The sequence below is a fragment of the Acidimicrobiia bacterium genome, from assembly GCA_036271555.1.
GTDB lineage: Bacteria > Actinomycetota > Acidimicrobiia > IMCC26256 > PALSA-610 > DATBAK01.
Map to the genome: position 1 here is coordinate 1 of DATBAK010000010.1, position 230,686 is coordinate 230,686.

Consider the following 230,686-nt stretch of genomic DNA (forward strand, 5'->3'; position numbering starts at 1 on the left):
CGCGTCTCGCAGCGGCGCCAGTCGTATTCCGACGTCCAGTAGCGCGCGAGCTCGCGGATCGCCGCGAGTTGCACGCCCTGCGAACGGTCGGCGACGAGCTCGCGGGTCGGCCAGCGCGTTGCCTCGACGCGGCGGCGCAGCTCGTCGAGATCGCGTTGCGGAACGTCGACCTGGAACGGGCGGATCGCGGTGTCCGCGTTCGCAAGCGTGGTGTCGCTCATGATCGTGCCTCCCGGGTTGCGCCCGTCGAGTGTTCGTCGATCGTGAAGTGAGCGGACGTGCGGCGGTGAGGGTAGAACCGAGGGCTTCAGAACACCACCGGTCGACTACGTGCTGTGCGTCGTGAACGTGCGCGTGGTGCCGTGCACGATCCCCCGCGAGTTCGACGCGACCACTCGGTAGAAGTACTTCGTGTGTGGCGACAGCCCGGTGAGCTTCGAGCTGAGGAAGATGCCCGCGTTGGTCGTGACGTGCCGCGGATCGGTCTCGGACCCGAACGTTTTGGTGGTTCCGTACTCGTACCAAGCCGTCGTCGGCGCGCCATCTGCGTAGAGGCGAGAGCGCACCGTCGCCGAGACGGACGTGATGCTCTTGATCTCGATCGGCACGATTGCGGGCGTACGAACCGCGGAGATCAGCGTGTTGGCGCGCGCGATCGACGGCTCGCCCTTTCGATCGATCACGGTGATCGTCGCGGTGTAGAGGCCGGGTGTCGAGTACGTGTGCCGGATTCGAGATGGCGGAGCGCCGCTTCCGCGCACGGCCGGCGCGCCGTCGCCGAAGTCGATCGTCCACGCGCCGGGCGCGCTCTGCGACGCGTCGAACGCGACGTTGGCCGAGCCGAACGCGGTGGCCGGTTCCCCCCAGATCCACGCCGTCGGACGCGTCGCGCTGGTCACGAGGATCGTCTGGTTCGCAGTCGACGTCGCGCCGGAACCGTCGACCACGGTGAGCCGCGCGCGGTTCTCGCCGGCCGTCCGGTACGTGTGCGCGATCGACGAGGGTGGCGCTCCGGAGCCGTGGCGCGTGACGCCGTCGCCGAAGTCGAGCGTCCAGCTCGCGATGTCGCCGGCGACCGCGCGGCTCGCCGCACCGTCGAATCGAACTGCGAACGGCGCAGCGCCCGAGAGCGGCGCGTCGACCGGTCGTAGCTGCGCGGCGCGCGGTATCGCCGGCATCGGTTGCGCGAGCTCGGCACCCGACGCGACCGTCGGCAGGATCAACGGCGGACGCGGCGACTGCGCGAAGTCGAACGCGGCGCGCAGATCGCCCGTCGACGGCGCGTTCTCGCGGACGGTCGGGCGCGGATCGGGTCGCCCGTCGGTCGTCGGATCGAGACGCGCACCTCCGAGGAAGCGATCCTCGATGAACCGGATCGTCGAGTCGAAGGTGTAGGTGCCGTGGTCGACGAATCCGGCTCGTGCGTACGGGCTGATCAACAGCATCGGTACGCGGATGCCGGCGCCGTTCGCATCGGCCGTCGGCGGCACGACGTGGTCGTAGAAGCCTCCCCAGTCGTCCCAGCCGAGCAGGATCGCGGTCGACGACCAGTCCGGACTCTGCATGATCTGGTTGATCACGTAGGTGACGTAGTCCTGACTCGCGGTGACGCGTGCGGGTGGGTGATCGCTGACCGGTTGCGTGGGCACCACCCACGAGACGGCCGGCAACGAGCCGGCACGCGCCGCGGCGACGAAGTGCTGGATCGATTTGATGTTCGGCGTCTGCTTGTCGTTCTGGACCGTCGTGAATCGCGGCAACGGGTTCCAGATGCTCCCGGTCTTCGAGCTCTGCGGCGCGGGAATGCAGCTCACCTGTGCCGCGTCCTCGCAGTCGGGCTCGGTGCCGTCGAACACGTAGTACGACCACGGCACCGAGAACTTGTCGAGGAGATAGGTGAGATCGGTCCACGCATAGCTCGGCACTTCGCCGTCGGGTCCGGAGTGGACGTACGGCGCGCCCGCGTCGTTCTCGCACGAGCTCGGGTCGCCCGCGCGGTAACAGCGCGCCGACCAGTCCGAGACCATGTACATGTGCTCCGGCAGACTCCACGACGCCGCCGGCGTGAACATGTGGTCGAGCAACGTGTAGTTGTCGGCGTACGCCCAGTAACTCGGAATGTCGGCGCGGAGCCGGTAACCCATCACGTCGGGCACGGGCTTACCGCCACCACAGTTCGGGTTGGACGGTCGACACGCTGCCAGCCAGCTGGCGATGAAGCCGTCCATCTTTCCGCCGTCGACGTCGCGCACCGAGCTGCCCGCGGAGTGCGGCCCGCCGCGATCGACGTCGTCGGTGTCGTGGAACACGGGTACGCACGCGTCGCCGTGGCGCGGGTCGGTCGCGCAGTTCGTCGGGTCGCCGTTCTTGTCGAGCGTGAAGCCGTCGGCGCCGGGATACATGCCGAAGTACTCGTCGAACGAGCGGTTCTCCTGCATGACGACGACGACGTGCTTGATCTTGTTCATGTCGGGCTTCGCGCTCGAGGCCGTCAGCACGGCGGTCGGCGGTGTGCTCGCGCCGCCCACGCGGGCGCCGCCGCCGATGATCAGGAAGCCGAGGCAGAGCGCGATGGTGACGACGCGCGCACGCCGTGCACCGCTCTCGTGTGGACGCGACTCGTACCCCGACACGAGACCCCCCGGAACCGCCCTCGCAGGAGCGTAGCGAGGCGGACGTGAGCGCAGATCGCGAGCCTGCTCTCGATCTCCTGACTCTCAGCAGCCCCAGTGCTGCTTCGGTGTGAGCCGGAGGCCGCCGTTCTCGTTGCAGTCCCAGAGGTAGATGGTGCCGGTCGCGTTCTCGAACGTGCCGGTGCCGCCCGTCGCGACCAGCGTGATCTGCTGCACCGACTTTCCAGGGCAACAATGCTGGGTCTCGTACCCGCCGGTGACCGTGCCGGACACGGTGCCGTCACGACGCGTGATGCTCCAATCGCCGCCGTTGTATCCGGCGCCGCCGTGCCCACTGCTGTTGATGACGCAGAGGCCCAGGTGCAACTTCTCGCGGCCGGTCGCCGTGCCGTAGACGCGTTGCAGCGTCCAGCGCTGTTCAGGGGACGGCTTCGTGATGCCGCCGGACCACGGACACGTGCGATCGACACCGCCCGTTCGGCCGCTGCCGCTGATCGGGTCGTTGCTCACCACGGAGTGAAGTGGCCCGGCGGCCGCGGCCGGGCCCACCTGCACGAACGGCACGATCAACAACACCGCCACCGTCACCGCGAGCCGTCGCATCATCCTGCACCCCCACTTCCGGCGACCCGCACTCCCGCGGGGACTCGCGCGGACGGTACCAGCGGTGGGGCCACGCCCATCGAGTTGCCGCCTCGCAGCACCTAGGCTCCGCGCGATGACGCAGCAGGAAGCGACGTGAGCGACACCGACGGCCCGTCGACGGGGTGGCGGCTCGAACCGCGCGGCGATGTCGACTTCGCCACCGCGCCCGAGCTCCAGGCGCAGATCGTCGACCTGATCGAGCGCGGTGCGCGGCTCGTCGTCATCGATCTCGGCGCCGTGACCTTCCTCGACTCGAGCGGGCTGCGCGCGCTGGTGCACGGTGCGCAGGCACTCGAGGCGGTCGACGGTCGCCTGCTCGTGGAGAACGCGACCGGAGCGGTCGCGCGCGTGCTCGAGCTGACGGAGCTGATCGAGAAGCTCACCGGCCACGAGCCGGCGTAGACGCGACGCGCGGCCCGGCCCGCCGGAGGCAAGCGGTGGGTTCGGGCACCTTGACCGGTGTGGGCCTCGGCGGTAGACAGCCGCTCGGGAAGCGACGAGCGACGATCGCCGGGAGCGTGGGATGAACGGAATCCGCAGGGTGAGGTCGCGCGCGATGGTCTCGGTCGCGTTGTGGTCGTCGATCGCGATGCTCGGCGCGTTGAGCGCCCCGGCGTTCGCGGCGAGCCGGACGAGCTCGGCGTCGGCGCAGGCGCGCTGGCAACACACGATCGCGCAGCTCGCGACGCCGGGATCGGGTTGCTTCGACGCCTCGTATCCCGCGCTCCGGTGGCACGCGACTCCGTGCGCGGTCGCGCCGCAAGTTGCGTATGCGCCGGCGAGTCCTCAGGCCGTCGGCGACGGCAAGGACTATTCGGCCGTGGTGACCGGCCTCATCTCGAAGGCGACCGGCACGTTCACGAACGTGAGCCCCAACATCACCGAGAAGGGCAAGCCCGGGAACCAGGGCGCCGCGAAGGCGAACACGTTCTCGCTGCAGCTCAACAGCGAGTTCTTCTCGAGCCCGCGCTGCTCGGGTGCGAGCAAGCCGGCGAAGTGCGTGGGCTGGGAGCAGTTCGTCTACACGACGGCTCCCAACGACGTGTTCATGCAGTACTGGATGCTCGACTACGACACGAACTGCCCGAGCGGCTGGTTCACGTACAACGTCGCCGGACACGTCTACTGCTACACGAACAGTCCCGCCGCGCACGTGAAAGGCGGTGCGATCACCGCCAAGGACCTTGCCCGCGTACAACTCGCCGGGCAGGCGGTCGCCGGTGGCAACGACCAGGTGTCGCTCGCGCTGGGATCCGGCACGGCCACCGCGGTATCGAACCGCGACAACGTGGTCACGCTCGCGTCGTCGTGGCACAGCGCCGAGTTCGGTGTCTACGGCGATGGCGGCGGCGGCTCGGCGAACTTCGGAAAGAACACGACGCTGCAAGCGCAGACGACGTTGATCGCGTCGACCTCGGCGGCTCCGAAGTGCGTGAAGGAAGGCTTCACGGGCGAGACCAACAACCTCAACCTCGTGCACACGCCGGCCCTCGGGAGCCAACCGTCACCGACGATCGCTTCCCGGCAGACGAACGCGGCCGCGTCGAAGGCGAGCTGCGCGTCCGCGCCCGGCACCTGAGCCGTATCGGGCCGTTCACGCCCTGAGATCGAGCGAGTCGAGGAACACCGCAAGCTCGCAGACGTTGTGATCCGTCCGAAGCGCGACAGGGCCGTGAGGTTCTGTCATGCTTGATGGTTCGATCGAGCCAGTCGCGGGACGATGATCAACAGCCTCAACTCTCCGGATCACAAGCTCTACCGATGGCAGCTCGACGCGCTCGTCGCGTGGTTGCGCTGCGGCCGTCGGGGGGTCATCGAGGCGGTCACCGGGGCGGGGAAGACCGAGGTCGCGATCGCGGCCGCGTCCGATGCGTTGCGGCGCGGCCGCTTCGTGCTCGTGCTGGTTCCGTCGCGCGTCCTCATGGAGCAGTGGCACACCGCGTTGCGCGCCAAATTGCCGGACGCACGCATCGGACGCCTGGGTGACGCGGGGCGCGACACCGCGGACAGCTGCGACGTGCTCGTCGCGACCCGTCATTCGGCCGCGGCCTACAAGCCGGTGCCACCGGGTCCCGCGGGCGGGTTGCTGATCGCCGACGAGTGTCACGGCCTCGGAGGCAAGTCCTTGCGCAAGGCGCTGCTCTCCGAGTACGAGGAACGCCTCGGACTCACCGCGACACTGGAGCGCAGCGACGACGCGGTGACCGAGCTGCTCCTGCCGTTCTTCGGCGGCATCTGCTACCGCTACGGATTCGAGCACGCGATCGCCGACGGTGTGTGCGCCCGCCCGCGTGTCGCGTTCGTCGGCGTGCCGCTCTCGCACGACGAGCGCGCCGAGTACGTCGCGGTCGAACAGCGACTCGTGAACGCGCGGCAGCATCTGCGCCGCGTGCGCGAGATGCCGGTCGAGTCGTTCGGCGACTTCCTCGCCGCGGTCGCGCACCTTGCGGAACGAGACGCGGGTGCCGACGGTCGCGCGGCGCGCGACTACCTCGACGCGTTCTCCAAGCGCCGACACATCGTTGCGCAGTCGACCGGGAAGTACGACCTGCTCGGCCGGCTCGCGCCGGCGATCAAGGACTCGGAAGGCGCGCTCGTGTTCACCGAGACGGTGCGCGCCGCGAACCACGCGATCAATCGGCTCGATCCGCACGTGGCGGTGGAGCTGATCACGGGCTCGACGGCGCGTGGGCAACGGCGTGAGATCCTCGACGATCTCCGCGTGCGCACGCTCGACGCGGTGGCGGCGCCGCGCGTGCTCGACGAGGGCATCGACGTGCCCGACGCGAACCTCGGCGTCGTGATGAGCGCGAGCCGAACCCGCCGGCAGATGATCCAGCGCATGGGCCGGATCCTGCGCCGCAAGCGTGCCGGGGTGGCGGCACGCTTCGTCATCATGTTCGCGAAGGACACGCTCGAAGATCCGAACGACCGGTTCGAACGCGACGGGTTCATCGACGAGATCGAGCGCATCTCGGAACGAAGCGGGATCTTCGACAGCACCAACTTCGACGCCCTCGACGAGTTCCTCGCCGCACCGGGACCAGCGGTCGTTCCCGAGCCGGAGCACGTCGAGCAGCAGGGGAGTGCCGTCGATCCGGGTCTCGATCTCGAGACCGCATACGCGCTCCTTGCCTTCTCGAATCGCGATCACATGGGCGACGCGCGCATCGCCGAGCTTCGGCGCCTCGAGCCGCAACTGCCGCAGCCGGCCGACGCGCCGCCGCGGTACCTCGAGATCTCGCTCTCGAACCTCCCGCCCGTGCTGAAGCCCAAGGTCGCGCCGAAACGGCTGTCGACCGGCGAGGTCGCGCTCGAGATCGCGCGTGTCGGCGACGGCTGGCGGATCAGCTGCACGGGCTGCGGCGAGTCGTCACCCCTCATGCAGTTCCGGTGGCAGGCACTCGACCAGACCGTGCACTGCCGCTGCGGTTGAGCGTGCGCGCCGGCCATCCCGCCGACTCGCAAGCGCTTCCCCACAATGCACCTGCAGGTTCGGCCGTCCTGGGGCTACCGCGACGGGATCCGCATACCCGCCTCGAGCCCGCTCGACCGCACGTCGTCCTGCACGAGATCGGCATTGATCGACATGGCGGCGGTCGCCGCGGCGCCGGCGGCGGCGATGACGGATCCGCGCGGGTCGACGACGTTGCCGGCCGCCCACACGCCGGGCGTACTCGTGCGGCCGTCGCGGCCGACGACGACGAGACCGTCGGCATCGACATCGACGCCCATTCCTGCGAGCAGACCGTCGCGACGCCCGACGTTACGCGGGCGGATGAACGCGGCGGACCGCGGAACGACCCGACCGTCGGTGAGCGCGACGCCCGTCAACCGGTCGCGCTCGACGACCAGCCGTACGACCTCGCCGTCGACCACGCGAATGCCGCGCGCCGCGAGCTGCGCGCGTGCTTCGGCGGACACGGCCATCGTGTGCGTGAAGAAGACGACGTCGTCCGACCACTGCCGCACGAGCTGCGCGTGCATCACGGCCCCGGGGTGCGTGCCGAGCACTGCGATCGGCTGATCGCGCACCTCCCAACCGTGGCAGTAGGGGCAGTGCAGAAGATCGCGGCCCCACCGTTCCCGCGCGCCGGAGATGTCGGGAAGCTCGTCGACGACACCCGTCGACACCAGGATGCGTCGCGCCGACACGGTTCCATCGTGAGCGAGCTGCACGACGAATCCGGGTTCGATCGCAGACACCGTGTCGTCGATGATCTCGACGCCGTATCCCGTGATCTCCGCGCGGCCGGCGGCGAGGAGCTCGGCGGGCGGCATGCCGTCGCGCGAGAGGAAGCCCTGCATGTGCGCGGCGGGGGCGTTGCGAGGCGCGCCGGCGTCGATGACCGCGACCGTGCGCCGCGCCCGTCCGAGGACGAGCGCGGCGCTCAGGCCCGCGGCACCACCACCGACGATCACCACGTCGTAGTCGTGCTGCTGCATGACGTTCACGCGGCGAGCGCGGGGCTCGCGAACGGCACGTCGACGGCATCCGTCGAAGTCTTGAAGCCCTTGACCGTCATGTACACGCCGATCGAGAACTCCCACGCCGCGATCGGCAGCGCGAACACCAGCGCGGTCGATGAGCTCTGCGACCATCCACCGAACATCGTGACCAGGCCGGAGGTGAGCAGCAGGGGCGCACCGACGATGCCCATCAGCGGGATGAAGCGGGGTGCGAGGCGGAAGCGGTACATCACCGTCGCCAGGAACAGCGCGTTGATGGCGGGCATCGTGCCGGGGCCGAACAGGAACGCCCAGTGGTGTGCGGCGAGGAGCGACCGGCTGGCCGTCATCATCGACGCGGTGTCGCCGCCGCTGCCGCGGAGCGTCACGATCGACAGCAGGCTGATCGCACCGACGACGAGGATCACACCCTCGATCGTGCGGGACGCGAGGAACCCGATCGCGGCCGTGGGCCGGAGGCGCCGGACGACCGGGAACAACGCGATCGCGGTGCCGACGCCGGCGAGGGCGCAGACGAAGTCCATGAGGCAGGCGAGGATCACGCCCGTGTCGCTGCCGTGCCCGAGGATCCACTCGGGGTGGTTCACGAGCGGCGCCTTGAGTCCCAGGGTCGGGATCGAGGCGACGAACGTCACGAGGTAGAGGACGCCGGCGGCGAGGGCGAGCTTGCGGGTCTTGCGGTCCATTTCAGTCCCCTTCGGTTCGGAGCTGCGTCACGGACACCAGCGGGATGCCGATGTCGCGCAGCTTCTGGATCAAGCCGTGCAGCGCGGCCTGGTCGACGACCGGACCCCGGATGACGGTGGTTCCGTCGTCGGCCCGAGCGAGGCTCAGCCCGTCGAACCAGGCCGACCACCGGGACTCGAGATGTCCCTGGACTCGGATCTCGTACTGCACGAACGCAACGTACGAACCGATGTGGTGAGCCCACATCGCCACATGTGGTGATTGACGTGGTGATTCGCTCGGGCTCTAGAGGCCGAGCTCGTCCGCTCTGCGAACCGCTTCCCGCCGGTTGTTCACGGCGAGCTTCGTATAGATGCTCTTCGTGTGCGTGCGCATGGTGTTCAGCGACACCGTGAGCTCGCGCGCGATGTCGGGTCCGCTGAGATCGCTGCGCAGCAGGCGCAGCACGTCGAGCTCGCGATCGCTGAGTGGGTCGACGAGCGCGTCCTGGCGGGGGCGAGCCGGGCGTGAGCCGCTCGCGAGCGCGTCCCGCAGCTCGTGCAGGCGCCCACCGAGGTAGTCGAAGACGCGGACGTAACCCTCGGGTTCCGCGAGGGCGACCGCGCGCCGCAGTGCGTCGAGCGCGCGGGGCGTGTCGCCGCGCGCGTCGTAGGTGAGCGCCTGCACGGCGAGGATCTCGATCACGCTGCTCCCGCGGGCGCCGGCCTCGGCGGCCGCGAGCAGACGGTCGAGCATCGCGCTCACCTGCTGGAGCGCGCGCTCGTCGGGGGCGTCGTTGACGATGATGATCGCCAACGTGATGTGCTCGAACTCGGTGACGTAGCGCAGCTCGTCGGCGGTCGACAGGTTGCGCTCGCGGATCCACGCGCGGGCCGGATTGAGGTCGCCTTGACGAACGTATGCGCGCGCCCGCCGCGCGCCGATCGGTCGAACCGCGGGGGAGAAGTCGGTGTCGTAGACGCGTTCGGCTTCGTCGAGCAGCGTGAGGCACGCCGCGATGTCGCCCGCGGCCAGCCGCAGTCCCGCCTCGACGGCCCGCGATCGATAGGGATACTGCCGCGTTCCGAACAGCTCGAGCTCCCGCGCGCGCTGCAGCTGCTCTGCGGCCCCTTCGCGGTCGTCGCGCTCACGCAGGATCTCCGCCAGACCGACGTACATGTCGGCCGCGCCCCGCAACGGACCGGCACCGTGGTCGGCGAGCAGCTGCAGGTTCTGCTCGTACAGCAGTTGTGCGTCGCGCAGCCGGCCCTGGGCGATGCGGATGTCGGCCATCGCGATCGACGCGCTGAGGATGTCGGCGATGTGGCCGGCGCGGTGCATCGCGGCAATGGAGTCGGTGTATTCGGCGAACGCGGTGTCGAGGTCGCCTTCGGACCACGCGGCGAGCCCGAGGAGCGCGTGGGCGGCGGCGCGGCCCATGTCGTCGTCGTCCGGCGCGAGGGCGAGCGTGCGGCGAGCATGATCGACGGTGGCGACGGTATCGCCGCGTATGAGCGCCAATGCCGCGCGGTACATCTCGACCGCCCCCGGTAATGCGCGCCGCTGCGCCTCGTCGACGACGATCATCCCTGCGGCTTCGCGCGTCGGGGGTTCCAGGGCGAGCCACCGCTCGACGCCGTGCAGCCGGTCTTCGACACGATCCATCTCGCCGGTCGACATCAACGCGCCGACGAATCCGATCGCGAGCACCGGCCGCTCGCGCACGACGGCGTCAGGAATGAGCTTCTCCCACGAGCGGATCGTCGCGTCCTGGCGGCGGCGACGCATCGAAGGCAGCGCGAGCTCGACGAGCTCCGCGGCGCGGTCGACGTCGCCGGCCGCGAGTGCGTGCCGGATCGCGTCGGACGGCTCGTCGTGCGCCGCGAACCACGCGCTCGCCCGGCGGTGCAGCTCCGCGGGCGCATCCGGCTCTTCGTCGAGGAGCCGCGCGCGCAGGACCTCGGCAAAGAGATGGTGATACCGGTACCACTCGCGTCGCGCGTCCAGCGGGATCACGAAGAGGTTCTCGCGGTCGAGCGCCTCGAGCGTCGCCTTGCTCCCGGTCGTGCCCGTGACGGCGTCGCACAGCGCCCCCTGCAGGCGATCGAGCACCGACGTGTGGAGCAGGAACTGCCGGACCGATTCGGGTTGGCGTTGCAGCACTTCGCCGGCGAGGTAGTCGACGATGAAGCGGTCGTCTCCCGCGAAGTCGGCGATGAAGCTCGCGACGTCGTCGCGGCCTTGCAACGACAACGCCGCGAGCTGGAGCGCCGCGATCCAACCCTCGGTGCGCGCTTCCAAGGTCGCGATGTCGCCGGTGGTGAGCTCGAGGCCCATCGCGCCGTTCAGGTACGCGGCCGCCTCGTCGCCGGTGAAGCGCAGATCGGCAGCGCGAATCTCCAGCAGCTGACCGCGCGCTCGCAGGCGCGGCAGCGGCAGCGGCGGGTCCGACCGGCTCGTGATCGCGAGGCGTACGCGGTCCGGCAGGTGGTCGACGAGGTACGCCACGTCGTCGTGGTCGGGGCGATCGAGCACATGGAAGTCGTCGAGCACCAGGATGACGTCGCGATCGAGGCCGTGCAGCTCGTTCACGAGGGTCGCCAGCACCGCGTCCGACGGCGGGCCTGCCGCGTCGAGCAGCGCGCGTGCGTTCGCGCCGAGGCCGGGTACCGCGGACTCGAGCGCGGCGAGCACGTACGCCCAGAGGGTCCCGGGGTCGTTGTCGCGCTCGTCGAGCGAGAGCCACGCCACCGCGCCGCCCGCTTCCGCGACGGTGTGCAGCCACGCGGTGACGAGTGTCGTCTTGCCGAACCCGGCGGGTGCCGACATCAGGATCAGCTTCGCGTCGACGGCGTCGTTCAATCGCGCGAGCAGACGCGGGCGTGCGACGAGCGTGCGCCGCGCCCGTGGAATGTGCAGCTTGCTCTCGAGCAGCGGATTCGCCGGCGATTCGTTGCGCACGCCGGGTGTGTAGCACGTCGATCGGGCCGCGGTGCGTGCTGTCGAGCCGCGACTCGGGCTACGAGCTGACCGCCGTCGTCACTCGCCCGATCTGCTCGTTGGTCGCATCCGTGAACCACATCGCACCGTCGGGACCGGTGACGATGTTCAACGGGCTTCCGATCCGCGGGTCCGAGAAATCGTTCACGTGCCCGCCCGTCGTCATCCGACCGATCGAGCTCGCGCCGGTGTTCGTGAACCACAGCGCGCCGTCGGCGCCGGTCGTGAGATCCCATGTGAGGCCGGGAGCCGCGTGCTTCGTGACGCGACCCCGAGTGGTGATGCGGGCGATGCCGTCGCTCACCGCGGTGTACCAGAGCGCCCCGTCCGGGCCGGACGTGATCGCGGTCCCGCACGCCGCGCCACCGCAGTAGAAGTTGATCGTCGGATCGAAGTTCGTGACCTTGCCGCGCGTCGTGATCCGTCCGATCGAGCCGCAGACCGTGCGGCAGTGGTCGCCGTAGTTCGTGAACCACAGCGCGCCGTCGGGGCCGGCGGTGATGTCGCGCGGGCTGGCGATCGTCGGGTCGTGATAGATGGTCACCTGCCCGGCCGTGGTGATCCGGCCGATCGAATCGAGGCTGTTGGTGAACCACAGCGCACCGTCCGGGCCGGTCGCGATGCCGCCGCTCGGTGCGACGCCGCGCGCGTGGAAGAAGGTGAAGTGACCGGTCAGGTCGATGCGGCCGATCGATCGCCCGTTCGCGAACCAGAGCGCACCGTCGGGCCCCGCCGTGATCGAGCCCGGTGCAAAGAGCCTTGCCGACGTGTACTCGTGCAGGTCGCCGCTCGTCGTGATGCGTCCGATCGCGTTCAGACTCGTGAACCACAGCGCGCCGTCGGCTCCGGTCGTGATGCCTTGCGGATCGCTGATGCCGGTGAAGAAGGTGAAGCAGCCGACCTGATGTCGACTGCACGCGTCGGCCGCGGCGGGTCCCGCCGACGCGATGCCCGCGAGCATCGTCGACACGCACGCCATCAGCGCGACCACCAAGGTGAGCCTGTGAGTCGAACGGCGTCGCCGCGTGCCGTCGCGATGCATGTGCGCCCTCCCCACATTCGAACGTCGCGAACGATACCGGCGCGCGCCGGGGCGCGGTAGAGGTACGACCCGCCTATTTCGGCTCGGCCGCGCGGCGCCGGTTGTACTGCCGCAGCGACCACACGTAACCCGCGAGCCCGAGACCGACGCTCCACGCGATCGCCGCGATCGCGTGGTCGCCGATCGCAGCGTTGGTGAGGAGACCGCGCACGGTGTCGGCAACGGGCGTGAACGGCTGATACTCCGCGAACTGACGCAGCCCGCCGGGCAGCGTGTGCGTCGCCACGAAGCCGCTGCCGAGGAACGGAAGCCACTTCAGGATCATGGGCGTGTTCGCCGCCGTCTCGACGCTCTTCGCGGCGAGTCCGAGCGCGACCGCCAACCAGATGACGCCGAACGCGCGAAGAACGCGTCGTCGACGTCCGCGGTGTGGGTCGTCAGCTGCTCGACGGCGTCAGAAACGATGGCGGGTCTGGGCGAACGTGCCCTTGCCGAAGGCGAGGACCTTCGTCGGCGCGACCGAGAACACGAGTGCGGCCCGGTCCGCGCCCGCCGCGCCGCCACCCGCTTCGGTCGGGCTGAAGAAGGCTCCGTCGCGCGCCTCGTACTGCCACTGCCCGTCCCACTTCGTTCCGAACGCGTCGGCGAGCCGGCGCAGGGTCGCGTCGTCGGTGTTCCGGACGGCCTCGCCCTCGACGACGACGTCGAGCCCGCGCTCCCAGTCGTTGGTTCCGGTGGTGAGGATCACGTGGGAGTTGGCGCGCAGGTTCAACGCCTTCTGCTCGGTCTCGCCGGTCGCGAAGTGCACGGCGTCGTCGACCCACACCGCGACGAGCGGGGTGACGTGCGGCCGTCCGTCGGCGCGAACCGTGGTGAGCCAGAACAGCTGGGCCGACTCGAGCACCGTCACGGTGTCGGCCCATGAGGTGGGCGACGCGTCCGGGGCGCTGAAACGAGCGTCGAGTGCAGTCGTCGGCGTGCTCATGGGAGCTCCTCGCGAGCGTGCGGTGGTTCGTCGATCGGCTTCGAGCAATTCTGACGATCGACGACCGCGAAAGCCACCGGCGTTCCGACGCGCGCGCTCCGATGGCCTACGGCGCGCGGTCGATGACGTGGAGCTCACCGCCGTTCGCATACGTCGTGTAGTACAGCGCGGCGTGGCCGCTGTACGAAGCGAAGCCCATCGCGATCGGGCCTTGGGGAGCCAAGCCGGTCGCGAACGCGGTCGCGGTCCAGCCCCCCGCTCCGTCCGGGCGCATCAGGAAGATCTTGTTGCAGATGTAGTCGGAGTACAGGTACCCGCGGTTGTAGTGCACACCCCACAGGCCGTTGGGTACGAACGCGGCGCCCGTGATCGACGCGCAATCGGTGGCCTCGTGCGAGTACGAGTACACCGGGTTCGTCATCCCGGGCGGAGGTGCGCCGCAGTCGACGAGCGATCCTTCGACGCAGTCGCCCTCGCGGGTGTTCCAGCCGAAGTTCGCCCCCTTCTTCGCCTGGTCGACCTCTTCCCACGTGCTCTCACCGACGTCGTCGACGAACAACCGAGTGTTCGTCGCGTTCTCGTCGAACGCGAAGCGGAACGGGTTCCGCAGCCCGTACGAGTAGATCTCCTGACACTTCAAACCGGTGGCGACGTAGCCCTCGTTGCAGCGCGCGGAACCCGCGCCCGTGAACGGGTTGCCCTGCGGGATGCTGCCGTCGGGCGCGATGCGCAGGACCTTCCCCTGCAGCGTGTTGAGCTTCTGTGAGATGCCGTTCGTATTGTCGTTCTCATCGCACGCGTGGCGACCGACGGTGTAGTCGCAACCACCGTCGCCGGTCGTGACGTAGAGCATGCCGTCCTTGCCGAAGCCGACGTCGCCCGCGTTGTGCTCGCCTGCGTACGACAGCATGTTGTCGACCAGCACGACCTCGCTCGCGGGGTCGATCGTGTTGCCGCTCATCGTGAAGCGCGAGACGCGATTGACCGGAACCTGCTCGTTGTAGCGCGGGCACTTCGGATACTTCTTGAACGTGTAGTACACGTAGAGGTAGCCGTTCGTCGCGAAGCTCGGGTCGAGCGCGATGCTGAGCAGCCCGCGCTCGTAACCCTTCGAGCAGACCTTCGACTTGATGTTCAGCGCCGGCTTCGCGAGCACGACGCCGTTCTTGACGATGTCGATGAAGCCGGTCTCGTCGACGACCAACATGCGACCGTCGGGTGTCTGCGCGAACGCGATCGGGAGGTTGATCGACGCGACGCGCGTGTCGGTGAAGCCGGACGGCAGCTGCTCACTCGGCACGCGGGTCAGGCTGTGCGCCGGCGTCATCGCGGCACCGACGAACGTCGCGATCGCAACGGTCATCGCCAAGGCGACCCGCCGCCCGTGCCGTCGAAGTGGTCGCGAGCGCCCCGTCACGCACGCGAGAACGTCGTCGTGAATGGCACTCCGTGCCTCGAGCCGTGTCATCGGATCCCTCCTCCCGACTCCACGGGCGCGCGTGGCGCGTGCCTGCGAGGTCGGCGACGGGCCGGATCCTTGCCGCGACGGGTTTGCGCAGCAACTGGGTGCGCGTCCCAGTCGCGGGCTTCCGAGCGACGACGAGGGGCGTCGTCAGCGGCCGGCGACGTTCGCGAGGTCGGTCGCTTGGCGGGCCCAGCTCGCGAACCCGTAGGTGCGGCAGAGCTCGGACGACTCGTCGAGCCACGCGGTCGCGGTCGCGTCGAGCGTGCGGTCTCGGCGGAAGCGATTCTGCGCGAGCGCGAACAACGTGGTCGCACGGTGATAGGTCCAACCGAACGCATCGCTGATCGCGAGCGCGGCGAACAGCGCGTCCTCGGCGCGCTCGTGCTCGTCGAGCAGCGACGCGAGCTTGCCGACGTACGCGGCGACCGGGCCCTGGCTCGTGACTCCGTTGTACGCGACCTCGTCGGCGAGGGGCTCGATCAACGGGAGCAGGTGCGTCGCGGCGCCGGCCTCGCCGAGCTCGATCGCGAGCACGGCGTAGCCGAGCACCGACGTCGTCCAGACGTTGTCGAGCGGAAGCTCCGCGAATCCCGAGCCCATGCCGTCGAGGAGGATGTCGCGTGCGACCTCCGTGCGACCCGCGGCCGCGCACACGATGCCGTGCGCGAGCTTGAACGGGAGCAGATCCGGGTTGTCGCGTGCCCCCTGCTCGACCAGTGCGAGCAACTCCTGGTGCCGGCCCGCGAACGTGCCGATGACGAAGGCCTCACCGGCGAAGAAGGAGAACGCGTCGGTCTCGCCGATGCTCAGGCCGAGGTCGAGCGTGCTCGCCGCGATGGTCTCGGCGTCGGTGAGGCGGCCGGCCATCATCGTCTCGAAGGTGTCGATCAAGCCCGCCGTCCAACGGAACCGAGGCTCGGCCACGCGGCGCGCGGCGACGCGCAGCTTGGCGCTCAACCGCGCCGCCGCCGGCGCGTCGGCGTACTCGACCGCGACGTTGTAGGCGCTGTGGTACGCGCTGAACTCGAGCGCGGGGTCGCCGGTCGTCTCCGCCGCGCGCACCGCGTCGGCGGCGACCCGGCTCCGCAGCTCCCGCCGCCCGGGCGCCCACGACGCGTTCACGACCGGGGGCCCGATGCGCGCGAGCAGCGCGGGATCGTCGACAGCGCGCGCCAGGTCGATGGCCTCGCCGGCGAGCGCGAGCCGGCGCGCGGCATCGCGCGTGTACATCAGGCTCTGCGCGAGCAGCGCGCGCAATCGTGCGACGGTCGCACGATCCGACGCCGGGGTCGCGGCGAGCGCGGCCTCGACCATCGACCGGTATTCGGGCGCGCGCTCGTCGAGGTGCATGAAGCCTCGATCCGCGGCGAACACCGCGCGCACGAGCGGGTCGGCCGCGCCGCTCCGCTGCGCGAGGCGCGCGCCGGTCTCGAGCATCTCGAACGCATGCGTGTCGCCGGTGCGGTGGAGCGCGTCGCCCAAGCGGACCATCAGGTCGGCCTGCTGGTCGTCGGGACGCCCGAGCGCGGTTGCGAGGTCGAGTGCGGCACGGAAGTGCTGCGCGGCCTCGGTCGGCGCGAGATGGTCGAGCGCGTGATCGCCGGCCCGCGTCGACCAGACCTGCGCTTCCGCGGCCCAACCCGCGAGCGCGCAGTGCCGCGCGATCTGCACGACGACCGCGGGCGGCAGCTCGTCGGCGCTCTTCTGCAACGCGCGCGCGGCGAACCCGTGAATCCGGGCGCGTCGAGAAGGGCCGACGTCGCCGTAGAGCGCGTTCGCGACGAGCGCGTGGGCGAAGCGCAGCCGTCGCAGCGGCGGATCACCGCCCACGATCAATCCCGCGCGCACGGCCGCGTCGAGCGTGTCGATCACCACGGTCTCGGGCCGCGGCTCCATGTCGAGCAGCACGTCCTCGGAGAACTCGAACCCGAGGACGGCCGCCGAGGTCAGCACGTCGACGGCGTCGTCCCCGAGCGCACGGACACGCGCCCACACCACGTCGCGCAGACTCGGTGGCACCGCGAGGCGCGCGTCGACGTCGAACGCGGTGTCGGCCCAGTGCCGGACGAGCTGCGACGCGTAGAGCGGATGACCGCCTGTCTGGGCGACGAGCGCGGTGAGGATCTCGTCGTCGTGCGCGCGATTCGGCGCGGCGTCCTCGACGAGGTCGCGCAGCGCGGAGGGCTCGAGCCCCGCGAGCGCGACGCGTCGGGTCTCGCCCCGGTCGAGCTCGGCGAGCGTGAGGCGGACGGCGTCGGTGTCGTCGTCGGGCCGGTCGCGGCTGCTCACGACGAGCAGCACGGCCGCGTCGACGAGGGCGTGCGCGAGATGACGCAGCAGCCGGAGTGTCGTCGCGTCCGCCCACTGCACGTCGTCCAGCATCAGCACGAGGGGACGGTCGCGACTCGAGCGAACGAAGACGTCGGTGACGGCTTCGAACACGAGGAAACGCTGGGTCGCGTCGTCGGTCTCGGTCGGCACCGGTGCCGTCGGGACGCGGTGGGAGAGTGACGGGCAGAGCCGGAGCAGCTCGCCCCCGTGCTGCGCGACGTGCGCGGCGAGCAGTGGCGCGGGCGCGTGGCGGACCAGCGTCGTGAGGACGCTGCGGAACGGCTGGAGCGCGACACCGGTCTCGTCGCACCGCGCGTAGAGCACCGAGGCCGATTCGGAAGCGGCGACGCGACGCGCGAACGAGCCGAGCAGCGCGGTCTTGCCGATGCCGGGTTCGCCATCCAGCACGACACTGCGCAGGCGCGACGTGTTCGCGACCGATGCGAGCTCGCCCGCGAACAGCTCGAGCTCCGTGGCGCGGCCGACGAAGCGAACGTCGTGCGCGAGCTCGGCGGGAGGCGGGAGGTCGATCGGCGCCTGCCCGCGACTCGGAGTCTCGCGGTCGACCATCGCGCGCTCGACGCCGTCCCAACCCGTCGCGACGCGTCGCTCGATGCGGACGACCTCGGGTGAGGGTTCGGTGCCGGCATCCTCGACGAGCAGCGTCCGGTAGTCCTGGAAGGCCCGCAACGCGTCGGCTTGGCGCCCGTCGCTCGCGAGCGCGCGGATCAGAAGGCCGCGCGACCGGTCACGGAACGGATACTGCGCGATCTGGGTCCGGAGCAGTGCGACCGCGTCACTCGGGCGGCGCATCACGACGAGTGCCTCCGCGAGGTCGTCGACGGTGCCGCCGTGGATCTCGGTGAGCCGCGCGATCTCGCCGTCGGCCCAGCCTTCGCCGGTGAACTCCTCGAGCGGCGAACCGTTCCAACCTGCGAGTGCAGCCTCCAGCGCGCGCACGTGATCGTCGGACGCATCCTCGACGACTCGCGCCGCGTTCCCGACCGCGGCGCAGAACCGGGCCGCGTCCACGCTCCCGCTGAGCGCATAACCGGTGCTCCCGGTCTCGAGCAGCTCACCGCCGAGCGTCGCGCGCAGACGGGAGACGCCGGTGCGGAGCGCGCCGGGGGAGAGGTCGAGGAGGTCGGCGAGCCACTCCGAGCGCAGGGCACGGGGCGCGTGCAGGGCGAGGATCGCGAGCAGACGGCGTTGCGTCGCGCTGGGCACGGCGATCAGGGAACCGTCGGCTGCGACCGCGTGGACGCCGCCCAGGACCCGGACCCCCGTCACGGCCGCCCCCCGCCCCGTCACGCCCGCAAGTCTCCCACCTCGTCGGGTGAGCCCCCGACGACGCGGATCTGTAACACGGCCTTGGGAGGATCCGTCGATGGCAATCGCGAAGCGGACGCGTGGGTCGGCCCTGGCCGTGTGCCTGGCCGTTGGCCTCTCGATGACGGGCGTGGTGGCGCCGTCGACGGCGGCTGCGAGCGGTTCCGCGGGGCCACCGGTTCGGGCCAAGCCCGCGGGCCCGCTGTCGGTGCGGCTGCAGGCGCTGGCGGCCGCGAGCGCGGGCGGGGCATCGCCGTCGGCCGCCGCGCAGGACTCGGCGGTCGGCCTGCCGGCCCGCGGTCCGGCCTCACTGCTGCACAGCCGCGACGGCCGCCTGATCGTCGAGGTCCGCACGGCCGACACGTCGGCGGCGACGATCGCACGACTCCGAAGGGTCGGCGCCGTCGTCAACGTCGCGAAGCGGTGGCGTACGACCACGCTGGCCATCGCGCCGACGCGCCTGACCGCGCTCGCGCGAATCACCGGCGTCCAGAGCGCGATGGAGAGCCTCGCACCGGTGACGAACTCGGTCGCGGCGAACCCGACGCCCGCCGCGGCGGCGAGCGGTGCGTGCGGATCGGTCCACTCGGAGGCCGACGCGCAACTCCGCGCGAACGTCGCGCGCAATCACGACTTCGTCGACGGGTCCGGCCAGACCGTCGGCATCCTCTCCAACTCCTTCGACGCCCAGCACGCGGCGGCCGACGTCGCGTCGGGAGACCTGCCCGGTCCGGGCAACCCGTGCGGCCGGCTCACGCCGGTGAAGGTTCTCGCCGACGACACGCCGGGAGCCGACGAAGGACGCGCCATGGCGCAGCTCGTCCACGACATCGCGCCGGGCGCGGCGATCGACTTCGCGACGGCCGACGAGGGCACGATGGACTTCGCGTCGAACATCGGCGCGCTCAAGGCGGCGGGCGCGAACGTCCTCGTCGACGACTACACCTACTTCGCCGAGCCGTTCTTCCAGGACGGCCCTGTGGCGGTCGCGGTGAACGACGCGACCGCCGACGGCCACACGAACTACTTCTCGTCCGCCGGCAACTTCAACGTCGTCGCGGGCGGGCACGACGTCGGTTCGTACGAAGCGGCGAAGTACCGCCCGACCGCGTGCCCACCGGCGGTTGCCGCGTACGGCGCGGGCGAGCACGACTGCCACGACTTCGATCCCGGTCCGGGTGTGAGCAACGGCGACACGTTGAGCCTCGGCGGGTTCAACGAGCTCAAGCTCGACTTCCAGTACGCGGAACCGTGGTTCGGCGTCACCGACGACTTCGACGTGTTCCTCGTCGACGCGAGCTCGGGCGCGGTGGTCGCGGCGTCGACCGACGACAACCAAGTCACCCAACAGCCGTTCGAGTTCGTCGACATCTACCACTTCGACTCGACCGACGTGCGCGTCGTCATCGCCCGTCATTCCGGTCGGGGGCGCCCGCGTCTGAAGTTCTCCCTGCTCGGGAGTCGTGGCATCGACGCGGCGCAGTTCGCGACGAGTAGCGGACCCGACGTGATCGGCCCGACGATCTTCGGTCACAACGGCGCGGCGAATGCCGTGAGCGTCGCCGCGGTTCCGGCGACGAGCACGACCGATCCCGAGACGTACTCGTCGCGCGGCCCGGTGACGATGGTCTACGGACCGGTCGACGGGACCACAGCCGCTCCACCACTGCCGCGCGTCGTCCGGCTCGCGAAGCCCGACCTCGCCGCGACCGACTGTGTGGCGACGACCTTCTTCTCGTCCGGCGTGTTCTGTGGCACGTCGGCGGCCGCGCCGAACGCGGCCGCTGTCGCCGCGCTCATGCGGCAGCGCAACCCGAAGGCCCGCGCCAAGTTGATCGTGAACAAGTTGAAGGCGACGGCTGCGCCGATGGAGAACGGCACACCGCAATCGGTCGGTTCCGGTCTCGTCGACGCCGCTGCAGCCGTCACCGCCGTCGGCGGCAAGCCGCAGTACGCGAAGTTCACCGACGCGGGCATGGACTACCCGCTCGCGATCACGGCCGGCCCCGACGGCGCGCTCTGGGTCGGCAGCTACGGCGGAGAGATCACGCGCGTCACCACGAGCGGCGCGATCACGAACTTCCCGGACGCGCGGATCGGCTACACCGACGGCATCGCGACGGGCGCCGACGGCAACATCTGGTTCACCAACAAGCTCGCGAACCAGATCGGCCGGATCACGCCGGCGGGGGTCGTCACGATCTTCACCGACGCGACCCTGAGCGGACCGTCGTCGATCACGAGTAGGCCCGACGGCGCACTCTGGTTCGTGAACGCGACCTATCCCAACTACTCGGTCGGGCGCATCGCGACCGACGGCACGATCACGCGGTTCACCGATCCGAGCATCAACGGCCCCGGGCAGATCACGACGGGACCCGACGGCAACCTGTGGTTCACGAACCTCGGGCCGCCCCGCTCGGCGTCGGTCGGTTCGATCGGACGCATCACGACCGCGGGGGTGGTGACGAGCTACACCGCGGACGGCAAGGTCTACCAACCGGTCGGGATCGCGGTCGGTGGCGATGGCGCGCTCTGGTTCACGCAAGGCGACGCGCCCGGCCGCATCGGTCGTATCACGACGGCCGGGGAGATCTCGTACATCTACGACCCGAGCATCCTCACCGCGGGTCAGATGGCGAGCGGACCCGACGGCGCGGTCTGGTTCACCGACGGCGGCGGGCCGTCCCTCGGTGACGAATCGGTCGACCGACTGTCGATGAACGGCGTCGCCACGAGGTTCACGGACCCCTCGCTGGAGCGCCCCTCCGGGATCGTCACCGGTCCCGACGGGAACGTGTGGACCGCGAACTTCGACAGCAAGACGATCGGCCGCTTCACCGCGAGCTTCCGGCGGGTGAGTGTCGTCATGCATCCGACCATGAACACACCCTTCGGGATCACGAACGGTCCGGGCGGCGTGCTGTGGTTCACGAACCGCGACGGGAGCTCGATCTCACGCGTGTCGACCGCGGGTGTCGTCACCAACTTCACCGACCCGACGATCAGCGGACCGACGGGCATCGTTGCCGGTCCCGACAACGCGCTGTGGTTCACGAACAGCGGCAATCACAGCATCGGGCGGATCACGTGGAAGGGCGCGGTGAAGAGCTACACCGTGCCCGACATCGGCACCCCGCAGTCGATCGCGGCCGGGCCCGACGGCGCGCTCTGGTTCACGACACTGGGCGACGGTGTGGGCCGCGTCACGACCGCCGGACACATCACGATGTACCACGACGCGGCGATCGCGCGGTCGTACGACATCACGACCGGCCCTGACGGCGCGCTCTGGTTCACCGACCTCGGCCCGCTCACGACCGGGATCGGCGCGGTCGCGCGCATCACGACCGACGGCACGATCACGCGTTTCAGCGATCCGGTGATGCGAAGGCCCTTCGGTATCACCGCGGGACCCGACGGCGCGCTCTGGTACGCCGACATCGGCGGCAACTCGATCGGTCGGATCACGACGGACGGCACCGTGACGAACTTCACCGCTTCGGGTCTCAGTAGCCCGCGCATGATCACGGTCGGTCCCGACGGCGCGCTGTGGTTCACGATCGACGCGGACCTCGGACGCATGACGACCGCCGGTTCGTTCTCGAGCCCGCTTACGGTCGGCTTCGGCGGCCCGCAGGCACAGGCGCAGGACCTCACCACCGGGCCCGACGGTCAGCTGTGGTTCACCGGCCTCGACAACGTCGTCGGGCACGTCAACCTGGTCGACTACTTCTGATCACACGCCGGTGAGTTCGCGCGCGCCGATCGGTCTCCATCTGCATGACTGCGAACACGTTCAAGAGCATCCGTACGGTCGCGGTGCCGGTCTCCGACCAGGACCGCACCCAGGCCGCGCTCGCACGGCTCGGCTTCTCTGTCGCGATGGACGCCGAGCTGCGGCCCGGCTTCCGCTGGATCGAGATGGCGCCGGCCGACGGTGAACCGTCGATCGCGCTCGTCCTCACCGGACCCGAGCTGCCGACCGGCGTCGACACCGGCATCCGCCTCACCACCGACGACGCGCGCGCCGCGCACGCGGCGATCGAAGGTGTCGGCTTCACGGCGGGGGAGCTGCTGGATTGGCCGGGCGTCCCGTTGATGTTCTCCTTCGTCGACCTCGACGGGAATCGCTTCTACGTCAGCGAGACCGACTGAGCCGGTTCCGCGCCGCGCTCACCGGGTAACCCTGACGGAGGGCTCGAACAGTGGGCGGCCGTGACTCGACGAAAGCCGGGGCGTCCGAGATGTCATTCACCGAGCAAGAGGCCGAGTACCTGGGGTCGCAGCGACTCGCTCGCATTGCGACGGTCGCACCCGACGGGCAGCCCGATGTCACGCCCGTCGGCTTCGAGTTCGACGGCACGTACTTCTACGTCGGCGGCATGAGTCAGCTGGAGACGCGGAAGTACCACAACGTGCGTGACGGCAACGACAAGGTCGCGATCGTGATCGACGACGTCGTTTCGGCGGATCCGTGGACGCCGCGCTTCGTGCGTGTGTACGGCGTCGCCCAGAACGTCGAACGCGTCGGTCAGGCGGGTCCGGGCTCGTATCTCCGGATCACGCCGGTGGTGTCGTGGAGCTGGAACCTCGACGGTCGACCGTTCGGCAACGGCGAGGGTCCGTCGGGACCGCGGCGGACGGTTCACGTACCCGGCTGACCCGGCTCACCGCGGCTCACCGCGCCAGTCGGCGCGCCGGATCTCGTACTCGACCTCACCCTGCTCGGTCCCGGGCAGCGGATCGTCGAACTCCTCGACGAACGTGCGGACGTACCGCATGCCCACCGACGCCATCGTCGCCCGCGACGGCGTGTTGACCGTCATCGTCTGGGCGAGGATCCGTTTCAGTCCGAGCTCCTCGAAGCCGTAACGGATCAACTCCAACGATCCTTCGCGCGCGTAGCCCCGACGCCAGTGAAGCCGGAGGATGCGGTAGCCGAGCTCGGCCTCGCCGGGCACCTTCACCTGACTCGGCCCGTGCGGCGGCTGCAGCATCCACATCCCGACGAAGTCGCGCGGCGAATCGCGCGTGACATCGCGCGAGACGTCGCGGGTGAAACCGATCCACACACCGAGTCCGTCGACGGTGCCGGCGCGGGCGACGCGTCCCCGGTGCTTCTCCGCGACCTCGTCGGGCGTCGACGCGCCCGACGACAGGTACCGCAGCACCTCGGGATCCGAATCGAGCTCGACCTCGAGTGGCAGGTGCTCGTCGGCGAGCGGCACGAGCTCGAGCCGCGCGGTGAGCAGGCGCGCCTGGGTCACCTGCGTCGCACCCGCATCCGCCGGCCGTCAGCCGGTGGGCGCGAAGACGTGGATGAACGCGTCATTCTCGGACGTCGTGTACACGAGTCCACCCGCAACCTCGATCGAGCTGGGCGCCGAGGGTTCCGGAGTCATCCGCCACAGCTCGGTGCACGTGCGTGTCGCCTGATCGCAGCCCGCGGACGCCGTCGCGTCGTACGCGTTGATCGCGCGCGACGTTGCGCTGTAGAGCACGTTGCCGGCGACGACCGGCGCGTCGGTGCCGCCCGCGCCCGGGTAGGTGGTGATCGGCTGGCACACGTGCCGCGCGCCGAAGCAGTGCGCGACGCCGGCCGCGTCGTACGTGCGGATGTCGACGGTGTCGTCGACGAACAGCAGCGAAGGCGTCGCCGCGAGCGTGGGTGGATTGTTCGCCGAGTAGGGAACGACGAACGCGGGGGAGCAGACCTTCGGCGCTCCCGAGCACGAGGCGCCACCGTCGTCGGGATAGGCCTCGACCTCCAGCGTCTTCTGGTTCGAGGCGTAGATCGTTCCGCCCTGCGCGACGACCGTGCTGCGGGGGCCGTGCGTGCGCGAACGCCACTGCACCGCGCCGGTGCGCGCGTCGTACACGGCGACCGAACCGGCTTCCGGCGCGAGCACGACCTGCTGCGCGCCGAGCGTGAACGTGGACCCGGTCGTCGGCGTGGTGATCGACCGCACCGGCTTGCACGTGACCGCGCACGCGTGCGAGATGTCGAACGCGCGCAGATGCGCCGCGATCGTGTCGAAGCCCTGCGTCACGGTGTCGCTGACCCACAACCGTCCGTTGCCGATCTTCGGCGAGAAGACGCTGCTCCCGTCGGCCTTGTCGACCCACCTCCACAACGGCGTGCAAACAGTCGGGTTCGTGCGGGTGCAGTTGTCGAGACCGGCCGCGTCGAACGCGGCGACACCCGCGTGCCCCGCGCGGTCGCGACCGGTCGCGTAGACGACACCGCCCGACACCGCGACTTCGCCGTGGAAGCCGGCGTCCGAGACCCACGTCGGCGCACAGTGGCCGCCCGCCGGCGCGCACGCGGTGATCGAGTACGCCGACAACTTGCGCCCGCCGGTGAACAGCAGTCCGTCGGCGGAGACGAAGGCGCGCCCACGCGCGGCCCAGGCCTCGGTCAGCGACTCGACGTTGCCCGTCGTGATGGTCGTCTCGCCGGGATTGAAGTTCGAGCCGCCCGCGTCGAAGCCGGCCTGCGGCCAACTCGGCGTTCCAACTGCGCCACTCGCGCCCACCGGACCGATCGCGCCCAGCACGACGGCACCGACCAACGAGAGCACCATGATCCCGACCCGCCCGTTCATGCGCGCCAGGATGCCGGTTGTGCGCCGGCGGCGCCAGGCTCCCGGTACTACGGCAGGTTGTACGTGATCGTTTGCACCGGCGCGCCGGCGAAGTGTGCGATCAACGTGATCGTCGTGAAGTTCAGCGTCAGGCTCTCGGTCGGCACGGTCGCGCCGCTGGCCGACGTCTGGAAGCCCGAGATCAGTACGTGGCCGAGGTCGATCTCGAGGTACTTCACCAGCGCGCCGGTCTTCGTGTTGACGTCGGTGAAGTAGAGGACCGCGGTGTCGTTCCCACTACCCGTCAGCGAGCGTTGCAACAGTGGTGCGCTGTACTTGTCCATCGCGTGCGTGAGGTTGATGTCGGAGACGCTCGGCGTGCTTCCACCGCGCGTTCCGCTCGTCGTGATCGGAACGCGCGAGATGCCGAACGAGAACGAAGAGATCGGCGCGTCGGTCTTGTAGGTCGTGCCCGGCGGGCCGGTGACGCCGTCGTACTGCAGGTAGATACCCGCACTCGCCGACGCCGCGGCGCGCAACAGGTCTGACGCATTCATCGCCGCGGGCGACTTGCGCGCACCCGAATCGTGCGACGGCGACGCGACACTGTGGAGCGCCCAACCCGCCGCGCCCACGGCGAGCACGACCACGACCGCGAATGTTCTCCGAATCGACGCGCGCAGCGCTCGGTCCATGAACAGTCCCTCCGCCCGCGAGGGCCGATGGCCCTCGCACTGTTGCGCAAGTGTTTAGAGGCGCAGCGTGGCGACTGTCAATGCGGCGCGACGCGACCGCACCCGTGGAGCGCGGGGCGGGTTCCCACGCTCCACGAGGGGGCAGTCACTCGCTCATGAAGGTCAGGGTTCCGGTCGCGCGTCCGATCGTGAGGCCGGAGCTCGCGTTCGAGAGCTTGATCGACGCGGTCCTCACCGTGTTGCCGCCGGAGACCGGATACGCCGTGACCGCGACCGACTTCTGCAACTGTCCCGCCTTGAAGGTCAGCGTCTTCGGCTTCATCGTCTTGAAGTCGATGCCGTTCGCGGCCGTGCCGTCGACGAGGGTGACCACCACCGTGACCGTCGACGGCGCCGGCGCCGAGAGCGACACCCAGACCTTCACGACCGGAGCCGTGACGTCGGTGACGCACACCGACGCGTCGCCCACGCGCACGCTGAGCCCCGAGCCCGCATCGTCGTTCAGGATCGTGACGACACCTGTCGACCGGTCGGGCGCGAGCGTGTACCCGCCCGTCGGGCTGGAGAGCGCGACCTCGACCGTCTCGTTCGCCTCCGTGACCTGATCGGGCGTGATCGCGACCGACACGTACGCCGTCGTCTTGCCGGCCTTGAACGTGATCGTGCCGCTCTTCGCCTTGTAGTCGGTCGGCGCGGTGGCGCGGCCGTTCGCCGTCGCGTAGTGCACCGTGACCGGCTGCGTCGACGGTTGCGTGAGCGTCACCGCGAGCTGCGCGGTGCGCGCCTTGCCGGTGTCGCCTTCGGCGATCGCCGCGTTGCCGATCGAGATCCATGTGTGATCGGCGACCGTGAGCGTCGCCGCGTTCGTCGCCTTGCTCCCGGCCGAGTTCGTGAACACCGCGCGATACCGCGTTCCGGAATCGCTGCGGACCCCGGTCTCGGTATAGGTCGTGTCGGTCGCACCGCTGATGTCGTGGAAGGTGGTGCCGCCGTCGGTCGACACCTGCCACTGCACCGTCGGCGTGGGCGCGCCCGCCGCCGCGGCGGTGAAGGAGTAGGTGCCGCTCGGAATGACGGACTGGTCGTCGGGCTGAGTCGTGATGTGGGGCGCGACCGGCGTGACGGTGAGCGTCGCCGCGTTCGTCGTCGCGTTGCCGACGGAGTTCGTGAACGCGGCCCGGAACTGCGTACCGGAGTCGGCGAGCGCCGCGGTCGCGGAGTAGCTCGGGTCGGTCGCGCCGCTGATGTCGTGGAAGGTCGCGCCGCCGTCGGTCGACGACTGCCACTGCACGGTCGGCGCGGGAACGCCCGCTGCCGCCGCGGTGAACGAGTACGCCGTTCCCGCGGGAACCGACGTGTCGCCCGGTTGCGTGGTGACCGATGGCACCGCGGTCGGCACCACGGAGTTCGACGCGCTCGACGGCGCGCTCGAGCCGATCACGTTCCGCGCGGTGACGGTGCACGTGTACGGCGCGCCGGCGGTGAGTCCGGTGACGGCGATCGGACTCGACGTGTTCGTGCCCGAGCCGCTGACACCGCCGCCGCTCGACGTGCACTGTGCGGTGGAGTCGAGGATCGGGCTGCCGCCGTCGTCGGCCGGCGCGGTGAACCGGACGTTCGCGCCGCCGACTCGCGCGGTCGCGTTGCCGACGGTCGGGGAGTGCGGTGCGACCGCGACGACCAGCGTTGCCGCTGCGCTCGTCGTGGTGCCCGACGCGTTCGTGAACACCGCACGGAGCTCATGCCCCGAGTCGGCGAGTGCACCGGTGCCCGTGTACGAGTCGGCCGTTGCACCCGCGATGTTCGTGAACGTCGACCCGGCATCGGTCGAGATCTGCCACTGCTGCGCGGGTGCGGGGTAGCCCGACGACGCGGCGGTGAACGAGTACGACTGGCCGGGCGTGATCGTCTGGTCGGTCGGGTCGGTCGTCACCGCAGGCGCGGCCGGCGGGGGTTGCACGACCGCCGTGAACGTGTTGCCCGGACCGGGGACGACGAGGTTCAGCGCGGTCGTCGTCACGCCGCACGTCTTCAGGTTCGGGATCGTGTATGTGCCCGAGAACGTCGACGCGCCGGCCAGGTTCGCGGTGCCCGTCATGGTGACGCTCACCGGCGACGACGTCGTGCAGGTGTCGCCGACGATGTTCACCGTCGGGGTCGCAGTCGGATACGCGCTCGGGATGTTGATGTTGAACACCGCGGTCGCGGAGACCGCGAACGTCGACGGGTCGAGCGTGCCCGTGATCGGTTGCGCCTCGACGATCTGCATGTTGGCGGTGACGAGGCCGATGCCCGCGAGGTTCAGCGTCATCTGCGCGGGCGGGAGCGTGATGTCGCCGCTGATCGTTCCGGTCGTGAGGTCGACGACTCCGTCGAACGAGCCGGTCGGCACGGTCACGTCCTGATTGAGCTTCTTCAGGTGCGTGGTCGCGTCGACGTCCCAGTTGAAGGGGAAGAGGTTGTCGGTGACGACGACGCTCGTCGTGTCACTCACGGCGGAGTTGAAGCCGTCGTTCCCCGTGAGGGTGGCCGTGTACGCGCCCGGCCCGTTGCATGTGATCGTGGTCGCCGCCTGGTGCGCGTCGGCGAACGTGCACGCCGACGGCGCGGCCCACGCGACGGCGACCGGGTCGTTCTCGGGATCGGTGACACTGCCGGCGAGCGCGATCGGGGCGCCGGTCTCGCCCGTCGCGGCCGGTCCTGCCTCGACGACCGGCGGGCGATCCGCGTTCACGGTGACCTTGGCGTCGTCGCCGGCGCTGTTCGCACCATCGGTCGCCGACAACGTCGCGGTGAACGCGCCGACCGCGGAGCACGTGACGGTCGTCGAAGCCGCGTGCGCGTTGGCGATCGTGCACGAAGTGGTGTTGATCGTCCACGTGCTCGTCGGGGTGTGGCCCGGATCGCTCACGGTGCCGTTGAGCGTGATCGCGTGCGAGACCGCGCCCGACACGTCGGCGCCCGCGTTGACCACGAGGGGCACGTTCTGCTCGACGCTGATCTGCGCGGAGTCGCTGACCGGCGCGTTGATCCCGTCGTCGGCGGTGAGCGACGCGGTGAACGTGCCCGGGTTCGAACAGCTGACCGTCGTTACGGCCGCGCTCGGGTCGGCGACCACGCACGCGGGATCACTCGTCGTCCACGCGTCGGTCGGCGACCCGTTCGAGGTGACGGTGCCGTGGAGCGCGATCGCCGTGTTCACGATGCCGTTCACGTCGGGTCCCGCGTCGACCGTCGGCGCCGGCATCGACTGCACGACGGGCACGCTGATGATCGTGTCCTGCGGGATGTTGCACGTCACCTTCGCGGTGAGACCGTTCGAGAGGTTCGCCGTGGTCGTGAGCGAGAGCGCGTTCAGCGAGACCGACGATCCGACCGCGCCGGACGTCGCGTCGACGGCCACGTCGGGCGTGACGAGCGTGCCCGGAGGGAACGGGCCCGGCTGCGCGATCTTGATCGAGGTCGACGTCGGAAGGCTCACGACGTTCGCTGTCGGGTTGCCGTTGATCGTCGCGGTGCCGGGATTCACGATCGTTCCGTTGTCGAACGTCGTGCCGTTGACCGCGTACGACAGGCTGAGGTCCTGGTACGACTTCACCGTGAAGCCGCTCGCCGAAGCGGGCAGCACGCTGCTCCCGCCCGGGAAGCCCACGGTGAACTGCTGACCCGGCGTCACCTTGTCGGGCGCGGTCAGCGTGACCGTGATGTCTTCCTTCTGCGTGACCGTTCCGCCGGAGACGTTCGCGGTGCACGACACCTGCGGGAACGTGTGCGTCGCGGTCTGGGTTGCGGCGCCGGCCGCGGATCCCGAGACGCCGACCAGCACCACGCTCAAGCTTGCGGCGAGCGCGCCCGCGACGAACCGACGAACCCTTGCCTGCCCCATCTGTTGCCCCCCGAGCTCCAGCCCCCTGGTCGGGCGACCGTTTACCCGCGCCTGTCCCGGTTCAAACCCATATTTCAGCAAAGCTTCCGCGGGAGCGACGCGTCGGTCACGGAACTGTTGCGGCCGCGCGAGGGGCCGCGCCTGAGCCGACGGCCGCGGATCGGCGCGCTCAGGTCGGGATGACCACCACCGTCGACACGCGCGCCGACGGCCCACCGTTGTCGAGCATGGTGTGGCCCGTGAACACCTTCGTCAACGACGTGCCGGCCGAGCTCGTCTCGGTGACCGTCGCGGTGAACGAGCCCGACGCCGTGTAGAGGTGGTGGACCGTCGGCACGGTCGTGCGCGCCATGGTGCCGTCGCCGAATCTCCACGTGTAGTGGGTGATCGTTCCGTACGCGACCGTCGAGCCGGTCGCGTCGAACGGCGTCGGACTTCCGGGCGGCGCGTCGGTCGCGTGGATCTGGGCGACCGGCGCCTGGTCCGGTGTGATCGCGATGCCGAGTGGATTGCCTCCGACCGGGATCGCGGGGCCGGCGGTGAAGGTGGCGACCGCGATGGGCGTGACGGTGCCGTCGTTCACGTTCGTGACGTACGCGGTGCGCCCGTTCGGCATCATCGCGATCGAGGTCGGGTCGTCGCCCACGTTGATCTGGTGCGTCGCGGTCTTCGTCGCGATGTCGATCGTCGTCACCAGGTCGTTGTCGGAGTTGACGACGAAGAGCGTCTTGCCGTCGGGCGTGATGGCCATTCCGCCATAGACGCTGTCTCCGGTCGGGATCGCGGTTCCGATGCTGTTGTTCGACAGCGTGATCGGGACGATCTCCGCGGCGTTGTCGCTCACGTACGCGGTCGAACCGTCGGGCGAGATCACGATGCCCCACGGAAGGAACGGCAGCACGATCGGCGTCTCGGTCGTGTTGTTCGCGATCCGGATGGGCCAGATCGACGCGGCGTTGAGGTTCGCCACGTAGGCGGTCTTGCCGTTCGGTGCGATTGCGACGTCGATGGGGAACTGGCTGACGAGGATCCGCCGCTTTGGCGTGTTGGTGACGAGGTTGATCGCCGTCACCGTGTCGTCGCCGCTGTTCGCGACGTACGCGACCTTGCCGTTCGGCGTGATCGCGATGCTCTGTGGATCCTTGCCGACAGCGATCGCGGTTCCGGCCGTGCCGGTCGCAAGGTCGACCGGGATCACCTTTCCGTCGATCCGACTCACGACATACGCGGTGCGGCCGTCGGGCGTGATCGCGACCGTTTGCGGCGCGTGGCCGAGCGAGATCGGCGCGCCGGCCTTCTTCGACTTCGTCTTGACCGGCACGAGTGAGTTGGCCCCGCTGTTGGCGACGTACGCGGTGAACGCCGGCGGCGCGACCGCTCCGGCCGCGGTCGGTGTCAACGCGACCGTCGACACGATCGGCGCCGCGGTCGCGAGCAGCACCGCGAGCGCGAGCCCTGAGCCGCGCGTCCGAGCGCGCTTCGCCGGTTCCATCATGTCGGCCCCCTGACCCCTGATCCCGCCGGGTGGTGAGCCTCGCGCAGCGCGTCGCGAGCCGCAACAGAAGCGCGGTTCCGTCGCCGGTGCGCTGCGCCGCCGAGCGATCGGGGAAACGCATGAAGGCATTGCGACTCGACGACGGCACGCTGTACCTCAGCGACGCGGAGCTGTCCGAGCCGGTATTTCGGACGCGCAGAGGTGACCGACCTCACGCGCCGATGGGGTGATGCGGCGGTAGCCTCCGCGCCGCGCGCGCATGGCGCACACGGAGGGGCGGATCATGGGACGGCCGGGCGCTCGACGCGCGATCTGCTCGATGGTGCTCGTGTCGCTCACGGTCGCGCTGCCCGCCTCGATCGCGCACGCGGCGCCCGCGGGCAACTGGCACGTCGCATCGACACTCGCGCTCGGCACCGACGACACCGCGATCGCGTGCCCCTCGACCATGGTCTGCTGGGCGCTCGAAGCCGGACAGCTGCTGTCGTCGAACGACGGCGGCGCGACGTGGACGAACGAGACCGCGCTCGTACCGAGCGACGTCGCCGCGCTGCACGACATCGACTGCCCCCTGCCGGTGCGCTGCTACATCACCGCGACCGGCGTCGACGGCTCCAGTGTCGCGTTGACGGAGTCGCAGCACACGATCGTCGAGCACGTCGTGCCGCACGCGGGCGCGCTCGTCTCGTTGTCGTGCGCGCAGCTGCTGCGCTGCGTCGCGACCGACGGGAAGCTGATCTGGGAGAGTGTCAACGGATCGGGATCGTGGACGTCGTTCACGCTCCCGACGACGCTGTCGCCGGCGCCGGACCTCGCGTGCGTGCGCGGGACGTTCGTGTGCACGCTCGTCGGCGACCGCGGCGAGACGCCCGTGGTCCTGCGCACGACGAACAGCGGCACGACGTGGGAAACCGGGACTGCGCCGAGCCCGACCGACGGGCTCTATTCGGTGACGTGCCCGTCGGTCACCACCTGCTTCGCGGGCGGCGCGACGTTCTCCGACGATGCCGCGGTGATCGTGACGACGAACCGGGGCAAGACGTGGTCGTTCGCATCCGTGCCGTCCCAGGCGTACGCGGTGCGCTCGATCTCGTGTGCCTCCGAGACCGCGTGCTCGGCGATCGGCGCTTCACCGGCGCGCACGCCGTTCCTGTTCGCGACGACTGATGGTCGACACTTCGACGCGCAGACGCTCCCCGCCGTCGAATTGGAGCGTCCGGCCGCGATCGCGTGTCCCTCGCCGACTCGCTGCGGCGCGGTCGCGGGCGGCATCTCGTTCTTCACCGACGACGCGGGTGCGCACTGGAGCAGCGCGGCCCTGCCCGCAGGCGTCGAAGCGCCGCAGTCGTTGAGCTGTCCGACCACGACCGAGTGTGTCGCGGTCGGGAACGACGCAGTCGCACGTCCGAGCGCGCTCACGTCGGCCGACGGCGGCGCGACGTGGGCGGTGCACGCGCTGCCCGCCGGCACCGGTGGGCTGCTCGCGGTCGAGTGCCCCACGCCGACCGCGTGCATCGCGCTGGCGACCGCGAGCGCGCCGGGAACGAACCGTCAGCGCGCGCAGGCGCTGCGCAGCACCGACGGCGGAGTGACGTGGACACTCGGGGTCCTCGCCGATCGGCGCGGCGTGCTGACCAAGCTGACGTGCCCGAGCCGCACGACGTGTATCGCGAGCGGTTACGACAACTTGTCGAACGCGAAGCTCGAGGTGACGACCGACGGCGGCCGGCACTGGTCGTCGCTCGCGGCACCCGACGACGTCTTCACCATCAACGCGGTCGGTTGCAGCGCCGTCGACGCGTGCATCGTCATCGGCGGCAACCCCAACGCGGCGCCGCAGGCATACACGACGAGTGATCTCGGCGCGACCTTCCATCCGCATCCGGTCCCGTACGCAGACGCGGGCAACGTGTACTTCAACGACGTCGGCTGCGCGGGGCAGACGTGTGTGGCGGTCGGGGAGTACTTCGGTTCCGGTGTGATCATGCGTTCGCGGGACGCCGGCGCAACGTGGCGCGCGTCGCGAGCTCCCGACGCTGCGCAGATCATCGATTCGGTGTCGTGCGGTTCGCCGTGGCGCTGCGGTGCGGCGACCTTCGACTTCCGTCAGCACGGCGGCCCCGTCGTCGTCGAGTCGACGAACGCGGGACGCACGTGGCGCGCGTTCCCGGTCCCGGCGCGTCAGGAGACTCCGCTCGACGTCGCGTGTCACGCGCGCGGATGCGTTGCGTCCGACGTGAGCAGCGCCGGCAACCCGATCATCGTCGCCGGCGACTTCTGACGTCGCGGCGCGCGACGCGCGCGTACGCACAACCCGCGCGCTCCCGTTCTCGACGTGCGGCGAACGCGTCCCATTTGCCGCGATTACGCGGTTCAGCGCCGCGGATCACGCGCCGAAAATAGGAAGATGCGTACGGATGCGTGGCCCCGGCGCTTCGGGGTAGCCGTGGTGACGTTGTTCCTCGCCTTCGGCGGGGGTCTGGCGTTCGCGAATCCCCCTTCGGGCCAGGGCAGCGGGCCCGCGTATTGGACCGCGCAAGCCGATGGCGAGGTGCACGCGCTCAACGGCGCGAAGTTCTACGGCTCGATGGCCGGGCACGCGTTGACGGGGCCGATCGTCGGCATGGCGTCGACGTCTTCGCGACACGGCTACTGGCTGATCGCGCGCGACGGCGGGATTTTCTCGTTCGGCGACGCGCACTACTACGGCTCGATGGGTGGTGTGCACCTCGCGCAGTGGATCGTCGGGATCGCGGCGACGCCGAGCGGTCACGGTTACTGGGAGGTCGCAGCCGACGGCGGGATCTTCTCCTTCGGTGACGCGCGCTTCTACGGCTCGACCGGTGCGATCCACTTGAACCAACCGATCGTCGGCATGGCGGCGACGCCCACGGGTCACGGCTACTGGATGGTTGCCTCCGACGGCGGGATCTTCTCGTTCGGTGACGCGCGCTTCTACGGCTCGACCGGCGCGCTGCATCTCAACTTCCCGATGGTCGGCATGGCCGCGACCGCGTCGGGTCACGGGTACTGGCTCGTCGCGCGCGACGGCGGCATCTTCACCTACGGCGACGCGCACTTCTACGGCTCACCCGCGGGGGCGCCGCGCTGGGCCGCGGTCACTTCGATGGCGGTGACCCGCTCCGGGCACGGCTACTGGATGATCGCCCGCGACAACACGACCTGGCGCTACGGCGACGCGGGTTACGGCTGGACGAAGGGCGTTCGCGTCGGGATCTACAGCGGTCCCGCGTGGTTCGCGATCGTCACCGCGTAGTCGTCACCCGAGCGCGGCCGCGTTCACTCCACGCCAGAAGTCGTCGAACACCTCGGGTGGCTGCGGCGAAGTCATCGCCCGCTGCGTGAGCAGGATTCCGGTCACGTCGAGCGTGCGGTTGCTGCGCCAGGTCGTGCCCGATCCGCCGTCCCAGCCGAAGCCGCACGGTGGTGGCGCGTCCGGCGCGGCGTCGGTGGCCGGCGCCTCCATGCCGAGTCCCCAACCGGCGTGCGGTGCGAGGAACGCATCGGTCGTGGCGCGCTGCGGCGACGTCAGGCGGTCGGTCGTCATGAGGTCGACGGTCTCGGCCTTCAGCACGCGCGTGCCGTCGCGTCCGGCGCCCCGTGCGCGCATCATCGATGCGAACGACCAGTAGTCGTCGAGCGTCGACACGAGCATCCCGCTGCCGTCGGGAAAGGTCGGCGGCGTCGACCACCAGCTCGTCGCGGGATCGTCGATCACGGTCATGCCGCCCGTGTCGTCGTCGGGCACGTAGAAGGTCGTGAAACGCTCGAGCTTTCCGCTCGGTACGGAGAAGCCGGTGTCGTGCATGCCGAGCGGCTCGAAGACACGCTCGCGCATCACGGTCGGGAGATCGCTTCCTGTCGCGCGCGCGATCACGACGCCGAGCACCTGCGCGCCGGTGTTGTACATCCACCGTTCACCCGGTTGGTACATCAGCGGCAGCGCGCCGAGCGCGGCGATCCAGCTGTCGACGTCGTGCGGAACCGGCGGCCACGGCGGTCGACCGATGCTGCGCAGCACCGCCGCGTCCTCCGCGCGCTGGATCGGCACCGAACCCGGCTCCGCCATCACCAAGCCGAACCCCATACGGAAGCTCAGCAGGTCCTCGACCGTGATCGCGCGACGCGCGGGAACCGTGTCGTCGAGCTCGACGTCGATCGCGCGCAGCACGCGCCGGTTCGCGAGCTCGGGCACGAGGTCGTCGATCGGTTGGTCGAGCGTGATGACGCCTTCCTCGACGAGTGACATCGCCGTCACCGCGGTGATCGGCTTCGTCATCGACGCGATCCGGAAGATCGAGTCGCGGGCCATAGGAGTCGAGTCGGTGAACGCGAGCGTGCCGATCGTGTCGACGTGCACGTCGTCGCCCTTCGCCACGAGCGCGACGAGCCCGGGCAACCGACCCGCGTCGACGTGGCGCACGAGAAGGTCGTGCAGCGTGCCGAGACCGGGTTGCGAAAGCGCGTCGCTCATGGCTGCGTCGTTCGGCTCGTCATGACAGTTCTGACGTTCCCGTCGTTCGAGACTCATCGGCGCGTCCCGCGGGGGCGATCCGGTACGGTCCGGCGATGAAGGTCACGCCCCGCTACGACGGGTCCGCGATCCTGACCATGGACGGGCCGGTCGACGACCAGCGCGAGCCGATCGCGCGCCAGCGCCGGCGATTCGCGGCCCTGCTCGCCTCGCTCGACGACGACCAGTGGCGCGCGCCGTCGCGCTGCGCGGGGTGGAGCGTGCACGACGTCGTCGCGCACCTCGTCGGCGTCAACGCGTTCTGGCGCGCGTCGATCGTCGCCGGTCTTGCGGGCACGCCGACGCGCATCCTCGTCGACTTCGATCCGGTCGCGACGCCGCGGCTCATGGTCGAGCCCATGCGCGTCCTCGCGCCACACGATCTGCTCGTGCAGTTCGTCGAAGTGAACGAGTCGCTGCTCGAGGTCATCGAAGGTCTCGACGGCGACGATTGGACGGTGCTCGCGGAATCGCCACCCGGCCACCTGCCGATCCGGTTGATCGCGCAGCACGCGCTCTGGGACGCATGGATCCACGAGCGCGACGTTGCGTTCCCGCTCGGCATCGAGACCGCGGTGGTCGCCGACGAGGTGCGATCGTGCCTGCGCTACGCGGCGGCGCTCGGCCCGGGACTCGCGGTCAGCACCGGTGCGGTGACCCCGGGTACCTACGTCGTCGACGCGCGCGATCCGGAGTGCCGCTTCACGGTCGAGGTCGGCACGTCGGTCGCGGTGCACGCGGTTCCGGCGTCCGAGCTCTCGGAGCCGCCCGCGCTGTGCGGCGACGCCGTCGACCTCGTCGAGGCCCTGAGCCTGCGCGCGCCGTTGCCGGACTCCGCGCCGCCCGAGTGGCGCACGCTCCTCGAAGGTCTTGCGACGGTGTTCGCGACCTGAACGTGCGCGAGCGCGCGGTGCGGCCCGCCCGACTGTGCGCGTGCGGCGTCGAGGAGGGCGACGCTTGCGAGCCCGACCAATCGACGCGTTGTCGCGTGAACGGGCGGGTCGCGGTGCGGCCCGCCCGACTGTGCGCGTGAGGCGTCGAGGAGGGCGACGCTTGCGAGCCCGACCAGAGAGCTCAGTCGGCAGAGGCGCCGACGGGTACGGGCTCGTCGACGACGGGCGCAAAGACGGGGCCGTCCTCGCCGACGTCGACCGCGCGGGCCGGCAGCCAGCGCAGCACACCGGCGGCCGCGACGAGCACGATGACCGCGGCGACCACGGATGCGAGGTGCAGGCCCCCGATGAAGCTCTGGTGCGCGGCCGAGATGATCTGCGCGCGATAGCGCGCGCCGGGCGCGCGGCTCACGACGTCGATCGCGCGACCGACCGAGTCGCGCGCTCCCGTGATGAGCGGCGCCGGCACCTTGCCCCGCAAACGTGACGCGAGGTTCGGTCCGTACTGCGACGACAGGATGGATCCGAGCACGGCGACACCGATGGCGCCACCGACCTGGCGCGTCGTGTCGTTCATCGCGGAACCGACGCCCGCCTTCTCGCGCGGCAACGCGCCCATGATCGATTCCGTCGCGGGCGACATGACGTTGCCCATCCCCACACCCATCAGCACCGTGACGATGATGACGTCGAGCATGCTCGACCCGGCATTGAGCGTGAGGAAGCCGAAGAGCGACGCCGCGACGAGCAGTAGGCCCGTCGCGACGACGAGCTTGTTGCCCGCGAAGCGCACGAACCGCGGACTGAGGAACGCGAAGGTCATCAGCGCGATCGACTGCGGGATCAGCACCGCGCCGGCCTTCAGCGTCGAGTAGCCGAGCACCGACTGCAGATACTGCGTGAGCAGGAAGATCGTGCCGTAGAGCGCGAGGAACACGAGCATGATCGCCGCGCTCGCCGCGGAGAACCGCGGGTTCTGGAAGAAGTGCAGGTCGAGCATCGGGCTCGAGTACTTCAGCTCCCACAGGAAGAACGACGTGAGGAGCACGATGCCCGCCGCGAACGCGCCCAGGATCCCGGGCGACGTCCAGCCGTGGCTCGGCGCTTCGATGATCGCCCAGAGCAGGACGCCGAGGCTCACGATCGAGAGGCCCGCGCCGGCCGGGTCGAGCTTCGGTGTCGTGCGGTCCGAGGAGTCGGGGACGAGGAAGTAGCCGAGCGCCAACGCGGTGATGACGATCGGGACGTTCACGAGGAACACCGAGCCCCACCAGAAGTGCGTGAGCAGCGCGCCGCCGGCGACCGGACCGATGCCGACGCCGAGCGCGGAGACGCCGGCCCAGATGCCGATCGCCACCGCGCGCTCCGAGGAGCTGCGGAAGACGTTCGAGAGGATCGAGAGCGTGCCCGGCATGATGCAGGCGCCGCCGATTCCCATCAGCGACCGGGTCGCGATCAGCACGCCGGCCGAAGGCGCGAACGCCGAGAGCACGGATCCGGTGCCGAACACGACGAGGCCGAAGGTGAGGAACTTGTAGCGACCGAAGCGGTCACCGAGGCTGCCCATCGTGAGCAGCAGGCCCGCGAACACGAGGGTGTAGGAGTCGACGATCCACTGGAGCGCGCTGCCCGAGGCTCCGAGCCCACCGGCCGCCTTCGTGTGCGACAGCGTCGGCAGTGCAACGTTGAGGATCGTGTTGTCGAGCCCGATCACCATCAGGCTGATGCACAACACGGTCAGCGTCAGCCAGCGCCGGCGGTGCGCGATCTCCGGGTCTTTCAGCTGCGCTCGCACGCGCCCCCTCTGGTCACGGGTCTCAGGCTATGAGGAGGCATGACACCCCCCGCGCCGTTTTGATTCCCCGGGTGACCGCCGCCGCGTAGTTGGTCGCGGCGACGCGACGCGCTCACGGCGTCTGCAGGCCCGCGTTCAGGAAGCCGGCGCCGGCGACCGCGACCGCCCACGTGGTGTCGGAACCGACCTGGACCGGTGTCGTCGAGTACACGGCGCCGGTGCCGATGTTGTAGCCCCACGCGAACAACGCGCCGTCGGCGCGAATCGCGAACGATGTCGAACCGCCGATATTCGGCGAGGTCCACGTCGAATCGGCGGCGACGCGGTGGGGAAGGTTCAGCGGCTCGCCGATTTGGCCGGGACCCTCACCCCACTGCCAGAGGCTGCCGTCGGTCCTGACCGCGAGCGAGCCGTAGGCCGCGGCACTGACGGTCTGCCACGTCGCATTGCTACCGACACGAGTCGGCACGTACTCGTGCGTGACGTTGTGACCGACGCCGAGCTGGCCGCGTCCGTTGGAACCCCAGGCCCACAGCGTGCCGTCGGTCTGGAGGCCGAGCGTGTGGTCGTGGCCGCCGCTCACGCTGGTCCACGTCGTGCCCACCGCAACCTTCTTCGGCAGGAGGTGCGACGCGGTGTCGTCGAGACCGAGCTGGCCGTAGATGTTGTCGCCCCACGCCCAGAGGCTGCCGTCGTCCTTGATCGCGAAGGAGAAGTCGCCGCCGGTGCGGACCGTGCGCCAGTTGTTCGCGATGCCCACGCGCGTCGGTGACGAGTGGAAGCTGTAATCGCCGGTTCCGAGCTGCCCGTTGGAGTTCGAGCCCCACGCCCAGATCGTGCCGTCGTTCTTGACCGCGAGGACGAACGCCGTCCCGGTGCGAGCGAGCTTCCAATCGCGGTCGCTGCCGATCTGCACCGGTGTGACCGCGACCGAGGGGCCGGGGGTACCGAGCTGCCCGTCGGAGTTGTCGCCCCAGCCCCACAAGGTGCCGTCGGTGCGGATGCCGACGCCGAAGTCGCGCCCGACGTCGAGCGATTTCCAGGTGGTCGTGGCGTCGACCGGCGTCGGTGTGGTGTGACCGGTGCCGAGCGAACGAGAGTCACCCCATCCCGACATCGCGCCGGACGCAGTGATCCCGTACGACGAGGTCGGGCCGAGCGTCAACGACGCCCACGAACCCGGGAACGCGGTCGGGTTGGCGAAGCCGGTCTTCGTGCCGTTTCCGAGCTCGCCGTGCTGGTTCGAGCCCCAGACATATTCGGTTCCGTCGGCGGCCCGGGCCGAGAAGTCGTAGCCGTGGGCACTGATCGCAGCCCAGTCGGTGCGGCTGCCGACGCGCGTCGGCTTCGGTCCCCAAGCCCAGAGCGTGCCGTCCGTCTGCAGGCCGATCGCCGCATTCTCGCCGGCGGCGACGGTCTTCCAGTTCGTCGCCTTGCCGATGCGGACCGGGGAGTACTTGTGGAGCCCCGGGATACCGAGCTGTCCGTTCCGATCGTTGCCCCAACCCCAGAGCGTGCCGTCGGACTTGACGGCGAGCGTGAAGTCGCCGCCCGCCGCGACGCTCACCCAGTTCGTCGCGGTGCCGACCTCTACCGGCGTCGCCGAGCTCACGGTCCCGCCGGTTCCCAGCTGACCGTACTGATTGTCGCCCCAGGTCCAGAGCGTGCCGTCGACGCGGATGCCGGCGTCGAAGTACCCGCCGGCCACGGCGACCGACCACGCGGGTGTCGAGTCGACCTGCCCGTCGGGAGCGTTGCCGCCGACGTATCCCCACTCGCTCAACTGGCCGGTCGTCGTGAGCGCCACCCAGTGGTCGAGCACGGTGGCGGAGGTGTTCGCGCTGATCGACGCGTAGTCGTTGCCGTCGCCCTGCGGCACCGGCTCCGTGCTCGAGAACCCGGCCTGCGAGCCCCAGTGCCAGAGGGTGCCGTCGGACGCGATCGCGCTCGTGGCCTCGTCGCCGGGGGCGACGGCCCGCCACGAGCCGGGAATCGGTGTCGGCTTCAGACAGTCCCCGTTGCTGCAGACGTCGCCCCACTGCAGCGCGCGCATGCCCGTCGCGGGCTTCGGTCGCGCGGTCGCGCTCGTCGCGTCGAAGACGGCCGGCACGACGAGCGCGGCGCACACGAGCATCCATCCGAACCGTCGTCTCCGCATGACGCGTACCTCCGCCCGTCGGTCTGCCATCGGAGCCTACGGTCGGGTCGGAGGTCGTGGGAAGCTCCTGCTCATGAGCTTCGGAAGCGAATCGACGACCGACGAAGTGCTCGCCGGTCGTGATCTGAGCGGACAGTGGGTGCTCGTCACCGGCGCGTCGGCGGGTCTCGGCCAGGAGACCGCGCGCGCCGTCGCGGCGCGCGGCGCGAACGTCGTGTTGGCCGTGCGCGATGTCGAGAAGGGGGAGCGCGCCGCGGAACCGGTGCGCGCGGCCGCGTCCGAGCTCGGCGCGACCGTCGAGCTGCGCGCCGTCGACCTCGCGTCGCTCGCGTCGGTGCGCGCCTTCACCGACGAACTGCGCGCCGCCCACGATCGTCTCGACGTCATCGTCGCCAATGCGGGCGTGATGGCGACGCCCGAGGGTCGCACCGCCGACGGGTTCGAGATGCAGTTCGGCACGAACCATCTCGGTCACTTCGTGCTCGTGAACCGACTGCGGCCGTTGCTCGCGAGTCCGGGGCGGATCGTCAATCTGTCGTCGGCCGGACACCGCTTCAGCCCGGTGGTGCTCGACGACGTGAACTTCGATCGGACGCCGTACGACGCGTGGCAGGCCTACGGTCGGTCGAAGACGGCGAACATCCTCTTCTCGGTCGAGCTCGACCGACGGGGCCGCGGCGCCGGGCAGCGCGCCTGCGCGGTACATCCCGGCACGGTCGTGACCGAGCTCGGTCGCCATCTCACCGACGAGACCCTCGGCGCGCTCGCGGCGGCGCGGTCGGGCCAGGAGACGGTGTGGAAGACGCCGGCCGTCGGCGCGGCCACGACCGTCTGGAGCGGATTCGTGGCCGGCCCCGACGAGATCGGCGGCCGCTACTGCGAGGACTGCCACGTGGCCGAGGCGACGAGCGACCCGAACCGCTCGGGCGGCGTGCGTGACTACGCGCTCGACCCCGAGACGGCGGCCCGGCTCTGGGCTCGGTCCGAGGAGCTCGTGGGCGAGGCTTTCGCCTCCTGAGCCCCTCCTGACCAGCTCCTGAGCGGCGGACGAGCCGCCCCGGGACACCTGAATGGGCCGATCGGCCCGTTGACCGCGCGGGTCCATTTCTTCACGCTCAGTGAACAGCCAATGGACGAAGGCCGCGGTGCGCGGTCAGTCAGGTCAGGTGCGGCACATGGAGCTCCACGGCTCGGACGAAGCAACAGGTCCGACGAGCGGGACGGACGGCTCGACGCGGGACGGGCGCCGCGTCGGCCGCCTCCGTCGCGACGAGGGCGGGTTCGTCCTGGTCTGGACGGCCCTGTTCATCATCGTGCTCCTGGGCTTCGCCGCGCTCGCGGTCGACCTCGGTCACTCGTACTACGTCGGCCAGCGGGCACAGAACGCGGCCGACGCCGCCGCGCTCGCCGGCGCGCCGTATCTCCCGGGCGACCTCGCCGGGGCGCAGGGCGCGGCGAGGGACATGGCCGAAGCGAACGGATTCGGTGCCGACAAGGACATCACCATCTCCGCGGATCAGGACCCGACCGACCCGGCGCAGCTCATCGTGACGATCCACCAGAACGTCGCGACCCTGTTCGGCCGCGCGATCGGCTTCAGCTCGATGGACGTGTCGAAGTCGGCGACGGCCACCGCCGGCGGCTCGGCACAGGCGACCGCGACCCCGGTCGACATGGTGATCGTGCTCGACCGCACCGGGAGCATGTCGGACGACGACATCGACGATCTGCGCACCGCGTCCCGTGCCCTCCTGCAGTCCCTCGACCCCGCCACCGACCACGTCGCGCTCGCGGCGCTCGGTCAGAGCAGCACCACAACGCAGTGCCCCGGCGGTGGGGCGTACGGCGTCAAGACGACGGCCGCAACCAACATGTCGTGGATGATCGCCCCGTCGCCGGGCATGGCTCCGCTCGCCGACTACCAGCAGTCCACAGGAGTGCTGGACGAGAACAGCCAGATCGTGAAGTCGATCGACTGCATCACGGCCGCTCGTTCGCAGTCGAGCGTCGGCACCGACCTCGGCGATCCGCTCGCCGCCGCCGAGGCCTACCTCGACACCTACGCCCGGCCCGGTGCGCAGAAGGACATCCTCTTCATGACCGACGGCGCGGCCAACCGGACCGCTCCGGACCAGACCACGGACCAGTCGAACGCGTGCGACTACGCGAACGGCAAGGCCACGACCGCCAAGGCCGACAGCATCAACATCGTGACGGTCGGCTTCGGCGTCGGGCACGCCCCGTGCGACTCCCACGACCCGACCTTCCCGAGCGCCAACGCCACGAAGCTGCTCGCGAGCATGGCGAGCCCGATCAACGGCGTTGCCGCAGCCGACGACAACGACTGCAACACGGCCGCGGGCCAGCAGGCCGAGGACACCGACGGCGACAACTTCTTCTGCCCGGCCAAGGGCTCGAACGACCTCGCGTCGGTCTTCGTGACCGCCGGCCAGCAGCTCACGGGCACGAGCCCGCCCCGGCTCATCAAGTAAGTCGATTCAGGCAACTCATCACGAAGGAACCGGGCGGGCATGGGCATCCAGGGCGGGCAGGCAGAGGACGGGCGACGCGCGCGGCGCGCCCGAGGAGACGAGGGCGGGTTCGTCCTCGTATGGACGGCGCTCTTCCTGCTCGTCCTCCTCGGATTCGCGGCACTCGCGATCGACTTCGGCCACGCGTACTTCGTCGGGCAGCACGAGCAGAACGCCGCCGACGCGGCGTCGCTCGCCGGCGCGGTCTACCTGCCGGGCGACGTGACGACCGCGTACGACACCGCGACGTCGATCGCGAACACGAACGGGTTCAAGGACGGCGACCGCGACGGCGTCGCAGTCACTCCGCAGCAGCAGGAACACGTCTCGCAACTGAAGGTCACGATCACCGAGACGATCCCGACCCTCTTCGCCAAAGTCCTCGGCTTCAAGGCGATGACCGTCACCCGCAGCGCCGTCGCCGACTACCGGCCGCCCGTTGCGATGGGCAGCCCCAACCCGCAGTACGGGAACGACCCCGACTCGAGCGGCGACCCCGGCAGCGCGACGTACCCGAACCTCTGGGGCAACGTCACCAGCTACGCGACCGACAAGCAGAACGGCAACGCGTACACGAGCGGCGTGTGCAACAAGTCGCCGATCGACGGCTGTGCCGGGAGCACCAATCAGGACTACACGGCGGACGGCTACTACTACGCGATCCATTTCAACCAGGCCGCGACGGTGAACGTGCAGGTCTTCGATCCCGGTTTCGTCGCCGTCGGCAACAACTGCATCTCCGGCAGCGACTCCAACGCGGATCTCGCGGACGCGGCGACCACGCTGACTTCGCAGCCGGCCGGTTGGCCGGTGAGCACCGGCTACCTCGCGGCGCCCCCGTTCGACGTGACGCGGTACGCGCCGGTCACGGGCGCGACCGACGCGCCGACCACGGCCAACCCGGGCAACCGCTACTGCACCGGCGACTCGGCCTTCGGAAGCGCTTCGCAGCTTCCGGCGACGACCTATTCGCTGCTCGGCCCCGCGGTCGCGCAGGGCGACCCCTCGACGGCCGTTGCGGCGGCGGGTTGCTCGTCGTGGACGTTCCCCGGAGTCGAGGGCACGTCGTCCAACAGCGTGGTGCAGATGCTCGCAGGCGGTGCGACCGTTCCGGTGTCGCCGGCGCCCCAGTACCTCGCGACGTACTTCCGTCAGTGGTTCCCGATCTGCACGATCACCGGTCAGGCGAACACCGACTACTTCCTCCAGGTGAACGGCGACGCGAACGGCAGCGGCAACAACAACTTCTCGATCCGCGCGACGCAGGCGGGCGGGGCACTGTCGAGCGCGGTCAGCATCTACGGCAACGCCAAGATGGCGATCTACGCGAACGCGGGCAAGGACACGCTCACGCAGTTCTACCTGGCGCGCATTCCGTCGAACGACGCCGGACAGACGCTGTCGCTGCACCTCTTCGACATCGGTGACGCCGGCACCGACGTGACGGGATCGCTCACGATCGTGCCGCCGACCGACTCCGGGCTCACGTCGTTCTCGAACTGCACCGCGCAGTCGCAGACTCCGAGCTTCACACCATCGATCGCCGGCGACTGCAAGCTCACGAACGTGAGCAGCGACACCTATCAAGGCCGTTGGGTCAGCGTGAACATACCGATCCCTGCGAACTACTTGTGCGACGACGCCAGCCCGACCGGTTGCTGGTTCCGCATCGACTACGAGTTCAACGGAGCGGTCAGCGACGTCACCTCGTGGACCGCAGTGCTCGCAGGCGACCCGGTCCGCATCGTGCAGTAGCGCGCGGTCACGCGGGCGTCAGGTGCCGCGCGGCGTCATTCCCGCCGCGATGTAGATCGCGTCGAGCACGCGCATGTTGGCGATCGAGTCCGACGGCGGGGTGAGCGTCGGCTCGCCGCGCAGCACCGCGCCGCAGAACGCGTCGAGCTGATACTCGTAGGTCGGGCGACGCGAGAACTTCTCCCTGCGCGTCGTGCCGCTCGTCTTCACGCGCATGCGGTGCCACATCTGCGGGGACGTCGGGTTGATGACGTGCAACTCGCCGCGGTCGCCGATCACGCGCGCGTACGTCTGGATCACCCACGACGACCACATGGAGCACGTGATTTGCGCGGTATGGCCGCTCGGGAAGCGCAGCTCGGCGCGCATCGCACGATCGATGTCCGGTGTCCGGCGCTTCGCGGTGGCCGATACGACCTCCGGCTCTTCGCGACCGAGCACGCGCGCCATGTGCACGGTGTACGCGCCGACGTCCATCGTCGCGCCGCCCGCGAGGTCGTACTGATAGCGGATGTCGGAGAACTTCGGCAGTGGGAAGCACAAAGACGTCTCGATGCGACGGATCGTTCCGAGGTCGCCGCTCTCCACGAGCTCGACCATGCGGTGCGCGAGCGGGTGGTAGCGGTAATGGAAGGCCTCCATCACGACCCGGCCCGTGCGGTCCGCGACGGCCGCGACCTGCTCGGCCTCCTGCGCGTTCGCGGTGAACGGCTTCTCGCACAGCACGTGCTTGCCCGCTTCGAGCGCGGCGATCGTCCATTGCGCGTGCAGTCCGTTCGGGAGCGGGTTGTAGATCGCGTCGATCTCGGGATCGGCGACGAGCGCGTCGTACGAATCGCGGACGTTGGGGATCTGATGCTTCGCGGCGAAGGCCTCGGCGCGGGCGCGGTCGCGCGCCGCGACGGCCGTGACGATCGCCTCGGACGAGTGCTGCGCGGGCTTGATGACCGCGCCCGGCGCGATGCGCGCGGCGCCGAGGATCCCGATGCGAACGGTGTTCGTGCTCATGCGCGCCCACACTACGGGTGGGCTACTCGAAGCGCGCCGTCTCCAACGAGGTGAGCCGGTCGAGCAGCGGCAGCGTCGCGCCGACGATCGCCAATGCGATCGCGAGACCGCCGCCGAGCGTCAGCCAATAGCTCGGCGCGGGGAAGCGGAACCTCTGGTTCGAGTTCACGATCGCGAGCAGCATCCCGTTGACGACGAAGCCGAGGACCGCGCTCGCGGCCGCAACCACGAGCAACGGCCATGCAGCCTCGGCGAGCACGACGCGGTGCAGCTGGCGCAACGGCATGCCGCTCAGCCGGAGCAACGCGAACGGCCGCTTCCGTTCGACGAGGCCACCCGCGACCGCCACCGCGAGGCTGCAGCCCGCGATCAGCAATGTGACGAGGAGCGCGATGTTCGTGAGCCGCTCCGCGTCGCTCAGCTCGCGGCGATCGACCGCGTTGATGTCGGTGCCCGTCATTGCCTGCGACCCGGGAAACGCGCGCTCGAGGTCGGTGCGCACGTGCTCGATCGTGTCGAAGTGACCGTTCGTGAGCACGGCGACGCCCCACAGCGACTGCCCGGTCAGCTCGGCGGGGGAGACCACGCGTCCGAGCGTTGCCGCGGGTGGGCTTCCGCGATCGAGGATCGCGCCGACGTCGACGGTCGTCGTGCCGACGCAGGGTGAGAGTCCGAGTGCGGCCGCGTCGGTACAGCGCACGACGCCGGGATCGGGCAGCCTCACCTTCACAACTTCGCCGTCGGCGAAGCGACGGGGGGCTTGGATCGGCACACCTCCCGGTACGGTCCGGACGTCGATCACGCGCGTGACACCTGGGATCTGCTGCAACGCGTCGAGCAACCTCGATGCTGCAGTCGCGTCGAGGGTGCCGAGGTCGCGCGACGAGCCGACCGGAACCGCGCGCGACTGCGATGCCGCGACCGCGCCGACCGTGGTGTCGGCGATGGACGCGTGACCGAAGTGGACGGACGCGCGGTGGCTCGCAGCGAGCGAGCTCACGAGGCTGGTCACGAACACCGCGAGGACCAAGCCGCTGATGGCGCGAAAGCCGGCGGACGGGTTGTCCTCGAGTCGGCGCGCCGCGAGCAACGACGGCGCGCGCCGCCCGAAGCGCTGCATGACCTTCGCCACGACGACGGTGAGCCACGGTCCGCACACCACGATGCTGAGCACGATCAACGAGAATGCGGCGCCGATCGTGACCAGCGTCGACGTCGCGCCGTACGAGCCCGAGTGGAACGCGAGCGAGAGCGCGAACACGACGAGCGATCCGACGAGCGCGAGCACGCGCCAGCCGCGCGGTCGGCGGCGTACCGCCTGGCGCGTGACGCCGAGCGGGGAGATGCGGACCCGACGCAACGACACGAGGGCGGCCAGCGCGGCGAGCAAGGGCACGCCGACCGCGATGAGCACGCCGAACGCGAGCGAGAGGTGGAGGTCGGAACGGTAGAAGGACATGCCGTCGTCGATCGGGAGGTGCGCGGCATACGGCCGCAGCAACACGAAGCCGACGAACCCGACCGCGGTGCCGACGATCCCGGCGACGAGCGCCTCGACCGCGGCGACCGCACCCGCCTGCGCCGGCGTCGCGCCCGCCAATCTCATCGCGGCGAGTCGCTGCTCACGCCGCGCTGCCGCGAGCCTCGTCGCGGTCGACACGAACACGAGCAGCGGGATCAGCAGCGCGAGCGCGCCGATCACGAACACGAGCTTCAGCGTGTCGGCGTAGGTGTGGGCTTTGGGCGCGGTCTCGATGCTGTGCACCGTGATCGCACCGGCGTCGTGCAGCGCGGCCGGCGTGTACCCGACGAAGATCACGAGCTGGTTCGGCGCTTCGAGCGCGCCGTTGCCGACCGTCTCGACGACCCGACCGGGGTAGCGATCCGCGAGCAGCGAGCGATCGGTCGACTCGAGCAGTCGTTCCATCGCGGGCGACGCCGCGAGCTCACCGGGACCCGGCAGGCGATCGAGGAAGCTCGGGACGGGCGCGTGTGAGCCTTCGGCGGCGACGTCGACGCGGATGATCGGGCGGCTCCCGATCTCGTCGTCCGTGAGTCGCCACAGGAGTGCGTCGGACGTCGACTCATCGACCGACGGGCGCCGGTTGTGCTCCGACGTGTCCGTCCATCCGGAGCGCGCGTCGTGTGCGTGCAGCGCCGGGAACGCGACGGTCGCGATGAGCAGCAGGGTGACGCCGAGCGCGACTCCGAGCGCGGTGAGCACGAGCCGCACGGTGGACTCCTTGCCACCACCGATGCTGACGCGCGCGGCGAGGCGGATCACGACGCAACCGGAACGGCGATGCGACCGTCACGCACGACGATCTCGCGATCGGCGAACGCGGCGACGCGCGGCTCGTGCGTGACGAGCACCACGGTCGTGCCCTCGAGGCGCGCGGTGTCGACGAGCAGGTCCATCACGAGCTCGCCCGCGAGGGAGTCGAGCGATCCGGTCGGCTCGTCGGCGAACACGACGTCCGGATGCCCGACCATCGCACGCGCGAGCGCGACGCGCTGCGCTTCGCCACCCGAGAGCTCACCCGGCCGGCGCGTCTCCAGTTCGTCGAGTCGCAGCCTCCCGAACCACGCGCCCGCGGTTGCGATCGCTTCGCGGCGCGCGACGCCGGAGAGCAACATCGGCAGCGCGACGTTCTCGACTGCGGTGAGCTCGGGCACGAGCTGTCCGAACTGGAACACGAAGCCGAAGCGCTGACGGCGAAGCTCGGTGCGCGCCCGTTCGGATCGCGTGTCGATCCGCGCCCCGTCGAACCAGATCTCGCCCGCGTCGGGGCGCAGGATGCCCGCCAGGCAGTGCAGCAAGGTCGACTTGCCCGAGCCGCTCGGGCCCATCACCGCGAGCACTTCGCCGCGCGCGACGTCGACGTCGACGCCGCGCAGCGCGTTGGTGGTACCGAAGGAGCGGGTCACGCCCCGAGCCGAAAGGCAGCTTCGGTCAGTTGTTGCGGTCATCGGCAACCTCCTCGGCGAGTCGGGCGAGACGAGAGGCGGTCAGGTCGATCCACCGCAGGTCGGCCTCGAGGTGGAAGAGCGCGTAGTCGGCGACGAGCGCATCGGCGATCCCGCCGGCGCGACGCTTCGCCGTCAGCTCGCGCATGCGCGCGAGGTGCGCGGCGCGCTGGGCGTCGAGGAAGCGGTCGGCATCGCGGCCCGAGAGCAGCGCGAGCACCACCTTCGTGAACAGCACGGTCTGCAAGTGCGGCTCCGGCGCCTCGGGCGAAGCGAGCCAGCGCTCGAGCTCGGCCACGCCGTCGTCGGTGATCGCATAGCGCTTGCGCTCCGGTCCACCGCCGGGTTCCGTGCCGTCGACCCGCACCCGGCCGTCGCGCTCGAGGCGGGCGAGGGTCGCGTAGACCTGACCGAAGGGAAGCGGACGGTCGTGCCGGAAGCGGCGGTCGTAGGCCCGTTTCAGCTCGTAGCCGTGGCTCGGACGGGCCTCGAGCAGGCCCAACATCGTGGTCGACACCGTCATGCGGGCACTATACGCCGGGAGAATACGCTGAGGGAATAGCCGGTCCGAGCTCGCAGAGCGCGCGCTAGCGTTCACCCGTCCGACAGGCGGGAACGGCGGGGGAGCTGAACATGGGCGGATCGACGCGGATGCGGCGAGTGCTCGCGCGAACGGGTGTCGCGCTGGCAGTGGTGACGACGGCGGCGGTCGCGAGCCCGCTCGCCGCCGGCGCGGCCCGGGGCGGTGTCCCGGATGGGCCCGACTACGTGATCACGTCGGTGAACAACCCGCCGGTGACCGCGGCACCCGGCGGCAGCTTCACGCTGCTCGACACCACCAAGAACCAGGGCAACGCCGACGCGACCGCCACGAGCCAGAACCTCTACTACCTCTCGCCCGACAACGAGCTCGACGCGACCGACACGGTGCTCGGCGGGCGCGGCATCCTCGCGCTCACTGCGGGCGAGACCAGCTCGGGCGGCCTGAACGCGCACGTGCCGGCGAACATGCCGCTCGGCGACTACTTCGTGATCACGTGCGCCGACGGCTCGAACAACGTCGCCGAGGTCGACGAGACGAACAACTGCGCGAGCTCGACGACGCAGGTCTCGATCGTGCTGCCCGACTACAAGGTCACCACGCTGACCGAGCCGCCGGCCGCCGGCCAGCGTGGGAAGGCCTTCACCATCTTCGATACGACGAAGAACATCGGCCGGGGCGACGGCTCGGCGGACGCGTACACCGACTACTACTTCTCGAAGAACGCGAAGCTCGACGCAGGCGACTACATCATCGGTGGGCGCGGAATGTTCGGGCTCGCCGCGCACAAGGCGAGCACCGGCGGCCTCAACGCGCACGTGCCGAGCACCATCACGCCGGGCCAGTACTTCCTGCTCGCGTGTGCCGACGACACGCACGACACCACCGAAGCGAACGAAGCGAACAACTGCATGCACTCGGCCGGCAAGACGACGGTCACGGTGCCCGACTACTACGTCCCGTCGGTCAGCACGCCACCCGCGCAGGCGACGCGCGGCGCGCAGATCAGTTACAGCGTCCAGGTCCGGAACAAGGGCGGCGACGCGCCGTTCACGACCGTGAACGCGTACTACCTGTCGAAGGACACGGTCGTCGACGCGAGCGACGTGCAGTTCGCGGTGATGCCGGAGATCTCGCCGTTGCGCCGGGGCCAGAGCGTGTTCGACGGCGAAGAGCTCGTCGTGCCGTCCAAGGCGAAGCTCGGCTTCTTCCACATCATCGTCTGCGCCGATGCGACGAACGTGCTCGGGGAAGCCGACGAGACCAACAACTGCCGCGCGTCGGTCGGCAAGGTGCAGATCGTCAGGAGCTGACCGCTGACGCGCGCGGGCTCAGGCACAATCCACTCGCGCGTTAGCGTTGCTCCACATGGCCAAGACCGAGCAGGTCGAGCTCGAGCTCGCGGGGCGCACGGTGCGCGTGACGAGCCCCGCGAAGGTCATGTTTCCGGAGGGCGGGCAGACGAAGCTCGACCTCGTCCGCTACTACGAGTCGGTCGAAGTGCCGCTGATGCGCGCGATGGGCGGCCGGCCGGTGCTGATGCAGCGGTTCCCGCACGGCGCGGGCGGTAGCTCGTTCTTCCAGAAGCGCGTGCCCGACGACGCGCCCGAATGGCTCGAGACGACGATCGTGAGCACGCCGAACGGCACGACGTCGCGCGCGCTCGTCGCCGCCGACCTCGCGCACGTCGCGTGGGCCGTGAACCTCGGTTGCCTCGGCTTCCACGTCTGGCCGAACCGCGCCGACGATCCCGAGCACGCCGACGAGCTGCGCATCGATCTCGACCCGCAGCCGGGCATCACCTTCGCCGATCTGCGCGCCGCGGCGGTGCAGGTGCACGCGCTCTTCGACGAGCTCGGTATCGAGTCGTGGCCGAAGACCACCGGCAATCGCGGCATCCACGTGTACGTGCGTCTTGAACCGCGTTGGTCGCCGATCGAGGTTCGCGCCGCGGCGGTCGCCGTCGCGCGTGAGCTCGCGCGCCGATGTCCCGAGACGATCACCGACGCGTGGTGGAAGGAAGAGCGCGGGCAACGCGTCTTCGTCGACTTCAACCAGAACGCACCGCACAAGACGGTCTTCGGCGCGTGGTCGGTTCGCGCGCGTGTGGGCGCGCAGGTGTCGACACCGTTCGTGTGGGACGAGCTCGACGCGATCGATCCCGAGGTGCTCACGATCGACACGGTGCCGCCGCGCGTCGCCGAGCGCGGCGACCCGTGGGAGACGACGCAGACCGAGGCGCAGTCGCTCGAACCGCTGTTGGAGATGTCGGCACGCGATCTCGCGTCGGGACTCACGGACGCGCCCTGGCCCCCCGTCTATCCGAAGATGCCCGGCGAGCCGCCTCGCGTCGCGCCGAGCCGCGCGAAGAAGACGACCTGAGCCGCGAGCGCGACAGGGAGGAACATTGCCGACGATCACACCGAACCTCTGGTTCGACACCGAGGGCAAGGACGCGGCCGACTTCTACGTCTCGATCTTCCCGAACTCGGAGATCGTCAACGTCTCGTACTACGGCGAGGCCGGGCCTCGCGAGGCCGGCACGGTGCTCACGGTCGACTTCCATCTCGACGGCCACCGCTTCACGGCGTTGAACGGCGGCCCCGACTTCAAGTTCACCGAAGCCATCTCGTTGTTGGTCAACTGCGTCGATCAGGCGGAGGTCGACTACTACTGGGAGAAGCTCGGCGCCGGCGGCGAGCCCGGACCGTGCGGCTGGTTGAAGGACCGGTACGGCGTGTCGTGGCAGATCGTGCCGACGGAGATGGAGCAGCTGCTCAGCGACCCCGATCAGGACCGGGCGCAGCGGGCGATGAAGGCGATGCTGAGCATGGGCAAGATCGATCTCGCCGCCATCAAGGCCGCGGCCGACGGCTGATCCTCAGCGCTGATCGGTGCCGATGAGGCGCACGCCGGCTCTACGCTTTGCCCGTGGGATCTCACAAGGGGCAACGTAGGAGGCGCGAAGCAAAGCCCGCGTCGGTTGCGCAGGACCTCGAGGCCTGGCTCCTCGATCCGGGCAAGGGCGACCTTCGACTCACCGGTGGTCGCACGTACGCCGCGGGCCTTGATGACGGTCGACCAGCGCGCCGCTTCGCGCTCGGTTTCCTCGTATTGCGTGAACGATTTCGGCGGCACTCAAGGTGACGACGTTCCTGATCGCGAAGCTGCTCGACTGATCGGGGCATTTCGCGAAGCGGTTGGCGTTGCGCTCGCTGAATCGTCTGTGGGGGTGCGGTCATGTTCAACCCGTTCGGCTCTACCGGTTACAACTTCTTGCAGCCGAGTGCGCGGCGCAAAGACGACCCGGGCTGGGGTTGGTGGAAGCTGCTCGGCATCGCGGCGCTGGCCACGGCCGCGGGCGTTCTGTTCGGCCTCCTCGACGCGGGCATCGTCCTCGTGCTGTCGGCGTTGGCGCTCGTCGCATTGCGCGTGCGACGGGCGCGCGCCGCGAAGCGCCGGGCGCGCTCTTCGCACCATGAGTCGCCAATCCCGAAGTGAGCCACGCCCGGATCGCGGAGCGGCTCGACGAGATGCCTAGCCTCGGCGAATGCGACTCACCGTCGAGGTGCCGCTCCACGCGAATCGCGCCGACGTCTGGGCCGCGATGTCATCCGTGGGCGGCGTGAACCGTGAGCTCTCGCCGTTCGTCCGGATGACCGACTCGACACACGGTGCGCACTTCGACACCGAACCGTGGCGCGTCGGCACGCCAGTCGGATGGCAGCTGCTCCTCGGCTTCATCCCGATCGACCGTCATCGAATCGATCTGGTCGCGTTGCCCGACGGCGGCGGCTTCCGCGAGTCGTCATCGACTTGGTGGTATCGGGTTTGGAGGCACGAACGCACGCTGCTCGACCATCCTGATGGCTGCGTCGTGCACGACGACATCGAGATGGAATCGCGATTCGGGATGCCCGACGCGATTCTCCAGTGGGCAGTCAGCTGGATGTTCGAACGCAGATACGAGCATCTTCGTCGGCAGTTTGGGTGACGCCCTCGTGAACTGAGCCGCCACCGGCGGCCGGGTAGAACTGAGCCACTACCGGCGGCCGGCCGCCGGCCGCGGCCTGCTAGCTTCTCGTCCGTGCGTCGCTATTGGTGGTTTGCCGAGCCGGTCCCGGAGGGGCTTCGGAGCGCGACCACCCGCTGAGCGCACGACCCAACCGGACCGGCTGCCGAGGCAGAGGCGTATCGCCTCTGCCTCTTGCTTTGCCCCCCTGTGGCAGGCCGGTCGATCGGGATCACTCGGCCTGCGGGAAGGAACGACCGTGGCCCTGAACGAACCCGTCCACAACCGCCGCATCGAGCACGTCCGCGCGCTCGTCGCGCCGGGCGAGCTGCGCGCGCAGCTGCCGCTGGTCGACGACGCGCGTGAAGTCGTCGTCAGAGGGCGGCACGACACGACCGCGATCCTGAACGGGACCGACGATCGGTTGCTCGTGGTCGTGGGGCCGTGCTCGATCCACGATCCGATCGCGGGCGTCGAGTACGCGCAGCGACTCGCGCAGGTCGCGCGCCGGCTCGAGCGCGAGCTCGTTGTCGTGATGCGCGTCTATTTCGAGAAGCCGCGCACGACGGTCGGATGGAAGGGCCTCATCAACGATCCGGGTCTCGACTCGAGCTTCCGCATGAACGACGGTCTGCGCGCGGCGCGCGCCTTCGTGCTCGACGTGCTCGCGCTCGGACTTCCCGTCGGCACCGAGTTCCTCGATCCGATCACGCCGCAGTACCTCGCCGACGCAGTGAGTTGGGGCGCGATCGGCGCGCGTACGGTGCAGAGTCAGATTCACCGCCAGCTCGCGAGTGGGCTGTCGATGCCGGTCGGGTTCAAGAACGCGACGACCGGTGACGTGCAGGTCGCGGTCGACGCGGTCGCCGCGGCACGCGGTCGAGCCGTGTTTCCCGGTATCGGCGACGACGGCCGCGCCGCGATCTTCGAGACCACGGGCAATCCCGACGGCCACGTCGTGCTGCGCGGCGGATCCTCGGGACCGAATTGCGATCGCGCCGCGGTCGCGGCGGTGCTCGATCGACTGCGAGCCGCCGAGCTCCCGGAGCGCGTCGTCGTCGACGCGAGCCACGAGAACAGTGGCAAATCGCACGCGCGTCAAGCGCTCGTCGCCGAGGACCTCGCCGACCGGCACCGGCGCGGCGAGCGCGGCGTCGCGGGCCTGATGCTCGAGAGCTTCCTCGTGTCCGACCGTCAGGAGCTCGGTGCGGGCACGCTCGTGTACGGACAGAGCGTCACCGACGCGTGTGTCGACTGGGACACGACCGAGGCGCTGTTGGAATGCTTCGCGAGCGCGGTCGCGAAACGGCGGGCGTCAGGCGTCGACGTCGACCGAGAGCGTGGGCATGCGCTCGAGGGTCTCGAGCCGCTCGAGGAAGGGGAGGTCGAGGACGGGCTCGGTCGCGGGGTCGAACCCGCGGCCCACTGAGGGCGCAGCCGCCGTTCGCCACGCCCACGCCGGCACGTCGGCGAGCGTCGCGTCCGCGCGTCCGGTAAGGCCGATCAACGCAGTGCGATAGAGGATCCAGAGATCGAGCCCGAGGTTGCAGTGCTCGATGTACGCGAGGTCGAACTCGGGCGACTCGTGGATGAGCATGCGCGACGCGTCGCTCACCTGCCACAGCCCCGTGCATCCGGGGCGCATGCTCGTGCGCACCGCGACGACCTCGTCGGGATACCGCGACAACAGGCACGGCATCTCGGGGCGCGGGCCGACGAGGCTCATCGCACCGATCGGGACGAGTAGCAACTGCGGCAGCTCGTCGAGGTGCGTGCGGCGGAGGATCTGGCAGTAGCGCGGGATCTGCGACTGGTCGAGCTCGTACTTCGTCGCGGTGCCGGACACGCTCGGCCGCAGCGTCCGCAGCTTCGGCAATCCGAACCGGCGGCCGCGCTTGCCGATCCGAGGCGAGACGTAGAACGGCCAGGCGCGCAACGAGATCGCACACCCGATGGCGAGCAGCACGATCATTGGGAGCGCCAGCACTGCGAGCGCGGCTCCGAGGACGATGTCGATCGTGCGCTTGAAAGCCAAGCCCCGCCCGCCTTCCTTAGCCCGTTGATGCCTCCGTGTGCGTTCTTTCCCCCGGGTTTCCGATCGGTAATCACGGGAATGATGAATTTTGTTTTGGTGGGCTGTTGAACGAGTGGGTCGGAGCGGGTCGCGTGGTGGTTGACCAGACTCGGAGCGCCGGGCCTCGCGCTCGATCTGTGAGGGTCCTCGTCGACGCGTCGCATCTGCACGGCGCGTCCGCGAACCGCGGCATCGGCACCTATCTCCGCAACGTGCTCCCGCGACTCGCGGCCGAGCCCGACCTCGATCTCGTCGGCCTCGCGCCGAGCGGAACACCGCTTCCGGCCGGCGTGCGCCCGCGTCGCGTCGCGCGCCGCGCACCGGGACGGTGGGCCCAGCGTGAGCACGACCTTCGTCTTCCGTTCGACCTGCGCGCCGCGGCGCGCGCCGAACCCGTCGACGTCGTATTCAGCCCGGCCGACGACCCGCCGCGCACGAGCCCGCGTCCTTTCGTCCAGATGCTGCACGACGTGATCCCGCTCGCGGTCGACTCGCCGGCTTTCGCCGCGGACGCGCAGCGATGGCTTCGTGTGGGCGCGCGGCTGCAGTCCGCGGCGGCGGTGTGCACGAACTCCGCATCCACGGCCGCCGACGCGATCCGCTTCCTCCGCATCGCACGGGACCGGCTGCACGTCATCCCCCTAGGTGTCGACGCGCGCTTCTGTCCGCCGTGGTCACGGCGACGAGGCGGGGACGAGCCGCGCATCCTGTTCGTCGGCGAGTACGGACCCCACAAGGGCTTCGCGGAGGCGTTCGCGGTCGCGGCGGCACTGGGGCGTCGCGGCTTGCCGCACCGGCTGGCGATGGTCGGCCATCTCGCGCCCTGGCACGAGGCCGCGGTGCAGGCGCTGCTCGCCGAGGCGGACCGTCCGGATCTGGTCGACCTGCTCGGCTTCGTCGACGACGTCGTCGCGACCTACCGGTCGGCCGATGCCCTGATCGTCACGAGCCGCTACGAAGGGTTCTGCCTCCCCGCGCTCGAGGCGATGGCCTGTGGCACGCCCGTGGTCGCGTTCGACAACAGCGCGATCGGCGAGACGGTCGGTGCGGGCGGCGTGCTCGTGCGCGACGGCGACGTCGACGGGTTCGCCGACGCGCTCACGTTGCTCCTGAGCGAGGACGACGTGTGGAACGCGTGGTCGCAGCGAGGCATCGCACGCGCACGCGACTTCACCTGGGACCGGTGCGCGGCCGCCCACGCAGACGTCTTTCGATCGGTGGTCGCGCGTCAGGGCGCGTAGACGCGCGCTACTGATCCGTCGCTGCGGCGTGGTACGCGCGCAGCAACGACTCGGCGGCTACGTCCCACGACGGCTGCTCCGCGGCGCGGCGCAGTCCCGCGTCGCGCAGCAACCGAGCGCGCGCCGGATCGTCGAGCACGCGTCGTAGGCCGGCCGCAATCGCCGGCTCTGTCGCGCTCGTGCACCACTCGGCCGCACCGTCGAGCACCTCGGGAAGCGCGCCGCACGGCGCGCACACGACCGGCGTGCCGCTCGCGAGCCCCTCGAGCGCGGGCACGCCGAAGCCTTCGTACCGCGTCGGGTAGCAGAACGCGTGCGCGCCCGCGAGCAGCGCGGGCCATTCGTGGTCGTCGAGATAGCCGGCACGGGCGAGCCCGGGATCGTCGGGGAGCGGCTCCGGTCCGACCGCGACCAACGAGATCGGGCGGCCCTCGGCGCGAAGCTGCCGCCACGCCGCGATCGCGACCGCCAACCCACGTCTCGGCGCGCCACCCATGGCGACGATGTACGGCTCGTGCACACCCAGCCGTTCGCAGAGGGCGGGCGCGTCGGACGCGCGCGCGGGATCGAAGCGCGCCTCGACGCCCCACGGCGTGACGACGACCCGCCGAGGGTCGACGCCGTAGCAGTCGATGAGCTCGCGGCGCGTGAACTGCGACGGGGTGACGACGACGCGTGCGGCCCGCGCCGCGTGGCGCGCCGAGGCCTGGAAGATCCTGCGCTTCGACGGTGTGAAGCCCTCGGGATGCACTTCCCAACTCAGGTCGTGGATCGTGACGACCGCCGGCGCGGGTGAGTGCAGCGGCAGCGCGTTGAACGTGCCGTGGAAGACACCGTGGAAGCGACGCAGCCAGCGGGGCACGCTCCACTGGAGCCACACGCTCTCCGGTGCACGCGGCACGACCGCGAGCGCGACCTGACGCAGACCGCTCGGCGCCGGGTCGCGGCGCGCGTCGGTGAGCAGCGTGACGTCGGCTTCGCTCGCAACCCGTTCGAGCACACCGTCCATCGAGCGGCCGACGCCGCCGAGGGGGACGTCCTGCAGGCGGCGGGCGTCGATCGCGACGCGGAGGCGGTTCACGCGGCAACCGATCGGTAGACGTCGAGATACTGCTCGGCCGCGTCGGTCCACCGGCGCGCGCTCGTGTGCGCAGATCCGGCCGCGACGAGACGGGCGCGCACGTCGTCGTCGGCGCACACGGTCGTGAGTGCGTCGGTCCACGCGCCCACGTCGCGTGCGGGCAGCACGATCGCGGCGTCGCCGACGGTGTCGGGCAACGCGCCACCGTCGCTCACGACGACCGGGATGCCGCACGCCATCGCTTCGAGCGGGGTGAGGCCGAAGCCTTCGTGCAACGAAGGCAGCACGAGTGCGCGCGCACCGGAGTACAGGGCGGGCAGCGCGTCCTCGGGCATGCGTCCGAGCACGATGCGCCGGTCGACGGGCGCCGCCGGGATGCCGAGCGCGTCGACTTCGGCGGGCGTGGCGCCGGCGATCACGAGCGGGGGATGCGCCGGCCGGTGCGCGGCGAACAACGTCGCGAGGTTCTTGTGCGGCTTCGCGGTCCCGACGTACAGGAGGTAGTCCTCGGGGAGTGCGAAGCGCCGCCGGACCGTTGCGATCTCCTCCGCGTCGCGCGGCCACCAGTGCTCGTGGTCGATTCCCGCCTCGATGACGCGAATCCGCGACTCGGGAACGCCGAGCGCCTCGGTCAACTGGCGCGCGGTGAACGGCGACACCGCGACGATCGCGTCGGCGCGCCGCACCGCGCGCGGGTACGCGGTGCGGTAGTACGCACCCGCCGCTCGAGAGCGCGCCTTCGACGGGTCGAGGTACGCGATCAGGTCGTGCACCGTCAGCACGATCGGGACCGACGTGACGTACGGAAGGTTGAAGTGCGTCGCGTGGTGCACGTCGGCGTGGATTCGGCGCAGCACCCACGGCACCGCGGCCTGCTCGACCGGGAGGAAGGGCCGCGCGCCGACGCGCACGTGGTGGCCGGCGGGACCGGCGTGGTGCGCGCCGAGCCAATTCTGACCGTCGCGTCCGGGCCAGATGCCGACGACGTCGGCGTCGAGCGCGGTGAGGCCCGACCACAACCCGAGGATGAAGCGACCGATGCCGGGGAGACCGACGTTGCGGGCATCGAAGGAGACGCGCATCGCGGTGTCAGTGGGCCCGGTCGTAGATGCGCGCGTCGACCGTGGCGACGGCCATCTTCGTCGCCGCCCGCGCCACGATGGCGAGCGCGAGGAACGGCCGGAGGACGCGCGCCGTGCGTGGCGCGAAGTAGCGGTACATGCCGCGGTGCGAGAAGAAGATCCAGCGGTACTTCACCTGGCGCAGGCTCACGCCGCCGACGTGCACGACTTCCGCCTCGGGGCAGTACCAGATCTCCCAGCCCGCCTCCGCGACGCGCCGGCTCCAGTCGATGCCCTCCCAGTCGAGCCAGAAGCGCTCGTCCTGCACGCCGATCTCCGTGATCGTGTCACGCCGCACGAGGTAGCACGCCTCGCCGCCGTGACCGATGCGCTGCTCTGCGTCGTGGTCCCATCCGTGCCACCAGAAGCCGCGCCGCGCGCCGTTGTTGCGGGTCAGCGCGCGACCCATCAAGGCCTCGGACAGTGTCGGCAGATCGCCCGCCGACGTCTGCAGCGTCCCGTCCGGATCCCGCAGTCGCGCGATCGCGAACGCGGCGCGGTCACGACGCAGTAGGAGCTCGTGCAGCGCGTCGATCGCGCCCGGCTTGTAGTGGACGTCGGGATTGCTGATGAGCACGTACTCGGACTCGGAGGCGCGGATGCCCTGGTTGTTGCCGGCCGCGAGACCGAGGTTCTTGCGGTTCGCGATCACGCGGACCCACGGCAGATCGCGGCGGATGCGCTTGACGCTCCCGTCGCTCGACGCGTTGTCGACGAGGATCACGTCGAAGGGAACCGACGGTGGGCAGCTCGCGAGCGACTCGAGGCACGCGATCACCTCGTCGCCGCCGTTCCAGTTGACGACGACGACCGAGATCGCCGGCGCGGTCGAAGAATCCGGGAGCGCGCTCATGCGACCGCGCGCTCGTAGGCGGCGCGCGTCAGCGCGGCCGAGCGATCCCAGGTGTATTGCCGCGCGACGTCGATGCCGCGCTCGCGCAGATCGTCGCGCAGCTCCTTGTCGCCGACGACGCGCTCGAGCGCACCGGCCCAGGCGCGCACGTCGCGCGACCGGGCGAACCAGGCAGCCTCTCCGGCGACCTCTCGGAACACGGCGATGTCGCTCGCGATCACGGGCGCGCCCGCGGCCCCGGCCTCGAGGATCGGGAGCCCGAATCCTTCCGCGATGCTCGGCGCGCACACCGCGGTGCACGCGGCGTAGAGCGCGGCGAGGCGCTCGTCGCTCACGCGGCCGAGGACATCGACGCGGTCGCCGAGATCGTGCTGCACGATCGCGTCGGTGACGGAGTCGGCTCGGAAGCCGGGCGGCCCCGCGAGCACCAGCCGCACGTCGCCCGGCAGATCCGCGCGCGCGAACGCCGCGAGCAAGGTGTCGAGACCCTTACGCGGAGTCAGCGATCCCACCGCGAGCAGGAACCGGCCCGGCGGCGCCAGCTCGGGACGCGGGCGGGGGAGCGCGGTGACTCCATTGGGCGCGACGACGATGCGATCGGGATCGACGCCGCGCGCGGTCAACGCGTCCGCGGTCGCCTGCGAGACCGCGATCACGACGGTCGCGCGCTCCGCCGCGGCTGCGAGCTGGTGGCGCTGCACGACGGAGGAGCGCGGCGGGTGAAGGTCGGGATGCTCCAGCGCGACGAGGTCGTGCACCGTGAGCACGAGCGGTCGGCGCGTCGGCGGCGGCACGAGATCGGGCGTGTGGACGATGTCGCAGCCGGGCGCGAGCTGTTCGGCACGCGGGGATCCCGCGAGCGTCCACGTGCGCTGGACGAGGCGCAGCGGTACCGGGATGCGGCGCGTCGCCTGTGGAAGCGCGCTGCGATTGCGACCGCGGCCGATCGCGAAGCGCACGACGTCGACGTCGGCGCGTTCGATCGCAGCACCGAGCTCGCGTACGTAGCGGGCGACACCGGTGTCGCCCGAGAGGAGCGCGCTCACGTCGAAGCCGACCCGCACGCCGCTCACGCGAAGCTCTCGATCGGCACGAGCGGGTCGGCGCGCGTGCGCGACCGCTCCGCGATGCCGATGGCTGCGCCCGCGAGGGCCCAGAACGTCCACGCGACCGAGAAGTCGACCCACGTCTGCAGGAAGAGGCCGCCGATCGCGAGGCCGACGCCCGCGCTGAAGGCCGCGGACGTCGCGAGGTGGGACCGGCTCCGGGAGAGCCGGCGGAGCCGGCCGATGGCCGACACGGTGATGCCGATGAAGACCGCCATCGCGGCGACGCCGGTCTCGATGCCGACCTGGAGGTACGAGTTCTCACCGATCGTCGCCTGGCCCTGGTCGAACCGTTGCCCGACACCGGCCGAAGTCCCGAGCCCGTGCCCGATCGGGTTCGCCTTGACCGCGTCGAGCCCGGTCCAGAACGAGCGCACGTGGTCGACGGATGACGGGTCGCGCTGCGTCGACGTGGCGGCGACCCGCTGGCCGAGCCCGATCGCGGTGGCCGCGGGCAGCAGGACGGCGAAGCCCGCGAGCAAGACGAACGTGAACTGGAGACGCCGGTCGAGTGTGCGCCCGGCCGCGGGTCGCAGCGCGAGGAGCGTGACGATCAGTGCACCGAGCAGCGCAGCACGCGTCTCGGTGAGCACGAGTCCGGCAGCAATGAGCACGATCGCGGGGATCGCGCCACGCGCCGCCGAACGCAGCCGTCGTTCGACCGCGAGTGCGAACGGCAGTACGAGGAAGAAGCCGCACGTCGTCGGATCGAAGAAGACCGAGCCCGTCCGCAGTACGTGATGCCCGCCGATCACGCTGTAGCGACGGACGTCGCTGAGGCTGTACGGCGAGTTGTGGAGGATCGAGACCTCGTAGCGCGTGTACTGCACCTTCTCGACGACCCACCGGTTCCACGACGCCGAGAAGAAGTACTCGTACACGCACACGGCGGCCACGACGCAGCCGACGACCATCACGACGCGGGCGAGCCGGTCGCCGAAGTCGTCTCCGAGCGGTGCGTGCCGCGCCGCGAGGAGGAGGATCACGAAGCCCGCGGACGCACGGAACGCGAGCGACCGGGCGCTCGTGTCCATCGGTGCGCCCGGCGCGAAGAAGTGGGGCGCGAGCGCGTAGGCGCCGACGATCGCGACGTACGCGAAGCCGAGCCCGTCGAGCGCGTCGAGCCGCTGCCGGCCGGCGCGGTAGCCGCCGATGCCGGCGAGCACGACGCCGAGACCGAGCGCCTCCTTCCAGCTGCCCAGCGGGCGGACGACCGCGCCGGGCACACCCCATCGGTAGAGCTGCGCGAGCAGGAGGCCCTGGAACGGAAGCAGCGCGACGAGCACGAGCAAGCTGCGATCCGGTCGGCGGGCCGCGAGCAGGACCACGACCGCCGCCGCGAGCGCGGCGAGCGCTCGGGACACGTACGCGCCGTGGGTCCCGTAGACGAAGGCTGCGAGCGCGACAGGGACGAGCCACGGCCATCCCTCGACCGCCGCCCGTCGCACCGCCCGCGACCGCGTGGAGACGGTCACATCAACGTAGGGACCCGCGTCCCAGCCCCAGCACGGCTGCGTCTTACCCGCGCGGCCCCGACTCATGCGTAGTGCGAGGGGTTTCGGGTAGAGCGACCGCCGGGCCGGGCCGCGGGGGTTCGGCCGGCGCGAATTCGCCGGGCACGGACCGGCCGAGGCGGTTCGATGGCCCGCATCCTCACGCTCACGAGTTGGTACCCGCCGCACCACTTCGGCGGCTACGAGCTCTCGTGTTTCGATGTGATGACGCGCTGGGTCCAGCGCGGTCACGAGGTTCGTGTCGTCTGCAGTGACGAGCGGGTACCTCGTGCGCGTCCCGCCGACGCCGCGCACGAGGCGCTCGTCCGCCGCGAGCTCCGGCCGCACTACCACGAGGCGACGCGAACGAAGCCGGGCCTGCGGGAGCTCGTCGCGATCGAACGGGCGGATCACCGCGTCCTCGCCGAGCAGCTCGCCGAGTTCCGGCCCGACGTGGTGTCGGTGTGGCACATGGTCGCGATCCCGGCGAGCTTGCTGCAGCTCCTGACGGAGTCCGGGCTCCCGATCGTCTACGTCGTCTGCGACAACTGGCCCGTCTACACCGCGTCGACCGACCCCTGGATCGCGCGCTTCGAGGGTGGAGGTCCGCTGCGCGCGCTCGCGGGACGGGCAGTGCAGCGCGTCAGCGGCATGCCGACGACTCGCGGCCGATTCACCGATCGCGGCAGCTTCTGCTTCGTCAGCGACACGACCCGCGCCGCGGTGATCGACGCCAAACCGTGGTCGTATCCGCGCTCGACCGTGGTCTACAGCGGGATCGAGCCGGCCGATTTCCCGACCGAGTCGTCGTCCGACGAAAACCCGGAGCGGGTCGTCGGACGCCTGCTCTACGTCGGCCGGCTCGACGCCTTGAAAGGGGTCGACACGCTGTTGCGAGCGCTGACCCTGCTCCCGCCCGAGGTGACGCTCGAATGCTTCGGCCGCGGCGCGGACCACGAGCGGGCACGACTGCGAGCGCTCGCGCAGTCGCTCGGCGTCGCGACACGGGTCGAGTTCGGATCGCTCGAGCGGAACGAGCTCGCGGCCCGCTACCGCGCGGCCGACGCGGTGGTGTTCCCGAGCGAGTGGCCGGAGCCCTTCGGTCTCGTGCCGCTGGAAGCGATGGCGTGCGGAACGCCGGTCGTCGCGTCGGGCGTCGGCGGATCGGGCGAGTTCCTGCGCGACGGCGAGAACTGCGTGCGCTTCAAACCGCGCGACGAGCACGCACTCGCCGGCGCGATCACGCGCCTGCTGCGCGACCCGGATCTGCGGCGGCTCGTGGTGAAGGGCGGCTTCGAGACGGCTCGGGAGCTCACCGTCGACCACCTGGCCGACACGCTCGACGACTGGCACCGCGCGGCGATCTCCGGCGACTCGGGACGCGACCGCGGCCGAGACCTCGCCGCGGCCGGCGTGATCCGGATCCCGCCCCGCGGACCGGTCGACGATCGCGACCGCGTCGTCGCCGCACTGCTGAACCGGTCACACGGTCCGGTGCTCGACCTCACGACCGACGACCGCACGGTTCGAGCCGCGGGCGCGATCGTGCGGGCCGACGCGCACGCGTTGCCGTTCCGCGACCACGCGTTCGCCGCCGCCGCCGCACACGACACCCAGGGGAGCAAGGAGCTCGCGCGCGTCGTGCGCGCCGGTGGGTCCGTCGTGTTCAGCACGACCAATCGCTTCGACGCGCGGCTCGCGTCCCGGCGCGTGCTCGAACGAGTCCGCCTCGGACCTGACCGCGCGCGCACACGCCATGCGGTCGATGCTCTCGACGCGCACTTCGACGTCGTCGGCCGGCATCCCGTCGCGTGGACCGGCGGCCGCAAGCGCGCGCTCGCGGCACGGGTCGTGCGCCTCGGACCGCTGCGCCGGTTCGGCCCTGCGACCGTGCTCGAGACGAAGCCCCGTCAGCCCTTGATGCCGATCCGGCCCGTGTAGTCGATCCGGTGCAGGAAGGTCGGCCGCGCCATCCGTGGAGAAGTACGCGTCGTTGACGAGCCGAGAGGGCGTCGGCTCATCCCCGCCGCGCCCGCGTCACACCGGGAGGTGTGAGGCGAGCGTGATGCGGGAAGAACGGGCGCCGTGCCCCGGGAGGACCGGATCTGACGGTCGTCGGGGCGGGGGACCGGGGCTGGAGGCCGTGGAAGCGAAGCTCTTGGATGCGAGTCGCGAGGGCGGCGCGGCCGGCGACGGTCCGCGCTTCCTGGTCGTCGACCGCGAACGTCTCCACCGCCCGACGCGCGGGCACCCGCTCGCGCACATCATCCGCGAGCTGCGCACCGTGCTCGGCGAGCTGACCGGCGCCCTCGACCTCTCGCCGTGCTCGACCGTCGTCGACTACGGCTGCGCCGACATGAAGTACCGCGACCTGTTCGGCGACGTCGTCTACCTCGGCGCCGATCTGCGCGGAAACCCCGATGCCGCCATCGAGCTCACGCCCGACGGTCGGCTGCCGTTGCCCGACGCGAGCGCCGACGCGATGTTCTCGTGCCAGGTGCTCGAGCACGTCGAGCGTCCCGACCGCTACCTCGCGGAATGCGCGCGCGTGCTGCGACCCGGCGGCCGGCTGCTGCTCTCGACGCACGGGATCATGGCGCTGCACCGCGACCCGGTCGACTACTGGCGCTGGACCGCCGACGGACTGCAGCACGTCGTCGCCGACGCGGGGCTCCGGATCGAGCGGTTCGAGGGGATCATGGGCCTCGCCGCGACCGGCATCCAGCTCTTCCAGGACGCCACCCACCAGCGCGTGCCCCGGCGGTTGCTCCGCACCTACTTCTGGCTGATGCAGGGGCTCGTCGCCGCCTTCGACCGGCAGAGCTCCGCGAGCCGCGCGGAGAACGCGCTCGTGTTCGCGCTCGTCGCCGTCAAGCCCGACCAGGAGAGGTCTCGACGATGACCACCACGATGGATCCGCCCCGCCGGCGCGAGCTCGGCGACATCGCGGCCAAAGCCGCGGCGGTACCCGGCGAGCTGTACCGCGCGTACCAGTCGCGCGGCCGTCCGCCGTCGCCCGCGGGCGAGCGCATCCTCCTCGAGTTCGAGCGCACGTATCCGAACGCGTTCTTCGTGCAGGTCGGGTCGAACGACGGCGAGCAGTGCGATCCGCTGCGCGCGGCGATCCTGCGCCAGCCGTGGCACGGCATCATGATCGAGCCCGTCCCGTACGTGTTCGCGCGACTGCAGCAGAACTACGGCCGGTTCTCCGATCGCATCACGCTCGAGCCCGTCGCGATCGGCGACTCCGACGGTGAGCTGCCCTTCTACCACCTTGCCCCGGTTCCCGATCACGAGGCCGTGGGTCTGCCGCAGTGGTACGACGGCATCGGCTCGTTCCGGCGTGAGCACGTGTTGAAGCACGTCGAGCACATTCCCGACATCGCCGACCGCATCGTCCGCACGGACCTGCCGACGCTCACGTTCGAATCGCTGTGCGCGCGTCACGGTGTCGGTCGGATCGACCTCGTGCACATCGACGCCGAAGGCTCGGACTTCGACGTCGTGAAGGCGATCGACTACGCCGCCCACCGCCCGCGACTCGTGATCTACGAGCACTACCACCTGTCGGCCGACGACCAGGGTCGCTGCCGCGAGTTCCTCCACGCGCACGGCTACGAGACCTGGGAGTACGGCATGGACACGTGGTGCCTGCTGCGCACGCACCTCGGTCCGGACGACCGCAAGTTCGTCGACCTCTGGGACGCGGTGCGTCGCGAGGAGCGCGTCGGCGCGTCGAACTCGCTGCGGCGCGCGCTCGTCGAACGCCCCGCGTTGCAGCGCACCGCGCGGAAGGCGTGGCGGCGACTCAAGCGGCTCGCGGAGGGCGACCAGCGCTTCGCGGTGGAGCTGTGGCTCGAGGCCGCGCTCCCGCAGCTCACGCCGATCGAGTGGAAGATGCTCAGCCAGAACTTCGACGACACGCGCGCGTTGCCGACCGGAGCATCGGAGGCGCTCGCCGTCGATCACCCGCGGCTCGCCGAGTTGCGCGGCGCGTACGCGGCGACCGGTCTGCCCGTGATCGTGCCGTCGGTGTGGAACCAGGAACGCATCGACGCGCAGCTCGACCTCGCGCACTTCCGCGGCGAGAACGCCTACGTGTGGCACTACCGCGAGTGGCCGCGCGTGATGCAGCTCAAGTACTTCGCCTACTCGGAGTACGTGCGCGCGCGTGATCCGCGCGGGCTCGTCGAGCAGCTCGGCGAGGACGGGCAGTTCGGCTGCTGGACGTTCGACTTCCCCGGCCGGACGCGCGTGAGTCGCGACCTGCTCGACTCGGTGAACGAGCTCGCCTTCCTCGACCGGCACCTGCACGTGCTCGACCGCTCGCACCTGCGTGTGCTCGACATCGGTGCGGGCTACGGGCGCATGGCGCACCGCATGTCGGGCGCGGCGCCCGGCCTCGACGACTACTGCTGTGTCGACGCGATTCCCGAGTCGACGTTCCTGTGCGAGTACTACACGCAGTTCCGAGGCTGCGCGCCGCCGGCGCGCGTCGTCCCGCTTCACGAGCTCGACGGCGCGCTCGAACCCGGCGCGTTCGATCTCGCGGTGAACATCCACAGCTTCTCGGAGTGCACGTACGACTCGATCGGCTGGTGGATGGATCGCGTCGCGGCGCTGCGCATCCCGGATCTGTTCATCGTCCCGAACGACCGCGACGAGGTCCTGAGCTTCGAGCGCGACGGGTCGCGTCACGACGCGCGCCCACTCATCGAGGCTGCGGGCTACGAGCTCGTCGAATCCGAGCCGGTGATCTCGGATCCCGCGGTGCGCGACCTCATGAAGGTCACCGACCACTTCCTGCTGTTCCACCGCGCGGTCTGACGCGGAGACGACGCCATGACGATGCACGTCGCGTGCGCGGCCGACGAGGCGTACGTCGGCCACTGCGCAACCATGCTGCACTCGCTGCTCACGCGGCACGCATCCGACGGCGTCGTCGTGCACTTCCTGCACGCACCGACGTTCGACGCCGACGATCGCGCACGGCTCGCCGCTCACATCGAGCGCAACGGCGGAACCGTCGAGCTCCACGCGATCGACGACGCGCACCTCGCCGGTCTCCCCGCGATCAACGGGATCCCGCCGATCATGTGGAACCGGGTGTTCCTTCCCGAGCTGCTCCCCGACGTCGACCGCGTGCTCTACCTCGACGCCGACACGTTGATCGTCGACGACCTCCGGCCGCTGTGGCGGGAGCCCCTCGCGGATACGTACGTCGCCGCGGTCACGAACGTGCTCGAGGCCGCGCACGCACACCACGCGCGCGAGCTCGGGCTCCCCCCCGACCAGCCCTACTTCAACAGCGGGGTGCTGCTCTTCAACCTCGACGAGATGCGCGCGGGCGACTGCACGGCCCGGATCACGCGCTACGCGCGCGGCGAACGGCTGCGCTGGCCCGACCAGGACGCGCTCAACGCCATCCTCGGTACGCGGTGCCGCTCACTGCACCCGCGCTGGAACTGCATGAACAGCCTGTTCCTCCTGCCCGAGGCGACGGACGTGTTCGGCGCAACGGTGGTCCGCGAGGCGCGCGCGCATCCGGCGATCGTGCACTTCGAGGGTCCGGTGCTCGCGAAGCCGTGGCACTACCTCAGCAAGCACCCGTTCCGGCGCGCGTACCTGGAACACCGCGCCGCGACGCCGTGGCCGGACGCGCCGATGACGGGACGGACTCTGGGTAACCGGCTCCTGCGGCCACTGCCGCCGAGGGTCACGCTCGGCGTGCTGCGCGGGGTCGCCATCGCACGCCGACGCGTGCTCACCACGGTCGGTTCCGGGGCCGGCCAATGATTCGGCAACGGCCGTCGCTGCCGCCGCGAGTGCGCAAGGCGGGGTTCGAAGGCGCGCTGGCCGCGGCCGAGCGACTCTCGGGCCGGCGCGCGTTCCTCACTTCGTACCCGATCGATCCGCAGCCGCGCTGGGGTTGGGGTCAACCCGCGAACGCCGCGCTCGAAGCGCTGCTCGCGCGTGATCTCGACCTGTTCGAGGCCGCGCGCAAGTCGGTCGGCGCGCACCTCGACTTCCTCGCGTCGATCCCTGCGCACGGCGGTCCGACGACGCTGCACTGGGACAACGACTTCTGGGGCGCGCTCGACGCGGGCTTCCAGTGCGCGTCGTTGATCGACCGCGCCCCCGCGAACTACGTCGAGGTCGGGTCGGGCTACTCGACGATGTTCGCTCGGCGCACGATCGAACGTCACGGTCTACCGACCCGCATCACGTCGATCGATCCCGCGCCGCGCGCCGAGGTCGACGCGCTCTGCGACCGTGTCGTGCGCAGCCCGGTGCAGGACGTCGACCCCGAGCTGTTCACGGCGCTCTCGCCCGGCGACATCGTGCTGTTCGACGGGTCGCACGAGGCGTACACGGGTGCCGACACGGTCGTGATGCTGCTCGACCTGCTGCCCGCGCTGCCCCCGGGTGTGCTCGTCGGCATCGACGACGTCTTCCTGCCGTGGGACTACCCGGCCGATTGGACCCGGCGCTTCTACGCCGAGCAGTACCTGCTCGCCGCGTACCTGCTCGGTGGCGCCGCGGGCGCGTGCGTCGTGCTGCCCGCCTTCTACCTCACGCGCGCCGACGACCAACCGCACGAGCTCGACGCGTGCGCGCCACGACTCGGCAGTTTCGGCAAGTCCTTCTGGCTCGAGCGCACAGGTCGATGAAACTCGGTCGCCGCGACTGGCTGAAGGTCCCCAACCCGACGTTGGACTGGCATGGCGTTCAGGAGCCGGGGTTGCCGCGCCGACATCTCGCGCGGATCGGTGACTGCAGCTGGCAGATCATCGACTTCGCGCACACCATGGGTCCGCCGGGGTATCCCGCGGCGCTCGCCGACTTGCTGCGCCGGCAGGGCATCGCGATGGGGTTCTCCAACTACTTCGCCGGGACGGCCGCGGAAGTGACCGAGGCCGGCCTGGAGCGGCTGGTGCCGGTCGAGTCGGACGCGATCATCCTGCAGTTCGGAGGACGGCACGGAATGCGGCGGCTGCTGGCTTCGACCGGCCCGCGCACGGCTTCCCTGGCGCTGTGGGCGAACTGGCGCGCGGGCTCGCTCGGCGGCTCGCTGCACCGCCATGTGACCGGGCCGGCACTCAACCGTTGGGGTCGCTCCTACTGGCCCGAGCCCGAGAGCATCGTTCGCGAAGAGGACGTCCATCGCGTGCTCTCGTGGCTGGCCGAGCATCGGCCCGGCGTTCCGTGCGCGATGTTGTCCTCGCATCCGGTACTGCGGTCGGGGTGGACGGACCGGCAGCTCGTCGAGCAGGCGACCGAGCGTTACATGCGGTTCGCGCAGGATCATGGCCTGTTCGTGCTCGACTACCGGACGGCGATCCTGGGCCGGCTCGACTCGGGGCAGCTGCACGAGCGTGACGTGTTCGGCGCGACGGGCTACGACCTGCGCGCCGCGGGCCAATCGGTGATCGCCGAAGCGCTGTGTGACTGGCTCGGCACTCGTTGGCTGGATGGCTCCGAAGCGCCCCGGGCTTGCGGAACGCTCTGATCGACGACGTCGCCGACTCGCCTCGCGCGTCGCGTCAGACGCGTGCCCTGATCACCGCGCGCCAGGGACCGACCGCGCTGTCGATGTCGGAGAGGCTGTAGGTCGTCACGAGCTCGACGTCACGGAAGCCCGCGTCGGCGACCATCTGCACGAGCGTGGAGAGCGCAGGCGCCCACCAGGTCGCGTCGTGGAAGCCGCCGCGGTAGCGCGTGAGGCCCGGCCCCGCACCGAGCGCGTCGATCGACGGGTCGAAGAGGTCGGCGAGCAACGCCTCACCTGAGCACACCCCGCGCAGGCGCTGCAGCGCGAGCGCGGGATCACGCAGGTGCAGGAGGATGTCGCCCGCGTGCACGAAGTCGAACGTGCCGATCGACGCGGGGTCGAGGTCGTAGATCGCGGAGTTCACGAGCTTCACCTTCGATCCGAGTCGCCGGTGCGCGATCTCCATGCCCTGCCGGAACGACAGGTCCATGTCGCGGTCGACGAACAGCGCGTGGATCGCGCGCGGCATGTCGACCTCCGAGAATGTCTCGATGTCGACGCTGGTCACCTCGGCGCCCGTGCGCTCGAGCGCGAAGGCCCAGAAGCCGTCGCCGCTGCCGACGTCGAGCGCGCGCTTACCTGTGAGGTCGACGGGCAGGCCGTAGTGGGGGAGCAGCGGCCGGTGATCGAAACGACCGGGGGTCACCACGCCGCCGGGCAGCTCGATCGTGTGGTACCAGCCCTGCGCGGCGATCTCGTCGGCCGGCTCCTGCCGCGGGCGCGACTCCTCCTCGGCGATGAAGGCGCGCATGAACGCCATCTCCTTCTCGCGCCGGTCGATGTCGACGCTGGGCGGCGGCGCGAACGACAGCTTGTCGGGCGTCGCCGCCGGCTTCGGCCGCACCGCGCGCACCATCTTCCCGAGCCAGTCGGGGACCTCGACCGTGACGCCGAAGCCGCCGGCGTGCGCTCCACGCTTGCTCATCGATCCGTCCTTTCCTTCGTGCGGTCCTGAGTGCGCTCACGCGCCTTCGAGCGCTGCGGACCGCCGGTCCTCGAAGCGCAACGAACGCTGGTCGGTACGGTCCTCGTCGTCGATCTCGATCCGCGCTTCCATGTCGCTCACGCCAACGACACCGCGCAACGGCTCGACGAAGAAGGTCAAGCCCTGCTCGTCGTGCACGAGCGGTATCGCGCCGTCGGCCGAGGTGACGATCATGGCGATTCGGAAGGTGCCGCCGCCGCCGAGCCGCGGCCGGAACGGCACGGTCACGCTCGCCTCTTCGCCCGCGGCGAACGTGCGCCACTGCTCGCCGACCGCCGTCTGCATCTGGTAAGTCAGCGTGCTGTCCTCGGCGAGGACTCGGAAGAGCACCTGCGGACTGGCCACGGCGTGCGCGAAGCGCACGCGCATCCGGAACGTCAGTGTGCGGTCCTGCGTCGTCGTGCGCACCGGACGGCCCTCAGGGTCGACGAGCTCGCGGTCGAGGATCTCGACCGCCTCCTCCTCGCCCGGCGCGCGCTCGTCGTGCGACAACAGCTCGTGCAGACGCGCGATCGCGCCCTCGGTGGGACCGTCGAACACGATGCGACCGCCGTACATGCACACCGCGCGCGGGCACAGCAGCTGCACGGCCTGGAGCCAGTGACTCACGAACACGAGCGCGGTTCCCGAGCGCTGGAGCTCGCGCATCTTGTCGAAGCTGCGAAGGCGGAAGCCGATGTCGCCGACCGCGAGCACCTCGTCGACGAGCAGGATGTCGGGCTCGACGTGGATCGCGACCGAGAAGCCGAGTCGCATGTACATGCCCGACGAATAGAACTTCACCGGCGTGTCGATGAAGTCCTCGAGCTGCGAGAACGCGACGATCTCGTCGAACAGCTGGTCGATGCGGTGCCGGCCGAATCCGAGGAGCATCCCGTTCACGTAGATGTTCTCGCGGCCGGTCATCTCCTGATGGAAGCCGACACCGACACTCAGCAGCGGAGCGACACGGCCGCGCGTGGTGACCGTGCCGACGGTCGGGCGGGTGACGCCCGCGAGCAGCTTCAGCATCGTCGACTTGCCCGCGCCGTTCGGACCGATGATGCCGATGGTCTCGCCCGCGTCGACGCGCAGGTCGGCCTCGTGCAACGCCCACAGCTCGCTGCGGTTCGGCGGACCGAACGGCACGAGCGCGCGCAGCAGGCTGCGCTCCTTGATCTTCCAATAGCGCTTGCCGACGTTGGCGAGCTCGATCGCGGCGGGGGCGTTCACAGCAGGTCCACGAAGAGTCGGTCGTGGCGGCGGTGCGCGGCCACCGCGACCGCGCCCAGCACGACGGTGCCGAACACGGAGACGAGCAGCGCGCGCGCCGATGGCACCGACGCGCCGACCGCCGCCCGCTGGAAGAGGCCGACGATGCCGGTGAGCGGGTTGAAGTCGAGCAGCGAGCCCGCGTGGTGCAGCGCGCTCGGCGGATACACGATCGGCGTGACGTAGATCCAGACCATGAGCGCAGCCGACACCATGAACTTCACGTCGCGGAAGTACACGTACAGCGCGCCGAGCGCGAGCGACATCGCGGCCGTGAACGCGCAGAGCAACCCGATCGCCGGGATCACCAGCAGGAAGCGCAGTCGGATCGACGAGCCGACGACGGGCAACGCGACGAGGAGCAGCACGGTGGAGATGCCGAGGGTCACGAGGTTCGCAGCCGGCGTGACGAGCGGCAGGATCGCACGCGGGAAGAACACCTTGTCGGTGAGGTCGCTCGAGTCGACGATCGAGGTGGTCGCGTTCAGCAACGACGTCGACAGATACAGCCACGGCACCATGCCCGCGAGGACGAAGCCCGCGTAGTTGAACTGCGAGTTCCCGAAGTGGCCGACGCGGGAGAAGATGAACACCATCACCGCGGACTGCAGCACGGGTAGCGCGACCGACCAGAGGATCCCGAGCGAGGCGCGCTTGTAGCGGACGCGGAAATCCTTGTGCGCGAGCGCGACGAGCAGCGCGCGGGCACCCCACACGTTCTGCAACCATTCACCCACCCGCTCGGGGTGTGCGTCGAACCGGAGAACCGGCCCGGCGTCCCCGCGGGTCCCGCCGCCGTGCACGGCGACACCGTTCCCCGAACCCTGCGCGTCTAATCCGTTCACAGCACGGCCAATCGGTAGCGCAGCGAGCCCACGCGCATGCCGGCGAACTGGGCGCTGTCGACCGCGATCCGCTCCGCGAGGAACCGCAGCCGGCGCGGGTGCTGGGGCGGCGGCATGCGCAGCCGCACGTACGGGACGACGAGCAGCAGCGCGGGGCGGTGACGAAGCGACAGCGCGAGGCCCGCGACCGCGAGCGTGAACGCCGCGTTCTCGCGCCGGAAGGCCCACGGCCGCCAGAACGCCTCCTCGCGGAACTCGGGGTGCCGGCGGGCGAGCCGCGCAACGTGGCGCTCGAGCAGCCCGGTGCGGAGGTGGTAGCGCACGCCGCGCTCTTCGACGTCGTGATAGGCGAGCGCCGCTTCCGCGAAGCCGCGCCGCCAGCCCGCGGCGATCACGGCCCAACCCGCGGCGCAGTCCTCGCCGTAGTTGCCGATGCCCTCGTCGAACCCCGGCGTCTCCGCGAGCGCGGCGCGCCGGTAGAAGATGTTGCAGGCCTCGAAGTACGGCGTCGGCGCGGTGATCTGCCGCCACACCGACCAGTCGCCGAGCGGCTCGCCCTCGGGCTTGCGGGTCTGACCCTGCACCACGCCCAGTCGCGCGTCGGCGCGCATCGCGTCGAGCCCGGAGCTGAGCCAGTCCGGGTCGGGGACGCAGTCGTCGTCGACGAACGCGATCACCTCGCCGCGCGCGGCCTTCCAACCCGCGTTCCGGGTCGCCGCGGGGCCGGGCGTCGTCTCGACCAAGGTGCGCAGCGTCAGTGGCGAGCGCGCCACGAGCTCGCGCAGCGCCCGTGGTGTGTCGTCGGTCGACGCGTTGTCGACGACGACGACCTCGAAGCGATCACGAGCGAGGGTCTGTTGCTCGAGCGCAGCCACGAGCCGGCGGAGACGGTTCGCCCGGCAGAAGGTGGGTATGACGACCGAGATTTCAGGGGGGTGAGGCTGGTGCTCGAAGTCGGGACCGCGCTCGTCGATCGTTTCCTCGCAGATCCACCCGCGGTCCACGCGATGGCCGCCGGACCCGATCCGGAGATCGGTCTGTGGGGCACCGACCGCGAGTGCTACGCGCTGATCGCCGAGACCGTCAGGCCCGGCATGCACACGCTCGAGACCGGCTCGGGGCTCTCGACCGTGATCTTCGCGGCCACCGGCGCCGACCACACCTGCGTCACTCCGTCGGCCGACGAGGCCGCGCGCATCCTCGCCTACTGCGAACGCCAGGACGTGTCCACCGACGCGCTGCGCTTCGAGCTCGGCGCTTCCGACGAGGTCCTGCCCCGGCTCGCCGGAGGACCGCCCCTCGACGTCGTGTTCGTCGATGGCAATCACGGCTACCCGACGCCGATGATCGACTGGTTCTACGCGGCCTCGCGTCTCGTGCCCGGCGGACTGCTCATCCTCGACGACATCCCGCTGCCCGCGGTCGCGCACCTCTGCGCCTTCATCGAGCGCGACCCGCGATTCAGCGTGCATCGACGCACCGCCAAGTGGATCGCGTACCGCACCGTCGCCGGCGGATCGCTGCGCCAGGACTGGTTCGAGCAGCCGTTCTACACATCGCCGACGTCCGCGAGCCTGCGCGCGATTCCGGGACGGGCGGCGAGACGCGTCTCGCGCGAGCTGCACGCTCGGTTCGGCGATCGGTCCGCGAGCTCCTCCAAGTAGTCGAGCACCGGCTGCGCGACCCGCTCCCAGCGGAACCGCGCGTCGACGTGGGCGCGAGCGCGCGCCGCGAGCGCTTCGGCGTCACCGCGCGACTCGAGGAGGTCGACGATCGCGGCGGCCATCGCCTCGGGATCGTCGACGATGCGCGCGTGCTCACCGTCGAGGAGGTCGAGCCCTTCGAGCCCGACGCTCGTGCCGACGAGCGGGCGGCCCGCGGCCATCGCCTCGAGTGCCTTCAACCGCGTGCCGGTTCCGACGTGTAGCGGGACGACGACGACGCGTGCCCAGTCGATCCAGGGCTCCATGCGCGGCACGTCGGCGTGCACATCGATGCCGGGACGCTCCGACAGCGCACGGATCTCGGGTACCGGATCGCGTCCCGCGAGCACGAACCGCGCGTCGGGCACGGCGGCGCGCACCCGCGGGAACACCTCGTCGCAGAACCACAGTGCCCCGAGCACGTTCGGGCGGTAGTTGAGCGACGCCGGCAGGAGCAGGCTCGGCGCGTCGGAGAGCTCGACCGGCGCGCGATCCGTGCGTACGCCGTTGGGCACGACGAGGAAGTCGTGCGCGGCGCCGCCCGTGAGCGCGGCCGCGTCGCCGTCGCTCACGACGATCACCCGGTCGTACGCGGCGATCATGCGCGCTTGGAAGCGGTGCGCGTGCGCGCGTTCACGTGCGAGCAGCCAACGCTGGCGCGCGCCCGTCTCGGTCGCGGCTTCCTGGCGCGCGCGCTCACTCGGAACGTTGTGGACCTCGACCACCCAGTGCCCGCTCGTGCGCGCCTCGATCAACGGTGCGAGCGCGAGGTGCTGCACGATCACGGCATCGAACTCGGGTGCGATGCGGCGCAGGACGGGGAGCAGCGCGTGACGGGTTCGTGCGGAATCCTCGACGTCGGCGGGACGCCGTCGGACGAGGACGCGGCCGAGGTCGCGGACGCGGCGGCGCAGGGCTCGATGCGACTCGCGCGACCGTGGGCGCGGGCGCGGGACCTCGAGCACCGCGGTGACCCGTGCGCGTACCGAATCGTCGCTGAGGTGACCCGCGAGCAGCACGGTGACGTCAGCGCCGTCGGCCAGCACGTCGAGCAGCGCGGCCTGACGGATGTTCCCGCCCCCGCCGTTGCGGTCCGGCGCCTCGTCGGTGACCCAGAGCACTCGCGCGCGTCCGTGTGCATGCACGCCGTCCGACACATCGGCGCGGTCGTCGAGATATCGCTCCGGCGCCAACCGCATCCCGCGGCGCAGGCCACCCACGAATGCGACCGTCATGCGCGGGCGGAACCCGCCGCCCCGTGCCCGCCGCTCGTCGCGCCACATGCCGCGCTCGTGCAGCAGCCGCAGCGCGAACGTCTTCGCCGCGCCCCGCGCGTCTCGACGCAGTGCGGCGCCGAGATACGCGCCGCTCCCACGTTGGTAACCGAGCAGGTTGACGCGGTTCTCGGCGTCGTCGCGCCAGTCGAGATGGTGCACGGTCGCGCCCCCGGCGATCGCGCAGAGCCAGCCACGCGCCGCGGCGCGCATCACGACGTCGGCTTCCTCGCCGCCGCGGCACTCGCTGCCTGCGCCGAGCCGCTCGTCGAACCCGCCGATGTCGCGGAGCGCGCGTCGGCGGACGGCCATCGACGCGCCGTGTGCGTAGTTCCAGTGCTCGGGCGGCGCCGCACCCGGAGGCAGCGACACGCCTGCACGCGCGCCGGGAAGCTCGGAGAGCCCCCGCACGGATCCGAACACCACTCCGACCGCCGGATTTGCGAACGGCGCCGTCATCTCGTCGACCCAGTCGCGCGGCACGCGGCAGTCGTCGTCGGTCAGGAGGACGACGTCGTGGCCGGCCCGGCGCAGTGCGGTGTTCAGCTTGGCGCACTTCACCTGGTGCGCTTCCGCGAGGTGCGTGACGGGAACCGGAAGATCCCCGAGCGCCTCGGCCGCATCGGGGTTGCAACATTCGACGACGACGAGCTCGTCGCCGGGTCTCATCGCGTCGGCGAGGTGCGTCACGCACTCGCGCAGCAGCTGTGGCCGCCCGTGCGTCGCGAGGACGATGGTCGCCGGCGCGCGCCGCTCTTGCGCGGTCGAGGCGTCAGGCGCGGGCACGGCGCCGCTCGTCGAGCCGGCCGCGCCGCATCTCCGCGTCGGAGGGCCCGTATCCGGGAGCGCCCTCGTAGGCGTCGGCGGCGTGCTTCGCGTCGAAGCGGTTGAGTACCACGCCCATGAGGTTCACGCCGCCGCGCGCGAGCGCGTCCCGAGCGCGGGTGACCGACGGCAGGGTCGTCTGCGCGGCTTCGACCACCAGCACGACACCGCCGACCGAGCGTCCGATCTCGATCGTGTCCGCCACCGCGAGGACGGGCGGCGCGTCGATGAGCACGACGTCGGCGCGCATCGTCATACGCGAGATGAGCTCGGTCGTGCGCGACGACGTGAGCAGCTCGCTCGGGTTCGCGACCGGCTGGCCCGCGGGCAGGAACTCGATCGACGGGCGGACCGGCTCGATCGACGTGAAGGTCAGCTCTTGGAGGCACTCCTCGAGCCGCCGGCCGCCGAGCAGGACGTCGGAGACGCCGTGCTGCGCGGTCGTGCCGAGGACGCGATGCGAGTCGGGGCTGCGCAGGTCGAAGTCGGCGAGCACGACGCGCAGGCCCGCGGCCGCGAGCGACTGCGCGATCCCGACGCACGTCGATGTCTTGCCCTCGCCCGGCATCGCGCTCGTGACCGCGACCGACGGGCGCTCGAGCCCCGTGATCGCGACGAGCAGGTTCGAGCGCATCACGCGGAACGCCTCGCGTGCGGTCTCGCGTCGCTTCTTGTCGCGGCGCCCCGCGCGCGGCACCGTCATCTTGCTCATTGGAGGCTCCCCGTCCACCCCGCGGATTCCTTCGCGCGGGGCAATCGTTCGTCGGCGCTTGCAGTCGGCGACAGCGGCAGGCGCCGGCCGAGGCTCGGCACGACCGCGAGGACCGGCACGTCGAGCTCGCGCTCGGCGTCCTCGGCCGAGCGGACCGTGATGTCGAGGTGCTCGAGCAGCGCGAGCACGATGCCCGCGACGATCAGGCCGAGGAGCGCGGCGAGGCCGAGGTCGCGCTTGAGCGGCGAGTGGTTGACCGTCGCCGGGGGTGCGGACTCGTAGAGCGAGAGCACCTGGTCGGAGGCGCCCGTCGTCGCGCGCGGCTCGAAGGAGCGGACCTGGTCGATGAGCGCGCTCGCCGCGCCGTCGGCGAGGGCCTGACTCGCGGCCGCGCTGCGATCGGTCACCGAGATCCGGATGAGGTTCGTGCCCGTCGGCTGCTTCGCCGTCGTCTCGGAAGCCACCTGGCCGGGACCACGATCGACGTGCGCGGCCGTGATCGCGGCCGCCGCGACCTTGTCGGTGCTCACCATCGCGGAGAAGGTCCCGATGAGCCGATCGAAGCCGGCGACGCGGTTCCCGGAGATCTGGCCACTCGTCGGCGCGATGTCGATGGAGCGCTCGCCGACGTACAACGTGCTCGTCGCGGTGTAGGTGTGGCCCTTCGGCGCGACGAGGTAGCCCGCGGCGACCGCCGCGAGCACGATCGCGAGCACCAGCACCACGTGACGGCGGAGGATCGACAGATAGCGACGCAGTTCCATCAGCGGGTCCGTTCGTCGACGACGCAGTGGTAGAGCTCGGTGAGCGCGGCGCTCGCCTGCTCGATGTCGAACCGGGCAGCGATGCGGTCGCGCGCGGCCGCGCCGAAGCGGTGGCGCAACTCGGCATCGTCGAGCAGGTTCACGATCGCGTCGGCGAGCGCGTCCGGGTCCTCGGGCGGGACGATGAATCCCGACCGTCCGGACTCGACCGACTCGCGATTGCCCATGACGTCGGTGACGACCACGGGCGTGCCCGCTCGCATGGCTTCCATCGCCGCGAACGGCGCGCCCGCCTCGTAACGCGACGACAGTGCGAACACGTCGAACTGACTCATGAGGCGGTCGCCGTCGGGTCGGTCGCGCAGCAAGAGGAACCGCCCGTCGAGACCGCTCGCGCTCAGCTCGGAGCGCACGCGACTCACCAGCGGGCCGTCGCCGACGAGCACAAAACGCGCGTTCGGCACCTTCATCGCGACAAGCGCGCAGGCGCGTACGTAGACCTCGGGCGCCTTCTGCGGCGCGAGCCGCGCGACGCTGCCGACGAGCAACGTGTCGTCGGGCACGCCGAAGACCGCGCGCACGTTGAACGGTGCCGCCACGTCGCCGTCGACGTCGAGACCGTTCGGGATCACGGCCATGCGCTCCCGAGGTACGAGGCGCAGATGCTGCGCGAACTCGCCCTCCGACGTCGACGCGGCGATCAGCCGGTCGGTGAGCGGGCCGAGCGCGCGCTCCATCGCGCACGCGCTGAGCGAGGGGTAGAGACCGTGCGGCGTGTACACGCGGGCGGACGACGTGCCGACTGCCGCCAGGCGGGCGACCGCACCGCCGATCGCGGAGTGACCGTGCACCACCGACGGCTTCTTGCGCGCGATGAGGCGGTGCACCTTCGGCACCGCGGCGAGCGTGCGCGGGCTCGTGGGCGAGCGCCGCATGTCGAGGTATTCGACGGTCGCGCCCGCCGCGCCCATCGCTGCGATCGCGGCGTTGTCGGTGACACCACCGACGCGCTCGGGCGGTACGACGACGATGTGATCGGCGTCGACATGGCGCACGAGGTTCGTGATGTGGCGCGCGACGCCACCTTCGATCGCCTCGAGCACGTGCAAGACGGTCATCCTCACCGTCGCACCCCAGCGTGCATGACACTCCGCCCCGTCGAGCCTCCCGTCGCGACGGCGCTACCCACGCCGCGCGCGAACTAATCGAACATTGCGCGCATCAGTGCAGATGAGAGGGCGTGGTCGCAAAGGTCCCATCAAGCGACACGCGCGCTGCGTCGATCAACCTCTCGATGCTGGGCATGTCGGGTTCCCGTCGCGTGCGCGTCGCGTCTCTCGGAGTCGCGATGGCCGTGCTCGCAACCGGATGGCTCACGCCGGGCAGCGCGTCGGTGCCGGCCGGCGCGCGACCGGCGGGCCAAGCGGCGAAGCCCGAGCTCACGTCGTTCCGTGTCGCGCCCGCGGGCGCGACCGAACAGCTCGCGTTGTCGTGGAGCTACGGCACCGCGCCGGTCACACGGTTGCACCTCGACCTGTACTCGATCGCCGCGGGGAACGCGGTACGGCTCGGGTCGACGATCGTCGGCAACACCGTCGAGCCGCGCTCGTACTCGATCCCGGTGCCGCCCGGAACATGGGCCGTGCGCGCGACGCCCGAGAATGCGAGCGGCTTCGGTGTCGGCATCACCTCGGCCGCGGTCACCGTCCGCAACTCGTGTGCGAGCGCGGGGCTGTGCGTCACCGTGACGAATCCATCCCGCCGCGTCGCGATCCGGCTCGCGGGACAAGGCTTCCTGAACGGCACGAGCTCGTGGACGACGAGCCGCATCAGCAGCGCGCTCACGCCGCTCGCTCCGAAGCAGTTGCGCGCCGCCGGGTCGGCCGCGCACGCGCGGGCCGCACAGGTGCACGCGTCGAGCACACAGGTGCTGTCGGATCTCTGGAACAACGCGACCGCGCGCTTTGGCTACGCGCAGACGCCGTGGTCCGACTGGAACCGCTGGAAGTCGTTCGTCGCATCGACGGTCGCGACCGCCGAGCGCCAGGGTTGGGCGCCCAACTACTGGGACGTGTGGAACGAGCCCAACGGCACGTGTTGCCCGCGGTTCAGCCCGGTGGATCTCGCGACCGCGAGCGTCGACAAGTGGCTCGAGACCTATGTCGTAGCGTGGCAGGCGATCAAGTCGGTCGATCCGCGCGCGCAGGTGATCGGGCCCAGCCTCAGTGCGCTGCAGTGGGCGCCCGGGAGCCCGAGCGAGTTCGACCTCGACACGTTCCTCGCGTACTCGGCCGCGCACCACGTCGTGTGGTCGGCGATCTCCTGGCACGAGAACACGAACGCGCCGTCGCCCGGCGACATCGCGTCGTCGGTCACGAACGTCGACCGCCACGTCGCGATGGCGCGGGCCGTGATGGCGCGCCACCCCGGCACGGTCACCGGCAATCGCATCTTCGTCAACGAATACGACCCTGCGAGCACGCACCTGCTGGCGGGATGGGCCGTCGGGTACTTCCACGCCTTCGAGGCCGACGGTGTGAGCCAGGCGAACCTCGCGTGCTGGGACGCCGGCGACTGCACCACCGATCTCGACGGTCTGCTCACGCCCACGGGCCAGCCGACCGCGGTCTGGTGGGCGCACCGCGCGTACGCGCAACTCGCGGGTCAGCCGCAGATGACGGTCGGCACCAACGCGGCGTGGCAGCTCGACGGGCTCGCCACACGCGACGACGCGCACCACACCCTGCGCGTTCTGTTGGGCCGGCACTACTCGTGCAACGAGCCGGTGAACCCTTGGTGCACCTACGACGCGCACATCGCGCCGACGTCGGTCTCGATGTCGATCGCGTGGCCCTACGGCAGCGCGCCGGTGACGGTCACGACGAACCGGCTGCCGGCGGGTGACGGCGCGCTGCGCGCGCCGGTCGTCATCGGTACCACGAGGGTGCGTCCGGTGAACGGTCGGCTCAGCGTTCGGGTTGCGTCGGTCGCCGACGGTGACGCGCTCTCGATCGTCGCCCGCCCCGCCTAGCGCAGGACGCGTCGGGGGCGGTCAGGAGCTGCGATGGGCTCAGGGCGCGCGCCGCTCGGGAAGCTCGGCCTCGTCGGGCAGGGGAGCGGCCTCGACCGAGCCGGGGAAGTGGTCGACGTCCCGCAGCGCGGGGAACACCGTCCACCAGAGCACCGCGATCGCGAGCGTCGCCACCCCGCCGATGATCACGGCCGACGCCGGTCCGAGCACCTGGCCGACGACGCCGGACTCGAAGGCGCCGAGCTCGTTCGATGCACCGATGAACACGGCCTCGACCGCGAGCACGCGTCCGCGCTTCGCGAACGGCGTCACCAGGGGGACGAGCGTGCCGCGGATGAAGACGCTGATCGAGTCGGCTCCCGACAGCGCCGCGAGCGCGACGAACGCCACGAAGAAGTTGCGAGTGACGCCGAGGACGATCGTGCCCGCGCCGAAGGCCGCGACCGCGACGAGGAGCGTCCGCCCGACCCGGCGGGCGAGCGGTCGCACGGTGAGGAACAGCGTGACCGTGCCCGCACCGATGCCCACGGCGGCGCGCAGCACGCCCAGCCCGACCGCGCCCGCGCCCAACCGGGTTTCCGCGATCGCCGGGAGCAGCGCGACCGCGCCGCCGAAGAGCACCGCGAAGAGATCGAGCGAGATCGCGCCGAGCAGGATCGGTTGCGAGCGCACGAACCGGACGCCTTCGGCGGCCTCGTGGAGTCCGCCCCGTCCCTTGCTGCCGCGCGTGACCCGCTCGCGCGGCTGCACGAACGTGATCGCCGCCGCGCCGAGGACGAGCAGCACCGCGCCGAACGCGTACGGCACGCGCACACCGACCACGTAGAGGAAGCCGCCGACGACCGGGCCTGCGATCGCGGCGAGCTGCCACGCCGCGGTGTCGCGCGCGACGAGCCACGCGAGCCGGTCCGGCGCCACGGTGTCGGCCGGCATCGCACGCGTCGCCGGGGTCGAGAACGCGCCCGCGGCGCCGTACGCGATGACGAGGACGAAGATCGGGAGCGTCGAGGTCGGGGCGGTGCCCGCGTACCAGGCGAGCACCGCGATCACGATCGCCTGCGCGCCGAGCCCGGCCGCGGCGACCTTCCTCCGGTCGATCCGGTCGGCGACAGTGCCGGTCACGAAGACGAGGAGCGCGGCCGGCGCGAACTCCGCCAGACCGAGCAGGCCGAGGGCGAGCTCGCTGCCGGTGAGGTCGAACACCTGCTTGCCGAGCACGGTCGTGAGCAGCGCGGTCGCCGACGACGAGCAGAAGATCGACGTGAGGAGGGCGACGATCGACCGGGTCTCACGCGTCCGGAAGGGGCTCATGCGGCGGCGATCATGGCCCGTGGCGGCGGTCCGGCGGTGCGGCGGATCGGCGTGACGACCGACCTCGCGACCGTGTAACGCTGCGCGCCATTCTGATCACGCACCGCGCGAGAATGAGCCCCGACGAGTTGACGGCCCTCCGGGTTCGTCGTACGCTCCGTTCACGCACAGTGGCCATGGGAGGGCACTGCGTGGTCACGGGGCTCCCGTGATTCTGGGGTTTTGGGCGACGGACGGGGGCGCGCGAGTGCCTCTCGAACGCACGGAGGCATGGTGCGCACTCAAGGTTTCTGGGGCTTTGCTCGTCGGTCGGCGCGGGTCGCAGTCGCGACCGTGGCCGTCACCGCTCTCGGTACGGGAGCGGTCATCGGCCTCGCCGCCGGTCCCGCGGCGGCCGCCGATCCCGGCAGCATCTCGGGTCGGGTGACGAACGCGGCGGGCGGTGCCGGCATCGAGGGCATCTGCGTCGGCGCGTACGTGCACGGCTCCGACGAGCAGACGCTGCTCGTCGACACCGCGACCGCGGCCGACGGCACGTACACGATCACGAACGTCCCGTCCGGTGCGGTCGACGTGCGCTTCAGCGCGACGGGCTTCTGCCCGAACGGACTCGCATCCGGTTTCGTCGGCGAGTGGTACAACAACCAGCCGTCCGAGGCGTCCGCGAACACGGTCACGGTGAACCCCGACGCGACGACGTCGAACATCAACGCGTCGCTGGCGAACGGCGGCACGATCAGCGGCAAGGTCACGAACGTGGTCGGCGGTGCGGGCCTCTCGGGCATCTGTGTCGCCGCGCTGATCCCCGGCGGTGACGACGCGCTCGTCACGAGCAACGCGACCAACCCCGACGGCACCTACGCGCTCACCGGAGTTCCGAGCGGCGGTGTGCACGTCGAGTTCTTCGCGACCGGCTTCTGTCCGGGTGGCACCGCGTCCGATTTCGTGACGCAGTGGTACAACAACCAGGTCTCGGTGCTGAACGCCGACACGGTGAACGTGGCGGCCGGCGGCACGACCGCGAACATCAACGCCGCGCTCCGCGCATCCGGCTCGATCAGCGGCAAGGTCACCGACGCGAACGGCGGCGCTGCGATCGCCGGTATCTGCATCTCCGTCTACGAGCCGTACCAGTCGGGTGTCGCGCCGCAGCTCGTCACGAGCACCGCGACCGCAGCCGACGGCACGTACACGCTCGACGGCGCGCCGGTCGGCGCCAACGACGTGAAGTTCTATTCGTCCGGCTTCTGCCCGGGCGGCCTCGCGTCGAACTACGCGATGGAGTGGTACAACAACGAAGCGCTCCAGTCCGCGGCCGACGTCGTGACCGTGAGCGCGAGCGCGACGACGCCGAACATCAACGCCTCGCTCGTGTCGGGCGGCTCGATGTCGGGCAAGGTCACGGCGAAGACGGGTGGCGCGGGGCTCAACGGCATGTGCGTCGCGGCGTTCAGCACCGGTGACGACCCGGTGGTCGTCGCGAGCATCGGCACGAACCCCGACGGTACCTACCAGCTCGACAGCATCCCGCCGGGCACCGTGCGGGTGCGCTTCAACTCCCAGGGCTTCTGCCCCGGCGGCATCGGCAGCCTTCCCGGCATCTACGACCAGGTGTGGTATTCGAACGCGGCCGACTTCGATTCGGCCCAGGACGTGACGATCAACGTCGGCCAGACGACGCCGAACATCAACGCCGCGCTGGTCGGCCCGAGCTCGTTCTCGATCAAGGTCAACGGCTCGTCGACGACGAGCACGGTCGGCTACGGCTCGACGGTCGCGTTCTCCGAGACGGGCATCCCGACTGCGGCGACCGGCTCGGTCGTGTTCAGCTCGTCCGGTCACTCGAACCTCTGCACGATCACGCTGCCGGCGACGAGCTGCAACGTTGCGAGCCCGCTGGCGGTCGGTTCGTACACGCCGATCAGCGCGAGCTTCCACGACACCGACGGTGGTCTCCACGACTCGACGTCGACCAACACGGTCGGCCTCACGGTGAACGTCGCAACCACGTCGTTCTCGATCGCGGCGAACGGCGTGACGAACGCCTCGGTGGTCCGTGGCAACCCGATCACGCTGTCGGCGTCGGGGATCTCGACGCTCGCGCACGGCTCGGTCGTGTTCTCGACGACCGACAACCCGAACGTCTGCACGGTCACGCTGCCCACGACGAGCTGTGAGCTCGACGGTCTCGCGGTGGCTTCCTACGGGCCGGTGAGCGCGGCATTCACCTCGACCGACGGCAACTTCACGAGCGCGGCGGCGACGAACACGGTGTCGTACATCGTGAGCGCAGCGCCGACGTCGTTCACGCTCGCGGTGAACGGTGGTGCGAGCGCGGCGGTATCGCGCGGCGCGACGCTCACGTTCTCCGAGTCCGGTCTGCCCGTCGACGCGGCCGGCACGGTCACCTTCTCGACCACCGACCGTCCGAACCTCTGCACCGCGACGCTGCCTGCAACGAGCTGCGACGTGGTGCACGGCCTGCCGGTCGGCTCGTACGGACCGATCAGCGCGACCTTCGTGACCGCGGACCTGAACTACGCGGGCTCGACGGCGACGAACACGGTGACGGCCGACGTCGCTCCGGTCGCGCCGAGCGCGCCGCGTGCGGCCCACTACTCGGTCTCGTCGCACAACGCGACGGTTCGGTGGAGCGCACCGAGCGACAACGGCGGCTCGAGCATCACCGCCTACTCGGTGACGCTGAACCCCGGCCACAAGACGGTTGCGGTGTCGGGTGCGACGACCGAGGCAACCTTCGCGAACCTCAACCCGGGCTCGACGTACGAAGTGACGATCACGGCGACCAACACGGCCGGCACCGGCCCGGCGTCGTCGCTCGCGGTCTCGGTCGCCAAGCCGCTGTCCGGCTACTGGATGCTCGGCGCCGGCGGCCAGGTCTATGCGTTCGGCAACGCCAAGGCGTTCGGCAACGCGCCGGGCGCGGTCGTGGCCATGACGGCTCGTCGTGACGGCAGCGGCTACTGGACGGTCGACTCGCACGGCACGGTGCACGCATTCGGTGCCGCGGCCCTGCACGGCGGGAACCCGGCGCTCCGTGCGGGTGAGTCGGTGTCGACGATCGCGTCGACGCCTTCGGGCAACGGCTACTGGCTCTTCACCGACCAGGGCCGCGCCTTCGCCTACGGCGACGCGCAGTTCTTCGGCGACATGGCGAAGGTGCACCTGAACGGCCCGATCGTGGCGTCGGCGGCGACGGCGACCGGCAAGGGCTACTACATGGTCGGTTCCGACGGCGGCGTGTTCAGCTTCGGCGACGCCAAGTTCCACGGCTCGACCGGCGCGATGAAGCTCAACAAGCCGATCGTCGGCATCTCACCGACGCCCGACAACCGCGGCTACTGGCTCGTCGCATCCGACGGCGGGGTGTTCGCCTTCGGTGCGCCGTTCCGTGGCTCGATGGGCAGCCACAAGCTCAACAAGCCGGTGAACGGGCTCGTCGCCTTCGGCAACGGCTACCTGATGGTGGCGTCCGACGGGGGCATCTTCGACTTCTCGAACAAGCCCTTCGTCGGCAGCCTCGGTGGGGTGTCGATCCCGGCGCCGATCATCGGGGTGACGGCGTTCGCCACCGAGTGACGAATCCATGAAGCGAGCGACACGGCGACGGCCGGCGCGCGGGCTCCTGCTCGCGGCGCTGGCCGCCGTCGCGACCATGGCGCATGCGGCGCCGGCGCGCGCGGCGATGCCCGCGCCCGTCGCCGCGGTGACGGCGGGCGACCTCGGCTACCCGTATCCGAGCGCGCCGGACTGCGACGAGCAGACCGGAACGAACTGCGTCGCGGACCAGTGGGGCTTCGTCGAGGGCCAGTGCCACTCGTGGGTCGCGTACCGGCTCAACGAGCTGAACGCGGCCGAGCTCGGCGGCACGTTCGACGTCGACTACCGCATGCCGGCCGGCGACGAGTGGGGCAACCCGTCGAACTGGGACACGGCCGCGCAGGACGCGGGCATCACGATCAACGCGACGCCCGCGCTCGGCTCGGTCGCGTGGTGGGCGGCGGACGGCGGGCACGTCGCGTACGTCGAGGCGGTCAACGCCGACGGCAGCGTCGAGATCTCGGAGATGAACTCCGATTATCACAACGGCTTCGACTTCGCGACGCTGACGCCGACGACGCGCTGGCCGGACGCGTTCCTTCACATCGCCGACCGCCCGCCCGTCGTGTCGGCGCCGATCGCGCCGGGCGCGCCGACGACGGCGCACGCGACGCAGTCTGCGCACACGATCGTCCTGACGTGGAAGGCGCCGAGCAACAACGGAGGTTCGGCGATCACGCACTACTCCGTCGCGATGAGTCCGGGTAGCCGCACGGCCACGACGGCCGGTTCGTCGACGCGTACAACCTTCACGAACGTCGCGGCCGGGAGCTACACGCTCCGGGTGCGCGCGCAGAACGCCGCGGGAACCGGCGCGTGGTCGAGTGCGTCGAACCGCGTCGTCGTTCCCGCATCGCGCTCGGGGTACTGGATGCTCGGCGCGGGCGGTGCCGTGTACGAGTTCGGTGATGCCGTGCGCTACGGCGATGCCGGGAAGCCGATGGTCGCGATGGCCGCGCGTCGCGACGGGCTCGGATATTGGACCGTCGATTCGCGTGGCCGCGTCCATTCGTTCGGCACCGCGACCGCTCACGGAGGCAGCCCGCTGTTGCGCGTGGGTGAGTCGGTGTCGACGATCGCGGCGACGCCTTCGGGCAACGGCTACTGGCTCTTCACGAACCAAGGGCGCGCCTTCCGTTACGGCGACGCGCACGTGTTCGGCGACATGTCGAACGTGCACCTGAACGGCCCGATCATTGCTTCCGCGGCCACCGCGACGGGGAAGGGCTACTTCATGGTCGGTTCCGACGGCGGTGTGTTCAGCTTCGGCGACGCCCGGTTCCACGGCTCGACCGGCGCGATGAAGTTGAACCAGCCGATCGTCGGCATCTCACCGACGCCCGACAACCGGGGTTACTGGCTCGTCGCGTCCGACGGCGGCGTGTTCGCATTCGGTGCCCCGTTTCGGGGTTCGATGGGGCACGTGCGCTTGAATCGACCGGTGAACGGACTCGTGGCGTTCGGCAACGGCTACCTCATGGTCGCCTCCGACGGTGGCATCTTCAATTTCTCGAATCAACCGTTCTTCGGCAGCCTCGCCGGGCGGCCGCTGCCGGCGGCGATCGTCGGGATCTCCGCGTTCGCGACGAATGGATGAGCGCGTGACGACACGACGGTCTGCGTTTCGCGCGCTCTCGATCGCGCTCACGACGGCCGTGCTCGCGACCGTCGTCGGCGTGTCGCTGCCGTTGCGCGTCGCGTCGGCCGCGACCACACCCGGCGCGCTCGGCTACCCGTATCCGAACGCACCCGACTGCAACGAGCAGACCGGCGCGCACTGCCGCGCGGACCAATGGGGCTTCGTGCAGGGCCAGTGTCACTCGTGGGTTGCCTACCGGTTGAACGAGCTCAACGCGGCGGAGCTCGCGGGCACGACCTTCAACGACCACTGGCGCATGGACCCCGGTGACGAGTGGGGGAGCGTCTGGCACTGGAACACGGCCGCGACCGAAGCCGGCGTGACGATGGACGACACGCCCGCGCTCGGATCGGTCGCGTGGTGGGGCGCCGACGGTGGCCACGTCGCGTACGTGGAAGCCGTCTACGCCGACGGCAGCGTCCGCATCTCCGAGATGAACGCCGACTATCACAACGGCTTCGACTTCGCGCGGTTGCGCCGCAGCGGCCGCTGGCCCGACGCCTTCCTGCACATCGCCGATCGTCCCGCCGTCCCGGCGGCGCCGAGGCAGGTCGCGGCGACCGCGGGATCGCGTCGCGCGACGGTGACCGTGACCTGGAAGGCGCCTCCGAGCAACGGCGCGACGGTCACCGGCTACGTCGTCACCGCGTCCCCAGGGGGCGCGACCGTGACCGTCGGCGCTCGGGCCCGGCACGCAACGGTCACGCACCTCGCGAGCGGCAGCAGCTACACGTTCCGCGTGCACGCGACCAGCAACAACGGCGCCGGGGGCGACTCACACCCGTCCAACTCGGTCGTGCCCACGGGCTGATACCGCGCCGCACGAGGGCACAGGAGGTTCGCACCCGGTCCGGAGGGCGGTACCGTGGTGGGCTTGACCGTCTTCACGTTCGGGGGTGACTCGTGAAAGCACGGAAGCTGAGCGCTGTGATCGGGTCCTGCGCACTCGTCGCGGGCCTGCTCACCACGGTCGCGCTGCCGGCCGCCGCTACGGCGAGCAAGCCGGCGGCACCGGCCAAGACCATGCCCGACGCGGCCGTCAACGGCTGCGACGTGCTGCTGACCGCGCCGAAGGGGCACGACTGCCTGCTGCCGTGGCCGAACGACGGGTTCACGCTGCCCGACGCGAGCTCGCCGACCGGTCGGCGGCTGAACATCTCGTCGAAGGTCGATCCCAAGAACAAGGACGGCGTGCACGTCGACGCGTCCGCGCAGAACCGCAGCGACGGGTTCTCACCGGGCGCCGAGATCATCGCCTACGTGCCGAACCTGAGCATCGCCAAGTCGAAGATCGCGACCTCGACCGACATCGGCTCGTCGCTCGCCGACAACGCGCCGATCGTCATCCTCGACACCACGACACACGCGCGCGTCCCGTACTTCGCGGAGCTCGACGCGCAGACGTCGAATGCGGCCGAGCAGCTCTTGCTCATCCACCCCGCGGCCGCGCTGACCGAGGGACATCGCTACGCGGTCGTGCTGCGGCATCTCGTCGACACCTCCGGAAACCACCTCGTCGCGTTGCCTTCGACGCGCGCCGCGCTCTCGGGTCGGCTGCATCCGAAGACGCGCGGCAAGCACATCAAGTGGGTCATCAACCACGACCTCCGCTCCGTGCTGCACGGCGCGACGCCGTACCTGGCGTGGGACTTCACGGTTGCGAGCGAGCAGAGCCTCGCGACTCCCGGTCTCACGATGCACGACCTCGCGTACAAGTGGCTCGGCAAGCACCACGTGATGGCCGCGCCCGGGGCGGCGGCCGACGACGACGCGCCGGCGTACACGGTGACGTCGCAGAGCGACGACAACGGTGTGCGTGACGTGCACGGCACCTTCCAGGTCCCGCTGTTCCTCGCCGACACGACGCCGTACTCCGGCATGGTCACCGATCAGAACGGCAACCCGAAGATCAACGGCCAGAAGACGTGGACGGCCAACTTCATCTGCGTGATGCCCGACACGGTCCAGGCCGGTGGGCCCGCGACCCCGACGGTCTACGGCCACGGATTGCTCGGTGATGCGAGCGAGGTCGAAGGCGGTTCGTTCTCCGCGGGCATCTCGCGCGATCTCATGGGCTGCGCGACCGACTGGGTCGGGATGTCGAGCAGCGACGTGCCGAACGTCGCGCGCAACCTCGCCGACATGTCGACCTTCGAGACCCAGGTCGACCACATGCTCCAGGGCTTCGTGAACTTCCAGTTCCTCGGCCGGCTGATCAACTCCGACTCCGGCTTCGTCACCGACCCTGCGTTCCAGGCGAACGGTGCCGCGCTCTTCAAGACGCACGACTGCCACTACATGGGCTACAGCCAGGGCGGGATCATGGGCGGCGCCGCGTCGGCGCTGTCGACCGAGTGGACGCGATCGATCCTCGGCGTGCCCGGCATGGACTACGGCGGGCTCCTGCTCAACCGTTCCGTCGACTGGGACGAGTTCGCGGCGATCTACGACCAGTCGTACACCGACGCCGACGACCAGCAGGTCGTGCTGCAGCTCGCGCAGTTGCTGTGGGATCGCGGCGAGAACGAGGGCTACGCGCAGCACCTCACCGCGAACCCGTACCCGGGCATCCCCGCGAAGCAGGTGTTCATCATCGAGAACTACGGCGACCATCAGGTCGCGAACGCCTCGGCCGAGATGCTCGCCCGCACGATCGGTGCGCGGAACCATCAACCCGCGTTCGATCCGAGCTTCTTCGGTGCTCCGCCGCGTGCCGACGTGCCGGTCGTACCGCAGTGGGGTCTGCAGAAGCTCGACCACGCGAAGCCCGTCACCGCCGGCCTCGTGCTGTGGGACTACGGGACGCCGACGCCGCCGACCGACAACCTCGCTCCGGACGGCTCGCAGTACGGGCAGGACCCGCACGGCTTCGGCCGCGGCAACACGCTCCTGCTCGACCAGATCACGTCGTTCCTGACGACGGGCGTGATTCCGAACGAGTGTGGCCGCTTCGCCTGCCAGAGTGAGACGCCTTGATGCATCGTCCCCGTCATTGGGTCGCGCTGCTCGCGGCGCCGCTCGTGCTCGCGCTCGGGGCGTGTGGCACGTCGGCCGGCGCGAAGCCGAGCGCCGCGCCGCACGCGACGACGCGTCAACGGGTCACGACGACGACGCTCGGGCCCGACGGGATGACCGCCGAGGAGATGGCGCACATGAAGCGCGCGCTCGTGCCGGCGCGCGAGATCCCGGTGCTGGCCGACGGCGACTTCGACCCGAGCCGCATCAACCTCGGCGGCACACCGGGCGTCACCCCCACCGAGCAGCGCGGCGCGCAGAACCTGCTGCGCGAGACGGTCGAGGTGCTCCCGGAGTGGGACAGCACCGCGAAGGCCGCGGCCGACGGTTTCCACTCGATCGGCGACGCGCTCACGGGCGACGAGCACTGGATCCACTGGAACTGGATCGACGACAACGACTACCTCGACCCGCACCACCCGGAATCGCTCGTGTACCACGTCGACCAGGCGACCGGGAAGCGCACGCTCGAGGCTGCGATGTTCATCCTGCCGGACCGCTTCACGTTCAAGAACCTGCCGACCGTCGGCGGCCCGTTGCTGCAGTTCCACATCCACGACAACCTCTGCTTCACGAGCGACCCGGTCGCGCCCCAGGTCGCGGGGCTCAACTTCGGGGGCTCGTGCAACCCGCCGCTCGTCGCGTTCCACCCGAACGTGATGGTGCACGTGTGGATCCGGCCGAACCCGTGCGGGCCGTTCGCCGCGCTCGAGGGCGTCGGTGCCGGCCAGGTCGCCCCCGGACAGACCCGGGCCTGCGACACCATGCACGGCGAGGCGAGCCTCTAGCTCGTCACCGTCCTGTCGTGGTCTGCAGTGGTGTAGTGGTACTGCGTTGTTCGGCTATACGCCGACAACGCAGTACCACTAACTGCCGTTGTCGTGGGGCTCGGTCGTGCGGTAGTCGCCGAAGGGCGCGTCGCGCTCCTGGAGCGCGGTGGTGAGTCCCTTCTCGCGCGCCGCGGTCACGAACTGACGCATCGATCCCGCGTGCGTACCGAGCGCGCAGAGCTCGGTGCCCGCGCGGATGCCGGCGCGCAGTCCCATGGCGTCCATCTGTCGGTGAACCACGCGCTTGTTCAGTTGGAGCAGCTCGATCGGCACGAGCGCGATGCGCTGCGCGACCTCGAGCACGCGCGCCTCGAGCTCGTCGGCGGGGAAGGCCTCGTTCGCCCAACCTCGGCGCGCGGCCTCGATGCCCGACACCGAGTCGCCGGTCAGCATCATCTCCATCGCCTTACGCATCCCGAGGAACCACGGATGGAAGTGCATGTCGGGCACGCCGAAACGGACGGCCGGGTAGCCCATCTGCGCGTCCTCGGCCATGTACACGAGGTCGCAGCCGGTCGCGAGCTCGCTCGCGCCTGCGAGGCAGTAGCCGTGGATCTGCGCGATCACGGGCTTGGCGAGATCCCAGATGCTCATCCAGCCCTCGGTGACGTGGCGCGGCCACGCACCCTCGCCGCCGGGCGTGTAGTACGGCATGTCGTAGCCCTCGTTGCCGCCGCCGAGGTCGTAGCCCGCGGAGAACGACGAGCCCGCGCCGCGGATGATCGTCACCGACACGTCCGGGTCGGCGTCGTGCTCGCGCAGCGTGTCGAGGATCGCGCCCCGCAACGGATGCACGAGGCTGTTGCGCTTCTCGGGCCGGTTCATCGTGATGCGCCGCACGCGTGGCGCGGGCTCGTCGACGAGGATCACGTCGTCGGGCGCGGCCTTCCCTGACGCGGTCACTGCAGACCCCTCTCGAGCTTCTCGACGGTCTCGATGTACTCCTCGACGAGTCCGAAGATCACGTCGCGCACGGGACGAACCTGGTTCATGCGGCCGACGATCTGACCGACGGGCGCGAACTGGATGTCCTTGCGGTCCGAGCGCGAGATGCGTGCGTTCGCCTCCGACGTGAGGATGTTCTGCAACGGCATGCCGAGTGGACCGGGACCCTTCGGGTCCTCCCACGCGTCGGTCCACTGGTTGCGCAGCATGCGTGCAGGCTTGCCGGTGTAGCAGCGCGAGCGCACGGTGTCGGCCGACGTGGCGTCGAGGTACGCGCCGAGCACCGCGGGACTCGAGTTGCTCTCCGCGGTCGTGAGCCAGAGCGAACCGAGCCACACACCCTGCGCGCCGAGCGACAGCGCGGCCGCGATCTGACGGCCGCTGCCGATGCCGCCCGCACCGAGGACCGGGACCGGCGCGACCGCGTCGACGACTTCGGGCACGAGCACCATCGTCGCGATCTCACCGGTGTGTCCGCCCGCTTCGTAGCCCTGGGCGATGATCACGTCGACACCGTTGTTCACGTGCCGTTGCGCGTGCACCGCCTTGCCCGCGAGCGCGGCCACCTTCACGCCGTGCTCGTGCGCCTGGTCGATCACGTCCTTCGGCGGCGAGCCGAGCGCGTTGGCGATCAGCGAGATCGGGTGCGCGAGCGCGATCTCGACGTGCCGGTGCGCGACGTCGTCGGTCCACCCGAGCACGCCGTGCCCGCCCGAGCCTTCGGGCAGCGGGGCGAGATCGAATCGCTCCATGAGCTCGTCGACGTAGCGCCAGTGGTTCGCGTCGATCATCGACTTGATCGTCGCGAGCATCTCGTCGGCGCTGCCGCCCTCGACCGCGACCGACTTCTGCGGCATCACCGTGTCGACGCCGTAGGGCTTGCCGTCGACGTGCTCGTCGATCCAGTCGAGCTCGATCTCGAGTTGCTCCGGACTGAAGCCCACGGCGCCCAGCACCCCGAGCCCGCCGGCCTTGCTCACGGCGGCGACGACGTCGCGGCAGTGGGTGAACGCGAAGATCGGGTACTCGACCCCGAAGACGTCGCACAGCTCGGTTCGCATCGCCTGACCTCCACCTCGCGGAAACGAGAACCGGTTCTAGGTGTGGCGACGCTAACCGACGGGGGCGGTCACGAGCCCGAAGGCTCCTGACGCACCACGAGGTCGAGGTGCATGCCGTCGTGGTAGTGGCCCGGCAAGTTGCAGACGACCGCATAGTGGCCGGCCTCGAGGTGGGCGAACAGCGCCCGCGACGAACCCGGCTTCAACGCGCTGCCGCTGTCGACGACGTCCTTCAGCTCCGGCGAGTCCTCGATGACGTCGCCGTCCTTGCCGAGGGGCAGCTGATCGGCCGGCAGGTCGGTCTTGAACACGACGAACTCGTGACCGATGGACGCGTCGTTGTGGACGTCGAACCCGATCTTGCCGTCGTTCACCGTCGTGCGGGACAGCGTGATCCGGAAGCTCCGCTCGTGCACGACGATCTTCTCGGAGCCCTTGAACTCCTCGGAGTTCGCGTGGTGTCGCGCCAGGACGCCGAGTCCGAGCGCGACGACGCAGCCGAAGAGGATGACGAGCGCGGCGACGACGGTCGGCGCGACCGTCGAACCCGGCGCGACCTGGTGCCGACCCGAGCTCTGCACCTCGTCCTGTTGAGCCACCTCGATCTGCGTCACGATCGAACGCTACGACCGTCGCAGGCGTCCTGGCCAGTACGGGCGTAACGTCGCGCCCCGCAGCGCCTCGTCCTCGCGGGAAGGAGCGGCCGTGACCATCACCGACGCCGTCGACCTCGACGTCACGCCCCTGTCGGCCACGATCGGCGCGGCGATCCGCGGCGTCGACCTCCACGCGCCCGTGTCGGACGCCGTGATCGCGCAGATCCGCGAGTGCCTCTTGCGCTACGGCGTGATCTTCCTGCCCGGCCAGCACCTCGGTCCCGCGGAGCACCTCGAGTTCGCGCGGCGCTTCGGCGAGCCGACGCCCGCGCATCCGGTGATCCCGGGCGTCCCGGGGTTCCCGGAGATCTTCGAGATCGACTACACGAAGACCGCGAAGGTGCGCGAGACGTACGGCGACGTCGTCGACCGCTACGACGGGCTGTCGTGGCACACCGACGTCACGTTCGTCGAGCGCCCGCCGCTCGGCTCGATCCTCAATGCGCTCGTGATCCCGCCCGCCGGTGGCGACACGATGTTCTCCGACCAGCGCGCCGCGTATGAATCGTTGAGCGCGCCGATGCGCGCGTTCCTCGACGGCCTCACCGCCGTGCACGACGGACGCGCCGCGTTCGGCGCCTTGCTGAAGCGACGCAAGGACGGCGGTGGCGATTGGGACGGGAAGCGGTACAAGGCGCTCGAGCCGTCGGAGCACCCCGTCGTGCGCACGCATCCGGAGACCGGGCGCAAGAGCCTGTTCGTGAACCCCGGCTTCACGTCCCACATCAGAGGACTGACGCGCGGCGAGAGCAACGCGTTGCTCCAGTACCTCTACGCGCATTCCGTCGAGCCTCGCTTCACCGTGCGCTACCACTGGTCCGCCGGCGACCTCGGCTTCTGGGACAACCGGGTGACCCAGCACAGCGTCGTCGGCGACTTCACCGGACATCGCGTCATTCAGCGCGTGACGCTGCACGGCGACCGTCCCGCCTGACCGCGTCCACGCCGAAACGGGGCGAGGTTGCGAGCCCGAGCAGAGAAGCGCCGTGCAACCGATCGCGGCGCCCGCCCGTCTTCTTCACTCGTGCGGGAACGCGGTGTTTGGAGTCGGTCCGAGCTCGCCGAGCAGTTCACGGCGCGCGCACCCGGTCTACGACGTACGGCGTATCTGCTGTGTGGAGACTGGACGCGCGCCGAGGACCTCGTGCAGACGGTGTTCGCCAACGTGTACGCGCGGCGACGCCGACTGCGCAGTCGTGAGGCACTCGGCGCGTACCTCCGGCAGTCGCTGACCCGCACGTACCTCGACGCGAACGCGCGTCACTGGAAGCGAGAGCACGCGACGGACGAGCTGCCCGATGTCGCGCTGCCGCACGACGACGCGATCGAGGACCGGTTGGTACTCCTCGACGCGCTCGAGCGTGTCCCCCCGAGGCAACGCGCGTGCCTCGTGCTCCGCTTCTACGACGACTGCTCCGTCGAGGAGACCGCGACGCTGCTCGATTGCAGCGTCGGCACCGTCAAGAGCAATACCGCGCGCGGGCTCGACGCGTTGCGTGCGGTGCTCGCCGACGAGGCACCCGACCTCGTCACGACCCCTTGGAGGCACTCATGAGTCCCGACCTCGACACCGCCGAGACGCGTGTGCGGCACGCGTTCGACCATCTGATGTCCGACGAACCGCCGCTGCACGTCGACGCGGCCGCCGCGATCACGCGCGGCCGGCGCGTGCGGCGCCACCGGCTGATGGTCGGCGCGACCGCGATGGCCGCGGCGGTCGCCACCGTGACGGCGGTCGCGGCGACGACCGTGCAGCACGATGCCGGTCAATCGCGCGCGACGGCCGCAACGCCGCGGGTCGCGACCCCGTTCCGCCTGACCGCGCAGCACGGCGAGGTGGCCGCGGTCGAAGGGCCGCAGCCGTCGGGTCCCGTCGACGCCGCGATCATCGACGCGATCAAGGCGAACAGCCCGGCGTCGTGGAGCTTCACCTTCGGTGGGGGCGGCACCAACCCGGCGAGCATCGACGGCACCGCGAACGACGGCGCCGGACCGGGACGCGTGTACGTGTACGTGAACGGGCCCGGCGCGATGACGCGCGAGCCGTGCGGCGACCCCGACTTCGTGTCCGGCGTGACCTGCACCGAGACGCATCTGGGCGGCGATGCGATCCTCTCGGTGCGCGGGCTCTTCGACTACGAGGGCGTCGAGACGTACGAGATCGCACTGACGCACGCCGACGGCTCGGGTGTCGGAGCCGAGTCCGGCAACTTCACGCTGCACCCCGTGCCCACGATCATGAAGTTCACGCCGTCGCTCAAGCGCCGGCTCATCAAGCCCGACACGTCGCGCCCGCACCCGACGTACGACGGTACGCAACTCGCGAAGATCGTGGAAGCCGTCGACGCGGCCACGAATCGCTGACCGACGCACCAACGCCAGACCTCGCGCTTCCCCGGCGCGCGCTGCGCCGGGGAAGCCGCGTTCTAGTGGCTGGTGAGGTCGTCGACCTTCTCGCTGATCGTCTGCGCGAGCTTCTCCGCACGGGGCGAGACCACCTCACGCGCGTGCTTCGCGTTCTTGCGCGCGGCACGGGCGGCCTTGCGCCCGCGCTTCGCACCTTCGCGGCCCGCGTCACGCATCGTGCCCGCGGTCTGATGCACGAGCGGCTCCGCCGTCGACATGAGCTCGCCGAGACGCGCGGCACGGCGCTTCTTGCGCTTGCCGTTCGCCTTCTCGAGCTTCTTGTCGCTGCGCGCGGCCTGCGAGGTCGCGTGCTTCAGGCGCTTCTCGGCGACCGCGACACGGCCCTCGGCCGCTTCCCGATCGTGCTGCTCCCTCGCGAGCTCACGCTCGGCGCGGCGCAGCTTCTCCTTCTTGCTCCGGAACGACACCACACCGAGCGTTCCGACTGAGAGTGTCTTTCGCACCATTCCCATGGGCCGGTTCTTACCCGATCGACCTCGCGATGACACTCACTGCAGGCCCGGTCCCTCCCAGAGCTTGATGCCGCCGAGCAGCCCCGCGCGGTTGTCGACGAGGCGCACCTTCGGGCCGAGATCCGCCGTGATGTGCTTCGCGTTGCCCCCGCCGACGAGGATCGCGTCGGGGAGCACGAGTGCGTCGACGGTCTCGACCGCCTTGGCGACGCGCTTGTTCCACTTCTTCTTGCCGATCTTCTGCAGCGCGGCGTCGCCGAGGTATTCGTTGTACGTCTCGCCACCCGAGAGTGGATGGTGCGCGAGCTCGAGGTGCACCGCGAGCGCGCCATTCGAGAACACCGCGGTGCCGACACCGGTCCCGAGCGTCATCACGAACTCGAGTCCCTTGCCCGACACCGCGCCCGCTCCCTGCACGTCGGCGTCGTTCGCGACGCGGCACGGTTTGTCGAGCCTCTTGCCGAGCGCCGTCGCGAGGTCGAAGCCGCTCCACGCGCGCACGAGGTCGTCGTCGATGTCGGTGCCGAGGCCCCGCTCCGTCGAGAACGCGGGCGCGGTACGAATCTTGCCGTCGCGCACCGCGCCGGGGAAGCCGACCGATACGCGGTCGTAGGGCGGCAGGTCGGCGACGAGCTTGGCGAGATCGTCGACCAGCTTGGTCGGCGGCATCGGGAACGTCGTCGGCACGCGGACGCGATCGTGCAGCGGCTTGCCCTTCGCGTCGAGCACGGTCGCCTTGAGCCCCGTCCCACCGATGTCGATCGCCAAGGTGGTCGTGCTCACCGGTCGCACTCGCTCGGCTCGTGCTCCATGACGCGTGATGGGGCGAAGCGAAGTCGCTTGCTCGCTCCGCTCGCCGCGTTCCGGTGCATCATCATCACCCTCCTTCGGCAGCGCGGGCGGACGGCTGGAGTGCGGCGTACCAGGGGCCGAGATCGAGCTCCGGATAGCGCTCGTGCGTCAGCGCCAGCAGGTCGTCGTCCCAGACTTCGTGACCGGGCGGCGGGAAGCCGAACAGCGCGAGCTCGCGCGGCGTGCAGCTCTCGACGAACGCGGTCCACGACGAGTCGGTCGCGCGCGACTGCTGCGTGTGGAAACCGACCCACTCCTGGCTTGCGAGCCGGAAGCTGACGTTCAGCAGGTAGCGCGCGCCACGCGGGTGCGTGAGGTCGATCGCGCGGTGGAACACATCGGGCCGGTATACGAGCAACGAGCCGCGCGGTCCGCGCGCGGGACGTTCGGCCGCGTACAACGCCGGGTCCCACTTGGGCAGCACGAGCAGCTCGGTCGGTGTGTGGTCGCGCGAGTCGCGCAGCGCCACGAGGTGCGTCGGCGCGCAGTCGTCGTCGACGTCCGAGAGGTAGAGGAACGACTCGACGTGACGCAGCGGCGCGTCGGCGCGCGCAGGCAGCCACGAGTGATTGCGATCGGTGTGCATCGGCTGCTCGTAGTTCGTGAGCCCCGTGTACTTCGCCGACACCGACGCCTGGTACAGACGGATGTCGTCGGTGCCGAGCGCGCGCTCCGCGAAGTCGACGATCGACGGGTGCACGTACAACCGGTTGAGCGCGCCGGACCCCGGAAGCGGGAACTGACCCTGCCACCGGTGCTGCTCGGGCCGGAAACCCGGGCCGTCCTCCGGCCACGTGTACACCTCGTTGGCCGGCGGGGGCCGGCCGAGACGCCGCTCGGTCTCACCTTCCGGGTCGGCGTGATACTGCTCGGGCGTCGGGAACAGCTCGCGCAGGTCGACCGCAGCGGCGTCGATCTCGTCGGGGTCGATCAACCCGTCGAGCAACACCCAGCCGTCGGTCTCCCATGCCGCGATCTCGGCCGCGGTCGCGCGCCGGGAGCTCATCGGGAAATCCAGGTCGTCACCGTCTCATCTGACCACGGTCCGTCGCCCGCGTGCGAGGCGGGCGCGAGCTCGATGCGGCGGTCGGCGCCTGCGGCGATGTCGGCCTCCCGCGTCGCGACGAGGCAGGCGGTTCCGCGCGCCGCTCGTTCGCGGAGGAGCCGCACGACGGTCTCGGCGTTCTGGCGGTCCTGGTGCGCGACCGGCTCGTCGGCGAGGATCACGTCCGGCGTACCTGCGAGCGCGCGGGCGACCATCACCCGTTGCCGTTCGCCGACCGAGATCTCCTGCACGTTGCGGTGCACGAGCCGGTCGAGTCGCAACGCCTCCATCAACTCGGCGATCGCGTCGTCGGCGAGCTCGACGCCCGCGCGCGTCGCGAGGGTGATGTTCTCGATGACGTCGAGCTCGTCGACGAGCGCGAACTGTTGGGGCACGACCGCGACCGCCGACCACGGCGGCGGGCTCGCGCTGGCGCCGACCCACTCGACGGTGCCGGAGTCGGGACGGTCCCATCCGGCGAGGAAGTTCACGAGGATCGTCTTGCCGCTCGCGGTAGGACCCGTCACCGCGACGAGCTCACCGCGCGTCAGCTCGACATCCGGGAACGTGAGCGTGCGCGGGGGTTGGTCGACCCGTTTCGTGACCGAGGTCGCGCGCACGCCGGTGATCGTCACGGCTCGTCGATCCGCACGCGACCGTCGACGACCGAGAGCCGCACCCGCCGGTCGGGGAAGAGATCCACCGCGTCGTCCGGCAGCTGCACGCGTCCTGCGTCGTCGATCACCGCGAGCGGCTCCTCGCCCGCGCGCGCGGCGCGCGCCGCGAGGGTGCCCCGGCGGATGACGAGCAGCTGGTCGGCGACCTCGATCACGGCCGGGTCGTGCGACGAGATCAGGAACGTCTGCCCGGCGTCGGCGTATGCGGGAAGGCTCGCGACGAGCGCGGCCGTCGCATCCGGATCGAGCTCGGCCGTGGGTTCGTCGGCGACGACGAGCGACGGGTCGCCCGCGACCGCCATCGCGAACGCGAGGCGTTGCTGCTCACCCGCGGAGAGGCTGGACACGCGCCGGTCCGCAACTCCGGCGAGGCCGGCCGCCGCGAGCAGGCGGTCCGCCGCCGCGCCGTGCTCACCGCGCATCCGCAGCGCGAGGACGAGGTGCGCGCGCACGCCCAAGTACTCGAGCAGGTTGTCGGCAGGACGCTGGAACACGTAGCCGATCCGGCGCGTCGCGATGCGTCGGCGCGCGCGGGCGCGCAGCATGGTGGTCGCGCGGCCGTCGACCCACACCTCTCCCGCCGCGGGTCGCTCGAGACACGCGACGAGCCGGAGAAACGTCGACTTGCCGGCGCCCGACGGCCCGATGACGACGGTGGTGCTGCCGGTGGGGAAGCGTGCCGCGACCCCGCCGAGGGCGAGCACCGCGCCGCCCGCGGCCGGATACATCTGCACGAGGTCGCGGCACTCGGCCGCGAGGTCAGTCGGCACGGCGCAACATCTCCGCGAGGCTCCGCCGCGTCGCGGTGCGTTCGACGAGCGTCGCCAGCAGCAGCGTCGCGAGCACGGCGCCCGCGAGACAGATCGCGACGGCGACGAGGTCGATTCGGAACAGCGGCGCGGGCGGGATCTGCGGCGCGGGATCGATGTGCGAGAACACGATGCCGATCGCGACGACCGAGAGGACGCTGCCGAAGATCACGGCCGCGCCGATCATCGTGCCGACCTCGGTCATCGTGGCCCCGATCGTGGCCCGGCGGCTCACACCGACATGCCGCGCGACCGCGATGCCGAGGCGACGACGATCAGCGATCGACGCGAAGTAGAGGCCGAGGCCGCAGAGGCTGACGATCCCGGCGACGAGACCGATGATCTGCAGGTAGCGGAGCGCCCACAGCTGCGGCGCGAGGTCGCCCGGCGCGAAGTCGCTCGCGCGCACGACCGACGTGATCGGCATGCCCTCGGCGAGGAGCGTGGAGCGGATCGAAGGTGTCGTCCGGTTGACCCAGATCTCGGGCGTGTCGGTCACGCCCGCCTTCGTCAGCGCGGCGCGATCGATGACGACGAGTGGCTGGTCGCTCTCGAAGCCGAGCCCGGGGAACGCGTGCGGGCGCGCCACGACGTCGACTGCGAGCGTGGTCGACAGCGACCGCGTGCCGTGGTGCGCGTCGAGCGAGAGCACGAAGCGGTCCGGGAGCCCGTCGCCGATTGCGAGCGCGGGAACGCCGGAGTGGTCGTGCTCGGCGAGGGCGCGGACGAGAGAGGAGAGCGAGCGGCTCGAGAACGGCCGCTCCCAGAACGCGCCGCGCGCGAACGTCGCGGGGTCGAGGCCGAGGACATCGGCCCGAGCGTGATCCGTACCGCCGTTGTTGTTCTCACGCGTGCGCGTCACCTCGGTCGCGTACGCGCCGAACGGTGAAGACTTCGGCAGCGGTCGCGCGCTCACGAGCGAGAACGCCTGCGCGCTCCCGGGGCCGAGTGTCGACTTCGCGCGAATCGTCGCGCGCAGCGACGACGCGAGACACGCTGAGAAGACGACGATGCCGACCGCGACCGTCGCGCCCGCGATCAGCGGCACCGCGCGCGCCCGTGCCGCGGCGACCCGTCGGAGTCCGAGCCACAGGCTCGTCGCGCGGCGCGGACCGGCGAGGCGCGCGAGGTCGCTCCGAACGGCCGCGCGCGCGAGCAGCCCCCCGCAGCCGGCGATCAGCAGCACGGGGAAGAGGAGCACCAGCGTGTCGACGTGCGCGCCCGCGCTCGGTGAGCCCGGCGATCCGCTGCGCGTGCTGAGCTCGTACAGCGCGGCGCCCGCGACGGCGAGGACCGCCGGTTCCCACAACGCGAGCCGCGCCCGCGCGCTCACCGATTCCGGCGACAGCCCGATCTTGCGGACTCCGAGCCAGATCACGAGCGCGATCGCGGCGAGCGCGACCACGACGGCCGCACCGACGAGCTCGGCCGCGCTCACGACCGCGTGCGACGCGATCGCGGAGCTGGGTCCGACCGCGCGCACGAGCAGGTCGCCGGCCACGACGCCGATCGCGCCTCCGAGCAGCATCGGCGGCGCGAGCTCGAGCACGCCCTTCATCGCCAGCGCGGCGGGCCCCGCCCCGCGCAGCGCCAGCACGACGACCTCCTTGCGCCGCCGATCGAGCCACGTGTGCGCGGCGACGAGCAGCACCAGGAGCGCGACACCCGCGCCGCCGAGCGCGACCGGCCCGACCGTCGCCGATCCCGTCTTCGAGGCCTGATCGGAATGCGCGAGCGTCGACTCGGAGTCGACACTCGAGGTACCCAAACCGAACACGCGCCCTTCCGGCAACGTGAAGTTGCTCGTCGCCGCGGCGATGTGCTCGAGCGCGGGGATCGTGCGCGTCGCGTTCGCGACCGTCCAGTGCGCGGGGTCGGGCGCGTACTCCCACCAGGCTTCGACCGCAGGCATGTGCGCGCGCGACGACACGCCGAGCAGCGTCGACCGATCGAGGAACCCGGTCGGCGACGGGACCGCCACGCCGTAGCCGTCGAGCGCCTGCTGCAGCGAGCACCACGAGCGGTCGCGACGCCCGCCGGCGAGGTCGCGGAACACCGCGTGCACGACGAGCGGCGTGGCGACGAAGTTGTCGGAGAGCACGACGCGATCGCCGGCCGCAAGGTGGAGCGTGCGTGCGGTCGTGTCGGGGATCCAGATGCCCGGCGCCGCGACGGCGTGGACGACGTCGACGTGGTGCTCGAAGCCCGTCCGAGCGAGCACCTGCATCGAAGCGCTCGACGCGCCGCCCTGCGGGCCGAGCCGCATCGTGCCGCCGAAGACGGTGATGACCACGGGCGAGAGGGCGGGCAGCTTCGCCACGTCGGCGTCGAGCGTCGTCGTGCCGACCGGCACGTCGACCGCGGGTCGCAGTGCGCCGCCCGCCGTCGCCGGCGCGGGTGAGACCGTCGACGCCTGGCGCTGGACGCGCAGACCCACGTCGGACGCGCAACCCTGATCGACGTCGGAACGCAGCGCCGCGGTCCCGGCCGACGAGGAGAAGAGCGGGCGCGAGCCGGCGGCGATGCCGAGCACGAGCGCGGCGACCGCGATCGACGCGAACAATGACGGTGCGCGGAGCAGACGGCCGGGTGCGCGCCGCCAGGGCGAGAGCGTCAGCAGACGCAACCAACGCACGGCGTCACCGTACCGGCCCGGTCGCGGGGGATCGCGGCAGTAGCGTCGAAGCCATGCGCGTGTCGTTCAAGACCGTTCCGCAGGACTCCGACTGGGGGTCCATGCGCGACATGTGGCTCGCCGCCGACGACATCGACGTCTACGACGCGGGCTGGAACTTCGACCACTTCTATCCGATCCTCCAGGACGACCGGACCGGTCCGTGCTTCGAGGGCTGGACGATGCTCGCGGCGCTCGCGACGATCACGCGCCGCATCCGGCTCGGCGTGATGGTGACCGGCAATCCGTACCGCCACCCCGCGCTGCTCGCGAACATCGCCGCGAGCGTCGACGTGATCTCCGACGGGCGGCTCGAGCTGGGCATCGGCGCGGGCTGGAACGAGGAGGAGAGCACTGCGTACGGGATCGACCTCCCGCCGCTGCGGGAGCGCTTCGATCGCCTCGAGGAAGCGTGCGAGGTGATCGACCTGCTCCTCACGAAGGAGACCGCGTCGTTCCGCGGCCGCTACTACCAGCTGACCGACGCGCGCTGTGAGCCCAAGCCGGTGCAGAAGCCGCGCCCGCCGATCCTCATCGGCGGCGGTGGCGAGAAGCGCACGCTTCGGATCGCGGCGCGGTGGGCCGACCAGTGGAACGCTCCGGGCGCGAGCCCCGAGGTGCTCGCGCACAAGATCGAGGTGTTGCACCGGCACTGCGCCGACGTCGGGCGCGACCCTGCGCAGATCGAAGTCTCGGTGCAGGTGCGATCGGGCGCGGATGCCGCGCAGGTTGCCGCCGACGCATCGGCACTCGTCGACGCCGGCGCGCAGCACATCATCGTCGGCTTCCGCGCGCCGTTCGATCCCGCGCGTCTCGAGCCGATCGCGCGCGCGTTGCAGGACGCGCTGCCGCTCAGCCGTTGAGCGCGATCGTCGCCTGGGTCAGCTCGGCGAGTCCCTGGTTGAACGACTGCGCGGCGGCCGCATAGTCGCCGGCCGCGCACGACTGCGTTCCCTGGGTCAAGACGGTCAGCGCCGATTGCACGTGCGTCCGGATGTCGGCGCCGATTCCGGCCGTCACCCGGCCCTGTGCTGCCTCGGCGTCGGTCCGGAGCTTCCGACACTCCGCGGCCAGCGCGTCGAACTTGCCGGCGCTCCCGTCGGTGGCGATCGGCTCCAGGTCGTCGGCCAGCTGCGAGAGGCCGGATCGCAGGTCGACGACGCCCGGCGTTTCGCTGACGATCGAGCCCGTGCCCTGCCTCGACGCGAGGGAGCGGTTGCCGTTGTGGACCAGGTTGATCGTGACGAGGACGCCCACGACCAGCACGACCAGCACGGCCAGCGCCTTGATCGGCACCCGGACGACCTTGACGTCGACGAGGGGCGGCGGCGACGGCAACGGCGGTGGAAACGCGGCTGCCAGCGGCGGCGCCGGCGGCGCTCCGGGAACCGGAGTGTCGCTGTGCCAGCCGGCCCCACCCATGTGCTCCAACCTCTGCCGCCCGACCCCACCGGGAGCGTCGAGATTACGACTCTTCGTGGTGCAGCACCTCAAGGTCCGGCAAAGACCGGCGGCGCGGCGGCCGCGAGGAAATCGAGGATCTCGGGGAGCGCACCGGGGTCCTGCGCGAAGAAGGCGTGACCGCCCTCGTAGACGCGCAGCTCCGCGTTCGGCACCCGTTGTGCGATCGCCTCCCCGTTTGCGACCGGCGCGATGCCGTCGTAGCGACCGCTCGCGACGAGCGTCGGACACGTGATCGCGCCGAGCCGGTCGAGAACGTCGTGGCCGGCGCGCGCCCGCAGCTGCTCGATCTCGCCGCGCGCCCGCTCGCTGCCCGCGGGCGCGGTCTCGCGGTCGGCCATCATCGCCGCGAGCCGGCGGTCGCCTTCGTGCGCGGCGAGCCATTCGGGTGTGAAGCGCGTGTCGAGCAGTTGCGGACGCAGCGCGGCGCGCGCGTCGGGCGTGAGATCGGCGAGCTCGTGCAGCGGATACGACGCGCTCGCGCCGCCCGGCGACGTGCACACGAGCGCGAGCCGCGCGACGCGATCCGGGAACGTCGCTGCGAGCTCTTGCGCCACCATTCCACCGAAGCTGATGCCGACGACCCGCACGCGCTCCCATGCGAGCGCGTCGAGCAACGCGACGGCGTCGTGCGCGTAGTCGGCCATCGAATACGGGCCCGACGGCACGTCGGTTCGCCCGAGGCCGCGCTGATCGTGCGCGGCGACGTCGAAGCGGCTGGTGAAGAGGTCGAGGAGCATCCCGCTCGTGGCGAGCGTCGCGCCGGAGCCGTTGAGGAGGAGCAGCGGCGGCCCGCTGCCGCGGCGTTCGTAGTAGACGCGCAGTCCGTCGGTATGGAGCTCGGCCACGACGGCAGATTATGGGAACCCGCATCCCGAGAAGTCGGGGCCGCGGTTGGGTAGCGTCCCGGCATGCTCGGCTTCCGACCTGAAGACGTCGCGCTGCTGGCCACCGCGTCCGATCCCCGGCTCGCCCCGGACGGCGCCCGCGTCGCGTACACCATCACCACCGTCGACCTGGAGCACAACCGCTACGCCTCCCGCGTCGAGGTCTCCTCGTGCGACGGGTCGGGCGATCCCGTCGTGCTCTCCGGGGCCGGCGCGAGCGCGGGGCTCGCGCGCTGGTCGCCGGACGGGCGGCGCATCGCGTTCACGAGTCACCCCGTCGACGACGACCAGGCGGTGTCGGAGATCCACGTCGTCGACGCGAGCGGCGGCGAACCGGTCGTCGTGTGCGCGTGCCCGTCGTCGCCGACGGAGATCGAGTGGTGTCCGGACGGCTCGTCCCTCGGGTTCGTCGCGCGCGACCCCGACCGCGAGCGCTACGGCGCGCCGGGCGAGGAGCGCAAAGAGAAGGACATGTCGCCGCGCCGCATCGAGCGGCTCTTCACGCGTCTCGACAACGAGGGTTGGATAACCGACCGTCCATCGCGCGTGTTCGTCGTCGACGCGGCTGCGTCCTCGCAGCCGCGCGTCGTCACCGACGGCCCGTTCGAGGCGGGTGGGCTCGCGTGGTCGCCCGACGGCCGTCGCCTCGCGTTCGCGTCGGCGCGCCACGACACGTGGGACATCGACTGGGCCCTCGACCTCTTCGTCGCCGACCTTGCGGGCGGCGCTCCGCAGCGGGTCACGACGACGGGACCCGTCTACGCGTTGCCGGCGTGGTCGCCCGACGGCGCTCGCCTTGCGTGCACCCGCATGCCGCCCGAGCTCGACGGACCGTGGAACGGGCAGGTCGCGGTCCTCGACCTCGACGGCTCCAACGAAGCCGTGCTCACCGAGGCGATCGACCGCAACTGCTCGCCGTATCCCGCGTCACGCGGTCCGCAGTGGCGCGACGACGAGATCCTGTTCATGGTCGAGACCGGAGGCTGCGCGCACCTCTGGCGCGCGGCGGCGACGCGCGCCGGCGCGTGCGAGCCGATCGTCACGGGCGAGCGCATGCTGTCGGGCTTCGACGCCGCCGGTGACACGATCGCGTTCGTCGCGGGCGCGCCGGGCTCGCTTCCCGACGTGTTCGTCGTCGCGAATGGTCGGGAGACGCAGATCACCGACGTGACCGCCGCGCTCCGCGATGCGGGCCGCACGATCGCCGAGCCGACCGCCTTCACGGCCTCGCCCGCGGAAGGCGTCGACGTCGACTGCTGGATCATCGAGCCCGAGCACGATCCCGACGAGCGCGTGCCGCTGCTCCTCAACATCCACGGCGGTCCGTTCTCGCACTACGGCAGTCGTTGCTTCGACGAGTTCCAGCTCGAGGTCGGCGCGGGGTTCGGCGTCCTGTACTGCAACCCGCGCGGCTCGGCGAGCTACTCGCAGGATTGGGGTCGCGCGATCCGCTGGCCCGAGTGCGAGACCGACCCCGGTTCGGGCTGGGGCGGCGTCGACTACGACGACGTCATGGCGTGCGTCGACGAGGCGCTGAAGCGCAACGACTGGATCGACCCCGACCGCATCGGTGTGCTGGGCGGAAGCTACGGCGGCTACATGACGTCGTGGATCATCGGGCACTCCGACCGTTTCGCGGCCGCGATCTCCGAGCGCTCGGTGAACAACCTGCTCACGCTCGATCACGGCTCCGACATCGCGGGCTCGTTCGTGAGCTACGTCGGCGTGCGCCACATCGACGATCCCGAGCCCTACCTGCGCCAGTCACCGATCAAGTTCGTGCGGGCCATGAACACGCCGCTGCTCATCCTGCACTCCGAAGACGATCTCCGCTGTCCGGTGAACCAGGCCGAGGAGCTGTTCGTCGCGCTGCGGCTCCTCGGGCGCACACCGGAGTTCGTGCGCTTCCCGGGTGAAGGCCACGAGCTGTCGCGTTCTGGTGCGCCGCGCCATCGCGTGCAGCGCGCCGACATCGTCATCGACTTCTTCCGCCGCCACCTCGGGACGCGTTGACCGGTTCCAGCCGCCGGTCCGAGCGATCGAACGCGCTTCAGGGACCCGTCGAATCGGGCAAGACCTCGCCCAGCAGCGCGGGGAACACCCGGCCGACCTTCGCGAGCAGGTAGTCGCCGTAGGTGCCCGACCATTCGTGCACGCTGGCGCCGTCCCAGCGGCCGGTCGCGTCCGACGTCGGGTCGGTCATGCCCGGGATCGGCAATACATCGGCGTCCCACGCGGGGTCGAGGAACAGCGGGAACGAGATGCGGTCGGCGCCGGTGGTGTTACGCACGCGGTGCGGCGTCGACCTGTAGCGCCCGCCGGTCATGCGCTCGAGCATGTCGCCGAGGTTGACGACGAAGCCGTTCGGCACCGGCGGCGCCGCGATCCAACCGTCGGGACCGTGCACCTCGAGACCCCCCGACGCATCCTGCCCGAGGATCGTGATGAGCCCGTAGTCGGTGTGCTCGCCGACGCTCCACTGGTTCGGCGTCGCACCCGCGGGAAGGGGCGGGTAGTGGAAGATGCGGAACAGGACGACGGGGTCGGTCGTGAGGTGGCGCGCGAACCACTGCTCGTCGAGTCCCAACGCGCGCGCCATCAACTCGAGCAGCGCGTGACCGAGGCGCGTCACCGCATCGACGTACTCCAAGACGGCGGCACGCAACTCGGGCGGTCGGCGCGGGAAGAGATTCGAGCCGTGGAGCGGCCGGCCCGCACGGACGCGCGGGTCGTCGGGACCGAGCTCCTCGCCGAAGTAGAAGCCCTCCTTCATGTCGGGCACGCCCGCCGTGAGCTCGCCGCCGACGGGAAACCAGCCGCGCCAGGCGCGCCCGCCGTGCGGCATCGCGACTTCGCGCTTCTCGTCGTCGGACAACGCGAAGAACTCACGCGCGCGGGACTCGACACGCGCCGTCAGCGACGCGGACACGTCGTGACCGACGACGACGAAGAAGCCCGACGCGCGGCAGGCGTCGTCGATCTCGTGCGCGATCGCGTCACGATCCGCCGCCGAGACGTCGACGATCGGCAGCGACTCCAAGCGAGCTACTCGGGCAAGCCCTGGTGCTTGTCCATCATGTCGGCCATGACCGCACGGATGAACTCGTCGGCCTCGGTCGACCAGCCGCCCGGGATCCCGCCGTAGATCGAGCCGCTCTTCGCGGGCTCGTCCTTGTGCTGGCGCGCGTACTCGACCGATTCGGCGAGGGCACCGGTCCATGCGTCGCGCACACCCGGCAGCGTCTGCGGACGCGTGACGCACATGTGGATCGAGTTCGGGTACTGCTGGCCGTTCATGCGCCACCCGCGCTCGCGCAACGCGTCGTTCACCAGATAGATGTCGAACTCGTCGCTCGTGAAGGAGAAGCAGAACGTCGGCTTGCCCATGATGCGCAGCTCTGAATGCGAGCGCACGTCGGACTGCATCGCGAACGCGGTCTCGAAGATCGCCTTCGCGTACTTCAAGTAGCCCTCGCGGCCGAGCGACACCATCGACGCCCAACTCGCGGCGAGCAGCCCGCTCGAACGCGAGCCGTCGATGCCGGGGGAGCAGTACTTGCCGCCGCTCCAGCTCGTCTGGAAGAAGTACTGACCGTCGCGCAGCGCCATGTCGCGGAACAGCAGCAGCGAGGTGCCCTTGAGGCTGTAGCCGTACTTGTGCGTGTCGGCCGAGATCGTGGTGACCCCGGGAACGCGGAAGTCGAACGGCGGGATGTCGTAACCGAGCTGCTCACCCCACGGGAGGATGAACCCGCCGAGGCAGCCGTCGACGTGCAGTCCGACACCGCGTTCGAGCGCGAGCGCGCCGAGCTCCGCGATCGGATCGATCGTGCCGTAGCCGTAGTTGCCCGCAGATCCGATGATCGCGACCGTGTTCGCGTCGATCGCCGTGCGCACCGCGTCGACGTCGACCTGCGTGGTCGCGAGATCGATCGGCACGACGCGCAGCTCGACGCCGAGGAGGTGACACGCCTTGTCGAACGCGGGGTGCGCGGTCTCCGGCTTCACGACGTTCGGCTGGGTGATGCCGCGGCGCGCGCCCTGCTCGCGGTAGGAGAGCATCGCGTGGAGGATGCTGCCGCTCCCGCCGCTCGTGACGAGACCGGCCGGCTGCGTGTCGGTGACCGTGTCGGAGTGCATGAGCTCGAGGCCCATCGCGATGATCTCGCCCTCGAAGCGCGTGGAGCTCGGGCACACGTCGCGCTGCAGCGCGTTCATGTGGCCGTAGTAGCCGAACGCCTCGTTCAGGAACTCGTAGTGCTCGTGCGAACCGCAGTACATCGAGCCCGAGACCTTGCCGTTCTCCCACGACGCGTCCTCGCGCTGCGACATGTCGCGCAGCTCGCGCAGGATCTCGTCGCGCGGTCGACCCTTTTCGGGAAGGCTGCGCAGGACCGGGAACTCGTCTGCGTACGGGTAGAAGCTGCTCATCGACGCCTCGGATAGGGTCACGAACGTGCGGTCGGTTGCACCTTACGTCCTGGCTATCGACCTGGGAACCACGGGCGTGAAGGTCGCCGCGGTCGCTCGCGACGGGCTCGTGCGGGGCGCCGCGAGCGAGTCGTTCACGACGGCGTTCACCGCCGACGGCGGTGCCGAGCAGGACGCCGAGCAGTGGTGGCAGGCAATCGGTCGCTGCGCACGACTCGCGGTGCACGACAGCGGTGATCCCGACGGCGCGGTCGCGGTCGCGGTGACCGCGCAGTACATGTCGGTCGTCGCGATCGACGCGCAGGGCGTTCCGCTCGCGCCCGTCGTGATGTGGATGGACACGCGCGGCGAAGCGCATCATCCGCTGCGCGACGACGGCGACGCCTTCATGCTGTGGCTCGACCGGCACGGTCTGCCGCCACTGCCGAACGACGACCTCGCGCACGCGGCGGTGCTGCGCTCGACGCATCCGGAGATCGAGGCGCGCGTGGCCGCGATCGTGGAGCCCGTCGACGCTCTCGTCGCGCGCTTGTCCGGCCGCATTGTCGCGACCGCGACGACCGCGTTCCCGCTCATGTGCACCGACAACCGCGAGTGGTCGCGCGTCGCGTACGACCCGGAGCTCGTCGCGCGCGCGGGCGTCGATCCCGCACAGCTGCCGCCGATCGTTGCGAGCGACGAGCCGATCGGGCCGCTCACCTCTGAAGCAGCCGCGCACCTCGGCCTTCCGTCGAGGGTGCTCGTGATGCCGGGAACGGTCGACTCCATCACGTCGGCGGTCGGCGGCGGTGCGCTCGATCCGTCGCGCGTCGCGCTGGTGATCGGCACGACGTCGGTGATGGCGACGCACGTCGGTGCGAAGGCCGCCGACCTCGCGCACGGCATCTCGAGCATGCCGAGCCCGCTGTCGGAGCGTTACTTCGTGATGGCCGAGAACGGTGTCGGCGGCCGCGCGCTCGACACGTGGCTACATCAGGTCGTGTTCGCCGACGACGAGCTCGCGTCCGGCGCGCCGCCCGCCGACGGGTTCGCGCGCGCAGAAGCGGCGGCCGCGCGCGTCGCGCCCGGCAGCGGCGGCGTCATCTACTTCCCGTGGCTCACCGGGTCGATCGCGCCCGCGCCCGACGACGACGTACGCGGTGGCTTCGCGGGTCTCGGGCTCTCGACGTCGCGCGCGGAGATGACGCGCGCGGTCTACGAGGGCGTCGCGCTGAACGCGGCGTGGTTGCTCGAGCCGTTCGCCGCGTTCACGGGTGTCGACTACGACGTGATGACGTTCGGCGGTGGCGGCGCGCGCAGCGCGCTCTGGGGTGAGCTCCTCGCAGACGCGTGCGGCATCGCGATCGAGCGCCTCGCGGAGCCGCAGTACACGAACGCGCGCGGCGCGGCCCGCCTCGCCTTCGGCGTGCTCGGTGAGATCGACCCGGACTCTGGTCCGCCTCCGCCGGTCGCGCAGGTCCACCACCCCGATCCCGAGCGCCACGAGCTGTACCGCGCCCTGCGCGACCGCTTCGCCGCCTTCCACACCGCCGCGAGCGGTTGGTACCGGGCCGCCCGCCGCGGTTAGTGGTACTGCGTTGCCGGCGTATCGCCGGGCAACGCAGTACCACCGAGAGGCCATGGTGAACGATCGGAGCGCCCTGGACGTGTCATGAGCATCGGCCATGGGGGAGGTCTCCGATGCGGTCACGACGGCTCGTCCCGGCACTCGTTCTCGGACTCGCGCTCGCGCTCGCACTGGGCGCCTGTGGCAGCACCGTCGACGGCGCGGCGCCCACGCGAACGACGGCCACCGCGGCGCCGCCAACGCACCGGCTCGCCGATCCCGCGGTGGTCGTGGCGACCAGCGACGGCATGGTCTCGGTCCGCACCGCGACCGGCCAGGTCGGCTTTCGCGCGCCGAACGGCATCGTGTCGCCCGATCGCTCGACGATCGTGCAGGCCGAGGCGATGACGACCGGCACGCGCGTCGTGGCGTCTGACGCCGCGACCGGCACCGTGCGCTGGAGTCACGACGTGCCCGGCAACCGTCGGGTGCGGGTGGCGTCGCCCGGCGGGCGCTTCGTGGCCCTCGTCGACGGCAACCTGAGCTACGCAGCGTCGCCGCGCGCGACCACGACGGTCGACGTCGCGACTGCGACCGGCGCGCACCGCTACCGCTTCGCCGGCAACTTCGATCCCGAGGCGTTCAGCACCGATGGTCACACGCTGTTCGTCCTCGACTTCCTGCCCGCGATGAAACCGACGCGCTATTCCGTCCGCGAGGTCGATCTCGCGTCGGGTGCAATCCGCGCGGTGCCCGACCGCGACGGCAGCATCCGCGCGCCGATGCCCGGCTACGCGCTGGCACAGACGATGAGTCCCGACGGCACGCAGCTCTACACGTTCTACGCGTCGAGCGAGCCGATCTCGGGCGACGACGGCGACCAGTACCACGCGTGGATCCACGTGCTCAACCTGCAACACAAGTGGGCGCACTGCCTCGAGCTCGACGAGGACATCGGCATCCAGGGCGGCGCGAACGCCGCGCTGGCAGTGAGTGCGGACTCGAAGCGCCTCTACGTGAGCGACCGGTTGACGGGCGCGTTCGTGAGCATCGACACCGCTTCACTGCGCGCGACGCGCACCCGTTTCGTTCGCGATCTCGAGACCAGCACGGGTGCGGTGCTCGCCGCCACCGGCGACGCGCTCTACGCGAACGCGGGTCCGCACGGCGTCGTTCGCCTCGACGCGCGCACGCTCGAACCCGACTCCGGAACGTTCGAGTCGTCTCGCGCGGTCCTCGCGCTGCAGGTCGACCGTTCGGGGCAGGCGCTCTACGTGCTCGCGACCGACGGCCTCTTCGTCGTCGACCCGCGCGGGCGCGTCCTCGAACGATGGGCGGCGCCCGGGAGCGCGACGAGCATCGCCCCGTCGCCCATGCCGGGCCGTGGCACCTATTTCTGCGCGTGCTGAGCCCGCCCCGACCTCTGGCCCGCCGACCGCTTCGTGGACGACACTTCGGCATCTCACCGGGGCCGCCGCGTGCTCGAAGCTGATCCGCACATCATCCGCACCGCGGCGACCGGCGACCACCGCGCGTTCGAGATCATCGTCCGCACCTACCAGGAGCCGGTCGTGCGGTTCCTCGCGCATCTCCTCAGCGACCGCGTCCTCGCCGACGACGTCGCGCAGGAGACGTTCCTGCGCTGCTATCAGAAGCTCGATCACTACTCGTTCGAGGGTCGCTTCTCGACGTGGCTGCTGCGAGTCGCGCACAACGCCGGCATCGACGCGATCCGGAGTCGCGTGCGCCGGGAGCGACTCGACGGCGCGGGAACGATCGTGAGCGCGACCGACCCGGTGCTGCGCGCGGAGCTCGTCGCCGCGCTCGGGACGCTGCCGGTGCGGCTGCGTGAGCCGCTGCTGCTCGTCGAGGTCACGGGTCTCCGCTACCGCGAGGCCGCGGAGGTGCTCGGTATTCCCGAAGGGACGGTCAAGAGTCGCGTGGCCCACGCGCGCTCACGGCTCGCGCGGTGGTTCCGCGCGGGCGACGAGTCGAGACCCGGGGCCGGCGAGCGGTCGGGTCGCAACGATGTCGAAGCGCCGTATCGCGACGAGCGAGGACGCGACGATGGAAAGGGGGCGAGCGGTGCGGTGTCGTGACGCAACGCCGCTGCTGTCGGCCGCGCTCGACGACGAGCTCGCGCCCGACGAACGGCAGGCGCTCACCGTGCACGTCGCGACGTGCGCGCGCTGCCACGACGAACAGCGCGCCTACGAGCGCCTCCGCGCGCAGCTGCGGGTCGGCGAGCCGATCGCCGTCGACCTGGTGCCTGCGCTCCGCGCGCAGCTCGACGACCGCCACGTGCTGGTCGACCTCGAGCCCGAGCGGGCGACCCGTCGACCCCGCCGCGCGCGCGTCGCCGGTGTGATCGCGCTGGTTGCGGCACTCATCGCCGCGCTCGTCGTGGTCGTGCGCCGACCCGCGCCCGTCCGTGTCGCCACGAGACCCGCGCCGGTGATCCCGCAACTGCGCGCTCCCGGTACGGCGTCGCTGCTGCTCGCGTGGACGACGGGGGGACTGCCGGCGGACGCGACCGCGCGCACTCGCGCGATCGTCGGCGTGCGCGCGGTCACGGAAGTGCGCGGCACCGAGCTCCTGCTCACGGGCGAACACGACGCCGACGGCCACGCGCGCCTCCACCTGCCCGCCGGCGCGACCATCCCGCTCGACGCGCTCGCGATCGATCCCGCGACCTACGCGCGCGACGTGCCCGGCAAGGCCGCGGCCGTGGTGCGCGCCCTCCCGCCCGACGGCGCGCTGCTCGGCGCGACCTCGGCGCGGCTGCGCGGGATCGGCGTCGGCGGCACGCTCACGTTCGGCGGCACGACGCTGCGCGTCACCGGAGTGGTCGCCGATTCCCTCGTCGGCGCCGCGGAGATCGTCGTGCGCGACGACGGTCCGATGGCGGTTCCGACGCCGCGGTTCCTGTTGGTCGCGTACCGCGGCGATCGCTCGGACCTCGAGACCGCGATCCGCGTCGCACTGCAGCAGCCGGTCCGGTTCCGCGCGCCGGGAGAGACGCCCTACCTTCGCCAGGGCGACGCGGTGCTGCCGCAGGCGATCGTGAAGGCCCGCTTCGGCGAGTTCTGGTATCGCCGCGCCGGCGACGGCCTCGTGACCATCGATCCCGCATGGATCGCGCGCAACATCGTGACGATCGACGTGACCGGCCTCGGCCCTATCCGCGTCAACCGGGGCATCGCCTCCGCATTGAAGACCGCGCTCGACGACGCCGGCCTGCACTCGACGACATCGCCCGTCGGCTTCGAGGCGGAGCCGCTCACGGCGCGTCTCGAGTTGTCGCGCCACACCTGGGGGATCGGCATCGCGCTCCCGGGCGCCGCGACGAGCCGCCCCGCGACGATCGCCGCCCTCGCACGAGCCGGATTCCGCTGGGGCGGGCTATGGCTGAACCGCAGCCCCGACTACTTCGAATGGGTCGGCAGCGCGACACCCTGACGCACAGTTCCCGCAGGAACGGCCGGGTCGCCTCGCGGGCCGGCCGCCCCGGAGCCTGAGGCGTCAGGAGCGGCGAGCGGAGCGAGCGCGACCATCAAGCATCGAGCCACAGGCGCACGAGGTCGCGAAGCCGATCGATCCCCGTCTGCTTCACCGCGCTCACCCACACCACGTCGCCGGGGTCGAGCATGCACCCCTGCGCGAGCTCACGCCGGCGCTTGTCGCGCTTCGCGGGTCGCACCTTGTCGTGCTTCGTCGCGACCACCGTGTGGGGGAGCGCGTTCTCGCGCAGCCAGTCGAGCATCTGCACGTCGAGCTTCGTCGGCCCGATCTCGCCGTCGACGAGCACGAGCACCATCGTGAGCCCGTCGCGTTCGACGAGGTAGCGCTCGATCATCGGCTGCCATGCGGCGCGCGTCGTCTTCGACGTCGCCGCGTATCCGTAGCCGGGACAGTCGACCATCGTGCGGGTGCCGTCGCCGCCGAGCGCGAACAGGTTGAGCGTCTGCGTGCGGCCGGGCGTCTTCGACGTGTGCGCGAGGTGCTTGCGTCCCGAGACCGCGTTCAGGAGCGACGACTTCCCGACGTTCGATCGGCCGACGACCGCGAGCTCGCAGCGGGTACCGGGCAGCTGATCGACCGCCGTGGCGGAGCGGACGTACTCGAATTCGAGGCGTGCCATCTGCCTATATCCATTGCTTGCGGCGGAAGTACCAGAGCTGGACGAGGGTGGTCGTGACGATCAGCAGCCACGAGAAGCCGTAGCCCTGCGCCCACCCGAGCTCGGGGATGTGCTTGAAGTTCTGGCCGTACAGCCCGACGATGAACGTCGGCAGCAGCAGGATCGACGCGACCGCGGTCAGCCGCTTCATCACCTCGTTTTGATCGTTCGAGATCTTCGACTGGTGGTAGTCGCGCACACCGGCGATGAGGTCGCGCGCCGACTCGAGACCGTCGTTCGCGCGCAGCAGCTTGTCGTAGGTGTCGCCGAAGTGGAGCTCGACGTCGCGGGCGAACAGCTCACCGTCGTCGAGCTCGACGCGGTCGTCGACGACGCGTCGCGCCGCGTCACGCGTCGGCGCGAGCGTCTTGCGGATGTGCAGCAGGTCGTGGCGCAGGTCGGAGAGCCGGTGCCGTACGACGTTGTTGCTCCACTCCTCGACGTGGTCCTCGAGCTCGTCGACCTCGTCGTGCAGATCGTCGACGAGGTCGAGGAAGGCCTCGGCGACCTGGTCGAAGATGCGGTACGCGAGCATCCCCGCGGTGAGCTGGCCGTGCCCTTCGGAGCGAACGTCGGAGAGGTCGATCGGCTCGCCGCGTTCGGGCGTCTTGCGCACCGTGAGCACCAGCGCCTCGGTGAGGACGAGGTCGATCTCCTGGTAGTAGACGCGGTCCTCGGTGGGCACCTCCACCGGCACGAGCAGGATGCCGAACACGTAGTTGCCGTGGCTCTCGAGCTTCGGGCGGGGGTCGTCGGCGTGCACCGCAGGCGCGGTCAGGTTGTCGAGCGCGAGCGGATGGAGCCGGCCGTCGAAGTGCGCGCGCAGGGTCGCTTCGTCGGGATCGAGGAGATCGACCCATTCCACCGATGCCATGCCGTCACGCTAGATGGCCGGTGCCACGCGACCGCGTAGCATCCGAAGCGGGTCCGGACTGCGGGCCGGCAAGGCCGGGCCGGGAGGTATCGCATGGTCAACCGCAATCCCGAGCACCTCCCCGAGACGATCGTCGGGATCTCGTTCGGCGACGTGTTCCGCGCGCAGGAGTTCCTCACCGCCGCGGCGCGGGTCGCGTCGAAGGGCGGGTTCGAGATCGTCGACGCGGTCATCGTCGTGAAGGACGTCGACGGACGCACGCACGTGCGCGAGACGACCGACCCGACGCCCGGTCGCAGCGCGCTGTCGGGTGCGGTGTGGACGAGCCTCATCGGCTTCTTCGTCGGCGGGCCGGTCGGGTGGCTCGCGGGTGCCGCGGTGGGCGCGGGCGCGGGCGCGGTCACCGCGAAGGTGATGGACATCGGGATCTCCGACGAATGGGTGAAGTGGTTCCGCGATGTCGTGCAGCCCGGCACCGCGACCATCGTCCTCCTCGTGATCAAGCTCGAGCGCGACGCGCTGGCCGCCGAGCTCGAACGTTTCAGCGGCGCGGAGCTCGTGTACGCGAACCTCGACGACTCGACGGTCGAGCGGCTCAAGGCCGCGCTCGGCGACACGCACAGCGACGCTCCGGACGAGGCCGCACCGGCCCAATGAGCGCGAGGCGCAGACCGCCGGCGCGGTCAGCGGTGATCCAACTCGTCGCGCTCGGGATCGAGCGCCGAAGGTCGGAGCGGCCCAATGAGCACTGAGGAGATGGAGACGCTCACTGAGGCGATCGACCGCCTCCGCGACGACGGCTACTCGCACGACTTCTTCGCGGTGACCGGCGGCAAGCTGCGGTGCCGGCAGTGCGGCAAGGAGATCGACGCGTCGACCCTCACGATCACCGACGTCGTGCGCTTCGAGGGCGAGTCGGATCCCGAAGATGAGAGCGTTCTCTACGGCCTCTCGTTCAACGGCGATCGCGCGGGTCTCTACAGCCCGCCCTACGGCGCGAGCGCGACGCCCGAGGACATCGCGGTGATCGGCGAGCTCGGGCAGTAGCTCCACCAATAGCCGCAAGCGAACGAGCGGCGAGCGGAGCGAGCAAGCGACCTCGCCGACTCCCATTCGGCGCCGGGTCGGGCGAGCCTGCGAGTCGGACCAGTAGACGTGTGGTGGTAGCACCCCACGAGCGCGCCGGGCCGCCACCTTGGTCGCTCACCCTCGGAACGCGACACTGCGAGGCGATGGGGCAGGTCGGGCGGTTCGCGTGGTACCGGTTCCGGACCACGATCAGGCGGCGCGGGACGGGCTACGTCGCGCTGACCCTGCTGGTGGGATCGCTCGGTGGGCTCGCGTTGGCATCGGTCGCGGGTGCGCGCCGCACGCAGTCGTCGTATCCCGCGTTCTTCGCGAGCACGCATCCGTCCGACATGACGTTTCCGACTGCGCTCTACGGCCTCGACGGCGCGACATCCGGCTACGCGGCGTCGCGGCTGACTCGGATCGCGCACCTCCCGCACGTGCGGCACCTGGAGAGCTCGGCGCAACTCAACAACGCCGCGCTCGCGCCCGACGGGTCGGAGATCGTGCCGAAGGGTCCGCTGCCGGCCAACTTCGAGGTCAGCACCGAGGCGAGCGTCGACGGCCTCGGCTTCGACCAGGACCGCGTGACGATCACGCAGGGCCGCGCCGCCGATCCTGCCCGCGCCGACGAGATGGTGATGTCGGCCGCGATCGCGAGACTCCTGCACTTCCACCTCGGCGAGGTCCTCCCGATGGGCTTCTACACGAACGCGCAGGAGGCCGCGCCGGGCCCGAGCGGCGACGAGTGGCGCCCGCATCCGTACCGAACGGTCGCGATCCGGATCGTCGGCTTCGGCGTCCAGAACACCGCGATCGTCCAGGACGACGTCGACGCCCAGGCGTCGAACTTCGTGCTCTTCACGCCCGCGTTGACGCGCCGGCTGGTCGCGTGCTGCGCGTCGAGCACCACCACTGCGGCCGTGCTCGATCACGGCGCGCGCGACAGCGCGACCGTCGAGTCGGAGCTCGCGCGCATCAACCCGGTCCTCGCGACGCACGTCACGGTGTCGTCGGGCGCGATCGCAAAGGCCGAACGGGCGGTGGAACCGGAATCGATCGCGCTCGCGGTGTTCGGCGGGATCGCCGCCCTCACGGTGCTCGTGCTCGCGACCCAGGCCATCGCCCGGCTCCTGCGCGTCGACCGCGAGGAGCTCGACACCGTTCGCGCGCTGGGTGCGACACCGGCGATGACGGCGACGTCCGCGCTCGTGGGCGCGCTCGGCGCAATCACGGGTGGCGTGGTGGTGGCCGGGCTCGTGGCGCTCGCGCTGTCACCGCTCGCGCCGTTCGGTCCCGCGCGTCACGTGTACCCGCATCGCGGGATCACCCTCGACGCGACCGTGGTCGGCTTCGGCATGCTCGTGCTGCTCGGGTTCCTCGGCGTCGCGGCCGCGCTCCTGGCCGCGCGCGACGCCGTGCACCACGCAATGGCCGAAGGATCGCGCCGGCGGCGGGCGTCGTGGACGGCCGGCGCGTCGTACCTGCCGACGCCCGCGCTCACCGGAGTGCGCTTCGCGCTCGATCCCGGGCGCCGGCGCCGCGACGTACCCGTCCGCTCGGCCGTCGTCGGCACCGCGCTCGCGATCGCAGTCGTCGTCGGCACGCTGACCTTCGGCGCGAGCCTGCACGTCCTCGTGTCGCGACCCGCGCTGTACGGGTGGAACTGGAACGACGAGCTGAGCGGGGGTGGGGGAGTCGGAGCGGTCCCGCGCGCGCAGGCCGAGTCGGCGCTCCGGCGCGACCACGACCTCGCCGCGTGGAGCGGCGTCTATTTCAGCACCGCGCGCATCCAAGGTCTGACCGTGCCGCTGATCGGCGCAACGCCCGGCGCCGCGGTCGCACCGCCGCTGCTCTCGGGTCGGGGCCTCGAACGCGCGAACGAGATCGTGCTCGGCGCGACGACGCTCGCCGAGCTCCACCGCCAGGTCGGCGACACGGTCGAGGTCGACACCGGCGCTCGCGCACCGACGCGGCTCACGATCGCGGGGACTGCGAGCCTGCCGGCGATCGGCGGCAGCGGCGCGGGGAGCGCGCATCTCGAGATGGGCACCGGCGCGGTGCTCGACGCGTCGCTCCTTCCCGAGGGGCTCCGCAATGCCGCGGGCAACCGACCCAAAGGACCCAACGCGATCTTCGTGCGCTTCCGACCCGGCGTGAACCGCGCGGCCGCGGTGCGCGGGCTCGACCGGATCGCGGACTCGTTGAGCCTCCCGACGAACTGGGGCGTGACGGTGACGCCCGTGCAGCACCCTGCCGAGATCTCCAACGACCGATCGATCGACGGCACACCGCTCGTGCTCGGTGGCGCGCTCGCGCTCGGCGCGCTGTTCGCGTTGGGGCTCACGCTCGTCGCGTCGGTCCGGAGCCGTCGGTACGACCTCGCGTTGCTGAAGACGTTCGGCTTCACGCGCCGGCAGCTCGCCGCGGTCGTCGCGTGGCAGGCGACCACGGCGGTGTTGATCGGGGTCGTCGTCGGCGTGCCCGTCGGGATCATCGCGGGACGCTCGTTGTGGGAGCTGTTCGCGCGCGAGATCCACGCGGTCCCGCGCCCGAGTGTTCCGACCGGCGCGATCTTCGTGATCGCGTTGGGTGCGTTGCTGCTCGCGAACCTCGTCGCCGCCGTTCCCGGACGCCACGCCGCGCGCACGCGGATCACCACCCTGCTGCGCGGAGACTGACTGTCCTTACCGGTCGGGCTCGCTCCGCTCGCCGCTCGTGTGCCTACACGTCCATGAGGCGGTCGTGGTTGAAGTCGTCGTAGGCGGCGAGGTCGAGCAGTCCGTGACCGGAGTAGTTGAAGAGGATCACCTTCTCCTCGCCCGATTCCTTGCACGCGAGCGCCTCGTCGATCGCGGCGCGGATGCCGTGCCCGGTCTCGGGCGCGGCGATCCTTCCCTCGACCTTCGCGAACAGCGCGGCGGCTTCGAACGTCTTCGACTGCGGGTACGCGACCGCGTCCATGCGCCCGCACTTCACGAGGAGCGAGATGATCGGCGCGTCCCCGTGGTAGCGCAGACCGCCGGCGTGGATCGTCGGCGGCATGAAGTCCTTGCCGAGCGTGTACATCGGCAGCAACGGCGTCATGCCCGCGGTGTCGCCGAAGTCGTAGTCGAACTGGCCCGACGTGAGAGTCGCGCAGCTGGTCGGCTCGACCGCGAGGAGGCGTACGCGCGCGTCCTCCATGAACGGCAGCGCGATGCCGCCGAGGTTCGAGCCACCGCCGCACGGTGCGATCACGACGTCGGGATGCGATTCGCCCGCCATCGCGAGCTGTTCCTTCGCTTCGAGCCCGATGACGGTCTGGTGCAGGAGCACGTGGTTGAGCACCGAGCCGAGTGAGTAGTGCGTGTCGTCACGGCTCGCGGCGTCGGCGACCGCGTCGGAGATCGCGAGTCCGAGCGAGCCGGGGCTCGAGGTGTCGGCAACGGGCGACGGCACGCACTCCGCGCCCCACGTCTCCATCATCACGCGCCGGTACGGCTTCGACTCGAAGCTGCTCCGCACCATGTACACCTTGCACTCGATGTCGAACTGCGCGCACGCGAAGCTCAGCGCGGTGCCCCACTGGCCGGCACCGGTCTCGGTCGCCAGTCGCTTCGTTCCTTCCTGCGCGTTGTAGTACGCCTGCGCGACGGCCGTGTTCGGCTTGTGCGATCCCGCGGGCGACACCGACTCGTCCTTGAAGTAGATGCGCGCGGGTGTGCCGAGCGCGCGTTCGAGCGCCTCGGCGCGCACGAGCGGCGTCGGGCGCCAGAGCCGCAGCACGTCGAGCACGCCGCCGGGGATGTCGATCGTGAGCGCGCCGCTCACCTCTTGCTCGATGAGCCCCATCGGGAACAGCGGCGCGAGATCGGCGGGTCCGATCGGCTCACGCGTCCCCGGATGCAACGGCGGCTGCATCGGCTCGGGCAGGCGCGGGACGGCGTTGAACCACGCGGTCGGCATCTTCTCGAACGGCAGGTTGAAGCGCATGGCGACCTCCGGGGTGACGGCGCGGCGACGGTACCGCCGGAGCCCCGACCCGACTACCCCGCGAGGTAGAAGGTGAGGAGGTCGGCCGACAGCGGCGGGAACAGCACTCGCATGAGGTCGGTCTGATCGCCGAGGAACGCGTCGGGGAAGCGGCCCTCGAGGCCGTCGGCGCCGCATCCGAGCACGAGGTGCGGGAACGCGTCGGGTGGGAGCCCGGAACCACCTTGCGACACGATGATCTGGCGCGGTCCGCCGGTCGTGATCGGACCGACGTGCGCGTTCGCGATCGGGAACGCGAGCTGCGACTCCCAGAACGAGAGCTCCACGAGACGGTCCGCGCTCGCGAACTCCGAGTTCGCGAGCCGCAGCTCGAGCTCGGGACGCAGGGCGCCGAGCAGCGCGGCCGGGTCGGAGACCCGCACGTAGTACCAGTCGGAGCGTTGCGGTGCACCGACCATCGCATCGAGTCCCGGAACGTTCGGGCGCAGCTCGACGGTCACGTCGCGTTCGCCGTCGGGGCCGCGTGCGGTCGCGAGCAGCGCGGCCGTCGCCTCCGCGTCGGCGGTCGCGATCTCGGCGACGATCATCGGCTCGTCGCTGTCGACCGGTGTCGTGCGCGCGCAGCCGACGAACTCGTGGCGTCGGGTTGCGACCCATTGGTGCGTGCCCTCGCGGTCGAGCAGCCACTGCCACGTCTCGTCGCTGTGCGGCATCGACAGACCGAAGCCTTGCTGCAGCCGCGCTTGCAGGCCGGCCATCTCCGGGATGTCGCTGTCGGTGGCGAGCCGCACGTCGATCGTCTCCGGACACTCCGCCGCGCCTTCGAGCGACGCGTACGGGTGCATCTCGATCGCGTACACGTACCCGAACCGCCGGTAGAAGTACGGGATCCCGATCATCACTTGCGCGACCTGACCGAGCGCGTCGGAGCGCGCGTGACACCACTGCATGAGCGCGCGGATGTAACCGCGGTGCTCGAAGTCGGGTCGCGTCGCAACGAGCTCGACCTGACCGACGTCGATCTCGGTCAGGCCGACGACGAGGTTCTCTTCGAGCAGCGTCGCGGTCGCGGCGACCTGGCCGTCCTGCTCGACGACCGCCGTGCCTTCGATGCCGGCCTCGTCACCTTCGACGACGAGCCGCAGGTCGATCGCGTCCTCGGGCACACCGCGATCGGCGACGAGCGCGTAGAGCGCGTCGAGATCTTCGTGGCGCGCGGGCCGTACGACCGCGCCGTCGGGAAGCTTCCATGTCGTGTCCATCACCAGTACCCGGCCATCAGCTCGTGGGACCACGACGGCTGGCGTGTTTCGCCGCGCGGTCCGAATTCGGTCATGTAGGGCTTGACGTCGAGCACCGGAGTGCCGTCGATCGCGTCGAGCCCGCGCACCCGCACGGTCGCGCCATCGACGGCCACGAGCTCGCATGTCGTCACCGCGATGCGGTTCGGTCGCATCTTGGCGCGCTGGGCGAAGATCCCGACCTCCGGCCACGCGGGGTTGCTGCGCGGCACGCGCGCACCGGTCTGCACCGAGTCGGGGGCGACGCGATCGAACAGGAACACGACGTCGATGTGACTGAACGCGTCGAGGCCGCGCACCGACTCCGCGCCGTAGGGCGCATGGAGCGTGATCGTCGCTTCGATCGCGCCCCAGTCGTCATCGATCGCCTCGTCGCGCGGCGACGCGACGACGCCGATCGCGCGCACGACGAACTCGGCGTTGATGTCCATGACCCCCCCCGAATCCCCCTGCCGCCCGGAGCGACGGCCTGGCTAGGTTAGGGAACTCATGCCGAGCCCAGCTGACAAATCCGAGCGTTTTCTCGCGCGCCATCGCGGCACGACCCCGCTCCTGCTGCCGAACGCATGGGATCCGGGATTCGCAAAGGTGTTCGAAACGCTCGGTTTCGAGGCGATCGCGACGACGAGCTCCGGGCACGCCGCGACCCTCGGCCGGCTCGACGGGGGAGTGACACGCGACGAGGTGCTGGCCCACGCGGCCGCGATGGTGGAGGCCGTCGACCTGCCCGTGAGCTGCGACTTCGAGAACGGCTTCGCCGACGATCCCGAGACGGTCGCGGCGAACATGGAGCTCGCGGTCGCGACCGGTCTCGCGGGCGGTTCCATCGAGGACTACGCGCGCCGGTCCGACGAACCGATCTACGAGATCGGTCTCGCCGCCGAGCGCATCGCCGCGGCGGCGGAGGTCGCGCACCGCGGCGCTGCGCATTACGTGCTCACCGCGCGCGCCGAGAACTACCTACGCGGCAATCCGAGCCTCGACGACACGATCACGCGCCTGCAGCGTTATCAAGAAGCCGGAGCCGACGTGCTGTTCGCGCCGGGCATCCGCGACGCGGCCGATATCAAGCGCGTCGTCGAGTCGGTCGATCTTCCCGTGAACGTCATCGCGGTTCCCGGTGCGCCGACGATCGCGGAGCTCGGCGCGCTCGGCGTCGGACGCGTGTCGGTCGGCGGCACGTTCGCGGCCGTCGCCGCCGGCGCGGTCGCGCAGGCCGCGCGCGAGCTGCTCGAACAGGGCACGTACGGATTCGGTGCGCTCGCGAACGAGGGGCGCACGGTGATGCGGGCCGCGTTCACGAGCGACTGATCGCGTAGACCTTTCCGGTCGCCCAGTCGCCGACGAACACCGTGGAGCCGTGCCGGATCACCGGTACCGGGCGCTTCAGCCCGGTGACGAATGCATGCACCGTGCCCGCATACGTCGAGCCGTTCTTTCGCAGCGCGACGCGCAGCACCTTGCCGTCCGCCCATTCCGCGACGAGCGCGGCGGTGCCGACGCTCGCGCCGAGCTCTCCGGTGACGATCGCGACCCCGCTCGCCGCGGCGTGCTCGTCGAGCTCGGCGACGGGGCGCGGCTCCGACTCGTAGGTCGCACTGGTCTGCCCGTAGTACGAGGGGAACTGCCAGTCGTCGCCGTCCTTCACGACCGAGAGCCAGTCACCGGGCGTGTTCGAGCCCAGATCGTCGCGCTGGTTCATCGTCACGAAGAGGTCGCTCGTGCCGGGGAAGAAGGTCAGACCGACCGCGGCACGGATGCGGCTCGCGTAGACGCGCAGATCGGAGCCGTCGGGACGGAACGAGAGGATCGCGGCGGAGTCCGCGACCTTCACGGTGCAGTGGTCGCACGCGGCCGAGACGCCGAGCAGCAAGCGGCCGTTCGGCGCGAGCACGAGCTCGTTCACCTCGCCGACACCGCTCGGCAACGTGAGGATCGTCGAATGACTCGCGAACCGCGTGCCGTCGAAGCCGCGGTACACGTCGACCCGCCGCTTCGACGCGACGTACAGCGCGCCTTCGTACCAGAGCAGCCCGAGCGGCGTGTGCTGCGACGCGATCACCTTGCGCGGTGTTGCACCGCTCGCACCGACGACGTACACCGCGTCGGTGCCGTCGTCGTCGTAGCCCGCGGTCGCGACCCACAAGCGATTCGAGTCGTCGAACGCGAGCGCGGCGACGTGCGTGAGGCCCGTCGCGTACGCCGAGGCCGTCGTGCCCGACGGACCCTGCAACCCCGCGCCGATCGAGACGAGGTCGTCGGCACTCGTGTTACCGGCGGTCGACGTCGCGCTCGCGCCCGCGCACGCGCCGAGCAGCAACGCGGTGGCGATGACGAGGCTGACGAGCCGGTGGGCACGCACGGTCGATCCTTCCGGAGTGAGCGTTCTGGCAAGAACGGGCGGGTCGCTTTGCGGCCAGGAGCGGCCAGCGAAGCGAGTGCGACCAGAAAGCGCAGACGGCTCCCGGCCGGAGCACCGGAAGCCGTCTCGCAAGGTGGGACGAGCGCCGAAGCGCTACATGTTCGGGCAGTTCGCCTTGGCCGCGCTGCCACTCGGAGCCGTCGACGAGCCGCTCGAGCTGGAGCTCGAGGTCGACGTCGTCGGCGTCTTCGTCGTGGTGGTCGTCGCCGCATGAGCGGCGGCCGCCCCGCCGAAGACGAGGGCACCGGTGACAGCCGTCGCCGCGATGGCTTTTCGGATGTGGTGCATGTTCATCACCTCCTTCCGTGATCGTCGGTGCCCATTCAAGAGAACGCGCCTGAGGATGAGCGGGGAGGCGCGGGTGAACGCGCAAAGACTTCGAACGTGCCCGCCGGCGCGACGGTCGAGACGCGGACGCGCCCGTACGATGGTCCGCATGTGCCGAAACATCACTGAGCTCCGAGGCCTCGAGCCGCCCGCGACCCGCGAGGAGATCGACGCGGCCGCCCTGCAGTACGTGCGGAAGGTGTCGGGCATCCGGCACCCGAACCCACTGCTCGCACCCGCGTTCGAGCAGGCCGCAGCCGACATCGCGGCGATCACCGAGCGACTGCTCGGCGTGGTGCCCACGCGCCGGACTCCGCCGAAGAGCCTGCCGCCGCTGCGGCGCCCCGAGGTGCGGGCGCGGATGGGCCTGTCGGCCGAGATCGGTTAGCGGCCGACCTACGCGGTTGGCGCGGGCGGCTGCGAGACCTTCTTGTAAGACGACTCGCGCACCGCGGAGATCGACGCGAGCACGCGCGTGCGCGCCTCGGACGGCGGCGCGAGGGGTGGCAGTCCGAAGCCCGTGTACATCACCCTGCGCTCGCGCTCGGTCGGCGGCTGTGCCATGTGCAACGTGCAGCTGCAGTGCACGGTCACGTCACCGGTCTCGGTTGCGAGGTCGATCACCGGCAGCGCGCTCTCGCGCCGCACGAACGCGGTCTGCACGAGCGCGCGGTGCGAACCCGCGACGACGCGCAACTGACCCGACACCGCGTCGGCACCCGTGACCGACACACCGACCGTGAGGCCGCAGCAGTTGTACGAATGCATGCCGAGCGAGCAGTCCTTGTGCCACGGCACGTCGGAGATGCCCTCGACGACACCGATCGGCTTCACCAGCGCCTCGATGCGGTTGCCGAGTCGGCGGGGCGTGTAGCCATCGCCGGTCAGCGCGCCGATACGCGCGAGGGCGTCGCTCTCGAGCAGCGCGACGGTCGCCAGCGAGTGCTCCTGGAACGACTGCATGCGCACGCATCGGTCGCGCCCGTCGGCGGTCTTCGCCCACCACGACTGGCCGTCGTCGCGCGCGTACGTCGGGAGCGCGGCGTCCATGTCGCCGGCGATCTGCTCCATGGCGGAGGGGTCGAACCAGCCCTTCAGGTGGAGGAAGCCGGCCTCGGCAAGGAAGTACGCGATGTCGATGTCGTCGTCGGCGGGCGTGAACGAGCGGTGCAGGTCGAGCTCGCCGCCGTCGCGATCGCGGAACGTCACCGCGCCCGCGGTGTGCACGGCGCGGTCATCGAGCAGTGAGCGCAGCACGACCCACCAGTCGAGGAAGTCGCCGAGGTTGCCCTGCTCCATCTTCAGTGTTCCCGCGGTGACGTACGTCATCGGTGTCGTGAGGTCGTTCGCGAGGTTCGACACGTCTTCGTCGGAGAGTCGCACGCGCGCGGTGCCCGAGTCGCCGGGCACAATGCGGATCGCGTCGTCCTCGAGGGTCATCGTCCATGCGCCCGACGGCGTCGCGAACGTGAACGGCTCCACGTGCAACTCGCGCGCGCCGGGGACCGCGAGGTGCGAGCGCTCCGCGGCGAGTGCAGGAAGTTGCTCGTCGAAGAGCTCCGACGGCGTGATCGCGTGGATGTCGTCGTCGGAGCGGGTGCGCAGATCGAGCGAGATCATGGCGTCATGGTGCCATGTTGATGGTCGCGCTCGCTGCTCCATGACGTGAGACGGGAGCGCGCGATGTCGCTCGCCCCTCAGCCGTGGCCGTCGTCCGGCTCGCGCACGATCACGCGGTTGCCGCGATCCCATCGCAAGTAGTTCCACGCCCAGTTCACGAACACGATCACCCGGTTGCGGAACCCCACGAGGAACACGAGGTGGAGGCCGAGCCAACTCAGCCAACCCAGCGTGCCGCCGAAGCGGATCCGCAACGGAAGCTCGGCGACGGCCGAACGCCGCCCGATCGTCGCCATGTTGCCCTTGTCGAAGTAGCGGAACGGCGGGGTCCGCTTGCCGCGACTCCGGCGGTCGATGACCTTGGCGACGTACCGCGCCTGCTGCATTGCGACCGGCGCGAGCTGCGAATAGAAGGCGCCCTTGCGATCGCGCGCGGCCGCGAGGTCGCCGACCACGAACACCTCGGGATGGCCGGGCACGGTCAGGTCGTCGCCCACCACGATCTCGCCGCGGCGCGTCTGCTCGAGCCCGAGCGCGTCTGCGAGCGGGTTGGCCTTCACGCCCGCGGTCCACACGACGGTGCGCGTCGGGATCGTCGTGCCGTCGTCGAGCTTCACCGCGTTCGTGTCGACCGCGACGATCGAGCGTCCGGTCTCGACGACGACACCGCGCAGGCGAAGCTCGCGCCGCGCCTCTTCGCTCGACGCCGCGGAGAAGGTGCCGAGCACGCGGTCGGTCATCTCGACGAGGACGACGCGCGCGCGGTCGACGGCGAGCTTCTTGAAGTCCTTGGCGAGCACGTTCGTGATGAGCTCCGACAGCGCGCCGCAGAGCTCGACGCCCGTCGGACCACCGCCCGCGACGACGAACGTGAGCAGGCCGTCGTCGAGCAGCGTCGGATCGGTGTTCGCCTCCTCGAAGTGGCGCAGGATCCGACTGCGGATTCGAATCGCGTCGTCGAGCGCCTTGAGCTGGATCGCGTGCTCGCGCACACCGGGCACACCGAAGTCGCTGCTGACGGTGCCCGCGGCGAGGATCAACACGTCGTAGGGGAGCGCGTGACCGGGGTCGACGAGCACCTCGTGGCGATCGAAGTCGACACCGTGCACCTCGGCCATGCGCGCGTCGACGTTGGGATGCGATTGCACGATGCCGCGCAGGCTCGGCGCGATGTCGTCGGGCGCGAGGCCGGAGGTCGCGACCTGGTAGAGCAGCGGCGAGAACGTGTGGAAGTTGTGCCGGTCGACCAGCGTCACGTCGACGGGCTGTTTCGCGAGGGCCTTCGCGGCGGTGATCCCACCGAAGCCACCGCCCACCACGACGACACGCAATCGATCCACGGTCCACCTCCCGTGCGTCCATCTTCGCGGCCCCGACGGGCCCGTCCCGCACTCGGTAGCCTTTCCCACGCGGCGGGGGCGGCGACGGGGAGGCGATGTGGGGCGGCGGACGACTCGACGGATCGCGGTGCTCGCGACCGTGCTCATCGGAGCGATCGCGCCCGCGACGCTCGCGCGTGCCGACGCGCCCGCACCCGGCTCGTTCGATCCGACGTTCGGCACCAACGGCGTCGTCACCAACGTCGACGCCAACCTGTCGTTCGACGTGCGCGCCCAGGGCATCGACAAGGACGGGATCTGGACCGCCGGCGGGATGTTCAACGCCGCCAGGCCGCGGCACATGGGTGGCCAGCCGTTCCTGCGCCGCTACCACTCGAACGGCCAACCGGATCGCAGCTTCGGACACCGAGGCACGCTCGTCCTGCCCTTCGCGGGGTTCATCGCCTCCGGTTTCGACGACTCGCAGGGTCGACTGGTCGCGGTGGTCGACAACGACGACGCCGGCACGCAGCGCGCCTGCCGCTTCCTGCAGGACGGGGAGATCGACACCGACTTCGGCGGCGGCTGCGTCGGCTCCGGCGCGATCAAGGTCTTCCCGCGCGACAACGACGAGGTCCTCGTGCAAGAGGCGCTGAGTCCGACGTTGCGCGCGGTGCACCTGGCCGCGTACCTGCCGGAGGGCACGCTCGCCGCGTCGTTCGCGAACGGCGCGGGCGAGGCGACGGTCGCGCCGCCGCCGCACACGCACCGCTCGGGGGCGACCGTCACACAGCTCTCGAACGGCGAGCTCGTCGTCGCGTGGACGCAGTCGCGCCTCACCGGCAGCACCACGACGCGCGCCGAGCTCTTCGACTCGAACCTGGGCCGCTTCACGGGGTGGGCCCACGACGGCGTGTTCGTGTCGACCGACGCGGTGTACTCGTGGACCGTCGCCGGCAAGTGGATCGACGCGATCTCGACTCCGCTGCACGGCCCCGAGTCGCTCGTCCGGCTGACTCGGGAGGGCCGGATCGACCGGTCGTTCGGCACGAACGGCCGCATCGACCTCGCCGCGACCCTCGGCGACGCGCAGTATCAACTGCTCGGCGCGAACGGGCAGTCGCTGTACTTCGGCGTCACGCCGCCGAGCGGTGAAGGCGGCGGTGCGATCGAGCGACTCGATCTCGACGGCACACCCGACCCGACCTTCGGCTCCGGCGGCCTGACCCAGCTGGTGCAACCGGCAGGCACCGACACGGTCGAGCCGCAGACGGTCTCGTTCGTGCGCGGCCGCCTCACCGTGTTCGTGACGCACGTGCTGTTCCCGCACGAGACCACGCAGTACGCCTCGTCGATCCAGCGTTTCTACCGCTGACACCCGGCCCAGCAGCTCAGCGTGAGCGACCGGACCCAGACCGCGCTGTGGGCCCCAGAGCACCTGCGCTGATTGGTCGGGCTCGGACGCTTCGCCCTCTGTCGTCGGCGCCGTCCGGTCGGCGTCTCCAGTGGTCGATGGTGCTACGGCCACGCGCGGCGCGATCGGCGGATCAGCGCCCTTCGAAGGCAGGTTCCCGACCCTCGACGAAGGCCCGGCCGGCCTCGACGAAATCGTTCGACGTGAGGCACCGCAGCTGGGCCTCGGCCGCGGCCAGCATGCCCGCGTCGGTCGACTGGCCCCAGCCGCCGCGCACCGCGTACTTCGCGCCCTGGAGCGCGAGCGGCGGCCGCCGGAGCAACTCGGCGACGAGGTCGTCGATGGTGCGATCGAGCTCGGCACGCGGCACGACGCGGTTGACGATGCCGAGCGTGAGCAGCTCGTCGGCCGCCAGCTTCGTCGCGGTGAGCATGAGCTCGAGCGCCTTCGCCGGGCCGACGAGGCGCGGCAGCCAGACCGTGCCGCCGAGGTCGGGCATCAGGCCCCAGTTCGTCTCGAGCAGGCCCATGCGCGCGTCGTCGGCCGCGATGCGCAGATCGCACGCGAGCGCGAGCTGCATGCCGGCGCCGTACGCGTGGCCCTGCACCTTCGCGATCGTGGGGTAGGGCGCGGCTTCGAGCCAGCTGAACGCCTTCTGGATCGCGAGGATGCCGTCGACGTCGGAGCGCACCGGCGGTTCGCCGGCGTCGCCGTTCGCGCGTGCTCCGTCGCGCGCGGGCGGCGCGGTGAACGTCGTGATGTCGATGCCCGCGGAGAACGCACGGCCCTCGCCGGCGACGACGAGCACGCGGATCGAATCGTCGGTCGCGAGGTCGGCGCCCACCTTGGCGAGGTGATGCCACATCTCGACCGTCTGCGCGTTGAGCTTGTCGGGACGGTTCAGCGTGACCCGCACCACACCGCCGTCCCGTTCGATCCGGATCTCGTCCATCGCCGCAGTGTTGCAGGAGCCCCGCGCGCGGGCGAGCGGGCGCGCGAGCGTCGGCGTAGCGTGACCGCATGGACCCCCGTGTCGATCCCGAGCCCAACGCCGGCGAGCGGATCACGCTCACCGAATTCCTCGACTGGTACCGGCAGACGATGGCGGTGAAGGTCGACGGGCTCACCGACGAGCAGGCCCGGGCGAAGCTCGTGGGCACCGACACCAACCTGCTCGGCCTGATCCGTCACCTCACCGAGGTCGAGCGCAACTGGTTCCGCCGTCGGTTCCGCGGCGAGGACGTCGCGCCGCGCTATTACAGCGACGCGGACCCCGACGGAGACTTCCGCGTCGGTCCTTCCGACACGATCGCCGACGCGCTCGCCGCGTACGACGCGGAGTGCGCGATCTCGCGCACGATCACGGCCGACACCGCGAGCCTCGACGAGCTCACGGCCGTCCCGATCAAGGGTTACGACGCGCCGGTGAGCATGCGATGGATCCTCGTGCACATGATCGAGGAGACCGCGCGCCACGCCGGCCACGCCGACATCATTCGCGAGCTGATCGACGGAGAGACCGGTGACTGAACAACGTTCCGCCATCGAGACGGCCGATGCCATTCGCACGCGCGCGACGAGCGCGGTCGACGTCACGACGCAGTGCCTCGACGCGATCGGGCGCCGCAACCCCGAGCTGAACGCGTTCGTGCACCTCGACGGCGATCGCGCGCTCGCGGCCGCGGCCGCGGTCGACCGACGCGTCGCCGCGGGCGACGACCCCGGCCCGCTCGCGGGCGTGCCGTTCGGCGTGAAGGACCTCGACGACTGCGCGGGCATGCCGACGACCCACGGCTCGCGCTGGTACCTCGGTCGCCCCCCGGTCGCGAGCGACGCGCTGCACGTCGGTCGGCTCCGTGCCGTGGGCGCGATCCCACTCGGCAAGACCGCGGCCCCCGAGTTCGGCACGTTCGCGTACACCGCGAGTCCCGCGCTCGGCGTCACCCGCAACCCGTGGAACCCGGAGCGCACGCCGGGCGGGTCGTCGGGTGGCTCGGCCGCGGCGATCGCGGCGGACATGGTGCCGTTCGCCACGTCGAGCGACGGCGGCGGATCGACGCGTACCCCGGCGGGCTTCACCGGACTCGTCGGGCTCAAGTGCTCGTACGGCCGCATCCCCGACGCCGACGCGGGCCGCTACGCACAGACCGCGGTGCCCGGCGCGCTCGCGACGACCGTCGCCGACAGCGCGCGCCTGCTCGACATCATGGCCGGCCCGCACCGGCGCGACCGCAGCTCCCTGCCCGCGCCGACCGTTCGCTACGAGGACGCCATCGAGACCCTCGACGTCGAGGGCTTGCGCATCGCGTGGTCGTCGGACCTCGGCTTCGCGATCGTCGACCCCGAGGTCGAGGCCATCGCGCACGACGCGTTCGCAGCGCTCGTGAAGGCGGGCTCGCTCGCGCTCGACCCGCGCCGGATCGAGTTCAAGGACCCGATTCCCGTGTGGGCGCGCATCAGCGGCGTCGACATGTGGGTGCACATCCCCGACGGCTGCTGGCCCGACCGCGCCGACGACCTCGATCCGCGCGTGCGTCCGGGGTTCGACTCGGCGGCGCGGGTGATGCTTCCGAAGTTCGGCGCGCTGGCGCGGCAGCGGCTCGCGATCGAGGACGCGATGGCGGACCTGTTCGACACGGTCGACGTGCTCGCGACGCCCATGACCGCGATCACCGCCTTCGCGGCCGAGGGTCCGATGCCGACGGAGATCCTCGGTCAGCGCGTGCACGCGGGTATGTCGGTGCCGTTCGCGATGCTTTCCAACCTGTGGGGCTCACCCGCGATCTCGGTACCCGCGGGCGTGAGCGCGGCCGGCATGCCCGTCGGATTGCATCTGATGGCCGACCGTCACCGCGACGACGTCTGCCTCCGCCTCGCACGCGTGCTCGAGCAGGCGCGCCCCTGGCCCCGCCACGCTCCGATTCGCTGACCGCGTTCCCGTGGTACTGCGTTATCGGCGTATTGCCGCCGAACGCAGTACCACCGGACGGCGGCGGCCGGAGAGGAGCCGGTCGAGCGCGGGCCAGCGCGGCACACCGCAGATCCCGGCGAGCATCGCGGCCGCGCCCAGCAGGAGCAGCAGGTCACCGACGCTGAACACGTTCGCGAGCGGGAACCACTTCGGGAACGAGAACACGTCGCCGAGGAACGCGAGCTTCGCGTGCGCGACCGCGGCCGAGTTGTCGAAGCCGCCCTTCTCCTGAATGCCCGCGGCGGCGAGCGCGGTGCGCGACGCCGGCATGGTGCCGCCGTTCGCCGCGATCGCCGCGAAGTTGCACGCGCCGCCGAGCGCCGCGATCCAGAGGTTCGGCAGATTCCGATTCGTGTACAGGAACAGGATCGCGAGCCCGTACGACGCGAGGTGGATGCCCGACGCGACGCGATGCGAGAACGTGTTCGGCGCGATCGTCACGATCACCAGCTGCAGCACGAACGCGCCGATGATGAGCGGCTTGCCGTGGAGCTGGATCGATCCGATCTTCCGAAGGTCGCCGCCGAGCGCGAGCACGAGCACCACTGCGAGGGCGAGCCCGACGAAGATCGTCACCGGAGCTCCTGAGCGAGCGACGCCTCCGCCACGAGCGACCGCTGCGCGACGGGCCAGCGCTTCGAGTGCAGCCACGCGGTGATCTCGTCCGCCGATCCCGGCGGTTTGATCCAGTAGCCCTGCGCAAGGTTGCACCCGAGCTCGATGAGGCGGTGGTACACGTCGGCGGTCTCGACGCCCTCCGCGATCGACGCGATCCCGAGCTTTCCGGCCAGGTCGATCGTCGACGTCACGATCCACGCGTCGGCGGGATTGGCGATCATCTCGGTGACGAACGAGCGGTCGATCTTCAAGTGGTTCACCGGAAGGTCACGCAGGTTCGACAACGACGCGTAGCCCGTACCGAAGTCGTCGATCGCGATCTCGACACCGATGCCGCGCAGGGTGCTGAGGACCTCCATCGCGCGGGTGCGGTCGACGAGCAGCGCGTTCTCGGTGAGCTCCAGCTCGAGCAAGGCCGGCGCGAGCTCGGTGCGCGCGAGGAGCTCGGCGACCATGTTCGGGAAGTCGCGGTCCTGCAGGTTGCGCGCCGATACATTCACGGCCACCGAGAGGTCGAAGCCGTCCTGCTGCCAGCGCGCGCACTGCGCCAGCGATTCCGAGAGCATGCGCGCGGTGAAGGGGGCCATGAGCTCGGTCTGCTCCGCGAGCGCGACGAACTGCTCGGGCATGATCATCCCGAGCCGCGGGTGGTTCCAGCGGGCGAGCGCCTCGACACCGACGACCGTTCCCGACACGAGGTCGACCTTGGGTTGGTAGTGCACGCCGAGCTCGCACTGGACGATCGCGCGCTCGAGCTCACCGAGCAGCGCGAGCCGCCCGTGGCTCATCGGACGCGAGGTGCTGTAGCGGCGTACCGAGTCGTCGGCGACCTTGGCGTCGTACATCGCCTCGTCGGCATGCTGCAGGAGCAGCTCGATGCTCGAACCGTGGTCGGGGTAGACGGCGACACCGATGCTGCCGTCGATCTTGATCGGGAACCCGCCGACGACGCACGGCTGCGAGAGCACATCGTGCACGCGGTGAACGGCCGCGAGTGCGCCGTCGATGTTGTCGACGTCGACGAGCAGGAGCGCGAACTCGTCGCCACCGAGCCGGGCCGCGACGTCGGAGCCGCGGCGGGCGACCCGGAGTCGGAGCGCGACCTCTTGGAGGACGAGGTCGCCGATCTGGTGGCCGAGCCGGTCGTTGATCTCCTTGAAGCCGTCGAGGTCGAGCACCGCGACCGCGAACGAGCGGCCCGAGCGCATCGAGTGCGCGTGCGTCATGCTCGCGATGTCGAAGAACTGCCGGCGGTTCGGGAGGTCGGTGAGCGCGTCGTGCGTGGCCTCGTGCTGGCGGCGCAGCGCGAGGCTCGCGGCGCGGTAGACGTTCCACACCGCGACGACGAGCAGCGGCACGAGGAACGGGCTCTGGGTCGCGGTGATCGCGAACACCGGTCCGAGCGCGAGGAGCATGCCGTCGGTCGAGAGGTTCGACGCGACCGCCTTGCGCATGATCGGGATCGGGCTGACGCCCTCGTCGAGCGCGAACACCGTCGTCGTGAGGATGATGTTCGTCGCGAACGCGACCGCAGCCGCGGTGAGGATCACCGCGAGCCACTGCAACCCCGGCTCACGACCCGACAGCAGATCGTGGCCGTGGGGGATCGCCACGATCGCGACCGCGACGGTGAGCGAGAGCACCATCTGCGCGACGTTGAAGGCCATGCGCAGTGGCCGTTTGCGGCCGAGCGCGTCGCCCATCGCGCTCGCGAGCGCCATCGCGCACAGCGCCCCGGCCGGGGAGAGGAGGACCAGCGCGAAGGCGAAGGTCCAGGAGATCGTGATGTCGGATTCCTCGTGGAGATGGAGGAACGACATCGGGCGGCCCTCGCTCAGGAGGAGCAGCGCCGCCAGGATGATGAAGCCCGAGGGCCGAGGTCCCCAGAACTCGTGCAGGCGCGAGTGGACGCCCTCGAACACGAGGGCGCCTGCACCCGCCAGGATGACGCCCCCGACATAGACCCTGACCAGTCTCGTCCGGCGCCGCGCGTGTTCCACCACTGTCGTTTGTCGCCGCACCGGCCGTCTGGCTTAAGGAAAGTGGCGATCTACCGCCACTTCACCGGCGCCGCGAGAACCGTGTAGACGGCCGTGAGCGCCGCAATCACGCCGGCGTTGGCGAGGGGCTTCCACTTGAGCATCGATTTCCTCCTTGTACACCCGAGGCGGGTGGGCTGGTAGCCACGGAGCGTGGCTGGGAGGACTATGCGATTCACCCTCCGTCACAGCAATGGGCCGACCGGCCCATTTGCGTTATGCGACTGTCGCGGGCCGGTCGGAACCGAGTCGCCGCAAGCGCCGCACGCCCACGACGAGGAAGACCGTGCCGCCGATCAGGAGCTTCACGGCGACGATCCAGAGCGTGATGTCGCGGGCGGTCGTGCTCTCGTCGGCGATCACGTCGGACGGGTGGTCGGGGCGATAGAGGATGCCGAGCCGCGAGCCCGCGGCGTCGGTCCCGGGATTGATCCGGTTCGGCTCGGCGACCTGGATGGTCGCGCCGGCCGCGGTCGAGAAGCGCACGTCGGTGTGGCCGGCCACCGCGACGATCACGGCGTCGGCGTGCTCGCGGCCGGCGCGGCGGGCCCGGTCGTGAGCCTGGAGCCGGACGATCACGACCGCGACCACGATGCCGGCGAGGAGCACCGCGACGCCGCCCGTGATCCAGCGGTGCGCGTGCCGCCGGACGACAACGGGATCGACGGGCGGGGCCGCCTCGACCCTCGTTGCGGCAGATGGCGGTGCGCTCGGCACCGGCGCCGCGGTCGCGGGAGCTCCGGCCGGGCGGCGGTCGAGGCGCCTCTGGGCACGGACGTCGTCGTACGCGCGCCGCAGTCGCTTGTCGCCGAGGACCTCGTAGGCGGAGACGACGGTCGTGAACCGTTCGGCGTCCTCCACAGTCGAGTCGCCCCGGTCGGGGTGCAGCTGCTTGGCGAGCCCGCGGAAGGCGACCGCGATGTCCGCGACCGGCGCGGTCGGGTCGACGCCGAGCACGGCGTAGAAATCGATCTCCGCCCAGTCGCGGGTCCGCACGCCTCCGACTCTAGGGACCATTCGTCGCGGGGAAGGCGTCGGGAGCGGCGAGCGCAGCGAGTGCGACAGGACAAAGCGTCGGTTCCCGCAACGACGGGCGGGTCGCTGGGCGGCCCGTCCGAGCCTGCGGCTGAGGCGTCAGGAGCGGCGAGCCCAGCGAGTGCGACAGGGCAAAGCGTCGGTTCCCGCAACGACGGGCGGGTCGCTGGGCGGCCCGTCCGAGCCTGCGGCTGAGGCGTCAGGAGCGGCGAGCCCAGCGAGTGCGACCAGAAAGCTCAGTCGAGATCGGCCTCCTCGACGACGAGGTCCCAGCGGTCGGCGCAGTCCTCGCAGCGGTAGGTGACGATGTCGCCCGGCTGCGGCGGATCCTCGGGATCGATCAGCTGCACGAGGTGCGCCCGCCCACCGCAGTCGACGCACACGATCACCGTCGCAATGCTCATGCGGCTTCGCCCTCGAAGCCTCGATCCGGACACCTTCGGCCCACCGACACGCCCTCCGGCTCCGACGACTGCGCCTCGCTGCTCATGCGACCGTCACCTCATGCGCCCACACCGCGTAGAGCGGATCGCCGCCCGGAGGAGTGGGGCAGCGGCGGCTGTCCGACGGACCGAAGCCGCCGGCCAACTCGAAGTAGTGCTTCACGATCTCGACGTGGCCCGCGTCGTCGGTCATCAGCCAGCCGTGAATCGCCTTCGTGGGGAAGAGGCGATTCGAGAACGTGCAGCAGAGCACGCCGCCCGGCCGCAGCACGCGCGCCGCGGAACGGAACACTTCGACCGGACGCACGAGGTAGTCGACCGACACGCAGCACACCACCGCGTCGAACGACGCGTCCGCGAACGGGAGCTCGGGCTGCGCGTTGAGGTCGTGGACGACGCGTTCCGCGGCCATCGGGTTGTGCGCGAGCTCCGATTCGTTCATGCCGAGCACGGTGAGCCGGCGCGGTGGCGCGCGAAAGTGCGAGACCCACGACGACATGACGTCGAGCACGTCACCGTCGAAGCCGAGCTCCGCGTACAGCGTGCCGACCGCGGCGATCGCGCCCGCATCGATGTGGGTGACGAGGCGCAGCGGCGCGTAGAACTGCGCGTCGGGCGCGTCGTCGGCACGGTCGAAGAAACCGTCGGGAAACGGGGGCGCGTCGCTCACCGAGGGTCACGTTACGCTGCGCCCCGCCCGTTCCTCGAAGGAGTCACGATGCCGCTTCCCGACCCGCTGCGCGAGCTCTCGGCCCGGGTGTCGAACTGGGGACGTTGGGGCACCGACGACGAACGGGGCACGCTCAACCTCATCACGAGCGACGCGGTGCAACGGGGTGCCGCGGCCGTGCGCCAGGGACGCGTCTTCTCGCTCGCGATCCCGTTCGCTTCCGACGGTCCGCAGTGGGACAGCGTGAACATGCCGCTGCGTGCGAACCCGAAGCTCAACACCTACGCCGTGAACGTGAGCTTCACGGGCGACAGGGCCGACTTCACGACGAGCGACGACGCGTTCTCCATGGGTTCGCAGGCCGCGACGCACTGGGACGCGCTCGCGCACGTCGGCTACGAAGGCAAGCTCTACAACGACACCGACGACTCGGTGGTATCCGCCGGCGGCGCGTCGCAACTCGGGGTGCAGAGCATCGGTGCGGTCGCGACGCGAGGCGTGCTCCTCGACGTCGCGCGCGTGCACGACGTCGACCACTTCGACCACAACTACGCGATCACCGCCGACGATCTCGACCGCGCCGTCGAGGCCACGCGCGTCACGATCGAATCCGGTGACGCCGTGCTCGTGCGTACCGGCCAGATGCACTTCCTGCGTACCGGCGACCGGCCGCGCTACTCGCATCCGTCGCCCGGGCTCTCCACTGACACGATCGCGTGGCTGCGCGATCACGACGTCGCCGCGGTCGCGACCGACACGTTGACGTTCGAGGTTTATCCGTGCGAGGACCCGGCCGTCTTCATGCCGGTCCACATGATCCACTTGCGCGACATGGGTCTGCTGCAGGGACAGGTGTGGGCGCTCGACGACCTCGCGGCCGACTGCGCGACCGACGGGCAGTACGACTTCCTACTCTGCGCGACGCCGTTGCCGTTGACCGGCGCGGTGGGCGCGCCGGTCGCGCCGACCGCGATCAAATAGGAAAGATCACTCCACCGGCGGTGTCGGCTGCACCTCGAGCACGGAGATCGTGCTGCCGCGCTCGAGGGTCACGACCGACACGACCGCGCGCGCGACGGTCGCGGCGTCGTTCGTGTGCCAGTGGCGCTGGAGCCCGAAGCGCTGCCACTGCGGGATGAGCGTGTCGAAGACATCGGGATCCCACTCGTCGCCGAAGCCCGTGAGCGTCGGGCCCACGCGCACGACGCTCGTGCGGATCGCGGTGCCTTCGAGCTCCAACGCGAGGGTCGTCGCGAGGTGCTCCACACCGGCCTTCGTCGCGCCGTACGCGGGCATCTTCGGGCGCGGGTGCACGGTGACGTCGGACGAGATGAAGACCAGATCGCCCGCACCGCCGCGCTCGAGCATCGATCGGATCGCGCGGCGCGAAAGATAGATGGGACCCAACAGGTTCGTCTCGACGATCCGCCGGTGGACGTCGTCGTCGACCTCGTGCAGCGCGCCGGGCCGCGCGACACCCGCGTTGTTCACCAGCACGTCGACGGGTCCGAGCGCGGATTCCGCGGCGCGGAAGAACTCGTCGACGGACGCGGTGTCGCGCACGTCGAGCGGATGCGCGAAGGCGCGGCCACCCGCCGCGTTGATCGCTCGCGCGGTCTCGTCGAGCGCGTCCGCGCCGCGCGCGCCGATGCCGACGCGCCATCCCAGATCGCCGAACGCACGCGCGATCGCCGACCCGATGCCCGACGACGCGCCGGTGACGAACGCGGTGCGCGGGCCGCCGGAATCGTCAGTGGCCACGCGCGACCCAATCGTCGAGGTGGGGGGCCTCCGCGCCGATCGTCGTGGAGTCGCCGTGGCCCGTGTGCACGACCGTCGCGTCGGGAAGCGTGAGCAGCTGCGCGCGGATCGACTCGATGATCGTGGGGAAATCGGATCCGGTGCGACCCCCGGTCGCGCCGGGACCGCCGCGGAACAGCGTGTCGCCACCGAACACGTAGCCGTCGGGCAGCAGCAGGCAGACGCCGCCGGGGGAGTGGCCGGGCGTGTGCAGCACGCGCAGCGTGCTTCCCGCGACGTCGAGCTCTTCACCATGGCGCAACGCACCGTCCGGCGCGCGGTCGGGATAGATCGTGTCCCAGAGGTTGCGATCGGCCTCGTGGATGAGCACGGGCGCGCGCTTCGTGCGGCGCGCGAGGTCGTCGGCCGCGTTGATGTGGTCGTTGTGCCCGTGCGTGCACACGATCGCGCGCACGCGGCGGTCGCCGACCGCGTCCGCAATGGGTGCTGCGTCGTGCGCGGCGTCGACGACCAGCACCTCGTGATCGTCGCCGATCAGCCAGATGTTGTTCTCGACCTCGTAGTCCTCACCGTCGATCGAGAAGATCCCGTTCGTGCGTACCCGCTCGATCCTCATGCGCTCGCTCCTTCGCCGGTTCCCCTTCGGGTCGCCGACTCGCACGCTTGCTGGCGAGCCTCGACGCTCGCTTCGCTCTCGCCTTCGGCGGCGCGCACGATCACCGCCCAGGAACTCAAAGGATTACGACCGAGCGCAGCACTTCACCGCGCTCCATCTTGTGGAACGCCTCCTCGACCTCGTCGAGCTTGATCGTCTCGGAGACGAAGCGGTCGAGGTCGAAGCGGCCCTGCAGGTAGAGGTCGATGAGCATCGGGAAGTCGCGCGACGGGAGGCAGTCGCCATACCACGACGGCTTGAGCGCGCCGCCCCGCCCGAAGAACTCGATCATCGAGATGTCCGGGAACGTCATCTGCGGGTTCGGCACACCGACCTGCACGACCGTGCCCGCGAGGTCGCGTGCGAAGAACGCCTGCCGAAGCACCTCCGGATTGCCGACCGCTTCGATGCACACGTCGGCGCCGTTGCCTTCGGTGAGCGCGCGGATCGCCTCGACCGGATCGTCCTTCGACGCGTTGACCGTGTGCGTCGCGCCGAACTCCAGCGCCCACTCGAGCTTCTTCGGATCGCGGTCGACGGCGATGATCGTGCGCGCACCCGCGAGCCGCGACGCCGCGATCGCGGCGTCGCCCACACCGCCGCAGCCGAACACCGCGACCGTGTCACCGCGCGCCACGCCGCCGGTATAGGTGGCCGCACCGAAGCCGGCCATCACACCGCAGCCGAGGAGACCGGCCGCGGCCGGGTTCGCGCTCGCGTCGACCTTCGTCGCCTGCCCCGCGGCGACGAGCGTCTTCTCCGCGAACGCCCCGATGCCGAGTGCCGGGGAGAGCACCGTGCCGTCGGTGAGGGTCATCTTCTGCGTCGCGTTGTGCGTCGAGAAGCAGAGCCACGGACGACCGCGCCGGCAGGCACGGCACTCGCCGCACACGGCCCGCCAGTTGAGGACGACGAAGTCGCCCTCGGCGACCGACGTGACGCCCGACCCGATCGCGTCGACGATGCCCGCGGCCTCGTGGCCGAGCAGGAACGGGAAGTCGTCGTTGATGCCGCCCTCGCGGTAGTGGAGGTCGGTGTGGCACACGCCGCACGCCTGCACGCGCACGACGACCTCGCCGGGTCCGGGATCGGGCACCACGATCGTCTCGACGCTGACCGGCTTGCCTTTTCCGGCGGCGACGACCCCGCGCACCTGCTGCGCCATGAGAAAACCCCTGCTCGTCCGACGGCTGCTCCGCGGAGACTACCGAGACTCTTCGTGGCAGACGCGAGCCGCGGGCCGCGAGCAGAGCGAGCCTGCGAGGCCGACCAGCGAGGTCAGCCGAGCCACTCGCCGCCGTTGACGTCGAGCGTCTGGCCCGTGATGACGCGCGACCAGGGTGACGCGAAGAAGACGACCGAGTGCGCGATGTCGTCCTGGGGCGGGATCTGTCGCAGCGGGATCTCGGCTTCGATCTCGGCGCGCACGTCGTCGACCGTGATGCCGCGAGCATCGGACTGCCAACCCAGATAGACGTCGACCGACGGTCCGCCGATCCACCCCGGTGCGACCGCGTTCACGCGCACGCGCGACGGGCCCAGCTCGATCGCGAGCGTCTGCATCGCGGTGTGGAGCGCGCCCTTCGACGTCGAGTACCCGCCCTCGCCGGCGCGGATCTTGCGCATGCTCATCGAGAGGATGAACACGATCGACGCGTCGCCGCGCGCGCTCGCCGATTCCTGCAACGCGGGGATGCACGCTTGCGTCAGGCCGAGCGCGCCCCAGACGTTCACCTCGTAGACCTTGCGCCACTTCACGAGGTCGACCTGCTCGAACGGTTGGTACGGATCCATGCGGAACGCGTTGTTCACGAGGATGTCGATGTGGCCGACCTCGTCGACCGTGCGCGCGACCAACGCGTCGACCTGGTCGCGCTCGACGAGGTTCGTCGGTATCGCGATCGCGCGCCCGCCTGCGGACTCGATCTCGGCGCGCACGCTCTCGAGATAGTCGGCGGAACGCGCCGCGAGGACGACGGTCGCGCCCTCGCGCGCGAGCGCGTGCGCGTTCGCCTGCCCGAGCCCGGGACCGACACCCGAGACGATTGCCACCTTGCCGTCGAGCAGCATGCCGACCTCCCCCGGACGCGAGGCGCGGGAGCCTACGATGCCGCCCATGGTGGGGGCACACCTGGGGCGCAGTCTGCGCACGCTTCGTCGAATCCGACGCGACCACCGAGCCCGGCGCGCCGCCGCGCTGCTCGGCGTGATCGCGGTCGCGAACCTCGCGCTCGCCATGACCGCGGCGCCACCCGCGTCCGCGGCCTTCGGCTTCGAGGGCATCCGGCACTACGGCGTCGACCTCACCGCGCGCCCCGACGGCACGCTCGCGGTCGTCGAGACGATCGTGTACGACTTCGGCACGCCGACCGTGCCGAAGCACGGGATCATCCGCCAGATCCCGGACCGGAAGCGCTGGGACGCGCACCACGACCGTCGGTACCCGATCACCGTCACCGAGGTGACCGCGAGCGGCGGCGCATCCGCGAAGCGGTCGGTCTCGGTCCACGGCGCGGAGCTCGACATCAAGATCGGCGACAAGAACAAGACCGTCTCCGGCGTGCACACCTACGTGATCCGCTACACGGTCGCGGGCGCGTTCGACCGCTTCGCCGACCACGACGAGCTGTTCTGGAACGCGATCGGGAACGCGTGGGACGTCTCGATCGACGACGTCGTCGTGCGGCTGCACGCGCCCGCGCCCATCGGCCGTGTCGCGTGTCTCGAAGGCTTCGTCAACTCGCAGCTCGCGTGCACACGGGCGCGCGTGCTCGAGAGCGGCACGGACGCGGTGTTCAACCATGCCGACCTCGGTAGCAACGAGGGCGTGAGCATCGTCGCCGCCATGCCGCGCGGCACGTTCGCGAGCGTCGGACCCATCCTCGGCAAGCACTGGACGTTCGACCAGGGCTTCGCGCTCAACCGGGAGACGGTCGGCGTCGCGGGCGGAGTCGCGGTCGTCCTCGTCGGCGTGACCCTGATCCTCGTGTGGATGGTCGGGCGCGACCGGCGTTTCATCGGCGGCGCGACCGACGTCGTGTTCGGCAACCCCACAGGCGCGGATCAACGCGTCGGCGTGTTCGACGACCACACGACGCCCGTCGAGTACACGCCACCCGACGACCTGCGCCCCGGCCAGGTCGGCACGCTCGTCGACGAGGTCGCGGGCCCGCTCGACGTCAGCGCGACGATCATCGACCTCGCGGTCCGCAAGTACCTGACGATCGAGGAGATCCCGAAGCAGCACTGGTGGGGTCACGTCGACTGGAAGATCACTCGCCTCGACAAGAACGACCCGCTGCTCGCGTACGAGCGCATGCTGCTCGACGCGCTGTGCGCGGGACCGGGCGTCAGCGTGCAGCTCTCGGAGCTGAAGAACCACTTCCACACGAAGCTCGTGAACGTGGAGTCCGCGCTCTACGACGACGCGGTGCGACAGGGGTGGTTCCTCCGTCGCCCCGACCGGGCGCGCCAGTTCTGGCACGGCATGGGGACGCTCGCGATCCTCGCCGGCGTCGGTCTCACGATCCTGCTCGCGTGGCGCACCACGTTCGGCCTGCTCGGGCTCGCGTTCGTGCTCGCCGGATTCGTGCTCTCGACGTGCGCGCACCTGATGCCGCGCCGGACGCCGAAGGGCACCGGCATCACGCATCGCGTGCTGGGCTTCCGCCGCTTCATCGTCGAGTCCGAGAAGGACCGCGCCAAGTTCGCGGAGCAGGCGAACCTGTTCTCGGAGTATCTGCCCTACGCGATCGTGTTCGGCGTCGTCGAGAAGTGGGCGCGCACGTTCGAGGGCCTCGCCAACCAGCCCGACACCGGGTGGTACGTGTCGAGCCACCCGTTCAACGCGATCCTGTTCAGCCAGTCGGTGAACAGCTTCGCTACGTCGTCGGTCGGCACGCTGCAATCGATGCCCGCAGGATCCGGCGGCAGCGGTTTCTCCGGCGGTGGTGTCGGAGGCGGCGGTGGAGGCGGGGGCGGAGGCTCCTGGTGAGCGCGGCGCGGTCGCGTGTGCTCAGGAAGCCGGCGGTTGCGCCTCGTACGCCATGATCTTCCCGCGACCGGTCGCGAGGATCAGGTAGTCGTCCGCGAACACCGGTGACGACGCCGAGCGCTTGTTGCCGTTCTTGAGCACGACGAACGATCCCGTCTGCGCGTCGACGAGGAACGCGGAGTTCGGAACCCCCTCATACGTCTCGAAGCTCTGCATCGCGATCGCGCCCGCGCCGTCGGCCGTCGGCGACGTCATCACTCCCGACGGCAGGCCCGTCTCCCAGATCGGCGTACCGGTCGCGGGGTCGAGCTTGCGGATCGAGCCGCGGTAGTCGGTCTCGCCGATCGTCGTCTTCGTGCCCACGACGTAGAGCGCGGAGCCGTCCCAGATCGCGCCCGCGAGGCAGACACCCGATGCTTCCGCGAGGCCCGTGCGCGCGACGTGGTACTTCCACACCGGTCCCGCCTTGAGATCGTCGAGACGGAACGCGTAGTACCAGCCGTTCTTGTTGCAGTCACCGACCATCGGTGTCGACACCCCGCCGAGCGTCGCCTCGAAGATCGTGGGCGCGGCGCCGAAGTCGAAGTCGCCGTGCGTCTTGAGCTGCCAGTGATCGAGCCGCTTCAGGGTGTTGCCGTCGAGCCGCTCGATCGACAGCGAGTTCGGGATGGTCGCGCCGCCGTCGGCGTTGCCGGTGCCGATGACGACCGATCCGTCGGGCGCCACGGCCGGGCTCGCCCACACGCTCGCACCGAGCTCGCCGTTCTTCGCGCTGAAGTAGCGCGCGACGCGCACGCCGGTCGTTTGATCGAGTGCGACGATCCCGCCGCGCACGAACGGTTCGTCACAGAACGACGAGACGCCCACGTAGATCTTGCCGTTCGCGATCTCGGGCGACGACCAGGCGTAGAAGTCGTTCACGCCCGGAGTCGGGACGTTCACCGGAGTCTTCCAGAGCGTGGTGCCGTCGGCCGCGTTCAGCGCGTACACGTAGCCGTCGCCCGACGCGGCGTAGATCGCGAGCTCGCCGGTCGTCGGATCGATGCCGGACGCCGCGGTCGCGTTGAAGCCGCGCGCGTACCCGCACGTCGCCTTCGGCTCGTAGCCGAGGAACACCTTCCAGAGCACGGTGCCCGTCGCTTCGTCGACGGCGTAGAAGTCACCGGAGTTCGACCCGACGTAGACGACGTGATCGAGGACGATCGGCGTCGCGAAGAAGCCGGCCGGCGGGAGCCCGTCCTCCTTCGGCGTCGTCAGGGTCCACGCGAGCTTCAACTTCGTGGTCGGTGTGATCGCGGTCGCGTCGGGGCTGTACGCGCTGTGCCCGGCGTCGTGCATGTACGCGGGGAAGTCGACTTCCGTGCCGGTCGCGACCGCGGTCGCGCTCATCGTCGCGAGCGTCGCGGCGACGGTGACGACCACGGCCGCCAGGGATCGCGCGCGCCGGGATCGATGCATCATCGGACCGCCTTCCCTGTGCCCGACTACCGGCGCGTCGACGCGCTCGCCGCCGTCGTGAACGTCCCGGTCCTCTTCGATTGCGCCTGACCCACCGCGTTCTCCGCGACGAGCCGGTAGAAGTACGTCGTACCCGGGTGCAAGCCGGTCACGTCGGTGTCGACCAGCTGCTTGTACGCAACCGCACCGATGTCCTGCGGTGCCGTCGTCTGACCGAAGTGCCGGGTCGTGCCGTACTCCCAGAAGACCTGCGTGTCGCTGTTGTTCGGGTTCACGAGCCCGGTGAGCTTCACCGTCGTGGCGGTGACGTCGCTCGAGCTGATCGTGAACACGAGCGGACCGCTCCCGGGCTCGAAGCTCAGCGTCTCGCCGATCGTCGTGCCGACCGCGTTCGTCGCGACGATGCGGAAGTAGTACGTCGTGCCGCCCTGCAACCCGGTGATGTTCTGGTTCGGGCTCGCAGGCCCGAGGCCCTGCACCGGTCGCTCCGGCGTGAGGTTGACGAGCTGGGTCGGGCTCGTGCCCCACTCGAAGTGGTAGGTCGTCTCCTTGCCATTCGGCCAGATGTCGGCGCCGAGCGCGGCGGTCGTCGCGGTCACGTTCGGATCGCGCGTCTGCGCGGTCGGCGGCCGGCTCGCGTTCACGGTGCTGATCGCGCGCGACACGCTCGACAGTCCGGTCGTCGGATCGGTCACCGTGAGCGTGGTCGTGTAGATGCCGTCGACCGTGAAGTCGTGGTCGACCCGCGCGGGCGGCACGCCGGTGCCGCTCGCGTTCGGTGTGCCGTCACCGAAGTCGATGGTCCAGTTGCCGGAACTGCTGTTCGACGCGTCGAACCGCTCGTCGAGTCCGTCGAAGCCGAGGGGCTGATCACCGCTGATCCACGCAGTCGGGGGCGCGGGCGCCACGACCACGCGCACGCGCGCAACTGCGGACGCCTTCGTCTTGTCGAACACCGTGAGGGACGCGTGATACGTGCCCGCGGCGGCATAGGTGTGGCTGACGACGCCCGGCGAGCCGGTGCCCTTCGTCGTCGTGCCGTCACCGAAGCGCATCGTCCAGCGCGAGATCGTGCTCCCGGTGTCGCTCGATCCCGACCCGTCGAACACCGCGCCGAATGGCGCGACGCCGCGCGCCAGCTTCGCGACGACTGCGCGCGACGCGCCGGCGTCCGACACCGCGGCCGTCGTCGGAGCATCGGCGAACAACGAACCCGACACCGGAGTCGCGGCGCGCGCCTTCGGGATCGTCGACGCGTGGATCGCGGCGGGTGTCGGATGCACCGGCGGGTTGATCGCGCTCGCGTCCTGGTTGCCGATGATCAGCGGCGGCCGGGGTGCCTGGGTGAAGTCGAAGTCGTCGTCGAGGCTCGCGAGTTGTGGCGCGCTCTCGCGCACGTCGGGCCGCGTGTCGGGACGGCCGTCGGTCGTGGGATCGAGCCGCTGCCCGCCGAGGAACACGTCCTCGATGAAGCGCTCGTACGAATCGAACGTGTGCGCGTCGTGGTCGATGAAGCCCTTCTTCGCGTACGGGCTGATGACGATGCCCGGCACGCGGATGCCGAGTCCGTTCGCATCGATCTCGGGCGGGACGACGTGGTCGTAGAAGCCGCCCCACTCGTCCCAGCTCAGGAAGATCGCGCTCGAGTCCCAGTCCGGGCCCTGCATGACCTGGTTGATCATGTACGTCATGTACTTGCGCGCATCGGTGAGGCGCGCGGGTGGGTGCTCGCTCACCGACGACGTCGGCAGCACCCACGACACCGCGGGCAGCGTGCCCGCGCGCGCGGCCGCGGCGAAGTTGTCGACGGTCTGCACGTTGCCGGCCGTGCCGTCCTGCTTCACGTCGGTGAAGTAGGGGAGCGGGTTCCAGATGCTCCCGGTCTTCGCCGACTGCGGCACCGGGATGCACGACACGTCGTCGGGATCCTCGCAGTCGGGCTCGGAACCGTCGAACACGTAGTAGCCCCACGACACGTGCCGGCGATCGAGCAATGTCGCGATGCTCGTCCACGCGTAGTTCTCGGTGGTCTCGAAGCGGGGGTCGTCCGGATTCGCGAGCTCGTTCTCGCAGCTCATCGGATCGTCGATGATGTAGCAGCGCGCCGACCAGTCCGACACCAACGACATGTGCTCGGGCAGCGACCAGCTGCGACCGGAGCCGAACATGTGGTCCTGCAGCACGTAGTTGTCGGCGTACTCCCAGTACTCGGGGATGTCGGAGCGCAGCTTGTACGACATCACGTCCGGATACGGCTTCGGATAGCCGCAGCCACCCGGCTGCTTGCATTTCGTCGCGTTCTCGTACTGCGCGATGAAGCCGTCCATCTTGCCGCCGTCGATGTCGGCACCGGCGGGCCCGACCCCGTGCGGACCGCCGTTCTCGATGTCGTCCGTGTCGTGCCACGGGTACACGCACTCGCCGGTCTGCGGATCGTTCACGCACACGGTCGGGTTGCCGTCGGCGTCGACCGGGATGCCGTCGGCGCCGGGATACATCCCGAAGTAGTTGTCGAAGGAGTGGTTCTCCTGCATGAGGATGATCACGTGCTTGATCTTCTTCAAGCCGGCCGACGCGGGCGTGACGCTCAACGACGGCACGAGGCCCGATGCGGAGGCGCGGGCATTCGCCGTCACCGCCGACGCCACGAAGGCTCCGAGCGCGACGAGAACGAGGAACATCCCCGCCGCTCGACTCCGCACTCCGCGGCCCGACCTCACGCCCCCGCCCTTCCCCAGGCGACGGCGCGCATCGTATGGGAGCCCGGCGCTCCTGAACAGTTGAGCGCCGGAGGCGCCGCGGCGCAGGCCTCAGCCCCCGCGGCGGCGCTCGTCGTCCGGGTACGGGCAATGCCGGCAGCCGCTCCCGCAGCACTCGCCGCGCGCGAGCAGGGTCGCGGCCGTGAGTACGACGTAGCCGGTGGCGGGATCGAGATAGGTCTCGTCGCCGCGCGCCGTCGCTTCGTCGTGTGCGCGCCGGATCGCGACTTCGTCGGGCTCCGAACGCATGATCGAGGAGGCGACGGAAACGGTGCGGCTCGATCGCGCGCTGATCGCTAGAAGATCGTGTGCGGGGTCCCGAAGACCTCGCGCACGACGGGCTCGAAGTGCTCGAGTGGCAGCGTGTCGTACGCGGGGTCGAACGCGATCTGGTCCCATTCGTCGGCGAAGCGCGCCGCGAGCGCGAACTCCTCGGCGCTCAGCGAGTCGCGGTGCTTCTCACGCGCCGCCGAGTCGCCGCCGAAGTGCGCGTAGTAGTGCTTCCCCTGGAAGTCCTGGTGCACGAGGATCATCTTGTAGACCTCCTCGCGCACGTACGGACGCAGGATCTCGGCGGCGACGCGTGGGTGGTTCGGCACGCCGATCGCCTTGCCGACGTCGTGGAACAGCGCGGCGACGACGACTTGGTTGTCGGCGCCGGCGCGCTCGGCGAGCGTCGCCGTCTGCAGGCAGTGATCGAGCTGGTCGACCGCGAAGCCGAGCACCACGCCTTCGAGCGACCGCAGCATCGCGAGTGCGTGGTCGGCGACCTCCGGCTGCGCCGCCATCGTCTCCCGACCAATCACCCCCCACTCCTCGGGTGTGGACTCGTCCATCCGGGTGAAGGTCTGCGTGGTCTGCGTCATGCGGGGAAGTCTTCCACGCCGTGCGGTCCCGCTCGATCAGAGCAGGTCGCGGCCCCGGCGGAAGAACGCCAACGCGGCGGCTTCGGCGTCGGGGGCCGCGATGACGGCTGCGTAGGAGAGCGAAGCGCCGAACGACTCGTTCCAGAACTCATCCGACGGTTTCGCGCCCCACGGCCCCACGTACAGATACGGCTCCGGGTGCTCGGCGTCGCCCGGCGACGCGCCGAAGTTCGCGCGGACCCCGGACCCACTGAGGTCGGTCGCGAGGTCGAAGTGCTCGGGCCACAGCTGCGCGACCGACGGCGGATCCGCGCTCGCGGGGTTCGACTCGGCATCCGCGCGCAGCTGCGCGAGCGCCGTGTCACCGAGCTCGAACCACCAGCCGATCACGCGCGCGGACGCGGGATCGAGCTCGAGCGGACGGTCGAGGTCGAGCGGAGTGCTCGCGGTGTAGACGGGCGGCGCGCCCGGCTCGACACCGATCGCCGCCGCCGCGGCGCGCAGCGTTGTGAACGCGTGCCGCGTCTCGCGCCCGCCGACCGTGTGCACGAGCATCGTGCCGTCGACGCGCACCTGCTGCTCGTCGTCACCGAATCGCGGCGTGCCGAACCCGCCGCTGGTCGCCCGCAATCCGATCTTCCCGATCGCCTCGAACAGTGCCGTTGCGAGCACGTGCTCCGCGACCGCGTGCAACGACGCGCGCGTGCGCACGAGCGTGTCGACGGAGCTCACGCGAGCGCGTCGGCGAGGATCTTCGCCAGCTCGAGCGGCTGGTCGCCCTGCACGCTGTGGCCCGCACCCTCGACGACGATGACGCGTGCGTCCGGCCGCCGGCGCCGTAGCTCGTCGACGTCCTCGTCGGCGACGACCGGCGACGCCGCACCGCGCACGAGCGTGAGCGGCCCGCGGTACGCGGAGAGGTCGTCCCAGAGCGAGCTCCAGTCCGGCCGCTCGTTCTCGCCGATGCGCGGGAGGTCGTAGCGCCAACGCCACGTGCCATCGCCCTGCTCGACCGCGTTGTGCAGCACACCTCGCCGCAGCGACGACTCCGTGCGCGTCGGGTTGAACGCGATCGTGCGTTCGAGGATCTCGTCGAGGCTCGCGAAGCTCTCCGGTCCGTTCACGAACTGCACGATCGACGACGCCTTCTCGGAGTTCACGCCCGGCGTCACATCGACGAGCACGAGCGCACGCACGATGTCGGGCGCACGCGCCGCGAGCGCGATCGACGTCAGCCCACCGAGCGACATGCCGACGACGAGCCGCGCGTCGGGCGCGAGGGCGCGCACCGCCGTCTCGACCGCGGCCGCGTTCTCACGGGGCCAGTAGCCGTGATCGGTGCGATGTGTCGAGTGCCCGTGGCCCGGCATGTCGATCGCGACGAGCGGCCGCTGCAGCGCGAGGTTCACGGTGTCCCACGTGTGCGCGTTCTGCGCACCGCCGTGCAACAGCACGAGCTCCGGTGCCGCGGTGCCCCACTTGAGGGCGCTCAGCGCGCCGTCGCCCGCGAGCGGAACCGACTCGCGCGTCACGTGGGGCGCATCGGAGTAGGGGAGTCCGACCTCCGATGCGTTGTCGGCGAACATCCCGAACTCGTCGTAGTCGACCGCCATGGCGGGGATCGTAGCGACGCGGTCGCCGCCGCTCCCGAGCCCGACGAACGCTGATGGGATCGGCACCGGGTGCGGTCCGTACACTCCGATCGATGCGGCTCCGCGAGCTCTCGCCGCGCGCGTACCGGCGCCTGACCTTCGTCGCACTGCTGCTGCTCGGCACGATCATCATCACGGGCGCCGCGGTCCGACTCTCGGGCTCCGGGCTCGGCTGTCGCGACTGGCCGAACTGCTCTCCGCACGAGCTCATCGGAACGTCGAACAAGAACCAGCTGATCGAGCAGCTGAACCGGATGTTCACGGGGCTCGTGTGCGTCGGCGTCGCGCTCGCGGTCCTCGGCTCCCGCCGGCGCGTGCCCCGGCGCTCCGACCTCACGGCGTTGTCGTGGGTGCTCGTCGTCGGCGTGATCTTCCAGGCCGTGCTCGGCGGCATCTCGGTGAAGGTCAAGCTCGCGCCGGTCAGCGTGATGAGCCACTTCCTCGCGTCGATCGTGCTCGTCGGCGTCGCCCTCGTGCTGCATCACCGCGCCGCGACCCCCGAGAAACCGGCGCGCATGGTGGCCGTGGTGTCGGAGCCGACGCGGTGGCTCGCACGCGCGGTCTTCGTGCTCACGGTGTGGGTGCTGATCGCGGGCACGCTCGTCACCGCCGCGGGTCCGCACGGCGGCGACGCGACGGCGAAGCGACTCTCGTGGCCGATCCCCGACGCGGCGCGCCTGCACGGTGGTTCGGTCGACACGCTGCTCGTGCTCATCGTGATCCTCGCGTGGCGACTGCAACGCGACCGGGCGCCGCGTCGCGTGCTCACGATCGTCAGCGTCTATCTCGCGATCGCGTGCGCGCAGGCCGCGCTCGGATACATCCAGTACTTCAACGCGATCCCCGTGGTCCTCGTCGAGTTCCACGTGCTCGGCGCGCTGCTCGTGTTCTGCGCCGCGCTGCAGCTCCAGCTCGAGCTGACGGTGCCCGCCGGTGCCGAGGCGGCGGTGGCGCGCGAGGCTTCGCGGCGGTGGTCGCCCCGTTTCGCTACGACCGGACCTTCGACTTCGACGTCGAGCGCGACGTCCTCTGGGACGCGCTGAACGACACCGACCGTTATCCGAGCTTCTGGCCGTGGCTCCGCAGGTTCGACGCGCCGGGGCTCATCGAGGGAGCCGTCGCGCACTGCGCGGTCCGCGCGCCGCTCCCGTACACACTCGAGTTCTCGGTGCACGTCCAGTCGGTCGAGCCCGGTCGCGCCGTCGACACCGAGGTACGCGGCGACCTTGCCGGTCCGGCTCGGCTCTTCGTCGCCGCCGACGGTCGCGACCGCTCGACCGCCCGCCTCGCATGGGAGGTCGAGCTGCGGCTGCCGATGCTGTCGCTCGCGTCGCGGGTCGCCCGGCCCGTCCTCGTGTGGGCCCACGACCAGGTCGTGGCCACCGGCGTCGAGGGCTTCCGCCGCGGCGCCTTCGGGCCGGGCTCGCACGCTCGGCCTCACTGACTCCTCGGCCTCGTCAGCCTGGGAGCTGACTGCCGGCCGTTTGCCAGCTCCCAGGCCGGTCTCAGCGAACCCACAGGCAGAGGTGCGATATTGCCTGCGTGGCCGGTGAACGACTCCTCCTCGTCGACGACGAGGACAACCTCCGTTCGATGCTCGAGGCGGCGCTCCGCCACCTCGGCTTCGACGTCCATCCGGTGGCCAACGGCCGCGATGCGCTCGCAGCCGTGCCGACCGTCCAGCCCGACCTGATCGTCCTCGACGTGATGCTTCCGGACCTCGACGGCTTCGAGGTCTGCCGGCGACTGCGCACCGAGGGCCGGCGGGTGCCGGTCCTGTTCCTCACCGCGAAGGACGCGACCGAGGACAAGGTCCGCGGCCTCACGCTCGGCGGCGACGACTACCTCGTGAAGCCGTTCAGCCTCGAAGAGCTCGTCGCGCGCGTGAACGCGGTGCTGCGACGCTCGGGGCTCGCGCAGCCGGGCAGCGTGCTGCGCTGCGCCGACCTCGAGATGGACGACGAAGCGCACCGCGTCGAGCGCGGCGGCAAGGACGTCTCGCTCTCGCCGACCGAGTACAACCTCCTGCACTACCTGCTCGTGAACCAGGGCAAGGTCGTGTCGAAGGCGCAGATCCTCGACCACGTCTGGCAGTACGACTTCGGCGGCGACGGTGGCGTCGTCGAGACGTACATCGGCTACCTGCGCCGCAAGATGGACAACGCGGGCTCGCGCCTCATCCACACGATCCGAGGCGTCGGCTACACGTTGCGCGAGGAACGGTAACGGCGCGATGTCGTTGCGCGTCCGCCTGCTCGCGGGCATGGCCGTCGTCGCGATCGTGCTCGTCGGCGCGTCGGTGCTCATTTCCAACAACGCGCGCTCGGCGCTGGTGTCGCGCGTCGACGCGCAGCTCACGTCGGCGAACATCGACATCACCGGCGCCGGTTTCGACGGCGGTCCGCCCCAGCACTTCACCAACTTCTACGTCGGTCAGGTCGACTCGAGCGGCGCGGTGCACACGGCGCTGACACCCGGCCTCGGCGACGGCGATCGGCCGCTCCCGAAGATCTCCTCGAAGCAGGCGCTCGCCGCGTTCGCGCAACGACACGCCCATCCGTTCACCGTCGGCAGCGTCTCCGGCGGCGGGCACTGGCGCGTCATCGCCGCGAGCGGTCCCGGCGGCTCGCACTTCTTCATCGCACTCTCGTTGCACGACGTCTCGACGTCGCTCTCACGCATCGAGCGGGTCGAGATCGCGGTCACCGCCGTGATCCTCGCGATCCTCGCCCTCGTCACGTGGTTCGTGTTGCACCTCGGCCTGCGGCCCATCAAGAAGATGACCGAGACCGCGACCGCGATCGCGGTCGGCGATCTCTCGCACCGCGTCCCCGACGTCGATCCGCGCACCGAAGCCGGCGAGCTCGGCGCCGCGCTCAACACGATGATGACCAAGATCGAAGACGCATTCGACCAACGCACCGCGTCCGAAGCGCGCCTGCGACAGTTCGTCGCCGACGCGTCGCACGAGCTGCGCACGCCGGTGACGACGATCCGCGGCTACGCCGAGCTGTACCGAGGCGGCGGGCTCCGCGATCCCGACGAGCTCACCCAAGCGATGCGCCGCACCGAGCAGGAGTCGATCCGCATGGGATCGCTCGTCGAGGATCTCCTGCTGCTCGCGCGCCTCGACCAGAACCCGAAGCTCCAGGAAGGCGCGGTCGACCTCGGTGTGCTCGCGGTCGACGCGGTCGCCGACGCGCGTGCCGTCGATCCGGAACGCCCGATCACCGCGTCGGTCGCCGAGGGCGTCGCGGTCGACGGCGACGAGGACCGGCTCCGGCAGGTCGTCGCCAACCTGGTCGGGAACGCCCTCGTGCACACGCCGCCGGGCACGCCGGTGCAGGTCCGGGTCGATCGCGACGACGGACAGGCGCGGCTCGAGGTCCACGACGACGGCCCCGGCATGCCGGAGCCGGTCTCCCAGCGGGTCTTCGAGCGCTTCTACCGGGCCGATCCCGCCCGGTCCCGGCACGCCGGCGGCTCCGGGCTGGGCCTGTCGATCGTGAAGGCGATCGTCGAGGCGCACCACGGCGAGGTCACGATCGCGAGTGCGCCCGGAGAAGGTACGACCGCCCGCGTCACCCTCCCGCTCATCGCAGATTCAGGGCCCGATCCCACCACTCACAGCGTCCGTTCAGGTTCATGAGATTCACTGACCGATCACTTCGTAAGCTTTTTGGACTCTGAGCAGGAGCTTCGGCAATGGAGCGCAGGAAGATCATCAGTGTCGCCTTCTTCTCGGCGGCGATCGCGGGCGGCGGGGTCGCGGGCGTCATCCTCGGCAGTCCCGCATCGGTCTCGGCGGCCACGGCGGCGCCGACGACGAGCACACCGAAGGGGGCGCACCGCTTCGGCTCGGGTCGCGGCATGGGCGACGGCCCCGTGCTCGACGCCGCGGCCAAGGCGATCGGCGTGAGCACCGACACGCTGCGCACCGACCTGAAGAACGGTCAGACGATCGCGCAGGTCGCCAAGAGCAAGAACGTTGCGACCCAGACCGTGATCGACGCGATGGTCGCCGCCGCGAAGAAGCAGCTCGCCAGTGAAGAGGCGACCCTCGAGTCGCATCTCACCGACATGATCACCAACGAGGTGAACGGCACGCTCAAGCGTCCGGACGCACCCAACGGTGAGAACGGACCGCAACGCGGGTTCGGCTTTCGCGGCGGTTTCGGGCTCGACGCGGCGGCGAAGGCGATCGGCGTGAGCGAGCAGACGCTCCAGACCGACCTCAAGAACGGTCAGACGATCGCGCAGGTCGCGAAGAGCAAGAACGTGTCGACGCAGAAGGTGATCGACGCGATGGTCGCCTCCGCGAAGTCACAGCTCGAGTCGCAGGTGAAGGCCGGTCATCTCTCCAGCGACATGGAGAAGAAGATCGAGTCGCAGCTGCCCAAGATGATCACCAACCAGGTGAACGGCACGTTCGCGCGGCCGAGCTTCCGCGGCGCGCCGGGCTACGGCTGGCACGGGCAGGGCGGCGGCGGTCGCGGCGGACCCGGCGGCTACGGCCCGCCGGGCGGCACCGGCAACTCCAACGGCAGCGGCTCGACGACGCAGAGCTCGGCACCAGCGATCTAACGTCGCAGGCCGTGAGGCCGAGCGGCGAGCGAAGCGAACGAGCGACCTCGCCGGTTCCCATCGCGCGCCACAGATCGGCGAGCGGCGGCGAAGCCGAGGGGGCCGGGTCTCGCGGCCCGCAGCGAGCGCGACCGTAGTCATGGACGTCCATCTCGTCGACGGCACGTACGAGCTGTTCCGCTCGTTCTACGCGAAGGTCCCCGGTCACCTCGATCCGTCCGGCGTCGAAGTCGGCGCGGCGCGCGGCGTCGTGTCGTCGATGGTGATGATGCTCGAGGAAGGCGCGACGCACGTCGGCGTCGCGACCGACCAGGTCATCGAGTCGTTCCGCAACGATCTCTGGGAGACCTACAAGACCGGCGCCGGCATCGACCCCGTGCTGAGGAGTCAGTTCCCACTGCTCGAAGAGTCGCTCGCCGCGTTCGGGATCAAGGTCTGGCCGATGGTCGCGCAGGAGGCCGACGACGCGCTCGCGGCCGCGGCGCGCGTCGGTGTGGCCGACCCGCGCGTGGAGCGGGTCGTGATCTGCACGCCCGACAAGGACCTCGGTCAGTGCGTCGGGGGCAAGGTCGTGCAGCTCGACCGGCGCAATCGGAAGCTGCTCGATGTCGACGCGGTGCGCGAGAAGTTCGGTGTCGGGCCCGAGTCGATCCCCGACTACCTCGCGCTCGTCGGCGACAGCGCCGACGGCTTCCCCGGCCTCCCGGGTTGGGGCGCCAAGTCGGCGGCCGCGGTGCTCGCGCGCTTCGTCCACATCGAGCAGATCCCCGACGACGTGCACGACTGGAAGCTCGACGTCCGCAACGCGCCGACGCTCGCGGCCACGCTGAAACGCGATCGTGAGCTCGCGATGCGCTTCAAGGACATCGCGACGCTGCGCGACGACGCCGACGTCGGGACCGTCGACGAGTGGCGCTGGTCGGGTCCCGGACCCGATTTCGACGCGTGGTCCGCGCGCTTCGGTCGTCCCGAGCTCGCCAAGCGGGTCGCGAAGCTGCACGTCGATCGGAAGGCCACCGAATGACTCTCGACGGACGCGTCGCGCTCGTCACCGGCGGTGGACGAGGGATCGGGCGCGCGATCGCGATCGGCCTTGCCGCGGACGGCGCCGCGGTCGCGGTGAACTTCCGGCGCGACGCGGAGGCCGCGACTGCGACCGTCGACGAGATCGTCGCTGCGGGCGGACGCGCGGTGCTCGCGCCAGGATCGATCGACGACTACGAGCACGACGAACGCATCGTCGACGACGTGCGCGAACAGCTCGGACCCATCGATCTGCTCGTCAACAACGCGGGCATGGCGAGTCGCGGGCAGAACGTCGCCGACACCGACCCGGCCGAACCCGATCGCTTGTGGCGCACGCACGTGTTCGGCGCGTGGGCACTGTCGAAGCTCGTGATCCCCGATATGCGCGACGCGCCGCGCGGCGACATCGTGATGATCTCGAGCGCGGCGACGCTCTACATGGCGGGCTGGTCGGCGCCGTACAACATGGCGAAGGCCGGCGCCGAGGCCCTCGCGCTCACGCTCGCGAAGGAGGAGCGCAAGCACGGCATCCACGTCAACATCGTGGCGCCGGGCCTCGTCGACACCGAGATGGGACGGCGCCTCGTCAAGGGCGCGCAGGGCGTCGACGACATCCGCACGCTCGACGACCGCAGCGCCTTCGGGCACGTGTGCTCGCCCGAGGAGGTCGCGGCGGTGGTGCGCTTCGTCGTCTCCGACGCTGCGAGCTACGTCACCGGCCAGCGGCTGGGTGTCGACGGCGGCGCGTTCTGACGGTCGCGCTCGCTGCGGGCCGGGGATACCCGGCCCGCTCGGCTTCGCCGCCACTCGCCGCTCCGCACGCGGGATGGGAACGAGCCATCCTCGTGACTCACGCGGCGTGAATCGACGCGGGGTGGGCGCGTTACGGTGAGCCGGTGGCGTTCCTTGCGCTGATCGTCGTCGTCATCGTCGTCGAGATCGCGGTCATCATCCAGGTCGCGCACGCGATCGGCGCGCTGAACACGATCGCGCTGCTGATCCTCGTGTCCGTCGCCGGCGCGTACCTCACGAAGCACGAAGGCTTCGTCGTGCTCCGACGCGTGCGCGCGCAGCTCGACGCGGGACACATGCCCGCCGCCGAGCTCGTCGACGGTCTGCTCGTGCTCGCCGCGGGTGTGCTCCTGTTCGTCCCGGGCTTCGTCACCGCGGGTATCGGGCTGCTGATCCTGTTCCCGCCGACGCGCGCGCTGTTCCGCACGTTCCTGAGGCGACGGTTCGACGTGCGCGTGTACCGCGGCGGTGGACGCGACGGTCGCGGCCCCGACGACCACGGCGGCGCCATCGACGTCTGAGCCCGTCCCGTGGTACTGCGTTGCCGGCATATCGCCGGCGAACGCAGTACCACTAGAAGGGGCGGAGGAGCTCCGGCGCGACGGGGGCGTCGGGTTGCGCGTCGCCGTCTGCGCTCGGCACGAGCCCGCGCGGACCGGCGACGCGGTCGAAGCGCTCGAGCGACACGACTTCGAGGCCGACGTCGTCGTCGTTGTCGAGAGCGTCGGTGGCCGCGAGCGCGCCGGCTTCGACGGCCTCGAACAAACGGCGGGGGAGCACGCGACCGACGCCGCCGACGAGCCACGTGCCGGCTGCCGGGCGCGCGGTGCCGAGCACGTCGGCGGTGCCCTCGGGCACGAGCGCACGGCCCGCGCCGATGGCCGACGCGCTGACCAACAGGTGCGACACCTCGAGTTCGGCCAGCATCCACGAGTCGACGAGCCGGACCGGTTGGGGCGCGGACCGGCGGCGCAGCAGCGCGGTCAGCCCCGACGCTTCGGTGCGCACCGCGATCGCCGCGAGGTCGGCGCGTTCGGCCAGCGCACGGTCGACGGCGCGCGGCCAGCCGACGACGGCGAGCACCTCGTCGTCGCTCGACTGCAGGGGCAGGCTCGCGGCGAGCCGGTCTGCGGTGCGGTCGCCGTCGAGACGCGCGATCGCCTCGCGACATGCCTCTGCCGGATCCGGCGCCGCGAGGATCCGCGCGCAGAGCCACCAGAGCGGTCCGTTCCCGACATGGTGGGCGAGCAGACGACGGCACGAGACGACGAGCCCTGCGGGATCGAATGCGAAGGCCGCGAGCGCCTCGGCGGCCTCGACCGCGAGCGCGTCGTCGTCGACCGCCCACCGACTGACCGAGCGGAGCCGTTCGACCGGATGCATCGCGTCCGAGGCTACCGGCACGATCGCGCCGCTCCGACGGCGGCACCGTCGCACTGCGATGAGATTGCGATGAACGGAACGGCCGCGACGAACGTGTGCCGTTCATGACCCGTTCCCGGCGCTCGGCCTCGGCACTCCTCCTGCTGATCCTCGCGTCGGTCGCGAGCTGCCGCGCCCCGTCGCACGCCGCGTCTCGGGCGAGCACTGCCGCCCCGACCGCGCCGGCGTCGGCACGACCCGCAACCGCGACACACTCGTTCGATGCGGTCGAGAGCCACTTCACCGTCGACCGGCCGATGCATCGCGACCACCCGACCCTGTCGGTGTTCGTCGTAGCACCCGTCGGCCGCCGGCCGTTCCCGTTGATCGTGTTCAGCCACGGCTTCCAGAGCATCGCCGAGCTGCACGCGCCGACGCTGACGGGATTCGCGCGAAACGGTTACGTCGTCCTCGCACCGAACTATCCCGACGCGGACTACCGCACGCATCCCGCCGACATCAGCCTGGTACTGAACCGCGTCACGGGTGAACGGAGTCCGCTGCGCGAGGGCTTTCACGCCGCCCTGAGCGGCACCCTCCTCGGCACGCCGAGAACGCGCTCGAGGGCCGCGATCATCGGAGGCCTCAGAACGACGTCGCGGTCCGCAGCTCCGCCAACACGTCGCCGAGCGCGGTGAGCGCGTCCGCGGCGGCACCGAGGCGGTCGATGTCGCCGCGCAGTTTGAGCCGGCCCGAGGTGAGCGCGCGCTGCGCGTTGAGCTCGCCGCGCGCGAGCGCGGCCGCGGTCTCACGGTCGCAGGCGAACGTCACGTCGGCCGACGTGTCGCCCCGCTCGAGGCGCCCACCGCTCTCATCGAGCACGACGACGTAGCGCACGGTCCCGACCTCCTGTGCGATGGCGATCGGGTTGGCCGCGAAGCGGGTTGCGACCGTCGAGTCCGCGCGCAGCGCGCCGTCGAAATCTTCGAGCCACTCGTGAGACAAGAAGTCCGGCACGGCCGCAATGTACCGGCGCGAACGATGACAGCCGCGAGGGGATGGCGACGTAGCCTGGCCCGATGAGCTCGAGCACGGTCGGGGCGATCTTCCCACCCGCCCTGTCCGACATCGCCGAGCGCGCCGAGGAGCGCGTCGACGCGCTGCTCGCCACCGAGATCGCGCGCTGGAGCACGGTCGACGAACGCTTGGAAGCGCCGCTCGTCGCGCTGCGCGAGCTCGTGCTCGCGGGCGGCAAGCGCCTGCGTCCCGCGTTCTGCTACTGCGCGTTCGTCGGCGCGGGCGGATCACCCGACGACCCGCGCATCGTCGATGCGGGCGCCGCGCTCGAGTTGCTGCACACGTTCGCGCTCGTGCACGACGACGTCATGGACGGCTCGTCGACGCGCCGCGGTCTCGACGCGGTGCACGAGCGGTTCATCCGCGCGCACGACGCCGGCGACTGGCGCGGCGAGTCGCGACGGTTCGGCGAGGGCATCGCGATCCTGGTCGGCGACTTCGCGTGCACGTACGCCGATCTCCTCATGCGCAACGCGCCCCCAGCTGCGCTCGACGTCTACGACGAGCTGCGCATCGAGCTGTGCGTCGGGCAGTCGCTCGACCTCGTCGGCACCGCGCTCCGCAGCACCGACCTCGACGACGCGCGCTGCATCGCGACGTACAAGTCCGCGAAGTACACGGTCGAGCGCCCCCTGCATCTCGGCGCCGCGCTCACGGGGCGCGGGCCGGAGCTCGCACCGGCGCTCAGTGCGATCGGTCTTCCGCTCGGCGAGGCGTTCCAGCTGCGCGACGACCTGCTCGGCGTGTTCGGCGAAGAGCGCGTCACCGGCAAGCCGGTCGGCGACGACCTGCGCGAAGGCAAGCCGACGCCGTTGCTCGCGATCGCATCGAGCCGGGCCGACGCCGACGGTCAACAGCTGCTCGGACGGGTCGGCGCCGGCGACCTCGATCCGCTCGAGATCCGCGCGCTCCAGCAGCTCTTCGTCGATTGCGGCGCAGTCGAGGAGGTCGAGATGACCATCGACCTCCTCGTCGACCGGGCCCGCCGGGCGCTGGCCGAGGCGCCGCTCACGCCGTCCGCGACCGCGCTGCTCGAGGAGCTCGCCGTCTACGTCGCGTGGCGGGATCATTGAGCGACGAGGGGCATCCGCAGGCGCCCCGAGCGCGACCGGAGTCATCGAGCGACGAGGGGCCGATCCCACACGACTCGACATCGCATCCGCAGGCGCCCCGAGCGCGACCGGAGGCATCGAGCGACGAGGGGCCGATCCCACACGACTCGACATCGCATCCGCAGGCGCCCCGAGCGCGACCGGAGGCGTCGAGCGACGGCGTCGGTGGAGCGATCCGGGTCTCAGCGCTGGAGAAGCGCTATGGCGCGACCGTCGCGCTCGCGGGCCTCGACTTCACGGTCGAGCGGGGCGAGGTGTTCGGGCTGCTCGGTCCGAACGGTGCCGGCAAGACCACGACCGTCGAGATCCTCGAGGGCTACCGCACGCCCGACGGCGGGTCCGTATCGGTGCTCGGTCTCGACCCGGTGGCGGACGGCCCGAAGCTCCGGCCTCGCATCGGGGTCATGCTCCAGGAAGGCGGCCTGTACCCGGGCCTGCGCCCGCTCGAGCTGCTGAAGCTGTTCGCGGCGTACTACGACGACCCTGCGGACCCCGACGAGCTGCTCGACCTCGTCGGGTTGCGCGACTCGGTTCGCACTTACGTACGCCGGCTCTCAGGCGGCCAGGCCCAACGGCTCTCGCTCGCGTGCGCGCTCGTCGGCCGGCCGGAGGTCTTGTTCCTCGACGAGCCCACCGCGGGAATGGACCCCCACGCACGGGCGACGACGTGGCAGCTCGTGCGGGACCTGCGCCGGCGCGGCACGACCATCCTGCTCACCACCCACGCGATGGACGAGGCCGAGCAGCTGTGTGACCGCGTCGCGATCATCGCCGCGGGCCGACTCGCCGCGATCGGCTCACCGGCCGAGCTCATGGCCGGCGAGGACGATCGCGAGCTGCGCTTCACGGTCGACACCGAGCTCGACGTCACCGCGCTCGCGACCGCACTCGGCGTCGCGGTCAACGAGATCGTCGTCGACGCGGCGGGGGCGGGAGGGCACGAGTACCTCGTGCGCGTGCCCGGCACGCCGAAGCTCGTCGCCGAGCTCGCATGCCACCTGCGCGACCGCGACGTGCTGCTGCAGTCGCTGCACACCGGACGCCGCTCGCTCGAGGAAGTCTTCCTCGCGCTCACCTCGCAGGCGCGCACGTGAACACCCGCGCCGTGCTCGCCCAGACGCGCGCCGAGCTCGCGCTCACGTTGCGACGGGGCGAGAGCCTCATCGTCACGCTCGTGATCCCGCTCGGCATCCTCGTGTTCTTCGCGAAGGTCGACACGATCGCGACCGACTACAAGGACCCGGTCGACTTCCTCGTGCCCGGAGTGCTCGCGCTCGCGGTGATGTCGGCCGCGATGGTGAGCCTCGGGATCGCGACCGGCTTCGAGCGTCGCTACGGCGTGCTGAAGCGCTTGGGCTCCACGCCGCTGAGCCGCAGCGGCCTGCTCGTCGCGAAGACGGTCACGATCCTGCTGCTCGAGGCGGTGCAGGCGGTCGCGATCATCGCGGTCGGCGCCGCGCTCGGATGGCACGTACCCGGGAGCGTGGGCGCGGCGCTGCTGCTGCTGCTCGTCGGCACGGTCGCGTTCGCAGGCGTCGGCCTGCTGTTCGCGGGCACGCTGCGCGCCGAGGCGAACCTCGCGTTCGCCAACGGGATGTTCCTCGTGCTGCTGTTCCTCGGCGGTATGGCGTACCCGCTGTCGAAGCTCCCCGGCCCGCTCGAGGCGGTCGCGCGCCTGCTTCCTGCCGCGGCGTTGTCGGAGTGCGTGCGGGGCGTCCTCGCGTCCGGTCACGCGTTCCCGGTCGGGAGCTTCGTCGTCCTCCTCGTGTGGGCGATCGCGGCGCCGCTCGCCGCCGTGCGCTGCTTCCGCTGGGAGGAGTGAGCGAACCCCTCAGGCAACGAGTCGGGCGGGCCGCACAGCGACCTGCGCTTCCGGGTCGGGCTCGCGAGCTTCGCCCTCCACGACGCCTCAGGCAACAAGTCGGGCGGGCCGCACAGCGACCCTGCGCTTCCGGGTCGGGCTCGCGAGCTTCGCCCTCCACGACGCCTCAGGCAACGAGTCGGGCGGGCCGCACAGCGACCCGCCCGTTCTCGTGCTTGCGTTGCCGGACGGTCGATCGCGCCACCCGAAGGGCTTCGCGGTCAACCCGCCCGATCAGGTGGAGTGAATCGATGCCTCGGCGACGCCGATGCGGATGTCGGTGCCCACCGGGAGCGTCCCCGTGTCCACCGTCACGACGAGCTCCACCATCCGGACCTCGATCTTGTGATCCGTCTGGATGATCCGGTGCAGGTACAGCGTGCCGACACCCTGGATCGGATACGTCGTGTTCGGCTTCACGTTGTCGGGGATCGTCGGGATACCGAGCACCGAGATGCCCGCCGAGCTCGAACCCGTGTCATTGAAGGTGCGGGTCTTGCCGATGCTCTGCGCGCTGGCGACCGCCTTCACGCTGTCGATGCTGATCAGGTTGATGAGTGTGATGTTCTGCACCGACTCCGTCGACGTCGACGTCGCGAATCCCTTCGAGCCGACTCCGGTCACGGTCGACTTCTGCGTCCCGATGCTGATCACGTTCGGGACCGTCGTCGTCTGCAGTGAGTGCGTCTTGGTCCTGCCGTTGGTGCCGTCGCACGGCAGGAAGACCAGCGCGCTGCGCCCGGCGTTGATGCCGGTGCCCTGCACCTGCGAGCCGTAGGCCTGGCCGTCGACGTACCGGCTCGGCACCGTCGTGAGCGACGCCTGCGCGTGCCCGACGACGATGTTCGCACCGACCGGGAAGTTGAACGCGTTCGTCGCGAGCACCTCGAGGTGGAAGGCGTTCTCGATGATCGTGGCGGTCGTCTTGGTGTGCGAGGTGATCTGCTCGTTGACCGTGAGGTTGCCGAGGCCCGGGATCGGGATGACCGTGTTCGGTGCCGGCACCGTCATCGGGCTGCCGTTGATCACCAGGTTCTCGGCCTGCGTGTCACCGGTGAAGGTGAAGCCCGAATCGTCGTGCGACACCGAGGCGGTGACGGTGACGGTGTCGGAGTGGAGCTCATCGGAGAACAGGCTCACCGTGGCGATCTGCGACTCCGCGCTCGTGCTGCTGCCCTTCGTGGACACCGTGTCGTTCACCGCGCCGACGAAGCCGGCGGTGAGGAAGCCGCCACCCACCACCGTGTTGCTGTTCTGCAGCCCGCTGGTGTTCGTGCAGCCGAGGGCGGCGAGGCCGCTCGGGCTGGACGTGAACACCGAGCTGACCTTGGCACTGGTGCCGAACGCGTTCGCGTTGTGGCCCATCCGGACCGGTTTCGCCGCCGCCGCGACCGGTGCGGCGACCGCGGTCACCGCGATCAGAGAGCTGAGCGCGCCCACACTCACGAATCGGAGCGCGCGTCCAAACGAATGCCGACGCATGTGATCCCCCTTGTCCGCCACCAGGGCGGTCCCGCTGGTGCGGGCGTATTACCCGCGGCCCGCGACGGCCATGCACCGATTCGAACATTTCTGGCGCGACGGCGACCGTCGGCGAACGCGACAGAGGGCCGCCTCGTGGGCGGCCCTCTGTGAGAAGAAGCCGGCGGAACCCCCGGGGCTGGGTGGGGGGCCTGCAACTGGAGTCCCGCCGGCTTTTTGGTCCTGAGGGGGCGGGGTGTCCTCGGACCGTCTGCGAGAACGGTGCTTCCCCGAGGCGCGCGAGACCAAACAAGATTTTCCCGGAATTTCCGGCACCGTCACCGGGCCGTCGTACCACCGTCGCGCGATGGCTAATCCTTCTGATTCACGCTTTTTGGAAATGGTCGCTCAGACCCGTGATCGTCAGGAGGCGGGCAACGGGGTCGCTCGGGTTCTGGAGGACCAGACGCCCGGAGCCGGCGGCCAAGTCGTTGTGCAGCGCGAGCAGGATCCGCAGGCCGGAGGAGTCGACGAACGTGGTCTGCGAGAGGTCCAACGTCAGATCCGTGCACCCGTCGGCCCGCAGACCGCCGGTGAGCTCCTCCAACGCGGGCGCCGAATAGGCGTCGAGCTCGCCGATGACGCCGACGACGGCGGCGCCGCCGTCGCGATCGGTCGTGAGCACGAGGTCGGCCCGTTCTGCCGAGTCGTCCGCCACCAAGGCTCCTCCGCGGTCACACCGCCATCTCGCGTATTCGGACGGCGTGATGGTAGCCACCACCCGGGGAGCGGGGTTCGTCGGCGCTCAGCGCTCGGCGGTCTGCAGCTGCTGGCGGAGGTTGGCGAGGCTGCGAGCGAGCAGACGCGAGACGTGCATCTGGCTCACACCGACCTGGTCGGCGATCTCGGTCTGCGTGAGGTCCTCGAAGAACCGCAGCCGCAGGATGACCTGCTCGCGCTCCGGGAGGGTCGCGAGCGCGCGCTCGATGAGCGCACGGTGCTCGACGAGGTCGAAGTTCGCATCGAGCGTGCCGAGCCGTTCCGCGAGCCCGACCGACTCGCGCCCCTCGCCCGACGCGGCGTCGAGCGACGCGGAACGGTACGCGCCGCCGACCTCCATCGCCTCGAGCACGTCGTCGACGCGGATGCCGAGCTCCTCGGCGATCTCCGGGATGCGCGGCGCGCGACCGAGTCGTTGCGTGAGCTCCGCGATCGTCGGCCCGAGCCGCAGATGCAGCTCCTGCGAGCGCCGGGGCACGCGAACCGACCACGTCTTGTCCCGGAAGTGACGCTTGAGCTCGCCTTCGATCGTCGCGGTCGCGAACGTCGAGAACTCGAGACCGCGGTCGGGGTCGAAGCGCTCGACGGCCTTCAACATGCCGACGAACGCGACCTGCACGAGATCGTCGAGCGGCTCGCCACGGTTCGCGTACCGACGCGCGAGGTGCGTCGCGAGCGCACGGTGCGCCTCGATGAGCTGATTGCGCGTCCTGCGGTCCCGGGTTCGGCTGAACTCCTCGAACTTGGTCCGCAGCTCTTCGCGCGAGGGCCGTTCCGAGCTCATTCCGTCGGCGCCGGCCGCTTGGCCGCTCGGAACTCGGCAAAACCGTCCATCGTGCTCAGGTCGAACTCGTCGACGACGACGCTCAGGATCTGCTGCGTCAGCTCGTCGAACTGCGGTGCGGCGACGACCGGCGCGCGACCTTCGATGACGAAGCGCCCGCCGAGGTCGGAGAAGGAGATGCTGAGCTCGCCGCCGTCGCCGGCTTCGATCACCACACTCGCGAGCTCGTCGACGGCGACGCGCACGTCCTCGATCTCCTCGACATCGAAGCCGAGACGCGCCGCGACCGCCGAGGCGGTCATGCGGGCCACGCGGACGTACTCGAGCGAGCCCGGGAACGAGAGCCGCACGACGTCGGCCACGCGCGTGCCGCTTGGTGCGGACTCGTCTGCCATGGGTACTCCTCGCCGTGCTGCCGGGTGGGCTGGTCCGCGCGGGCCGGCACGAACACGCGGCGCGGGCTCCGAACCTACCCCCCGCCGCTCGCAACGAGACACGTTTCGTGCCGCAACGGCGCGGGTACTCCGCTCGCCGACGCATGACCACTCCAGGTGAAGTGTTGGACGACGAGCTCTCGGGGGACCGCGACCTGCTCCTGGAAGTGGAGCGTCGAGGTGCCGCGGTCACGGTGAGCGTGCGGGGCGAGCTCGACGCGGCGACCGCTCCCGACCTCGCCGTGGTGTGCCACTCGGTGCACGCCGACGGCGCCCGCGACCTCGTGATCGATCTGACCGACACGAGCTTTCTCGACTCGTCGGGTCTCCGCGTGCTGATCGATGCGCACCGGCTCTTCAGCGAAGGCGGCAACCTCGCGCTCGCCCACGCGAGCGAGCCGGTCCGGCGGCTGCTCGAGATCACCGGTCTCGACGACTACTTCACCCTCGACGCCGGCGGCTGATGCCGGGCCCGCCGTCGTGCGAGCCCCTTGGTGGGTGCGCGGCGGGCCGCGAGCCCGAGCGGGCAGCCCGCCTCGGTCGCTGCCGATTCTCGTCATGGAGCCTGAGCACGGCAGGGGCGACCAAGATATGACCGTGCAGCAGCAGCCCGAGCTGAACCAGCGGTTCGCCCTCGCGATGCGCGCGGCCCGCATGGGCAGCTGGTCGTGGCGGGTCGAGACGGGGCGGCTCGAGTGGGACGTGCACACCTCGGAGCTCTTCGGCATGCCGGCCGAGCCGTTCGTCGGAACGCTCGAGGACTGGGAGGCGCGGCTGCACCCCGAAGAGCGCGAGTGGGTCGCGGACGAGATCCTGCACGCGGTCGAGGACCACCGCGCGTTCCGCTTCGACCATCGCTGCGTCTGGCCCGACGGATCGGTGCACTGGCTCGAGGCCGTCGGCGAGATCATCGTCGACGACTCCGGCGAGCTCATCGGTGCCGCGGGCGTGACCCTCGACGTCGACGCGCGCAAGCACGCGCAGGCCGAGCGCGAGGCGCTGCTCGAGGCCGAGCGCGCGGCGAGGCGTGAATCGGAAGAGGCCCGAGCGCGCGCCGAGCGGCTGCAGCGGATCAGCGCGGGACTCGCGCGCGCGGCGACGCGCGGCGAGGTCGGGCGGGTCGTCATCGGGCAGCTGGTTCCGACCATGCACGCGATGTCGGGTGGCGTGTCGCAGCTCGACGCCTCGGGCGAGCGGCTCATGTTCGTCGCGAGCACCGGTGACGAGACGACGTTCCCCTTCGTGCCGCTCGACGAGGCGGTGCTCAGCCGCGACGTCATCCGGACGCAGCAGGCGATCTTCATCGGGGAACCGGAGGAGTTCCGTCGGCGCTATCCGCAGCTCGCCGCGCTCCAGCAGGCCGGCGGCTTCCAGTCGCTCGCGACGCTGCCCCTGTTGGTCGACGGCCGGCCGATCGGCTCGCTCGCACTCATCTTCGGCGAGCCCCGTGAGTTCGCCCCGTCGGAGCAGCAATACCTCGAGATCGTGGCCGGCCTCTGCGCGCAGGCGCTGCGGCGCGCGCAGGCGCTCGAGGCCGAGCAGGCCCTCGCCGCCCGGCTGGCTCGACTGCAGGAGATCAGCGATCTCGCGCTCGCGCGGCTCCCGCTCGACGAGCTCCTCGCCGAGATCCCCGGCCGCATCGGATCAATGCTCCAGTGCGATGCGGTGCGTGTGCTGTTGCTCGACGACACGGGCCGCGAGCTCGTCGAGCGCGTCGGCACCCACTTCGATGCGACGGTGCCCCCGCTGCGCGTGCCGGTCGGACGCGGGTTCGCGGGTCGGGTCGCCGAGCTCGGCGACGCGATCGTCGTCGACGACCTGACCGAGATCGACGTCATCGGGGAGACGCTGGGGGAGGGCGTCAGCAGCGCGGCGGGCGTCCCGCTCCAAGCGGAGACGCTGCTCGGCGTGCTCGACGTCGGGAGCAAGGGCTCGCGCCGGTTCACCGAAGAGGACCTCGACCTGCTCCGACTCGCGGCCGATCGCGTCGCGCGCGCGATCGAACGGGCACGGGTGTTCGAGCTCGAACGGTCGGCGCGCGAGCGCGCGGAGTTCCTCGAGCGCATGAACGCGGTGCTCACCCGGTCGCTCGAGATCCCCGACATCGTGCGGCGTGTGGCCCAAGCCGCGGTGCCACGGCTCGGTGACTGGTGCCAGCTCGCGGTGTTCATCGACGAGCAGGCGGTGGTGCCGCGCGTCGAGATCGCGCACAGCGATCCGGAGCAGCTCGCATGGGCGCGCGAGCTCCAGGATCGGTTCCCGTACAACCCCGATTCGATGACCGGCATCCCCGCCGCGGTCCGCACGGGAACCACGCAGTACTACCCCGAGATCAACGACGAGCTCATCGACTTCGCGACGCCCGACCGCGAGGCCCGCAAGATGCTGCGGCGCATGCGCGTGCGGTCGATGATCGTGGTGCCGTTGCGCGGTCGGCGCGGAATCCTGGGCGCCCTCGCGCTCGTGCAGGCCGAGTCGGACCGTCGCTACGCGCCCGCCGACGTGCAACTCGCGGAGGCGGTCGCGGCGCGCATCGCGATCGCGCTCGAGAACGCACGGTTGTACGAGCGCGAGCGCTCGATCGCGGGCACATTGCAGCAGAGCCTGCTGCCGCCGCACCTGCCGGACGTCCCCGGCATGGAGATCGCGATGCGGTACTGGACCGCGAACGACACCGCGCTCGTCGGCGGCGACTTCTACGACGTCGTCACCGTCGCGCCCGACTGTTGGGGCGTGCTCGTCGGCGACGTCTCGGGCAAGGGCATCAGCGCGGCCGCGCTCACCGGTGTCGCGCGCCAGACGGCTCGCGCCGCGGCGCGCCACGCCGTCGGCCCGCGCGAGGTACTGCAGTGGCTCGACGACGCGGTGAAGGATCAATCCGACCAGTTCGGCGGGCAGTACTGCACCGCCGTGTACGGCCAGCTCGAACGCAGCGACGGCTGGAAGTTCCGGTTCGTGCTCGGTGGCCACCCGCGGCCGGTGCTCGTGCCCGCGGGCGGCGCGCCCCGACTCGTCGGCCGGCCCGGCAGCGTGCTCGGCTTGCTCGACGAGCCGCAGTTCCACGAGACCGAGGTGCCGCTGGGCCCCGGCGACACGCTGCTGCTCTACACCGACGGCGTCACCGACGTCGCCGGCCCCTCGGCGCTCGACGACGCCGGCCTGCTCGCGGTCGTCGCCGACGCGATGCGCGAGTCGTCGGACGCGACCGTGAACGCGCTGTACCAAGCGCTGGAGGCGCGCCACGCCCGCGTCGCCCGCCGCGACGACACCGCGATCATGGTGCTCCAGTGCCCGGGCACGATCGCCGCGTCGGCGACGCGCCGCGAGATCGATCTACCCGCGCTCTCGTCGAGCCCGCGCCGGGCGCGCCGGTTCGTGCGCGAGATCCTCGCGCCGCTCGGCGTCCCCGATCCCGCGATCGACGACGTCGAGCTCGTCGCGACGGAGCTCGTCACGAACTCGGTGATGCACGCGCGCTCCGACGTGCGGCTATCGGTCGAGTGCGCGAACCACACGGTGCGGCTGCGCGTCGAGGACCACTCCGCGGTGCGGCCGGTCGTGCGGACCGCGGCACCCGACGCCGCGACCGGGCGCGGCCTGTTCATCGTCGAGCAGCTCACGTCGCGGTGGGGCGTCGAGCTCAACCGCGACGGCAAAGCAGTGTGGGTCGAGCTCGACGTCTGAACGCGCGCGTTCCCACCTGAGCGCGCGAGCGGAGCGAGCGGCGCGGCCGAACTCGGCGGCTGAGGCGTCGGGCTGGGCGAAGCTTGCGAGCCCGACCCAAGAGTTAGGCCTCGATCCGCACGACTTCTTCGATGCCGGCGATCTCGAGGATGCGGCGGATGCGCGAGTTCGGCCCGCGGATCACGAGCTCGCGCTCGGTCGTCCGGAGCCGTTGCCACGCCTGCAGCAGCACACCGATCGCGATCGAGTCGAGGAAGTCGGTGCCGCTGAAGTCGACGACGACGTCGCCGGCGGAATCCTGCGCGACCGTCATGAGCGCGGCGCGCAGGCGTTCCGACGAATCGAAGTCGAACTCGCCGACCGCGGTGATCACCGCGGGATCGGAGCCGCTCGTCGTCACGGTCGCGCGGGGCGTCTCGACCCGCGTCGTGTGCATCGCGATGCGGAACAGCACGTGCGGGCGGAGCGCATGCCCGATCGGCAGGTTCGGATGCTCGAAGTCGTCCCGCGCGTGATGGATCATGCCGAGCCGGCGCATCACGCGCTGTGAGCGCAGGTTGAGCTTCGCCGTCATCGACACGAACTCGGTGATGCCGAACGTGTCGGTGCCGCAACGAAGCACCGCGTGCGCGCCCTCGGTCGCGTAGCCGAGCCCCCAGGACGCGTGCGCGAGCCGCCAGCCCACCTCGACCGCAGGCCCGAACGGGTACTCCGGCCCTTGCAGCGCGAGGCCGACGAATCCCACGAACGGCGCGACGCCCGGCACCTCGACCGCCCAGAGTCCGTAGCCGAGCTCGTCGAAGCGGGCCTCGATGCGCTCGACCATCGCGTCGCTCTCGGCGCGGCTGAGCGCCTTGGGGAAGAACTCCATGACGCGCGGATCGGCGTTCAGGTCGGCGAACGGCGCCCGGTCCTCGGCCCGCCAGCGGCGCAGCAGCAGCCGCTCGGTGCGCAGCTCGGGGGAGTCGTTCACCCCGGAATCATCGCCGACGCGCCCGGCGGGTGTCGCCCACCGTGCGATCAGGCCGCCGCGAGCAACGTGTTCAGGGGCCCGTCGAGGGCCTTGTGGCTCGTGATCCCGTAGACCCGCGCCTGGATCGTGCCGTCCTTCGTGATGAAGAAGGTCTGCGGGATGCCGTTCACCCCGTAGGCCTTCGAGATCGCGTTCGACTCGTCGTTGATGGCCGGCCAATCGGCGTGGTACTTGGCGACGAATTGCCTCGCGTCCGACGGCAGGTCGTCGTGCATCACCGACAGCACCGCGAGGTCGTGGTGCTGCGCGGCGGCCTCCACGAGCAACGGGTACTCCTGGTTGCAGGGATGGCACCACGAGGCGCCGAACGACACGAGCACCGGACGCCCGCGGTACGACGCGAGCGAGACCGACTTGCCGTCGAGGTCGGTCGCGGTGAACCGCGGCGCGAGCGAGTGGACGGCGGCGATGCCCTTCACCGACACGTCGGGCGGCACCGCATCCGATTTGGAACGCGAGTGCAGCGACACCGCGAGCAGCACGCCGACCACGACGATGATGACGACGCCGAGCGCGGCGACCCGGAGTCGGCGGCGGCGGCCGTCAGTGCCGGTTGATGAAGGCGTCGGCGGCAACGGCGGCGAAGACCAGCAGGAGATAGATGTTCGAGAACCCGAAGAACTTGATCGCCGCGTTCGGCGACAGGTTCTTCGTGAGGCGCACCGCCTGGCCGACGAACAGCACGCCGAGCGCGGCCGCGGCAACGACGTACGCGATGCTCACCGACACCACGAGCCCGAGCGTGAGCGTGACCGCGGCGGTCACCACCGCGTACGCGGTGATCTGCAGGCTCGTCTCGCGCGGGCTCTTCAGCACGGGCAGCATCGGGATGCCGGCGCGCGCGTAGTCGTCCCGGTACTTGAACGCGAGTGCCCAGAAGTGCGCAGGCGTCCAGAAGAACACGACCGCGAACAAGATCCACGCGGGCGCGGCCACGTCGCCGCGCACCGCGGCCCAACCGACGAGCACGGGAACCGCGCCCGCCGCGCCGCCGATGACGATGTTCTGCGCGGTGCGGGGCTTCAACCAGATCGTGTACACGAACACGTAGAACAGCGTTGCGCTGATCGTGAGGCACGCCGCGAGCAGGTTCGCCGCGAGCGCGAGGTACACGAACGCGATCACGTTCAGCGCGATGCCGAACACGAGCGCGCGCGCCGGTACGACTTCACCCGAGGGCAGCGGCCGGCGCTCGGTGCGGTGCATGAGCTGATCGCGGTCGCGCTCGACCCAGCAGTTGATCGTGTTCGCGCCGCCGGCCGCGAGCGCGCCACCGACGAGCACCGCGACGAGCAGACGCGCGGCCGGCATGCCGTGCGCCGCGAGCAGCATCGGCGGCACCGACGTGACCAGCAGCAGCTCGATGACCCGCGGCTTGGTCAGCCGGACGTACGCACCCAGCGATGCCCGCCAGTCGAGCGTGGACACTCGTTCGGAGGCGGGCTGTAGCACGGGCAACGGCTCCAGACGGATTGCGGGCGAGCCGATCGAATGTAACTCAGGGCGTTCGCCGGCGACGAAGCGCTCCATCCCACGTGAGAGGAAAATCAGCTACGAGGAGATGGTGAGGGTGCCCTGCATGCCCTGAGCGCGGTGGCCGGGGATCGTGCAGTAGTAGGTGTACTCGCCGGGCTGCAGGTCGACGGTGGCGCTGTCGTCCTTCTGGCTTCCCGACACCGTGAGCTTGAAACCCTTCACGCCCTGGATGACGAGCGTGTGCTGCTGCGAGCCGTCTTCGACGTAGTCGATCTTCAACTTGCCCGCGGGCGCCTTCACGCGGTTCGGCTTGAGGAAGATGTCGTGCGCCTCGATCGTGACCGACGGCGTGCCGCCACCCGACGGCGCGGTGACGGTCACCGAGTTGCTCCCGCCCTTGCTCCCGCCACCACACGCACTCGCGACCACCGCGAAGGAGCCGACGCAGAGCAGGGCGAGAACGGCACGGATCATCGGCATTGCAAGCACTCCCCAACGTATGGCTGGCGCGTCGCTCGGCGAGCCTACCGAGCAGAACCCTCGGTTCCTCGGACCGGAGGCCGCGTCGGCGGGCGGCATAACCTCGGCCCTCATGGCCGGTGACGACGACCCCGACGTCAAGCAATCCGTACGCATGACCGCCGACCGGCTCCTCGTGACCCAGGGCAAGGAAGCGGGGGAGCGCAAGTCGCGCGCGGGGATCGTGATCCCGGCGACCGCGGCCGTCGACCGGCGGCTCGTGTGGGCCGAGGTCGTCGCGGTCGGACCGACCGTGCGCAACATCGAGCCCGCCGACCGGGTGTTGTTCTCGCCCGACGCGGGCTTCGAGGTCGAGATTCGGGCCGAGGAGTACGTGATCCTGCGCGAGCGCGACGTCCATGCGGTCGCCTCGCCGCGGTCCGAGAGCGGAACCGGTCTGTACCTGTAGGTAGGTGTCGGTCGCACTCGCTGCGCTCGCCGCTGCGCGGCGACCCGTCCGTTCCCGCGAGACCTAACCTCCCGCCCGTGATCGATCCGGGAACCGCGCTGCGTGTCGACGGGAAGGTCGCGCTCGTCACCGGCGCGACGAAGGGCATCGGCCGGGCGATCGCGGAGGCACTCGCGACCGCGGGCGCGGCCGTGTGCGTCAACGCGCGCAAGCCCGACGAGCTCGCGGAGACGGCGACGGCACTCGAGGCCCTCGGCGCGCGCGTGACGACGGCTGCGGGCTCCGCGGGCGACCCCGAGGTGATCGAGCACGCGGTGCAGCACTGCGTCGGCGCGCTCGGCGGGCTCGACATCCTCGTGAACAACGCCGCGACCAACCCGCAGTTCGGCCCGCTCATCGAGGCCGACATGCGCGCGGTCGAGAAGGTGTGGTCGACGAACCTCGGCGGTCCGCTGCGATTCGCGCAGGCCGCGTGGACCGCGTGGATGCGCGAGCACGGTGGCGTGATCCTCAACGTCGTGTCGGTCGGCGGGATCCGGCCGGGACCTTCGATCGGCGCGTACAACGTCTCGAAGGCCGGGCTCGCGCACCTCACCCGCCAGCTCGCGCTCGAGCTCGCACCGGGCGTGCGCGTGAACGCGGTCGCACCCGCGCTCGTGAAGACCGATATGGCGCGCGCGTTGTGGGAGCCGAACGAGGACGCGATGGCGCGTCTGCACCCGCTCGGGCGCCTCGGCGTGCCCGACGACATCGCGTCGGCCGCGCTCTTCCTGGTCTCGGACGCGTCGTCGTGGATGACGGGCGAGGTCGTGGTCGTCGACGGCGGCGCGGCCGTCCGCTGAACGGCTCGACCCGGGATCAGTGGTACTGCGTTGCCCGGCTATATGCCGGCAACGCAGTACCACTGGACCGACGGAACGCTCAGTCGATGCGGGTCAGGCCGTCGAGGTGGCGCTGGGCGAGCTCGGCGTAGGCCGACGGGTTCGCGTCGACCCAGAACTGCGCGGGCGAACCGTCGATCGGACGCTTCACGACCGCGGGTGAACCCGCGGCGAGCACACCCGGGGGGATCTCGGTGTTCGCGGCGACGACCGATCCCGCGGCGACGAGCGAGCGCGCGCCGATGCGCGCCGCGTCGAGCACGATCGAACCGTTCGCGATGAGGCACTCCTCGCCGAGCACCGCGCCGTGCACGACACAGTTGTGCGCGACGGTCGCTCCACGGCCGACGTCGGTCGTCAGCCCCGGCGGGCCGTGCAGCACCGCGCCGTCCTGCACGTTGGCGCCGGCGCGCACGATCACCGGCGCGTAGTCGGCGCGCAGCACTGCGCCGTACCAGATCGACGCGCCGGCTTCGACGATCACGTCGCCCACGAGCGTCGCGGTCGGCGCGACGAACGCGGTCTCGTCGACGCGCGGCGCGAGTCCTTCGAACGCGAACAACGGCACGGCGACCTCCGGGCTCAGATCACAGGAACGCGCGCGCGACGAGCAGGGCTTCGCGCGCACCGGCGCCGGTTGCAGTGAGGTTCGGCGCGTCGGACAGGAGCAGGCGCTGAACGAACACGCGGCAGTACTCGCTCGCGGGCCCCGTGATGCGGTCGGGCGCGTCCTCGGGACCGTGCGTCCACCGGCCACCGCTCGGAAGGTCGAGCTCGACCCGCAGGGGCGTGGCCGGGAACGGTCGTCCCGAGTACGAGAACGCATAGGGGAGCGCGCGCGTCGCGAGGAACGCGATGTGACGCAGACGATCGGTGTCGACCATCGGCGCGCCGACTGCGGTCCGCACGTCGAGTCCGTGCGCCCAGGTCTCCATCAGCCGCGCGGTGATGAACGCCGGCCGTCCCATGCCGAGACCCCACGGCACCCGCTGCGCGGAGTCGAGCTCGTTCAGGCGCTCGCACTCACGGGTCGACGTGCGCTCCCACCACGAGAGGACTTCCTCACCCGTGCGGCGCCGGCCCCGCAGCACGCCCCACAGCGTGATGTCCTTGCCGGACGCGAGCACGGTCACGAACTTGTTCAACGAGCGCGGACCGTCGTCCATCGTGTCGATCGCGATCTCGTCCGTGTCGGCGAGATGCGAGATCGAGTCGCGCACGTCCCAGCCGCGCGCCGCGGTGGGCGTGAGCCACTCGTCGGCGGTGAGCGTCGCGCACGCGGCCTGGAGATCCCACTGCTCGTGCTGCAGATCGGAGACCAGGTCGCGAAGGGTCGTCGTGTCCTGGTCGCCGGTCGCCGCCATGCGTCAGCGCTTCCGTGTCCGCCCGAGCGAGATCGGTACCTCGGCCGGATGCCGGATCGGGGGCAGCGTCATCGCGACGCGTGCGTCGAGGTACGTGCGCAGCTCCTCGTACACCTCGTCGCCCATCATCTCGCGCAGCTCGGCCTCCATCGACTGGTAGACCCGCTGCGTGCCGGTGAACGCCTCGGGCGCCTCGGTGCACCACCACGCGAACTCTTCGCCGCCCTCGCCCCAGCCGTCGCGCGCGAACTCGCTCAGGACGACGGTGGTGCTGCCGTCCTCCTGCTCCTCTTCCTCCGCATGGAGCGGGAGCTGCCAACAGACGGTCGGCTTCGTCTTCACGAAGTGGATGCCGCGGTTCAGCGCGTGCAGGTGCAGCGCGCAACCCGCGCCGGCGGGGAAGTCGGGACGGTTGAGGAACACGCACGCGTGGTCGACGAGACGCGTGCGCCACTCCTGCTTGCCGACCTTCGACCAGACGCTCCGCTCGCGCCCCTTCTTGCGGTATTGCCACTCGTCGGCACCCAGCCGGCGGGCCATGCGCTCGACGTGATCACGGTCCTTCTTGTCGGCCGCGTGGGCGCCGTAGGAGCAGCAGCCCTGCACCAGCTCGGGCGCGGGCTCGGTGAGCACACCTTGGCAGCCCCGACCGAAGATGCACTCCCACGACGACGTGAGGAACGTGATGTCGCACTGCCAACGCTTGCGTTCCTTGCCGCGGGCCGGGATCGTCACCCACTCGCGATTCGGTGGAGTCAAGAAGGGCGTCCTTTGCCGTTTGCGAGCCAACAGACCGAAGTTAGTGCGGTGCGGCGCCGCAGTGATGCCTCGGTAGGCTCGACTTCATCGACTCTTCGCACGCGCTTCTCGACGATCTCCACGCCGGGCTCGGACCCGACCGGGCCAGCATCGAGCCGCTCGAGCTCACGTTGTACGCCCGCGACGCCGGGGTCGCCGAGGGCAGTGCGGTCGCCGTGTGCTTCCCACGCGCCGCGCACGAGGTCGCGGCGGCGGTGCGGATCGCACGCAAGCACGGGCGGCCCTTCGTCGCGCGCGGGAGCGGCACCGGGCTCGCGGGTGGCGCGACTCCGGTCGACGATCCGCTCGTCATCGTCACGACCCGGCTGAACCGCGTGCTCGAGGTCGACGCGCACGAGCGCGTCGCGTGGGTCGAGCCCGGCGTCCTCAACCTCGACCTCTCCCGAGCGGTCGCGCATCTCGGCCTCCATTACGCACCGGACCCGTCGTCCCAGCAGGCCTGCACGATCGGCGGCAACGTCGCGACGAACGCCGGCGGCCCGCACTGCCTCGCGTACGGCGTCACCGCGAGCCACGTGCTCGCGGTGGAGACGGTGCTGCCCGACGGACGGGTCACGATGCTCGGCGGCCTGGAGCCCGACCAGCCCGGCTTCGACCTCCGCGGCTGCTTCGTCGGGTCGGAAGGCACCATGGGCATCGCGACGCGCATCGCGGTGCGGCTGACGCCGAACCCACCGACGATCGCGACGTTGCTGCTCGACTTCACGTCGATCGACGCCGCCGCGGCCACGGTCACCGGCACGATCGCGCGCGGCATCGTTCCTGCCGCGCTCGAGATGATGGACGGCCAGATCACGCGCGCGGTCGAGGACTTCGTGGGCGCGGGCTACCCGCGCGACGCGGAAGCCGTGCTGCTCGTCGAGCTCGACGGGCTACCGCACGGCGTCGCCGCGCAGGCCGACGCGATTCGCCGCATCGGCGCGGAGCACGGTGCGCGCACGGTGCGCGTGGCGAAGGACGAGGCAGAGCGCGCGTTGTTGTGGAAGGGCCGCAAGTCGGCGTTCGGCGCGATCGCGCGCATCGCACCCGACTACTACCTGCACGACGCGGTCGTCCCGCGCACTCGGCTCGTCGACGTGTTGCGGCGCGTCTACGAGATCGCCGGCGAGCGTGAGCTGACGATGATGAACGTCTTCCACGCGGGCGACGGCAACCTCCATCCGCTCATCGCGTTCGACCGTCGCCAACCCGGCGTGTGGGAGCGCGTGCACGCGGCCGGTACCGAGATCCTCGAGACGTGCATCGACGCGGGCGGCGTGCTGTCCGGCGAGCACGGCGTGGGCCTCGAGAAGCGCGACCTCATGCCGCTCATGTTCACTCCCGACGACCTCTGCGCGCAGGAATGGATGCGCGACGCGTTCGACCCGGACGGCGCGGCGAACCCGGGCAAGGTGTTGCCGCGCGGCAGCCGCTGCGGCGAGATCGGCAAGATCCCCGAAGGCGCATGGGTGTGAGCGGCCCGGCGCAGACCGCGGGCGCGGTCTGCCGCGCGACAACGCGACGCCGTCGGGATCGAGCGCCGAAGGTCGGAGCCGCATGAGCGCGGTCGCGATGGTCGACGATCTCGCGGCTTCGATCGCCGCGGCCGACGCGGTGGTGGCGGTCGGCGCGGGAACGCATCGCGAAGTCGGCGGACCGGTGCCGTCGGGGCTGGAAGTGCGAGCGCCGGCGGGCGTGGTGGCGTACGACCCCGCCGAGCTGATGATCACCGTGCACGCGGGCACCGCGATCGCCGAGCTCGAGCACGTGCTCGCGCCGGCCGGACAGATGTGCGCCCTCGACCCGCGTGACTCGGCGGCGACCGTCGGCGGCGTGCTGGCCTCGGGGCTCTCCGGCCCGCGCCGCCTGCGCTACGGACCCCTGCGGGACGCGGTCCTCGAAGTACGGCTGATCACCGCCGATGGCCGGCGCGTGCGCGGCGGTGCACCGGTCGTGAAGAACGTCACGGGCTTCGACCTGCCCCGACTCCTCGTCGGCTCGCTCGGCACGCTCGCCGTGATCGTGCAGGCGACGCTTCGGTGCCGGCCCCGCCCGGCCGCGTCGGCGTGGACGACGACGGACGAGCCGCCCGACTCGGTGCGGGCCCGCGTGCACGCGCCGTCGATGCTGCTCTGGGACGGCTCGCACACGCACGCGCTGCTCGAAGGCGACCTGCACGACGTGCAGGCACAGCTCGGCGCGATCGACGGGCGCGCCTCCGAGGGCCCGCCCGATCTTCCCGACGGCGTGCATCGCGGCCGCATCTCCGTGCGGCCGAATGCGATCGTCGACCTCGGTCGCGCGCTCGCCACGATCGCACGCTGCCGGTGGCTCGCCGAAGGCGGCGTCGGCACCGTGCACGTCGCGACCGACACCGTCGAGGCCCTCACCGCCGCGCGCGCGGCGGCCCACGCGGCCGGCGGCTGGCTGTTGCGTGAGGCCGGAGGCGGCGCGGGCTTCGACGGCTTCGGCCGTGAGCTGCCCGACCTCGACGTCGCGCGCCGGCTCAAGCGCGCCTTCGACCCGACCGGCAAGCTCTCGCCCGGCCGGCTCCCGCTGTGAGCGAGCGGACGAGCGCGCCCGGCGGGACGGCATGCGATGGGACCGCGAGCGGGGTCCGAGCGGCCCGGCGCGGCAGGCGCCAGGAACGGGCGACGTGAGCGGGCCGCTACACCTCGACGAGGACGAGCTCGTCGCGTGCGTCGCCTGCGGGCTGTGCCTCCCGCACTGCCCGACGTATCGCGTCACCGGGCTCGAAGCCGCGTCGCCGCGCGGGCGCATCGCCGCGATGCGTGCGGTCGACCTCCACGGGGCGCCGATCGACGACACGTTCCGCCGCGTCATCGACGAGTGCGTGCAGTGCCGCGGCTGCGAAGCCGCCTGCCCGTCGTCGGTGCCGTTCGGACACCTCATGGAGGACACGCGCGCCGCGCTGCACACGCTCGACGCGACGACGCCACCGCGCGATCGCTCGGCGCTCCGCCGCGCGGGCGAGTGGATCGCGTTCCGGGTCGTGCTCGCGCGGCATCGGGTGCTGCTCACGCTCACGTGGCTGATCTGGCTCGCGCAACGCCTCCACCTCGCGCCGAAGCGGCTCGGTGTACCAGTGATCGACGCGCGCGAGTTGCGAGAACCGCTCGACCTCCCCGCGGGCGGTCGACCCGACGCGTGGCTGTTCACCGGGTGCGTCATGGACGCGTGGCAGCGCGACGTCCACCGCGCCACGGCGCGCGTGCTCGCGCGCTGCGGACTCTCGTGCACGCGTCCGGGTCCGGGCGGCGACTGCTGCGGTGCACTGCACGTGCACGCGGGCCGGGTCGACGAGGCCCGCCGCCTCGCGCGGCGCGTCATCGGGTCGATGCCCGGCGACGCGCCGATCGTCGTCGACAGTGCGGGCTGCGGCGCGGCGATGAAGGACTACGGCCGGCTGCTGGGCACAGCCGACGCCGACGCGTTCTCGGCGCGCGTGCGCGACTTCGCCGAAGCCGTCGCCGAGCACCCGCCGCTGCCGGTCGCGTCGACGGGCACGCGCGTGATCGTGCAAGACCCGTGTCACCTGCGGCACGTGCAGCACGCGCACCTCCCGGTGCGGACGATCCTGGGTGACGCCTACGACCTCGTCGACACCGACGACGACGGCCTCTGCTGCGGCGCGGGTGGCGCGTACGCGCTCTGGCAGCCCGACCTCGCCCTCGCGATCCGCGAGCGCAAGGTCGAAGCGCTGGCGCGCGCGGGTCTCGACCGACCGGACACGGTCGTCGCGTCGGCGAACCCGGGTTGCCTCATGCATCTGCGCGGCGCGGGCGTGCGCGTCGAGCACCCGGCGGTCCTGCTCGACCGCGCACTCACGGAGGATGCACGCGATGGGTGACTTCGACGACCTCGTCGAGCGGCTGGCCGCGATCGAGGAAGACCTGCGCGACCGCGCCTACGACCGGCTGCGGGATGCCGCCGGTACGAGCGACGAGGACGCGCAGGACACGGCGAAGGCCGCGGAGAAGAAGCTGCTGCAAGCCCGCCGCGCCATCGCCCGCGCCATCGGTGCGCTGAGCGACGCGCCGTCGGACGACGACTGATCGCGGCACCGGCACCACATCAGCTCAAACCGCGGGCGGTCCGTGCTTGCCGTTCAAGAGGTCGATGAGGCCGCGCAGGCGCGCGTAGCTGTGCCGGTCGAAGCGGAAGCGGATGCGCGGCAGCTCGGGATGGTCGTGCTCCGCGACCTCGATGCGCGTCGCCTCGATGCGCTCGATCTTGCCCCGAACGACGATGTCGGAGAACTCCACGTTCAGCGTCTGCATCAGGTCGTCGTCGGGCTCGTGTTGGAGCCGCAGCACGAGCTCACCGTCGACGTACCGCTGCGAGTGGTAGTTCGTGTAGAAGCTCGTGAGCTCTTCGAGCGCGACGTTCGTGTCGTCGGTGATGCGGAACAGGGTGGTGTCGCCGGGCGAGATGTACGAACGCTCGAACAGCTCGGCGGTGATGAACTCGAGCCAGCGATGCCAGTACGTGCCGCCGGGCACGTCGAGCAGCACGATCGGGTTGATCTGCGCCTTGCCCGTCTGCACCAGCGTGAGGAGCTCGAACGCCTCGTCGAGGGTGCCGAAGCCGCCGGGCAGCAACACGAACCCGTCGGCCTCCTTCACGAACGTGAGCTTGCGCGTGAAGAAGTAGCGGAAGTTGATGAGCTTCGGGTCGTCGGCGAGGAACTGTGTGGTCGCCGCTTCGAAGGGCAGCTGGATGCCGACGCCGAACGAGTTCTCGACTCCCGCGCCCTCGATGCCGGCCTCCATGATCCCCGGACCCGCGCCGGTGATCACCATCCACTCGACCTTCGACAGCGCGCGTGCCAGGCTCACCGTCTGCGTGTAGAGCGGGTCGACGGTCTGCGTGCGCGCGGAGCCGAAGATCGCAGCCTTGCGCGCCCAGCGGTACGGCGCGAACACGGAGAACGCGTAGCGCATCTCCTTCAGCGCCGCGTTCGCGATCTTGAGGTCGCCGCGGTCGGCGCTGTCGCGCGCGAGCCGCGCCGCCGACACGATCATCTCGTAGATGAGGTCGGCGTCCTTCGTCACGCCGATGCGGTCGACGAGCTCGCCGATCGCCGTGTCGAGCTGCGCGTCGCCGGTGCGATAGCGGGGGAGCCGCTGCATCAGCGCGCTAGCTCACGTCGCCGGCGAGCGCGTGCAGCGATGTCGCCGGGCGCGCGCCCAGGTGCGAGATCACCTCGGCCGCGGCGATCGATCCCAGCTCACCGCACGTCGGGATCGGCCGGCCGCGCGTGTATCCGCTCAGGAACCCGGCGGCGTAGAGGTCGCCCGCGCCGGTGGTGTCGACGACGTTCGCGGCGGCGGCCGCGACCGCGTGCCGCTCGCCGTTGCCGAGGACGACCGATCCGGCGGCGCCACACGTGATCGCCGCGATCGAGCACTGCGCACCCACGATCTCGAGCGCGCGGTCGAGGTCGTCGACCTCGTAGAGCGAGCAGATCTCGGGCTCGTTCGCGAAGAGGATGTCGACGTGACCGGCGACGAGCTCGCGGAATGCGTCGCGGTGACGCTCCACGCAGAACGGATCCGACAGCGACAGCGCGACCTCGCGGCCGGCCTGATGCGCGACGTCGGCCGCGTGCAGGAACGCGAGCTTCGCCGACGGCTCGTCCCAGAGGTAGCCCTCGAGGTACAGGATCTGCGAGGCCGCGACGATCGAGTCGTCGACGACACCGGGGTCGAGGCTGGCGCCCGCACCGAGGAACGTGCACATCGTGCGCTGCGCGTCGGGCATGACGATGACGAGACAGCGACCCGTCCGCTCGGAGTCGTCGGGTGCGACCGTCGCCGCGAAGTGCACGCCCGCGGTCATGAGATCGTGCCGGTAGACCTCGCCGAACGCGTCGTCGGCGACGCGGCCGATGAACGCGGCGCGTCCACCGAACGACACGACACCGACGGTCGTGTTCGCAGCCGATCCGCCCGAGACCTCCACACCCGGTCCCATCGCCTCGTAGATCTCCTCGGCGCGCGCCGCGTCGACGAGGTTCATCGCGCCGAGCTCGAGCCCGAGCTTGTCGACGAGCTCGAACGACTCGTGCGACAGCACGTCGACGATCGCGTTGCCGATCGCGCAGACGTCGAAGATCGCGTCGTTCGTCGGCTCGTTTCCCGCCGCACTCATGCGGCTCCGACCTCCGGCGCTCGACCCGGACGGTGAACGAGGCGCGCGAGGGTGACCGCGCCTCCGGCCTGCGCCGGGCCCGCGCTCATACCGGCAGCGCCAGCGGCTTGGATCCGAGCGTGACCGCGACCTCGGCCGCGTGGTCCTCGATCGGACGCAACCGGCGACCGACGGTCGTCGTGCGTCCGTAGAGCGTGGTGCGCTGTTCCAACGACCGTCCGATCGACTCGACGATGGTGCGGAGCTCGGCCTCGTCGAGCTCCTGCCCGTGGCTCGCGCCGGCGGCGCGGGAGATGTTCTCGTCCATGAGCGTGCCGCCGAGGTCGTTGGCGCCGGCCTGAAGGATCTGCGCGGCGCCGCCCAATCCGGCCTTCACCCACGACACCTGCACGTTGTCGATCCAGCCGCGGTACGCGATGCGGCCGACCGCGTGCACCAGGAGGACCTCGCGGAACGTGGGTCCGGGGCGGGCCTTGCGTTGCAGGAAGATCGGCGTCGCCATGTGCACGAACGGCAGCGGCACGAACTCGGTGAAGCCGCCCGTCTCCTTCTGCAGCGCACGCGTGCGCACGAGGTGGCGCGCGACGTGGACCGGGCGCTCGACCGTTCCCATCATGATCGTGACGTTCGACTTGAGCCCGACTTCGTGCGCGCAGCGGTGCGCCTCGAGCCATTCCTCGGTGTTCACCTTGTCGGGGCAGATGACCGCGCGCACCTCGTCGTCGAGGATCTCGGCCGCGGTACCCGGCAGGGTCGCGAGGCCCGCGTCCTTCAGCACGCGCAGGTAGTCGCGCAGCGGCATGCCGAGCCGCCGCGCGCCTTCGGTGACCTCGAGCGCGGTGAAGCCGTGCACGTGGATCGACGGTGCGACGTCCTTCACCGCGCGCGCGACGTCGACGTAGTAGTTGCCGTCGAAGTCGGGATGGATCCCGCCCTGGAGGCAGACCTCGGTCGCACCGCACTCGACGGCCTCGACCACTCGCCGCTGGATCTCCTCGAGGTCGAGCAGGTACGGAGCGCCCCGCAGGTTGAGCGACAGCGGGCCCTTCGAGAACGCGCAGAACCGGCACTTGAAGGTGCAGACGTTCGTGTAGTTGATGTTCCGGTTGCGGACGAACGTGACGTCGTCGCCGACCGCTTCGCGGCGTAGCTGATCGGCGACCTCGGCGACGCGCGCGAGCTCGCGACCGCGCGCACCGAGCAGCGTGACGATCTCGTCGACGCCGACCTCCTCGCCCGCGAGCACGCCGTCGAGCACCTCGCCGACGGGACCACCCGCGCGCGCGGGGCGCGGGAACGGGAGCAGCACCGGCGGCGGCTCGTCGCCACCTGATACCCACGAGTCGTCGCGCGCGAGACCTTCGCTGTCGGAGCGCTGCATCACCGTGAAGCGCAGGTCCGGGTCGATCCACGTCGCGTCGTCGCGCGCGAACTCGGGATAGATCGTGAGGCGCGCCGCGAGCACCTTGCCCGCGGCTTCGGTCGCGTCGCGCAGCCGATCGAGCGCAGGCCACGGCCGCTCCGGGTTCACGTGATCGAGCGTGACGGGGGAGACACCGCCCCAGTCGTCGATACCCGCGGCGAGCAACGGCGCGAGGTCGTCGCTGAGATTCGGCGGCGCCTGCAGATGGATGCCGGTCGGCAGCAAGAGGCGCGCGGCCGCGATCGTCCAGAGGAACTCGTCGTTCGGGCACGGGTCGGCGCGGTGCATCGCGGTACCCGGCTTGGGCAGGAAGTTCTGGACGATCACTTCCTGCACGTGACCGTGCCGCTGGTGGCTCGCCGCGATCGCGAGCAGCGCCTCGACCCGCTCGTCGCGCGTCTCCCCGATGCCGACGAGGATGCCGGTGGTGAACGCGACGTGCGCTCGACCCGCGGCCTCGAGCGTGGCGAGGCGGCGCTCGGGCGTCTTGTCGGGAGCGCCGAAGTGCGGACCCCCGGCTTCGCCGAGGCGGGCCGCGAGCGTCTCGATCATCATCCCCTGCGACGGCGACCAGCGCCGCAGCCGTGCCAGCTCGTTTTCGTTCAGCGCGCCCGCGTTCGCGTGGGGCAACAGGCCCGTCTCGGTCGCGACGAGCTCGCACATCGCCGCGAGGTAGTCGACGGTCGACCCGTAGCCGCGCGCCGCGAGCCACTCGGCGGCCTGCGGGTAGCGCTCCTCGGGAGCCTCACCGAGCGTGAAGAGCGCCTCGTGACATCCCGCGGCCGCGCCCTGGCGAGCGATCGCGAGCACCGCATCGGGATCGAGATAGGGCGACTCGAGGCGGGCCGGCGGCTTGGCGAACGTGCAGTAGCCGCAGCGGTCGCGGCACAGCATCGTGAGCGGGATGAACACCTTGGGCGAGTAGGTGACGCGGTCGCCGTGGGCCGCGTCGCGGACCCGCCCGGCCGCCGTGATCAGGTCGGGGAGCGGGCCGTCGAGCAGCGGCCGCACCTCGGGCGCCACCGCGGAGATCGTCATCGGCCCGTCACGAGCACCGCCGGCATCATGAGGCGCATGCTACGCGGCCGCCCAGGGTCGACAATGACGGTGTGAACCCCGCCGCCACCCGCTTGCGCATCGCCTGTGGTCAGCTCGCGGCGCACGACCTCGACGACGCACGCGTGGCGCTCGACGAGGCCGTCGCGATGGTCGAACGGGCGGGCGCCGAGGGGGCGCAGCTCTGTGTGCTGCCCGAGGCGACGTACCCCGCGTACGTGCTCGGCTCCGCGGCCGCGGCGCGTGCCGTGATCGCCGCGGGCCCGGATCCCGTGGAGTGCCTCGCGGCGGCGGCACGCGATGCGGGGTGCACGGTCGTCGCCGGCGTGGTGCTCGAAGCCGACACCGGGCTGGAGAACGCGGCGGTGATGATCGACGCGACCGGCACCGTGCGCGCCCGCGCCGGGAAGCGCTTCCTCTGGCACTTCGATCGTGAGTGGTTCACCGTCGGTCGCGCCGGCCCGGTCGTCGACGGCATCGGGACGCTCGTGTGCGCAGACGCGCGCCTCCCCGAGATCGGCCTCGACCTCGTCGCGCGCGGCGCGCGCGTGATCGCCAACCCGACCGCGTGGGTCACCTCGCAGCCGCCGCCGGCGGGCACGAACTCGCAGGCCGAGTTCCTGTGGCGGGTGCGCGCGCTCGAGAACCACGTCGTCGCGGTCGCCGCGACCAAGGTCGGTACCGAGGGCGGAACCGTGATCTACTCGGGCGGCTCGCAGATCGTCGACGCTTCCGGTCGCGTCGTCGCACGCGGTGCCGCGACCGAGCCCGAGCTCGTGATCGCCGACGTCGAGCTGCCGGAGCGTTCTTGGTCGGGCTCGCAAGCTTCGCCCTCCCCGACGCCTCAGTCTCCGGCTCGGGCGGGCCGCGCCGCGACCAGCCCGCTCGTGCAGGAACAACGCTCACCGACCGATGCCGCGCCGGCGCCGGCACCGCGCCGGCCGCCGCTGCGCGAGGGCTACGTGCAGGTCGCGATCCTTTCCGACGACGACCTGCTCGACCGGATCGACGGCCACGGCGTCGACCTCGTCGTCGGCCCGCGCGGTGTGGTGCGCAACGCGCGCGCCGACTTGGCGGTCGCGACGTTCGCCGACGACGAACTCGTCGACCCGCGCCCGGCGCGCGCCGCCGCGCTCGACGGTGTCGAGTGCATCGTGTGGCTCGCGCATCGAGTGCGCACACCACTGGTCGAGGAGATCGCGCGCACGCGCGCGCTGGAGAACCGCGTGTTCGTGCTCGTGTGGCGCGCCGCGACCGACGGAGGACCGCTCGTCGCCGATCCCTCGGGCGCGGTGATCGCACGGGCCGCGGCGGCGCGCTTCGTCGTGCAGACCGCGTGCCTGCGCGCGGCGACCGCGACCAAGGTCATGGCGCCCGGCACCGACGCCTGGGACGCGGTGCTCGCGCTGGGACGCGAACCGTGACGCGCGCTCCCACCGCCGCGCTCGAGCGGAGCGAGCGGCGCGCCCTCGGCCGTCGCGTGAGGCGTCAGGAGCGGCGCGCGCAGCGAGCGCGACCAGAAATCAGCCGTTGCGCCAGGTGTCGCCGACGCCCAGGATCGCGTCGGCCGCGGCGGGGCCCCAGGTGCCGGCGGGATAGCGGCGCACCGGGATCAACCCGTCGGCGATGCCGTCGAGCACGGGCTGCACGAGCTGCCACGCGGCGTCGACCTCGTCTTCGCGGATGAACAGCGTCGCGTCGCCGACCATCACGTCGAGCAGCAGCCGTTCGTACGCCTCGGGTGCGGCCTCGGTGAAACCGGAGCGGAAGTTGAAGTCGAGCCCGACCGTGCGCACCGACCACGTCGATCCCGGCACTTTTGCCCCGAACTCGAGCCGCACACCTTCGTCGGGCTGGATGCGCAGCACCATCGTGTTCGGCTCGACCGACTCGACCGCGCGCGCCGGGAGCGGCGAGTGCGGCACCGGCTTGAACTGCAGCACCACCTCGGTCGTGCGCTGCGCGAGGCGCTTGCCGGTGCGCAGGTAGAAGGGCACGCCTTCCCAGCGCCAGTTGTCGATCTCGAAGCGCAGCGCGACGTACGTCTCGGTCTGGCTGTCGGCGGCGACGCCCTCTTCGTCGCGGTAGCCGACGACCGCCTCGGCCTCCACCGTGCCCGCGGTGTACTGCCCGCGCACGACGGCCGACCCGACCTCGCCGGCCGACAACGGCTTCACCGCGCGCAGCACCTTCACCTTCTCGTCGCGCACTGGATTCGCGGCGAACGACGCCGGTGCCTCCATCGCGATCAGCGACAGCACCTGCATGCAATGGTTCTGCACGATGTCGCGCAGCGCGCCCGCGCCCTCGTAGAACGAGCCGCGGTGCTCGACACCGAGCGGCTCCGCCACCGTGATCTGCACGTGGTCGACGTAGCGGCGGTTCCAGACCGGCTCGAAGATCGCGTTCGCGAAGCGCAGGGCGAGGATGTTCTGGACCGTCTCCTTGCCGAGGTAGTGGTCGATGCGGAACACCTGGTGTTCGTCGAAGCACCCGTGCAGGAGGTTGTTCAGGTCGCGCGCGCTGGCGAGATCGTGACCGAAGGGCTTCTCGATCACGATGCGGCTGAAGCCGCCTTCGCTCTCGACCGCGAGCCCGGAGTCGCCGAGACCGGTGATCGCAGCCTCGAACAGCTGCGGCACCGTCGAGAGGTAGAAGATCCGCCGGCCACCGAGGTTGAGCTTCTCGTCGAGCTCGTCGAGCACGGTTCCGAGCCGCTTGAACGTGCCGGGATCGTCGAAGCTGCCGGCGACATAGCGGCACTCGAACTCGCGCTGGTCGAGCGGGTCGGCGGCGTCGGGATGCACCTTCCGCACCGCGTCGAGGACGTTCGCGCGGAAATCGTCGTCGTCGTACTCGGTGCGCGCGATGCCGACGAGCGCGAAGCGCGCCGGCAGCTGGCCACGCGCCGCGAGCGACCCGACCGCGGGATAGAGCTTGCGGTGGGCGAGGTCGCCGCTCGCACCCATCACGACGAGCACGACACCGGGGGGTATGCGGGGCTCGGCGGCCATCGACGCCAGGATAGGAGCCGTGGCGCGCGCCCCTTCACCGTTCTCGTTGCCGCTCATGCTCGTGAGGCGCTACCGCGCGACGGTGGTGGGCGAAACGACCGTGCTGCGCGTCACGCGATCGTGGGACCCCGAGCACCTGGCTGCGGTCGTGCTCGGCGGCGGATTCTCGTGTGATGCCGTCGAGGCCGGCGACGACTCGTGGCGCGTGCAGGCGACCCGGCAGCGGACGCTGCCCGACACCGTCGGCCCGGGCCTGCGCGCCCTGCTCGTCGGACTCAATCCGAGCCTCTACTCGGCCGATGCCGGGGTCGGCTTCGCGCGGCCGGGCAACCGGTTCTGGCCCGCCGCGCTCGCCGCGGGTCTCGTCACGCGCGATCGCGATCCTCTCGACGCGCTCTGCGCACACGGTGTCGGCATGACCGATCTCGTGAAGCGCGCGACCGCACGCGCCGACGAGCTCTCCGACGACGAGTTCCGCGCCGGCGCGGCGCGCGTCCGCGCGCTCGTCGAATGGCTCACACCCGCGTCGGTGTGCTTCGTCGGACTCTCGGGCTACCGGATCGCGGTCGACCGGCGCGCGGTCGCGGGCTGGCAGCGCGAGCGTTTCGGTGGCGCGGCGACCTACGTGATGCCGAATCCGAGTGGTCTCAACGCGCACGCGCCACCCGCGGTGCTTGCCGAGCACCTACGGGTGTTCGGCCTCGGCCTGCACTGACCAGGGCGTCGTCGGCTTCGTGATCGCCGCGCCGTCGACCGCGATCTCGTCGACCTTCTCGTCGAAGAAGCACACGAGCTCGGTGATGTCCTCGCGACCGGCAAGCGGGTGCGGGTAGCTCCACGCCACGTCGGTGACCGCGCCGCCGTTCACCTTCGCCGACCAGTACACCGCGTCGCCCTTGAACGGGCAGTGACTCGTCGTCTCGGTCGGCACGAGCTTGTCCATCGCGATGTCGGTACGCGGGATGTAGAGCCGGTCGGGGAGGCCGGTCTCGTGCAGGACCCGTGCGTTCGTGCTGTCGGCCACCGTCTCGCCGTGCACCGTGACCGTGACCCGCGCCGAGACCGGGTCGGTCGTGATGACGTGACCCTCGGCTGCGCCACTCATGACTGCGCCAGCTCGCGCGCCTTCTTCGTCAGCGTGTCGAGCGCGTCGTGGAAGCTGGCGGAGAAGGAGGCGACGCCTTCGCGCTCGAGCGTGTCGGTGACGTCGTCGAAGTCGACACCCGCGCTCGCGAGCGCGTCGATGGTCGCCTGCGCGTCGTCGACGCCCTCGGTGACCGTGCCCGCCCGTAGGCCCTCGTGGTCCTGCAGCGCGTCGATCGACGCCTGGGCAAGCGTGTTGACGGTGTGCGGGCCGATGAGCTCGTCGACGTAGAGCGTGGGGGAGTAGGCAGGGTTCTTCGTCGACGTCGATGCCCACAGCGGACGTTGCACTCGCGCGCCCTTCGCGGCGAGCGCGTCCCAGCGCTTCCCGCTGAACGTCTGCTCGAAGAGCCGGTACGCGAGCTTCGCGTTCGCGACCGCGGCCTTGCCCCGCAGCTCGTGCCCTTCCGGCAGCCGGCGGTCGGTCTCGGTGTCGACGCGGCTCACGAAGAACGACGCCACGCTGTTCACCTTCGAGAGGTCGCCGCCCTTCGCCGCGAGCTGTTCGAGACCCGCGAGGTACGCCTCGATCACTTCGCCGTGGCGCTTCAGGGCAAAGATCAAGGTGACGTTCACGTTGATGCCGGCCGCGATCGTCTCGGTGATCCCGGGCAGGCACTCACGCGTGCCGGGGATCTTGATCATCACGTTCGGGCGGTCGACGCGCGAGAAGAGCTCGGCCGCCTGCGTCACCGTGTCCTTGGCGTTGTGCGCGTAATCCGGGTCGACCTCGACCGACACGAAGCCATCGGCACCGTCGTTCGCGTCGTAGACCGGCCGCAGCAGATCCGCGGCGTCGCGGATGTCGGTGGTGACGAGCTCCCAGTACGAATCCTTCGCCTCGGTGCCGGACTTCGCCAGCTTCGCGAGCTGCGCGTCGTAGTCGTCGCCCGCGGCGAGCGCCTTCTCGTAGATCGTCGGGTTCGACGTGACGCCACGGATGCCGTCGCGCTCCATCAGCAGCTTCAGGCCGCCGGTGGCGTACGCGCGGGTGAGGTTGTCGTACCAGGGGCTCTGCCCGAACTCGGGCAGCTTCGCGATGGAACTGTGCTTCATGCGGCTACGACCTCCCGCGCTCGATCCTGACGGTGAGCGGTCTCGCGTCGCCGGCCGCGCCTGCGGTCTGCGCCTGGCTGCTTCATGCGGCTACGACCTCCCGCGCTCGATCCTGACGGTGAGCGGTCTCGCGTCGCTGACCGCGCCTGCGGTCTGCGCCTGGCTGATTGGTGGGACTCATGCAGGGACGTCCTCGTTCGGCATGGGGGGCGGGGGGTCTGCGAGACCGAGGAGCGCGCGGGCGCGGTCGGCGACGTACTCGGGTGTGAAGCCGAACCGTTCGAGCACGACATCGCCAGGAGCCGACGCGCCGAAGCGGTCGATCGACACGACTTCGTCGGCGTAGCGCGACCAGCCGAACGACGAGGCCGCCTCGACCGCGAGCGTCGGCGCGCCGGGCGGCAGCACCTCGGCGCGTGCATCGGCGGGCTGCGCCTCGAAGAGATCCCACGACGGCATCGACACGAGCCGCACCGACAGTCCTTCGTCGAGCAGCGCGCGCCGTGCGCGTGCGCACACCTCGACCTCGGAACCGGTGCCGACGAGCACGAGGTCGAGCTTCTTCGCGTCGGGCTCGTCGGCGAGCACGTACGCGCCCCTCGCCACGCCCGCCTCGGCGCGCTCCGCGGTGCCCTCGACGATCGACACCGACTGTCGCGAGAGGATCATCGCGGTCGGGCCGGCGCCGTCGATGTGGGCACGCCACGCCTGCGCGACCTCGTTCGCGTCGGCGGGACGGATCACGCGCAGTTGCGGGATCGCGCGGATCGCCGCGAGCTGCTCGACCGGTTGGTGGGTCGGGCCGTCGGGACCGACTCCGATCGAGTCGTGCGTCCACACGAACGCGACCTTGGCCTGCTGGATCGCGGCGAGGCGCGCGGCGGGCCGCATGTAGTCGGAGAAGACGAAGAACGTGCCACCGAACGGGATCGTGCCCGACACGGCCATGCCGTTCATGACCGAACCCATCGCGTGCTCGCGCACGCCGAAGTGGATGAGCCGGCCGCTGAGATCGCCGGTCGTCATCGCGGTCGTGCTCTTCACGAGCGTGCCGGTGTTGCCGGAGAGGTCGGCGCCACCGCCGACGAGCCCGGGCACGACGTCGTAGATCTCGGTGAGCACCTTGCCGCTCGCGGCGCGGGTTGCGATCGACTCACCGGGCTGCCAGGTCGGCAGCTTCGCGGCCCAGCCGTCGAGCCCGCGGCCCGTGAGGCACGCCTCGTACTCCGTCGCGCGCTCGGGGTTCGTGGTGCTCCACGCCTTCACGCGGTCGCGCCATTCGTCACGGTGCACGAGACCGCGCCGGCCCGCGGCGCGGTACAGCTCGATCACGTCGTCGGGCGCGTAGAAGTCTTCGGCCGGGAGCCCGAGGATCTCCTTCACCTTCGCGACCTCGTCGGCGCCGAGCGCGTTCCCGTGCGCGAACTCGCTGTCGGTGTACTTCGGCGACGGCCAGCCGATGTGGCTGCGCAGCACGACGAGCGTCGGCCGATCCGCTTCCGCCATTCCCGCGCGCAGTCCGCCCTCGAGCGCGTCGCAGTCGTTGGCGGCTTCGCCGAGCTGCACGACGTGCCAGCCGTACGCCTCGAAGCGCTTGGGCACGTCGTCGGTGTACGCGAGCTCGGTCGGGCCGTCGATCGTGATGTGGTTGTCGTCGTAGACGTACACGATCCGGCCGAGTCCGAGGTGGCCCGCGAGCGATGCGGACTCGTGGCTGATGCCCTCTTCGAGGTCGCCGTCGCTGCAGATCGCGAACACGTGGTGATTGCTGACCTCGGGTCCGAAGCGCTGGCGCAGGTGCTGCTCCGCGATCGCCATGCCGATGCCGTTCGCGAAGCCCTGCCCGAGCGGGCCCGTCGTGACCTCGACCCCGCGCGTGTGCAGGCGCTCGGGGTGGCCGGGTGTGCGCGAACCCCACTGGCGGAAGTTGCGGAGGTCGTCGAGCTCGAGGCCGTAACCACAGAGGTACAACATCGAGTACAGGAGCATCGACGCGTGGCCCGCGGACAGGACGAAGTGGTCGCGGTCCGGCCAGTCCGGGTCGCTCGCCGCGTAGGTCATGACGCGGGTGAAGAGCACGTGCGCGAGCGGCGCGAGCGCCATCGGCGTCCCCGGGTGCCCGTTCTCGGCGCGCTGCACCGCGTCCATCGAGAGCCCGCGGATGACGTTGATCGCCCGCTGTTCCAGGTCGGCATCGGTCACTGAATGGCCCTTTCCTCGACCGGTCCCACACTAAACGCGCCTCGCGTGCGCGACGGACCCTCGGCTCAGTCGAACAGCGCGAGGCTGGCGGTGAAGCTGTGCAGGAAGTTGCGGCCGCCGACGGGGCCGATCTCGCCCGCGCAGAACGCGCCCGCGAGGGCCATTGGTCCCAGCTGCTCCTCGACGACGCCGGTGTCGTGATCCGGGCTTCCGAACATCCGCCGACCGCGCCCGGTACACGTGAACAGCAGGCCGGCACCCGCGCAACGACTGCCCAGCGCAGCGACGAGGTCGTCGGTCGCGGAATCGGAATCGCGCACGTGGAACTGCAGCACCTGGCCGACGCCCACGTCGTCGCCGATGGTGAGCGCGCCGCTGCGTTGGTCCGCGGCGAGCACCGCGCGCACGAGGAAGTCGCCGCGCTCGAACTCGGTCTTGTGCTCGTCGACGACCACTCCGACGTGCAGTCCCTGCGCGAGCAGCTCGCGATCGCGGTCGTCGGCGCGCGCGACGAGCTCCTCGAGCCGCGCGATCGCGCGCTGCCCACCGAGCTCGTGCACGACGTTGCCCTCGGCCTTCGTCACGGTGAAGGGGCTGCCGACCGGCCGGCAGCCCTGCGACACGATCGTGCGCACACCAATCGCGGGCGACAGCACGACACCGACCGCGCCGCCGGGCACGACACGGTCGTCGAGGACGAGACGGTTGCCGCCCGGCATCGCGCCGGCCGATGCGAGACCGCCGATCACGTGCACGCCCGGGAGTAGCTCGTTGCACTGGTCGAGCAGCTCGACGACGGGAAACGTGAACGGATCGGCCAGGAACAGCACCGTCGACCCGGCCTCGAGGTCGCCGGGCCAGCCTTCGACGCGCACCGCGTCGCCCTCGCGCCGGACGTCGAGCGAGAAACCGCTCGCCCGGCCGCCGCCCCAGTTCGCGGCCCACACCGTGATCCCGGGCTCGTCCTCGATCTCGCGCGCACCGCCGGCCACTGCGACCGCCGTTGCACCGACGAGCACGTCGGGCTCGAGGATGGCGCGCAGGCCCGACGCGATGTCGGCGAACGCGGGGACGTGGTGGCGCGACACGAAGCACACGACGAGATCGGGCCGCTCGCCCTCGAGCTGGTCGAGGATCTCGCCCGCGACCGCACCGACCGCTTCGAACGCCACGGGGTGCACCGACAACGCGGCCGCGTAGCGGGAGGTCACGGTGCGCTCCGGGCTACGCGATCACCGTGAGGGGCACGACGACCGACGAGCCGCTCTCCGCGATCGTGCAGTGCGCCTCGATGGTGCTCGGCGATTCGTACTCGAGCTCGCCCTTCACGAGCCGGTAGCCGAACTTCCCCGGCTCGACCTCGAACGGCTGCACGTTGCGCCCGACCTCGACGCCGGCCTCGTTGACGAATCGCGTCTCGAGCGTGCCCGATCCGCTCGCCGCGTCCTTCGGCACTCGCACGAGCACGACGAGGTGCGGCGCGAGGTGCGCGGGGAACTCGGTGGCGCGGGTCGAGAAGAACGCGCCCGTGATGTCGATGCGCGTCGACGGACCCTCGACCTGACGGAACTGGATGTTCTCCACGAACAGTGCGGCGACGATCTCCATGCGTCGAACTTATTCGCTCGCGCCGGCGCCGGCTCCCCTCCGGGTCGCCGACTCGTACGCTCGTTGGCGCGTCTCGACGCCCGCTCCGCTCCCGCCGTCGGCCGCTCGGGGCCGTGAGGCGCCTCAGAGCTCGACGCGCCGGCCCTCGATCCAGACCGCCCGGACCTGGAGCGTCTCGCGGTCGAGGGCCACGAAGTCGGCGCGCCGGCCGGGTTCGAGGCGTCCCCGGTCGGCAAGGCCCAGTACCTCGCAGGGGATCGTCGCCGCCATCTCCACCGCCCGGGCGAGCGGCACGCCCAGCCCGACGACGTTGCGCACGGCCACGTCCATCGGCGCGACCGCGCCCGCGAGCGTGCCGTCGGCGAGCCGGGCTGCGCCGTCGCGCTCCGACCATTCGAGCGAACCGCCGACGGCGACCGCGTCGGTCACGATCGCGACCGAGCGCTTCGCCGCGATCGCGACACGCAGTGCCGCGGGGTGCACGTGCACGAGGTCGGCGATGACCGACGGCGTGAGGCGCGGGTCGTCGAGCGCCGCGCCTGCCACTCCCGGCTCACGGTGATGCAACGGACCCATCCCGTTGAAAAGGTGCGTCACGAGGCGCGCGCCGGCGTCGGCTGCGGCGCGCGCCTCGTCGTACGTCGCGGTGCTGTGCCCGATCGCGACCACGACGCCCGCGTCGTGCAGCATTCGAGTCGCGCGCAATCCCTCGTCGGCCTCGGGTGCGAGCGTCACCACGCGGACGACTCCGGGCAAGGTGTCGAGCACACCCCGCAGCCACGGCTCGTCGACCGGACGCAGGTGCTCGAGCACGTGCGCGCCGGGCGCGCCGCCGAGGAACGGGCCCTCGAGGTGCACTCCGACGACGGCCGTCTCGTGCTCACGCGTGGCGTTGCGCAACGTCGCGGCGATCGTCAGCGGCTCGACGTACGAGGCGAGCGGTGCCGATACGAGCGTCGGGCAGCACGCCGTCACACCGTGGCGCGCCTGCACGCGCAGCGCGGCGCGCCACCCGTCGACGTCGGCGCGTGCGAAGTCGACCGCGCCGACGCCGTTGATCTGGACGTCGACGAAGCCCGGTACGAGCACCGCGCCGTCGACGCTGTCGGCACCCACACGCGGCCCCGCACCGACCGCGGTGATGACGCCGTCTTCGTGCTCGACCCACGCGGGCGAGTCGACCGCGAGCCCGTCGGCGACGATGCCCGCGCCCGCGACGACGGTCATTCGCGACGCGACGTCCGCAGCACGAACCAGAGGCGGGCGAGCCCGAACAGCGTGCGGGGGATGCGGCGCGCGACCGGCGTGCGCGCGGGCCGCAGCTCCTCGACGTCGACCGGGATCTCGGCGACCGCGAGACCGGCTCGCTCGGCGCGCAGGATGAGCTCGGTGTCGAAGAGGTCGCGCCCGAAGCGACAGCGCGCGACGACGGGCAGCAACGGCGCGCGCCGCAACGCCTTCATGCCGTGCGTGTCGCTCACCGTGAGACCGAAGCCGACGCGCAGCATGGTCGAGAACGTCGCGGTCACCATGCGCCGGGTCCAACTCCGGCGGTCCTCGGCGCCCGGCGCGCGCTTCGAGCCGACGACGATCGTCGCCGGCGAGTCCGCGTCGCGCAGCCGGGCCAACGCCTGCTGAACGAACGCGACGTCGTAGTAGTCGCAGTCGAAGTTCACGACGACCTCGCCGAGCGCGGAGAGCAAGCCGGCGCGCAACGCTTCGCCGTAGTCGGCGGTCGCGAGGTGGATCACGCGCACCTCGGGCTCGTCGGCTGCGACCTTGCCGGCGCGCTCCTCCGTGTCGTCGGTCGACCCGTTCTCGACGACGACGACCTCGAAGCGCTCGCCGGAGCCGCGCATCCCGCCGAGCACCGTCGCGAGCGACTGCTCGATGATCGTCGCCTCGTTGTACGCGGGCATGACGACACTGATCGCGATCGGCAACGCCTCGCCGTCGTCCGCCGCCGGCTGATCGCTCACGGCAGACGCCGATCGCGCATCGGGAGCTCTTCGCCGGGACGCACGCGCGTCACGAGGCGCCCCGACCGCAGCAGCGCCATCGCGCCGCGCCCGTCGAAGGTCCCGTCCGCCGCGACCGCCCGCTCGTTCCCGTCGACCATCACCCGTACCGTCTCGTCGGCTGCTTCCCGCCAGCGCTCGTACTCCCGGAGCGCGATGCGGGACAACCAGTCGACCACGTTCGCGTCCTCCCACAGCGTCATGCCGACGTCGACGGCGGGACGGCCGTCCTCGGTCTGCACCACCGCGGGATAGATCACGAACCGCGGGCCGAACACCACCTCGCGATTGGCCCGAGCGCCGGACCACGCGAACACGAGCCCGAACACGAGCTGGAGCAGGGCCTCCGCGTCGGGCGCCGCGGCGCGACCGGTGCCGTCGGCCTCGATGACGCCGACCGGCCGGGTGCCCTGGAGCAATCGCACCGCCGCGAGCGCGGCCGCGACCTCACGACCGCCGGCGGCTACCCACGCCGCGACCTCCTCGGCGAGCGCGTCGGTCGCCGGCCAGTCGGTCAGCGCCGCCTTTGTTGCCCGCAGCGCGGCGCTCAACGCACGCGCCGCGCTCGCCCAGCCCGGGCCCTCGGCCTCCTCGTCGAGCGCGGTCACCAGCGTCGCGAGCTCGAGCGCAGCGGGTGCACGCAGCGGCCCGTCGGCGCAGGCGTGCGCGAGGACCCGCAACGAGTCGTGCCGATCACCGCCGACGGCCGCGATCGCCGCCTCCCATCCCGCGTCGGCATCGCACGCATCGGGATCGCACAGGAACGCCATCGCGCTCGCGAGCGCGACCAGAGAGGCGTGCGGCTGCGTCATCGGGTTGAGCAGCACGCCGCCGAGCCGGTCCGCGAGCGCAGGCGCGCGCCCTTCGTACGGGCCGAGGTGCAGCCGCGCGCTCATCGTCCCGTCGTTGACCGGATAGTTGTCCCAGAGGATGACCGCGTGCGGCGCGACGGCCGCGGTCCACGCAGCGGCGTCGGCCTCGGTGATCGTGGGGGAGCACACGGTCGGACCGGTCCAGAGCAACGACACGGCGTCGGGCACGCCGGCCGCGAGCTCGCCGAGATAGGGCGACGGGCGCGTGCCGACGTACTCGGTCGGACACACCGTCAGCTGCGCGGCCGCGCGGCGATCGCGCAACCAGCCGTACAACCATGTCGTGAGCGCAGCCTGGCGCGGCGCGAGGTCGGGAGCGAGCGGAATGTCGTCGAGCGCGAGCACGACCCACTCGACGCCCGCGTCGAGCAGCGGCGAGAGCTTCGCTTCGAGCTGCTCGCGATCCGACGGCGACTCGTAGTCGATATCGAGGCCGGGCGAGATCGCGAACCCGAACTGCACGCCGAGCGCGCGCGCGAACGACGCGAGCTCGCCGAGCGCGCGCTGCTCGTCGTAGGGATACGGCTCGCGCCAGCGCGCGCGATGGAACGGATCGTCCTTCGGCGCGTACACGTACGCGTTCATCCCTCGCGGCGCGAGGAACGAAAGGACTTCACGGCGTGCCTCGTGCGTCCACGGAGGGCCGTAGAAGCCCTCGACGATTCCGCGCAGGCGGAAGTCACGGGGCACGGCGGTAGGCTACCGGCCGCCTCCAGGGGGGTTGATCGAATGAACGCCGCGCCCGACGTGCTCGCGGTCCATGCCGAGAACCAGGGCGACGCGGTCGCGGTGATCGTCGACGGCAGCGGTGGTGCACGCGCGTCGACGACGACGTTCGCGGCGCTGAACGCGATGGTGAACCGGCTCGCGAACGGTCTGCTCGCACGCGGCGCGCAGCGCGGTCAACGGCTCGTCTGGTGCGGCCCGAACTCGCTCGAGGTGATCGCGACGATCCACGCGGCGCGCAAGCTCGGGCTCGTCGCGGTGCCGCTGTCGTATCGCTTCAACGCGGAGGAGATGGCCTACGTCATCGACAACTCCGACGCGACGCTCGTCGTCGCCGACGCGGAGTTCGCGCCGCTCGCGGCGTCGGTGCGCGGCGAGCTCGGCAAAGTCCGCCATTTCGTGAGCTTCGGCGGCCCGACTCCCGAGGGCTTCGAAGACTGGGACGCGGTGCTCGCGGGGCAATCCGACGCCGAGCCGCCGCCGGTCGCCGCGTCCGAAGCCGGCGCGCAGATGATCTACACGTCGGGCACGACCGGAAAGCCGAAGGGCGCGTTGCGCACGTCGACCGACCGCGCGCTCGTGTTCGCGCTCCTCGCGGAGCTGAACCTGCTGCACGAGCACGCTGTCCACCTCACGACCGGCCCGCTGTACCACTCGGGCCCGCTCGCCTTCGCGTCGCTCTCGCACACCCTCGGCGCGCCGATCGTCGTGCTCCGCAAGTTCGATCCCGTCGCGTGGATCCGCCTCGTACGCGAGCACCGCGTCACGAACACCTTCTCCGCGCCCACACAGGTGAAGCGCATCGTGAGCCTTCCGGCCGAAGAGCTCGCGAAGGCCGACATGAGCAGCATGATCACGCTCATCGCGAACGCGGCGCCGGTGCCGTACGCGTTGAAGGAGGAAGTCTTCGAGAAGCTCGGCACGACGTTCCTCTTCGAGGTGTACGGCTCCACCGAGCTCGGCGTCGACACCGTGCTGAAGCCCGAGGATCAGCTTCGCAAGCCGGGTTCGTGCGGCAAGCCCTACGGCGGCATCGAGCTGCGTGCGGTGCGCGACGACGGCACGAACTGCGACCTCGGCGAGCCCGGCGAGCTCTTCGTCCGCACCACTCTCGCGATGGACGGCTACCACCGCACCGCCGAGCAGCTCACCGAGATCGCGGGCAGTGAGTGGAAGTCGGTCGGCGACATCGCGTACCTCGACGACGAAGGGTTCGTCTACATCTGCGACCGCAAGAAGGACATGATCATCTCGGGCGGCGTGAACATCTATCCCGCCGAGATCGAGGCCGTGCTCTACGGCCACCCGTACGTGCTCGACGTCGCGGTGTTCGGCATCCCCGACGACGAATGGGGCGAGCGCGTGCACGCGATCGTGCAGGCGAAGGCGGGCACGACGATCGACCTCGAGGAGCTGCGCGCGTTCGCGGAGGAACGACTCGGTGGCTACAAACGTCCGCGCGCGTACGAGCTGCGCGACTCGCTGCCCCGCACCGATTCCGGCAAGCTGCTCAAGCGCGTGCTGCGCGACGAGTACTGGCAGGGCCGCAGCAAGGTCTGAGCAGTCAGGAGGAACGGCCCGCACCTTGCGACAATCGATGTCCCGTTCGGGCACTCACGGTCGCAAAGTGCGACGGGTCGACGAGATGACCGCGGTCACCGGCCGGCTCGGATCCGTCGGCATCTTCGTGTGCCTCGGCATCACCGCGACTTCGAGCGTCGGGGCCACCGGTTTCCCACGAGCCAGAGCAGCAGACCCACGCCGGCGACGATGAATCCAGGGGCGAACCGGCCGGGATGCGTCGGCTCGGAGTACACGCCGACCATGAACCCCGCGAGCAATATGCCGAGCACGAAGATCGCCGCGCCGAGCTTCTCCGTCACGTTCCGCGGTCGTCGCGGCGGAGCCGCTCCCCGGCCTCTCGCCGTCGTAGGCATGCCGCCCAGTCTGACCATGGTTATCGAATCGTCAATCTGACGCGTCGCGCCGAGCGGCAGCAGCGTGTGCCTTCCACTCATCGGGTCTGGACTGGAGTGTTCGACGAAGCGCCGCGGACAGCCGTCAGGTACGGATGAGCCCGAGCTGAACACGAGGTCCGTAGCCGTCCCAGTTCTCAGTCAGCCGCTGCTCCTTCACGACGAAGCCGATACGCCGAAGAGTGTCGACGAGGCATGGCAGCGTCAGCCAGAAAGACGCGTCGGACAAGCCGGACAGCGTGTCGGTGTCGGTGTGTCGCGTCGGTTGATCCGGTTGCTCGGCATACCAGCAGCCGACGTAGCCCTCGAACGTCGCGTCCTCGGTCGCGCTGACCTGCGTGTCGAGAAAGAATTGGTCGGTGACCTTGCCGACCTCCTCGAGGAGGTGCCATGGCCGCATGAGGTGGTAGAGCAAGCCGCCACAGAACACGGCGTCGAAGGCGCCGAAAGGATCGAGCAGCGCGCGTTCGAGATCGGCCTGCCGGAACTCGATGTTCCCGCGACCGAGAAGCTCCGCTGCGAGCTTGGCGCGTGCGATGTTGCCGGCACGCGCTTCGACGCCGACGAGACGCTCAACGAAGCCGGGCGCAGCGAGCTGCACGGAATGGCCGCCTTCGAGCGATCCGAGCTCCAGAATCGTCGCTGGTCGCGCGAACCACGCGTAGAAGAGCGCGACGCGAGCGTCGTCATCGTAGGAAGCGTCGCCGCCATAGTGCTTCCCATCGACCGTGAACCGCGTGTACCACGGTCGCAACGCGTCGAAGCGCTCCTGAATGTCACCCACGACGCGACAATACCGACCGCGATTACCCGCATCGTCGATGACGCTCCGAGCGGCAGATCGGTGGGGTCCACGACGTGTCTCGAAGCCGCGCCGCGCCGAGGTCGGCGGTACGGAACACCGACAGGGACGCCTCCTGACGCAGCGAGCAGCTGGTCGTCAGTGGTGACGACGCCGACCTGTTAAGGCTATGCACCCGACCGTTCAGTGGGAGGCGCGCTGCAGCTCGCCGATCGAGAGCCGGGCCAGCGGGGACTTCGAACCGAGCGCGATGCGCGAGGCCACATCGAGCCGATAAACATTGAGGTTTTACTTGCCGCACGAACGTGTGTTCGGTATGATGAGGGAGTGTTGCAGGGCCTGACTTCCGCAGTCGATCTCGTCGTCGATGCCGAGCTCGAAGAGCTGTGCGACGCCGCAGTTCGCGACGAGTTCGTCGGGTTGTGCCGCGAGTTGGATCGATTGGAGCATCGTCGGGCGCAGCTGCTGGCGGTGATCCATCGGCGGGGGATACCGGATGCGGTGGGCGCCGTCTCGACGCCGATGTGGGCGCAGCACCAGACCGGCCTGCCTGCGCGCGATGCGCGCGACGCGTTGAACGCGAGCCTGGCCTGCGAGTCGCTGCGCTTGACCGGGAAGGCGTGGGCACAGGGCGAGATGTCCGCGCACGCGGCGCGTGCGATCTGTCGCGCCGTACCCGCAGGGCATGAGGGCGCGTATCTCGAGATCGAGGAGACCCTCGTCGACTTCGCGGCGACGAACGACTGGCGCAGCTTGAACGCGTCGATCGCGTACGCGCGTCGATGCGCCGACGCGTTGGATGATCGCGAGCCGTCCGATCTGAACGGGCTGCGTCACTCCAAGGTCGGCGACCGGTGGGTCACGAACGGCGACCTCGACGATCTCGCCGGCACGACCGTCGACGACGCGCTGCGTTCTGCGACCGACGAGCCGACCGCGGGCGATCTCCGCTCGCCGGTGAAGCTGCGCGCCGACGGGCTCGTGCGCATCGCGCGCTTCTGGCTCGATCACAAGGATCTGCCGGTCGAAGGCGGCGAGCGACCGCACGTGAGCATCGTCGAGACGTGGGACACGATCCGCGCCGGATTGCCGAGCGCGAGCGGGATCGGCCCGTCGCTGAGTCCGGCCGATCTCGCCGCGCTGCTGTGCGACGCGCGGATCGAGCGGATCATCACCGATCCGAAGTGCCGCCCGCTCGACATCGGCCGGTTGGCGCACAATCCGACGAAAGCGATGCGACGGGCGGTGACCGCGCGGGATCGCTGCTGCCGGTTCCCCGGGTGTGACCGGAGACCGAGCTGGTCCGACCTGCATCACGTGCGCGCGTGGATGGAAGGCGGCGAGACGAAGGTCGCGAACCTCGTGCTGCTGTGTCCGTACCACCATCACCTGATCCACCGAAGAGGGTGGCGGACCACCTTCGACGGGGTGACGTTCACAGTGTTCAAACCCGACGGCGAGATCTTGGGCGCCACCCGGAACGCCGGCATCGCACGCGCTCGGAACTGATGGTCGGCCGATACGCTCCGCGACTCGATGCCCACGCTCTCTGAAAGTGCATCCAAGGCCCTGATCGCGCGCGCCGGCGTGCCGGTGCTCGACGAGCGCACCGCACCCGATGTCGACGGCGCGGTCGTGGCGGCCGACGCGATCGGCTATCCGGTCGTCGCCAAGCTCTGCGGCGACACGATCGCGCACAAGACCGAGCGCGGGCTCGTGCGGCTCGGGCTCGCGGACGCGACCGCGGTGCGCACGGCGGCGACGGAGCTGCTCGCGGCGGCGCGTCCCGACGACGGTCCGGTCGAGGTGCTCGTCGCACCGATGGTGCGGGCAACGCGCGAGCTCATCGCCGGGCTCCTGCGCGACCCCCAGTTCGGGCCGTGCGTGATGCTCGGAGTCGGCGGCGTGCTCGCGGAGGCGATCGGCGACGTCGTGTTCCGGCTCACACCCATCACGTTGCGCGACGCGCACGACATGATCGACGACCTCGCGACGCAGAAGCTGCTCGAGCGGTTCCGCGGCGAGCCCGCGGTCGATCGCGACGCGCTCGCGCGCGTGCTCGTCGGTCTGTCGAAGGTCGTCGACGAGCGGCCCGACATCGTGTCCGTCGACGTGAACCCGATCCTCGTCGCCGACGGGATGCCCGTCGCGGTCGACGCGCTCGTCGAGATCGGCGGCCCGGCCGGGCCTGCGGCCGGCCCCGGCGACGCGACGCCGAGCCGACCGCGACCGAGCGACGAGGAGTTCCGCGCGCTGTTCGAGCCGCGCGGCGTGATCGTCGCCGGCGCGTCGTCGCATCCCGGCAAGTTCGGCTTCGTCGCGCTGCACAACGTCCTCGCGTCGGGATATCGAGGCGCGGTCGCGGCGACGAATCTCGACGGCGGCACCGTGCTCGGCATCCACACCGTCAGGAGCGTCGACGACCTGCCGGCCGACACGTACGACCTCGCCGTCGTGTGCACGCCCGCGGGCGCGAATCCCGAGTTGTTGCGCGCGTGCGCGCGCCGCGGCGTACGCGCCGCGTTCGTCACGTCCGCGGGCTATCGCGAAGCCGGGGCCGACGGACGGGCCGCGGAGGACGAGCTCGTCGCGCTCGCCGACGAGCTCGGCATCCTCCTCGCGGGCCCGAACGGCCAGGGTGTGGTGTCGACACCCGCGTCGTTGTGCGCACAGATCGTCGCGCCCTATCCGCCGCGGGGCTCGATCGGCGTCGCGAGCCAGTCGGGCAACTTCGTGTCGTCGTTCCTCAACTACGCGCGTTTCACGGGCGTCGGCATCAGTCGCGCGGTATCGGCCGGCAACGCGGCCGCGGTCTCGGTCGCCGACTATCTCGACTTCTACGCCGACGATCCCGACACGAACGTCGGTCTCGCGTACCTCGAAGGCGTCGGCGACGGGCGCGCGCTCTTCGAACGGCTCCGTTCGATCGCGCAACGGCAGCCGCTCGTCGTGCTCAAGGGCGGCACCACCGCGGGCGGCTCGCGCGCGGCCGCGTCGCACACCGGCTCCCTCGCGACCGACACCGCGGTGTTCGACGGCGCGTGCCGCCAAGCCGGCATCACGCGCGCGGCGACGGTTGAAGAGGCGTTCGAAGCCGCGGCGACGTTCGCGACGCAACCCCGACCGCGCGGTCCGCGCACGATCGTCATCACGACCGCGGGCGGCTGGGGTGTCGTGACCGCCGACGCGATCTCCCGCTCCGCGCTCGAGCTCGTCGCGCTGCCGGACGATCTGCGCGACGCGATCGACGGCAAGCTCCCGCCCCGCTGGAGCCGCAACAATCCGATCGACCTCGCGGGCGGCGAGACGCGCGACACGATCCCCGAGGTGCTCGCGCTGGTCGCCGAGCACGACGCGGTCGACGCGATCATCTATCTCGGGCTCGGCATCCAGTCGAACCAGGCGCGGCTGCTGCGCGAGGGCGGCTTCTTCCCCGACCACGGTCTCGAACGCATCGTCGCTTATCACGAGCGCCAGGACGCGCGCTTCGCCGCCGCGGCGGCCGAGATCTCGAGCACGACCGGCAAGCCGATCCTCACCGCGACGGAGCTCGCGATCGCGGACCCGGAGAACGCGGGTCCCGCGGCCGTGCGCGCGAGCGGTCGCGTCGCGTACGCGTCGGCCGACCGCGCCGTCCGCGCGCTCGAGCTGCTCTGGCTCGACGCGCGGTTCCGAGCGCGTCATTCCGACACTGCCGGAGTCACACACTGATCCCGGGCGAACCGGGCGGGCGCCACGGTCGCCATCTCGCGCAGCGTTACCGCCGGCTGCGGCGCACCTTCACCGCGACGGGAACACTGCTCATCGCCCTCGCGATCGCGCTCGCGGTCTCGGTCGTCTCGTCGGCGCACCGATCGTCGGCCGCGACCGGCGGAATCCAGTCGCAGCCGATCGCGACGCCGCTCTGGTCGCCGCGCCGCATCCCCGTCGCCATCGAGACCGCAGCCGTCGGTCAGCGCTTCTCCGGGGTCATCGCCGGGTTCGCGGCGCCCGGCCGCTGCGTCGCGGTCGACGGCCCCGGCGGGTCGCTTGCACGCGTCGCGCCCGCGCTCGCCCTCGCGCCCGCGTCGACCGAGAAGCTCCTCACCGGCGCGGCCGCGCTCGCGGTTCTCGGCGCGAACCACACCTTCACGACCGAGATCACGACGACCGCGCGCGTCTCCGACGGCGTCGTGCACGGCGACGTCTACCTGGTCGGCGGCGGCGACCCGGTGCTGGCGACTCCGGCGCGCCGCGCGCAGCTCGGCGCGACACCGCAGACCGCGTCCGCGCCGACGACCGACCTCGACGACCTCGCGTCCGCGCTCGCGCGTGCGGGCGTGCACCAGGTCGACGGCGCGATCGTCGCCGACGACGGCCGCTTCGACACGGTGCGTTACCTCCCGTCGCTGAAGCCGAGCGAGCGTTCCGACATCGGTCCGCTCGGCGCGCTGACCGTCGACGAAGGTCGCGCCGAGAACGGCGCACCCGCCGACGATCCCGCGCTGCTCACGGCCAACGCGCTCGACCCGCTCCTCGCCTCGCACGACGTCACCGTCGACGGCTCCACGACGCGTGGCTCCCAACCGCCGGCCGCGCACGTGCTCGCACGCGTGCAATCACCCCGCCTCGACAAGATCGTCGAGAACATGCTCACGGTCAGCGACAACTACACCGCCGAGATGCTCGTGCGCTCGGTCGGTGTCGCAGTCGGGCACGAGGGCACCACGAGCACGGGTCTGCGCGCCGTGGTCGCGACGCTGCAGCGACTCGGCGTCCCGACCGCGGGGGTGCAACTCGTCGACGGCTCCGGTCTCTCGCCGAACGATCGCGTCACGTGTCCGGCGCTGCTCGCCGCGGTGAACCTCGGCGCGCGGCCCGCAACCCGCGCGCTGCGCGACGGGCTGCCAATCGCGGCACAGACGGGCACGCTCGCGGCGCGCTTCCTCGGCGATCCACTCGCCGGAAAGCTGCGCGCGAAGACCGGACACATCGACGGCGTCGTCGGCCTCGCGGGCGTCGTGCCGACCGCTGACGGCCCGCTGACGTTCGCGTTCATCGCCAACGGCGATTTCTCGACTGCGGGCGGCGATTCGCTCCAGGACGATGTCGCGCACCTGGTCGCGAGCTATCCGGTGGTGCCCGATCCTGCTGCGCTCGTCCCTGCGCCCCTAGCCTGACCGCGCGAGACTGCTCCGCCAGACCGACGGGAGACCGTGTGCCCGACAAGAGCGCGCAAGAGCAGATCCGCGAGCTGCGGGAACTGCTGATCGCGTACTTCAAGCAGGAGACGATCGAGCCGCTCAAGGGTCTCGCGCGCTACGTCGGATTCGGTCTGATCGGCGCGATGCTCATCGGCACCGGCGTGTGCTTCCTCGCGATCGGTGGCTTGCGCGCGCTCCAGACCGAGACCGGCACGACGTTCCGCGGCAACTGGTCGTGGGCGCCGTACGGCATCACGATCGCCGGACTGTTGTTCATCGCCGGCGCCGCCCTCACGAGGGCCCGCAGTCAGGGGAGCTCACGATGAGCCGCAACGACACGCCCACGACGAACGGTCACACGCACCACATCACGCGCGCCGATCTCGAGGCGAAGCTGCGCGACATCACCGGCGACGTCGGCGAGACCGTCGAGGCCGCACGTGGCATCGGGGTCGCGGTCGCGTCCGGTGTCGGCGTGCTGCTCGTCGTCGGCGCGTACTGGTTCGGTCGCCGCAAGGGTCGCAAGCGCAAGACCGTGCTCGAGATCCGCAGGATCTGACGCGTGGACGCGCTGCTCCGTCGTCTCATCCGTACCGGCTTCCGCCGCGGCATGTCGGGCTCGCAGGCCTGGCTCGTGCTCGCGGCGTCGGCGCTCGGCGTCCGCCTGCTCCGCAAGCTCGCGAACCCGGAGCCCGAGCTCGTGTATCGCACCGAGGTGCACACCGGCGACCGCTTCCAAATCTCGGCATCCCCTGGTCGGCCTCGCAAGCTTCACCCTCCTCGACGCCTCACGTGATGGCGCGGGCGGGCCGCACAGCGACCCGCCCATTGTGGTGCTTCGCCACATCCTCGATCCGGTCCGCGCTGAGGCGTTCGCAAGCGGCCCTATTACCCTCTGGCGGATGAAGGTGCTGTTGCGCAATCCGCGTCGAGAGCTCGAGATCGACGGCGCGACGACGGTTCACGCGTTGCTCAACCGGCTCGACGTCGTCGCGGAGTCCGTGTTGGTCATCCGCAACGACGAGCTCGTGACGCGCGACGCGCGCCTCGAGCCCACCGACGTCGTCGAGATCCGTCCGGTCGTGTCGGGTGGTTCCGAGTGAAGTGCCGGCGCTGTCGCGAGCCCGCGGTGATCGACGTACGTCGCCACAACGCGGGCTTCTGTCGCGACTGCTTCCTGCGGCATTGCCGCGAGCAGGTGCGCAGGGCCATCGACGAGTACGACATGCTCGAACCGGGGGAGCGGGTGCTCGTCGCGGTGTCGGGCGGCAAGGACTCGCTCGCCGCGTGGGACCTCCTGCGCGACCTCGGCTACGAAGCCGACGGCCTCTACCTCGGGCTCGGCATCGGCGAGTACAGCGACTCGTCACTCGCTTTCGCGCGCGACTTCGCGACGCAGATCGGCGGCCGTCTGCGCGAGGTCGACCTGCGCGACGACTACGGCTTCGACATCCCCGGCGGCGCGAAGGTCGCGCACCGCGCGCCGTGCGGCGCGTGCGGGTTGTCGAAACGCCACCTCTTCAACACCGCCGCGATCGAAGGCGAGTACGCCGCGGTCGCGACCGGTCACAACCTCGACGACGAAGCCGCGGTGCTGCTCGGCAACGTGCTCCGCTGGGACGACGAGTACCTCGCGCGCCAGTTCCCGGTGCTGCCCGCCGCGCCCGGCTTCGCGCGCAAGATCAAACCGCTCGTGCGGCTCGGCGAGCGCGAGACCGCCGCGTACTGCGTCCTGCGCGGCATCGACTACATCGTCGAGGAATGCCCGATGGCTGCGGGCAATCGTCACCTCGGTTACAAGGACGTGTTGAACGCGCTCGAGGAACGGTCGCCGGGCACGAAGGCCGCGTTCCTCAACGGCTTCCTCGACCGCGCGCACGGACGCTTCGACGACGTCGAGATCCAACAGGAGCGCGCGGAGCTGCGACCGTGCACGCGCTGCGGTTCGCCGACGCCGGGCGAGCTGTGCGCGTTCTGCCGCTTGCAGGAGCGGGCGCGCGCCGCCGCCGATCCGGCATGACGAGCCACGTGTTCGCCGCGGGCGACCGCGTGCTCCTCGTCGACTCGAAGAAGCGACGGCACCTCATCACGCTCGTCGACGGTGGCTCGTTCCACACGCACGCGGGCATCCTCGCCCACGACGACCTCATCGGCGCGCCCGACGGCACGACCGTGCGCACCACGCGCGGCCAGCGGCTCGTCGCCGTGCGGCCGACGCTCGCGGAGTTCGTCCTCGAGATGCCGCGCGGTGCGCAGGTCATCTATCCCAAGGACCTCGGACCGATCCTCGTCTCGGCCGACATCTTCCCGGGCGCGCGCGTCCTCGAATCGGGCGTCGGTTCCGGCGCGCTGACGACGGCACTGCTGCGCGCCATCGGTCCGACGGGCAGCGTCGTCGGCTACGAGCTGCGCGACGACTTCGCCGCGAAGGCGCAGCGCAACGTCGAGACGTTCCTCGGCCCCGACCTGCCACTGTCGGTCGAGGTGCGCGACGTCTACGACGGCATCGAGGTCAGCGACCTCGATCGCATCCTGCTCGACCTCCCCGAACCATGGCGGGTCGTGAAGCACGCAGCCGGCGCGCTCGCGAGCGGCGGCATCCTGCTCTCGTACCTGCCGACGATCGGTCAGGTCGCGCGGCTGCGCGAAGAGATGGCCGAGTCGCCGTTCGGCATGGTCGAGACGTTCGAGGTGCTGCACCGCGGCTGGCACGTCGAGGGCCAGTCGGTGCGGCCCGACCACCGGATGGTCGCGCACACGGGCTTCATCACCCACGGGCGGCTGCTGGCCCCTGCAGACGGTGCCGCCGCAAGCGAATCGACCAGTGCGCGCGCCGACGCCGCCGCCGCGCATGCGGATGCGAACCTAGAGACGTGAACCCGCTCGACGTCGTGGTCGTCGTCGCGTTGCTCGCGGCGACGATCGGCGGCTACCAGCTCGGGTTCGCCGCGCGCCTGCTCGCATGGCTCGGCGTCGCAGTCGGTCTCTTCCTCGGTGCGCAGTTCGTCGCGCGCGTCGTCACCGCGTTCGGCGGCGACCAGCCCGACGGGCGCGTCACGATCGCCGCGTTGTTCCTGCTGCTGACCGCGAGCGCGGGCCAAGGCCTCGGCTTGATGATCTCGCGGCTCGTGCCGCGCGAAGCGCGCCCGCGCGCGCGGTGGGACAAGGTCGCGGGCGCGGGACTCGGCGGCGTGGGCGTGCTCGTGCTCGTGTGGTTGCTGACCCCGTCGCTCATCGTGACGAGCGGTTGGCCGGCGCGCGCGGCGCGCAGCTCCGCGGTCGTGCGTTGGATCCACGACGTCACGCCGAAACCCCCCTCGCGCTTCGCCGCACTCGGCCGCGCGGTCGCCGACGCGCCGTACCCCTCCGCGCTCGGACCGTTCGCAACGCCGCAGAACCCAGGCCCGGTGCCCCAGTCGACCATGCCCGCCGCGATCAACGCGCGCGTCGAGCCGTCGACGGTGGAGGTCGAGGGGGAGGCGTGCGGCCGGATCCAAGAGGGGAGCGGCTGGGTCGCGCAGAGCGGCCTCGTCGTGACGAACGCGCACGTCGTCGCGGGCGAGCAGCGCACGAGCGTGCTCACGATCGACGGGTCCGCGCGGCGCGCGACGGTCGTCGCGTTCGATCCCGACGCCGACGTCGCGGTGCTGTCGGTTCCGGAGTTCGACGCGTCGCCGTTGCCGATCGCGTCGCCCACCGTCGGGACGGTCGGCGCGGTGTACGGCCACCCGCGCGGTGGCGCGCTCCAGGTGATCCCCGCGCGCATCGCGCAGGACATCGTCGCGGTCGGCACCGACATCTACCGGACGTCGAACACCCGCCGGCACGTGCTCGTGCTCGCGACGTCGCTGCAACCCGGCGACTCCGGCGGCGCGCTCGTCGACCGCAACGGCCGCGTCGTCGGCATGGCGTTCGCGACCGATCCGGGCGAGCCGCACACCGGCTACGCGCTCACGAGCCAAGAGGTGAAGGCCGTCCTCGCGGCGCGCTCCACCCACGCCGTCGACACCGGCGGCTGCCTCGTCGACTGAGTTTCCTGGTCGCGCCTGCCCTCGCTCGCCGCTCCTGACGCCTCGGCCCCGGAACGCGAAACGCGAAACGACCCCCGCACGCGGCGGGGGTCGTGTCATAGGGCCGGGGCGGAGCGGCTACTCGGCCTCGATGAAGATGCACTCGCCGGGGCACTCCTCGGCAGATTCGACCACGGCGTCGAGCATGTTGTCCGGGAAGGCTGCGAGCCCATCGGCGCCGCCCGGCTCGGAGAAGACCTTGTCGCCTTCCTTCACGTAGGCGAGGCCGTCGTCGAGCAGGGTGAAGACGGCGGGTGCGATCTCCTCGCAGAGCCCGTCCCCGGTGCACAGATCCTGGTCGATCCAGACCTTCATCGGTCCATCCTCACTTTGCCGTTCACAGGTCGATAGAACTGGGAGAACAAGGACGCCGCGGCGTCGGTCCCCGGAATTTATCACAGACGATCGTGACAAATCCAGCTTCCGGGAAACCCCGCCTGGCAGAACGCTTGCAGAAGGTATCGGACGCGGTCGGGACCAGTTGAACCCGGCGCTAGGGTCGCCGCACAAGAGGAGGTGGTTGCGATGGCTGCAGAGCACGAGCGCCGTCTCGGCGAGTACGAGGCCCAGGTCGCGGCCCTCCAAGAGGCGATGAAATCGCTCGAGGAAGAGGTGATCGTCCTCAGGCGCCGCCTGCAGGACGCGCCCAAGCGCGTGCGGACCCTCGAGGAGCGCCTCCTCGAGACGAAAGGTCAGCTCGCGCAGGCGGTCTCGCAGAACGAGCGCCTCTCGGCGACGCTCCGCGAAGCGCGAGAGCACATCGCGACCCTGCGCGAAGAGGTCGACAAGCTCACGATGCCGCCGAACGCGTACGGCACGTTCCTCGGCGCCAACGACGACAACACCGTCGACATCTTCACGGCGGGCCGCAAGATGCGCGTCGCGGTCCACCCCGAGCTCGACCTCGAAGGCATCGAGAAGGGCCAGGAAGTCGTCCTCAACGAGTCGCTCAACGTCGTGCTCGCGCGCGGCGGCGACGGCAGCGGCGAGGTCGTCGTGTTCAAGGACCGGCTCGAGGACGGCCGGCGCGCGCTCGTGGTCGGTCGGGCCGACGAGGAGCGCGTCTGCGAGCTCTCCGACGCGCTGATCGGAGAGAAGATCCGCGCCGGTGATCACGTGCTGATGGACGCGCGTTCCGGGATGCTCGTCGAGAAGCTCCCGCGTCCCGAGGTCGAGGAGCTCATTCTCGAAGAGGTCCCCGACATCTCCTACGACGACGTCGGCGGTCTCGACGACCAGATCGAGATGATCAAGGACGCGGTCGAGCTCCCGTACCTCTACAGCGACCTCTTCCAGGAGCACGACCTCCAGCCGCCGAAGGGCATCCTGTTGTACGGGCCTCCGGGCTGTGGCAAGACGCTCATCGCGAAGGCGGTCGCCAACTCGCTCGCCCACCGCGTGTCCGAGAAGACGGGCAACGCGAAGACGCGCTCGTACTTCCTCAACATCAAGGGCCCGGAGCTCCTGAACAAGTACGTCGGCGAGACCGAGCGCCAGATCCGGCTCATCTTCCAGCGGGCGCGTGAGAAGTCCGAGGAAGGCGTGCCCGTCATCGTGTTCTTCGACGAGATGGACTCGTTGTTCCGCACGCGCGGTACCGGCATCTCCTCCGACATCGAGTCGACGATCGTGCCGCAGCTGCTCGCGGAGATCGACGGCGTCGAGAGCCTGAAGAACGTCATCGTCATCGGTGCGTCGAACCGCGAGGACCTCATCGATCCCGCGATCCTGCGTCCCGGCCGGCTCGACGTGAAGATCAAGATCGAGCGGCCCGACGCGGAGTCGGCGCGCGCGATCTTCACCCAGTACCTGCGCACCGACCTCCCGATCTCCGCCGACGAGACGAAGATGGCGGGCGGCGACACGCCACGCGCGGTCGCGCTGATGATCGCGAGCGCGGTCGAGGCGATGTACGCGACGGGCGACGAGAACAAGTTCCTCGAGGTCACCTACCAGAACGGCGACAAGGAAGTCCTGTTCTTCAAGGACTTCTCGTCGGGCGCCATGATCGAGAACATCGTGCGCCGCGCGAAGAAGCTCTCGATCAAGCGCACGATCGCGGGCGGCACGCGCGGCATCGGCACGCAGGACCTGCTCGATTCGATCAAGCAGGAGTTCCGCGAGCACGAGGACCTGCCGAACACCACGAACCCCGACGACTGGGCGAAGATCTCCGGCAAGAAGGGCGAGCGGATCGTCTACGTGCGCACGATCATGGCCAAGGACGACGAAGCCCGCGGCGGCCGACAGATCGAGCGCATCACGACCGGTCAGTACCTGTAGCAACCTGTAGCAGCGGCCGAGGCACACCCGCGCGCGGCAGTACGCTGGCGCGGTGGCGGTTCCGAAGATCTGCGGGATCGAGACCGAGTACGGCGTCGCGTTGCGCGGCGCGGCCGATCCGAACCCCGTGCTCGCATCGTCGTTCTTGATCAACGGGTACGTCGAGCAGCGTCGGATCGGCTGGGACTTCGACGACGAGACGCCCGGCCGCGATGCTCGCGGCTACGCCCGCGACGGCGCGCAGCCACCCGAGATCGAGACGCACCTCGTGAACGCGGTGCTCACGAACGGCGCCCGCTACTACGTCGACCACGCGCACCCCGAGTACTCCACACCCGAGTGCGCGAACGCGCTCGAGCTCGTGATGGCCGACAAGGCGGGGGAGCGCGTGCTCGCGCGCTCGATGACCGCGGCCCGCCACCTGCTGCCGGCGGGGCAGGAGATCGTCGTCTACAAGAACAACTCCGACGGCAAGGGCAACTCGTACGGCTGCCACGAGAACTACCTCGTCGATCGCACTGCGCCGTTCGCGGTGCTCGTGCGCAACCTCATCCCGTGGTTCGTCACGCGTCAGGTGTTCACCGGCGCGGGGAAGGTCGGCCGCGAGAACGGCGCCGACCCCGTCGACTTCCAGATCAGCCAGCGCGCCGACTTCTTCGAGGAAGAGGTCGGGCTCGAGACCACGCTGAAGCGCCCGATCGTCAACACGCGCGACGAGCCGCACGCGGACCCGCAGAAGTATCGCCGGCTGCACGTGATCGTCGGCGACGCGAACCTCTGCGAGGTCGCGACGTTCCTCAAGGTCGGCACGACCGCGATCGTCCTCGCGATGATCGAGGACGGGTTCGTCGACAAGGACCTCACGATTCTCGGACCCGTCCCCGCGATGCGCGCGGTGTCGCACGACCCGACGTGTCGCGCGCTCGTCGAGCTCGCCGACGGCGGTCGTTGCACGGCCATCGAGTTGCAGTGGGAGTTCCTGCGGCTGGCGCGCAAGTACGCCGACGACGTCGGGCTCGAGCAGTGCGGCGGTGACGCGCTCGGCGGTCAGGTGCTCGATCGGTGGGAGGCGACGCTGAGCGCGCTCGAGCGCGATCCCGCGTTGCTCGACGGTCAGCTCGACTGGGTCACGAAGCAGCAGTTGCTGCGCGCGTACGCAGCGCGCGACGACCTGCACTGGGACGATCCGAAGCTGAGCCTGCTCGATCTGCAGTACCACGACGTACGTCCCGAACGGTCGCTGTACGAACGCCTCGTGCGCGCAGGGAAGATCGAACGCCTGGTCACGGAGTCGGAAGTGATCGCGGCGATGGCCGATCCGCCGGCGACGACCCGGGCGTACTTCCGCGGCACCTGCCTGCGACGGTGGCCCGATTCGGTCGTCGCCGCGAACTGGGACAGCCTCATCCTCGACGTAGGCTCCGATCCGCTCCGGAGGATCCCCATGATGGAGCCCACGCGTGGTACGAAAGAGCACGTCGAGAAATTGTTCGCCGAATGCGCGCTGCCTGCCGATCTAATAGCACGGCTGGCGTCGTAGGAGGACGGAGATGCCCGAACGGAAGCGCGAGCAGAAGCCTGCGCCGAAGGAACGCGAGCAGCAGATCGAAGAGGTCGCGCCCGCGGACTCGGAGAAAGCCGAGAAGCTCAAGGGCGACATCGACGACCTGCTCGACGAGATCGATTCGGTCCTCGAGGACAACGCCGAGGACTTCGTGCGCAACTACGTGCAGAAGGGTGGGCAGTAGTCCGCGTTGGTTCTGCTGACGCGAACCCAGCCATGACCGAGCCTTCACCGCTGTCGTTCTTCGGTCCGGGGCTCGATCCCGGTCCTTCCTTCGTCGAGCTGATCCGTCAGGTGCGCCCCTCGATCCTTCCGGGTGGCGAGCTCGACGGCGCAGTGCGCGACGCCACACCGTTCCTCGCGAGCGAAGTGCCACACGGCACGACCGTGCTCGCGATCCGCTACGCGAGCGGAGTCGTCATGGCCGGCGACCGGCGCGCGACCGCGGGCTACACGATCGCGAACCGTCGCATCGAGAAGGTGTTTCCGGCCGACGATCTGTCGGGCGTCGCGATCGCGGGTGCTGCGGGTCCGGCCGTCGAGCTGGTGAAGCTCTTCCAGGTCCAGCTCGAGCACTACGAGAAGGTGCAGGGCGACACGCTGACCCTCGACGGCAAGGCGAATCAGCTCGCGCAGCTCGTGCGCGCGAACTTGCCCGCCGCGATGCAGGGCTTCGTCGTCGTGCCGCTGTTCGCGGGCTACGACGATCGCCGCGCGCTCGGTCGCGTGTTCAGCTACGACGTCACCGGCGGTCGCTACGAAGAAGCCGACTTCCAGTCGCAAGGTTCGGGCAGCGTGCACGCGCGCAACTGGATCAAGGCTGCGTGGCGCGAAGGCATGACGGCCGACGAGGCGACCACGCTCGCGATCCGCTCGCTCTTCGCCGCGGCCGACGAGGACGTCGCCACCGGCGGACCCGACCTCGTCCGTCGCATCTTCCCGACGATCGCCCGCATCGACGGCGACGGCTACCAGGAGCTCGACGAGGCGACGATCGAGTCCCTCGCCCAGCAGGCCTTGGTCGGGCCCGAGCGGGGAGGCGACGGCACATGACCATGCCGTTCTACGTCTCGCCCGAGCAGGTGATGAAGGACCGAGCGGACTACGCCCGGAAGGGCATCGCGCGCGGCCGCAGCCTGGTCGCACTGCAATGCGACGCCGGCGTGCTCATCGTCGCCGACAACGCGCAGCGCACGCTGTCGAAGGTCAGCGAGATCTACGACCGCATCGCATTCGCCGCGGTCGGCAAGTACAACGAGTTCCAACTCCTGCGGGTCGCGGGTGTGCGCCACGCCGACCTCAAGGGCTACTCGTACTCACGCGAGGACGTATCGGCGAAGGAGCTCGCGAACGCCTACGCGCAGACGCTCGGGCAGATCTTCACGCACGAGATGAAGCCGTACGAGGTCGAGTTGCTCGTCGCCGAGGTCGGGGAGGATCCCGAACACGACGCGATGTATCACGTGCTCTACGACGGCGTCGTCCTCGACGAGCGCGATCACGCGGTGCTCGGCGGCAATGCAGAGTCGATCAGCGACGCGTTGAACAACGAGTTCCAGGCGGGCATGAGCCTCACGGCCGCACTGCAGCTCGGCGCGCGCGTGCTCGCACCGGACGGCGACCCGCTCGGTTCCGAGCAGCTCGAGGTCGCGCTGCTCGACCGGTCGCGTCGACGCCGCCGCGCCTTCCGCCGTCTCCGCAACGGCGAGCTCGAGAGCCTGCTGACTTCGTGATGGTCGCGCTCGCTCCGCTCGCCGCTCCATGACGCGGGATGGGAGCGAGCGAGGTCGCCTGCTCGCTTCGCTCGCGGCTCGACGGCGCTAGAAGACGGTCAGGCCGCGTGCGATCGTGAAGACGATCGCGACGAGCATGACCGCGGCGACGATCACGCGCGGCGACGGCCAGCGCTGCACGCGTGGCGGCTCGTCGTCGAGCGTGTTCTCGACCTCGGTGACGAGCATCACGTAGCTCGCCTCCTCGACCTGGTCCTCGGGCACGTAGACGTCGACCCGACCCATGTCGCCGACGTTGAAGGAGTACGGCCCGTTCAGCGCGCCGCGGAGCTCGACGTCGAAACCCTCGTCGAGGAGGCGGGCGGCGAGCACGTGGGCACCGAACGCGCCGTTCACGGTCGTCAGCCGGGTCATCGCCTCCACGACCAAATTGTAGGAAGCGCGCACCCCGCACGGTATTGCGCTCCCGAGTCCGTACACTCGCCCGCAAGGATACGAAGCGAACGAAGCCGACGAAGCGAGCCGCAGATGAGCGGAAGTAGCGCAGCGGAAGCGAAGCCATAGGCGTGGAGAAGCGGATCTTCGGCCTCGAGAACGAGTATGGCGTCACGTGCACGTTGCGCGGCCAACGCCGGCTCAGCCCCGACGAGGTGGCGCGCTACCTGTTCCGCCGGGTCGTGTCGTGGGGTCGCTCGAGCAACGTGTTCCTCGAGAACGGCGCACGCCTCTACCTCGACGTCGGGAGCCATCCCGAGTACGCCACTCCGGAGTGCGACTCGATCCACGACCTCGTCGTCCACGACAAGGCGGGCGAGCGCATCCTCGAGAGCCTCGTGCAGAGCGCCGAGCAGCGCCTGCGTGAGGAAGGCATCCGCGGTGAGGTCTACCTCTTCAAGAACAACACCGATTCCGCGGGCAACTCGTACGGCTGCCACGAGAACTACCTCGTCGAGCGGGACGGTGACTTCTCGAAGTTCACCGACGTGCTCATCCCGTTCCTCGTGAGCCGCCAGGTCTACGCGGGTGCGGGGAAGGTGCTGCAGACGGCGCGCGGTGCGATGTTCTGCATCGCGCAGCGCGCGGAGCACATCTGGGAGGGCGTGTCGTCGGCGACGACGCGTTCCCGCCCGATCATCAACACGCGCGACGAGCCGCACGCGGATGCGGAGCGCTTCCGCCGCCTGCACGTGATCGTCGGCGACTCGAACATGAGCGAGTACTCGACGTTCCTCAAGACCGGCGCGACGTCGATCATGCTGCGCATGCTCGAGGAGGACGGCGCGCCGTGGCGCGACCTCACGCTCGAGAACCCCATCCGAGCGATCCGCGACATCAGCCACGACATCACCTGCCGCCGGCGCGTGCGCCTCGCGAACGGGCGCGAGCTCTCGGCCGTCGACATCCAGTCCGAGTACCTCACGCGCGCGCAGCGGTTCGCGAAGCGCCGCGGTCTGCCGCCGCTCGAGCAGCGCGCGCTCGAGATGTGGGAGCACGTGATGACCCATCTCGAGGACGATCCGTTCAAGCTGAACCGCGAGGTCGACTGGGTCATCAAGCACGAGCTCATCGAGGCGTTTCGCGCGCGGCACGACCTGCCGCTGACGCACCCGCGCGTCGCCCTCATCGATCTCTCGTACCACGACGTCTCGCAGGAGCGGTCGCTCTATTACATCCTCGAGCACCGCGGCACGGTCGACCGCATGGTCACCGACGAGGAGATCGCCGAAGCCGTCACCACTCCGCCCCAGACGACGCGTGCCCGCCTGCGCGGCGCGTTCATCCGCCGCGCGAAGGAGCGCAAACGCGACTACACGGTCGACTGGGTCCACTTGAAGCTCAACGATCAGGCGCAGCGCACGGTGCTGTGCAAGGACCCCTTCAAGTCTCGCGACGATCGCGTCGAGCGCCTCATCGCGAGTCTGTAGATGAACCGAGACCGGCCGAGCCCGCGAGCGAAGCGAGCAGGGAGGCCACGTTCGCTCCCATCCCGCGTCACGGAGCGGCGAGCGCGGCGAGCGCGACCGTAGAGATGCCGAGCTTCCACAGCGCGACGGTGGTCTCGATCATCGCGGCCCGGGACGGGCTGCAGCGCGTGCTCGTGACGATCGACGGCGACGGGGCGGCCGAACCCGAGCGCGCGTACGTGCTCACGAAGGTGACCGGCGACGTCTCGGTGGGGGATCGGGTGATCCTGAACACGACCGCGGTCGAGCTCGGGCTCGGCACCGGCGGCTGGCACGTCGTGCACTGGAACCTCGAGCGCACGAGCTGGCACGAAGCGGGCGCCGGGCACGTGTTGAAGGCGCGCTACACGAGCATCCAGACCGACGTCGGCAGCACCGAGGAGCACGACGCGCGGCTCGCCGACGTCGAATCGATCGACGGCATGCCCGTCGTCGTCGCCGCGCTGCACAGCCAGCTGCCCGCGATCGCGGTCGCGCTGCGCGCGAGCCGTCCCGATCTTCGGGTCGCGTACGTGATGACCGACGCCGCGGGTCTGCCGCTCGTGATCTCCGATCTCGTCGCTTCACTCGTCGCGCGCGGGCTGCTCGCGGCGACGATCACCGCGGGCCACGCCTTCGGCGGCGATTACGAAGCGGTGTCGACCTTCTCGGCGCTCGCGATCGCACGCCACGTCGTCGACGCCGACGTGGCGGTCGTCGTCATGGGCCCCGGCATCGTCGGCACCGACACCCGCCTCGGCTTCTCCGGCATCGAGCTCGGCTCCGTCCTCGACGCAGTGCACGGGCTCGGCGGGCTGCCGGTCGCGAGCCTGCGCGCGTCGCTCGCCGACGCGCGCGAGCGCCATCGCGGCGTGTCGCACCACACGCTCACCGCGTTGACGACGGGTTGCCGCTCACGCGTGCTCGTCGCGCTGCCGGCGGTGGGTGGGGGCGCGGAAGCCCGGCTGCGCAGCGATCTCGCGGCCGCGGGTGTCGACGCGCGCCACGAGATCGTCCCGGTTGCACCGCCCGACGTGCTCGCGTTGTTCGCGCAACACGGTCTCGACGTGCTCTCGATGGGGCGGCCGGCCGCGGTCGATCCGATCCTCTTCCAGTGCGCCGCCGCCGCGGGCGCGCTCGCCGCGCAACGGGCGCCGCGGCGCGTGAGCACCGCATGAAGGGCCGGGCGCAGACCGCAGGCGCGGTCGGTCCCGACGCGACGGCGCCCCGTCTGGATCGAGCGCCGAAGGTCGGAGCCGCATGAACGCAGGCCCGAGTCGGGTCGAGCGCATCCTGAACCTGCTCGCCTGCCTCCTCGACACCGCCCGCCCGTTGACGCGCGACGAGCTCGTCGAGCAGGTCACCGGCTATCCACCCGAGCCGGTCGCGTACCGGCGCGCGTTCGAGCGTGACAAGGAGACGCTGCGCGCGATGGGCGTACCGCTCGTCGTCGTCAACCTGCCGAGCGGCGAGCAGGGCTACCGCGTCCCGCCGGACGAGTACTTCCTGCCCGACCTCGACCTGACCGATGAGGAGACGGCCGCGCTGCACGTGGCCGTGAGCGCGGTGCTGCTCGGCAACCGCGCCGGTCAGGGCGCGCTCATGAAGCTCGGCGGCGCGACCGACGAAGCGAGCGCGCCGATCGGCACGCTGCCGCTCGAGCCCGCGCTGCCGCTGTTGTTCGAGGCGTTCCGCCGCCACTGCCCGGTGACGTTCGAGTACCGCGGCGACACCCGCACGGTCGAGCCCTGGGGGCTCGCGGCCCGACGCGGGCACTGGTATCTCGTCGGCCACGACCGCACACGCGGCGCGATGCGCACGTTCCGCGCCGACCGGCTCGGCGACGACATCAGCGTCGGCGAGCCGGAGTCGTTCGTCGTCCCCGACGACTTCTCGCCCGACCAGTCGCTCGACAACGAGCCCTGGCAGTACGGCGACGACGCGCCCGTGACCGCGCGCGTGCTCGTCGACGCCGGTCACGCCGACGACGTGGTCGCGCGCGCCGATCGCGTCGTCGAGACGCGCGCCGACGGCTCGGTCGTCGTCGAGCTCGAGGTCGTCAATGTGCCCGCGTTCCGGTCGTTCGTCCTCGGGCTCCTCGACCACGGCGAGGTGCTCGAGCCGGAAGCGCTGCGCGCCGACCTCCTCGCGTACCTCGGCGAGTTCGCGACATGAGCCGCCCGATCGCCGAGCACGAGCTCTCGCGCATCCTCGCCCTCGTCCCGTGGATCGTCGCCCACCCGGGCACCGCGAAGACCGAGGTCGCGCAGCGCTTCGGCATCTCGATCGAGGATCTCGAGTCCGACCTCGACCTCGTGCTGATGATCGGCATCCCGCCGTACTCGCCAGCCGAGTACATCGACGTCGACGCCGAGGGCGACGCGGTGACGATCCGCCTCGCCGACTACTTCCGGCGCCCCCTGCGGCTCGACCCGGCCGAGGGTCTCGCGTTGCTGGCAGCCGGACGAGCCCTCCTCGCGGTGCCGGGCTCCGACCCGACCGGTCCCCTCGCGACCGCGCTCACGAAGCTCGAGGCCGCGCTCGACCTCCCCGACCTCGTCGTGTCGATCGACGCGCCCGCGTTCCTCGACGACGTGCGCGCGGCCGCCGACCACGACGAGCGCATCGAGATCGACTACTGGTCGGCCGGCCGCGACGAGCTCACGACCCGCCGCATCGACCCGCTCACCGTGTTCTTCGCGCTCGGGGCGTGGTACGTCGACGCGTGGTGCCATCGCGCCGACGCCGAGCGGCTCTTCCGCGTCGACCGCATCCGTGCGGTGCGGCCGACGGGGGAGCGGTTCGAACCGAACGGGCCGGGACTCTCGCCCGTCGACGTGTACCGACCGCGCGCCGACGATCCGCGCGTGACGTTGTCGCTGCCCGCGACGGCGCAGTGGGTCGCGGAGAGCTACCCGGCCGAGCTCGTCGAGGAGACCGACGACGGCCGGATCCGCATCCGGCTCGCCGTGAGCGAGCCCGCGTGGCTCGCGCGTCTGCTGCTCCAGGTCGGTCCCGACGCCCGCGTCGAAGAACCCGAAGCGCTGCGCGCCGTCGCACAGGATGCGGCCGCGCGCGTCGCGGCTCGCTATCGCGCGACGTGATCTCGACCGCAGGCCGGGCATCCCGGCCCGCAGCGAGTCCGACCAGAGGGCGCGGACGTGGGAGGATGGGCGCCGTGACGAGCACCCCGGAAGCCGAGGTCCCCGCCGACGACGGCGACGTCCTCCCGAGCTCCGAGGTCTCGAAGTCCCGGCGCCGCTCGAACGGGGCTCGGCAGGCGATCGAGTGGGGAGTCCTGATCGTCGGCGCGCTCGTGATCGCGCTGCTCATCAAGACGTTCCTGTTCCAGGCCTTCTACATCCCGTCGGCGTCGATGGAACCGACGCTGAAGGTCCACGACCGCGTGCTCGTGAACAAGCTGAGCTACCACCTGCACGGCGTGCACCGCGGCGACATCATCGTGTTCAAGGCGCCCCCCGAGGAGCGCACCGCGCAGATCAAGGACCTCGTGAAGCGGGTCATCGGTTTGCCCGGCGACGTGATCGAAGCGCGCGACAGCCACATCTACATCGACGACCACCTGCTGAGCGAGCCGTACCTGCCCAAGGGCACGATCACCGACGACTTACCGAAGCAGACGGTGCCGGCGAACAGCTACTTCATGATGGGCGACAACCGGAGCGCGTCGTCGGACTCACGCGTGTTCGGCCCGATCAAGAAATCCGCGATCATCGGGCGCGCCTTCGTCCGAATGTGGCCGCTCACGCGCCTGGGATTCCTGTAGCGCCGTCGTCGGCGACCCACTCGCCGACGGTCGCGACCATGCGGTCGGGACGATCGCAGTAGAGGCCGTCGACCTGCATCCGCAGTACCTCGCGCAGGTGGCGCACCTCCTGCACATCCCACGCGAACGCGCGCACGCCGAAACGGTGGAAGAGCGCGACGAGCCCGCCGGTCCAGTCGGTGTGGTGCATGTTCATCGCGTCGATGCCGAGGGTGCTCAGCTCGTATGCGTGCCGTTCGAGGTGCGTGCGGATGTGGTCGCGCCGCTCGGAGTGCACGAGCTTGGCGTTCGTGCGGGGCCGGAGTGCGCCGAGCAGACCGACGTCGGGTGAGCACAGCCAGAGCCGCTCGAGCGCACCGACCCGCTCGGCCACCGCGAGCATCTCGTCGATGACGGAGTCGTCCTTGACGTCGATCGAGAACTCGAAATCGGTGCCGAGCTCCGCGTAGACGTCGGCGAGCCGGGGCACGCCGAAATCGGCGAGCTCGGCCGCCGTGGACCCGGGCACCTTCCGGCGGCGGAGACCCCGTCCCACCGCGCCGTCGTGCACGAGGACCGCCTCACCGTCGGCCGAGCGCCAGGCGTCGCTCTCGAGGCCCGACACCCCCGCCGCGAGGGCCCGCCGGAAGGCCGGCACCGTGTTCTCGGGCTCCTCCAGCCGGGCGCCACGGTGCGCGAACGTGATCGGCTCCAAGGCCGTCATCCTCCCACGCCCCGTGAACCACCCGCCGGGCGTTGGGATCCCGGCGCCTCAAGGCGACCCGTCACCCTGCCGATTGAAGAGCACATCCCCGGGGACGGGCGAGCAGCACGAGGCGCGGAGGCGACACGGTGACCACGATCAGAGCGAACTGCCCGGCGTGTGGGGACATCCAGCTCACCGCGGCCGAGCTGACGGTGCGAGTCTGCGCCGACGACGACCGTGGTTCGTACTGGTTCTGCTGCCCCGAGTGTGAGCAGCCCGTCACCAAGGACGCGAGCCCGCGCATCATCGAGCTGCTCGTCTCGAGCGGCGTCCGCAAGCAGGTGTGGCGGATGCCGGCCGAGGTGCGCGAGCCGCATTACTGCGGCGACCCGCTCACGCCCGACGACCTCCTCGACTTTCACCTGCTCCTCGAGCGCGACGACTGGTTGTCGAACCTCGAGCAGACGCTGCGGGGCTCGATCGATCGCTAGGTCCGAGCGGGCCCGGCACCGCAGGTGCCGAGCGCGTGAGACGTAGGCTCCACTCCGATGTGGTCCATCGGAGGCGCGGCGCTGACGGCGGTTCTGCTGTGTGCGGCCGCGGTGATCATGGCGATGCGACGGGCGCGCCGGGAGATCGGCCTCGCGCTGGAGTCGTTCGACGCGCTCCGGCACGAGGTCGCGGACGCGATCGACGGCGCGACGCGCGATGCGGGTCGGGCGCAGGCGACCCGGCAGGTGCTCCTGCGACACGGCAACGCGGCGACGCCCCGGTAGCATCGACACCGCGACGCAGGCCTACGGCGAAAGGAACCCGATGAGTCTCGGCCCCGCCGAGATCCTTGTGGTCCTGGTTCTCGCGCTGATCGTCTTCGGTCCGAAGAAGCTCCCGGAGGTCGGGCGCCAGATCGGCGGGGCGCTGCGCGAGCTGCGCAAGATGCAGGCGTCGGTCGAGGCCGAGGTTCGCTCGGTCATCGACGACCACGTCGGGCCGACCGCGACCATGCAGCCCAATCCGCAACCGCCGCTCGGCGAGCCCATCGCTCCGATCGCCGAGCTCGCCGAGCCTTCGCTCGACCTTCCGATCGAGGCCGTGAGCCGACCGAGCGAGCCCGTGCCGCCGCCCGCGCCCGACGTCCAACCACCCGCCCCGCCTCCGGTCGCCGACCGCGAGCCGTCCGACATCGATCGCCTGTCGGGCGGGTCCTTCAGCTAGCGCCGAGACACCAGGCAGCCGACCGTGGCGGACGAACCCGAGGCGGACGCGTCCGCCGGACGCATGACGCTCGTCGAGCACCTGACCGAGCTGCGGAAGCGGCTCGTCATCTCGGTGATCGCGATCGTCGTCGGCGCGACGATCGCCTTCCTCGTCTACAACCGGATCCTGCACGTGCTGCAGCACCCGTACGCCCAGGTCACGCGCAACCACAACGGGTGTGGGCACAAGGGCTGCAACCTCATCGTCACCGACCCGCTCGCGCCGTTCATCGTGCGGCTCAAGGTCTCGAGCTACGGCGGGCTCGTGATCGCGCTGCCCGTGGTGCTGTGGCAGGTCTGGCGCTTCATCACGCCGGGGCTCAATCCCAACGAGAAGAAGTACGCGATCCCGTTCATCCTGTCGTCGATCCTGCTCTTCGTCATGGGTGGCGCGGTCGCGTGGCTCACGTTCCCGAAGGCGCTGAGCTTCCTCGTGTCCATTGGCGGCGGCTCCCTCACACCGTTCTTCACGGCCGACAAGTACCTCACGTTCATCTCGTTGATGATCATCGCCTTCGGCCTGTCGTTCGAGTTCCCCGTGGTGCTCGTGTTCCTGATGATCGCCCGGGTCCTGAAGACCAGCACGCTGCGCAAGTACCGTCGGCACGCGGCCGTGGGGATCACCGCATTCGCCGCGATCATCACGCCGAGTCAGGATCCCTACTCGCTCTTCTTCATGGCCGCACCCATGTACCTCTTCTACGAGGGCTCGATCATCATCGGAAGGATGTTGAAGCGATGAGCAGCCCCGGCGCCCGTCAACGTCGACGTCGCGACCAGTACCAGGCGCCGCGCACGCGCCGCGAGCTCACGATCGCGGTCGGTGTCGCCGCGGGGATCGTCGTCGGCACCGCGATCATGGTCTGGCTGCTGCGGCCGGGCGGGATGGCCGACCGCCAACCACGCTCGTCGTGGGTCATCGGCCTCGCGCTCCTCGCGGCGATCGTCGCGGTGTGGCTCGTCGTGTCGAACGCCGACCGCCGCGACCTCAACGCGCCGGTGTGGATCGGGGGATCACTCGCAGGGATCCTCGTGCTGGCGATCGTCATCGGCCTCGTATGGCCGCACGGGCTGCTGCGCCACACACCCACGCCGATCACCGCGCCGCCGACCCAGACGACGCAACCGACGTCGTCCACGACACCGACCGCGAGCACGACCGCGCCGACGGGCAGCACCGCCACGCCGGGCGCGTCGACGACGCAACCGACTGCGACCACCACGGCCACGACGACGGCACCGACCAGCTCGAGCCCGTGAGCGGGGCCGCCCGGGCGGAGTTCGAGGCCCGACGCCCGTTCCCGCTGGACGACTTCCAGCGCCGGGCCCTCGATGCGCTCGACGCGGGTCGCTCGGTGCTGGTCGCCGCGCCGACGGGTTCGGGCAAGACGCTGGTCGCGGAGTACGCGGTCGCCCTCGCGCTCGCGTCGGGGCAAAAGGTCTTCTACACGACGCCGCTCAAGGCGCTGTCGAACCAGAAGTTCGGCGACTTCGCCCGCGAGCTCGGCGCGGACCAGGTCGGCCTGCTCACGGGGGACAACTCGATCAACGGCGAGGCGCCGGTCGTCGTGATGACGACCGAGGTGCTGCGCAACATGATCTACGCGCGCTCGCCGACGCTCGACGGCCTCCGCTACGTCGTGCTCGACGAGGTGCACTACCTCCAGAACCGCTACCGCGGCGCGGTGTGGGAAGAGGTGATCATCCACCTGCCCGGCGCCGTCGACCTCGTGTGTCTCTCCGCGACCGTGTCGAACGCCGAGGAGGTCGCCGACTGGATCGGCACCGTGCGCGGTGACACCGCCGCGATCATCGAGGAGACCCGGCCGGTCGAGCTCCAACACCTCTACGCCGTGGGCGACCGCGCCGGCGACGCGATGCTGCTCCTGCCCACGTTCGTCGAAGGTCCCGACGGCGAGCTGCGCCCGAATCCCGAGGCCTCGCGACTCGACCAGAGCGGATCGCGCGGTCCGCGTCCGGCGGGGCGCCGCCGCGGTCGGCTCGCGACACCGTGGCGCGAGGAAGTCGTCGACCGCCTCGCCGATGAGCGGATGCTGCCCGCCATCGTGTTCGTGTTCAGCCGCGCCGGCTGCGACGCCGCGGTCGAGCAGTGCGTCGCATCGGGCCTGCGCCTCACGACGAGCGAGGAGGCGCGCGCGCTCCAACACATCGCGGAGGCGCACACGGCCGAGCTCTCGGCCGACGACCTCGACGCGCTCGAGTACGACGCGTGGCTCGGCGGGCTGCTCGCGGGCTTCGCCGCGCACCACGCGGGCATGGTCCCGCCGATGAAGGAGGCGGTCGAGGAGGGCTTCGCGGCCGGGCTCGTGAAGGTCGTGTTCGCGACCGAGACACTCTCGCTCGGCATCAACATGCCCGCGCGCTCGGTGGTGATCGAGAAGCTCTCGAAGTTCACGGGCGAGCACCACGAGTTCCTCACGCCCGGCGAGTACACCCAGCTCGCAGGGCGCGCCGGCCGGCGGGGCATCGACGACGTCGGCTTCGTCGTCGTGCTCTGGAACCCGTTCGTGACGTTCGATCAGGTCGCGGGGCTCGCGAGCCGGCGCACCTACGCGCTCGCGTCGTCGTTCCGGCCGACGTACAACATGGCCGTCAACCTGGTGCGGCGCTATCCGCCGGACCAGGCCCGGCACCTCCTGAACCTCTCGTTCGCGCAGTACCACGCCGACCGCGACGTCGTGACCCTCGAACGGCTGCTCGAGCACAACCGTGAGCTGCTCGCGCGCCAGCAAACCGCGGCGCGCACCGACCGGGGCGACGTCGACGAGTACCGCGCGATCGCGGGCGAGCTCGAGGCCGCGCGCCGGACGGCGAAGGCCGCCCGCCCGGCCCGCCTCGAGGCCCTGCGCCCCGGCGACGTCGTCATGTCACCCCGGCGCGGTGGACGGGTCGTCGTGCTGAAGCAGGATCGCGGGCGGGGCGGCAATCGCGTGCTCGCGCTCACCGCCGGGCGCGACCTCGTGCGGCTCGGCCCGGAGGACTTCCACGAGAAGGTTCGCCGGGTTGCGACGATCGAGCTCCCGAGGCCGTTCCGGCCGCACGATCAGCGCTTTCAACGGGTCGCCGCCGATGCGCTGCGTCGCCTGCCCGAGGTCGAGGAGGAAGACGACCGTCACGACGCGACGCGCGAGCGGGTGGAGGAGCTCGAGCGCGCGCTCGCCGCGCACCCACTCGCGGACGCGCCCGACCGCACGCGGGTGTTGCGGGCTGCGTACGCGGCGGATCGGCTCGAGAAGGAGATCGCGCGCCAGGAGCGTCGGGTCGCGGGTCGGACCGAGAGCCTCGCCCGGCAGCTCGACCGCGTGCTCACGGTGCTCGAGGCGTGGGGGTACGTCGAGGGCTGGACGCTCACGAGCGCGGGCGAGCTCCTCGCCCGGCTCTACACCGAGACCGACCTCGTCGTCGCGGAGGCGCTCCGCGAGGGATTGCTCGACGGGCTCGACGCCGGCGAGCTCGCGGGCCTCACGTCGTGCTTCACGTACGAGCGACGGGGGCCCGACGCCGACACGATCCAGCCCCCGGCGCACTGGCCGAGCCCGCGGGTCGCGCAGCGCTCGCGGGCTATCGAGAAGGTCTGGCGCGACCTGATGCTCTCCGAACGCGACGGTCGGCTGCCGGAGACCCGCCAGCCCGATCCCGGGCTCGTGCCCAACGTCACCGGGTGGGCGCGGGGCGACGCGCTCGCGACCGTGCTCGAGGACGGGGAGCTCACGGGTGGCGACTTCGTGCGCAACGTGAAGCAGTGCATCGACCTGCTCCGTCAGATCGGCGACGTCGCCCCCGACCCCGCGACCGCCGCGACCGCGCGCGCGGCGGCCGACGCGTGCTCACGCGGCGTCGTCGCGGCGTCGAGCGCCGTGCACGTGCCGTGAACCCGTGAGGCCCAGCGAGGCGCAGACCGCAGCCGCATGGGCATAGCGCCGGGCGAGGAGTGGGGCGAGCCGTGCGCGGACGCGCCCGCGCTGACCGTCGAGGGCGACGACGGCGACCTCGCGAGCGCGGTCCGTGACGCGCCGATCGGCGCGCTCGTCCGGTTCGTCCCCGCTGCGACGAGTGACCTGGCGCGCGCGCTCGGGCTGCGCGCGGGCGCCGAGCCGCGCGGCGTCGCGCTGCCGCTCGACGCACTCGACCTCGGAGACGGCACGCTCGCGGTGAACGCGATCGTGCTCGGCGTGCCACCGGACCGCTTGACTGCACTCGGACGCGCGCGGCCGCTCACGCTCGCGCTCGACGGCCACGACGCCGACGCCGCGGTGAGCCGCGCGACGACGATCGTGGTGGCGAACGGGCAGTGGCTTCGCGGATGCGATCTCGTGCCGCGTGGCCATCCCGGCGACGGCCGGGCCGAGGTGCAGGCGTACCGGCTGCGACCCGGCGAGCGCGCCGCGATGCGGTCCCGATTGTCGACCGGTACCCACCTGCCCCATTCGCGCATCGTCACGCGTACCGCCCGCGCGGTCACCGTCCGTACGCCCAGACCGTGGCCGTTCGAGGTCGACGGAAGGCTGCGCGAGCCGGTGACCGAGCTGCACGCGACCGTGGTCCCGGCGCGCTTTCGCCTCTTGGTTTGAGGCGCGCACCATCGCGCGTTTCCGCGACCTCGCGCCGGTACCATCGGCGACCCATGCTGTATGTGCCGGAGCAGTTCAGCGAGGACGAGATCGTCAAGCTCCGGCCCTACTTCACGAACCTCGACCAGCCGGTCTTCGCGCTCACGAACCTGCCCGAGGTCGTGAAGGGGGCGCTGTTCGCGCGCTACTCGCGTTCGGACAAGAGTCTGCGTCGCCTCTTCCTCGACGAGTTCGTCGCCGACCTCGATCTGAGCGGCGACCTCACCGTCGACGCCAGCGTCGGTCTCAAGCGCGCCGAGCAGCTCTACGACCGCGTGTTCCTCGAATACGGCGACGACTCCGTCGCGCAGCTCGGTGGCGTGCACCTCGCGTGCGAGCAGGCGTCGAACCTCCTCACGAAGGTGCTCGAACGCGGCCGGCTCATGGCCTACCTCGAGCAGTCGACGCGCTACATCCCGTACGATTCGCGCCTCGGCGGCCGCTATCGCTACTTCCGCGACCCGCAGGTCTGCGAGTCGCGCTTCGGCACCCGTTACGTCGGCGACATGGACGCACTGTTCGACATCTACCGCGACCTGCTGCCGTCGATGATGGACTGGGCCCGCGCCCGCTATCCGAAGGACGCGGGCGACTCCGACTTCGTCTACAAGCAGACGATCCGCGCCAAAGCGTGCGACTCCGTCCGCGGTGTGCTGCCCGCGGCGACGATCTCGAACGTCGGCATCTACGGCACCGGGCAGGCGTATGAGGCGCTGCTCATGAGGATGCGTGCGCACCCGCTGCCCGAGGCGCACGAATACGCGGCGATGATGCTCGAAGAGCTGCGCAAGGTCATCCCGTCGTTCCTCACCCGCGTCGACCGGCCCGAACGCGGCGGCGAGTGGATCGATTACCTCCAGTCGACGCGTACTCGCACCGAGTCGGTCGTCGAGCAGATCTTCGCCGACGTCGAGCCCGAGCCCGCAGCCGAAGTGACGCTCGGTGACTTCGATCCCGACGGCGAGGACAAGGTGCTCGCCGCCATCTGCTACTCGTACTCGTCGCTGCCCGAAGCCCAGTTGCTGGAACGGGTGCGGCGCATGGGTGTCGACGAGCGCGCCGCGCTGATCACCGCGTACGTGGGGGAGCGGCACAATCGCCGGCACCGGCCCGGGCGCGCGTTCGAACGCACTGCGTACCGATTCGACGTGCTCGGCGACTACGGCGCGTTCCGCGACCTGCAACGCCATCGCATGTTGACGATCGAGTGGCAGTCGCTCACACCGAACCACGGCTACGAGATTCCGGAATCGGTGCGCGAAGCGGGACAAGACGCGCGCTTCGAAGAAGGACTGGAGCGATCGTCGGCCCTGTACGACACGCTCGTCGACTGGTTCCCGCACCAGGCCCCGTACGCGGTGTCGCTCGCGTACCGCATGCGCTACTCGATGCAGATGAACGCTCGTGAGGCGATGCACGTGCTCGAGCTGCGCAGCTCGCCGCAGGGTCATCCGGCGTACCGACGCATCGCGCAGGAGATGCACCGACTCATCGAAGTGCAAGCCGGCCATCGCGCGATCGCGAAGGCGATGCGACACGTCGATCATCAGACGTACGAGCTCGAACGACTCGCGTCGGAACGCGCCGCGGAAGCGAAACGTACGGCCGCGCGTCACTGATCGCGTTCTTGTTCGCGCGTGTCTCGACGCGCGCGACGTCACGCGCGCGCAAGGTTGAAAAAAGTTGTTGGTTTCGCGGATGTTCTTGACCTGCAGCGACGCGCGTCGCCGCTGGTCACACGCGCGTGCTTCGGCTTGACACGAACGCTGCGGTTTGGCCGAATACGCATCGCCCCTGCAGCGCCGCTGCCGGAGACACGTCATCCGGTGGGATGCGACAGGTGCGTCGTGACCAGAGGGCTGGGCGAAGGGGCGAAAGGCGCCGTCCAGGAGGCGCGGTCGAAAACGCTGCGATAACCCGTCTGCGAATCGCAGGCCGGGCCACCCAGCGGTCCGGCTGCGACCTCCTGGACGGAGCCGTGTTCTCGTTCGCACTCGCTGCGCTCGTCGCTCCGTGACGCGGGATGGGAGGGCACAAGGTCGCCCTGCTCGCTTTGCCCGCGGGCGGTTCCACTCGCGCGCGTTCGTGGCTTTTGACGCGCCGTCGCGAACGACTCAGATCCACGGAAGGCCGGCGTTATACTCCCGCGCCTCGCTGGGGCCCAGGGCCGCCGGAATACGCCGGGAGGCGTACCCGTTGGCCGCCCGGCATCGCCCCGGCGCCAGCCCGGGTGCACGCGTTCGGAAGGCCTGGATGAGCGACGACGAGTTCGACGAGCCCGAGATCGATGAGGAAGACGTCGAGGACGACGACATCATCGACGACGACGACCTCGCCGACGAGGACATCGACGACGACGACGACGTCATCGGCGAAGAAGCCGACGACGCCGCCGCGATCCCCGACGACCCTGCCGCGATCGTCGAGGTGCCGGTTGCCACTCCCGTCGTCGAGGAGGGCGACGAGGAGGACGACGAGGTCGTCGACCTCGACGAGGAGCTGCACCCCGACGACGTCGAGGAGGCGCTCGACGTCGTGCTGCGCGAGCGCACCGCGGCGGCCGGGCTCGAAGACGAAGAGGACGAGGAAGTGGAGCCCGACGATCGGGGCGAAGGGGGGACCAAGATCGTTCCCCGCCGCCCGGGTGAGTTCCTCTGCTCGAGCTGCTTCCTCGTGCTGCCTCGCAACCAGCTCGCCGACGAGAAGCGTCTGCTCTGTCGAGACTGCGTGTGACCGACCGGCGGTCGCGGCGCTTCGCCGCGGCCGTGGCCTCGGGTGTGCTGCTCGCACTGTCCCGGCCGCCGCTCGACCTCGGTCTGCTCGCCCTCGTCGCGCTCGTCCCGCTGTTCTGGGCGTGGCGCGATGTCCCACCTCGTCTCGCCGCGCTCCTCGGCTTCGTCGCGGGATGCACGTACTACGTCATCCTCGTGTCCTGGACGTGGTACTTCGG

The 230,686-nt window shown here is 70.6% G+C and carries 212 protein-coding genes (1 of these 212 cut by a window edge); 105 read left to right on the forward strand and 107 right to left on the reverse strand.

The window, feature by feature from the left end; translation table 11 throughout:
• From VH914_03565 to VH914_03575, 3 genes are all read right to left on the reverse strand, one after another.
• Positions 1 to 221: epoxide hydrolase N-terminal domain-containing protein (locus tag VH914_03565; GenBank protein HEX4490262.1), on the reverse strand; the 221-nt coding region annotated here is incomplete at its 3' end.
• Positions 222 to 326: 105 nt separating this feature from the next.
• Complete coding sequence (locus tag VH914_03570) at positions 327 to 2,633, reverse strand: alkaline phosphatase family protein (protein ID HEX4490263.1); 2,307 nt, start codon at positions 2,631 to 2,633, stop codon at positions 327 to 329.
• Positions 2,634 to 2,717: 84 nt separating this feature from the next.
• Entirely contained in the window at positions 2,718 to 3,239 is a 522-nt protein-coding gene (locus tag VH914_03575) for a hypothetical protein (GenBank protein HEX4490264.1), read from the reverse strand.
• Between the two features lie 132 nt (positions 3,240 to 3,371).
• Between VH914_03575 and VH914_03580 the strand changes: the two genes are divergently transcribed.
• From VH914_03580 to VH914_03590, 3 genes are all read left to right on the forward strand, one after another.
• On the forward strand, positions 3,372 to 3,680 hold the full coding sequence (locus VH914_03580; protein ID HEX4490265.1) for an STAS domain-containing protein: 309 nt from the start codon (positions 3,372 to 3,374) through the stop codon (positions 3,678 to 3,680).
• A gap of 154 nt (positions 3,681 to 3,834) precedes the next feature.
• Positions 3,835 to 4,857 (forward strand): hypothetical protein, encoded by a 1,023-nt coding sequence (locus tag VH914_03585; GenBank protein ID HEX4490266.1) that lies wholly within the window; start codon positions 3,835 to 3,837, stop codon positions 4,855 to 4,857.
• A gap of 141 nt (positions 4,858 to 4,998) precedes the next feature.
• Complete coding sequence (locus VH914_03590) at positions 4,999 to 6,714, forward strand: DEAD/DEAH box helicase (protein ID HEX4490267.1); 1,716 nt, start codon at positions 4,999 to 5,001, stop codon at positions 6,712 to 6,714.
• 74 nt (positions 6,715 to 6,788) lie between these two features.
• On the opposite strand, the gene VH914_03595 is transcribed toward VH914_03590, so the two are convergent.
• The 9 genes from VH914_03595 to VH914_03635 form a co-directional block, all read right to left on the reverse strand.
• A complete protein-coding gene (locus VH914_03595; protein HEX4490268.1) occupies positions 6,789 to 7,724 on the reverse strand; it encodes an NAD(P)/FAD-dependent oxidoreductase in 936 nt (311 codons plus the stop codon).
• Positions 7,725 to 7,729: 5 nt separating this feature from the next.
• Positions 7,730 to 8,434 carry a DUF4386 domain-containing protein gene (locus tag VH914_03600; GenBank protein ID HEX4490269.1) on the reverse strand — a complete coding sequence of 235 codons (705 nt, stop codon included), beginning with the start codon at positions 8,432 to 8,434 and terminating at the stop codon, positions 7,730 to 7,732.
• 1 nt (position 8,435) lies between these two features.
• Positions 8,436 to 8,681 carry a hypothetical protein gene (locus VH914_03605; protein HEX4490270.1) on the reverse strand — a complete coding sequence of 82 codons (246 nt, stop codon included), beginning with the start codon at positions 8,679 to 8,681 and terminating at the stop codon, positions 8,436 to 8,438.
• 39 nt (positions 8,682 to 8,720) lie between these two features.
• Positions 8,721 to 11,375, reverse strand: coding sequence for a LuxR C-terminal-related transcriptional regulator (locus tag VH914_03610; protein ID HEX4490271.1), 2,655 nt, complete (start codon positions 11,373 to 11,375; stop codon positions 8,721 to 8,723).
• A 58-nt stretch (positions 11,376 to 11,433) separates the two neighbouring features.
• Positions 11,434 to 12,405, reverse strand: coding sequence for a Virginiamycin B lyase (locus tag VH914_03615; protein ID HEX4490272.1), 972 nt, complete (start codon positions 12,403 to 12,405; stop codon positions 11,434 to 11,436).
• A 124-nt stretch (positions 12,406 to 12,529) separates the two neighbouring features.
• Positions 12,530 to 12,838 (reverse strand): ABC transporter permease, encoded by a 309-nt coding sequence (locus VH914_03620; GenBank protein ID HEX4490273.1) that lies wholly within the window; start codon positions 12,836 to 12,838, stop codon positions 12,530 to 12,532.
• A gap of 72 nt (positions 12,839 to 12,910) precedes the next feature.
• A complete protein-coding gene (locus VH914_03625) occupies positions 12,911 to 13,441 on the reverse strand; it encodes a pyridoxamine 5'-phosphate oxidase family protein (GenBank protein HEX4490274.1) in 531 nt (176 codons plus the stop codon).
• A 106-nt stretch (positions 13,442 to 13,547) separates the two neighbouring features.
• A complete protein-coding gene (locus VH914_03630) occupies positions 13,548 to 14,804 on the reverse strand; it encodes a PQQ-dependent sugar dehydrogenase (GenBank protein HEX4490275.1) in 1,257 nt (418 codons plus the stop codon).
• Between the two features lie 249 nt (positions 14,805 to 15,053).
• Positions 15,054 to 18,548 (reverse strand): BTAD domain-containing putative transcriptional regulator, encoded by a 3,495-nt coding sequence (locus tag VH914_03635; protein ID HEX4490276.1) that lies wholly within the window; start codon positions 18,546 to 18,548, stop codon positions 15,054 to 15,056.
• A gap of 76 nt (positions 18,549 to 18,624) precedes the next feature.
• Between VH914_03635 and VH914_03640 the strand changes: the two genes are divergently transcribed.
• The 3 genes from VH914_03640 to VH914_03650 all read left to right on the forward strand — a co-directional run bounded on the left by VH914_03640 (position 18,625) and on the right by VH914_03650 (position 23,230).
• Positions 18,625 to 22,305, forward strand: coding sequence for a S8 family serine peptidase (locus tag VH914_03640; protein HEX4490277.1), 3,681 nt, complete (start codon positions 18,625 to 18,627; stop codon positions 22,303 to 22,305).
• Between the two features lie 44 nt (positions 22,306 to 22,349).
• On the forward strand, positions 22,350 to 22,724 hold the full coding sequence (locus tag VH914_03645) for a glyoxalase (GenBank protein HEX4490278.1): 375 nt from the start codon (positions 22,350 to 22,352) through the stop codon (positions 22,722 to 22,724).
• Between the two features lie 89 nt (positions 22,725 to 22,813).
• The gene (locus tag VH914_03650) at positions 22,814 to 23,230 is read left to right on the forward strand and encodes a PPOX class F420-dependent oxidoreductase (GenBank protein ID HEX4490279.1); all 417 of its coding nucleotides are present in this window, start codon (positions 22,814 to 22,816) and stop codon (positions 23,228 to 23,230) included.
• A 6-nt stretch (positions 23,231 to 23,236) separates the two neighbouring features.
• Here the strand turns inward: VH914_03650 and VH914_03655 are convergent, their stop codons facing one another.
• The 5 genes from VH914_03655 to VH914_03675 all read right to left on the reverse strand — a co-directional run bounded on the left by VH914_03655 (position 23,237) and on the right by VH914_03675 (position 31,229).
• Positions 23,237 to 23,836 carry a GNAT family N-acetyltransferase gene (locus VH914_03655; protein HEX4490280.1) on the reverse strand — a complete coding sequence of 200 codons (600 nt, stop codon included), beginning with the start codon at positions 23,834 to 23,836 and terminating at the stop codon, positions 23,237 to 23,239.
• A gap of 27 nt (positions 23,837 to 23,863) precedes the next feature.
• Positions 23,864 to 25,174 carry a hypothetical protein gene (locus VH914_03660; GenBank protein ID HEX4490281.1) on the reverse strand — a complete coding sequence of 437 codons (1,311 nt, stop codon included), beginning with the start codon at positions 25,172 to 25,174 and terminating at the stop codon, positions 23,864 to 23,866.
• 47 nt (positions 25,175 to 25,221) lie between these two features.
• On the reverse strand, positions 25,222 to 25,848 hold the full coding sequence (locus VH914_03665) for a type VI secretion system tube protein Hcp (GenBank protein ID HEX4490282.1): 627 nt from the start codon (positions 25,846 to 25,848) through the stop codon (positions 25,222 to 25,224).
• Between the two features lie 145 nt (positions 25,849 to 25,993).
• Entirely contained in the window at positions 25,994 to 29,677 is a 3,684-nt protein-coding gene (locus tag VH914_03670; GenBank protein HEX4490283.1) for a Calx-beta domain-containing protein, read from the reverse strand.
• Positions 29,678 to 29,903: 226 nt separating this feature from the next.
• Positions 29,904 to 31,229, reverse strand: a complete 1,326-nt coding sequence (locus tag VH914_03675; GenBank protein ID HEX4490284.1) for a PKD domain-containing protein — start codon at positions 31,227 to 31,229, stop codon at positions 29,904 to 29,906.
• A 283-nt stretch (positions 31,230 to 31,512) separates the two neighbouring features.
• Here VH914_03675 and VH914_03680 point away from each other — a divergent pair, with 283 nt between their 5' ends.
• Both VH914_03680 and VH914_03685 read left to right on the forward strand, forming a co-directional pair.
• On the forward strand, positions 31,513 to 33,510 hold the full coding sequence (locus tag VH914_03680; GenBank protein ID HEX4490285.1) for a hypothetical protein: 1,998 nt from the start codon (positions 31,513 to 31,515) through the stop codon (positions 33,508 to 33,510).
• A 126-nt stretch (positions 33,511 to 33,636) separates the two neighbouring features.
• Complete coding sequence (locus VH914_03685) at positions 33,637 to 34,506, forward strand: hypothetical protein (protein HEX4490286.1); 870 nt, start codon at positions 33,637 to 33,639, stop codon at positions 34,504 to 34,506.
• A 3-nt stretch (positions 34,507 to 34,509) separates the two neighbouring features.
• Here VH914_03685 and VH914_03690 read toward each other — a convergent pair whose 3' ends face one another.
• Positions 34,510 to 35,724 carry a serine hydrolase domain-containing protein gene (locus tag VH914_03690; GenBank protein HEX4490287.1) on the reverse strand — a complete coding sequence of 405 codons (1,215 nt, stop codon included), beginning with the start codon at positions 35,722 to 35,724 and terminating at the stop codon, positions 34,510 to 34,512.
• Positions 35,725 to 35,819: 95 nt separating this feature from the next.
• Here VH914_03690 and VH914_03695 point away from each other — a divergent pair, with 95 nt between their 5' ends.
• Positions 35,820 to 36,656 carry a maleylpyruvate isomerase family mycothiol-dependent enzyme gene (locus tag VH914_03695; GenBank protein HEX4490288.1) on the forward strand — a complete coding sequence of 279 codons (837 nt, stop codon included), beginning with the start codon at positions 35,820 to 35,822 and terminating at the stop codon, positions 36,654 to 36,656.
• A gap of 181 nt (positions 36,657 to 36,837) precedes the next feature.
• Here VH914_03695 and VH914_03700 read toward each other — a convergent pair whose 3' ends face one another.
• Both VH914_03700 and VH914_03705 read right to left on the reverse strand, forming a co-directional pair.
• Positions 36,838 to 38,451, reverse strand: coding sequence for a DHA2 family efflux MFS transporter permease subunit (locus VH914_03700; GenBank protein HEX4490289.1), 1,614 nt, complete (start codon positions 38,449 to 38,451; stop codon positions 36,838 to 36,840).
• 112 nt (positions 38,452 to 38,563) lie between these two features.
• On the reverse strand, positions 38,564 to 40,609 hold the full coding sequence (locus VH914_03705) for a hypothetical protein (protein ID HEX4490290.1): 2,046 nt from the start codon (positions 40,607 to 40,609) through the stop codon (positions 38,564 to 38,566).
• 73 nt (positions 40,610 to 40,682) lie between these two features.
• Between VH914_03705 and VH914_03710 the strand changes: the two genes are divergently transcribed.
• The 3 genes from VH914_03710 (at position 40,683) to VH914_03720 (ending at position 44,895) form a co-directional block, all read left to right on the forward strand.
• Entirely contained in the window at positions 40,683 to 41,627 is a 945-nt protein-coding gene (locus tag VH914_03710) for an SDR family NAD(P)-dependent oxidoreductase (GenBank protein HEX4490291.1), read from the forward strand.
• Positions 41,628 to 41,727: 100 nt separating this feature from the next.
• Positions 41,728 to 43,101 carry a vWA domain-containing protein gene (locus tag VH914_03715; GenBank protein ID HEX4490292.1) on the forward strand — a complete coding sequence of 458 codons (1,374 nt, stop codon included), beginning with the start codon at positions 41,728 to 41,730 and terminating at the stop codon, positions 43,099 to 43,101.
• 39 nt (positions 43,102 to 43,140) lie between these two features.
• On the forward strand, positions 43,141 to 44,895 hold the full coding sequence (locus tag VH914_03720; protein ID HEX4490293.1) for a pilus assembly protein TadG-related protein: 1,755 nt from the start codon (positions 43,141 to 43,143) through the stop codon (positions 44,893 to 44,895).
• An 18-nt stretch (positions 44,896 to 44,913) separates the two neighbouring features.
• Here the strand turns inward: VH914_03720 and VH914_03725 are convergent, their stop codons facing one another.
• The 4 genes from VH914_03725 to VH914_03740 are packed head-to-tail and all read right to left on the reverse strand — an operon-like array spanning position 44,914 to position 49,393.
• A complete protein-coding gene (locus VH914_03725; protein HEX4490294.1) occupies positions 44,914 to 45,903 on the reverse strand; it encodes a Gfo/Idh/MocA family oxidoreductase in 990 nt (329 codons plus the stop codon).
• A 22-nt stretch (positions 45,904 to 45,925) separates the two neighbouring features.
• Entirely contained in the window at positions 45,926 to 48,187 is a 2,262-nt protein-coding gene (locus VH914_03730) for an FtsX-like permease family protein (GenBank protein HEX4490295.1), read from the reverse strand.
• Positions 48,184 to 48,873 (reverse strand): ABC transporter ATP-binding protein, encoded by a 690-nt coding sequence (locus tag VH914_03735; protein HEX4490296.1) that lies wholly within the window; start codon positions 48,871 to 48,873, stop codon positions 48,184 to 48,186. Before VH914_03735 ends, VH914_03730 begins: the two co-directional genes overlap by 4 nt.
• Positions 48,857 to 49,393, reverse strand: coding sequence for a PadR family transcriptional regulator (locus tag VH914_03740; GenBank protein ID HEX4490297.1), 537 nt, complete (start codon positions 49,391 to 49,393; stop codon positions 48,857 to 48,859). Before VH914_03740 ends, VH914_03735 begins: the two co-directional genes overlap by 17 nt.
• A gap of 137 nt (positions 49,394 to 49,530) precedes the next feature.
• On the opposite strand from VH914_03740, the gene VH914_03745 reads away from it, so the two are divergent.
• The 6 genes from VH914_03745 (at position 49,531) to VH914_03770 (ending at position 54,852) form a co-directional block, all read left to right on the forward strand.
• The gene (locus VH914_03745) at positions 49,531 to 50,724 is read left to right on the forward strand and encodes a CARDB domain-containing protein (GenBank protein ID HEX4490298.1); all 1,194 of its coding nucleotides are present in this window, start codon (positions 49,531 to 49,533) and stop codon (positions 50,722 to 50,724) included.
• A 55-nt stretch (positions 50,725 to 50,779) separates the two neighbouring features.
• Entirely contained in the window at positions 50,780 to 51,793 is a 1,014-nt protein-coding gene (ligD, locus tag VH914_03750; GenBank protein HEX4490299.1) for a non-homologous end-joining DNA ligase, read from the forward strand.
• Positions 51,794 to 51,818: 25 nt separating this feature from the next.
• Positions 51,819 to 52,289, forward strand: a complete 471-nt coding sequence (locus VH914_03755) for a VOC family protein (GenBank protein ID HEX4490300.1) — start codon at positions 51,819 to 51,821, stop codon at positions 52,287 to 52,289.
• Between the two features lie 362 nt (positions 52,290 to 52,651).
• Positions 52,652 to 52,912: a hypothetical protein gene (locus VH914_03760; protein ID HEX4490301.1), complete on the forward strand. Its 261-nt coding sequence runs from the start codon at positions 52,652 to 52,654 to the stop codon at positions 52,910 to 52,912.
• Between the two features lie 49 nt (positions 52,913 to 52,961).
• Positions 52,962 to 53,405, forward strand: coding sequence for a hypothetical protein (locus VH914_03765; protein ID HEX4490302.1), 444 nt, complete (start codon positions 52,962 to 52,964; stop codon positions 53,403 to 53,405).
• A gap of 277 nt (positions 53,406 to 53,682) precedes the next feature.
• Positions 53,683 to 54,852, forward strand: coding sequence for a 3-deoxy-7-phosphoheptulonate synthase (locus VH914_03770; GenBank protein ID HEX4490303.1), 1,170 nt, complete (start codon positions 53,683 to 53,685; stop codon positions 54,850 to 54,852).
• Here the strand turns inward: VH914_03770 and VH914_03775 are convergent.
• Complete coding sequence (locus VH914_03775; protein ID HEX4490304.1) at positions 54,739 to 55,458, reverse strand: sugar transferase; 720 nt, start codon at positions 55,456 to 55,458, stop codon at positions 54,739 to 54,741. The genes VH914_03770 and VH914_03775 overlap by 114 nt on opposite strands.
• Before the next feature lie 176 nt (positions 55,459 to 55,634).
• On the opposite strand from VH914_03775, the gene VH914_03780 reads away from it, so the two are divergent.
• Positions 55,635 to 56,738, forward strand: coding sequence for a glycosyltransferase family 1 protein (locus VH914_03780; protein HEX4490305.1), 1,104 nt, complete (start codon positions 55,635 to 55,637; stop codon positions 56,736 to 56,738).
• 7 nt (positions 56,739 to 56,745) lie between these two features.
• On the opposite strand, the gene VH914_03785 is transcribed toward VH914_03780, so the two are convergent.
• Genes VH914_03785 through VH914_03805 form a run of 5 tightly spaced genes read right to left on the reverse strand, consistent with a single transcriptional unit; the run spans position 56,746 to position 62,347 of the window.
• Positions 56,746 to 57,819 carry a glycosyltransferase family 1 protein gene (locus VH914_03785; GenBank protein HEX4490306.1) on the reverse strand — a complete coding sequence of 358 codons (1,074 nt, stop codon included), beginning with the start codon at positions 57,817 to 57,819 and terminating at the stop codon, positions 56,746 to 56,748.
• Positions 57,816 to 58,901, reverse strand: coding sequence for a glycosyltransferase family 1 protein (locus VH914_03790; GenBank protein HEX4490307.1), 1,086 nt, complete (start codon positions 58,899 to 58,901; stop codon positions 57,816 to 57,818). The genes VH914_03785 and VH914_03790 overlap by 4 nt, the downstream gene beginning before the upstream one ends.
• Positions 58,902 to 58,908: 7 nt before the next feature.
• Positions 58,909 to 59,793 (reverse strand): glycosyltransferase family 2 protein, encoded by an 885-nt coding sequence (locus tag VH914_03795; GenBank protein ID HEX4490308.1) that lies wholly within the window; start codon positions 59,791 to 59,793, stop codon positions 58,909 to 58,911.
• Positions 59,790 to 60,866, reverse strand: coding sequence for a glycosyltransferase family 1 protein (locus tag VH914_03800; GenBank protein HEX4490309.1), 1,077 nt, complete (start codon positions 60,864 to 60,866; stop codon positions 59,790 to 59,792). The genes VH914_03795 and VH914_03800 overlap by 4 nt, the downstream gene beginning before the upstream one ends.
• Positions 60,863 to 62,347, reverse strand: coding sequence for an O-antigen ligase family protein (locus tag VH914_03805; GenBank protein HEX4490310.1), 1,485 nt, complete (start codon positions 62,345 to 62,347; stop codon positions 60,863 to 60,865). The genes VH914_03800 and VH914_03805 overlap by 4 nt, the downstream gene beginning before the upstream one ends.
• A 192-nt stretch (positions 62,348 to 62,539) precedes the next feature.
• Between VH914_03805 and VH914_03810 the strand changes: the two genes are divergently transcribed.
• The 6 genes from VH914_03810 to VH914_03835 all read left to right on the forward strand — a co-directional run bounded on the left by VH914_03810 (position 62,540) and on the right by VH914_03835 (position 69,902).
• Positions 62,540 to 64,333, forward strand: a complete 1,794-nt coding sequence (locus VH914_03810) for a glycosyltransferase family 4 protein (GenBank protein ID HEX4490311.1) — start codon at positions 62,540 to 62,542, stop codon at positions 64,331 to 64,333.
• Positions 64,334 to 64,535: 202 nt separating this feature from the next.
• A complete protein-coding gene (locus VH914_03815; GenBank protein ID HEX4490312.1) occupies positions 64,536 to 65,294 on the forward strand; it encodes a methyltransferase domain-containing protein in 759 nt (252 codons plus the stop codon).
• Positions 65,291 to 67,219: an FkbM family methyltransferase gene (locus VH914_03820; protein ID HEX4490313.1), complete on the forward strand. Its 1,929-nt coding sequence runs from the start codon at positions 65,291 to 65,293 to the stop codon at positions 67,217 to 67,219. The genes VH914_03815 and VH914_03820 overlap by 4 nt, the downstream gene beginning before the upstream one ends.
• A 15-nt stretch (positions 67,220 to 67,234) precedes the next feature.
• Positions 67,235 to 68,188, forward strand: coding sequence for a glycosyltransferase family 8 protein (locus tag VH914_03825; protein HEX4490314.1), 954 nt, complete (start codon positions 67,235 to 67,237; stop codon positions 68,186 to 68,188).
• Positions 68,189 to 68,217: 29 nt separating this feature from the next.
• A complete protein-coding gene (locus VH914_03830; protein HEX4490315.1) occupies positions 68,218 to 69,063 on the forward strand; it encodes a class I SAM-dependent methyltransferase in 846 nt (281 codons plus the stop codon).
• Positions 69,060 to 69,902, forward strand: a complete 843-nt coding sequence (locus tag VH914_03835; GenBank protein ID HEX4490316.1) for a hypothetical protein — start codon at positions 69,060 to 69,062, stop codon at positions 69,900 to 69,902. The genes VH914_03830 and VH914_03835 overlap by 4 nt, the downstream gene beginning before the upstream one ends.
• Before the next feature lie 34 nt (positions 69,903 to 69,936).
• Here the strand turns inward: VH914_03835 and VH914_03840 are convergent, their stop codons facing one another.
• The 4 genes from VH914_03840 to VH914_03855 all read right to left on the reverse strand — a co-directional run bounded on the left by VH914_03840 (position 69,937) and on the right by VH914_03855 (position 74,029).
• Positions 69,937 to 70,869 carry a methyltransferase domain-containing protein gene (locus VH914_03840; GenBank protein ID HEX4490317.1) on the reverse strand — a complete coding sequence of 311 codons (933 nt, stop codon included), beginning with the start codon at positions 70,867 to 70,869 and terminating at the stop codon, positions 69,937 to 69,939.
• Between the two features lie 36 nt (positions 70,870 to 70,905).
• The gene (locus VH914_03845; GenBank protein HEX4490318.1) at positions 70,906 to 72,141 is read right to left on the reverse strand and encodes an ABC transporter ATP-binding protein; all 1,236 of its coding nucleotides are present in this window, start codon (positions 72,139 to 72,141) and stop codon (positions 70,906 to 70,908) included.
• Positions 72,138 to 72,917, reverse strand: a complete 780-nt coding sequence (locus tag VH914_03850; protein ID HEX4490319.1) for an ABC transporter permease — start codon at positions 72,915 to 72,917, stop codon at positions 72,138 to 72,140. Before VH914_03850 ends, VH914_03845 begins: the two co-directional genes overlap by 4 nt.
• 104 nt (positions 72,918 to 73,021) lie before the next feature.
• Complete coding sequence (locus VH914_03855) at positions 73,022 to 74,029, reverse strand: glycosyltransferase (GenBank protein HEX4490320.1); 1,008 nt, start codon at positions 74,027 to 74,029, stop codon at positions 73,022 to 73,024.
• On the opposite strand from VH914_03855, the gene VH914_03860 reads away from it, so the two are divergent.
• Complete coding sequence (locus VH914_03860; protein ID HEX4490321.1) at positions 73,961 to 74,689, forward strand: class I SAM-dependent methyltransferase; 729 nt, start codon at positions 73,961 to 73,963, stop codon at positions 74,687 to 74,689. The two genes, VH914_03855 and VH914_03860, sit on opposite strands and share 69 nt — an antisense overlap.
• Here the strand turns inward: VH914_03860 and VH914_03865 are convergent.
• From VH914_03865 to VH914_03880, 4 genes are read right to left on the reverse strand one after another with little or no spacing between them, the layout of a single operon-like run.
• Positions 74,575 to 76,788: a glycosyltransferase gene (locus tag VH914_03865; protein HEX4490322.1), complete on the reverse strand. Its 2,214-nt coding sequence runs from the start codon at positions 76,786 to 76,788 to the stop codon at positions 74,575 to 74,577. The genes VH914_03860 and VH914_03865 overlap by 115 nt on opposite strands.
• On the reverse strand, positions 76,775 to 77,539 hold the full coding sequence (locus VH914_03870; GenBank protein ID HEX4490323.1) for a CpsD/CapB family tyrosine-protein kinase: 765 nt from the start codon (positions 77,537 to 77,539) through the stop codon (positions 76,775 to 76,777). The genes VH914_03865 and VH914_03870 overlap by 14 nt, the downstream gene beginning before the upstream one ends.
• Positions 77,536 to 78,303: a hypothetical protein gene (locus tag VH914_03875; protein ID HEX4490324.1), complete on the reverse strand. Its 768-nt coding sequence runs from the start codon at positions 78,301 to 78,303 to the stop codon at positions 77,536 to 77,538. The genes VH914_03870 and VH914_03875 overlap by 4 nt, the downstream gene beginning before the upstream one ends.
• Positions 78,303 to 79,421: a glycosyltransferase gene (locus VH914_03880; protein HEX4490325.1), complete on the reverse strand. Its 1,119-nt coding sequence runs from the start codon at positions 79,419 to 79,421 to the stop codon at positions 78,303 to 78,305. Before VH914_03880 ends, VH914_03875 begins: the two co-directional genes overlap by 1 nt.
• 122 nt (positions 79,422 to 79,543) lie before the next feature.
• Here VH914_03880 and VH914_03885 point away from each other — a divergent pair, with 122 nt between their 5' ends.
• Entirely contained in the window at positions 79,544 to 81,334 is a 1,791-nt protein-coding gene (locus VH914_03885; protein ID HEX4490326.1) for a hypothetical protein, read from the forward strand.
• A 39-nt stretch (positions 81,335 to 81,373) separates the two neighbouring features.
• Here the strand turns inward: VH914_03885 and VH914_03890 are convergent, their stop codons facing one another.
• Positions 81,374 to 82,645, reverse strand: coding sequence for an MFS transporter (locus tag VH914_03890; GenBank protein HEX4490327.1), 1,272 nt, complete (start codon positions 82,643 to 82,645; stop codon positions 81,374 to 81,376).
• 333 nt (positions 82,646 to 82,978) lie between these two features.
• Between VH914_03890 and VH914_03895 the strand changes: the two genes are divergently transcribed.
• The 5 genes from VH914_03895 (at position 82,979) to VH914_03915 (ending at position 91,708) form a co-directional block, all read left to right on the forward strand.
• Positions 82,979 to 86,245 (forward strand): carboxypeptidase regulatory-like domain-containing protein, encoded by a 3,267-nt coding sequence (locus VH914_03895; protein HEX4490328.1) that lies wholly within the window; start codon positions 82,979 to 82,981, stop codon positions 86,243 to 86,245.
• Between the two features lie 7 nt (positions 86,246 to 86,252).
• The gene (locus tag VH914_03900; GenBank protein HEX4490329.1) at positions 86,253 to 87,863 is read left to right on the forward strand and encodes a CHAP domain-containing protein; all 1,611 of its coding nucleotides are present in this window, start codon (positions 86,253 to 86,255) and stop codon (positions 87,861 to 87,863) included.
• Positions 87,864 to 87,867: 4 nt separating this feature from the next.
• Entirely contained in the window at positions 87,868 to 88,716 is an 849-nt protein-coding gene (locus tag VH914_03905; protein HEX4490330.1) for a CHAP domain-containing protein, read from the forward strand.
• Positions 88,717 to 88,832: 116 nt separating this feature from the next.
• Positions 88,833 to 90,881: a hypothetical protein gene (locus tag VH914_03910; GenBank protein ID HEX4490331.1), complete on the forward strand. Its 2,049-nt coding sequence runs from the start codon at positions 88,833 to 88,835 to the stop codon at positions 90,879 to 90,881.
• Positions 90,878 to 91,708: a hypothetical protein gene (locus tag VH914_03915; GenBank protein ID HEX4490332.1), complete on the forward strand. Its 831-nt coding sequence runs from the start codon at positions 90,878 to 90,880 to the stop codon at positions 91,706 to 91,708. The genes VH914_03910 and VH914_03915 overlap by 4 nt, the downstream gene beginning before the upstream one ends.
• A gap of 78 nt (positions 91,709 to 91,786) precedes the next feature.
• Here the strand turns inward: VH914_03915 and VH914_03920 are convergent, their stop codons facing one another.
• From VH914_03920 to VH914_03930, 3 genes are all read right to left on the reverse strand, one after another.
• Positions 91,787 to 92,653 carry an enoyl-CoA hydratase-related protein gene (locus VH914_03920; protein HEX4490333.1) on the reverse strand — a complete coding sequence of 289 codons (867 nt, stop codon included), beginning with the start codon at positions 92,651 to 92,653 and terminating at the stop codon, positions 91,787 to 91,789.
• Entirely contained in the window at positions 92,650 to 93,756 is a 1,107-nt protein-coding gene (locus VH914_03925) for a nitronate monooxygenase family protein (GenBank protein ID HEX4490334.1), read from the reverse strand. Before VH914_03925 ends, VH914_03920 begins: the two co-directional genes overlap by 4 nt.
• Before the next feature lie 68 nt (positions 93,757 to 93,824).
• Positions 93,825 to 94,370: a sulfocyanin-like copper-binding protein gene (locus VH914_03930; protein ID HEX4490335.1), complete on the reverse strand. Its 546-nt coding sequence runs from the start codon at positions 94,368 to 94,370 to the stop codon at positions 93,825 to 93,827.
• A gap of 91 nt (positions 94,371 to 94,461) precedes the next feature.
• On the opposite strand from VH914_03930, the gene VH914_03935 reads away from it, so the two are divergent.
• The 3 genes from VH914_03935 (at position 94,462) to VH914_03945 (ending at position 96,776) form a co-directional block, all read left to right on the forward strand.
• Positions 94,462 to 95,346 carry a TauD/TfdA family dioxygenase gene (locus VH914_03935; protein HEX4490336.1) on the forward strand — a complete coding sequence of 295 codons (885 nt, stop codon included), beginning with the start codon at positions 94,462 to 94,464 and terminating at the stop codon, positions 95,344 to 95,346.
• Between the two features lie 90 nt (positions 95,347 to 95,436).
• A complete protein-coding gene (locus tag VH914_03940; protein HEX4490337.1) occupies positions 95,437 to 95,967 on the forward strand; it encodes a SigE family RNA polymerase sigma factor in 531 nt (176 codons plus the stop codon).
• Positions 95,964 to 96,776 (forward strand): hypothetical protein, encoded by an 813-nt coding sequence (locus VH914_03945; GenBank protein HEX4490338.1) that lies wholly within the window; start codon positions 95,964 to 95,966, stop codon positions 96,774 to 96,776. Before VH914_03940 ends, VH914_03945 begins: the two co-directional genes overlap by 4 nt.
• 62 nt (positions 96,777 to 96,838) lie before the next feature.
• On the opposite strand, the gene VH914_03950 is transcribed toward VH914_03945, so the two are convergent.
• The 6 genes from VH914_03950 to VH914_03975 form a co-directional block, all read right to left on the reverse strand.
• Complete coding sequence (locus VH914_03950) at positions 96,839 to 97,291, reverse strand: hypothetical protein (protein HEX4490339.1); 453 nt, start codon at positions 97,289 to 97,291, stop codon at positions 96,839 to 96,841.
• Positions 97,292 to 97,327: 36 nt separating this feature from the next.
• Entirely contained in the window at positions 97,328 to 98,074 is a 747-nt protein-coding gene (locus VH914_03955; protein ID HEX4490340.1) for an ROK family protein, read from the reverse strand.
• 94 nt (positions 98,075 to 98,168) lie between these two features.
• Positions 98,169 to 99,149, reverse strand: a complete 981-nt coding sequence (locus tag VH914_03960; protein HEX4490341.1) for a hypothetical protein — start codon at positions 99,147 to 99,149, stop codon at positions 98,169 to 98,171.
• Positions 99,146 to 99,823 carry an ABC transporter ATP-binding protein gene (locus tag VH914_03965; protein HEX4490342.1) on the reverse strand — a complete coding sequence of 226 codons (678 nt, stop codon included), beginning with the start codon at positions 99,821 to 99,823 and terminating at the stop codon, positions 99,146 to 99,148. Before VH914_03965 ends, VH914_03960 begins: the two co-directional genes overlap by 4 nt.
• The gene (locus VH914_03970) at positions 99,820 to 100,635 is read right to left on the reverse strand and encodes an ATP-binding cassette domain-containing protein (protein ID HEX4490343.1); all 816 of its coding nucleotides are present in this window, start codon (positions 100,633 to 100,635) and stop codon (positions 99,820 to 99,822) included. The genes VH914_03965 and VH914_03970 overlap by 4 nt, the downstream gene beginning before the upstream one ends.
• On the reverse strand, positions 100,625 to 103,309 hold the full coding sequence (locus tag VH914_03975; protein HEX4490344.1) for an FtsX-like permease family protein: 2,685 nt from the start codon (positions 103,307 to 103,309) through the stop codon (positions 100,625 to 100,627). The genes VH914_03970 and VH914_03975 overlap by 11 nt, the downstream gene beginning before the upstream one ends.
• Before the next feature lie 53 nt (positions 103,310 to 103,362).
• Between VH914_03975 and VH914_03980 the strand changes: the two genes are divergently transcribed.
• Positions 103,363 to 104,211, forward strand: a complete 849-nt coding sequence (locus VH914_03980) for an LLM class F420-dependent oxidoreductase (GenBank protein HEX4490345.1) — start codon at positions 103,363 to 103,365, stop codon at positions 104,209 to 104,211.
• Here VH914_03980 and VH914_03985 read toward each other — a convergent pair.
• Positions 104,201 to 104,644 (reverse strand): hypothetical protein, encoded by a 444-nt coding sequence (locus VH914_03985; GenBank protein HEX4490346.1) that lies wholly within the window; start codon positions 104,642 to 104,644, stop codon positions 104,201 to 104,203. The genes VH914_03980 and VH914_03985 overlap by 11 nt on opposite strands.
• A 194-nt stretch (positions 104,645 to 104,838) precedes the next feature.
• The gene (locus VH914_03990; protein HEX4490347.1) at positions 104,839 to 105,657 is read right to left on the reverse strand and encodes an alpha/beta hydrolase; all 819 of its coding nucleotides are present in this window, start codon (positions 105,655 to 105,657) and stop codon (positions 104,839 to 104,841) included.
• A gap of 63 nt (positions 105,658 to 105,720) precedes the next feature.
• Here VH914_03990 and VH914_03995 point away from each other — a divergent pair, with 63 nt between their 5' ends.
• Positions 105,721 to 107,709 carry a S9 family peptidase gene (locus tag VH914_03995; GenBank protein ID HEX4490348.1) on the forward strand — a complete coding sequence of 663 codons (1,989 nt, stop codon included), beginning with the start codon at positions 105,721 to 105,723 and terminating at the stop codon, positions 107,707 to 107,709.
• Between the two features lie 37 nt (positions 107,710 to 107,746).
• On the opposite strand, the gene VH914_04000 is transcribed toward VH914_03995, so the two are convergent.
• Together VH914_04000 and VH914_04005 are read right to left on the reverse strand one after the other, a co-directional pair.
• Positions 107,747 to 108,736, reverse strand: a complete 990-nt coding sequence (locus VH914_04000) for a 2-oxoglutarate and iron-dependent oxygenase domain-containing protein (protein ID HEX4490349.1) — start codon at positions 108,734 to 108,736, stop codon at positions 107,747 to 107,749.
• 5 nt (positions 108,737 to 108,741) lie between these two features.
• Positions 108,742 to 110,127 carry an aminotransferase class V-fold PLP-dependent enzyme gene (locus tag VH914_04005; protein ID HEX4490350.1) on the reverse strand — a complete coding sequence of 462 codons (1,386 nt, stop codon included), beginning with the start codon at positions 110,125 to 110,127 and terminating at the stop codon, positions 108,742 to 108,744.
• Positions 110,128 to 110,152: 25 nt separating this feature from the next.
• Here VH914_04005 and VH914_04010 point away from each other — a divergent pair, with 25 nt between their 5' ends.
• The 4 genes from VH914_04010 (at position 110,153) to VH914_04025 (ending at position 115,132) form a co-directional block, all read left to right on the forward strand.
• Positions 110,153 to 111,694: an FGGY family carbohydrate kinase gene (locus VH914_04010; protein HEX4490351.1), complete on the forward strand. Its 1,542-nt coding sequence runs from the start codon at positions 110,153 to 110,155 to the stop codon at positions 111,692 to 111,694.
• Positions 111,695 to 111,807: 113 nt separating this feature from the next.
• Complete coding sequence (locus tag VH914_04015; GenBank protein ID HEX4490352.1) at positions 111,808 to 113,082, forward strand: hypothetical protein; 1,275 nt, start codon at positions 111,808 to 111,810, stop codon at positions 113,080 to 113,082.
• 69 nt (positions 113,083 to 113,151) lie between these two features.
• Positions 113,152 to 113,772 carry a sigma-70 family RNA polymerase sigma factor gene (locus tag VH914_04020; protein HEX4490353.1) on the forward strand — a complete coding sequence of 207 codons (621 nt, stop codon included), beginning with the start codon at positions 113,152 to 113,154 and terminating at the stop codon, positions 113,770 to 113,772.
• The gene (locus tag VH914_04025) at positions 113,759 to 115,132 is read left to right on the forward strand and encodes a zf-HC2 domain-containing protein (protein ID HEX4490354.1); all 1,374 of its coding nucleotides are present in this window, start codon (positions 113,759 to 113,761) and stop codon (positions 115,130 to 115,132) included. Before VH914_04020 ends, VH914_04025 begins: the two co-directional genes overlap by 14 nt.
• A gap of 94 nt (positions 115,133 to 115,226) precedes the next feature.
• On the opposite strand, the gene yihA is transcribed toward VH914_04025, so the two are convergent.
• Together yihA and VH914_04035 are read right to left on the reverse strand one after the other, a co-directional pair.
• The gene (gene yihA / locus VH914_04030; GenBank protein ID HEX4490355.1) at positions 115,227 to 115,814 is read right to left on the reverse strand and encodes a ribosome biogenesis GTP-binding protein YihA/YsxC; all 588 of its coding nucleotides are present in this window, start codon (positions 115,812 to 115,814) and stop codon (positions 115,227 to 115,229) included.
• Positions 115,815 to 115,818: 4 nt separating this feature from the next.
• The gene (locus VH914_04035; GenBank protein ID HEX4490356.1) at positions 115,819 to 116,727 is read right to left on the reverse strand and encodes a magnesium transporter CorA family protein; all 909 of its coding nucleotides are present in this window, start codon (positions 116,725 to 116,727) and stop codon (positions 115,819 to 115,821) included.
• A gap of 93 nt (positions 116,728 to 116,820) precedes the next feature.
• Between VH914_04035 and VH914_04040 the strand changes: the two genes are divergently transcribed.
• From VH914_04040 to VH914_04050, 3 genes are all read left to right on the forward strand, one after another.
• The gene (locus tag VH914_04040) at positions 116,821 to 117,384 is read left to right on the forward strand and encodes a DUF1269 domain-containing protein (protein ID HEX4490357.1); all 564 of its coding nucleotides are present in this window, start codon (positions 116,821 to 116,823) and stop codon (positions 117,382 to 117,384) included.
• Positions 117,385 to 117,468: 84 nt separating this feature from the next.
• The gene (locus VH914_04045) at positions 117,469 to 117,774 is read left to right on the forward strand and encodes a hypothetical protein (protein HEX4490358.1); all 306 of its coding nucleotides are present in this window, start codon (positions 117,469 to 117,471) and stop codon (positions 117,772 to 117,774) included.
• A 185-nt stretch (positions 117,775 to 117,959) separates the two neighbouring features.
• Positions 117,960 to 120,476, forward strand: coding sequence for an FtsX-like permease family protein (locus VH914_04050; protein ID HEX4490359.1), 2,517 nt, complete (start codon positions 117,960 to 117,962; stop codon positions 120,474 to 120,476).
• Positions 120,477 to 120,519: 43 nt separating this feature from the next.
• Here the strand turns inward: VH914_04050 and VH914_04055 are convergent, their stop codons facing one another.
• From VH914_04055 to VH914_04065, 3 genes are read right to left on the reverse strand one after another with little or no spacing between them, the layout of a single operon-like run.
• The gene (locus VH914_04055) at positions 120,520 to 121,770 is read right to left on the reverse strand and encodes a TrpB-like pyridoxal phosphate-dependent enzyme (GenBank protein HEX4490360.1); all 1,251 of its coding nucleotides are present in this window, start codon (positions 121,768 to 121,770) and stop codon (positions 120,520 to 120,522) included.
• A gap of 53 nt (positions 121,771 to 121,823) precedes the next feature.
• Complete coding sequence (locus tag VH914_04060) at positions 121,824 to 123,032, reverse strand: GNAT family N-acetyltransferase (GenBank protein ID HEX4490361.1); 1,209 nt, start codon at positions 123,030 to 123,032, stop codon at positions 121,824 to 121,826.
• Entirely contained in the window at positions 123,032 to 123,502 is a 471-nt protein-coding gene (locus tag VH914_04065; protein HEX4490362.1) for an SAM-dependent methyltransferase, read from the reverse strand. The genes VH914_04060 and VH914_04065 overlap by 1 nt, the downstream gene beginning before the upstream one ends.
• Positions 123,503 to 123,560: 58 nt before the next feature.
• Here VH914_04065 and VH914_04070 point away from each other — a divergent pair, with 58 nt between their 5' ends.
• Positions 123,561 to 124,382 carry an isocitrate lyase/phosphoenolpyruvate mutase family protein gene (locus tag VH914_04070; protein ID HEX4490363.1) on the forward strand — a complete coding sequence of 274 codons (822 nt, stop codon included), beginning with the start codon at positions 123,561 to 123,563 and terminating at the stop codon, positions 124,380 to 124,382.
• On the opposite strand, the gene VH914_04075 is transcribed toward VH914_04070, so the two are convergent.
• On the reverse strand, positions 124,369 to 125,433 hold the full coding sequence (locus VH914_04075; GenBank protein HEX4490364.1) for a hypothetical protein: 1,065 nt from the start codon (positions 125,431 to 125,433) through the stop codon (positions 124,369 to 124,371). The two genes, VH914_04070 and VH914_04075, sit on opposite strands and share 14 nt — an antisense overlap.
• Positions 125,434 to 125,566: 133 nt before the next feature.
• Here VH914_04075 and VH914_04080 point away from each other — a divergent pair, with 133 nt between their 5' ends.
• A complete protein-coding gene (locus VH914_04080) occupies positions 125,567 to 125,707 on the forward strand; it encodes a hypothetical protein (GenBank protein HEX4490365.1) in 141 nt (46 codons plus the stop codon).
• A 222-nt stretch (positions 125,708 to 125,929) separates the two neighbouring features.
• Positions 125,930 to 126,208, forward strand: coding sequence for a DUF2277 domain-containing protein (locus VH914_04085; GenBank protein ID HEX4490366.1), 279 nt, complete (start codon positions 125,930 to 125,932; stop codon positions 126,206 to 126,208).
• An 8-nt stretch (positions 126,209 to 126,216) separates the two neighbouring features.
• Here VH914_04085 and VH914_04090 read toward each other — a convergent pair whose 3' ends face one another.
• Both VH914_04090 and VH914_04095 read right to left on the reverse strand, forming a co-directional pair.
• On the reverse strand, positions 126,217 to 127,440 hold the full coding sequence (locus VH914_04090; protein ID HEX4490367.1) for a phytanoyl-CoA dioxygenase family protein: 1,224 nt from the start codon (positions 127,438 to 127,440) through the stop codon (positions 126,217 to 126,219).
• Positions 127,441 to 127,517: 77 nt separating this feature from the next.
• A complete protein-coding gene (locus VH914_04095) occupies positions 127,518 to 128,780 on the reverse strand; it encodes an NAD(P)/FAD-dependent oxidoreductase (protein ID HEX4490368.1) in 1,263 nt (420 codons plus the stop codon).
• 127 nt (positions 128,781 to 128,907) lie between these two features.
• Here VH914_04095 and VH914_04100 point away from each other — a divergent pair, with 127 nt between their 5' ends.
• Positions 128,908 to 130,134: a hypothetical protein gene (locus VH914_04100; protein HEX4490369.1), complete on the forward strand. Its 1,227-nt coding sequence runs from the start codon at positions 128,908 to 128,910 to the stop codon at positions 130,132 to 130,134.
• Positions 130,135 to 130,306: 172 nt separating this feature from the next.
• On the opposite strand, the gene VH914_04105 is transcribed toward VH914_04100, so the two are convergent.
• Positions 130,307 to 131,125, reverse strand: a complete 819-nt coding sequence (locus VH914_04105) for an enoyl-CoA hydratase-related protein (protein ID HEX4490370.1) — start codon at positions 131,123 to 131,125, stop codon at positions 130,307 to 130,309.
• Positions 131,126 to 131,193: 68 nt separating this feature from the next.
• Here VH914_04105 and VH914_04110 point away from each other — a divergent pair, with 68 nt between their 5' ends.
• Both VH914_04110 and VH914_04115 read left to right on the forward strand, forming a co-directional pair.
• A complete protein-coding gene (locus VH914_04110) occupies positions 131,194 to 131,703 on the forward strand; it encodes a DinB family protein (GenBank protein ID HEX4490371.1) in 510 nt (169 codons plus the stop codon).
• The gene (locus VH914_04115; protein HEX4490372.1) at positions 131,696 to 133,102 is read left to right on the forward strand and encodes an amidase; all 1,407 of its coding nucleotides are present in this window, start codon (positions 131,696 to 131,698) and stop codon (positions 133,100 to 133,102) included. Before VH914_04110 ends, VH914_04115 begins: the two co-directional genes overlap by 8 nt.
• A gap of 21 nt (positions 133,103 to 133,123) precedes the next feature.
• Here the strand turns inward: VH914_04115 and VH914_04120 are convergent, their stop codons facing one another.
• The 5 genes from VH914_04120 to VH914_04140 all read right to left on the reverse strand — a co-directional run bounded on the left by VH914_04120 (position 133,124) and on the right by VH914_04140 (position 137,949).
• Positions 133,124 to 133,720: a DUF5317 domain-containing protein gene (locus VH914_04120; GenBank protein HEX4490373.1), complete on the reverse strand. Its 597-nt coding sequence runs from the start codon at positions 133,718 to 133,720 to the stop codon at positions 133,124 to 133,126.
• Positions 133,717 to 135,684, reverse strand: coding sequence for an EAL domain-containing protein (locus tag VH914_04125; protein ID HEX4490374.1), 1,968 nt, complete (start codon positions 135,682 to 135,684; stop codon positions 133,717 to 133,719). Before VH914_04125 ends, VH914_04120 begins: the two co-directional genes overlap by 4 nt.
• Positions 135,685 to 136,017: 333 nt before the next feature.
• Complete coding sequence (locus VH914_04130) at positions 136,018 to 136,797, reverse strand: J domain-containing protein (GenBank protein HEX4490375.1); 780 nt, start codon at positions 136,795 to 136,797, stop codon at positions 136,018 to 136,020.
• A gap of 275 nt (positions 136,798 to 137,072) precedes the next feature.
• Positions 137,073 to 137,240 carry a hypothetical protein gene (locus VH914_04135; GenBank protein ID HEX4490376.1) on the reverse strand — a complete coding sequence of 56 codons (168 nt, stop codon included), beginning with the start codon at positions 137,238 to 137,240 and terminating at the stop codon, positions 137,073 to 137,075.
• An 82-nt stretch (positions 137,241 to 137,322) separates the two neighbouring features.
• Complete coding sequence (locus VH914_04140) at positions 137,323 to 137,949, reverse strand: methyltransferase domain-containing protein (protein HEX4490377.1); 627 nt, start codon at positions 137,947 to 137,949, stop codon at positions 137,323 to 137,325.
• A gap of 48 nt (positions 137,950 to 137,997) precedes the next feature.
• Between VH914_04140 and VH914_04145 the strand changes: the two genes are divergently transcribed.
• On the forward strand, positions 137,998 to 138,930 hold the full coding sequence (locus tag VH914_04145; GenBank protein HEX4490378.1) for a cyclase family protein: 933 nt from the start codon (positions 137,998 to 138,000) through the stop codon (positions 138,928 to 138,930).
• Positions 138,931 to 138,936: 6 nt separating this feature from the next.
• Here VH914_04145 and VH914_04150 read toward each other — a convergent pair whose 3' ends face one another.
• From VH914_04150 to VH914_04165, 4 genes are all read right to left on the reverse strand, one after another.
• A complete protein-coding gene (locus VH914_04150; GenBank protein ID HEX4490379.1) occupies positions 138,937 to 139,710 on the reverse strand; it encodes an SDR family NAD(P)-dependent oxidoreductase in 774 nt (257 codons plus the stop codon).
• Positions 139,700 to 140,326 carry an MBL fold metallo-hydrolase gene (locus VH914_04155; GenBank protein HEX4490380.1) on the reverse strand — a complete coding sequence of 209 codons (627 nt, stop codon included), beginning with the start codon at positions 140,324 to 140,326 and terminating at the stop codon, positions 139,700 to 139,702. Before VH914_04155 ends, VH914_04150 begins: the two co-directional genes overlap by 11 nt.
• 115 nt (positions 140,327 to 140,441) lie before the next feature.
• Complete coding sequence (locus VH914_04160) at positions 140,442 to 141,530, reverse strand: S-(hydroxymethyl)mycothiol dehydrogenase (protein HEX4490381.1); 1,089 nt, start codon at positions 141,528 to 141,530, stop codon at positions 140,442 to 140,444.
• A gap of 113 nt (positions 141,531 to 141,643) precedes the next feature.
• The gene (locus tag VH914_04165) at positions 141,644 to 142,435 is read right to left on the reverse strand and encodes an SDR family oxidoreductase (GenBank protein HEX4490382.1); all 792 of its coding nucleotides are present in this window, start codon (positions 142,433 to 142,435) and stop codon (positions 141,644 to 141,646) included.
• Positions 142,436 to 142,481: 46 nt separating this feature from the next.
• On the opposite strand from VH914_04165, the gene VH914_04170 reads away from it, so the two are divergent.
• Positions 142,482 to 144,359, forward strand: coding sequence for a DUF2207 domain-containing protein (locus VH914_04170; GenBank protein HEX4490383.1), 1,878 nt, complete (start codon positions 142,482 to 142,484; stop codon positions 144,357 to 144,359).
• A 21-nt stretch (positions 144,360 to 144,380) separates the two neighbouring features.
• Here the strand turns inward: VH914_04170 and VH914_04175 are convergent, their stop codons facing one another.
• The 6 genes from VH914_04175 to VH914_04200 form a co-directional block, all read right to left on the reverse strand.
• Positions 144,381 to 145,820, reverse strand: coding sequence for a PQQ-binding-like beta-propeller repeat protein (locus VH914_04175; GenBank protein ID HEX4490384.1), 1,440 nt, complete (start codon positions 145,818 to 145,820; stop codon positions 144,381 to 144,383).
• Between the two features lie 23 nt (positions 145,821 to 145,843).
• A complete protein-coding gene (locus VH914_04180) occupies positions 145,844 to 148,498 on the reverse strand; it encodes an alkaline phosphatase family protein (GenBank protein HEX4490385.1) in 2,655 nt (884 codons plus the stop codon).
• 129 nt (positions 148,499 to 148,627) lie between these two features.
• Entirely contained in the window at positions 148,628 to 148,825 is a 198-nt protein-coding gene (locus VH914_04185; protein ID HEX4490386.1) for a DUF5522 domain-containing protein, read from the reverse strand.
• A 47-nt stretch (positions 148,826 to 148,872) separates the two neighbouring features.
• Positions 148,873 to 149,442 carry an HD domain-containing protein gene (locus VH914_04190; protein ID HEX4490387.1) on the reverse strand — a complete coding sequence of 190 codons (570 nt, stop codon included), beginning with the start codon at positions 149,440 to 149,442 and terminating at the stop codon, positions 148,873 to 148,875.
• A 36-nt stretch (positions 149,443 to 149,478) separates the two neighbouring features.
• Complete coding sequence (locus VH914_04195; protein HEX4490388.1) at positions 149,479 to 150,174, reverse strand: hypothetical protein; 696 nt, start codon at positions 150,172 to 150,174, stop codon at positions 149,479 to 149,481.
• On the reverse strand, positions 150,171 to 151,055 hold the full coding sequence (locus VH914_04200) for an alpha/beta hydrolase (protein HEX4490389.1): 885 nt from the start codon (positions 151,053 to 151,055) through the stop codon (positions 150,171 to 150,173). Before VH914_04200 ends, VH914_04195 begins: the two co-directional genes overlap by 4 nt.
• 92 nt (positions 151,056 to 151,147) lie before the next feature.
• On the opposite strand from VH914_04200, the gene VH914_04205 reads away from it, so the two are divergent.
• The 8 genes from VH914_04205 (at position 151,148) to VH914_04240 (ending at position 158,017) form a co-directional block, all read left to right on the forward strand.
• The gene (locus tag VH914_04205; protein HEX4490390.1) at positions 151,148 to 152,137 is read left to right on the forward strand and encodes a COX15/CtaA family protein; all 990 of its coding nucleotides are present in this window, start codon (positions 151,148 to 151,150) and stop codon (positions 152,135 to 152,137) included.
• A complete protein-coding gene (locus tag VH914_04210; GenBank protein HEX4490391.1) occupies positions 152,065 to 152,538 on the forward strand; it encodes a hypothetical protein in 474 nt (157 codons plus the stop codon). Before VH914_04205 ends, VH914_04210 begins: the two co-directional genes overlap by 73 nt.
• Positions 152,539 to 152,627: 89 nt before the next feature.
• On the forward strand, positions 152,628 to 153,320 hold the full coding sequence (locus VH914_04215) for a response regulator transcription factor (protein HEX4490392.1): 693 nt from the start codon (positions 152,628 to 152,630) through the stop codon (positions 153,318 to 153,320).
• A 7-nt stretch (positions 153,321 to 153,327) separates the two neighbouring features.
• The gene (locus tag VH914_04220) at positions 153,328 to 154,743 is read left to right on the forward strand and encodes a HAMP domain-containing sensor histidine kinase (protein HEX4490393.1); all 1,416 of its coding nucleotides are present in this window, start codon (positions 153,328 to 153,330) and stop codon (positions 154,741 to 154,743) included.
• Positions 154,744 to 154,799: 56 nt separating this feature from the next.
• Positions 154,800 to 155,678 carry a hypothetical protein gene (locus VH914_04225; GenBank protein HEX4490394.1) on the forward strand — a complete coding sequence of 293 codons (879 nt, stop codon included), beginning with the start codon at positions 154,800 to 154,802 and terminating at the stop codon, positions 155,676 to 155,678.
• A 139-nt stretch (positions 155,679 to 155,817) separates the two neighbouring features.
• The gene (locus VH914_04230) at positions 155,818 to 156,702 is read left to right on the forward strand and encodes a 5'-3' exonuclease H3TH domain-containing protein (GenBank protein ID HEX4490395.1); all 885 of its coding nucleotides are present in this window, start codon (positions 155,818 to 155,820) and stop codon (positions 156,700 to 156,702) included.
• Positions 156,699 to 157,457: an SDR family oxidoreductase gene (locus tag VH914_04235; GenBank protein ID HEX4490396.1), complete on the forward strand. Its 759-nt coding sequence runs from the start codon at positions 156,699 to 156,701 to the stop codon at positions 157,455 to 157,457. The genes VH914_04230 and VH914_04235 overlap by 4 nt, the downstream gene beginning before the upstream one ends.
• 143 nt (positions 157,458 to 157,600) lie before the next feature.
• The gene (locus VH914_04240; protein HEX4490397.1) at positions 157,601 to 158,017 is read left to right on the forward strand and encodes an FxsA family protein; all 417 of its coding nucleotides are present in this window, start codon (positions 157,601 to 157,603) and stop codon (positions 158,015 to 158,017) included.
• Positions 158,018 to 158,069: 52 nt separating this feature from the next.
• Here VH914_04240 and VH914_04245 read toward each other — a convergent pair whose 3' ends face one another.
• Positions 158,070 to 158,879: a hypothetical protein gene (locus tag VH914_04245; protein ID HEX4490398.1), complete on the reverse strand. Its 810-nt coding sequence runs from the start codon at positions 158,877 to 158,879 to the stop codon at positions 158,070 to 158,072.
• Positions 158,880 to 158,983: 104 nt separating this feature from the next.
• Between VH914_04245 and VH914_04250 the strand changes: the two genes are divergently transcribed.
• On the forward strand, positions 158,984 to 159,556 hold the full coding sequence (locus tag VH914_04250; protein HEX4490399.1) for a hypothetical protein: 573 nt from the start codon (positions 158,984 to 158,986) through the stop codon (positions 159,554 to 159,556).
• On the opposite strand, the gene VH914_04255 is transcribed toward VH914_04250, so the two are convergent.
• Positions 159,504 to 159,875 (reverse strand): SCP2 sterol-binding domain-containing protein, encoded by a 372-nt coding sequence (locus VH914_04255; GenBank protein ID HEX4490400.1) that lies wholly within the window; start codon positions 159,873 to 159,875, stop codon positions 159,504 to 159,506. The genes VH914_04250 and VH914_04255 overlap by 53 nt on opposite strands.
• A 62-nt stretch (positions 159,876 to 159,937) precedes the next feature.
• Between VH914_04255 and VH914_04260 the strand changes: the two genes are divergently transcribed.
• The 3 genes from VH914_04260 to VH914_04270 are packed head-to-tail and all read left to right on the forward strand — an operon-like array spanning position 159,938 to position 162,869.
• Positions 159,938 to 161,008, forward strand: coding sequence for a polyprenyl synthetase family protein (locus tag VH914_04260; GenBank protein ID HEX4490401.1), 1,071 nt, complete (start codon positions 159,938 to 159,940; stop codon positions 161,006 to 161,008).
• The gene (locus tag VH914_04265) at positions 161,005 to 162,141 is read left to right on the forward strand and encodes an ABC transporter ATP-binding protein (protein ID HEX4490402.1); all 1,137 of its coding nucleotides are present in this window, start codon (positions 161,005 to 161,007) and stop codon (positions 162,139 to 162,141) included. Before VH914_04260 ends, VH914_04265 begins: the two co-directional genes overlap by 4 nt.
• Positions 162,138 to 162,869, forward strand: coding sequence for an ABC transporter permease (locus tag VH914_04270; protein HEX4490403.1), 732 nt, complete (start codon positions 162,138 to 162,140; stop codon positions 162,867 to 162,869). Before VH914_04265 ends, VH914_04270 begins: the two co-directional genes overlap by 4 nt.
• 273 nt (positions 162,870 to 163,142) lie before the next feature.
• Here VH914_04270 and VH914_04275 read toward each other — a convergent pair whose 3' ends face one another.
• From VH914_04275 to VH914_04290, 4 genes are all read right to left on the reverse strand, one after another.
• Positions 163,143 to 164,348, reverse strand: a complete 1,206-nt coding sequence (locus tag VH914_04275) for a choice-of-anchor P family protein (GenBank protein ID HEX4490404.1) — start codon at positions 164,346 to 164,348, stop codon at positions 163,143 to 163,145.
• 406 nt (positions 164,349 to 164,754) lie between these two features.
• A complete protein-coding gene (locus tag VH914_04280; protein ID HEX4490405.1) occupies positions 164,755 to 165,087 on the reverse strand; it encodes an STAS domain-containing protein in 333 nt (110 codons plus the stop codon).
• 87 nt (positions 165,088 to 165,174) lie between these two features.
• Positions 165,175 to 165,933 (reverse strand): SigB/SigF/SigG family RNA polymerase sigma factor, encoded by a 759-nt coding sequence (locus tag VH914_04285; protein HEX4490406.1) that lies wholly within the window; start codon positions 165,931 to 165,933, stop codon positions 165,175 to 165,177.
• Positions 165,930 to 166,328 (reverse strand): ATP-binding protein, encoded by a 399-nt coding sequence (locus tag VH914_04290; GenBank protein HEX4490407.1) that lies wholly within the window; start codon positions 166,326 to 166,328, stop codon positions 165,930 to 165,932. Before VH914_04290 ends, VH914_04285 begins: the two co-directional genes overlap by 4 nt.
• A gap of 143 nt (positions 166,329 to 166,471) precedes the next feature.
• On the opposite strand from VH914_04290, the gene VH914_04295 reads away from it, so the two are divergent.
• Together VH914_04295 and VH914_04300 are read left to right on the forward strand one after the other, a co-directional pair.
• A complete protein-coding gene (locus tag VH914_04295) occupies positions 166,472 to 166,831 on the forward strand; it encodes an STAS domain-containing protein (GenBank protein ID HEX4490408.1) in 360 nt (119 codons plus the stop codon).
• 133 nt (positions 166,832 to 166,964) lie between these two features.
• Complete coding sequence (locus VH914_04300; GenBank protein HEX4490409.1) at positions 166,965 to 170,051, forward strand: SpoIIE family protein phosphatase; 3,087 nt, start codon at positions 166,965 to 166,967, stop codon at positions 170,049 to 170,051.
• 103 nt (positions 170,052 to 170,154) lie between these two features.
• On the opposite strand, the gene VH914_04305 is transcribed toward VH914_04300, so the two are convergent.
• From VH914_04305 to VH914_04320, 4 genes are all read right to left on the reverse strand, one after another.
• The gene (locus VH914_04305) at positions 170,155 to 171,024 is read right to left on the reverse strand and encodes a GNAT family N-acetyltransferase (protein ID HEX4490410.1); all 870 of its coding nucleotides are present in this window, start codon (positions 171,022 to 171,024) and stop codon (positions 170,155 to 170,157) included.
• Between the two features lie 47 nt (positions 171,025 to 171,071).
• Entirely contained in the window at positions 171,072 to 171,575 is a 504-nt protein-coding gene (locus VH914_04310) for a TlpA disulfide reductase family protein (GenBank protein ID HEX4490411.1), read from the reverse strand.
• 52 nt (positions 171,576 to 171,627) lie between these two features.
• Positions 171,628 to 172,512: a heme o synthase gene (locus tag VH914_04315; protein ID HEX4490412.1), complete on the reverse strand. Its 885-nt coding sequence runs from the start codon at positions 172,510 to 172,512 to the stop codon at positions 171,628 to 171,630.
• Between the two features lie 123 nt (positions 172,513 to 172,635).
• Positions 172,636 to 173,040 carry a plastocyanin/azurin family copper-binding protein gene (locus VH914_04320; GenBank protein HEX4490413.1) on the reverse strand — a complete coding sequence of 135 codons (405 nt, stop codon included), beginning with the start codon at positions 173,038 to 173,040 and terminating at the stop codon, positions 172,636 to 172,638.
• A 112-nt stretch (positions 173,041 to 173,152) separates the two neighbouring features.
• On the opposite strand from VH914_04320, the gene VH914_04325 reads away from it, so the two are divergent.
• Together VH914_04325 and VH914_04330 are read left to right on the forward strand one after the other, a co-directional pair.
• On the forward strand, positions 173,153 to 173,488 hold the full coding sequence (locus VH914_04325; GenBank protein HEX4490414.1) for a co-chaperone GroES: 336 nt from the start codon (positions 173,153 to 173,155) through the stop codon (positions 173,486 to 173,488).
• A gap of 77 nt (positions 173,489 to 173,565) precedes the next feature.
• A complete protein-coding gene (locus tag VH914_04330) occupies positions 173,566 to 174,330 on the forward strand; it encodes an SDR family oxidoreductase (protein HEX4490415.1) in 765 nt (254 codons plus the stop codon).
• A 79-nt stretch (positions 174,331 to 174,409) separates the two neighbouring features.
• On the opposite strand, the gene VH914_04335 is transcribed toward VH914_04330, so the two are convergent.
• From VH914_04335 to VH914_04345, 3 genes are read right to left on the reverse strand one after another with little or no spacing between them, the layout of a single operon-like run.
• Positions 174,410 to 174,937, reverse strand: a complete 528-nt coding sequence (locus VH914_04335) for a gamma carbonic anhydrase family protein (protein ID HEX4490416.1) — start codon at positions 174,935 to 174,937, stop codon at positions 174,410 to 174,412.
• A gap of 19 nt (positions 174,938 to 174,956) precedes the next feature.
• Positions 174,957 to 175,733, reverse strand: a complete 777-nt coding sequence (locus VH914_04340) for a maleylpyruvate isomerase family mycothiol-dependent enzyme (GenBank protein ID HEX4490417.1) — start codon at positions 175,731 to 175,733, stop codon at positions 174,957 to 174,959.
• Positions 175,734 to 175,736: 3 nt separating this feature from the next.
• On the reverse strand, positions 175,737 to 176,492 hold the full coding sequence (locus VH914_04345; GenBank protein HEX4490418.1) for a hypothetical protein: 756 nt from the start codon (positions 176,490 to 176,492) through the stop codon (positions 175,737 to 175,739).
• Between the two features lie 170 nt (positions 176,493 to 176,662).
• On the opposite strand from VH914_04345, the gene VH914_04350 reads away from it, so the two are divergent.
• The 4 genes from VH914_04350 to VH914_04365 all read left to right on the forward strand — a co-directional run bounded on the left by VH914_04350 (position 176,663) and on the right by VH914_04365 (position 180,607).
• The gene (locus VH914_04350; protein ID HEX4490419.1) at positions 176,663 to 178,006 is read left to right on the forward strand and encodes an FAD-linked oxidase C-terminal domain-containing protein; all 1,344 of its coding nucleotides are present in this window, start codon (positions 176,663 to 176,665) and stop codon (positions 178,004 to 178,006) included.
• Between the two features lie 82 nt (positions 178,007 to 178,088).
• Positions 178,089 to 179,093 (forward strand): FAD-binding protein, encoded by a 1,005-nt coding sequence (locus VH914_04355; protein HEX4490420.1) that lies wholly within the window; start codon positions 178,089 to 178,091, stop codon positions 179,091 to 179,093.
• Between the two features lie 94 nt (positions 179,094 to 179,187).
• Entirely contained in the window at positions 179,188 to 180,402 is a 1,215-nt protein-coding gene (locus VH914_04360; protein ID HEX4490421.1) for a (Fe-S)-binding protein, read from the forward strand.
• A complete protein-coding gene (locus VH914_04365) occupies positions 180,395 to 180,607 on the forward strand; it encodes a hypothetical protein (protein HEX4490422.1) in 213 nt (70 codons plus the stop codon). The genes VH914_04360 and VH914_04365 overlap by 8 nt, the downstream gene beginning before the upstream one ends.
• Before the next feature lie 24 nt (positions 180,608 to 180,631).
• Here VH914_04365 and VH914_04370 read toward each other — a convergent pair whose 3' ends face one another.
• The 3 genes from VH914_04370 to cofH form a co-directional block, all read right to left on the reverse strand.
• Complete coding sequence (locus tag VH914_04370) at positions 180,632 to 181,684, reverse strand: LOG family protein (protein ID HEX4490423.1); 1,053 nt, start codon at positions 181,682 to 181,684, stop codon at positions 180,632 to 180,634.
• Between the two features lie 7 nt (positions 181,685 to 181,691).
• The gene (locus VH914_04375) at positions 181,692 to 182,705 is read right to left on the reverse strand and encodes an adenosine kinase (protein ID HEX4490424.1); all 1,014 of its coding nucleotides are present in this window, start codon (positions 182,703 to 182,705) and stop codon (positions 181,692 to 181,694) included.
• Positions 182,706 to 182,790: 85 nt separating this feature from the next.
• The gene (gene cofH, locus VH914_04380; protein ID HEX4490425.1) at positions 182,791 to 185,166 is read right to left on the reverse strand and encodes a 5-amino-6-(D-ribitylamino)uracil--L-tyrosine 4-hydroxyphenyl transferase CofH; all 2,376 of its coding nucleotides are present in this window, start codon (positions 185,164 to 185,166) and stop codon (positions 182,791 to 182,793) included.
• Between the two features lie 71 nt (positions 185,167 to 185,237).
• On the opposite strand from cofH, the gene VH914_04385 reads away from it, so the two are divergent.
• Positions 185,238 to 186,608, forward strand: coding sequence for a nitrilase-related carbon-nitrogen hydrolase (locus tag VH914_04385; GenBank protein ID HEX4490426.1), 1,371 nt, complete (start codon positions 185,238 to 185,240; stop codon positions 186,606 to 186,608).
• Positions 186,609 to 186,707: 99 nt separating this feature from the next.
• Here VH914_04385 and zwf read toward each other — a convergent pair whose 3' ends face one another.
• On the reverse strand, positions 186,708 to 188,198 hold the full coding sequence (gene zwf / locus VH914_04390) for a glucose-6-phosphate dehydrogenase (GenBank protein ID HEX4490427.1): 1,491 nt from the start codon (positions 188,196 to 188,198) through the stop codon (positions 186,708 to 186,710).
• A gap of 19 nt (positions 188,199 to 188,217) precedes the next feature.
• On the opposite strand from zwf, the gene VH914_04395 reads away from it, so the two are divergent.
• Positions 188,218 to 188,913, forward strand: coding sequence for a mismatch-specific DNA-glycosylase (locus VH914_04395; protein ID HEX4490428.1), 696 nt, complete (start codon positions 188,218 to 188,220; stop codon positions 188,911 to 188,913).
• Here the strand turns inward: VH914_04395 and VH914_04400 are convergent.
• From VH914_04400 to VH914_04435, 8 genes are all read right to left on the reverse strand, one after another.
• A complete protein-coding gene (locus tag VH914_04400) occupies positions 188,884 to 189,303 on the reverse strand; it encodes a DUF427 domain-containing protein (protein ID HEX4490429.1) in 420 nt (139 codons plus the stop codon). The two genes, VH914_04395 and VH914_04400, sit on opposite strands and share 30 nt — an antisense overlap.
• Positions 189,300 to 190,397: a transaldolase gene (tal, locus tag VH914_04405; protein ID HEX4490430.1), complete on the reverse strand. Its 1,098-nt coding sequence runs from the start codon at positions 190,395 to 190,397 to the stop codon at positions 189,300 to 189,302. Before tal ends, VH914_04400 begins: the two co-directional genes overlap by 4 nt.
• A gap of 177 nt (positions 190,398 to 190,574) precedes the next feature.
• Entirely contained in the window at positions 190,575 to 192,599 is a 2,025-nt protein-coding gene (tkt, locus tag VH914_04410) for a transketolase (protein HEX4490431.1), read from the reverse strand.
• A gap of 65 nt (positions 192,600 to 192,664) precedes the next feature.
• On the reverse strand, positions 192,665 to 193,810 hold the full coding sequence (locus VH914_04415; protein HEX4490432.1) for an FIST N-terminal domain-containing protein: 1,146 nt from the start codon (positions 193,808 to 193,810) through the stop codon (positions 192,665 to 192,667).
• A gap of 13 nt (positions 193,811 to 193,823) precedes the next feature.
• The gene (locus VH914_04420) at positions 193,824 to 194,207 is read right to left on the reverse strand and encodes a hypothetical protein (protein HEX4490433.1); all 384 of its coding nucleotides are present in this window, start codon (positions 194,205 to 194,207) and stop codon (positions 193,824 to 193,826) included.
• Between the two features lie 123 nt (positions 194,208 to 194,330).
• The gene (locus VH914_04425) at positions 194,331 to 195,434 is read right to left on the reverse strand and encodes an amidohydrolase family protein (GenBank protein ID HEX4490434.1); all 1,104 of its coding nucleotides are present in this window, start codon (positions 195,432 to 195,434) and stop codon (positions 194,331 to 194,333) included.
• Positions 195,431 to 196,186 (reverse strand): glycosyltransferase family 2 protein, encoded by a 756-nt coding sequence (locus VH914_04430; protein ID HEX4490435.1) that lies wholly within the window; start codon positions 196,184 to 196,186, stop codon positions 195,431 to 195,433. Before VH914_04430 ends, VH914_04425 begins: the two co-directional genes overlap by 4 nt.
• The gene (locus VH914_04435) at positions 196,183 to 197,787 is read right to left on the reverse strand and encodes a protein O-GlcNAcase (protein ID HEX4490436.1); all 1,605 of its coding nucleotides are present in this window, start codon (positions 197,785 to 197,787) and stop codon (positions 196,183 to 196,185) included. Before VH914_04435 ends, VH914_04430 begins: the two co-directional genes overlap by 4 nt.
• Positions 197,788 to 197,826: 39 nt before the next feature.
• Here VH914_04435 and VH914_04440 point away from each other — a divergent pair, with 39 nt between their 5' ends.
• A complete protein-coding gene (locus tag VH914_04440) occupies positions 197,827 to 199,383 on the forward strand; it encodes an AMP-binding protein (protein HEX4490437.1) in 1,557 nt (518 codons plus the stop codon).
• Between the two features lie 140 nt (positions 199,384 to 199,523).
• Here VH914_04440 and VH914_04445 read toward each other — a convergent pair whose 3' ends face one another.
• Positions 199,524 to 199,706: a hypothetical protein gene (locus VH914_04445; GenBank protein HEX4490438.1), complete on the reverse strand. Its 183-nt coding sequence runs from the start codon at positions 199,704 to 199,706 to the stop codon at positions 199,524 to 199,526.
• A 178-nt stretch (positions 199,707 to 199,884) separates the two neighbouring features.
• Complete coding sequence (locus VH914_04450; GenBank protein ID HEX4490439.1) at positions 199,885 to 200,583, reverse strand: class I SAM-dependent methyltransferase; 699 nt, start codon at positions 200,581 to 200,583, stop codon at positions 199,885 to 199,887.
• 345 nt (positions 200,584 to 200,928) lie between these two features.
• On the opposite strand from VH914_04450, the gene VH914_04455 reads away from it, so the two are divergent.
• Positions 200,929 to 202,110, forward strand: a complete 1,182-nt coding sequence (locus tag VH914_04455) for a DUF222 domain-containing protein (protein ID HEX4490440.1) — start codon at positions 200,929 to 200,931, stop codon at positions 202,108 to 202,110.
• Between the two features lie 27 nt (positions 202,111 to 202,137).
• Positions 202,138 to 204,312, forward strand: coding sequence for an acetate--CoA ligase family protein (locus tag VH914_04460; GenBank protein ID HEX4490441.1), 2,175 nt, complete (start codon positions 202,138 to 202,140; stop codon positions 204,310 to 204,312).
• A 46-nt stretch (positions 204,313 to 204,358) separates the two neighbouring features.
• Here the strand turns inward: VH914_04460 and VH914_04465 are convergent, their stop codons facing one another.
• The gene (locus tag VH914_04465) at positions 204,359 to 204,535 is read right to left on the reverse strand and encodes a hypothetical protein (GenBank protein HEX4490442.1); all 177 of its coding nucleotides are present in this window, start codon (positions 204,533 to 204,535) and stop codon (positions 204,359 to 204,361) included.
• A gap of 37 nt (positions 204,536 to 204,572) precedes the next feature.
• Between VH914_04465 and dacB the strand changes: the two genes are divergently transcribed.
• The 8 genes from dacB (at position 204,573) to VH914_04505 (ending at position 209,815) form a co-directional block, all read left to right on the forward strand.
• Entirely contained in the window at positions 204,573 to 205,760 is a 1,188-nt protein-coding gene (dacB, locus tag VH914_04470; protein ID HEX4490443.1) for a D-alanyl-D-alanine carboxypeptidase/D-alanyl-D-alanine-endopeptidase, read from the forward strand.
• 38 nt (positions 205,761 to 205,798) lie between these two features.
• Positions 205,799 to 206,110, forward strand: a complete 312-nt coding sequence (locus tag VH914_04475; protein ID HEX4490444.1) for a hypothetical protein — start codon at positions 205,799 to 205,801, stop codon at positions 206,108 to 206,110.
• Positions 206,107 to 206,343, forward strand: coding sequence for a hypothetical protein (locus tag VH914_04480; protein HEX4490445.1), 237 nt, complete (start codon positions 206,107 to 206,109; stop codon positions 206,341 to 206,343). The genes VH914_04475 and VH914_04480 overlap by 4 nt, the downstream gene beginning before the upstream one ends.
• Positions 206,344 to 206,346: 3 nt before the next feature.
• The gene (locus VH914_04485) at positions 206,347 to 206,580 is read left to right on the forward strand and encodes a hypothetical protein (GenBank protein HEX4490446.1); all 234 of its coding nucleotides are present in this window, start codon (positions 206,347 to 206,349) and stop codon (positions 206,578 to 206,580) included.
• Between the two features lie 106 nt (positions 206,581 to 206,686).
• Positions 206,687 to 206,887: a MoaD/ThiS family protein gene (locus VH914_04490; GenBank protein ID HEX4490447.1), complete on the forward strand. Its 201-nt coding sequence runs from the start codon at positions 206,687 to 206,689 to the stop codon at positions 206,885 to 206,887.
• 26 nt (positions 206,888 to 206,913) lie between these two features.
• Positions 206,914 to 207,804 (forward strand): TIGR00269 family protein, encoded by an 891-nt coding sequence (locus tag VH914_04495; GenBank protein ID HEX4490448.1) that lies wholly within the window; start codon positions 206,914 to 206,916, stop codon positions 207,802 to 207,804.
• Complete coding sequence (locus VH914_04500) at positions 207,801 to 208,661, forward strand: tRNA (adenine-N1)-methyltransferase (protein ID HEX4490449.1); 861 nt, start codon at positions 207,801 to 207,803, stop codon at positions 208,659 to 208,661. Before VH914_04495 ends, VH914_04500 begins: the two co-directional genes overlap by 4 nt.
• Positions 208,658 to 209,815 (forward strand): MarP family serine protease, encoded by a 1,158-nt coding sequence (locus VH914_04505; GenBank protein ID HEX4490450.1) that lies wholly within the window; start codon positions 208,658 to 208,660, stop codon positions 209,813 to 209,815. Before VH914_04500 ends, VH914_04505 begins: the two co-directional genes overlap by 4 nt.
• A gap of 117 nt (positions 209,816 to 209,932) precedes the next feature.
• Here the strand turns inward: VH914_04505 and VH914_04510 are convergent, their stop codons facing one another.
• Entirely contained in the window at positions 209,933 to 210,169 is a 237-nt protein-coding gene (locus tag VH914_04510) for a ferredoxin (protein HEX4490451.1), read from the reverse strand.
• Positions 210,170 to 210,445: 276 nt separating this feature from the next.
• On the opposite strand from VH914_04510, the gene arc reads away from it, so the two are divergent.
• Genes arc through prcA form a run of 5 tightly spaced genes read left to right on the forward strand, consistent with a single transcriptional unit; the run spans position 210,446 to position 215,434 of the window.
• Positions 210,446 to 212,137 (forward strand): proteasome ATPase, encoded by a 1,692-nt coding sequence (gene arc, locus VH914_04515; protein ID HEX4490452.1) that lies wholly within the window; start codon positions 210,446 to 210,448, stop codon positions 212,135 to 212,137.
• Between the two features lie 52 nt (positions 212,138 to 212,189).
• On the forward strand, positions 212,190 to 213,677 hold the full coding sequence (dop, locus tag VH914_04520) for a depupylase/deamidase Dop (protein HEX4490453.1): 1,488 nt from the start codon (positions 212,190 to 212,192) through the stop codon (positions 213,675 to 213,677).
• 10 nt (positions 213,678 to 213,687) lie between these two features.
• Positions 213,688 to 213,885 (forward strand): ubiquitin-like protein Pup, encoded by a 198-nt coding sequence (locus tag VH914_04525; protein ID HEX4490454.1) that lies wholly within the window; start codon positions 213,688 to 213,690, stop codon positions 213,883 to 213,885.
• A 32-nt stretch (positions 213,886 to 213,917) separates the two neighbouring features.
• Positions 213,918 to 214,754, forward strand: a complete 837-nt coding sequence (gene prcB / locus VH914_04530; protein ID HEX4490455.1) for a proteasome subunit beta — start codon at positions 213,918 to 213,920, stop codon at positions 214,752 to 214,754.
• Complete coding sequence (gene prcA, locus VH914_04535) at positions 214,751 to 215,434, forward strand: proteasome subunit alpha (protein ID HEX4490456.1); 684 nt, start codon at positions 214,751 to 214,753, stop codon at positions 215,432 to 215,434. The genes prcB and prcA overlap by 4 nt, the downstream gene beginning before the upstream one ends.
• A gap of 87 nt (positions 215,435 to 215,521) precedes the next feature.
• On the opposite strand, the gene VH914_04540 is transcribed toward prcA, so the two are convergent.
• Positions 215,522 to 215,857 carry a hypothetical protein gene (locus tag VH914_04540; protein ID HEX4490457.1) on the reverse strand — a complete coding sequence of 112 codons (336 nt, stop codon included), beginning with the start codon at positions 215,855 to 215,857 and terminating at the stop codon, positions 215,522 to 215,524.
• Between the two features lie 143 nt (positions 215,858 to 216,000).
• Here VH914_04540 and pafA point away from each other — a divergent pair, with 143 nt between their 5' ends.
• The 5 genes from pafA to lepB all read left to right on the forward strand — a co-directional run bounded on the left by pafA (position 216,001) and on the right by lepB (position 221,164).
• Positions 216,001 to 217,359: a Pup--protein ligase gene (gene pafA, locus VH914_04545; protein HEX4490458.1), complete on the forward strand. Its 1,359-nt coding sequence runs from the start codon at positions 216,001 to 216,003 to the stop codon at positions 217,357 to 217,359.
• Positions 217,360 to 217,463: 104 nt separating this feature from the next.
• Positions 217,464 to 218,555, forward strand: a complete 1,092-nt coding sequence (locus tag VH914_04550) for a DUF3866 family protein (GenBank protein ID HEX4490459.1) — start codon at positions 217,464 to 217,466, stop codon at positions 218,553 to 218,555.
• 82 nt (positions 218,556 to 218,637) lie between these two features.
• Positions 218,638 to 219,552: a WYL domain-containing protein gene (locus VH914_04555; protein ID HEX4490460.1), complete on the forward strand. Its 915-nt coding sequence runs from the start codon at positions 218,638 to 218,640 to the stop codon at positions 219,550 to 219,552.
• Entirely contained in the window at positions 219,549 to 220,481 is a 933-nt protein-coding gene (locus tag VH914_04560) for a WYL domain-containing protein (protein HEX4490461.1), read from the forward strand. Before VH914_04555 ends, VH914_04560 begins: the two co-directional genes overlap by 4 nt.
• A 74-nt stretch (positions 220,482 to 220,555) precedes the next feature.
• The gene (lepB, locus tag VH914_04565) at positions 220,556 to 221,164 is read left to right on the forward strand and encodes a signal peptidase I (GenBank protein HEX4490462.1); all 609 of its coding nucleotides are present in this window, start codon (positions 220,556 to 220,558) and stop codon (positions 221,162 to 221,164) included.
• On the opposite strand, the gene VH914_04570 is transcribed toward lepB, so the two are convergent.
• On the reverse strand, positions 221,142 to 221,858 hold the full coding sequence (locus VH914_04570) for a glycerophosphodiester phosphodiesterase (GenBank protein ID HEX4490463.1): 717 nt from the start codon (positions 221,856 to 221,858) through the stop codon (positions 221,142 to 221,144). The genes lepB and VH914_04570 overlap by 23 nt on opposite strands.
• A 137-nt stretch (positions 221,859 to 221,995) precedes the next feature.
• Here VH914_04570 and VH914_04575 point away from each other — a divergent pair, with 137 nt between their 5' ends.
• The 10 genes from VH914_04575 to lnt form a co-directional block, all read left to right on the forward strand.
• Positions 221,996 to 222,340 carry a hypothetical protein gene (locus tag VH914_04575; GenBank protein HEX4490464.1) on the forward strand — a complete coding sequence of 115 codons (345 nt, stop codon included), beginning with the start codon at positions 221,996 to 221,998 and terminating at the stop codon, positions 222,338 to 222,340.
• A gap of 57 nt (positions 222,341 to 222,397) precedes the next feature.
• The gene (locus tag VH914_04580; GenBank protein ID HEX4490465.1) at positions 222,398 to 222,625 is read left to right on the forward strand and encodes a hypothetical protein; all 228 of its coding nucleotides are present in this window, start codon (positions 222,398 to 222,400) and stop codon (positions 222,623 to 222,625) included.
• Positions 222,626 to 222,665: 40 nt separating this feature from the next.
• On the forward strand, positions 222,666 to 223,064 hold the full coding sequence (locus VH914_04585) for a twin-arginine translocase TatA/TatE family subunit (protein ID HEX4490466.1): 399 nt from the start codon (positions 222,666 to 222,668) through the stop codon (positions 223,062 to 223,064).
• A 24-nt stretch (positions 223,065 to 223,088) separates the two neighbouring features.
• Positions 223,089 to 223,847 (forward strand): twin-arginine translocase subunit TatC, encoded by a 759-nt coding sequence (gene tatC / locus VH914_04590; protein HEX4490467.1) that lies wholly within the window; start codon positions 223,089 to 223,091, stop codon positions 223,845 to 223,847.
• The gene (locus VH914_04595; GenBank protein ID HEX4490468.1) at positions 223,844 to 224,365 is read left to right on the forward strand and encodes a hypothetical protein; all 522 of its coding nucleotides are present in this window, start codon (positions 223,844 to 223,846) and stop codon (positions 224,363 to 224,365) included. Before tatC ends, VH914_04595 begins: the two co-directional genes overlap by 4 nt.
• Positions 224,362 to 226,998 (forward strand): DEAD/DEAH box helicase, encoded by a 2,637-nt coding sequence (locus VH914_04600; protein ID HEX4490469.1) that lies wholly within the window; start codon positions 224,362 to 224,364, stop codon positions 226,996 to 226,998. The genes VH914_04595 and VH914_04600 overlap by 4 nt, the downstream gene beginning before the upstream one ends.
• A gap of 36 nt (positions 226,999 to 227,034) precedes the next feature.
• Positions 227,035 to 227,697, forward strand: a complete 663-nt coding sequence (locus tag VH914_04605) for a hypothetical protein (GenBank protein ID HEX4490470.1) — start codon at positions 227,035 to 227,037, stop codon at positions 227,695 to 227,697.
• A 53-nt stretch (positions 227,698 to 227,750) separates the two neighbouring features.
• Positions 227,751 to 229,355 (forward strand): FAD-dependent thymidylate synthase, encoded by a 1,605-nt coding sequence (locus VH914_04610; GenBank protein HEX4490471.1) that lies wholly within the window; start codon positions 227,751 to 227,753, stop codon positions 229,353 to 229,355.
• 634 nt (positions 229,356 to 229,989) lie between these two features.
• Positions 229,990 to 230,469 (forward strand): DUF4193 family protein, encoded by a 480-nt coding sequence (locus tag VH914_04615; GenBank protein HEX4490472.1) that lies wholly within the window; start codon positions 229,990 to 229,992, stop codon positions 230,467 to 230,469.
• On the forward strand, positions 230,466 to 230,686 hold the 5' end (the start) of the coding sequence (gene lnt / locus VH914_04620) for an apolipoprotein N-acyltransferase (GenBank protein HEX4490473.1). 1,312 nt of this gene lie beyond the right edge of the window; only the first 221 of its 1,533 coding nucleotides appear in the window; its start codon is at positions 230,466 to 230,468; its stop codon lies off the right edge, out of view. The genes VH914_04615 and lnt overlap by 4 nt, the downstream gene beginning before the upstream one ends.

Excerpts from the sequence above, each read along its gene's own strand:
- VH914_03625 (HEX4490274.1), bottom strand. The coding sequence starts at position 13,441 with ATGAGCACGCCGACGACTGCACTCGACGCTCGTTTCAGCGCCCCGGAC.
- VH914_03995 (HEX4490348.1), top strand. The coding sequence starts at position 105,721 with ATGCTCGGCTTCCGACCTGAAGACGTCGCGCTGCTGGCCACCGCGTCC.
- VH914_03675 (HEX4490284.1), bottom strand. The coding sequence starts at position 31,229 with ATGATGGAACCGGCGAAGCGCGCTCGGACGCGCGGCTCAGGGCTCGCG.
- VH914_03760 (HEX4490301.1), top strand. The coding sequence starts at position 52,652 with ATGTTCAACCCGTTCGGCTCTACCGGTTACAACTTCTTGCAGCCGAGT.
- VH914_04105 (HEX4490370.1), bottom strand. The coding sequence starts at position 131,125 with ATGGACGAGATCCGGATCGAACGGGACGGCGGTGTGGTGCGGGTCACG.
- VH914_03710 (HEX4490291.1), top strand. The coding sequence starts at position 40,683 with ATGAGCTTCGGAAGCGAATCGACGACCGACGAAGTGCTCGCCGGTCGT.
- VH914_04290 (HEX4490407.1), bottom strand. The coding sequence starts at position 166,328 with ATGGCAGACGAGTCCGCACCAAGCGGCACGCGCGTGGCCGACGTCGTG.
- tal (HEX4490430.1), bottom strand. The coding sequence starts at position 190,397 with ATGAAGCACAGTTCCATCGCGAAGCTGCCCGAGTTCGGGCAGAGCCCC.
- VH914_04605 (HEX4490470.1), top strand. The coding sequence starts at position 227,035 with ATGGGCATAGCGCCGGGCGAGGAGTGGGGCGAGCCGTGCGCGGACGCG.
- VH914_04370 (HEX4490423.1), bottom strand. The coding sequence starts at position 181,684 with ATGCAGCGGCTCCCCCGCTATCGCACCGGCGACGCGCAGCTCGACACG.
- VH914_04340 (HEX4490417.1), bottom strand. The coding sequence starts at position 175,733 with ATGGCGGCGACCGGCGACCAGGACACGACGACCCTTCGCGACCTGGTC.
- VH914_04365 (HEX4490422.1), top strand. The coding sequence starts at position 180,395 with ATGGGTGACTTCGACGACCTCGTCGAGCGGCTGGCCGCGATCGAGGAA.
- VH914_04490 (HEX4490447.1), top strand. The coding sequence starts at position 206,687 with ATGAAGGTGCTGTTGCGCAATCCGCGTCGAGAGCTCGAGATCGACGGC.
- VH914_04425 (HEX4490434.1), bottom strand. The coding sequence starts at position 195,434 with ATGACCGTCGTCGCGGGCGCGGGCATCGTCGCCGACGGGCTCGCGGTC.
- VH914_03795 (HEX4490308.1), bottom strand. The coding sequence starts at position 59,793 with ATGAGCGCGCTCCCGGATTCTTCGACCGCGCCGGCGATCTCGGTCGTC.
- VH914_04135 (HEX4490376.1), bottom strand. The coding sequence starts at position 137,240 with ATGAGCATTGCGACGGTGATCGTGTGCGTCGACTGCGGTGGGCGGGCG.
- VH914_03900 (HEX4490329.1), top strand. The coding sequence starts at position 86,253 with ATGAAGCGAGCGACACGGCGACGGCCGGCGCGCGGGCTCCTGCTCGCG.
- VH914_04205 (HEX4490390.1), top strand. The coding sequence starts at position 151,148 with ATGCGGCTCCGCGAGCTCTCGCCGCGCGCGTACCGGCGCCTGACCTTC.
- VH914_04005 (HEX4490350.1), bottom strand. The coding sequence starts at position 110,127 with ATGAGCAGCTTCTACCCGTACGCAGACGAGTTCCCGGTCCTGCGCAGC.
- VH914_04460 (HEX4490441.1), top strand. The coding sequence starts at position 202,138 with ATGCCCACGCTCTCTGAAAGTGCATCCAAGGCCCTGATCGCGCGCGCC.
- VH914_04560 (HEX4490461.1), top strand. The coding sequence starts at position 219,549 with ATGAGCCGCCCGATCGCCGAGCACGAGCTCTCGCGCATCCTCGCCCTC.
- VH914_04110 (HEX4490371.1), top strand. The coding sequence starts at position 131,194 with ATGGACCCCCGTGTCGATCCCGAGCCCAACGCCGGCGAGCGGATCACG.
- arc (HEX4490452.1), top strand. The coding sequence starts at position 210,446 with ATGAAATCGCTCGAGGAAGAGGTGATCGTCCTCAGGCGCCGCCTGCAG.
- VH914_03890 (HEX4490327.1), bottom strand. The coding sequence starts at position 82,645 with ATGAGCCCCTTCCGGACGCGTGAGACCCGGTCGATCGTCGCCCTCCTC.
- VH914_04220 (HEX4490393.1), top strand. The coding sequence starts at position 153,328 with ATGTCGTTGCGCGTCCGCCTGCTCGCGGGCATGGCCGTCGTCGCGATC.
- zwf (HEX4490427.1), bottom strand. The coding sequence starts at position 188,198 with ATGGCCGCCGAGCCCCGCATACCCCCCGGTGTCGTGCTCGTCGTGATG.
- VH914_03735 (HEX4490296.1), bottom strand. The coding sequence starts at position 48,873 with ATGACCGCAACAACTGACCGAAGCTGCCTTTCGGCTCGGGGCGTGACC.
- VH914_04510 (HEX4490451.1), bottom strand. The coding sequence starts at position 210,169 with ATGAAGGTCTGGATCGACCAGGATCTGTGCACCGGGGACGGGCTCTGC.
- VH914_04235 (HEX4490396.1), top strand. The coding sequence starts at position 156,699 with ATGACTCTCGACGGACGCGTCGCGCTCGTCACCGGCGGTGGACGAGGG.
- VH914_04285 (HEX4490406.1), bottom strand. The coding sequence starts at position 165,933 with ATGAGCTCGGAACGGCCCTCGCGCGAAGAGCTGCGGACCAAGTTCGAG.
- VH914_03640 (HEX4490277.1), top strand. The coding sequence starts at position 18,625 with ATGGCAATCGCGAAGCGGACGCGTGGGTCGGCCCTGGCCGTGTGCCTG.
- VH914_03590 (HEX4490267.1), top strand. The coding sequence starts at position 4,999 with ATGATCAACAGCCTCAACTCTCCGGATCACAAGCTCTACCGATGGCAG.
- VH914_04500 (HEX4490449.1), top strand. The coding sequence starts at position 207,801 with ATGACGAGCCACGTGTTCGCCGCGGGCGACCGCGTGCTCCTCGTCGAC.
- VH914_03720 (HEX4490293.1), top strand. The coding sequence starts at position 43,141 with ATGGGCATCCAGGGCGGGCAGGCAGAGGACGGGCGACGCGCGCGGCGC.
- VH914_04155 (HEX4490380.1), bottom strand. The coding sequence starts at position 140,326 with ATGAGGATCGAGCGGGTACGCACGAACGGGATCTTCTCGATCGACGGT.
- VH914_04055 (HEX4490360.1), bottom strand. The coding sequence starts at position 121,770 with ATGCGCTTCAACCTGCCGTTCGAGAAGATGCCGACCGCGTGGTTCAAC.
- VH914_03645 (HEX4490278.1), top strand. The coding sequence starts at position 22,350 with ATGACTGCGAACACGTTCAAGAGCATCCGTACGGTCGCGGTGCCGGTC.
- VH914_03790 (HEX4490307.1), bottom strand. The coding sequence starts at position 58,901 with ATGCGCGTCTCCTTCGATGCCCGCAACGTCGGTCTCCCCGGCATCGGT.
- VH914_03585 (HEX4490266.1), top strand. The coding sequence starts at position 3,835 with ATGGTCTCGGTCGCGTTGTGGTCGTCGATCGCGATGCTCGGCGCGTTG.
- VH914_04245 (HEX4490398.1), bottom strand. The coding sequence starts at position 158,879 with ATGCATCCGGTCGAACGGCTCCGCTCGGTCAGTCGGTGGGCGGTCGAC.
- VH914_04480 (HEX4490445.1), top strand. The coding sequence starts at position 206,107 with ATGAGCCGCAACGACACGCCCACGACGAACGGTCACACGCACCACATC.
- VH914_04250 (HEX4490399.1), top strand. The coding sequence starts at position 158,984 with ATGACCCGTTCCCGGCGCTCGGCCTCGGCACTCCTCCTGCTGATCCTC.
- VH914_04185 (HEX4490386.1), bottom strand. The coding sequence starts at position 148,825 with ATGCGTTCGGAGCCCGACGAAGTCGCGATCCGGCGCGCACACGACGAA.
- VH914_04015 (HEX4490352.1), top strand. The coding sequence starts at position 111,808 with ATGCGGTCACGACGGCTCGTCCCGGCACTCGTTCTCGGACTCGCGCTC.
- VH914_03835 (HEX4490316.1), top strand. The coding sequence starts at position 69,060 with ATGAAACTCGGTCGCCGCGACTGGCTGAAGGTCCCCAACCCGACGTTG.
- VH914_04070 (HEX4490363.1), top strand. The coding sequence starts at position 123,561 with ATGCCGAGCCCAGCTGACAAATCCGAGCGTTTTCTCGCGCGCCATCGC.
- VH914_03825 (HEX4490314.1), top strand. The coding sequence starts at position 67,235 with ATGACGATGCACGTCGCGTGCGCGGCCGACGAGGCGTACGTCGGCCAC.
- VH914_04175 (HEX4490384.1), bottom strand. The coding sequence starts at position 145,820 with ATGATGCATCGATCCCGGCGCGCGCGATCCCTGGCGGCCGTGGTCGTC.
- VH914_03945 (HEX4490338.1), top strand. The coding sequence starts at position 95,964 with ATGAGTCCCGACCTCGACACCGCCGAGACGCGTGTGCGGCACGCGTTC.
- VH914_03820 (HEX4490313.1), top strand. The coding sequence starts at position 65,291 with ATGACCACCACGATGGATCCGCCCCGCCGGCGCGAGCTCGGCGACATC.
- VH914_03665 (HEX4490282.1), bottom strand. The coding sequence starts at position 25,848 with ATGGACCGAGCGCTGCGCGCGTCGATTCGGAGAACATTCGCGGTCGTG.
- VH914_04295 (HEX4490408.1), top strand. The coding sequence starts at position 166,472 with ATGACCACTCCAGGTGAAGTGTTGGACGACGAGCTCTCGGGGGACCGC.
- VH914_03690 (HEX4490287.1), bottom strand. The coding sequence starts at position 35,724 with ATGAGCGACGCGCTTTCGCAACCCGGTCTCGGCACGCTGCACGACCTT.
- yihA (HEX4490355.1), bottom strand. The coding sequence starts at position 115,814 with ATGGCACGCCTCGAATTCGAGTACGTCCGCTCCGCCACGGCGGTCGAT.
- VH914_03725 (HEX4490294.1), bottom strand. The coding sequence starts at position 45,903 with ATGAGCACGAACACCGTTCGCATCGGGATCCTCGGCGCCGCGCGCATC.
- VH914_03705 (HEX4490290.1), bottom strand. The coding sequence starts at position 40,609 with ATGCGGAGACGACGGTTCGGATGGATGCTCGTGTGCGCCGCGCTCGTC.
- VH914_04200 (HEX4490389.1), bottom strand. The coding sequence starts at position 151,055 with ATGGCGGTCGACTACGACGAGTTCGGGATGTTCGCCGACAACGCATCG.
- VH914_04045 (HEX4490358.1), top strand. The coding sequence starts at position 117,469 with ATGAGCACTGAGGAGATGGAGACGCTCACTGAGGCGATCGACCGCCTC.
- VH914_04465 (HEX4490442.1), bottom strand. The coding sequence starts at position 204,535 with ATGGCGACGGGGATGCGGCGCGGCGACCAGAGCGGCGTCGCGATCGGC.
- VH914_04555 (HEX4490460.1), top strand. The coding sequence starts at position 218,638 with ATGAACGCAGGCCCGAGTCGGGTCGAGCGCATCCTGAACCTGCTCGCC.
- VH914_04595 (HEX4490468.1), top strand. The coding sequence starts at position 223,844 with ATGAGCAGCCCCGGCGCCCGTCAACGTCGACGTCGCGACCAGTACCAG.
- VH914_04165 (HEX4490382.1), bottom strand. The coding sequence starts at position 142,435 with ATGCTGCTCGACGGCAAGGTGGCAATCGTCTCGGGTGTCGGTCCCGGG.
- VH914_03575 (HEX4490264.1), bottom strand. The coding sequence starts at position 3,239 with ATGATGCGACGGCTCGCGGTGACGGTGGCGGTGTTGTTGATCGTGCCG.
- VH914_04580 (HEX4490465.1), top strand. The coding sequence starts at position 222,398 with ATGTGGTCCATCGGAGGCGCGGCGCTGACGGCGGTTCTGCTGTGTGCG.
- VH914_04190 (HEX4490387.1), bottom strand. The coding sequence starts at position 149,442 with ATGACGCAGACCACGCAGACCTTCACCCGGATGGACGAGTCCACACCC.
- VH914_04325 (HEX4490414.1), top strand. The coding sequence starts at position 173,153 with ATGGCCGGTGACGACGACCCCGACGTCAAGCAATCCGTACGCATGACC.
- VH914_04145 (HEX4490378.1), top strand. The coding sequence starts at position 137,998 with ATGCCGCTTCCCGACCCGCTGCGCGAGCTCTCGGCCCGGGTGTCGAAC.
- VH914_03600 (HEX4490269.1), bottom strand. The coding sequence starts at position 8,434 with ATGGACCGCAAGACCCGCAAGCTCGCCCTCGCCGCCGGCGTCCTCTAC.
- VH914_04090 (HEX4490367.1), bottom strand. The coding sequence starts at position 127,440 with ATGATCTCGCTCGATCTGCGCACCCGCTCCGACGACGACATCCACGCG.
- VH914_03650 (HEX4490279.1), top strand. The coding sequence starts at position 22,814 with ATGTCATTCACCGAGCAAGAGGCCGAGTACCTGGGGTCGCAGCGACTC.
- VH914_04440 (HEX4490437.1), top strand. The coding sequence starts at position 197,827 with ATGAACGCCGCGCCCGACGTGCTCGCGGTCCATGCCGAGAACCAGGGC.
- VH914_03695 (HEX4490288.1), top strand. The coding sequence starts at position 35,820 with ATGAAGGTCACGCCCCGCTACGACGGGTCCGCGATCCTGACCATGGAC.
- VH914_04170 (HEX4490383.1), top strand. The coding sequence starts at position 142,482 with ATGGTGGGGGCACACCTGGGGCGCAGTCTGCGCACGCTTCGTCGAATC.
- VH914_04610 (HEX4490471.1), top strand. The coding sequence starts at position 227,751 with ATGCTGTATGTGCCGGAGCAGTTCAGCGAGGACGAGATCGTCAAGCTC.
- VH914_04035 (HEX4490356.1), bottom strand. The coding sequence starts at position 116,727 with ATGGCATCGGTGGAATGGGTCGATCTCCTCGATCCCGACGAAGCGACC.
- VH914_04320 (HEX4490413.1), bottom strand. The coding sequence starts at position 173,040 with ATGCCGATGATCCGTGCCGTTCTCGCCCTGCTCTGCGTCGGCTCCTTC.
- VH914_04085 (HEX4490366.1), top strand. The coding sequence starts at position 125,930 with ATGTGCCGAAACATCACTGAGCTCCGAGGCCTCGAGCCGCCCGCGACC.
- VH914_04160 (HEX4490381.1), bottom strand. The coding sequence starts at position 141,530 with ATGGCGCAGCAGGTGCGCGGGGTCGTCGCCGCCGGAAAAGGCAAGCCG.
- VH914_04525 (HEX4490454.1), top strand. The coding sequence starts at position 213,688 with ATGCCCGAACGGAAGCGCGAGCAGAAGCCTGCGCCGAAGGAACGCGAG.
- VH914_03980 (HEX4490345.1), top strand. The coding sequence starts at position 103,363 with ATGCGCGTGTCGTTCAAGACCGTTCCGCAGGACTCCGACTGGGGGTCC.
- ligD (HEX4490299.1), top strand. The coding sequence starts at position 50,780 with ATGGCCAAGACCGAGCAGGTCGAGCTCGAGCTCGCGGGGCGCACGGTG.
- VH914_04355 (HEX4490420.1), top strand. The coding sequence starts at position 178,089 with ATGAGCGCGGTCGCGATGGTCGACGATCTCGCGGCTTCGATCGCCGCG.
- VH914_04050 (HEX4490359.1), top strand. The coding sequence starts at position 117,960 with ATGGGGCAGGTCGGGCGGTTCGCGTGGTACCGGTTCCGGACCACGATC.
- cofH (HEX4490425.1), bottom strand. The coding sequence starts at position 185,166 with ATGACGATCTCCGCGGTGGCGCCCGAGGTGCGGCCGCTGCTCGACGGC.
- VH914_04230 (HEX4490395.1), top strand. The coding sequence starts at position 155,818 with ATGGACGTCCATCTCGTCGACGGCACGTACGAGCTGTTCCGCTCGTTC.
- VH914_03660 (HEX4490281.1), bottom strand. The coding sequence starts at position 25,174 with ATGAACGGGCGGGTCGGGATCATGGTGCTCTCGTTGGTCGGTGCCGTC.
- VH914_03685 (HEX4490286.1), top strand. The coding sequence starts at position 33,637 with ATGCGTACGGATGCGTGGCCCCGGCGCTTCGGGGTAGCCGTGGTGACG.
- VH914_04065 (HEX4490362.1), bottom strand. The coding sequence starts at position 123,502 with ATGGACATCAACGCCGAGTTCGTCGTGCGCGCGATCGGCGTCGTCGCG.
- VH914_03680 (HEX4490285.1), top strand. The coding sequence starts at position 31,513 with ATGGGACGGCCGGGCGCTCGACGCGCGATCTGCTCGATGGTGCTCGTG.
- VH914_04180 (HEX4490385.1), bottom strand. The coding sequence starts at position 148,498 with ATGTTCCTCGTTCTCGTCGCGCTCGGAGCCTTCGTGGCGTCGGCGGTG.
- VH914_03840 (HEX4490317.1), bottom strand. The coding sequence starts at position 70,869 with ATGAGCAAGCGTGGAGCGCACGCCGGCGGCTTCGGCGTCACGGTCGAG.
- VH914_04040 (HEX4490357.1), top strand. The coding sequence starts at position 116,821 with ATGGTCAACCGCAATCCCGAGCACCTCCCCGAGACGATCGTCGGGATC.
- VH914_03880 (HEX4490325.1), bottom strand. The coding sequence starts at position 79,421 with ATGACCGTCTTGCACGTGCTCGAGGCGATCGAAGGTGGCGTCGCGCGC.
- VH914_04375 (HEX4490424.1), bottom strand. The coding sequence starts at position 182,705 with ATGAGTGCGGCGGGAAACGAGCCGACGAACGACGCGATCTTCGACGTC.
- VH914_04420 (HEX4490433.1), bottom strand. The coding sequence starts at position 194,207 with ATGGAGATCGTCGCCGCACTGTTCGTGGAGAACATCCAGTTCCGTCAG.
- VH914_03960 (HEX4490341.1), bottom strand. The coding sequence starts at position 99,149 with ATGAGCTCCCGGCGCGCGACCGCGGCCGAGATCGCGGCATGGGAGACC.
- VH914_04550 (HEX4490459.1), top strand. The coding sequence starts at position 217,464 with ATGCCGAGCTTCCACAGCGCGACGGTGGTCTCGATCATCGCGGCCCGG.
- VH914_04400 (HEX4490429.1), bottom strand. The coding sequence starts at position 189,303 with ATGAGTGGCGCAGCCGAGGGTCACGTCATCACGACCGACCCGGTCTCG.
- VH914_04225 (HEX4490394.1), top strand. The coding sequence starts at position 154,800 with ATGGAGCGCAGGAAGATCATCAGTGTCGCCTTCTTCTCGGCGGCGATC.
- VH914_04260 (HEX4490401.1), top strand. The coding sequence starts at position 159,938 with ATGAGCTCGAGCACGGTCGGGGCGATCTTCCCACCCGCCCTGTCCGAC.
- VH914_03875 (HEX4490324.1), bottom strand. The coding sequence starts at position 78,303 with ATGGAACTGCGTCGCTATCTGTCGATCCTCCGCCGTCACGTGGTGCTG.
- VH914_03870 (HEX4490323.1), bottom strand. The coding sequence starts at position 77,539 with ATGAGCAAGATGACGGTGCCGCGCGCGGGGCGCCGCGACAAGAAGCGA.
- VH914_03950 (HEX4490339.1), bottom strand. The coding sequence starts at position 97,291 with ATGGGAATGGTGCGAAAGACACTCTCAGTCGGAACGCTCGGTGTGGTG.
- VH914_03765 (HEX4490302.1), top strand. The coding sequence starts at position 52,962 with ATGCGACTCACCGTCGAGGTGCCGCTCCACGCGAATCGCGCCGACGTC.
- VH914_03605 (HEX4490270.1), bottom strand. The coding sequence starts at position 8,681 with ATGTGGGCTCACCACATCGGTTCGTACGTTGCGTTCGTGCAGTACGAG.
- VH914_03925 (HEX4490334.1), bottom strand. The coding sequence starts at position 93,756 with ATGCGAACCGAGCTGTGCGACGTCTTCGGGGTCGAGTACCCGATCTTC.
- VH914_04060 (HEX4490361.1), bottom strand. The coding sequence starts at position 123,032 with ATGGACACGACATGGAAGCTTCCCGACGGCGCGGTCGTACGGCCCGCG.
- VH914_03630 (HEX4490275.1), bottom strand. The coding sequence starts at position 14,804 with ATGACCGTTGCGATCGCGACGTTCGTCGGTGCCGCGATGACGCCGGCG.
- VH914_04615 (HEX4490472.1), top strand. The coding sequence starts at position 229,990 with ATGAGCGACGACGAGTTCGACGAGCCCGAGATCGATGAGGAAGACGTC.
- VH914_04585 (HEX4490466.1), top strand. The coding sequence starts at position 222,666 with ATGAGTCTCGGCCCCGCCGAGATCCTTGTGGTCCTGGTTCTCGCGCTG.
- VH914_03595 (HEX4490268.1), bottom strand. The coding sequence starts at position 7,724 with ATGCAGCAGCACGACTACGACGTGGTGATCGTCGGTGGTGGTGCCGCG.
- VH914_03740 (HEX4490297.1), bottom strand. The coding sequence starts at position 49,393 with ATGACGGTGTCGACCACGATGTTGGGCCTGCTCGAGGCCCGTCCGAGC.
- prcB (HEX4490455.1), top strand. The coding sequence starts at position 213,918 with ATGACCGAGCCTTCACCGCTGTCGTTCTTCGGTCCGGGGCTCGATCCC.
- VH914_03810 (HEX4490311.1), top strand. The coding sequence starts at position 62,540 with ATGGCCCGCATCCTCACGCTCACGAGTTGGTACCCGCCGCACCACTTC.
- prcA (HEX4490456.1), top strand. The coding sequence starts at position 214,751 with ATGACCATGCCGTTCTACGTCTCGCCCGAGCAGGTGATGAAGGACCGA.